Consider the following 226,472-nt stretch of genomic DNA (forward strand, 5'->3'; position numbering starts at 1 on the left):
AAATTTTACAGCGATGGTGGACTGATCAACCCCACGGTCGATACACTCTTCATACACGATCGCGCCGTCCTTCCGGCCCGAGAAGACGCTCTGAGATCATGAGGCGGGCGGACCCCGTCCGAAGATAGGCAATGCCCGTTTGAAGACCGATGGGCGGCACCTCGCGATCCGGACCGCCCGGTCAACCACCGCCCATCGAGCATTCCCCAGCCTGCAGCGCGGCCGAGCGGCCTGCGTTCTTTGTGGTTTCCCGCCGCAGCTAGGAAGAGCATCCGGTACGTGGATGCCAGTGCGGCAGCTGTTCGCCACTGGAGGAAGATATCGTCCTGTCGCTCCGGCTCCCTTGGCCTGCAATATGGGCATTGCAGCCGCGCTTGACACATTTTTTTTCGCGCGCCTGAGCAATGCGGGGCCGTCCAGTAATCTGTCGGCCCAATCCTGAAGCATCCGCCTCGCGGTGAGATAAAGAGCGCTGTTGTAGTAATCTGAACTCCCCTGTCCCTTACTTCTCATGGGCAAGCGCCATCTCGATCCAAGTCGGGACGATAGCATTCGGCTTTGCTGGCCCCAGGTCGATCTGGTTCTCGCCGAAAATCATGGATGGTCTGCTTGCCGAGGTAGCCCATGCGGTAGCAGGCGTAGATCATCGTATTGGCTGAACGGCTTGTTCGGCTTCGCCGGGGAAGACGAAGCGATCGTTCGACGCACTTCGGCGGCAGCAATATCTCGACAACCTGGGGAGGAGAGCGGTACCAGATGCTTCGTGCCCATCTTCATCCGTTCGCGAGCTGCCAGAGAGGATCTCGCCCCTCAAGATCCTCAAACTCGTCCCACTCGGAAAACGCGCTCTGCTTGTCTCGGACCTAAGTTACAGTGCGAACAGGCATGGCGATCGCGCGGTTTCGCGTCGACGACCATCCGCCTCGCCGCCATAATTCCTGGGATCGTGCCCACAAGTCCGGGCAGCTCGGCGAGCGAAACCTTCGCCATGGCGCCTTTACTCTAGGCTTGCAGTTTGAGCGCACGTTCGAGGCTGATCACGGATCGGTCGTCGCCCAGCCGCTTGCGATCGCGAACCGAAACACTCCGCCTGATGCCTCGCTTCACGCGGCGCTGATATCCAGCGCACCGCGCGCCTGACGAGACGTACGACTCGAGTGGACTTCCGGCGGTGATCGATTTGATATCGCGCTTCGTTAAGCGCCGGAAAGATCGCGCCCAGTGCGGCTATGACCCGGCGGCGGTACCGTTCCACATCGATTCGGCGCCATGCCTGCGCGACCGGCTTCCGAAAGTTCGAGCGGTGCCCGAAGCCGCTTTGGCCTTTTTTTCCCTGCTGGGATCGATGCCCTTGGCGAGCAACGCCTTGGCGTAGTGCGTCTGCCGCGCGGCAGCCGCCGAAACCGCGGATATTTGCCGAGGCTGAGTGCCAGTCTTTTTCCGCTAATGAAGGCGTATTTGAGGCGCTGAGGCTTCGATCCGCCGGGGCGGACGAGCGCACAGCCCTCGCCATCGAAGAGTTTATAGTCGCGCGGCGCGCCGCATATTTGATTTCGAGGTCTGAGAGCCATCCGGGGTATCTCGCCGCCTGTTTCGTGGACAGGCAAAAAATGTCTCGTCTGGCCCTGAATCAAATCGCTGCAGGCGGATTCCAGACGGACGCGTGGATGGACCCGAACGGCCCGCAGAGGACGCCAGAAATATTTGATTTGGTTGAGGTGATTATCGCATCGACGACACGGACTTTGTGGAATTTGGGGTCTTGCAGCGGAGGAGGGACTTGAACCCCTGACACGCGGATTATGATTCCGCTGCTCTAACCTGCTGAGCGCTTCCGCCCTCGTAAGGTCGTCAGTATCGGGTGAGCCGCGCCCATAGGCAGGCCTCGTCGCGCCATCATCTGCGCGGTCCGGAAAACTGCGCGCGAAGGTGCATTCCCACGGGCTGCCGCGGTAGTGATGGCCGCGAGTCCGGTGGATCGTAAGCGCGCGCGGACGGAAATCACACGCCAGCGCTTGCGAGGCAGCGCGCGGCGCCTTGGCCGCGGCGAATTTTGTTCTGCACGGTGATGTGGGAGCCGCGGCAATTTCGGTCCTGTGCGGTCAGCATGCCCGCGGAAATGGTCGGCGATACGCGCGCGAGCAATTCGTACTGATGGAAGACGCCCCGCCCAGCGAATAGACTTCGCGCAGCGTCGCGGCGGGCAGGCGCGTCGGCGGCGATCCGGCGAACAGGCGCTCGAGTTCGTCGAGGCACGGCGGCAGCCAAGAAAGAGCGTGATATGCGCGGCGATGATTGGTGTTCGGCGGAAATGCGCAGCGCGCGCAGCGCGTCGAAAAGGCGATCCGCTGCACCCATCGTCGCGGTCGCGATGATGGGCACGGCGCCATGGTCCGGCTGGTGGGGGAGGTCCGGGCCATCTGCTTGAGAGGGATGGGCGGGGCAATTTCGGGGAGGTTTGCCATCGTCCACAGGACGCCCTTCTCGATATGTCCACTTCGCCGGATCGGATCCGCGCTCCAATCGATTTATTGCGTCACAATAATCGTGCAAACCGATGAAATAAAATTATGCGGGTTCTACAGCCCGTTCCAGAAGACGCGGAGCGCCGCAGCAACTTCGGCCGGGCGTTCGGCGATCGCCCAGTGCCCCGCCCCTTCGATCACCGTCAGCGGCGTGCCCGTGTTCGCGGTGTAGCGCCGGGCAACCGACAGCTCGACATAGGGATCGCCCGCGCCCCAGATCAGCGTACCGTTCACGGGCAATTTCGGGATGTCCAGCGCCCAGTCGTGCGCAAAGCTCAACCCCTTCGCCGAACGATAGAGTTTGAGGATCGCGCGGCGCTTGTCCCTGCTCTTCCACTGCTCGGCCTCTTCGCGCGCGATGTCGGCGGGCATGCCCTGTGCCGCGAGGCCGTCGGCGAGCTTGTCGGCCCTGCTCAGCGCCATGAAGATTTCGCCGAGGATCGGCGTGTTCCAGATGCGCGCGATGCGGTGGCCGCGATAGTCGGGCTCGATCACCGCGTTCGAGATCGCCCAGCTGCGGATCAGGTCGGGGCGCAGCATCGCAACGCGCTGGGCGATCAGCGCGCCCCAATCGTGGCCGACGATGTCGATCGGGCCGTGCGCGGCGACCAATGTCTCGGCCTGACCAATCGCCCAATCGGCATAGGCCTCCTTGGTCGCGGCAAAGCTCTCGGGCAGCGGTGCGGTGAAGCCTGGCAGCGCGGGGACCGCGACGGGCGTGTCGCCAAGCTCGAGCGCGGCGAGCAAGGGCCGCCAGATCGCCGGGCTGTCGGGAACGCCGTGGATGAAGAGTTTGGCGGTCATATGCACTCTCCTGTCGCCCCGCGAAGGCGGGGGCGCCGTCGGGGTCATGCTACGCTGACAGCGGCCCCCGCCTCCGCGGGGGCGACGAATATTTACTCCATCTCCCCCCGCTCGCGGCGGAGCGCATACCATTTCTGGACATTGGCATTATGCTCGGACAGCGTCCGTGCAAACACATGGCTGCCGTCGCCCTGCGCGACGAAGAAGAGATAGTCGTTCGCTTGCGGGTCGAGCACGGCGGCGATCGACGCCTTGCCCGGGTTCGCGATCGGCCCTTTGGGCAGCCCGGCCATGCTGTAGGTGTTGTAGCCGTTCACCGCCTGGATTTCGGAGCGCAGGATGCGGCGGCCGAGCGGCTTGCCCTTGGTGACCGGATAGATGATCGTCGGATCGGCCTGAAGCCGCATCCCGACGCCGAGGCGGTTGGTATAGACACCCGCGACGGTGCGGCGCTCGGCGGCGACGGCGGTTTCCTTCTCGACGATCGACGCGAGCGTTATCGTTTCGTTGCGGTTCTTGACCGCGGCGCGCGGCGTGCGCTTCGCCCAAAGTTCGCCAAACGCCTTGTCCATCGCCGCCTGCATCCGCTTCACGACCGCGGCGCGGGTCTCGCCGGTCGTGAAGGCATAGCTGTCGGGCAATATGCTGCCTTCGGCGGGCACGGGAATTTCGCCCTTGAGACGCGGCTCGGCCATCAGCCGTTCCCACACCATGATCGAGGGCATGCCTTCGGGGATCATCACCAGCCGCTGGATCGTCTTGCCCGATTGGAACAGCGCAAGGATGTCGCCCGCATCCATCCCCTTTTCGATTTTATACTCGCCGGGTTTGATCGGCTCGTCCGAGCCGAAGAAGCGCGCCTGATTGCAAAAGCTCGACGCCGAGACGAGCCCGGCGTCCTCGAGAATCTCGCCCGCCTTCGCGATGCTCGCGCCCTCAGGGATCACGACCTCGGCATCCTTCGGCGCGCCGGGCGAACAAGCGGCGAGCGCCAGCGCGAAGATCGCGATCGTCAACCAGCGGAACGGATGCACGCCATTCTCCCGTCAGTCATATAGCCACGCTTAAAGCCACAAAAGACCCGCGTGTGCAGGGCCTGATTGTGTCCTTTGTGGTTTTAAGCCGGTGGTCCCGGCAGGTCGTTCCGAGGGTAAAGCATGGCGGGATAATGTAGGAAAGAGGGTTTCGATCCTCCCTGTGGCGTAGCCATGGGGAGGTGGCAGCGCGAAGCGCTGACGGAGGGGCCAATGGCGCAACCGTCGCTGCCCCTCCACCACTCGCTTCGCGAGCGGTCCCCCTCCCCATCGCTGCGCGACAGGGAGGATCAGGATCAGTCGACCGCCTTGACGATCAGGCTGGCGTTGGTGCCGCCGAAGCCGAAGCTGTTGTTGAGCGCGGCCTTCACCTTGCGCTTCTTCGCGACCTTCGGGACCAGATCGGCGCCCTCGGTGCCCTCGTCGGGATTGTCGAGGTTGAGCGTCGGCGGCACGATCTGGTCGCGGATCGCGAGGATGCAGAAGATCGTCTCGACCGCGCCCGCGCCGCCGAGCAGGTGGCCGATCGCCGATTTGGTCGAACTCATCGAGACATTGGCCATCGCGTCGCCGAACAGGCGCTTCACCGCACCCAGTTCGATCGTGTCGGCCATCGTCGAGGTGCCGTGCGCATTGATATAGTCGATGTCGGCGGGGGTCATGCCCGCCTTTTTCAGCGCCGCGCTCATCGAGCGGAAGGCGCCGTCCATTTCGGGATCGGGCGCGGTGACGTGATAGGCGTCGCCCGACAAACCATAACCCACGACTTCGGCGTAGATTTTCGCGCCGCGCGCCTTGGCATGTTCATATTCCTCGAGCACGACGACGCCCGCGCCCTCGCCCATCACGAAACCGTCGCGGTCCTTGTCATAGGGGCGGCTCGCCTGTTCAGGGCGGTCGTTATAGCTCATGTTGAGCGCACGCGCCTGCGCGAAGCCCGCGATGCCGATCGGGCAGATCGTCGCCTCGGCGCCGCCCGCGAGCATGATGTCGGCGTCATCGTCGCGGATCATCCGCGCGGCGTCGCCGATCGAATGCGCGCCGGTCGAGCAGGCGGTCACCACCGCGTGGTTCGGACCCTTGAGGCCATATTTGATGCTGACCTGGCCCGAGATCAGGTTGATCAGGCGGCCATGAACGAAGTGCGGCGAAACGCGGCCCGGCCCCTTTTCGGCGAGCAGCAGGCTTTCGCTCTCGATGCCCGGCAGGCCCCCGATGCCCGAACCGATCGAACAGCCGGCGCGCACCTTCTGCTCCTCGGTCATGTCGGTCAGGCCCGCGTCCTCGAGCGCCTGGCCCGCGGCGTCGATGCCAAAGATGATGAAGGGATCGACCTGCCGCTGCACCTTGTGATCGACGCGCTTGCCGGGGTCGAAGCCATATTCATGGTCGGGACCCTTGACCTCGCAGGCGATCGTGCATTTCTGGTCCGACGCGTCGAAATGGGTGATCGTGCCGGCGCCCGATTTGCCCGCGATCAGATTCTTCCAGCTGGTTTCGACATCGCCGCCCAGCGGCGTCACCAAACCCAGACCCGTCACCACAACCCGGCGCATAATCATTCCTTTCATCGACCCCTGCCCCCGCAGGGTGCCGCGTCATCCTTGAAGACGCATGTCCATAAAAAAAGCTTCCCGGCCACTGCGCGCGAGCGCTCGGGACCGGGAAGCCGGAAACGCGTTGGCGGCGTCGCCGCCGCGTCCGGCCACGCCGGACAGCAAGGACTTAGCCCTTGTTCGCTTCGATATAGTCGATCGCGTCCTTGACGGTGGCGATCTTTTCCGCCGCGTCGTCGGGGATTTCGACGCCAAATTCTTCTTCGAACGCCATCACCAGTTCGACGATGTCGAGGCTGTCGGCGCCCAGATCGTCGATGAAGCTCGCTTCCTCGGTGACCTTGTCGGCTTCGACGCCCAGATGTTCGACGACGATCTTTTTAACCTTTTCGGCCGAATCGCTCATGCACAGTTCCTTTTTTCTGACCTGTTCGTGAATGTTGAAAATTGCCCTAGTGCCGGTGGGCGGGGCTGGCAAGGGGGCTGGCATTGGCCGCGCGGCGAAGCGCCGCGTCGACCAGCCTTTCCTCCGCAGCGCTATAGGCCGACCGTATCCCTTTCTGCCCCTCCGGCACCTGCGTGACGAAATAGGCAATGCCCTCACCGCCTTCAAGGTCGAACCACAGCCCCGAGCGCAATCCATAAGCGTCACCCGAATGCCCGAGCCGCAGCCGTCCATCGCCGAACAGGTCGTCGTGGCAGGCCGGATCGCGCAGCGCCGGGCCGCCGGTGCTGTGCATGGCCATGCCATATTCGCAGAAAAAACCGCCCGTCCCCTCGCCGCTCGTCGGCCGGACGGGCGCCATCGCCTCCAGCCGGGCAAGGCTTTTGGCTTTCAGGAAACCGCCCCCCCGGCGCAGCAGCATCACCCCGATGCGTGCGAGCCCGTTGGCAGAAATGCGCAGTCCGCCCTGCGGGCTGAACCCCGCACCGTGGCGGCCGAGCCGATAGCTCGCGACGTCGCAGCTGCCGTCAGTCGCGGGCACGACGGGACAGGCCGGGCGCTGCCCTTTCAGGTCGTCGCGCACCACATTGCCGTCAGCATCGTGCAGCACGACGGCACGCGCGACAGCGGCGTCGCTGCACGCCGGCCAGTTGAAACAGGCGTCGAGGCCGAGCGGACGAAAAACCAGCCGCGCCATCGCCGCGTCGAACCGCTCGCCGGTCGCCGCTTCGATCGCCGCCGCGACGACCGGATAGTTGAAATTGGCGTAGGCGAAGTCGCCGCCCGGCGCGCGCGCCTTGTCCCACGCCGCGGGATCGCGAAGTGCGGTTTCGAGATCGGCGTCGAGCGGCAGCGCATAATCGGTGTCGTCGTTCAGCCCCGAACGGTGCCCCAGCAGCTGCGCGAGGCTGATCGGCCGGTCCGGATAGGCAGGGTGCCGCAGCCGCCAGCCGAGATAGTCCGATACATCGCGGTCGAGGTCGAGACGCCCCGCCTCCACGAGCCGCAACACGCCCAATGCCACGACCAGTTTCGAAACCGACGCGATACGCACGGGATCGTCGGGGCCGACCGGCCTGCCGCCCGCGCGATCGGCGAGGCCGTCCGCGACGCGCGTTTCGACCTTTCCGTCGCGGTTGAAATGCACCGCGACCGCCGCCGGCGGCGGCGGTGCGGCGAGGGCCAGCAGAGCAAAGGCGGACAACATGGCACCACCGTGCGCGGCATCAACCCTGCGGTCAAGTAGGCGGTCAAGCGTCGCTTACGGCGCCGCTTTGGCGGCGACGACGCCCGAATCGCGGAGCGCCGCCGAGGCGGCCTGGATTACCGCCGGGGTGATCATGAAGCGGCCGAGCACGGTTTCGGGCGCCGCGTCCGCGGGCTGGCGCGTATAGGCGAGCAGGCGCTTCCACTGCGCGCGCGCCGCGGCCAGATCGCCCTGCCGCGCGAGCACGACCGCGCGCACCATCATATATTGCGGCTCCATATTGCTGGGCGACGGCATTTGGTCGAGGATCCGCTGTGCTTCCGCCTGCTCGCCGCGCTGCGACAGGACAAAGGCCAGCGTGACTGCGGGAACCCCGGGATAGGAGGCGTCGAGCTGCAACGACCGCCGGAGCAGCGCCTCGCCCTCCTCCGCTTGCCCGCAGGCGAGCTTGAACAAGCCGAGGAAGCCCGACATGTCGGCATCATAGGGATTGAGCGCGAGCGCCGCGTCGCCCATCGCGTTGCCGCCGGCGCAATTGCCCGAATAGAAATTGGCGCGCGCCATCGCGAACAGGCCCGCCGCCGAATTGGGGCTGCTTTCATAGGAGCGCAGCGCAAGCGCGCGCGCTTCGCCCAAGGCTTCGCGGCCCGCCGGCGTCAACCGCTGCGGCTGCCAGTCACCATAGCGCACGAGCGACAGCGCGGTGAGCGCGACCGGATCGCGCGGTGTCGCCTCGATCGTCGCGCGCAAGCAGGCGTCGACCCGCTTCGCCGACGCCGCACTGCGCATCTGGCGCATCCGGTTGAATTGCGCGAGGCAGGGAAAGCCCGCCGCGAAATTGTCGGGCTGGCGCTGAACCTGGTCGCGCACGATCACGCCATAGTCGCCGGCAAGCTGGGCAATCAGCGGTTCGATCGCGGTGAATTCGGGGGTTTCGTCGCTGGTCAGGCGCATCTGCTGCGACCAGATCGCGCGCTGGTCGGCGACGCGGTTGAGGACGAGCGTGACATCGGTGTCGCCTTCGACCGTGCGAACCAGCGAGGTATCGAGACGATAGTCCCCCGTTCGCGCCGCCGCGCCGCCCGGCGCTTTCGAACTCAGCAGGTCGATCAGATCGAAACGCCGCAGCCCGTCGCGCAGCTTGCCGTCGAGCGCGCGCGCCAGCGCCCGCGACTGGGGCAGATTCCCCGCCATCGGCGGGCTGACTTCGAGCAATGGAACGGGCACCGGATCGCCGGCAAAGAGCCGGCCGGGGCCTTCGCGGAGCGTCCACAAGGTGAAAAGCGCAAGCGCGAACAGAATGAGCACGACGATCCATCGACCGAACCGGTAACCGCGAGCGCGAGACACGCGCCCGGACGCGGCCGAGCGAGCGGCCGCTGGTCGGAGCGTTGCAGCCTTGACGTCATCTTCATCCGCCGCGCCGTCAGCCGATCGCGACGACGGCGGCGCCGAACGATATTGGACGACCACCTCATAGCTGCCTTGCGGTACGCGCAGGCGATGCACCCAGGGGGTGTCGGCATAATAGCGGTCGAGCAGGCTGCGCAGCCGCCCGACCATGACGCGCGGATAGCTGTCGACGGCGGGATCGAAATCTTCGCTGCGCCCCAGCGCCTCGGTCGCGATCGCATAGGCCTTGGGCGAGCTGCGCCCGCCGCGCAGGCGATGTTCGACAAGAAATTGCAGCAGCCGCGACAGCACGGGCGAACGCGTGAACAGGGGGGAATCGAGCAGCTTCTCGAGCTCTTCGGCGATGATCCGGTCGACCTCTACCGGATCCTGTGTCTCGTTCGCTTTCGCCTGATCCATGCTACCCTCAAATACCCCCGACGGGCGGTGCGGTAGATACGCCAATCAGCCAGCGCGGCCACCCGTTGTTACTTTGACGTAACGGTAACACGGCAACCTTGAGTCATATCAGAAGAAAATCGTCCCGCCAATCCGCAAGGAAAAGCGCGAAAACGGGATAAGGATTGGTTATCAAATGGCAACATTGCGGCATGTGACCCCTTGTAACTGCCGCACAGGCGAAACTCTGGCATCCTTTCCGACGTCGCGGCATCCCTGTGATGGCGCGGTGTGGAGCCAAAAGGCGAATGGTGCGAGCTGGTCCCTGGCACCTTTCGATCCCCCTCAGGCTTCATTTCAAGACTTCGCCGGGCGACCCGACAGCCCCACCTGTTCTGTCGCCCGGCAAGTCGATCTTCCCTCCCTCGACGCTTGCCGACCCGGACAGGACATCTGCCGCCCTGCGTCAGCCGGCGGCCGGGCGTGAGACCGCCTTGGTTTTGAGGCAGCTTGAATTGAAGAAGGCGCCGGTTTCCACCGGCGCCCCCATCGTTCGTCGAAATAGACGCGAAGATTCAAGTCGTCGTCGCTGCCTTGCACGGGCCCGTATGCGTGCTGGTCATCTGCATGACCATTTCCATGTCGCCGCCGGTCGGAACCTTGCCCTTGGTCGTGATCGTGACGTCGGTCTTCTTGGCTTCCATCGTCCCGGCCATCGCCATGTCGACCGTCTGGCCATTGGCGGTGCAGGTGCCCGCAACGTCGATCTTTCCGCCGGCGACCTCCTTCTTGGACCAGGTGCATTCGCCGCCGCCGTTCGGCCCCTTGGCGAGTTCGGCCGCAATGTCTTCCTTGTCGACCTGTTCCTGCGTGAAGCATTGATCCATGCCGCTCGCCGCTGCGAACTGCTTGGACATCGCGTCCTTCGCTTCGGCCGGCAGGCCGGGAACTTCGAACTTGACCAGCTTGACGTCGGTCTTCCAGTTGCCTGCCTCGCGCTTTACCGTGCCGCCGGCATTTTCGTTTTCGGTTTTGCCGCCGCTGCAACCCGCCACGGCGATCAGAGCGCCGATGGCCGCTACCGTCAGAATTTTCTTCATAAATCATCCTCCTGTTGAGCAAATGGGCGAACCCAGATGCGGCCATTTGGTTGCGAGCCATTATGTTTGTCGTTGGGCGCAATCGATACCATATTGGCAGCGATGGCAATCCAGATTCGCACCTCGCTCGACGAAATCGACACCGCCGAAGGCTATGTTCCGCATCGCCCCGCCCGCCCCGAAAAGGTCGAAGGCGGCAAACGGTTCGAACTGGTCAGCGACTATGAACCCGCGGGCGACCAGCCGACCGCGATCAAGGAACTGGTCGCGACCGCGCTCGCGGGCGAGCGCGATCAGGTGCTGCTCGGCGTCACCGGATCGGGCAAAACCTTCACAATGGCAAAGGTCATCGACGAGTTGCAACGCCCCGCCCTCATCCTCGCGCCGAACAAGATCCTCGCGGCGCAGCTCTATGGCGAGTTCAAGAGCTTTTTCCCGAACAATGCGGTCGAATATTTCGTCAGCTATTACGACTATTACCAGCCCGAGGCCTATGTCCCGCGGTCGGACACCTATATCGAGAAGGAAAGCTCGGTAAACGAAGCGATCGACCGCATGCGCCATTCGGCGACGCGCGCGCTCCTCGAACGCGACGATGTGATCATCGTCGCGTCGGTGTCGTGCCTCTACGGCATCGGCTCGGTCGAGACCTACTCGGCGATGATCTTCGACCTCAAGAAAGGCCAGGTCGCCGACAGCCGCGAGATCATCCGCAAGCTCGTCGCGCTCCAGTACAAGCGCAACGATCAGGCCTTCGCGCGCGGCAATTTCCGCGTGCGCGGCGACAGCCTCGAAATCTTCCCTTCGCACTATGAGGATATGGCGTGGCGCGTCAGCTTCTTCGGCGACGAGATCGAGGAGATCACCGAGTTCGACCCGCTGACGGGCAAGAAGATCGCGAACCTCAATTACGTCCGCGTCTATGCCAACAGCCACTATGTCACCCCCGGCCCGACGCTCAAGCAGGCGACCGAGGCGATCCGCCACGAACTCGCCGAGCGGCTCAAGGAACTCGAAGCCGAAGGCCGGCTGCTCGAGGCGCAGCGGCTCGAACAGCGCACCAATTTCGACCTCGAGATGATCGCCGCAACGGGCAGCTGCGCGGGGATCGAGAATTACAGCCGCTTCCTCACCGGCCGCCTCCCCGGCGAGCCGCCGCCGACGCTGTTCGAATATCTGCCCGACAATGCTTTGCTTTTCGTCGACGAGAGCCATCAAACGATCCCGCAGATCGGCGCGATGTCGAAGGGCGACCATCGCCGCAAGATCACCCTCGCCGAATATGGCTTCCGCCTGCCGAGTTGCATCGACAACCGGCCGCTGCGTTTTGCCGAATGGGATTTGATGCGACCGCAGACGGTCAGCGTCTCGGCGACGCCGGGGACGTGGGAGATGGACCGCACCCAGGGCGTCTTCGCCGAACAGGTGATCCGCCCCACCGGCCTCATCGACCCGCCGGTCGAGATCAAGCCGGTCGAGGAACAGGTCGACGACCTGATCGCCGAAGCGAAAAAGACCGCCGCAGCGGGATACCGCACGCTGGTGACGACGCTGACCAAGCGCATGGCCGAGGATCTGACCGAATTCCTCCACGAAGCCGGCCTCAAGGTCCGCTACATGCACTCGGACGTCGAGACGCTCGAGCGCATCGAGATCATCCGCGACCTCCGGCTCGGCGTGTTCGACGTGCTCGTCGGGATCAACCTGCTGCGCGAAGGGCTCGACATTCCCGAATGCGGGCTCGTCGCGATCCTCGACGCCGACAAGGAAGGCTTTCTGCGCAGCGAGACCAGCCTCGTCCAGACGATCGGCCGCGCCGCACGCAACGTCGACGGCCGCGTCATTCTCTACGCCGACCGCATCACCGGCAGCATGGAACGCGCGATGCGCGAAACCGACCGCCGCCGCGAAAAGCAGGAAGCCTATAACGCCGAGCATGGCATCACGCCGCAGACGATCAAGCGCAACATCGGCGACATCATCGCGCATGTCGCGTCGAAGGATCAGGTGACGATCGACATCGGCGACGACAAGCCCGCGCACATGGTCGGGCACAATCTGCGCGCCTATATCGCCGAGCTCGAAAAGAAGATGCGCGATGCGGCGGCCGATCTCGAATTCGAGGAAGCCGGCCGCCTCCGCGACGAAATCCGCAAGCTGGAGGCCGACGAGCTGGGACTGCCGCCGGATGAGCAAGTGGCGCCGCGGGTCGGCCGCTCGAACGAGGGCAAGCCCGGGACGCGCAAGGGACGGTTCGGGAAGTCGAGCAAGACGAAGTGGGGGCGGTAGCCACCAAAACGGACTCTTCTCATTCGATGTGGTGACTATCGTGAGGAACTTCTAACCGTTTAGGAGTTGCTCGTGTCCGATCCAATTGACAATCACCCACATGTCCTCTATGAAGGACAAACTTACCAACTAGCGGAAACAACTGAATTCGCCCGTTGGTTCGGCTCATTGCGCGACTCGAGCGATAGCGAAAATCGCCGATCGCCTGAAACGCGCGTCGAACGGCAATTTCGGAGACCATAAGTCCGTCAAAGGCGGCGTCTTTGAAATGCGGATCGATTACGGGCCGGGCTATCGGGTTTATTTCTTCCGGCGCGGTAAAGAGCTTGTCATTCTGCTATGCGGCGGTGACAAGCGCAGTCAGGATAATGACGTCGCCCGCGCCAAGCGGTTGAAGGAAGAGATTGAAGGCCGTGACGGAGCTTCGCCCATTTGACGCAGCAACCCACCTCACGACCGAGGAGCATATCCTCTATTATCTCGAAGCGGCGATGGAAGGCAATGATCCCAAACATATCGCCAGCGCGCTGGGTGATGTTGCCCGCTCAAAGGGCATGAGCGAAATAGCCCGCAAGACCGGGCTTGGCCGACAAGCGCTTTACAATGCTCTGTCGGAAAATGGTAATCCAACGCTGGAAACGCTGATGGCTGTGCTCGATGCCCTCGGCCTCGAATTGTCGGTGCAGCCGAAGAAGGCCGCCTGATACCTTCGACGAAACCCCGTTTGTAACCGACAAGTAACCTTGCCGCCTTCCCTTAGGCTGCTTAGGGTCCCGCGCGCAGACGGGGAGAAATATCAATGAAATCGGGTCTTTCGCTCATCGCCTTGGCGCTTGCCTTCGCCGCACCCGCCGCGCTCCATGCCGAGGACAAGGCCGACGAGAAGGCGAAGGCCGAAAAGCCCGCCGCCGATTACGAACCGCAGGTCCGCACGACCAAGCTGTCGGGCACCTTCGGCGGCCAGCGCATCAATTACGCCGCGACGATCGGCGAGACGATCATCAAAAACAAGGATGGCGTCCCCGAAGTCGCGGTCGTCACCACCGCCTATGTCAAGGAACCACGCGACCCGAGCCGGCCGGTGACTTTCCTCTTCAACGGCGGCCCAGGATCGGGCACCGTCTGGTTGATGATGGGGGCGTTTGGGCCGAAGCGCGTCGCGATCCCGGGCGACGGCACCGACGACGGCGCGCCGCCCTATCCGATCGTCGACAATCCTGACGCGCTCCTCGATGTAACCGACGTCGTCTTCATCGACCCGCCGGGCACGGGCTTTTCGCACCTGATCGGCAAGGCCGATCCCGAGGATTATTACGGCGTCACGCAGGACGCCAAGCTCGTCGCCGAGGTGATCCGCCGCTGGCTGAACGACAACGGCCGCTGGAACAGCCCCAAATATCTGGGCGGCGAAAGCTATGGCACGACGCGCTCGGCCGCGGTCGCCAACCAGCTGATGAACGAGACGTACAACGACGTCGCGCTCAACGGCATCATCTTGATCTCGACCGTGCTCGATTTCGCGGCGGGCGCCGACACGCCGGGTAACGAGCTGTCGCCGATCACCAACCTGCCCTCGATGGCGGTCACCGCGCTCTATCACGGCAAGGCGACCGCCGCCTCGCCCGAAGCCTTTGCCGAGGAAGCGCGGCAATGGGCCATCGGCCCCTACGCCTCGGCGCTGCTCAAGGGCCAGAAACTGCAAGGCGAGGAGCGCGCGCAGATTCGCCGCGAGCTGTCGCGCTTCACCGGCCTTTCGGAAATCTATCTCGAAAGCGCCGATCTGCGCGTCACGCCGAGCCGTTTCTACAAGGAATTGCTGCGCGACCGCGGCCTCACCGTCGGCCGCCTCGACAGCCGCTATACGGGCAAGGATTATGACAGCGCCGGCGAAAGCCCCGACAACGATCCCAGCTTCTATGGCATCGACGCGAGCTATACCGCGGCAATCAACAGCTGGAGCCGCGACGGGCTGGGCTTCAAGACCGACCGCGAATATCAGTCGATCGGCCGGATCGGCGGCCAGTGGGACTGGCGTCTCGGCGGCCGCGACACCAACGCCTATCTCAACGTCGCGCCCTATATCGGGCAGGCGCTGCGCGAGAATTCAGGACTGCGCGTGCTCGTCGCGCAGGGTTATTATGATTTCGCGACGCCCTTTTTCGCCGCCGAATATGCGCTGTCGCGCACCGGCATTCCGCAGGATCGCATCACTTACACTTATTATGACGCCGGCCACATGATGTATATCCGCGACGAGGACCGGCATAAATTGGCTGAGGATGTGCGGGCGTTTATCCGGGCGCGGTGAGCGCCAAGGACGAGGCCGCTACTCCCACTCGATCGTGCCCGGCGGCTTCGACGTATAGTCATAGACGACGCGGTTTATGCCCTGCACCTCGTTGATGATCCGCGTGGCGCAGCGGCTGAGGAAGCTCGCATCGAAGGGATAGATATCGGCGGTCATTCCGTCGGTCGAGGTGACGGCGCGGAGCGCGCAGACATGATCGTAGGTGCGCCCGTCGCCCATCACGCCGACGGTCTTGACGGGAAGCAGCACCGCGAATGCCTGCCAGATCGCGTCGTAAAGGCCGGCATTGCGGATTTCCTCCAGATAGACCGCATCGGCCTTGCGCAGGATATCGCAGCGGTCCTTCGATACTTCGCCGGGGATGCGGATCGCGAGGCCCGGGCCCGGGAAGGGGTGACGGCCGACGAAGATGTCGGGAAGGCCGAGTTCCTTGCCGAGCAGCCGCACCTCGTCCTTGAACAATTCGCGCAGCGGTTCGACGAGCTTCATATTCATCCGCTCGGGCAGACCGCCGACATTGTGGTGGCTCTTGATCGTCACGCTCGGCCCGCCGGTGAAGCTGACGCTCTCGATGACGTCGGGATAGAGCGTTCCCTGCGCAAGGAAATCGGCGCCGCCGATCTTCTTCGCTTCCTCCTCGAACACGTTGATGAATTCGGCGCCGATGAACTTGCGCTTCTTTTCGGGGTCGGTGACGCCCGATAGGCCCGCCATGAACCGCTCCTCGGCGTCGACCACGACGAGCGGGATGTTGTAATGGTCGCGGAACAGCCGCTCGACCTGTTCGCGCTCGTTCATGCGCAAGAGGCCATGGTCGACGAAGACGCAGGTGAGCTGTTCGCCGATCGCCTCGTGGATCAGCACTGCGGCGACCGCGCTGTCGACGCCGCCCGACAGGCCGCAGAGCACGCGCTGGTCGCCGACCTGCGCGCGGATTTCGGCGATCTTGGTCGCGCGGAACTCGGCCATCGTCCAGTCGCCGCTGCAGCCGCAGACGTGGCGGACGAAGTTCGCGATCAGCTTGGCGCCATCGGGGGTGTGGACGACCTCGGGGTGGAACTGCGTGCCGTAATAACGGCGCTCGTCATCGGCGATGAGCGCGAAGGGTGCGCCATCGCTGATCGCGACGATGCGGAAGCCGGGGGCGAATTTCGTCACGCGGTCGCCGTGGCTCATCCACACCTGATGGCGCTCGCCGACTTCCCACAATCCGTCGAACAACACGCAGGGTTCGGTGACGGTCAGAAAGGCGCGGCCGAATTCGCCATCGCGTTCGCCGTCGGCGCCGCCGGGTTCGACCTGTCCGCCGAGCTGCTGGCTCATCACTTGCTGGCCGTAGCAGATGCCGAGGATGGGAAGGCCGCTGTCGAACACCGATTGCGGCGCACGTGGGCTTCCGCTCGCGGGGACCGAAGCGGGCGAGCCCGAGAGGATCACGCCCTTGGGCTGCATCCGTTCGAGCGCGGCCTCGGCGGCGCTGAACGGGACGATCTCGCTATAGACGCCGGCTTCGCGGACGCGGCGGGCGATCAACTGGGTGACCTGCGACCCGAAGTCGATGATCAGGATGGATTCAGGGGCGGCGGAAGAGTCGGGAGTCGGCATGGCTGGCCGATAAGGGCATGGGGCCATGCTGTCCAGCGGTCGATATGGTGCGCCCGTCGAACAAGCATGACCTCGACACATTGTTGCGACAATTGCGCGACATAAGTGAACGCCGGACAAATTTCGGTGTCAGGAGGCGTTAAGCCCCCTCATGCCAAGAAAAAACCACGACAGAAAAGAACAAAGGCTCTCCCCCCATGAATAATATCCGCCTGCCTATTTCTGCGCGCGCCGCGCTTCTCGCGGCCGGGGCTTCGCTCGCGCTGCCGGCGATGGCAGCGGCGCCGATCGGGCCCGCCGCGGCATCGGCGGTGGCCGAGCAGCCCGCCGAGGCCGCCCCTCCGGCGTCCGCCGACAATCAATCCGAAGAGGAGGAATATAGCGAGGACGAGATCATCGTCACGGCGCCGCGCCTCGCAGGCCAGCTTGCCACCGACATCAAGGCCGAGGCCGAACTCGATGAGGCGGCGATCGCCAGCTATGGCGCCTCGTCGATCGAGGAACTGCTCGACGCACTCGAGCCGCAGACGCGCTCGGGCCGCGGGCGCGGCGGACGGCCCGTCATCCTCGTCAACGGGCGACGCATTTCGGGGTTCGGCGCGGTGCGCAACATCCCCCCCGAAGCAATCGCGAAGGTCGAGATTTTCCCCGAGGAGGTCGCGCTCGAATATGGCTATGCCGCGACCGAGCGCGTGGTCAATTTCGTGCTCAAGCCCGATTTCCGTCAGATTTCGGTCGAAGCGGAAGCGGGCATCCCGACGCAGGGCGGGCAGTTCAAGAACGAGCTCGAACCCGCCTTCATCGCGATCGGCGACAACGGCCGGCTGAACCTCAACGCGAGCTGGGAGCATCAGACGATGCTGCGCGAAAGCGAACGCGATCTCGTTTACGACGATCCCGTCCTTGCCGCGGGCGCGCCGGCGCGCAGTCTGGCCCCCGCGAGCGACGAATATGTCATCGACGGCACGCTGGTGCGCAACATCGACAAGGTGACCGAGGCGTCGGTCAGCCTTCGCTTCGACCAGACCGACAGCCTGTCGCTGCTCGGCCCGCGGAACGGCAACCCCGACGATCCCCGCCGCCGCGACAGCCGTTCGCAGAACTGGACCAGTTCGGCGAGCGTCAACGGCATGCTGGGCGACTGGCGCTGGTCGGTAACGGGCAATTATGCCGATGCCGATCAACGCACCTTCACCGAGCAGGACAGCGGCGCGCGCGACCGGTTCGACAGCAGCCAGCAGAGCTTCGGCACCAACGCCAATATTTCGGGCAGCGTCGTCGACGGCTGGGCGGGCCCGATCCGCGCTTCGATCACCGGCGGCTACAGCGGTCAGCGCTTCGACAGCCGGACCGAACGCGGCGTCGACATCACGACGACCGAGCTCGCGCGCGATACGCCGAGCGTCTTCGGCTCGCTGACCGTCCCGCTGCTCGATCCCGAATATGATATCGGCAACATCGGCCGCCTGTCGCTCACCCTCAACGCCCAAGCCGAGCGCCCGAGCGACTTTTCGGCGCTGACGAGCTGGGGCGCGACGCTGAACTGGGGCGTCACCGACAATCTGTCGTTGCTCGCCAGCTACGCGAGCGACGAAGCGGCGCCCAGCATGACCCAGCTCGGCGCGGCGCCGCTCGAAACCGAAGGCGTGACCTATTACGACTTTCGGACCGGCCAGACAGTGCTGATCACCACGATCACCGGCGGCAACCCGTTCCTGCTCGCCGAGCAGCGGCGCGACCTCAAGGTCGGGCTGAACTGGGAGCTGCCGATGGTCGAAGGGTTGCGCTTCTCGATCAACTACAACCGCAACCGAAGCAACGACACGGCGAATGGTTTCCCGTTGCTGACTCCCGAGATCGAGGCGGCCTTTCCCGATCGCGTGATCCGCGACGACAACGGGACCCTGCTCGCGATCGACCAGCGTCCGGTCAATTTCGAGCGCGCGACCAACTCGCAGATTCGTTGGGGCTTCAATTTCGGCAAGAGCTTCGGCCAGAGCGAAGCGGGCGGCGGCCGCGGGCGCTTTGGCGGCCGTTCGGGTGCCGGCGGGCCGCCGCCTTCAAGCGACGCAGGCACGCCGCCGCCGCGCGAGGGCGGCGAGGCGGCATCGCCTCCCGCCGAAGGACAGCGCCCCCCGGCGGAAGCGGGCGAGCGTCGTCGCGGGGGTGGCGGCGGTTTTCGCGGTCGCGGCGGCGGGCGTGGCGGCATGTTCGGCGGACGGCAGCAGCAGGGCGGGCGCTGGCAGGTGTCGCTGTACCACACGGTCAAGCTGACCGACAAAATATTGATTGGCCCGGGCGTCCCCGAACTGGACCTGTTGAACGGATCGGCGACGGGGAGCGGCGGCGGCACCAATCGCCATCTTGTCGAACTCGACGGCGGCCTTTTCTACAAGGGCTTCGGCACCCGGGTCAGCGCGAAATATGACAGCGGCAGCAGCATTGTGGGCGGCGCCAACGGCGACCTCAAATTCCACGATCTCGCGACCTTCAACCTGCGTTTCTTCGCCGATTTCAACCAGATGCCGAAGCTGACCGACGACCTGCCCTTCCTGAAAGGATCGCGTCTGCGCCTGTCGGTCAACAATCTGTTCGACGCGCAGCGCAAGGTGACCGACGCGAGCGGCGTCGTGCCGCTGAATTATCAGCCGGGCTATACCGACTCGCTCGGCCGCTATGTCGAGCTGGAGTGGCGCAAGGCGTTCTAACCCCGGGGGTATAAGCGGGATGGCGGCTTCGGGGGCGCCGGAAGCCGCACGACCGCGTTCACGGCGTCCCATGGAATTACCGTCGGGAGCCGCTTCGCGGGACCTGTTCTCGACGGGGCCTGCTGAAGCACGAGGAACCAATACGGCACCGGGCTGTTTCAGCCCAACGAACCGCTTTCGATCGACGGTGCAATTGGGGAATTTCTTGCTTCGCGTCGTCCACTGCCTTTGCTGGTTGGCCTGCATCACGATGATGGCGCAGGCGGGGCCGCTCCGGGCGCTGACCGCGCAGACGGCACCGGCGGGCGACAGCGCGGTCCTGTCGCTGATCGAGGCCCGCAAATATCCCGAAGCCGAGACGATCCTGCGCGGCCGGCTGAGGGCGCATGAAGCGGCAGGGACGATGGCCACAGCAGCGGCGGCGGGCGATGGTGAAACGCTGGCCTTCCTGCTGACGATGACCAAGCGCGCCGAAGAGGCCGAACCGCTGATCCGTGCGGCGGTGCGGACGCGCGAGCGGCTCGGCGACGACCGGCTTACCGGCCGAAGCCTCAACCGCCTGGCGTCCGTCCTCCTCGAGCGCCGTCGCCATGTCGAAGCCGAAGCGGCGGCGCGGCGCGCGATCGACCTGCTCGCCGCGCCCGGCCCGGCCGACGACCGGCTGGTGGCAGCCTGGGGCAATCTGGGACGCATCCTCGAAGCTCGCGATCGGTTGCCCGACGCAATCGGCGCCTATGAAAGGGGAATCGCGGCCGGCCGCCGGATGCCCGGCGAAGGCGACGAGGTGATCGCCGCACTGCAATCGCTGCGCGCCGACGCCGAAGCGGCGCTGTCGGCCTATCGCGAGCGCACCACGGCCCAGCGCCGCAAGGTCGCGGCGGCTGCGGAAACGACGGCGCCGGACAGCACGGAAACCGCCCGCGAACTCTATCTCCTCTCGCTCCTTCTGGCACGGCAAGGCGAGGTCGACGAAGCGACGAGAACCGCCGAAGAGGCCTATGCGATTCAGGCGCGGACGCTCGGACGCGACCATGCCGATACGCGAGCGTCGCTCTACCAGCTTGCCACGATGCTCCGCCGCGAAGCCGACGCACGCGCGGCGACCGCCGCCCCGGACGAACATGTCGCGGCGCTGCCGGCCGAGACCGAGGCGGATATCCGCCAGCTCATCGACCGCGGCATGTTCGTCCGGGCCGAGACCGTGGTCCGGGCGCGCATGAACGGTCGCGCGGAAGGCGCCCGCTCGGCCGCCGCGGCGACCGACAAGGAGCTGCTCGCCAACATCCTCTACCTTACCGGGCGCGCCGACACCGCCGAAAAGCTGATGCGCGATGCCCTCGCGATCCGCGAACGGCTCGGCGAGCCCAAGGCGCATTCGGCCGCGCTGCGGCGTCTGGCGCTCGTCCTTTCGGCGCGGGGCGAATATGACAGGGCCGAGGCCCATGCGCGCCGCGCAATCGAACTGGTCGAGCCGCTGGACGGCGAAACACGCTCGCTGTCGGCGGCGTGGGGCACGCTCGGCGAAATCCTCGCTGGACAGCGCCGCCGCCCCGAAGCCTCGGCAGCGATGCAGAAGGCGATCGACCATGCGAAAGCGACGCTCGGCGACGAGGATCCTTTCGTCCTCGAGGAATATAACGGCTTTGCGCTGAATCTCGAGGAAATGGGCGACGTCGCGGGCGCCGAGGCGATCTATCGCCGCAACCTCGACCTCCTCGTGCGTACCAGGGGGCGTGGCGGTCTCGACACCGCCCGCACGCTCGCGCTCCTGTCGAGCAACCTCGACCGGCAGGACAAGGCGCTCGAGGCCGAGGTGCGGTTGCGCCAGGCGATCGCGATCCGCGAACGCCACCTTGGCACCGCCAACCCCGACACGCTCCGCTCGCTCGGCAACCTCGTCGGCCTGCTGACCAAGGAGGGCAAATATGACGAGGCGGGCGCGCTGCAGACGCGCGTCATCGCGCGGCGGTCGGTCTTGCCCGAACGCAATCACGAGGAGGGCATCGCCGACCTCGGGCGGATGGGCGCGATCCTCGCGAAAGAAGGCAGGCATGATGACGCGATCGCCTATCAGCGCCGCGCACTGGCGCTCGCGCTCGACACGCTCGACCCCGGCCATCCCTATATCGCGATCGCATCGACGGCGCTGGCGCGGTCGATCGCGCGGCAGGACCCCGCATCGGACGAATATGTCGACCTGATGCGCGAAGCGGTCGCGCGAGCGCGCGGCGAGCGAACGCGCGTGCTGTCGGCGGCCGACGTGTCGGGCGCGACTGCAGGCGAACGCGCGACGGCAGCGGCGCTGAGCGACAACGACGGGTCCGACCGTTCGGGCGCGAGCGTTTTCGCACTGGCGCTCACCCTTTATGCCAATCACGCGACCGCAGTCCGCGGCGAGGAGGCGAAGCTTCGCGCCGAAGCCTTTCGCATCGCGCAGGATTCGACATCGAGCGCCGCGACCCGTGCGCTCGCCGGAATCGTCGTGCGCGAAGCGCTCGGCGACACACCGCTGGCCCGGCTGGTGCGGCGCCAGCAGGATCTGGCGCAGGACATTCGCGACCTCAACCAGAGTCTCGGCAAGGCGATGATCGGCGCCACCGATACCGCCGCGATCACAAGAGACCGAATCGACTTGCTCGGGCGCGAGCTCGGCGCGATCGAAGAAAGATTGCGCCGCGCCTATCCCGATTATGCGCGGCTCGCGGTTCCGCAGTCGTTGAGCGAGGAGGAAGTGCGCCGCCGCCTACGCCCCGGCGAAGCGCTGCTCCTCGTCACCGAGGGCGAGCTTTACGATTTCACCTTCGTCGTCACCGCCGAAGCGGCCGGCTGGAACGCCGTACCGCGGATGCAATCCTACCTGCGCGGCACGATCGAGGCGTTCCGCTGCGAGGTCGATCCGAAGACCTGCTCGGGCATCTGGACGGCTTCGCCGCTATTCGATCGCCGCTATGCCTGGGACCTGTATCGCTTCCTCGTCCAGCCGCACGAAGCGCTGCTCAAGGATGTGAAGACGCTTTATGTGACGACGTCGGGGCCACTCGCCGACCTGCCCTTCGCGGCTTTCATCACCGCCGAACCCCAAGGCGAAGACACCGACGCGGCGCTCGCGGCGACCCCATGGCTCGCTGACCGGTTCGCGGTCGTCAACCTGCCGTCGGTCGAATCGCTGCGGATCGGCCGGCAGCGGCCGGAGAAGCGCGGTGCGCTGCCACTCATCGGCTATGGCGCCCCGGTGCTGGCCGAAGCCGGGGGCAAGCGTGCGGCGACCGCCGGACTGTCGCCGCAGGCGGGCCCTGCCGGTCCCGCGCTCGCGGATCCCGCACGGTTGCGCGCGCTTCCGTCGCTTCCCGGGACCGAGGTCGAACTGAACGCGATGGCACAGGCGCTCGGCGCCGACGCGACGGCGATCCATCTCGGCGCGGAGGCGACCGAGACGGCCGTCCGCACAAACGACCGGCTGCGCGATGCGCGTATCGTCGCCTTTGCCACGCATGGCGTCCTTCCCGGCGAAATCGAAGGCTTTGCCGAGCCGGGGCTGATCTTCACCCCGCCGGGGCGCGCGACTTACGCCGACGACGGTATTTTGACCGCGGCCGAAGCCGCGGGGCTGGACCTGTCGGCCGAGTGGGTCATCCTGTCGGCATGCAACACGGGCACGACCGAAGGCCCCGGCGGCGGCGACGCATTGTCCGGGCTGGCGCGTTCTTTCCTCCATGCCGGCGCCGACGCGCTCCTCGCGAGCCGCTGGCGGGTCGGCGACAAGGTCACCGCCGCGCTTACCGTCGAAACGCTTGTAAACGCGCGTCGAAACCCGGCCGGCGGTAAAGCGGCGGCGCTCCAGTCCGCGATGCGGGCGATCCGCACCGGCAAACGCGACGACGGATCGGCGGTCGAAGGCTGGACCAGCGACTGGGCGCACCCCGCCGCCTGGGCGCCCTTCACGCTGATCGCGACCGACGACTGACCGCCTCGCACGCAGATCGAGCCCCGTCTGCCGCAAAATCCGATCCTCCGCACAGCCGGGCCGGCGCTCGGTTCGGCGCGCGATCGGCGGAACGATGCGCCGAGCGGCGGATTGGTGCCTCATGGAAATGCGCACGGGTCAAATGGCCTCCGCGGCCACATCGAGCTCGCCGCGATGGTTCGACCATCCCCGGCACTGGGCACGGAAAAGCTGGACTCCGGCCTGGCTTGAGAAGCGCCCGCGCCCGGTCCGCATCATTGTCCGCACGGCCGCGGTCCTTCTGCTGACGCTATTTGCGATCTGGCTGATACTCTTCGTCACCAAAGGCCGGTTTCTCAAGAGCCCGTTCGAGCGCTTCGCAACGTCGCAGCTTGAAAGGCAGGTCGATGTGGGCGGCGATTTCCAGCTCTATTTCGCGCCTTTCGACATCAAGTTCTACGCCGAAGACATCCGCATCGCGAACCCCGTCTGGGCGCGTGAGAAGCAGTTTTTCGTTGCCCGAACGATCGATATGCGGATCGCTACGATCCCGCTGATCTTCGGGAGACGCATCGTCCGCTTCGCCAATTTCGACGGCGCCAGAGTCGCTCTCGAATGGGATGCCGGAAACAGGCATAACAGCTGGACCTTCGGCGACCCCGATCGTCCGCCCCAGCCGCTCGACCTCCCCGTGATCCGCCGCGCCGCGATCGCGAACAGCGGCCTGTCCTATCGCGACCCGGGGCTGCGGCTGTTCGCCGACATCGGCTTCGAGACGGTGACATCGAGGAACACGCGGATCGAAGACGCGATCCGTTTCGGGGGCCGGGGGACGATGCGCTCCCAGCCCTTTAGCCTGTCGGGCAGCCTCGCCTCGCCGAACGAGACGATCGCGGGAGGGAAGAATGCGCTCACGCTGCACGCCGAAGGTCTTGGTAACACGCTCGATATATCCGGCACGCTGCGCGGCCCGACCGACATCGAGGGTGCCGAGCTCGATCTTAGTGCGCGCGGCGGCAATCTTTCGCGTATCTTCGATTTTCTGGGCGTCGCCATTCCCGACACCCGTGCCTACCGCCTGCGTTCCGCCCTCACCTATGAGGGTGAAGTCTGGAAGCTCACGGGGCTGAAAGGCATGTTCGGCGACAGCGACCTTGCCGGAAACCTTGCGGTCAGCCAGCCCAAGGGCCGCGTCTATCTCAAGGCCGATCTCGTCACCCGCTCGCTCAATATCATCGATGCGGGGCCGTTTGTCGGCTACGACCCCGAACGCCTCGACAGGATGGGAACCTCCGGCACGGTGCGGACCGAACAGGGCCGTCCGCGTATCCTTCCCGACGCACCGCTCCGTGTCGAGGCGATCAAGCGCTTCGATGCCGACGTGCGCTACCGCGTCACGAGAGTCCGCGCCGAAAGCTTTCCGATCAGCGATGTCGATCTCACCCTCGCGCTGAAGAACGGGTTGATGGAGCTCAAGCCTTTCAATTTCGCCGTCGCGGGCGGCACGGTCAAAAGCGACATTTCGATCGACAGCCGCCCCGCGGTCGTGCGCACCGAATATGACATCCGCCTGTCCCCCACCAAACTCGGCGCCCTCCTCGCCCACTTCGGCACCGAAGAATCAGGGACGACGGGAACGGTCAGCGGGCGGGTGCGGATGGCGGGCTTTGGCGACAGCGTGCGCGAATCGCTTGCCACGTCGAATGGCCGCATCGCGTTCGTCATGCCGCGGGGCACCTTCTGGACGCGCAACATCCAGCTCGCCGAACTCGATATCGGCACGTTCGTTCAGAAGATGTTCCAGGAAAAGCTGAAGAAACCGGTCGATATCAATTGCGGCGTCATCGCCTTCACCGTGCGCGGCGGCGTCGCTGCCGCCGATCCGATCCTCATCGACACGAAAAAGAATGTAATGCTCGGCCGCGGCGGCTTTTCGTTCCGCAGCGAGGCGATCGATATGGCGGTTCGCGCCGACGGCAAGACCTTCAGCCTTTTTTCGGGCCAGTCGCCGGTTAGCGTCGGCGGCTATTTCGCGGCGCCCAAAATCGATCCGATCAGCGACGAACTGGTGGGGCGCGCGGGCGCCGGGCTCGGGCTCGGTATTCTGGCGAGCCCCGTCGCCGCGATCGCGCCCTTCATCGACCCGGGCGATGCCAAGGCTGCCCAATGCGGCCCCGTCCTTGCGGGCGCGACCGCCAAGGCGCAGCGGACAGCCAAGGGCAAGCCGCGCGACGACGTCGGCAAGGGAACGACCGCCAAGTCGGAGGACGGCAAGCAGAATTCCGAGGGCCGGAAGGAACAGCGCAAGAAATTCCTCGGAATTTTCTGATCGCGGGGCGCGGCGCAGGCGAGCCCGGGCAACGCCTGGCCAAATAGAACCGCTCCGACGCCGATATTTCCAGGTTGCCTTCAGCACCGTTTCGGGAATCATGCGTCATGGCAATGAGGCAACAGAGCTTACGCACAACCTCGACGCGGCGCTGGATCGTGCGAATTCTTATCTCGCTCCTTCTGGCAGCTGCGTTGCTGTGGCTGACCTCCAAACCGCAAATCGAAGCCGATTCCCGCCCGGTCCTATCGGAAGGTGCCTCGGCAGATGCACGTGGCGCAGCGGCTTTCCTGGGCGCGGGTTTCGGTGGCATCTCGATGGAATCGCTCGACTCCAGTGCCATTCCCTGGCGGCTTGCAGCCGCTGCGTTGGTGCTTGACGAACGCCGCCGGAATCCGTCTGCCGCCATCGACCGGGCAACGGCGCGCAGCATCTTGAAGCGCTTCGGGTTCCTCTATCCAGCAACGATCGCGAACCTTCCCGCGGACCTTCGCCCGCGCGGGGGTGAGATGCCGCTGGGCATCACGCACGGCGCCATCGCGCCGATCGGCGGCACCAGGGTGGAAGTCGCCAACCTTGGGTGCGCGGCCTGCCATGCCGGCGTGACCTATGATGAAACAGGCGGCCCCCGGCCCGACCGGGCGTGGCTGGGCACGCCCAACAGCTCGATCGACCTTGAGGCCTATACGCAGGCGATATTCGACGCGACGCGCCGACACATCGGGTCCGAAGAGTTGCTGACCACCGCCGCAACGCTCTACCCCGAAATGGGATGGCGCGAGCGGCAGAGCCTGCGCTGGCTGGTCATCCCGCTCGCGAAGCGACGGCTTGCCGCACTGGAGGGTCAACCGCGACCTTTGCCCTTTCCCAACGGATCGCCGGGCAGCACCAATGGCGTAGCAGCGCTCAAACACGCGCTTGGTGCGCCGCTTGCCGAAGGCGGGCCGGGCGATGACGGAATTGTTTCGGTGCCCGAGCTAGGCCGCCGGGAGTGGCGCAGCGCGCTGCTCGCCGACGGGGCCTATGCGCTGCCCGGCGTAAAGCCGGGCGCGACCGTCGAGGCCGACCTGACCGCCGAACGACTGCGCGAGCTGGCCGCGATCACCAGTTTCTTCACGGTTCCGAGCATGGGGGTCCATCCCGACCGGGCGCAGCAAAGAATCGGGGATGCCGAAGCCGTTTTCGCTTGGCTGCGAACCTATCGACCGCAGCCCTTTCCCGGGGCAATCGATCATGGGGCGGCACGGCGCGGCGCGGCGGTTTACCGGGCGCAATGCGCCGCGTGTCACGGAGATTACGCCATGAACGAAAGCGCGGCACCGCAACTCGTGCGCTTCCCGAACTGGATCGGCGATGTCGGAACCGACCCGCTGCGCGCGCGCCTGTTCGATGCCGAGCTCCGGAAGGCTGTCGGCAATACCGGATATCGCAAGCTGATCGCCGTGAAGGCGGGGCGGGGATATGCGGCGCCGCCGCTGGCCGGTCTCTGGTCCTCCGCACCCTATTTGCATAATGGCTCGGTCACGAGCCTTGGCGCGCTGCTCGACCCGACGCAGCGTCAGGCGCGTTTCCTCGTCGGAGGGCATGCGCTCGATTTCGAAAGCGTCGGACTCCGTCTGGGACCCGCCGGCGCATATCCCGACGGTTACCGCCCCTTTTCGACACCGCAGTGGACCGACACCACGCAGCCCGGGCGCGGCAATGGCGGACACCTGTTCGGAGCCGGGCTGACGGCTGCCGACCGGCAAGCGCTCATCGAATTTCTGAAGCGACTCTAGAACAGGACAGCGTCGATCGGCAGACGGGCCCGGGCAAAGCCGGGTCCCGCACGCCGGCCGACGCGAAAGGCGCTGACCAGCCGCTGTCCGGCGGCGATGCCATGGGTTGAAGCGACATGCGACGCCGCCCGCGGATCATCGGCCAGCGCGGCGAGCACCGCCGCACCCATCCCTGCCCGCTCGATGCCGAGCCACAGGCGGAGAAAATGCCGGCCGCTTTCGAAAGGCGCTTCGACGACGGGACGGTGAAACAAGATGACCGCCGCCGCCGCCGCCACCTTGGCGCCCTCTGCCAGCAGCGCTGGTGCAACGCGCAGGCGATCGAGCGGACTGAAAAGCGGCCCCAGCACCAAATTCGCGCCGATCGCCTCGACCGGCGACAATGCCATCGCTTCGGCATTCAACCCGTCGCGCGCCCAACAGGGATGACGCCGCCGCAGCCGCATCCAGCCAAGCAGCTCGCCGCGAAAGGCGCCGTCGCGCATGAAACCATAGCTGGCGGCGTCGAATTCCCGCCCGAGCAGGGCAAGCGCGTCGGGTGCCGTGACGATGGTCGCATCGGCGCCTGCGAACTGCTGGACCGCCGCCCGATCGGCCTCGGTCGGGACGAGAAAATTTCCGCGCCAGGATGCCCGTTTACCGAGCCATCCGGCCAACGGGTCGACGTCAGCGCCGCGATCGAACCGGTATCGCGCGATGGCCCGCAGCCCGGCGCCAAGGTCCGGAAGGCCCCTCCGTTCCTCGACAACATGCCAACCCTCGCGCGAGGCTGCGATTCGCAACGCTTCAGCGGCGGCGCCCAGACTGATGGCGGCATCGTTGCCGGTCGGATCGCCGACCGCCAGCCGGCGCGACAGATCTTCGGCGAGCAACAGCGAATTGTCCTCGATCCGCCAACGCGCGGGTTGGACATTGTGGACACTCGGTGCCGTGATCGCGTCTTCGACCAGCCGTCGCAATATCGCTTTGGTCATCCGAGCGTCTTTCGGAACAGGTGCAGCTGGTGAAGAGGTTCTGCGCCCAACTTCTCCATCTGGCGCAGGCTTGCAGCATTTTCGTCGGCGATCCAGGTGATGCCCAGCTGCCTGTAATGAGCGGCGCGCAGCTGGCGGATCGTGCGCGCGAGCATCGCGCCCATCAAGCCGCGACCGTGCCGATCGCGCACGATCGAATAGAAGATGATGACCGCGCGGCGGCGGCGGAAACGGAATCGCAGGAAATGCCATAGCGTGAGCGGCCCGATGCGCGAACGGGTCGCGCGCAGAAAGCCGTTGAGGTCGGGGATGCAGATGATCGTGCCCACCGGTCGGCCATCCTCCATCAGCACCGACGACAGGCGCGGGTCGAGAATTGCGCTCATTTCGCCCGCCTGGAACGCGAACTCTTCCTCCGTCAACGGCACGAACATCGGATTCTGCGCGAACCCGTCGTTGAGCACCGCCCGCGCATCCTCCATGCGCTCCGGGAAACTGCGCCGCTCGATCGGGGCAAAGCTGTAGGCCCCGCTTGCGACGGGCTCCTCCGACGGCGATGCGGCGCGTTCGAGGTCGAGCTCGAAAGTCGTCATCGGAAAAAAGGGTTCGAACCCGTTCGCTATCAGCAGCCGGGGCAGATGCGGCGGCCCGACGACCATGTCGGTATATCCGCGCCGCGAGAAGCCGCCGGTCATCACCCCGCATTGTTGCATGGCCGTAAGATTGAAGTTGCCGACCAGTTCGGAAAGGCCGTGCCTTCGCGCAAAATCCTGCGCCGCGCCCAGCAGCGCGGCCGCGGCTTCGGCGTCGTCGGCGCAGTCGAAGAAGCCGAATTGCGCGCGTTTCCACCCATGTGCCGCATTCGACTGGCCATGCACATGCGCGACGATCCGCCCTATCGGACGCCCGTCGCGATGCGCCGTCCAGAATGCGAACGGATTTCCGGCAGTCCACAACGGGTTCTTCGCCGTTTCGAGCATGCGGAAAATGTCGCCCTTCATCGGCGAAACATAGCCAAGCGCGTCATCATAGGCGTTGAAAGGCGCGTCGAAAAAGGCCTGTGCATCGCCCGAACGAAGCTCGATCGTCATGCCGCGCCCTCCAGCAACCTTGCCGCGAGTTCGAGTTCTTCGTCGAGCGCGGCTTCGGATAGGCCGCCGGCAGAAACGGCGAGAAAACGCGGCGGCCGTTGCGACAGGCGGATCAGGTGGCTTGCGGCATAATGGCCGAGCAGGTCGGCGGCGGCATCCGCGAGTGCGGGGTCGTCAGGCACGAGCCCGCCGTTGATCAGGCGATGTTCGGCAAGCTGTTCGATGACCGCTGGCGGATAGTCCGACAAGGCATCGCCTTCGACCAGCACGCCGCGATCGAGCAGTGGGTGTGCCGCAAGCATCGCACTGCGGCGATGCTCGACCCCCACCAGCGTCGAAACGAGACCAACTCGTGCATCATCGTCCAGGCCGAAACGCTCGATCAGCAGCAACAACGCCGCGCCCGCAGTCGCGCAGGCGACGATCGGTAGCATTTCGATCCCGAGGCCCGGCGGCGCCAACAGCGCCAGCGCGACGATGCCGCCCCCGCCGAGCGCGAGGAGCAGATCACCGAACAGCTGCCGCGGTCGCCCCTCGGCCGCCACGAGCCGCGACGTCGCGAGGATCAGGATCAGCACCGCAAACGCACCGCCGCGAACCGAGAGATGGGGAAACAGTCGCTGAAAATCGGTCAGGACGAGCGGCATTGCGAGCAGCAGCGCGATAACGAAAAGATCGGCGGCGCGCCGCTCCGACAACGAAAGCTCGCCGCGACCGCGCATCAGCATGACGATCACGGCGATCATCGCCAACATCTGGAAAGCGGCGAGCGCCGCGATCGCGGCGCCGCTCCACACCAGCCCGAAGGTGACCGCAAGAACCGAGAAGCCGATCGCTCCGACGAGCGCAGCCAGTTTGACGGCGCGTGGTGCGTGGCGACGAACGAGCTCTTCGGCGAGGCGGAGCATGGCGACAGGCAGCCACGCGGCGGCGATCATCACGAGCGAGGCGACCGGCGGCACCATCCACGCGGCGTATACCAGTCGCAGCAAGAGGAGCGTCCCGACCAGCCCGTACACCAGCCGCAGCCGCGCCGCGACGGGCGAACGCCGCGCAGCCGCCGCGATCCCCCGCCGCGCGACAAGCACTGCAGCGAGCGCGATGAGCGTCAACAGGATCGCGGGCGACAGGGTCACGCCATCAGTTTTTTCATGAAGCGCCGCACCAGGGCGCGCTTGACCGCGGCGATCGGCGCCGGCAGCGGTCGCTCGACCTTTCCCGCATGGGTGTTGAAGAAATAGCCCCGATAATCGACCCCTCCCGGGCGGCCCAGGATGACGCGCACCGCCTCTTCGGCCATCATCGTCCCGGCCATCGTGACCATCGTCGAGAAAGAAAAGCGCGAGCGTTTGCCCTGTGCGACTTCCGCTGCAACATCGAGGTCGACATATTTGTGACTGCTGCTGTGCGTCAGCACATATTCTATTTCGAGCATCAGGCATTCGACCGCCATTTCGCGGTCGATATCGGTCCAGGCGACGCCACGCGTCGGATAGCCGAGCCGGTCCTCGATCCGCGGATCGTCGGGCCGCACGACGGTGACCGACGGCAGTGGCGACGCATAGGCGTCGATCAGCGCCCGGCGATGTTCGCGCGCCTTGCGGTAAAGCTGTGCCCCCGCCGCGGCATCGTCGGTGCCATTGATCGCGACCGCCACCGACGGCAGTATCCGGTCGAGTTCATCGACCCACGTACCGTTCAGCACCTCTATATCGAGGCCGGGGTTGATTTCCAGCGCCAGATCGCGCGCCGCCTCGACTTTCGGGCGGCCGATGGTGTCGGCGCGGCTGAAAAGCTGGCGGTTGAGGTTCGACACCTCGAAGACATCGATATCCGCGATGATAAAGCTGCCGACTCCCGCGCGGACGAGTGCCATGAAAGCAGCGCCGCCCATGCCGCCGACACCGGGGATGAACACGCGCGCGTCGCGCAGCCTTTCCTGCTCGGCCCGGGTCACGAAACCGCGATTTCGCGTGGTCATCTCGCCATAGTCAAAATCGCTCATCGGGCGGGCCTCAAACGTCCTAAATGCGTGCTCGCATCGAGCCATTGGATCAGCGGGGCGACGACGGCACCGGTGGCAAGCACCAGCGCTTGCACGGCAAGCTGCGGCAAGGCGCTGCGCGGCACACTGCGCGACAGGAAGCGCTGTCCGGCGCCGAGATCGATGGCGCCGATCTGCAAAACATCGTCGCCACGGCCATAATCGAGCTCGCGCAGGCAATATTCGTTATAGCGTTCGGCCCGATGCTTCGCCGCGACATCGAAGCTCTTCTTCAGATTGTCCGAACCGCCGGTATAGGCGTCGGTGATGATCTGCCGGTCGGGATCGAACCCGGCGTCGTCGCCGACACCGAAAGCGGCGCGGTGCCGTTTCATGATCTGATGCGCCAGATGGCGATGTGCGAAGCTTTGCCGCGTTGCGTCCTGAGCGGGGAACACATTGCTGAAGGTTTCGGCGACCATGCCGACGACCGCCGGCACCTGCGTCACGCTGCTGACCCACAGCGGTCGAAGTCCGCCGCGTAAGAACAGGGCAAAGCAGGTGAGGCCATAGAGTATCCACGACAGGCCGCCGCTACGTTCCGAAGGATCGACCATGACGAGGCCGAGGTGCAGGACATGCTCGTCGCGCCCGGCGCGTTTGACCGCGAGCTGGGGCATCGCGTTGAAGGCGACCGGCGCTCCGTCGGCGCTGCGACATACCAAGGTGATAACGCAGCGCGACCAGGCGTCGGTCCGGGGATCGAAAAGGCCGTAATCGAGATCCTGTCCCGCCAGGCATGCGCGCACGACGGTGCGGCATTGCGCGACCAGCCGGTCGAGCTCCGCCGGCGCCAGAAACTCGCCGGGTCGTTCATAAATATTGACGACATGCTCGGGCGATGCCCGGAACTGCAGTCTCAATTGCTTGTGCCGAAATGCGGCCAACAGAATATTCATCCGCCCCTTCCCGGCCAATCAGGCGGACTGTAACATCAGTTGGTTAACATGCCATAGCGAGGCTGGCGCAGGTTGGATTCCCCGACGGACGACCATTGACGATCAGCGGCAATTCGCTTGCGAGCAAGACCGCCGCGCCGTCAGCCAGTCTCGAATATACCGCAAGCGATACGGTCGCCGCTATTGCCCGACGGATCGGTCTTCTGATCGTCGACGGACGCGTGGATCACCATGGCCGAGCCATCGCTGTCGAGCAGACCTTCGAAGGTCGCGCCTTGCAACTCGTACGAAAGCGTGCCGCGCCCGTCTTCGCCGACGACCAGATTGGGCATGTCGCCGGCATGTTGCCCTGCCGGGTCTTCCAGTCCATGCTTCGCACCGGTAGGGTTCCAATGACCTCCGGCGCTCTCGAATTTGGGAGCGTCGCATTTACCCGTCATATGCACATGGGCCCCGTGCCGACCCGGCGGCAACCCTTCGACCTGAAGCGCCAACTTGACGCGCCCGTCGACCATTGTTGCGGTCGCCTGTCCGGCAGGCTCGCCCCCGGCGGTCCGCAGGATCGCCGCGGCACTTTCTACCGTCGTTCCATCGCCGCCGGCCCCGGCCGCTCCTTCTTTCGATACCGTCGGGTCGGGCGCCTGCGTCGAAGTTTCAGGGGCGTCGCAACCGGCCAGCACGGCGGAAATCGCGACGGTCATCCAGTAAATCTTGTTCATTAAAGGCCTCCGTTGCCATGTCACATATTAAGCAAACCGCCCGGCGGCTCCAACGTTCCGCAATAGCCCGTCAACCGGCCAGCGCATTGAACCTGCGGGCGCGTCGCGGGGCCAACGAGAAACGCCGAACTTGACGGGCGGGCTCCGCTCGCGGAAGGATCGCACGCTCGGGACGGAACAAACAGATCGGGGCAAAAAAGGGTCGATGAGAGGTTCATTCCACCGCGGAATCGCGGCGTCAGAGGGCCAGGGGGCCGCCGGGCCGGGTGCCGGCGCGTGACTGTATCGGCGATTGAGGCGAATGCAGCGGCCGCGGTGCTTGGCGTCGACGCGCCGGCGCTCGCTCGTGATACGCCCGCCAAACCGTCGGCAAGGCGCCTGCTCGGCCTTTATCTATTGCTCGGTTTCTCGGCGGGGCTGCCTTTTTACATGTTCAATGCGGTGCTGACGTTGCGTCTCGCGCGGCACGGGGTCGACATCGTGATCATCGGCTTTTTCGCGTGGATCGCGTTGCTGCCGACCTTCAAATTCGCCTGGGCGCCATTGATCGAGCGCTATGACATACCCGGCTTTGCGCGCTTTTGGGGGCGGCGGCGCGGGTGGATCATGCTGTCGCAGCTCGGCATTTTCCTGTCGATGGTCGCGATGGCCTTTACCTCGAGCGACAAGAGCCTGCCGCTTACCGCGCTGTTCGCGATCCTGCTCGCCTTCTGGACGACAACGCTCGAGGTCGCAGCCGACGGCTGGCGGATCGAGCTTGCGCCGACGCAGACCGAGCAGGCGCCGATCGTCGCCGCCAATCTGTGGGGTTATCGCAGCGCGATGGTCGCGGCGGGGAGCGGCGCGATTCTGGTCGCGGCGTGGGCCGACTGGACGATCGCCTATCTGGTCATCGCAATCGCGGCGTTTGCGCCTTTTCCGATTCTCGCAGCGATGCGCCCCGAACGCGAAGGCACGGGCGGCCGCGCCCCGGCGCTGGCGAGCGGGATCGGCGCCAGCCTGCTCATCCTGCTCACCGCCGCACTGATTGCCGCGGCCGCCGGCTGGATTCTGCTCTCGGTTGCCGCGGGCATGGGGCTGTCGGCGAAGACCAATGTAACGCCTTTCGTGCTGGCGGTGGCGCTGCTTCCCTTTGCGGCGCTGGCAATGGCGCTGCCGCGGATCAATCGCCTTTCCGCCGGCACAGCAGCCACCCTGCCCGCCTTCGCCGCGCCCTATGTCGAGCTGTTCTGGCGCTACGGCTATGCGGTGCTCGCAATGCTCGCCTTCGTTTCACTCTACCGCATGGGCGACGTGCTGACGCTGACGCTGTCGCATCCCCTGTGGAACGCGAAGGGCTATAGCCTGCACCAGATCGGCGTCGCCGACGGCGTGGTCGCGCTGTCGGCGAGCATGGCAGGCGTCGCGCTCGGCGGCCTTCTGTCGACGCGGCTGTCGCTCGGCTGGACTCTCGGTATCGGTGCGGTGACCGCCGCCGTCGGCAACTGGGTCTATGTCTGGCTGTGGCACGCCGACCCGTCGGCTCTCGTCCTCTACACCTCGGTCGCGGTCGACCAATTCGGCAACGGCTTCGCGGGTGCGGTCTTCGTCGTCTATCTCTCTATGCTGGTGAGCCCCACCTATCCGGGCGCGCAATATGCGCTGCTCTCAGGCTTTGCTTTCCTGTTGCCGCGCCTGCTCGCGGGGGCATCGGGGTCGATGCAGACGCAGATCGGCTATGACGGTTTCTTCCTGCTGTCCGGCGCGCTGAGCTTTGCGGCGATCTTCCTGTTGCCCGTTGTCGCCCGCGTGAAAGGGCGGATACCGGCGTGACGGTCGGAGCTGTTTGCGAGGCGGCCTTCGCCTCCGCGCGCGAAGCGGTCGAAAGCGGGCGCATTCCCTGCGCAGCGGTCGGCGTGGTCGGTGCCGACGGCGAAAGTGCGGTCCGGCTGGAGGGCATGGCAGCGCTCGTCCCCGCGCGCGAGACACTGACGCGCGAGCATTGGTTCGACCTCGCCTCGCTCAGCAAGGTGATCGCGACAACGACGATGATCCTGACGCTCGCCGAGCAAGGTCGTCTCGAGCTCGACCGGCCGTTGACCGACGCCATCCCCGATCTGCGCCAATATGACATCGCGGGCGCGGCCGAGCGCAAGCTGACCTTTCGCGATTGCCTGATGCACCGCAGCTTCCTGCCCGCGGTCGAGCCGATCTATACCTATGGCGACGATCCGGCGCGGCTGCGCGCCTTCGTCCTTCAGCGCGAGTGGCGACATGGAACGCCGGTCTATTCGGACATCAATTTTATCCTGCTCGGCATCGCGATCGAACGCCTGACCGGCGCGCCGCTGTCGGACTGGCCGCTCGGCGCGGGACTCGGCTTCGGCCCGCCGCCCGGCCCGGCGGTCGCAACCGAAGATTGCAGCTGGCGCGGGCGCGTGATGAAGGGCGAGGTGCATGACGAAAACGCCTTCGCGCTCGGCGGCGCGCCGGGCCACGCGGGGCTGTTCGGCACCATCGACGGCGTCCTCGGCTTCGCGCGCGCTTTGATGGCCGGTGAAATCCTGCCGGAAGCGATGATGGCCGAAATCCGTACGGCGGGCGATCGCCATCGTACCTGTGGCTGGGAACGCGCCTTCGCCGGATGGCATGGCGGCGATGCCTGTTCCGCGGAGACGATCGGCCATACCGGATTCACCGGCACCGGCCTCTGGGTCGATTTCGAACGCGGCCTCGCCTGGACCTTGCTCACCAACCGGGTCCATCCGACCCGCCACGCCGATAGCGACATTGCGATCCTGCGCCCCGCCGTGGGCGATCGGGTCATCACTGCATGGGACGAACAGACGAAATCATGAACGCACCGATCAACAAGCTCGCTCTCGCCGCGGCACTCGCGCTGTCCTTTTCGTCGGTCGCAACGCGGGCGCAGACGGCCACGAGCCCGGTGCCTGCGCCGCTGCTGGCGACTGTCGAGCAGAAGCTGGCCGAGGGACCGGCGGGTTCGCGCTTCGGTGTGCTCGTGACGACGCTCGACGGCGAGGTGCTGGTGTCGATCGCGCCCGATCAGCGCTTCATCCCGGCATCGAACACCAAGATGTTCACGACCGCGATCGCCTATGCCGAGCTGCCTTCGCTCCAGAGCAACGCAAAGGGCACGGGCGTGCGGCTTGAAACCGGCGCCGACGGCAAGGTCGACGTCGTGCTGCACGGGCGCGGCGACGCGATGCTGTCGAGCGCCGACGATTGCAAGACCGATTGCCTGCAAACGCTCGCCGACGCGGTCGCGGCGAAGACGCGTCATGTCGGCAACATCGTCGGCGACGACAGCTGGTTCCCCGACGAGCGTTGGAGCCCGGGGATGAGCTGGAACAATATCCCGTCGCGTTACGGCACCGGCATATCGGCGCTGACGCTCGACGACAATGAGCTGATGGTGAAGCTGGCGCCGGGTGCGATCGGCGCGGCGCCGGGCATACAGACGTCCGGCTATTACGAGATCGAGAATCGCGTCATTACCGTCGCGGGCAAGGAAGAGGCGATTGAGGCCGATCGCATGCCGAACAGCCGCACCCTCCGCTTGACCGGCACCGTCGGCGCCGATGTCGCGCCGATGGCGCTCCGCTATGGGATCGACGATCCCGCCCATTATACGGCGTGGCGCTTTCGCGAACTGCTGCGCGCGCGCGGGGTGCGCGTCGATGGCGATATTGCGGTGCGTCACCGGCCGCTGACCGCCGCCGACGATCCCGAGAATCGCAAGGGCGCACCGGCCACGCGCCCCCCCGAACCCGCCATGCTCGCCGAATTGCCCGCGCCGTCGCTCGCCGAAAATATGGTGCGGATCAACAAGGAAAGCCAGAATCTCCACTCCGAGCTGATGCTGCGGCGCGTCGCGCGGCACGCGGGCAGCGGCTCGATCGCCGACGGGCAGGCGGTGATGCAAAGGGTCATGACCGGGGCGGGCGTGTCCGAGGCAGGCTATCACTTTGCCGACGGGTCGGGCATGTCGAGCTACAACCGCCTCAGCCCGCGCGCCGCGGTCGGTCTGCTCGGCTGGATCGCACGCCAGCCATGGGGCGCGGCGTGGCGCGAGACGCTGCCGGTCGCGGGGCGCGACGGGACACTGCAAAACCGGTTCAAGGGCACGGTCCTTGAAGGAAAATTGTTCGCGAAGACCGGCTCGCTCAACGCGTCGCGCGCGCTGTCGGGCTATCTCGTGACGCGCAGCGGCGCGACGCTCATCTTCTCGGCGCTGGCGAACGACATGCCCGAGGACACCGATGGCGAGGCGACCGCTGCGGTCGACCGCGCGCTAGTCGCTATCGCCGAGGCGCTTTAGGGTCAGGATCAGCCGCGCGGCGGCGTGCCGTTCGACCGCCCCCTTGCTGAACCATAAGGGCTGCATCTCGCCCGCGATCCACTTCGGATAGAAATCGCGATAGCGCGGCGAGCGCGGATCGGCCGACTGGCCGGGGAGCAACAGAAAGCGGCTATTGTCCCAAGCGCCGACGTCGGCGACGAAGAGATAGCTGGCGCCGTGCGAGACGTCGAAGCCGCGTTTGGCGTTGAAACCGCGCGCCATCGGCGTATTCCAGTCGCCGCCCGAGCGGCCGCCCTCGATCTTCGGGAAGGCCGCCGCGATCGCCGGGTTCGACGACGCCAGCGGATGGGCGATCGTCACGCGGTGGAGGTCGCCCCAGCGCCAGCCCGCGGGATCGGGGCCGGCCAGTTCGACCGCGCGCTTCCAGCCCGCCGCCAGTGCGCCATCGATCATCGCATCGCGCGCCGCCACGGGATCGTCGCCGAGGCGCTTGTCGGGTGCGCCGAGGATGCGCAACATTTCGGACAGGTTGACCGAGGGGATCAGGTCGCGCGCAGCCGCAGGAACGACCCGTTCGTAAAAGGCCGTCGACAGCGATGCCATGACCATTTCATAGAGCAGGGTCGCGGCGCTGTCGGCCTCGATGCCGCAATTCCAGCGGCGGAGGAGCGCCGCGGCGCCGGCGGCTTCGGGCGACGGCGCGGCCGGAAGCAGTTTGACGAGTGCGCGCGCGGGAAGCGATTGGACATCGTGCTGAAGCGCGATGCTGTCCTCGATCCGGTGTTTCGGCTGGGCACGCAAGACCTCGGCGCAACGATCGTAGCGAAAGGGGTCGCTCCAGCTGAAGCTGATGATCCGTTCGCGATAGGGATAATCGGCCGGCAGGTTCATCTGGTTCGCCGACGCGAACCAGCCTTCGCGCGGGTTATAGACGTGCGGCATATCCTCGACGGGCAGGATGCCCGTCCAGTCGAACGACCCGTCGCCGGGCGCCGGAAACAACCCGTCGTGCCGCGGCCGGCGCGGTACAAAACCGATTGTCTGCCAGCCGGTGTTGCCGTCGACATCCGCATAATGGAAATTGGTCGGGGAAACGTGCAGCTTGAACGCCTTGCGGAGCGACGCCCAGTCCTTTGACAGGTTGATCGCGATGATCGCAAATCGCATGTTTGCACCTGGCAGCATGGCGACGGTCGCCAGGGCAACCGCGCGCTCGCGTGCCGCATCCTCGGACACGACCGGGCGGCCGTCCGCATAGCGCAGGATCACGCGCTCGGCCGGCGCACCCTTGACGGCAATCTCCTCCTCGACCGTCTCGAACGCTTTCCATTCGCCCTTGTGCCAATAGCGGCCGGGATCGTCCTTTTTGGTGCGGAGGATGAAGAGGTCGGTCTGATCGATGTGGAAATTGGTGCGGCCGAAGGCGAAGCGGTCGGTATGGCCCTGCATGATCCCGGGCAGTCCCGGCGCCCCCGCGCCGATGACGTCGAGCCCCGGCGCGGTCAGGTGGACCATGTGCCGCGGGCTCGACCCGCCGATACCGAGGTGCGGGTCGTTGGCGAGGATCGGTCGTCCGGTCGCGCTGCGCGACGGTGCGACGGTCCATGCGTTGCTGCCGAGCGCGAAGCGCTCGGCATTGCGCTCGGCGGGGTCGAGCCGCGTTTCCTGGATCGGGGCGAAGCTCGCAGGCCGGTTGGCAGGGTCGAGGATACCCAGATCGGTTTCGCTCACCGCCGCGACGTCGAGCCCTTCGGGGATGGTGAAGGACCAGGCGGGGCGCAGCGGCATCATCAGCTGGTCGGCGTCGAGCAGGCCGCGCGCCTGAAGCTGTGCGCGGCGCACCTCGTCGTCGGCGTCGCCCATGCTGATGCCGCGATCCCGCACGAGATCGCGCACATCCCAGCGCAGCGGACTGATTCCGAGGATGCCATATTCCAGCGGCAATTGCGCCGGATCGGCTGCGAGTTCGTCGATGCGGGCGTTGACGCCGGCAACATAGCCGCGCGCGCATTCGAGGACGTCGGACGGCAGCGCCGCAAGTTCGGCGTCGATGTCGCCGCGATAAAGGAAAAGTCGCGCCGCTTTGTCCGCCGCGATAAATCGTGGGCCGAAAGCTTCGGCCATTCGCCCCATGTCGCGGCGGTGATCCATATCGATCTGGAAGAGCCGGTCGCGCGCGACGAGATAGCCCTGCCCAAAAAAGGCGTCGTGCAACGACGCGGCGCGGACGTGCGGCACGCCCAGTTCGTCTTCGATCACCTCGATCGGTGCCCGCGCGCCCGCCAGCCGGACGGACCGCGCTGTGCCCATGCCTCCCGTCACCTTGGGTTTTGCCATCAGGCTTGCCGGCATCGCGACAAAGGCGGCGGAAGCCAGCAGGAACGCACGGCGCTGGATCAACAGGAGCCCTCCAACATCGAAAAAGCACAACCAACGCCGACCCTATCGCACCTCTCCGCGGCGCGGCCATAACAAGCGGGTCACGTCCTATAACTGCAAGCTATCAGATATTCCCGCAAGGGCTGCCACAGTATTATTCCTTGAGGTTATATATCCATATATTCAAGTTATTAGGGTAGTTGTTGACCTGCCGAAAGCACCCTGTAACCTCACCGTCACCAAACCGACCTGGGCTAGCCTTGTGCGTGGCGGCCGCGGGTAGGGTACGGCGCTTATCATGAATAAGAAGGGCGGAGCAGGGCATCCGCCAGATGGTCAGGTGGGACATTAGGCAAGCCGAGCCGGCGACAGGCCGGAACGCGCCTTGGGGCGTGCGGCTCGGGCAACAGGGGACTGCTGATATGCGTGATATGGAACATGTTCGTGGGCCGCTGGGCCGTTTCGGGGCGGCGATGACCGCACTGGCGCTGGTGCAGGCCGCACCGGCACTGGCGCAGGAGGAAGCCTCCGCTGCCGACAGCACCGAAGCGGCGCTGTCCGACCAGATCATCGTCACCGGTTCGCGCGTCGCACGCGACGGCTTCCAAGCCCCGACCCCGCTGGTCGTTCTGTCGCAACAGGACATCCAAAACACCTCGCCGTCGAACAATATAGCCGATTTCGTCAACCAGCTTCCACAACTCGCCGGTTCGACGCGGCCCGCCAACTCGCGCCTCAATATTTCGAACGGCTCGGCGGGCATCAACGCGCTCAACATGCGCAACCTCGGCGAAAGCCGCGTGCTCGTTCTCGTCGACGGCCGTCGTTCGGTCGGTTCCACGATTTTCGGCTGGGTCGACATCAACACCATCCCGCAGGCGCTGGTCGATCGGGTCGAGGTCGTGACCGGGGGCGCATCGTCGGCCTATGGTTCCGACGCGGTCACCGGCGTCGTCAATTTCGTCCTCAACAAAAAGCTGGAAGGTCTCCGCATCACCGGGGACATCGGCCTCACCGACAAGGGCGACGGGTTCAACTATTCGGGCAGCGTGGCGGGCGGCCTGTCGTTCGCCGAAGGCCGCGGCCATGCCGTCTTCAACGCCGAGATCGCGCATCAGGACGGCATTTACGAGATCGATCCGAACGACCGGCCGTGGAACCACCGCGGCTATCTGGCCTTCGCAAACCCCGCCTATACCGCGACCAATGGCCAACCGGCGTTTATCACCTTCCGCGAGAATGCCGGCCAGACCAATCAGGCGCCCGGCGGCTTCATCACGGGTTCGGCGGGCAACAACAATGCGCTGCGCGGCCTCTATTTCGGGCGGAACGGGGAGGTCAATCAGTTCAACTATGGCTCGTTCAACTCGCCCGCGCTGAACAGCGGTTCCGCGGTGACGCGCACCGTCGGCGGCGACTGGCGGCTCAACGATTCGGGCCGCCGCATCGGCCTGAACCCCAAGGACGACCGCTGGGGCGTCTTTGGCCGCCTGAGCTACGAAATCGCCTACGGCGTCGAAATCTTCGCCGAAGGCTCGTACAACCGGCAGGAAGTCTTCTTTAACGCGGGTCCCAACCTCGGGTCGGCGACGCTCGGCACGGTCGGTTGCACGGTCGTCCCCGTCCCCACGACCTGCAACGCCTTTGCGCTGCAAACGCTGGGTGCCGCGCGCCTCGCGGGCGTCAACAGCATCAGCATCACGACCACCGCGGCCGACCTGCCGTTCCGCGGCATCAACAACCAGCGCGAGGTCCAGCGCTATGTCATCGGCGCCGAGGGCGAGTTCGACGCGTTCGGCAAAGCGGCGCGCTGGGACGTTTATGGCCAATATAGCCGGTCGGACCTGCGCGAGCAGCTCCGCAACATCATGAATGTGGGCCGGATGCGAGACGCGTCAAACGCCGCCTTCGCGCCGGCAGGAAATTCCGGCGGCTATGCGACCGGTTCGATCCAGTGCCTGATCAACGTCGATGCGGACGCCAACAACAACGATCCGAACTGCGTGCCGCTCAACCGTCTGGGTATCGGCGTCGCCGACCCGGCGGCGATCGACTATGTGCTCGGCGATCCCTATCGCAAGCAGGTGATGGAGCAATATGTCGCCGGTGCGAACCTGTCGCTGACGCCGTTCGCGACATGGGCGGGCGACGTGAGCATCGCGATCGGCGGCGAATATCGCGAAGAGAAGATTCGCGGCAGCGTGCCGGAGGAATTTCAGCCCGCCCGCAACGCCGACGGGACGACGTCGAACCGATGGTCGGTCGGCAACTATCTGCCGTTCAAGGGCAGCTATAATGTGAAGGAAGCCTATCTCGAGACCGTGGTCCCGCTGGGCCTTGGCCTCGAATTCAACGGAGCTGTCCGCGCGACAGACTATTCGACCTCGGGCTATGTTACCACGTGGAAGCTTGGCGCAACCTGGGCGCCGATCGAGGATATCCGCTTCCGCGTCACGCGATCGCGCGACATTCGCGCCCCCAACCTCAACGAACTGTTCCAGGCAGGCACCGCCAACAGCGATTCGGTGCGCAACCCGGCGTTCGTTCAGGGCGACCCGACCAGCGGCCCGCAATTCTTCCCCTATTCGGGCCTGACGACGGGCAATCCGGACCTGAAACCGGAAAAGGCCGATTCGTGGAATATCGGCGCGGTGGTCACGCCGCGTTTCCTGCCCGGCTTCAGCGCATCGGTCGATTATTTCCGCATCGATCTGGAGGATGCGATCGATACGATCTCCGCACAGGAAATCGTCAACCGCTGCGACGAAGGACGACAGGAATATTGCGACGCGATCACCGAGGATCCGGCACGCGAACAACCGGGGCCGCCGCGCGTCCCCTATCTGCTGATCCGCAGTCAGCCCTTCAATTTCGTCAGCAAGCTGGTGCGCGGCATCGACTTCGACGCGGCCTACCGCCTGCCGGTCGGCGGAGAAAGCAGCATCACGCTGCGGGGTAACGCGACGCGCTATATCGAGAATCTGTCAGACACCGGCATTGCCGGGGTAACCCCGGTCAATACCGTCGGCGCGAACGGCAGCCAGTCGGCAACGCCGAAATGGATCTTTCGCGGCAGCCTCATCTATGAAAATCCGGCTTTCTCAGGCACGATCACCGGTCGAGGCGTCAGTTCGGGCAAATATCTGGCAAACGCCATCGAATGCACGAGCGGCTGCCCGACCTCGACCAGCCAGGCGCCGACCTATGACAACAACCACGTCAAGGGCACCTTCTACGTCGATCTCAATCTGACACAGAAGGTCCGGATGCAGAGTGGATCGCAGGCCGAACTCTTCTTCAACGTGACCAATTTGTTCGATGCCGATCCGCTGCTGCTACCTGAAACCGGTTTGGCTGCGAACAGCACCTATTCGGATCTTCTCGGCCGCCAATTCCGCGTCGGAATCCGGTTCAGGACGAAGTGAACCGAACCGGCAGGAACGAGCTGCCAATTTCGCGTGACAACAAGCCGCGAACTGCTGCGCCCCCGGAAATCAGGGTGATGGCCATGCCCCGCTTCGCTGCGCAATATCGCGAAGGAGCGGGGGCACACCACCGGCGCGATCGCCGATTACTCCGAGGACAAAGAGGCGATAGTCCGCGGTCGTCGCGCATCCCGGCTTCATGGTTGTAGGGTCAGAAACGGTAGGTGATCGCAAAGATCCCATAAGGACGCGTCTTGTGATAGACGATCGGGCTGTCCTTCGCATCGCCAAGCAATGAGGACACGCCTCCCACTGTCGTAACTGCCCTGAAGGCCGCCTTTGCAGGAAGCTGCTGCGCGGCTGATTGCCGCCTGCGTGAGCGGTGATGAGCGAGGATATCGAGGTGGCGGGAGCGAGTACTCGTGAGTGGTCATATGAGTAATATATGAGTAGTCAGATCGCGCAGGTTGCCGGGCGCCAGGCGGTCAGCGGACCAGAAGCTGTCCATTCTGCGCGAGGCGTTCGGCTCGATGGCTCGATCGGTGACCTGCAAGCGGGCATGATCGGTAGCGGATAGCTCGGTCATTGGCGCCGACGCGCGCCGGCGGGCGATCTGGATGGATTGAAGCGGCACTGCGCCTCCATCATTTTGCCGATGGCGTCCAAATGACCGCCGATGATGGGAACCGGCCAGATCGGGATCGAGCCCCGTCGGGGGTAAGGCTTCACGGTCGCGGCGGTCGATGCCGGCGCACTGGCTCGCGATGTCCGTCCTGCCCGGATGATCCCGTTACCACCACGACGACACGTATCTACGCCCGCGGCGCCACCGATATGCGTCTGATGGCCTCGCGTGCTGGGCGCAGGTGCTGGAGAAGAGTCCGTACTGGGCGCGTTGTTCGTTGTTCGCGGCGCGCGGCGATCTGGTCAAGCTGCTCTGGTATTGATGGCCAGGGGCCTGTACTGTTCTCAGCGCATGGACCGCGGCTGATTCGTTCAGCCGATCACCAAGGCGGGCAAGGTCATTCCCACCGGCGCAGCTTTCGATAAGCGTTTCGAAGGCATCGACTGGCGGCGTCCTGAACGCACCGCGCCCTGCTCGCAGGGTGTGCGCGGCGGATTATTAGGGTTTCGCTGGCACGCGCCTGTTTGCTAGGTATCCGGGGTGTCGGCAGCCTCTTCCTGCATCGACAAAGACGCTCGGATCGCCGAGCCTCGAAGCCGCTCGCGGCAAGGATACGCTGATCGATACCGCCACCAGCTTGCGCTTCGCTGCATGACCTCGGCCAGTCCTTCGAGCAGCCTTTCCGCGCTGCAGATCGAGCAGCTGGAGCCTGCCCTCGAGGAGCCGAAGGCGAAGCCGAGGAAATGCGGACAGCCGCACCGCCGACACAGGGCGTCACCATGACCTCGCCGGCGCGCTGCCTGATCATCTGCGCGCTGAACGTGGCGGATCGAGCCTGAGGCCGGCAACTGCACCTGTCCTGATTGTGGCGGCGCGCTGCGCCCGCTGCGACGACGACAGTGATGAGCAGCTCGATATTGCCCCGGTCCAGTGGCGCGCCATCCGCAACGTGCGGCCTGGTGAGCAGCTGCCGCGCCTGCGACAGGATTGTCCAGGCACTGGCGCTGGTGAAGGCCATAGCACGGCAAGGCCAGCTTCGCGACGCTCGCCCATGTCGTCGTCCACAAGTTCGATCACCCCCCTCTCTATCGCCAGGCAGAGATGATGGCGGCGCAGGGGTACCGATGACGATCGTTCAACCCTCGCCGGCTGGGCGGGCCAGGCCGCGCATCTGCTCGGATCCTTATCGTGAGCGCATCCGCGAGGAAGGACTGAAGGTCACAAGCCCACACCGACGACACGTTGAAAGCCGATGCTCGCGCTCGGCAAGGCTGCACTGAGTACTTGGGCCTGGCGTCGTCGAGACGCCCTGCGCCGCCTATCGCCCAAGTCATGATGGTAAAGGCGCTCGCCTATGGTCGTAAGCGCTGACGCGCTGGACCCGCTACATCGACGAGGCATGGCGGAGATCGACAACACGCTGAGCGCGCCATAATTCCGATGATCGCGATCGGGCGCAAGAATGGCTGTTCGCCGGATCGAAGGCCGGCGAACGCGCCGCCGCCATCTACTCCGTCATCGAGACGCTGCTCAATGGGCGTCGAGCCGCAGGCCGCCTATATTGCCGATGTCATCGAGAAGACGCTTCAGGCTGTACCGTCCCGCCGGGACGGTTTCATGCCCTGAACTGGCGGCCCCAGCATGATCGCTCAGCCGCGTAACTGCGGCCTTCAACCACGCTTACCCACTGTCATCAAACTGACGCGATCGGTCAGGCGGTAGACGACTGCGAGTTCGGCCTTCGCGTCGACAAGCCCGCTGCCCGCGCGATATTGCGGGAGCCCCGATGCGGCGGATTGCTCTGCGGTCACCCCGAAATAGCGATTGTTGTGCTTTCGGTTCCCCCAGGTGGTGCCGATCGACGGGATCAACATCAGCTTGTCGCTCGCCGTGACGCGATAGGCGAGGCTCGCATCCGCAATAACGCCTTCGGTGTTGCCGGTGATGACCTTGGTCGCTCCGAGCGTCGCTTCGAAGCCGCCTTGCCGCAGCTTCACGAAACCGCGCCCACCGAGGCCCAGCGACAGCTTGCCGATGCCATCCGGCGCATCCTTCGCCCGGTAGCCGCCGACCGGAGTGAGCCCTGCGCCAACCGTCACATGCTCGGAATCGAAGAGATTGGCTCCGATACCGTCCTGAAGATTGACGAAGAAACGGCCCCATTTCACGTCGACCATGGGCAGCGGCTGGAACCTGTAATCGTCCGCGCCCTGATAGGCTGGCGCATAGAGTCCGCCGACACCGACGACGATGTGATCGCCACTACTATCGGGGGCGTCCGACGGTCCCTGGAGCGGCCGTTGCGGCTGCGCCTGCACGGCGGCGGGCGCCATCGCGAGCGGCAGCATCGCGAGCATGAGGGGCGAACGCATTCGGGGAGTGGAGAAGTTGAGCATATTTTCCTTCGCTATGCTGGGGGGAGTAAGGGACCGGGAGGGACCGGACGCCGGGATCGTGGTTGGGGGGAGGAGGCCCGGCGCCCGGTCTTTCGCACGACGCCGGACAAAGTCGCCGGCGCGGACGCGAAAATGGTTTTGCATGTGGTGCGGCGCGACCAGCCGGTCGATCGCTTCCTTCTGCCGGGAATCGTACCCCGCGCGGCAAAGGCGATCGCATTCGTCTTGGGGAAGGGCCTGCTTCGAGGTCCGGCGCAGGATCGCATAGCGCCGCAGCGCCTCGAGCCGGGGATTGGCGAGCGGAAGCGACGTCGCGCGATGCCCGAAAAGCCACAGAAAGATATTGCTGCGCGGCATCAAGCTGGAACGCGGATCGCGGAGGGATAGCGCAATCACTTGTTTTTCCAGCGGCGTCAGTTCGTCGGCCATCGGCGGCGTCTCCTTCCCCCCTGAGACGCCGAGGGGGAAGTCGCTCCTCACCAAAAATTTGCTGAGGACTGCGCCGGAAAGCAAATGGGCGGAAAAGCCCGTCGTTCTTGCCCAGGAAGTCAGAAGCGGGCGTCGATCCCCAGTCGGATCGTGCGCGGGCGCACGGGGGTTATCTGGTTCCGGCCCGCCAGTTCGAAAGGATTGCCGAATGCGAAGGTGTTCGCGCGCGTGTCGCCCAGGTTCGCAATGTCGAGCGACAGGCCGAAACGGGGAAAGGCGAGCCGCGCGCCGATACCGACGACCCCGTAATTGCCTTGCGAGACGTCGAGCAGGGGCCCGACGCCCAGGTTCGACTTGCCGAAACCGCGAAACGACGCATTGACTGTCAGGCCGACCTTCCGCGCCAGTTGCCTGCGCCATTCCAGCCCGAGCCGCAATCCGTCATCGGGGATATTGGGAAGCGTGTTCTTGTTCGGCTCTCCGAATTCGGGCGGGACGTCGTAAAGAAAGCTCTGGTTGAGGAATGCCGCCGCGGTCAAGGTCAGCGAAGGCGTCGCGCGCCACTGTATTTCGCCGTCGAGCCCATATATCCTGCCGTTGCCGATGTTCGCCGTATAGGGCAGGCCTGCCTCGTCGACGAGATCGGCCTGGACATTGTTCCAGTCGACCGCGAACAGGGCGGCGCGAAGCGACAAGCGGTCGCGATCCTTGTCCCGCCACCGGACGCCCAGTTCGACCTGCCCCAGTTCGTCGTGCAGAAATTCCTGACTGTCCGTAGCCGATCCGGCGGGCGCCACCGCGAAGCCGCCGGCCCGGAAACCTTCCTGATAATGGGCATAGATCGACAAGGACCGGCTGAAGCGCCAGTCGAGCGCGACGGTCGACGCGAACTGTGCCCGCCGCTTCGATGCTTCCTCGGGTCCGTCGGCCCCCTCGCCGACCAGCCGCCCCGCGCCGCGCCCGACGGAGAGGCGCCCACCCATCGTCAGGTGCAGCGCACGCGCGACCGGAAGCGTCGCCTGCCCAAAGAGCGAGAACTCCAGTTGCCGGTTGCGGACCCCCGCGATCTGCGCGGGCGCCTCGGGCGACCCGAGCCACCGCGACACACGGCTGACATTATGGATCGCCGCGAAGCCCGCGACCCAAGGTGTTTTCGCACCGCCACCCGAAAGCCGCGTTTCATGCGACCAGAAGGTTATGTCATTCTGTTCTTCGAAGCGCCGCGGCACCGCCGTGGGATCGGGCCCGGTCGCGTCGAACACCGTCGAGAGGTCCTGCCGGGCGACCGAGGCCGTCGAGACAAGCTCGCCCCTGCCCATCGGTCGCCGCGCGGTGACATAGACGAGGCGATAGTCGTTCCGGAACGGCTGCGACAGGCTGTTGCGACGTTCGAGCGGCGGCGCGCCGCGCAGCAGATATTGTCCGTCATCGGCGCGGATGCGCTGATGGACCCCGCCGACGTCGACGGTCCAACCCGCGACATCGTCGATGCGCCAGATCAGCCGCTGGCCAAAATGATGGCCGTCATTGATATCGCGCCGGTTTCGGCCCGGGTCGTCGATATAACCGGCCTCGCGCGCGCCATAGACGACGGCGCGCAGCCCCATTCGCCCCTCTGCCAGCGGCAGGTTGACCATCGCGGCGATATCGCCGCCAACCCCGCCGAAGCGGGTCGCGCTGATCCCGGCCGACGCGCTCGCATAAGCCGAGCCGCTGTCGGGTCCGTTGGGCACCAGCCGCACGATCCCGCCGATCGAACCGGCGCCGTATAGCGTCCCTTGCGGCCCCGCGAGGACCTCGACGCGATCGAGGTCGTAAAGATTGAGGTCGGGATCGGGGGCGTTGTAGGAAAGGCGGACATCGCCGAGATACTGCCCCACCGTCGCCTGTGTCGGGCCGTTGAAACTGCTGTCGGCGATCCCGCGCACATAGATTTTGTTGCGCCCCCGGCCGAGGTTCGTGGCGTTGAGCGTCGGCAGCACGGCGGTGATGGCCGCGGTTCCGCCGGGCGCGCTACGCGCCATCCAATCGGAATCGAGCCCGACGATTTTCGCCGAACCCGGAAAATGGTCGAGCGCCATATTCTGCTTGCTCGCGGTGACGACGATATCGGTCGGGTCGATTTGTACCGCGGGCGCCTTTCGCGGCGCCGGTTTCGGCCGCAGCGGCCGCTTTCGCTCCGCGCGGCTGCGGACGATGCGCACGGTCGCCCGATCGTAAAATATCGCTTTCGCGCCGGTGCCCCGCAAGGCCCGGTCGAGCGCCACGCGAACCGGATATTCGCCCCGCACCCCCGGCGACCGGCGCGCCGCGATATCGGGATCGGTGATCGCGATGGTGATCCCCGCCTGCGCGCCGATCCGCGCAGCCACCTCGCCAAGCGGACCCGGTGCGATGTCGAACGATCGCGCATGGGCGGGGTCGGTGGCCGCGAGGCAGAACAGGGCGACCGTCGTCGCCGCCCACCTATGGCGCGGCACTAACGGTCGGCCTCATGATCCATCCGTCCGGCCCCTCTTCGACCACGACGTTCAGCGCCGGACTCAGCCGTCTGAGCTGACCCACGCCGCTGCCGTCGAGGGCGATCGTCCCCGAAAACGGCCGGTCGGCAATCGACGGTGCAGCGGCGATGCGCACCCCGAGCGCGCGGCCGAGCTCGTCGGCGACGCGCGACAGCGGCGCGCCCGCATAGACGAGCGATCCTCTCTTCCACGATCCGACCGCCGCGACCGGGACGTCGCTCACCTTGACGCGCGCCGCGCCGCCGCGATCGACGAGGCTCTGGCCCGCATCGAGCGATACCGCGCGCACGCCCGGATTATAGACGATCTTCCCTTCCGCGACCGCGACGCGGACCTCGTCCCGCTCGTGCACGACGTTGAAGACCGTTCCCGCATCCTCGACGATATTGGCGCCCACTTCGAGCCGGAAGGGGTTTCGCACGTCGTGCCGGACCCGAAACAGCGCCTCGCCCGACGCGAGCGAAGCGAACCGCGGGTCGTTGCGGTCGAAGGTCATCCGCGTTGCGCCGTTGAGCGTGACTTCGGTCGCCGCGTCGAGCGCCACAACCCGCCGCTCGCCGGGCGCCGTCACGACGTCGTAGCGGCTGGGCGCGGGACCCGAAAACAGCACGACCGCCGCGGCGACCGAGGCCGCGACCGATCCGCCGATCAGGCCAAGCCGCCAGCGGCGCCGCGTCGGCGGCTCGGCCGGCGCGTCGAGGTCGTTCGCGGCTTCGCGGATGACGACGTGCGGCAACAGGGAATCGATTTCCTGATCGGCCGCTTCGACCGCATCATAAGCCTCGGCATGGCGCGCATCTTCGGCGAGCCACTCGGCGAATGCCTCCCACGCTGCATCGTCGCCGTCGCGCAGCCTGATGTGCCACTCGATCGCGCGCGCGCGGATGCTGTCCTGTGACTCACGTGGCATGGCGGTTTCTTTCACCTGTGAGATGCCGACGGTCGGGACGATCCTCATTCCATCGAAGCCGCGCCGAAGCAATCGCTTCATAGGCCCGCGCCAGGTGTTTCTCGACGGCGCTCACGCTGATTCCCAATTCGTCCGCTATCCGGCGCTGAGGTTCGCCATCGATCCGGAAGCGGCGAAAGATGATCCGGCTGCGCTCGGGCAGATCGTCGAGCACGCGCTGCAGGATCGCGAGATGTTCCCTCGCGATGAGTTCGCTCTCGACCGACGGCCGCTCATCGGCCTCGCCGTCGCGCCCACCGTTGACTTGAACCCAATCCTCCTCGCGGCGGACCCGACGGCCCGCGGTGCGGCGCTGCATGAGGAAATGATTGTTGGTCATGCGATAGAGATAGGCGCGGGCCTGCGATACCGGCCCGACATCATCCGCCAGCAGCTTCATATGGACGTCCTGGAGGATGTCCTCCGCCTCGTCGGCCGATGCGCCGCGCGCCAGCAGATAGCGCGCCAGCGCCGGACGCAATTCGCCGAACAGCTGGACGAGTCCTCCGTCGCTCATTACGGGCTCGCAATAGGGCTGCAATAGGTCCGACAGAGCCCGAATGGATGTTTTTCCATCATTAGCGGCGGGGTTGCGCGAACAGGATAGGGGAATAAAAATCGGGTAATTGCGGCCGCATGAAGGGCGGGTCGCAACCGACATATTTGATCGGGAAATGTCGTCAAAGGTGGCTCCAAGTCCTTACAAATAGCAGGTAATGGCGATCCACATGACCAAGCCGGGCGTGCGGGGCTATCTTACTCGCCGTGCAGGCGCAACCTCTTCGCCCGCATCACCTGTCTTCTCGGGTTTGATAGAGCGTGGCCGACGGCCGACTGCCAGCTTCCCGTCAGGAAGATGGAGAAGCTGTCAGTCGCTGTCGTGGCGTAGAAGGCGATCGGACCAGGATGACGAAGGCTGGCGATTCATGAGCGGCGGCACCGCACTGAAAATGAAATGTTGCGAATGGTGCAAGCGCCTTAAGGACTACCGTTCCCCTCGGAGCATGCGCCTTTAGAAGCGCGCCCGGATCCCGGCGGTGTAGATGGTGTCGTCCCACCGGATATCGCGGTTGAACCCGGTCGGGTTGAAGTAGCTGCGATATTTATTGCCCAGAATATTGGTGCCGCCGACGTCGACCCGCAGATTCTCGTTCAGCTCATAGCCGATCCCGAAATCGAGACGCCCGCCCGGACGGACGTAGTTCAGATTGGTCGGGGTCACACCGGCGGCCAGTTCCGCGTCCGTGATCGGCCGCACCAGATTGAGCCCGGTCGTGTCGCCGTCATAATAGCTCGACCGATAGGTGTAGACGAGACGCGCCGACAAACCGAATTTGTCGTAGAACAGGCCAGCGTTGAAATTATATTTGCTGACGCCCTGAAGCGGCAGGCCGGCAAGCCGGTCGTCGCCGCCGACTTCGGAATCGGCATAGGTGAAGTTGCCCGACACGCCGAAGCCGGACAGAGCACCGGGCAGGAAATCGAAGAAGGTCTGACCGCTGACTTCGACGCCCTTGAGCTTCGCTTCGCCGACGTTGCGGGGACGCGTGATATTATATCCGATGCCGTCGATGAATTCGAGCGACGGGGCGCTGATGACGCGATCGGTGATGTCGCGATAATAGCCAGCCACGGCGACGAAACCGCTCTTCCAATAATATTCGAGCGTCGCGTCGAAGCTTTCCGATTTTTGCGGACGCAGTTCCGGATTGCCCGCCGATCCCGAATTCTGAACGTTCGGATTGGTCGCCACAATGTAGCTCAAACCGGGATTGAGCGAGCCGAAATCGGGGCGGCGGATCGTTTTCGAATAGGTCGCTCTGGCCTGCAGGCCGCCGCCGAACTGAATACGCGCGCTGGCATTGGGAAGTATATCGATATCCGACGTCTTCGCACGAACCGGAGTGACCACGCCGCTGACCACGCCAGCGCCTTCGATCTGCCGGTCCGTCAGCGTCGGCCGCACGCCGATGACCCCGTCGAGGACGAGCGGTCCGCCAAGCTCGACTTCATATTTCGCCTGAATATAGCCGGCGAAGGTCCGTTCCTTTGCGTCGAAGCGCCGCTCCGGCTGGTAAACAGGATCGCCCAATGCGACGCCGTAAATCTCGCGCAGCCGATCGCGGCCCTCGGCCGTTCGCAGATAATCGGGGTTGGGCGACAAACGCGGAGCTCCGCCGTTCAGCCGCGGAATGCCAGGGACCTCGATGAGGAAGTCGGACGGCAAATCCAGTGAACTGAGCAGCGTAGCCGAATCGCCGCCGGGTGCGGCGCGGTTGACTAGCGCCTGATTTGACGTGGCACCGCGATCGGCGAAGCGGAGGCCCAGCTGGAGCTGGTCGAGCAAGCCCCCGACCTCGAACTCGGCGTCCATTCGTACCTGGAACAGCGACCCGTCCGCGCGAGTGAAATTCTGGTTCAGTCCGTTCCGGAGCCTGAAATCCGAGGGATCGTTCAGCGGGTTACCGGTGAACTCATACTGCGCCCCGATGCCGGCGTTGCTTTCGACCACGACTTCCGCCAGCCGCTTGCCGACATCGACGATCACCACTTCATTGATGAAGGTCGATTCCTGATAGGCGAGGTCGAACTTTACGCGGCCCGGCCCCTTCTCGAAGATGAAACCGCCGCCGAAGAGGTAATTGTCGGTCTTCTGATCGCGCGCCTGGGTGCTGACGAATGAGGTGGCGTTGCCATAGGTCGCGCTGTCGAGCTCGCAAAGCTCTTGCAGCGTGAACTCTCCCGCTTCGATCTGGGCCGTCGTCGGGTTGAATCCGGCTGCGTTCACGCGAGCGCGGAAGCAATTGTCGTTCGTAACGGGGTTCGAGATCGTCGTGCCCGGGCTGAACAGCTGGGCCTCGACAAAGGCCGACTGCTGCTTCGCGCGATAGCCCGCGTAAAGTCCGTCGAAATAGATTTCGAGTTCGGGCGTTGCCTGCCACTGGATCGCCGCATTCGCCTGCGGACGTTCGAAATAGCCATATTCATTGAGCCCGCCCGCGACGTTCTGCGACGCATAGCCCGGCAAGTTGAACGGCGCCGTAGCAGTAGAACGGCGGACGGGAGCATAGAGATAAGGCCGGTTATAGTCGGTGCGGCTCCACGAGACGTTCAACAGTGCACCGATCTCGCCAATGCCGGTGTCCCAGCGGTTGGTAGCGAGGAGCCCGAACTGCGGATTGAGCTTTTCAACGTTGGTGGCGTAGTTCCCGCGGGCGGTGACGACGATCGTCGGGTCGCGAAACTTGAACGGCTTGTTCAACTGAAGGTCGGTGTTCCCTGCAATCCCGCCCTCGATGAGGTCGGCCGTCGCGGATTTGATGACGTCGACCCGCAACAAGGCTTCGGCGGGAAGGTCCTGAAACGAAAAGGTTCTGCCGGTGGTGGAAAAGAACTCGCGGCCGTCGAGGGTGGTCAGGATGTCGCCCAGCCCGCGGATCACGACGCCCGTGATCTCGTTGTTCGCGCCCACCGTCACCTGCACGCCCGGCACGCGCTGCAGCGCCGCGGCGGTCGTCGGGTCGGGGAATTTACCGATTTCCTCGGCCACGATCGAATCCACGACCTGGACTGAATCGCGCTTGATCTCGGCCGCCGCCTCAAGGCTCCGACGAATCGTTCCTGTCACCACGATTTCCGCGTCCGATCCGGCGGGCTGCGGATCGGTATTTCCTTGGGTCGCAGATACGATCACATTGCCGGAAATCGGTTCGGAAGTACGCGATTGCCCTTCCGACGCGGCTGCGTCGGAAATCATCAGGCCCGCCACGAGTGGCAACAATGACACCGACACGACAGCTTTAGACGCCTTGCTCATCATCCGTTTCCCATCTTTGTAGCGCGTCATTGGACCGAGGCGCTTGGATAACGGTATAATGCGATAAATCATATCTGACAATCCGGTTGCGCGATGATTCAGGGTAACGCTTTGGCGAGCGAGTCGAGGCAGGCGCATCGCCCAAAGCCACGCTCGCGATCATCGGATCGGCTCGGCGTTTCTATGAACGCTCCGCCCTTGCACGCGGCACAACGAGCGTTGCGAATTGCCGACTCGCCCTGCGGACAGGGGGCGGCATGAACGACAAGACACGCGCGCAATCCGTCCGCCAGCATGAAGGGTTGCAGATACACCGCTCGGGCACGCTCGATATATTGACGCTTGAGCGCCCCGACAGGCTCAACGCCATCGATCCGCGTATGGTCGATGCGCTGACCTCCTATTTCCGGCAAAAGCGCGACGACGATGATTGCCGCGTGATCGTGCTGCGCGGAGCCGGGCGAGCCTTCTGCGCGGGCGTGGACCTGAAATCGACGACTGACGCGCCACCCGACCTGCAATTCACCGGCTGGCTGGGGCGGCAGGATTCGAACCTGCGCATGGCGGTACCAAAAACCGCTGCCTTACCGCTTGGCTACGCCCCAACGGCCGGTGCGACGCGCGCTCTATAGCGCGTCGCGACCTAATGCAAGGCGGGTCGGATCAGAGCCGCGTGACCCAGCCGTGCGGGTCGGCGGCGCGGCCGCGCTGGATGTCGACGAGCTTGCTCTTCAGCATTTCGGTGACCTGTCCCGGGCCGCCCGCGCCGATCGTGAAGCTCGCCTCTCCGCGCGTCACCTTGCCCACCGGGGTGACCACCGCGGCGGTACCGCAGGCGAAGCTTTCGGTGAGCTTGCCGCTCTCCGCATCGGCCTGCCACTGGTCAATCGCATAGGGTTCCTCGCGCACCGTCAGGCCCGCGTCCTTCGCCAGCGTGATGATCGCGTCGCGCGTGATGCCGGGAAGGATCGTGCCGGTCAGCGGCGGCGTGACGATGCTGCCGTCGTCGAAGACGAAGAACATGTTCATGCCGCCGAGTTCCTCGATCCAGCGATGCTCGGCGGCGTCGAGGAAGACGACCTGGTCGTGCCCCTTGGCGATCGCCTCGCGCTGCGCGACCAGGCTGGAGGCATAATTGCCGCCGCATTTGGCGGCACCGGTACCGCCGGGCGCGGCGCGGGTATAATCCTCCGACACCCAGAGCGAGATCGCGGGGGCGCCCGATTTGAAATAATTTCCGACTGGCGAGGTGATGACGAGGAACTGATATTCGGAGGCCGGCTTGACCCCCAGAAACACCTCGCTCGCGAACATGAAGGGGCGGAGATAGAGCGCGCCGCCGTCGACGGGCGGGAACCATCTGGCGTCGGCCGCCACGGCCTCCTTCACCGCCGCGATGAACAATTCCTCGGGGAGTTCGGCCATCGCCATGCGGCGCGCGCTCGCGTTGAAGCGCGCGGCATTGGCCTCGACGCGGAACAAGGCCATCGACCCGTCGTCGAGACGATAGGCTTTCAGCCCCTCGAAGATTTCCTGCGCATAATGGAGCACTGCGGTCGCGGGATCGAGCGTTAGCGGCCCGCGCGGCATCACCTGCGCGTCGTGCCAACCCTTCCCCTCGGTATAGCGGATCGACACCATATGATCGGTGAAGACGCGCCCGAAAAGCGGGTCCGCAATCGCCGCCGCCCGTACATCGTCCGCCGCCGGATCGGGATGCGGCAGATGGGTGAAGACGGGAGCGGACATGCGAAAACACCTTTGGTTGGCTGGTTTCAGGAGCGCGCCTCTTGCCAAAGAGCGGCCCGGCGCGCAACGGTAGCGACTATGCCGGATGAAAATTTTCTTTCACAAGTCCCCGCCGCCTCTGCCCTTTTCTTGCGCGAGGAGGAGGTGCGTCGCGGCATCGAGTTCCTCTTTTTCGCCCATGCTTCGCTCTGGCACGCAATCGACGCGCGGCTCGCCGAAAAGGCGCTGGGACGCGCGCATTACCGCGCGCTCTATTTCATCGCGCGCCAGCCGGGGCTGACGATTTCGGATCTGCTCGCGCTGCTCGGCATCACCAAGCAGTCGCTGGGGCGGGTGGTAAAGGAGCTCGAAGCGCGCGACTATCTGACGACGCGGCCCGGCAACCGTGATCGGCGCGCCAAGGAGCTGCGGCTCACCGACGCCGGCCGCGCGGCCGAACGCGAGATATTCGCGGCGCTGCGCGATACGATGAGCCGCGCCTATACCCATGCAGGGCAGCAGGCGGTGACCGGCTTCTGGCAGGTGAGCGAAGCGCTCGTCCCGGCGCGCGAACGCCGCCGGATCGCAGAGCTGGGGAAGGACGCCGGCTAGAATCTGTCCTGAGGTGATTGAGGGATCGAGATTGCCGCGAGACGCCCGCCGAGCGGCGACGCTGCGCCGGCGGGTCAGGCCTTAAAGCCACAAAAGCCCCGCATGCGCGCACCGGATTGTGTCCTTTGTGGCTCTAAGGCGACAAAGGATATGCGTGAACGCGCCGCGACTGTCTCCTTTGTCGCTTTAAGAAAGCGACGCGGAACCCCTGCTGCCGGGTGACAATCAACGATCCAAAGAGCCGGTCCAAAGGCTGGCACAGCCGGATAATGTAGGAAAGCGATCTTTTCGGCCCGCGCCGCGGCTCGCTTATTTTGGATCCGGAAGGGTGGTGAATGTCCGGTTTCGAGCGATTACGGACATAATGATCCTCCCTGCGGCGGAGCCGTGGGGAGGGGTGGAGGGGCCACGCGCGCAGCGCGCTCGCTTCGCTCGCGGCCCCTCCGTCAGCGCTTCGCGCTGCCACCTCCCCATCGCTGCGCGACAGGGAGGATCGCCACGGCAGCTGCCCACAGCGTCAGCCGGAGCCACAGAGTCTATCCCTCGCCGCGCGCAATGTCCGCCAGTTCGCGCCCGCGGTCGCGCGCCGCGCGCAAGACGCCCGTCAGCAACGCAGCGAGCTGGCCGTCGCTGTCGAGCACGTCAAGCCCCGCCTGCGTGGTTCCGCCCTTGCTTGCGACCTGCGCGATCAATGCACCGGGCTTTTCGCCGCTGTCGGCGAGCAGCGCGGTCGCGCCGCCGAAGGTTGCGGTCGCGAGCTTCAACGCGTCTTCGGACGACAGGCCGAGGCGCTCTCCGGCGGCTGCGTAGGATTCGATCAGGCGAAAAACGAACGCCGGGCCGCTGCCGGTGAAGGCGGTGACGAGGTCCATCGTCGAATCGTCGGCGAGCGGGACGACCGTGCCGAGCGGGTCGAGAAGGCTGCCGATCGTCGTCTCGTCGGCGTTGCCGTGGCTCGCGACCGCCGAGACCCCGGCGCCGATGCGCGCGGCGAGGTTGGGCAGAATGCGGACCTGCGCCCGCGCGGCGGGAAAACGTGCCGCGAGGTCGGAGAGCGAAACCCCCGCGAGGATCGACAGCAGATGGGTTTCGCCCGTCACGACCTCGGCAAGCTCGTTCGCGACTTCGCCGAGTTGCTGCGGCTTCATGCCGAGCATGACCCATTCGGCGGCTCCGCCCGCGCCCAGCCATTCGGCGAGCGATGCGAATTGCGCGATCCCCTCGCGCGGCGCCGCGAACGGATCGACGATCGCGACCGTAGCGGGATCAAGCCCCGCCTTCAGCCAGCGATCCAGCATCGCGCCCGCCATATTGCCGCACCCCACGAGCAGCATCCGGCCGGCAAAATTCTTCAAATTATTCGTCATGGTCCCTGGTTCTTCTTAGTTACCGGCAACTGCTTTCTGGACCCGAGATCAGGTCGAGGCAGCGGCCGTCGATCTTGTTTGCATCCACCGTCAAGCCAATCAGCGAGGCCAGCGTCGGCATGATATCGACCGTCATCACCGCATTGGGCTGTTCGAAGCCGGCCAGCCCCTTGCGCCAGAAAAGGATCGGTACGCGGCGGTCGTAATCCCACACCGAGCCGTGCGTCGCGACATAGCCGACGCCGGCTTCGGGGATCGGGGTGACGCGGGGCTTCAACGCGATGATGAAATCGCCCGACCGCTGCGGATGATAGGAGGCGCGCAGCTTGTCCATCAGCGTCCAGGTATCGGGCGCGCGCTTCGAGATCGGATGCGCTTCGAGTTCCTCGCGCGTCACCACCGCCTCGATCTGCGGATGCGCGCGGAGGCGCGGAAGCAGTTCGGCAAGCACGGCCTTGCGCTGCGCCGCGGTCAGCGTCTTCGCGAGATAATAGTCGCCGCCATCACCGTAAAGAATGGGCTGCGGCAGGCCGAGCTTTTCGGCGACGGCTTTCCCCATCGCCTCGGGATCGAGCGCCTTGTCGACGCGCTGCGCATCGGGCCAGGCGTTCTGGCGGTTGCGTTCGGGCAGGTCGTGGCCGCCATGGTCGGCGGTGAGTGCGACCGCATAGTCGATGCCCGTCGCATCGAGCCGCGCCAAGAAGTCGCCGAGCTCGCGGTCGAGCCCCGCCATCTGGAGGCACATTTCGCTGCCTTCGGTACCCGTGCCGTGGCCGACATAATCGGTCGCCGAAAGGCCGACGATCAGGAGGTCGGTGCTGTCCCCCTCGCCCATCTTGCGCACCTGACGCAGCGCCGCGGCGGTCGCGAGCACGGCGCCGTCCGCTTCGGGCGACGCCATGAAGCGGCGGAAGTCGCCCGCGTCGCGCGCCATCCGGCCGGTGCCGACCGAACCGCCCTTGTCGAGCGGGATCGCGATGTCGTGCGGCGCGCATTCGGCGGGCAGCGTCAGTGCCGGACGCGCCTGACCGATCGCCGCGGCGATCGCGGCGCTCGCCTGCTGCGCGGTCGGCGACAGCGTGGTGCCGCGATAGCTGGTGAGGCCGGTGGGCACGAGCCACATCAACTCGTCGGCCCGGCGTCCGCCCATCATGATCGCCGCGCGGTCCTTACCCGATACCGAGACGACCTGCGCCTTCGGGTCGCGCGCCTTCATCAGGTCGCCGAGCGTCGGGACGAGCAGATGATTCACCGACGGCGCATATTCGCCGCCCTTCGACGTCGTGCCGGCGACACTCTCGTCCTCGGCGCAATAGACGCGCTTGTCCGCGCGCGCGACCGACGGGTCGAAATAATTATTGGCGACGATGCCCGTGTGCGCCGGGTGGTTGCCGGTCAGGATCGTCGAATGGCCGGGGCAGGTTTCGGTCGCGCCATGCGCCTGATAGCCCGACGGAAAGACGACACCCGACGCGAGCCGCGCGAGACCGCCGGTGAAGCGGCCGCGATATTCGGCAAAAAGGTCGGCCGAGAACTGGTCGACCGCGACCATCACCACCAGCTTCGGGGCAGGCGTCGCGGCCGTAACCTTCTGCACCGGCGGCGCCGAATCCTGCGCGAGGCCGGTTCCCGCGGCGAGACAAAGCGCGGTGGCAAGGGCAGCGGACAGATATTTCAGCGTCACGGACTGCTTCTCCAACCAAGGGGTGTCAGCGCGGGCTGTCCTCTCGACGAAAGCCGCCTATATGGCAAGCCTTCGAACGACCAACAGCTGCGGACGGGCCATGAATTTGCTGAGTGAGGCTTTTGTGACACGCATAGCGCGTACGCTGCTGCTGGCGCTGGCGCTCGCCGCGTTCAGCCCCGCGCACGCGCAATCGACGCATATCCATCCCAAACTCGTTGCCGAATCGGCCACCCCTGCGCCCGGCGGCACGACGACGCTGGCGCTAACCATGGCGCCCGACAAGACGTGGCACGGCTATTGGGTCAATGGCGGCGACGCGGGCTTCGGCCTGTCGGTCGAATGGAACGCGCCCGAGGGGGTGACGATCGCCCCCTTCCGCTATCCCGTTCCCGATGCGCTGATCCTCTTCGGCATGATGAACCATGTCTATGAGCATCCCTATGCGCTGCTCGCCGAGGTGCAGGTCGACAAAGGCATCGCGCCCGGCGCCGACCTGACGCTGTCGGGAATCGCCAACTGGCTGGCCTGCACCGACAAGGTGTGCGTGCCCGAAAGGGCGGTGATCTCGGTCGCGCTGAAGGCGGGCGACGGAGCGGTCCCCGACGCGTCGCGCACCCGCTTCGACGGCTGGCGCGCGCTGCTCCCGCAGCCGCTCGACCGGCACGGCGCATGGGAACGGCGCGGCGAGACGGTGCGCTTCGCCATTCCGCTGCCCGCCAGCACCCAGATCGACGCACCACACCTGTTCGTCGAGACGCAAGATGTGGTCGATTATGCCGCGCCCCAGAAGTTCAGCCGCAATGGCGATCAGATCATCGTCGAGACGCGCGCCAAGGGCGAGAAGGCCGGGCCGGTTTCGGCGCTGCTGAAGCTGGGCGGCGGGCGCGGCCTGTCGCTCAAGCTCGAACCCGGCACGGTGCCCGCGGCCGGCGAAGCGATTGCGGGACCGACGGGCGCGATCGACGGGACGCTGTTCTGGACCGCGCTCGGCGGCGCTATCCTCGGCGGGCTGATCCTCAACCTGATGCCCTGCGTCTTCCCGATCCTCAGCCTCAAGGCGCTCAGCCTTGCGCGGTCGGGTGGCGATGCGAAGGCCGCCAAGGTCGAAGCGCTCGCCTACACCGGCGGCGCGGTCGTCACCGCGCTGCTTCTCGGCGGCGCGTTGCTCGCGCTCCGGGCGGCGGGCGAGCAGGTCGGCTGGGCCTTTCAGTTGCAGCATCCGGTGAGCGTGCTCGCGCTGCTGATTCTCGCGCTGGCAATCACGCTCAACCTGCTCGGATATTATGAACTGCCATCGTTCGGCGGCGGGCAAGCGCTTGCTGAAAAGGGCGGCGCGGCGGGCGGCTTCTGGACCGGCGCGCTCGCGGCCTTCGTCGCCACCCCGTGCAGCGGGCCGCTGCTCGGTGCTGCGCTCGGCGCGACTTTGGTGCTGCCGGCATGGGCGGCGCTGCCGATCTTCGGCGGGTTGGGGCTGGGGCTCGCCCTGCCCTTCCTCGCGATCGGTTTCGTCCCCGCCTTGCGGCGCCGCCTGCCCAAGCCGGGCCCGTGGATGGACCGGTTCCGCAAATGGATGGCACTGCCGATGGGCCTCACCACGCTCGCGCTGGCATGGCTGCTGTGGCGCCAACTCGGCAGCGGCGAGCAGCTTCTGTGGCCCAGCCTCGCGGTCGCGATGGCACTTGTCCTTCTGACGCAATACGGCGCGATCCAGCGCGGCGACCGGCGGTCGTGGCTGTTGATCGCGTCGGGCCTGCTCCTCGTCGTCAGCCTTGCAGGAACGGTGACCGAGGTTGCCGAGGCGGAGCGCAGCATTGAGGGCGCGGGCTCGACCTTCTCCCCCGATGCGCTCACCAAGGCGCGTGCCACCGGCAAGCCCGTCTTCGTCTATTTCACCGCCGACTGGTGCCTGTCGTGCAAGGCGAACGAAGCCGGCGCGATCGAGCGCGAGGCGGTGCAGAAAGCCTTCGACAAGGCCAGCGTCGTCACGCTCGTCGGCGACTGGACCAATGGCGATCCGGTCATCACGCGCACGCTCGCCGAGCATGGCCGCAACAGCGTGCCACTCTACCTCTGGTATGCGCCGGGCACCGCCAAGCCCGAAATCCTGCCGCAGATCCTGACCCCGGGTCTGCTCACCGACAAGGCGGGCGGCTGATGGCGAAGCAGCGCGCCGACCAGTTGCTCGTCGACCGTGGGCTGGCCGAAAGCCGGACGCGCGCGCAGGCACTGATCCTTGCCGGGCTTGCCTTCGTCGGCGACCGCAAGATCGACAAGGCGGGACAGCAGATCGCCGACGATGCCGAGATCAGCGTCAAGGGCCGCGATCACCCATGGGTGTCGCGTGGCGGGATCAAGCTCGACCATGCGCTTAGGCATCTGGGCTGGGACGTGAGCGGCGCGGTTGCGATCGATGTCGGATCGTCGACCGGCGGGTTCACCGACGTGTTGCTCAGCCGCGGCGCGGCGCGCGTCTATGCAATCGATTCGGGCACCAACCAGCTCGCATGGAAACTCCGGCAGGACCCGCGCGTCATTGTCCACGAACAAACGAGCGCGCGCATCCTGACCGCCGGCCATATCCCCGAACCCGTCGACCTGATCGTTTGTGACGCGAGCTTCATCGCGCTGTCGAAGGTGCTGCCGGTGCCCATGAGCTTCGCGAAACCCGGTGCCCGCATGGTCGCGCTGATCAAGCCGCAATTCGAGGCCGAGCGTCGCGAAGTCGGCAAAAAAGGGGTGGTGCGTGATGCCGAGGTGCATGCCCGCGTTTGCGCCGAGGTGCGAGATTGGCTGCAAAGCGAAGGCTGGGACGTCGCCGACCTCGTTGAAAGCCCGATCACTGGGCCCGAGGGCAATGTCGAATTTCTGATTGCAGCGGTGAATCGAGCCGCTTGACGCTACGCCGCACAATCGCGACACAAATGCAACGGATTCGCATTTGGGGGATATTGCGGACATGACCGAAATCGCGACACAGGGCCAGCTTCGCATGTCCTACCTGCGTTGGGCGCTCGTCACCGTGCCGGCGATCGTGCTGATCGGCAGCCTGATGGGCCTGCTCTCGAACAGCGGTTACGGCAATCGCTGGTTCGCCGCGCTCGACCTGCCCTTGATCACACCGCCGGGCTGGGTGTTCGGCACCGTATGGCCGATCCTTTATATCTGCCTCGGCCTGTCGCTCGCGATGATCCTCCATGCGCGCGGCGCCAAGGGGCGCGGTTTCGCGTTGCTGCTTTTCTTCGTCCAGCTGATCGCCAATTTCGCCTGGTCGCCGCTTTTCTTCGGCCAGCATCAGGTGACGACCGCGCTTTACCTCATCATCTTCATCCTGATGGTGACGGTCGCGACCGCCTTTGCCTTTGCGCCGATCCGCAAGGCCGCGGCATGGCTGCTCGTGCCCTATATGATCTGGCTCAGCTTTGCCGCGATCCTGAATTTCCAGATCGATCAGCGCAATCCCGACGCCGAAACCCTTGTCCCCGCCGCCGCCAGCACCCAGATAAGGTGAAGGCGCAAGGGACAACTGGGGGACCACCCCGACGAAGGAATATCAGACATGCAGAGCGAAAACCGCTTTTTCGACGACCTCGCCAAGATGGTGAACGGCATTGCCGGGACCGTCGCGGGCGCCGGCCGCGAAGCCGAAGCCGCGATGCGCGACCGCGCGAAGGAATTCGTCGGCCGCATGGATTTCGTCAGCCGCGAAGAATTCGAGGCGGTGAAACAGATGGCCGCCACCGCGCGCGCCGAAGCCGAAGCGCTGAAGGCGCGCCTCGACAAGCTTGAAGACGTCGCGAAGCCGGCCGCTGCCCCGAAAGCCGCAGTAAAGCCGGCCGCAACGAAACCCGCTGCCAAGCCCGCGGCGAAACCGAAGGCCGCCCCCAAGAAATGATCGTCACCCCGGCGAAAGCCGGGGTCTCGACCTCGCGTTCGGCTGCACCGTCGAGATCGGGCATTCGCCAAGATGACGGTTTGGTGGTGAGACCTGCAGACTCGCTACTTCACGCAAGAACGGCTAGGGCGACGCGCATGAGTGACGATATCTACGACGACGATGACGGCCAGGACGCGGCGCCCATGGAGATGCTGGCGTCCTATTTCGCCGCGCACGACTGGCCGCACGAGATGGTCGGTGAGGACGAGATCGTCGCGACCGCGCAGGGCAGCTGGACGGCCTATGAGCTGCGCGCGGTGTGGCGGCCCGACGACGGGGTGATCCAGCTCCTCGCCTTTCCCGACATTCGCGTTGTCGAGGACAAGCGCGCAGTGGCGCACGAGGCGCTCGCGATGATCAACGAGCAGCTCTGGCTCGGCCATTTCGAGCTGTGGTCGAACAGCGGCACGATTCTCTTCCGCCACGGCATGCTCGTCGGCGCCGATGCGGCGCTGTCGCTCGACCTGACCGAAACGCTGATCGAAAGCGCGATCGACGAATGCGAGCGCTTCTATCCGGTGTTCCAGTTCGTGCTGTGGGGCGGCAAGACGCCGGCCGAGGCGCTCGCCGCCTCGCTCATCGAAACGCGCGGCGAGGCTTAACCCCCTTCCCCGCTCGCATCCAGCGGGTTCGGAGGGCCCTTACCTTTTCTCGAACCTCGTCAGGCCAGCGCCGAGCTCGTTCGCCCCGATCGCCAGCGCCTCGCCGCTCCAGTCGGCGACGAATACCGACCGGCGATCGATGCCCGCGGGCAGGCTCGCGCGATTGCCCTCGATGACGAGCCCACGCGACGGATTCTTGCGCTCCTCGGCCGCGACGGCGATGAAGGCCGAATAATTTTCCTTGTCGCGCCCCTGCACGAACAGATTGTTCGAAATCCGCCCGATCGAACCCGAGGGCAGGTCGATCATATAATTGGTCGCCTTCCCCTGAGTATCGTCGAAGCTGTTGTCGTCGATGTCGACCCGCACCGCGCGTGTCTTGAGATAATGGCCGCCGCTGCCTTTTTCAAAGCGCGTGCGGGTGACGGCGACGCGGCCGTAGATGCCGGTATAGACGCTGTGCGCGCAGCTCAAACCCCGGTCGCAGCGGCCGAGGCGCGAAAAGGTCGAACGGTCGATCGTCAGCGTCGCGTCGGGATCGTCGGCGGTCAGGATGCCCTGTTCGCTGTCGCGGAACATCGCGTTCACAATGTCGAGATCGCTGGTTTCGAGCCGGATGCCCGCGCCATTTCCGTCGGGAACGCGCATATTCTGAAAGACGATGCCGTCGATGCGCGCGCCATCGCCGCGCAGCACGAGCGCTGCCTTGCCTTCGCAGGTCACGCCGTCGAAGATCGCCCGGCCCGGCTCGGCGGCGACGAAGGCGATGCGCCCCGCGGTCTGCACCGCGCAATCGCGGTGATAGCCGGGGGCGATACGGATCGTCCCTTCACCCTCGCCGATCGCATCGACCGCGTCCTGCAGCCGCCCGAAACCGCGGCCGTCGATGCTGTAGGGCGCGCCGCCCGTCTGCGCCGGCAGCGGCGCGGACGCGAAAAGCAGCGGCAGGGCGAGCAGCGGCAGCAGCGGCCGGCGAAGGATCGATCTGAACATGGACCGCGCATAGCGATTTTAGCGACGCAAGTCGTTGGTGAAGCTGGTTAACCCCGTACCTGTCTCGCTTTCGGACAAGTGCGGACACGCCCATTAACCGTCGCGCCGAAATCAATCCAGGTTCGGCCGCAGCCAGCGCGTCGCGGTTTCGATGTCGACGCCGCGCCGCTGCGCATAATCCTCAAGCTGATCGCTGCCGATCCGTGCGACGCCAAAATACTGGCTTTCGGGGTGACCGAAATAGAAGCCGCTGACCGCCGCGGTGGGCAGCATCGCGAAGCTTTCGGTGAGCACCAACCCGGCATTCTCGCCCGCGGCGAGCAGGTCGAACAGGATCGGCTTCAGGCTGTGATCGGGGCAGGCGGGATAGCCGGGGGCCGGGCGGATGCCCCGATATTCTTCCTTGATCAGCGCTTCGTTAGTCAGCTGCTCGCCCGGCGCATAGCCCCACAGCGTGGTGCGGACATGCTGGTGCAGCCGCTCGGCGAACGCCTCGGCGAAGCGGTCGGCGAGCGCCTTCAGCAGGATGTCCGAATAATCGTCCTTGTCGGCGCGGAAACGCTCCGAATGCGGCTCGATACCGTGGATGCCGACCGCGAAGCCGCCCATCCAGTCGCCCGCCGGATCGATGAAGTCGGCGAGGCACATGTTCGCGCGGTCGCGGCTCTTCTTGATCTGCTGGCGCAGGAAGGGGAGCGTCACATGCCGTTCCTCTTCGGCGAGGTGGATTGTGACGCTGTCGCCGTCGCGTGCGCACGGCCAGAAGGCGCAGACGCCGCGCGCGGTCAGCCATTTCTCGGCAATCAGCTTGTCGAGCATCGCGTCGGCGTCGGCCTTGAGCGCCCGCGCGGTCTCGCCGACCACCTCGTCGTCGAGGATCGACGGATAGGTCCCGTGCAGCTCCCACGCGCGGAAGAAGGGCGTCCAGTCGAAACATTCGCGCAGATCTTCGAGCGACCAGTCGTCGAAACGGTGCAGCCCGGGCTGCAACGGCGGCGCCGGCTTGTCGCTGAGATAGGCGTCGTAATAATTGGCACGCGCCTCTTCGAGCGTATGCAACACGCTCTGCCCCTTGCCCGCGCGCACATCGCGGACATGCTCATAATCGTCCTTATAACCCTGCACATAGGCGTCGCGCCCAGTGTCGCTGACCAGCGCGGTGGCGACGCCGACCGCGCGGCTCGCGTCGAGGACGTGGAGCACCGGGCCCTTGTACGCCGGGTCGATGCGCAGCGCGGTATGCACCTTCGATGTCGTCGCGCCGCCGATCAGCAGCGGCATTGTCATGCCTGCGCGCTGCATTTCCTCGGCGACCGTCACCATCTCGTCGAGCGAGGGAGTGATGAGGCCCGAAAGGCCGATCATGTCGGCGTCATTCTCGTTCGCCGCATCGAGGATCTTCGACCAGGGCACCATCACGCCGAGGTCGACGATCTCGAAGCCGTTGCACTGGAGCACGACGCCGACGATATTCTTGCCGATGTCGTGGACGTCGCCCTTGACGGTTGCCATCACGACCTTGCCCTTGCCCTTCGCGCCGGGTTCCTTCGAAGCCTCGATGAAGGGCAGCAGATGCGCGACCGCCTTTTTCATCACGCGCGCCGATTTGACGACCTGCGGCAGGAACATCTTGCCCGATCCGAACAGGTCGCCGACGACGTTCATCCCGTCCATCAGCGGGCCTTCGATCACCTCGATCGGGCGCGGCATCGCGAGGCGCATTTCCTCGGTGTCGTCGACGATATAGGCGTCGATGCCCTTGACCAGCGCATGTTCGAGCCGCTTTTCGACCGCCCAGCCGCGCCATTCCTCGGCCGCCTTTTCCTGCGCGGCGTTCGTTCCCTTGTAACGTTCGGCGAGCGCGATCAGCCGCTCGGTCGGGCTCAGCTCTTCACCGTCCACCTTGCGGTTGAGGATGACATCCTCGCATGCGGTCCTGAGTTCGGGGTCGATCGTATCATAAACGTCGAGCTGCCCGGCGTTGACGATCGCCATGTCGAGCCCGGCGGGGATCGCATAGTAAAGGAATACGCTGTGCATCGCGCGGCGCACCGTCTCGTTGCCGCGGAAGCCGAAGGAGAGGTTCGACAGCCCGCCCGAGAAATGCGCGTGCGGGCAGCGGACGCGGATTTCCTTCACCGCCTCGATGAAGTCGACGGCATAATTGTCATGCTCTTCGAGCCCCGTCGCGACCGCGAAGATATTGGGGTCGAAGATGATATCTTCGGGCGGGAAGCCGATGGTCATGAGCAGCTTGTAGGCGCGCTCGCAAATCTCGATCTTGCGGTCCTTGGTGTCGGCCTGCCCGACCTCGTCGAACGCCATCACGACGACCGCGGCGCCATAGGCCATGCACTTCTTCGCATGATCGAGGAACTGTTCCTCGCCTTCCTTCATGCTGATCGAGTTGACGATCGGTTTGCCGGGGACGCACTTCAGCCCCGCCTCGATCACATCCCATTTCGAGCTGTCGATCATCACCGGAATGCGCGCAATGTCGGGCTCGGCGGCGATGAGCTTCAAAAAGGTCGTCATCGCATATTCGGCGTCGAGCAGACCCTCGTCCATGTTGACGTCGATGACCTGCGCGCCATTCTCGACCTGCTGGCGCGCGACTTCGACCGCCGCCGTATAATCATCGGCGAGGATCAGTTTCTTGAACGCCGCGGAACCCGTGACGTTGGTGCGCTCGCCGATATTGACGAAAGTTGAGGAGGCGTTGGTTTCAGTCATCTTGCTCATCTTGCTCCCCTCCCGCTTGCGGGAGGGGTCGGGGGAGGGTCCGTTCAATCTCGGGCGGCGGTAGAAAGGAACAGGCCCTTCCCTAACCCCTCCCGCAAGCGGGAGGGGAATTACGCCGCCATCGTGAACGGCTCCAGCCCCGCAAGCCGCGTGCGCACCGGAACGTCGGGAATATGTCGCGGCGCGAGACCCGCGATCGCTTTCGCCATCGCCGCGATATGTGCCGGCGTCGACCCGCAACAGCCGCCCAGAATGTTGACCTGCCCATGCTCGGCCCATTCGCGCACCAGCTCCGCGGTTGTTTCAGGCATCTCGTCATATTCGCCGAGTTCGTTGGGAAGCCCGGCGTTGGGATAGACCATCACGAGCGCGTCGGCGAGATCGGACAGCACTTTCACATGCGGGCGGAGCTGTGACGCGCCGAACGAGCAGTTGAGCCCGATCGTCAGCGGCTTCGCATGGCGCACGGCATACCAGAAAGCCTCGACCGTGTGTCCCGACAGGTTGCGTCCTGACAGGTCGGTGAGCGTCATCGAAATCATCAGCGGCAGCTCGCGTCCGACCTTGGCTTCGGCTTCGAGCGTCGCGGCGATCCCCGCCTTGGCGTTCAATGTGTCGAAGATCGTCTCGATCAGGATGAAATCGGCGCCGCCTTCGGCAAGCGCGACGACCTGGTCGAGATAGACGTCTTTCAGCTCGTCGAAGTCGATCTCGCGATAGCCCGGGTTGTTGACGTCGGGCGACAGCGACAGCGTCTTGTTCGTCGGCCCGACCGCGCCCGCGACGAAGCGGCGGCGGCCGTCGAGCGCTTCATATTTCACTGCCGTCTCGCGGCCCAGCCGCGCGCTTTCGATGTTGATGTCCGCGACGAGCGTCTCGGCACCATAATCGGCCTGACTGATCCGGTTCGCGCTGAAGGTGTTGGTCGACACGATGTCCGACCCCGCCGCCAGATAGGCCTCGCCGATCGCGGTGACGACGTCGGGGCGCGTCAGCGCGAGAATGTCGTTGTTGCCCTTCTGATCGTGCGTCAGACCGAGCGTGCCGGCATAGTCGGCTTCGTCGAGCTTACGGAGCTGGATCTGGGTGCCCCAGCCGCCGTCGGTCAGGAGGATGCGCTCCCTTGCCGCCGCGGTGAGGGCTTCGCGTGCGCTGCTCATGCTGCCTGATCCTTTGCGGTCGAAACCGGCCGCAGCCCCAGCAGATGGCAGATGGCATAGCTGAGCTCGGCGCGGTTGAGGGTGTAGAAGTGGAAATCGCGCACGCCGCCCGCGTAGAGGCGGCGGCACATTTCGGCGGCGATCGTCGCCGCGACGAGCTGGCGCGCGGCGGGATGATCGTCGAGCCCCTCGAACAACGACACCATCCACGCGGGGATCGCGGTGCCGCACATGTCGGCCATGCGCCGCGTCTGCGACACGTTCGACACCGGAAGGATGCCGGGAATGATCGGCGCGTCGATGCCCGCTGCCGCCGCCGCATCGCGAAAGCGCAGGAAGCTGTCGGGCGAGAAAAAGAACTGCGTGATCGCGCGCGTTGCGCCGGCGTCGAGCTTGCGCTTCAGATTGTCGAGGTCGGACTGCGGGCAATCGGCATCGGGATGCACCTCGGGATAAGCTGCCACTGAAATCTCGAAGGGCGCGACCGCCTTCAGCCCCGCGACCAGTTCGATCGCATTGACATAGCCTTGCGGGTGCGCCCGATAGGGCTCGCCACCCGGGACGTCGCCGCGCAGCGCGACGATATGGCGCACGCCCGCTTCCCAATAGGCCTGCGCGACCTCGTCGATCTCGGCGCGCGAGGCCTCCACGCAGGTCAGGTGCGCCGCGGGCGGCACGCGGCTTTCGGCAGCAATGCGCGCGACGGTCGAGTGGGTGCGTTCGCGCGTCGATCCGCCCGCACCATAGGTGACCGATACGAAGCTGGGCGCCAGCGGCTCGAGCGTGCGGAACGTATCCCACAGCTGCGCTTCCATCTTCTCGGTCTTGGGCGGGAAAAATTCGAAGCTGACGCCGATATCGCCGTCGAGATTGGCGAAGAGCGGCGACGCCGCGGCGCGGCGCGCCTCCGCCAGCGAGTTCAAGTTCGACGTCATGCCGCAAGCCTTTTACTTTGCCCGCCTTCGCTGACGGGGGGTTGATCTTCGTCGCTGCGACGGCGGCCGAGCCACAGCTTCACGGCCAGCTCCCCGCCTTCGAGCGTCTGGGTGGTTTCGAGCAGCAAGCCCGCCGAGGCGAACCAGCCGCGGATCTGCGCATCCGAGAATCCGAGGCGGGCATGCGCGGCGAGCGCCCGCAGTTCCTCATCCTCGTGCGGCGCGAAATCGACGACGAGAAGGTGACCGCCGCCGCGCAGCACGCGGCTCGCCTCGGCGATCACGCGGTCGGGCTCGTGCGCGAAATGGAGCGCCTGATGGATGACGATGCTGTCGATGCTGGCGTCGGCGACCGGCAGGTCGAGGAAATCGCCCTGCAACAGATCGACGGGCACCGGCTGCCGCTCGAGCTTCGTGCGCGCAATGCGCAGCATTTCGGGGCTGCGGTCGAGCGCGGTGATCCGGCGCGCGGTCGGTGCGAAAATCTCGGCCATCCGGCCGGTGCCGGTGCCGATGTCGAGCAAATGGCCGAGGCGGCGGTTGTGCATCATCGCCAGCATTGCGGCTTCGACTTCGCTCTCGGCGATATGGCGCGATCGGATCGCGTCCCATTCGGCGGCATGCTCGGCGAAATAGCGTTCGGCCGCCGCGACACGCTCGTCGCGCACCGCCGCCAGCCGCCGAGCATCATGCGCGATGACGCGCGTTTCGCGCGCGGAGAAAGGCCATTTCTCCGCCTGACCGATAATCTCGGCGACCGGCCCTTCGCCGGCGATGCGCAGGAAAACCCAGCTTCCCTCGCGCCGCCGCTCGACGATTCCAGCCTCGACAAGGATACGGACATGGCGCGATACGCGCGGCTGGCTCTGGTCGAGAACGATCGCGAGTTCGCCGATCGCAAGCTCCATCTCGCGCAGCAGCGCGACGACTCGCAGTCGCGTCGGATCCGCGAGAGCGCGGAAAATGTCGATAAGCTCACTCACCAAAGGACATATAAAGCTTTCTTTATATCTGGTCAACCAAGCGCCGTGCCACGATTTTCCGCGGTGCGCGCCGCGGTCGTCGCGGCATTGCGACGCAACAGCGGGGTCAATCGCCAAAAGGACGGTTGCACGCCATTTGGCGAGTGGGTAATTCTGCGCGCGATTGGCAATGTTCGGGATCGATCAGTTCCTGTGCCGGTCGATCAGTCCAAATTTGAGAGGGGTATTCCCACATGAAGAAATCGATCACTCTGTCGCTCGTCCTCGCCGCTTCGATGGGCCTCGCTGCTTGCGCCGAAAAGGCTGCCGACGACACGGCCGCCACGACCGAAGACGCAGCCGCGACCGTCGAAGGCGCTGCTGACGGCGCGATGGAAGCTGCCGAAGGCGCTGCCGACGCGACCGCCGCCGCCGCTGGCGAAGCCGGTGCCGCCGCCGACGCTGCTGGCGATGCCGCCGCTGCCGGCGACGCCGCCACCGCCACCGACAAGGCGGCCGAAGCTGCCGGCGCTGCCCAAGAAGCCGCCGACGCCGCCAAGGGCGCGATGGAAGAAGCCAAGAAGTAAGCTTCTTTCCGGCCTCTTCGGGGCCGAAGAAACAGGAAGGGGTCGACGGCTTGCCGGCGGCCCCTTTCCTTTTCGGGACAGGCGTCGCAGCGCGGTTGCCAAGCCCCTGATCGCCGGTTAACTCTCTTCCCATGGCCGGCCACCCGGTCATTGCATTCGAAAGGAATACCCATGCGCAAGATCATCATCGCCTCGATGGCCGCCGCGGCCTTCAGCCTCGCCGCCTGCTCGGAAAAGACGCAGGACGCCGCCGGTGAAACCGCCGATTCCATGGCTGACGATGCCGCCGCCGCCGGCGACGCAATGGCCGAAGGCGCCGCCGACGCCGCCGACGCGACCGCCGATGCCGCCGCCGATGCCGGCGCCGCCGTCGAAGGCGCCGCCCACAACGCCGGCAATGCCGTCGAAGGCACGGTGAACGCCGCCGGCGAGGCCGCCGACAAGGCCGGCGACAAGATCGCCGAGGAAACCAAGAAGGCCGAAGCCAACGACAAGCAATAAGTCGTCGGCACGCCCTTGGGCTGCTAAGGAGGGGCTCCATCCGGACGGGTGGAGCCCTTTTTTTGTGGAAAACGAATGATGCGAAACCTCGTGCCCGCCGCCGCCGCCCTGCTCGGCCTGCTCGTGACGGGATGCAGCCGCACCGACAACGAGCCGGGCCCCGGCGGCGTGACCGTCAGCGAAGCCAAGGCGCTCGACGATGCCGCCGAGATGCTCGAAAGCCGCGACAGCGGGCCGCCAGCAGGCGCGCCGGCAAAGGACGCCGCCGAATAATCTTTCCTCGCCGCGCGGCGAGGGTTAGGCTGATGCCGTCCCGCGACTGGCGCTGAAGATGGAGTTCCATCGGGGAGCGGGACCGATGCGAGCCGCGCGCCTGGGTGATCCACGCCAGCGAAGGACCATCCGCATGACCGACACGACCACCATCGTCTTCCTGCTCTTTCCGGGCATCACCCAGCTTGACTTCACCGCGCCCGCGCAGGCGCTGTCCCGGATGCCCGGCGCGGTGCTGGCGGCGGCGGCGGCACGGCTCGACCCCATCGCGACCGACAGCGGTTTCGCTATCCTGCCCACGCATGATTTTGCGGGCGCGCCGCAAGCCGACATCCTCTGCATTCCCGGCGGGCACGGCGTGACCGAGGCGCTGAACGATGCGGCGACGATCGACTTCATCGCGCGGCAGGCGGCGGGCGCCGCGTGGGTGACGAGCGTGTGCACCGGCGCCTTCCTGCTCGGCCGTGCCGGATTGCTCGCGGGCAAGCGCGCGACGACGCACTGGGGTTACACGCATCTGCTGCCGCTCGTCGGAGCGCGCCATGAAAACGCCCGGGTCGTCGAGGACGGCAAAGTCGTGACCAGCGGCGGCGTGACCTCGGGGCTCGATTTCGCGCTGACGCTGATCGCGCGGCTGAAAGGCGATGCCGTGGCGCAAGCGATCCAGCTCGCGATCGAATATGACCCTGCCCCACCCTTTGCCGGCGGTCATCCCGAGCGCGCACCCGAAGGGGTTACCGTCGGGCTGAAGGCACACGTCTATGATGCGGCGGCGGCGCGGATGGAGGCAGCGCTGCGCGCCTAGCGACAGTCGGCGAGTGCGATCTCGTAGAGCTTGGGCCAGTTCTTGCCCGTCACGAACAGGCGCTTCCCCTCGTCGTCCCACGCAATTCCGTTGAGCACGCTGTCGGTACCGGTCACACCAGCATCGGCCTTGAGCGTCGTGAGGTCGACGAGCGAGGCGACATTACCGGTCGCGGGATCGATTCGGACGATGAAATCGGTCATCCAGACGTTCGCCCACACCTGCCCGTCGATCGTTTCGAGTTCGTTGAGCATCGCGACCGGCCGGCCGGCGAAACGAACGGTCACGCGTCTCCTCTCCTCCATCGTGGCGGGGTCGAAGAAGCGGAGCGCCGGCGTGCCATCGCTGAGGACGAGGCTGTCTCCGACCATCGTCAGCCCCCAGCCCTCGCCTGAATATTTGAAGGCGCCGACAGGTTTCAGATCTTCGATCGACCAGCGGTTGCCGACGCCGCCCCGCCATGTGACACCGATGATCTGGTCGCCCCAGCGCGTGATCCCCTCGCCGAACTGGTCCGAGGAAAGTTGCGTCTGGGCGAGCGCCTTGCCCGTCTCGAGGTCGAGCCGCGCGACGCGCGACTGGCCGTACTGACCGGTGGATTCATAGAGATGCCCTTCGTGCCAGAAGAGTCCCTGCGTGAAGGAGGATATGTCGTGCGGGAAGGTCTCGACGATTTGGTAGCTGCAACGCTCGACCGGCGGCAATGCGGGCGACGCCGCGGCCTGCGGTTCCGCGAGCAGGGCGAGGGCAAAGACAAGCATCATCACCGCTTAGCTATGTCGCTCAGGCTGAACTGGCAATGTCCCGCCTACCCTATTTCGCTAATCCATCTTCGTCTGGGTGACGAAGACAGGAAAAGCGCAAAGAAAAAGGGCCGGAGGATCGCTCCCCCGGCCCCGTTTTTCGTTGGCTGAGCGCCGAACGGTACGGACTTTAAAAGTCCATGCCACCCATGCCGCCCATGCCGCCGCCGCCCATCGGCATCGCCGGCTTGTCTTCGGGCAGCTCGCTGACCGCGGCTTCGGTGGTGATCAGCAGGCCCGACACCGACGCGGCGTCCTGAAGCGCGGTGCGCACGACCTTGGTCGGGTCGATGACGCCGGCGGCCTTCAGGTTTTCGTAAACGTCGGTCGCGGCGTTGAAGCCCTGATCCTGGTTATTTTCGCGCAGCAGGTTGCCGGCGACAACCGCACCGTCGTGGCCGGCGTTGGCCGCGATCTGGCGCAGCGGCGCTTCGATCGCCTTGCGGACGATGTCGATGCCGCGGGTCTGATCGTCGTTGGCGCCCTTCAGGCCGTCGAGAGCCTTGGTCGCGTACAGCAGCGCCGTACCGCCACCGGGGACGATGCCTTCTTCGACCGCGGCGCGGGTCGCGTGCAGCGCGTCGTCGACGCGGTCCTTGCGTTCCTTCACCTCGACTTCGGTCGCGCCGCCGACCTTGATCACAGCAACACCGCCGGCGAGCTTCGCCAGACGTTCCTGCAGCTTTTCACGGTCATAGTCGCTGGTCGTGGTTTCGATCTGCGCGCGGATCTGTTCGACGCGGCCCTTGATCGCATCATGGTCGCCAGCCCCATCGACGATGGTGGTGTTGTCCTTGTCGATCGTGACGCGCTTCGCCTGGCCGAGCATGTTCAGCGTGACCGACTCGAGCTTGATGCCCAGGTCTTCGCTGATCATTTCACCGGCGGTCAGGATCGCGATGTCCTGCAGCATCGCCTTGCGGCGATCGCCGAAGCCCGGCGCCTTGACGGCCGCGACCTTCAGGCCGCCGCGCAGACGGTTCACGACGAGGGTCGCGAGCGCTTCGCCTTCGATGTCCTCGGCGATGATCAGCAGCGGACGGCCCGACTGCACAACCGCTTCGAGGATCGGAAGCATCGACTGGAGGTTCGACAGCTTCTTTTCGAAGATCAGGATGTACGGATCGGCGAGCTCGACGATCATCTTTTCGGGGTTGGTGATGAAATAGGGCGACAGATAGCCGCGGTCGAACTGCATGCCTTCGACGACGTCGAGTTCAAACTCGAGGCCCTTGGCTTCCTCGACGGTGATCACGCCTTCCTTGCCGACCTTTTCCATCGCTTCGGCGATCTTCTCGCCGACTTCGGTGTCGCCATTGGCCGAGATAATGCCGACCTGCGCGATTTCCGAGGTGCCGGCGACCGGGGTCGAGCGCGCGGCGAGGTCAGCGACGACCTTGCCGACCGCGAGGTCGATACCGCGCTTCAGGTCCATCGGGTTCATGCCGGCGGCAACCGACTTCATGCCTTCGCGAACGATCGCCTGGGCGAGAACGGTCGCGGTGGTGGTGCCGTCGCCGGCCTTGTCATTCGCTTTCGAGGCGACTTCGCGCAGCATCTGCGCGCCCATATTCTCGAACTTGTCCTTGAGTTCGATTTCCTTGGCGACGCTGACGCCGTCCTTCGTGATGCGAGGCGCGCCGAAGCTCTTGTCGATCACGACATTGCGGCCCTTGGGGCCCAGCGTGACCTTGACGGCGTCGGCGAGGATGTCGACGCCCTTCAGGATGCGCTCGCGCGCGTCGCGCGAAAATTTAACGTCCTTGGCAGCCATGTGGATGCTCCTTCAAATGGAATGAAATAGGGGAAGAACAGGGACTCAGGCGATGACGCCGAGGATGTCCGATTCCTTCATGATCAGCAGCTCTTCGCCGTCGACCTTGACTTCGGTGCCCGACCATTTGCCGAACAGGATGCGGTCGCCGGCCTTGACGTCGAGCGGAGTGACCTTGCCGTCGTCGGCGCGGGTGCCCGAACCGACCGAGACGACTTCGCCTTCCTGCGGCTTTTCCTTGGCGGTGTCGGGGATGATGATGCCGCCGGCCGTCTTTTCTTCGGCTTCGATACGGCGGACGAGCACGCGGTCGTGCAGCGGACGAAATTGCATGGATATCCCTCCAATAGTGCAATGGATGTCGCTTAGCACTCACAGGACGCGAGTGCTAACAGGCGGGGATATGGGTGGGAGTCAGGGGAGCGTCAAGCGCCGCCGCAAGATTTTTGCGTCAGACCGGGAGGAGACCGAGACGGCCGCGCATTCGCCAGCGCAGGAGCAGCACCGCCGAGACCACGACGAGCCCGACGGCGAGGCCGATCCACACCCCGACTCCGGCGAGCGGGGTCCAGAAGCCGAGATAGATGGCGGTGCCGTAACCCGCGATCCAGTAACCGCAGATCGCGATGATCATCGGCGTTCGCGTGTCCTGCAATCCCCGGAGCACCCCCGCGGCCACCGCCTGCGCACCGTCGAAGAGCTGGAAGGCGGCCGCGACGACGAGGAACTGCATCGCGAAGCCGACGAGCGCGGCGTTGCGCGCGGCATCGACGTCGACATAGATCGACAGCACGAGCGACGGGAAAAGCCACATGATCAGCGCGGTGACCGCCATGAAGCCGATCCCGAGTATCAGCGACGCCTGCCCCGCGTGCGCGATACCATTGTGGTCGCGCGCGCCATAGAAGAGGCCGACGCGGATCGTCGCCGCCTGCGCGACGCCAAAGGGAATCTGGAAGGCGAGCGCCGCGACCTGAAGCGCGATCGTGTGCCCGGCGAGTTCGGTCTCGCCGATCCGGCCCATCAGGAAGGCGGCGCCGGTGAACAGCCCCGCCTCGGCGAGAATGGTCAGGCTGATCGGAGTGCCGATGCGCAGCATATCGAAAAAGCGCGTCCATTCGGACCGCCACCAGTTTCCGAACAGACGATAGCGCCGCAGGCGACGGTCGGTCTGGATGACGATGATATAGGCGAGCAGCATCAGCACGCTCGTCATGACGCTCGAAATCGCCGAACCGTGGAGGCCGAGCGCGGGCATGCCGAGATGGCCGAACACGAGCACCCAATTGCCGAGCGCGTTGACGAAGAGCGCGCCGAAAGTGATCGCCGCGGCAATGGTCGGCCGGCCGAGCGCCGAGACGAAGATGCGCAGCACCGCCGCCGCGATCATCGGGAACATGCCCCACATCAGGATCAGCAGGAAGCCCGCGGCGCGCGCCGAGGTTTCGGGCGGCTGCCCGGTCGCGATCATGATCGGCCCGCCCGCGGCGCAAATACCCATGAATAGGATCGACACCAGCGCGCTGAGCCAAAGCGCCATGCGCACCGTCCGCCGCACCTCGCGCACCGCATGTTTGCGGCGCCCGAGTTCGGCGGCAATCAGCGGCGCCGAGGCGCCGACAAGTCCCGATCCCGTCCACAGCAGCAGGCCGAAGATCGCCACCCCGAGCGACGAGGCGGCGAGTGCCGCGTCGCCGAGCCGCGCCACAAAAATGACGTCGATCGCGTGGACGAGCATCTGCAACAGATTCGCCGCCGCCAGCGGCACGGCGAGCGCCAGCGTCGCGCGGAATTCGGCGCGAAGACTCTGCGGTGTTTCCGCGGTCAGAGGGGTAGCCCGCTGCAGCATAGCCGGCCCGGATAGGCGCGCGAATGTTACCGTTCAAGTGCGGCGAGACGGCGGCGGATGATTTGTCGGCGGGGGTGGCAGAATGGCAACAGCGCTGCCCGATTTGCTCCTCCCTGTGGCGAAGCCAATGGGGAGGTGGCAGCGCGAAGCGCTGACAGAGGGGCTTTAACGCGGCCCCTCCACCACTCGCTACGCGAGTGGTCCCCCTCCCCATCGCTTCGCGACAGGGAGGATCAATGGGTTCATTCGCTCCAAAGCCCCGCCATTTCGACCCCAAACGCCACGAAGGTCAAAGTCAGCCCCACCACGAACAGCCGATAAGCATAAGCGAGATAGCGATATTTGCGCCGCGCGAGGACGACGCCGTTCTGATAGGTGTCGCGCAGCATCGTTTCGTACAGATCCTCCTCGCTGCGCAGCCGGTTCTTCACCTCGGCGATGAATTCATCCTCGTCCATCTGGGCAAAGCGGCCGAAGAAGAGAATGTTGCTGTGATCCTTACCGTCTTTGTAGACGACCGGCGGGCCCTTGCCGACGCGCGGGAGCACGGCCGACACCGCGAGCAGCGCCGAGAGGAAGGAAAAGGTCGCGAGGATGGCGAGCGGCATCGCGAGCGCGCCGCCGCCCGACCGCGCCTGTCCGATCGCGAGGGTGAAGACGACGAAGGTCGCACCCATCAGAATCGACGCCTTTTGATCCGCCATCTGCGACAATTGCATCGTCAGCTGCTGGTTCGTGCGGACGAGATGCACCGCGTTCGCCGGAAAGGAGACCGCCGGCGGGTCCCGCGACACCTCTGATTCTGCGCTATCCATGCCAAGCTGCCCCTGCTGGCGACCCGCGACAGGGATGGCATGAAGTCCCGCGAGCGGCAAGATGCTGCCCTGTTCCCGCCGCATTCGCTTGCCAATCGGGAGGCTTCGCGGCATGCCCGCGCGCAACTTTATTCCGCTATAGGACACAGTATATGAGCACCGCCATCAAGGACCAGATTTACGGCCTGATCGCCCCTTTCAACAAGAAGGGCGTCGAACTGAGCGACGCGACGACCTTTGCCGGCGACCTCGAATGGGACAGCCTGACCGTGATGGATTTCGTCGCCGAGGTCGAGGACACGTTCGACATCATCATCAGCATGAACATGCAGGCCGAGATCGAAAATGTCGGCCAGCTCGTCGCCGCGGTCGAGAAGCTGCAGGGCTGACCACCGCGATGACCGACCTCTTCTCCAAATTCGACCCGCTGATCCAGCAGCGCGAGGCATTGCTCGCGACCGGCGTCACCGATCCGTTCAGCCTGGTGATGGAAAAGGTGATCTCGCCGACCGTCGCGATCTGCAACGGGCGCGAGACGATCCTGCTCGGCACCTATAATTATATGGGCATGACCTTCGACGAGGATGTCATCGCCGCGGGCAAGGACGCGCTCGACAAATTCGGCAGCGGCACGACCGGGAGCCGCGTGCTCAACGGCACCTATCAGGGGCACAAGGAGTGCGAGGACGCGCTCAAGGAATTTTACGCCATGGATCATGCCATGGTGTTTTCGACCGGCTATCAGGCGAACCTCGGCATCATTTCGACGATCGCGGGCAAGGGCGATTATGTCATCCTCGACATCGACAGCCACGCGTCGATCTATGACGGGTGCAAGATGGGCGACGCCGAAATCGTCGCCTTTCGCCACAACGACATCGAAGCGCTCGAAAAGCGGCTGAAGCGCCTGCCCGCCGAGGCCGGCAAGCTCGTCGTGCTCGAGGGCGTCTATTCGATGCTGGGCGACGTCGCGCCGCTCAAGGAAATGGTCCGCGTCGCCAAGGAAAATGGCGCGATGGTGCTGGTCGACGAAGCGCATTCGATGGGCTTCATCGGCGAGCACGGCCGCGGCGTCGCCGAGGCGCAGGGCGTGATCGACGATGTCGACTTCATCATCGGCACGTTCAGCAAGAGCGTCGGCACCGTCGGCGGCTTCTGCGTCTCGAACCATCCGAAGTTCGAGATCATGCGGCTCGTCTGCCGTCCTTATGTGTTCACCGCCTCGCTGCCGCCGAGCGTCGTCGCGACCGCCGCGACGAGTATCCGCAAGCTGATGCACGGGTCGAACAAGCGCGCGCATCTGTGGGAAAATTCGAAGATGCTCCACCAGGGGCTCAAGGATCTGGGCTTCCAGCTCGGCACCGACGAGCCGCAGTCGGCGATCATCGCGGTGATCATGCCCGACCTCGAAAGGGGTGCGATGATGTGGGAAGCGCTGCTGGAAGAAGGGCTCTATGTGAACCTCGCGCGTCCGCCGGCGACGCCCGCGGGTATGACGCTGCTGCGCTGTTCGCTGTGCGCCGAGCATAGTAGCGAGCAGGTCGGCGAAATCCTCGGCCGCTTCGAACGCGCGGGAAAGCGCGCGCAGATTATCGGCTGAACCGAGCGCTCACGCCGACCAGCGGATTCCTTTTCGCGGCGAATTGAAGCCGCGCGACCTTCGGTGCTTTGCGGCGCACCGCTTGTCCGGTAAGAGATGCGCGTGTTCGAGCGGGATATCGACAGCGAAAATGACGGCCGGCGGGAGCGTATTCGCTTCTGGTCAATGATCGTCCTCGGTGCGATCCTGACCGGTGTGGTCGGGGCGCTCGTGCTGCTGCTCGCGCGCGCCAACGACAATTACGACCGCTCGCTCGGCTGGCAGACGCAGAGCATGGAGGTCATTTCGCAGACGCGCTCGGTCGACGCCGCGATCGCGCGGGCGGAGGCGGCGCTCGGCCGCTTCGCGGTCGGGCTGCAGAAAGAGGACGGGCGCATCTATGAATATCAATGGGGCCGCGCGCGCCAGTTCATGACGCGGCTGAAGCGCAATGTGCGCGACAATCCCAAACAGATCGTGCTCGTCGAGCAGCTGGCGCGCGAGATGGACAGCCGCGGCGAACAGCTGGGCGACGCAGCGCTCAGCGCCAACTACAACCAGACCGTCGCCGCGATTTCCAAATTTTACGCCGCCGGCCAAGGCGACGGGCTGGCGCGGATCGACAATCTGCTCAGCGAAATCATCGCCAACGAACGCGCGCTGCTGCGCGAGCGCAACCGGTTGGCGGCGGCCGACCGCGCCAGTCTCAACCAGGCTATCCTGCTCTTTTCGCTGCTCGGCGCTGCCGCGGCGGTCATCGCGATCGGCGCGACCTTCTCGCTGATCCGCGCCGAGGGCGAACGGCGCCTCGCACGGCGCGAGCAGCTGGTCGAAAGCGACCGTGCCGCGCAGCTCGAGGCGGCGGTCGAGGAGCGGACCGCCGAACTCGCTGAGGCAAACGCCGCGCTGCGCAGCGAGATGACCGACCGCGAAGCGGCGGAGGCGCAGCTCCGCCAGGCACAGAAAATGGAAGCCGTCGGCCAGCTGACCGGCGGCATCGCGCATGATTTCAACAATATGCTCGCGGTCGTCGTCGGCGGGCTCGAACTGGCGCAGCGCTGGCTTCCCGATACGCCGGACAAGGCGCAGCGTCACCTTACCAACGCGCTCGACGGCGCCAATCGCGCCGCCGACCTGACGCGGCGCCTGCTGACCTTCGCCCGCTCGGAGCCCGCGCGCCCCGAAATGACCCCGGTCGACGAGTGTATCGCGAGCTTTGCGCAGCTGATCGAGCGCACGATCGGCGACCGGATCGCGCTCACGCTCGACCTTCAGGCCGGCGACCTCGCCTGCTGGGTCGACCGGCAGCAGTTCGAAAATGCCCTGCTCAACCTCGCGGTCAACGCGCGCGACGCGATGGATGGCCACGGATCGCTGACGATCCGCACGCTGGGCGACGGCGAGGTGAAGGCAGCGGCGCTCGCGGTGCAGGTGATCGACACCGGCTGCGGCATGTCGCCCGAGGTGCTCGAACGCGTCTTCGACCCCTTCTACACCACCAAGCCCGCGGGCCAGGGAACCGGCCTCGGCATGAGCCAGGTCTTCGCCTTCTGCCGTCAATCGGGCGGCGAGGTGCAGATTTCGTCGACCGAGGGCGAAGGCACGAGCGTCGCGATGCTGCTGCCCGTCGCCCAGCCGCCGACCAGCGACGCGGACGAAGTGGTACCCGGCGATACCGAAGCCCCCGCGGCGCCCGCCGACGCACTCAGCATCCTGGTGGTCGAGGACGACGCGCGCGTCCTGGCCGCGACGGTCGACGCGGTCAGCGAACTCGGCCATAATGTGGTCGCATGCGGCAATCCGCTGGAGGCCGAGGCCTTGGTCGAAGGGCGGCTGGCCGAAGGCCGCGGCGGGTTCGACCTGATCCTGTCCGACGTGTTGATGCCCGAACTCACCGGCCCCGAAATGGTCGCGCAGCTGAAACAGCGCTGGCCCGAACTGTCGGTGCTGTTCGTCACCGGCTATGCCGGCGATGCGAGCGAGGACGCCGCCTTTGGCGACCATGACGTGCTGCGCAAGCCCTTCACGCTCAGCGCGCTCGACCGCGCGATCCGGCGGAGCGGCGAAACGCGGCCCGACGGCCAGCGGCTGGCGAGTTAGATTATTCGCACGCTAGATTCACTGGCGCACAACCTTCGTCATCCGCATCCCCGAGCGAAGACTAGGGGCTCGTTCGAGCGAAGCGAGAACCCCGCGTAGTGACGCTGCCTCGACTTCGCTCGGCATAGCCCCTCGTCTTCGCTCGGGGATGCGGATCAGATTCAACGATGCAGCTCTAACGTATCGCGCCGCCGCGGATCAACCGCGGCACCAGCGTCAGCGCGGCGACGAGCGGCCAGCGGCGCTGCCAGGGCTTGATCTCGATCTTCGTTCCAGCGTGGCGGTTGATCTTCCACGCCAGATAATCGATCCCGCCGGCATAGGTCAGGCTGGCCTTCGCAAGCCGCGCAACGCTGAGCAGCTTGCCCTCCAGCCGCCGGCGCGCCCACCCCCCGGCGCGCGCCTCCGCCGGGATCGCCGCGATCGCGGGCGCGCTGAACCGCTCATAACGTTCCGCGTCGGCATCGACGACCGACTGCGCGCGACCCGCCCGCTCGGCGCGCAGCTCGACCGAATAGGTGAGCGAAAAAGCGCGGCGCCACCAGTCGAGCGGCGCTTCGCCGTCGAGCCGGCCCGCCGCCGCGAGCAGGGTCGGCGCGGCGCGCGCTACCGCGGCGACCGCGCGGCTCGCCGCGGTGTCGTCCACCGCCCAGACGAGCCGCGACGGCTGGGCGAAACGCGCCCACACCGACACGTTGCGCGTTTCGGCGCCGTTCAGCCGGTCGAAATCGCCTTCGCTCAGGACCGCATATTTGGCGATCAGGCCGCCGTGCTGAAATGGAAAGACATTGGGCGGGATCAGCCGGTTCGCGGCCGCCATCCAGCCTTTGGAATAGGCGTCGCCATAGTCGGAGACGATCAGGTAGAAATCGAGCATCAGCCCGTCGAGTTCGCTCTCGCGGAGGCAACTGCCGTAAAAGAGCACCGCGCGCGCGCTGCCCGGATAGTCGGCCGCGATCGCTGTCGCCATCGCGGTGACGCGCGGATCGACGGGGCGTCCGAGTTCTTCGCGGACCAAATGCGCCAACCTTCCCGCATCCCCGAGCGAAGACGAGGGGCTATGCCGAGCGCAGTCGAGGCTGCGGCGCCCAGCTTCTCGCTTCGCTCGAACGAGCCCCTCGTCTTCGCTCGGGGATGCGGATGGGAGGTTTGGCTCAGCCATCGCCGAACGACTGCGCTCAGGCGGCGAGGCGCAGGAAGGGAACCGGCTGCGTCGAGGTCAGGATGATCGGCATGCCGTTCTTCGCCTGAAAGATTTCGCCGTCGAGGATGACGTTCGACCGTTCGCCCTCGATACGAATCTCGTCGCCCTGCTGGAAATGCACGCCTTCGAGCTGCTTTTGCCCCAGCGTCCCACGCCAGGTCGCGCCGAGCATGCGAAACAGCGCGCCGACGCTGCTGTCGGTCGCGAGCAGCTTCATATTGCCGTTCGTGCCATAGGCTTCGCTGGTGCGGATGCTGAGCAGCAGTTTCTCGAGCGTCGTCACGATGAGCAGCGAGAATTTGCCCTTGAACTCGCCCTGGCGGATCAGCGACACCGTCATCGGCTCGGGCTTGGGCGGCAGGCGCCCGCCGCCGACCCCGAAGATGATCGCGAACAGCGCGAGCATCGCCGCGAGGAAATGCGAAATCCCGTTGGGCAGACCGAGCGGATAGATGCGGTTGCGGCAATAGAGCATCACGTCGGCGAGGTAGGCGCCGCCGAGAAACATGCCGAGCACCGGGCGCGATTCGTCGCCGCTGTCGAGCGAGATGAGCTGGCGTTCGATCACATGATCCTCGAGCCGGCCGCTCCCGACCAGATCGACGACGCGCTGCAATGCCTTGATCGGATCGCCCTCGGCGCCGAGGTCGAGCGCGATCAAATTGGTCTTGCCGTTCGGGAGCACCGCGACCGGCGGCGGCGAGCCGCCGAAATGGCCGCCCGAATACAATTCGGTCAGCGCCGCCTGCACCGTGCCGTCGCCGCCGTTGATGACGACAATGCGCGGGCTGACCATCGCCATCGTGCGGATCGCTTCGCCGATCTGGTCGACGTCCTCGACCTCGTAATGAAAGATATCGGGGTGCGCCGCGCAATATTCGCGAACCCGCGGCAACAGGGCACGGTTGCCCGTCGAACGTGGATTCGAAAGGAGCGCGACGCTGGCCATGTCTTTACATATATTTCATCGAGATGGAGATCGTTTTGGGCGCATCGCCGACCGAAAAGGCGGTCTTCTTGTAGCTCGGCTTGCCGAGGTTGAAGATGTTGATGCTGGGATTGTTCGACATCCCGCCGCCATCGCGCGAGATATCGGTCTTGCCATTGCCGTTGACGTCATGACGCACCGCGATGCCATACACGCCCGCTTCGGGCAGCGGAACGCAGACGGTCATCGATCCGGCACGCGCCGGCACCTCGATGCGCGCGAGCCAACGGCCCTTCTCGAGCCAGTCGGCGGCCGTGCCGCGATAGCTTTGTACGCGAATCTTGCCGGTCGACGCCTTGACACCGCTGATCCGGACCAGCGTCGACGGGCCGCTTTTGCACTGCGACAGATCGTTCGAGATGACCCGGCCTTCCGCCTGCGCCGTCGCGGCGACAGCCAGCACGGAAACGCCAAGCAGCGCGGATAGAAATTTCGACATGACCTCAAAACCTCCAGAGGCTATAGCCACATCCGCACACGCTAAGCGCGCGCCGACGTGGGTCCCTGTCGCCCTTGAATCGGCATATCGGAAACAACTGCGGCCAAATCATGGTGATGGGGCGACGAAAGATTGAATAAGCTTCCTGCCATCGACCGCTACATCGCGCGGCTCATCTTTTTCCCGATGCTCGGCACGCTCGTCCTGTCGGCGATGCTGCTCGTGCTCGAAAAAATGCTGCGCCTCTTCGACTTCGTCGCGACCGAGGGCGGCCCGGTCAGCGTCGTGTGGCGGATGCTCGCCAACCTCATTCCCGAATATCTCTCGCTCGGCATCCCGATCGGCCTGATGCTCGGGATTCTCCTTGCTTTCCGCAGGCTTGCGACGTCGAGCGAGCTCGACGTGCTCAAGGGCGTCGGCATGAGTTTCGGGCGCCTGATGCGTATTCCATTCGCCTATGCGATCGCGCTCGCGGCGCTCAATCTGGCGATCGTCGGCTTCATCCAGCCCGTCGCGCGTTATGCCTATGAAGGGTTGCAGTTCGAATTGCGTTCGGGCGCGCTCGGGGCGTCGATCAAGGTCGGCGAATTCACCAAATTGGGCGACCGCATGACGCTGCGCATCGAGGAAAGCTATAACGACGGGCGGTCCCTGCGCGGCATCTTCGTACGCGGCGACCAGCGCGACGGGCAGCGCGTGTCGGCGACCGCGGCGCGCGGGCAGTTCCTCGCGACCGACGACCCCAACACGATCATCCTGCGCTTGTCGCAGGGCGTGCTGATCCATGAATCGCCCAAATTCTCGGTGCCGCGCGTGCTGACCTTCGACAATCACGATCTGCCGATCCCGCTCCCCAAGATCGAGGCGTTCCGCCTGCGCGGCGGCGCCGACCGCGAGATGACGATCCCCGAACTGTTCGTCGCGGGCAAGGACAGCAGCCAGCCCGAACAGACGCGGCTTGAATCGCGAGCGAATTTCCACTTCCGCATCGTCGAGGTGATGTCGATGTTCCTGATCCCGCTGATCGCCGTCGCGCTCGCGGTGCCCCCGAAACGATCGACCTCGTCGCTCGGCGTCTTCCTGTCGATCGTGCTGCTCGTCACCCAGCACAAGATCAACCAATATGCCGAGGATCTGGGCGCGCGCGGGACGATCGACCCGCTGATCGCGCTCTGGGTCCCCTATCTCCTCTTTGCCGCCCTCGCCATCTGGATGTATTACACGATCGCGCACGTTCCCGGCGGCCAGCCGATCGGCGCGCTCGAACGCGTCGCCGCCAAGGCGGCGCAGAAGATCCGCGGATTGCTCAGCATGTTCCAGCGCGACAAGGCCCGGCTTACCTGATGCACCAGCTTCATTTTTTCCCGTCGCGCACGATGGCGATCTATGTCGGCCGCCTGTTCCTCGTCCGCTCCTTTTCGATCCTCTTCGCGCTCGTGCTGATCCTCCAGACGCTCGACCTGCTCGGCGAAAGCGGCAAAATCCTTGGCGTCGCCGGCAACAGCGATGCCGACGTGTGGCGCTATGTCGGGATGCGGCTGCCGCAGATCATCGAGACCTTCCTGCCCTTTTCAGTGCTGCTCGGTACGATATTGACGATGGTGACGCTCAACCAGAACAGCGAGGTCATCGCGATGAAGGCGTCGGGCATGTCGGCGCATCAGGTGCTCGCGCCGCTGTTCCTCGCCGCGCTGCTCGTCGCGGGGATCAGTTTCGCCTTCAACGAACGCATCGTCACGCGCTCGACCGCCGCGCTCAGCGCCTGGCAGAAGGTCGAATATAAAAAAGTGCCGAAGGACAGCGGCATAAGAACCAATATCTGGGTTCGCGACGGCGACGACCTGATCAACGCGACAACGGTCGATACCAGCGGCCCGGCAATCACCCTCGGCTATGTCACCATCTATGAGCGCACCGGCGGCGTGCTGTCGTCGATGCTGTCGGCCGACAGCGCGCGCGCGGTCGCGGGTGGCGGCTGGGAACTGACGAACGCGCGGCGCTTCATCCGCCGCTCGGGCACCGTCGAACCGTTGGGCACGATCGTTGCCGCGAAAAATGTGCGCCCCGACCAGTTCACGCTGGCGCAGGTCGACGGCGACGAATTGCCCTTCCTCAAGCTCAAATCGGCGATCGATGACCTCGAGGCCGCGGGGCGCCCCGTCGACGCGCTGAAGGGCGTGCTCTGGCACAAGATTTCGGGGCCGCTGTCGGCGATCTTGATGCCGCTATTGGGCGCGGTCGCGGCGTTCGGCCTCGCGCGCTCGGGCAAGCTGTTCGTGCGCGCGATCATCGGCATGGGGCTCGGCTTCGCCTATTTCGTCGCCGACAATTTCGCGCTCGCGATGGGCGATCTCGGCGCTTACTCGCCCTTCCTCGCGGCGTGGGGGCCATTCATCCTGTTCGCGCTGATCGGCGAGATGATTTTGATCCGGACCGAGGAATAGCGGGCTCGAACCCATGAAGTCGTTCGCGAACTATCGAGCCAAGATTTTGGGCGAGATGTACGAAGGGGAACCGTTCGGCCCCGACAAGCTCACGATGCTCTGGCCATTCCTTGTCGGCTGCACGATATTTGCGGCCCTCGACATCAGCGTGGGCTTGGCGAATCCGTATCGCATCATGATCCTCGCCCTACTGCTCGCGCCCGGAACGATATGGCTTGGCTATCTGATCTTCCACATGCTCAGGGCGTTACGACTGTGGGCGGCGCGCCGAGATTCCCGCGATTGATCCGATTTGCGGGAGAAATCCTCCGGCAGCCAAAAAATCATTCCAGCAACTTCAGACCGCCGCGCCCCGTGCCGAACCCGCAACCAGATTCATCACCAGCTTCGGCAGGCTGTCGTAATTCGCGCCATGATATTGCGAGTCCGACGGCAACGCGTCCTTCAGGCGGCGGTGCGCCTCGGCGAGCGAATGATAGGGAACGCCCGGCAACAGGTGGTGCAGCGCGTGGTAGCGCAGTCCGACCGGCGCCCACAATTCGGGGAGCAGACCCGGCGGCGGCACGTTGACGCTGTCAAGGAACTGGCCGGTCACCGTCAGCACTTCGCCGTCATTTTCCCAGAGATGCGCGACGAGCGTGCGGATCTGGTTGAGCACCAAAGTCGCCGACGCAATCGCGCCGAAGATGATCAGCGCGCGCAGCGGCACCCAGCCGAAGACGCCCGCGGCGATCAGCAGGCTCGACCACGCCCAGGCGCCGCCTTCCTGCCACGCCCACTGGCGGCGGAATTCGCCCTCGGACGGCTTGCGGCGGAACAGCGGGTTGATGATCATCCCCGAATAGCGTTCGACGACGATCCGGCGCAGCGGCGGGATCAGGAACGAGAGCGGGGTGAGCACGCCATAGCGGAAGACGAGCGCGAGCGGCGCAAAGGCCGCAGCGACGACAAACAGCGGCACCGTCCAAGGCTTCATCAGTGCGAGCGGCAGATATTCGGGATCCTCGACCGTGCCATATTTGGTGCGGTTGTGGTGCAGGCTGTGTATCCCCTCATACATGAAGGAGGGGATGAGCAGCGGCACGCCGACGAGGATATTCCACGCGAGGCGGAAACCGGGCAGCGCATTCTTGCGGATATGCGTCAGCTCGTGAATGAAGCTCCCCGCGCGATAGAGTGCAACGACCGCGATCACCGCCGCGACGAGCATCCACGCGATCGAAGGCGCAAGGATCGCGGCCGCGATGCCCGCATAACCGATGAAGGTCGAAGCGAGAAAATCGGTCCAATAAATGCGCGCCGAAGGCTGCACGAGATCGCGCGTCAGCTCCGACGCCGCGCGGATCATCGCCATATCGTCGGCGATCGCGGACTTCGGGGTCGTCGCCGCGGCAGGCGCCGACAAGCGGTCGACAAGGGTGTTCATCGCTAACATAGGCGGCTCTTCATCATATTTTCGTGGCAGCAAAATGGCCGAAAGCGGGTCGCCAGCGCCCCATCTATGCCCTAATGCCTCGCCACAAATATAGGCTCGGCTTTTCAGGAAACCACCCATGAGCGGACATTCGCACGGCCCGATCACCATTCATCCGGTCAAGGACAAGAATGATTTGCGCGAGTTCGTCGAGCTCGCCTTTCGCCTCAACCGCGGCGATCCGGCGTGGGTGCCGCCGCTGAAGGGCGAGGTTTACGGCCTGCTCACGCCGGGCAAGAATCCGTGGTTCGAACATGGCAAGGCCCAATTTTTCCTCGCGCGGCGGGACGGCCGCACGATCGGCCGCATCTCGGCGCATATCGACGAACTCGCGCTCGCCCAGCCTGCCGAACAGGGCATGGGGCCCGGCACCGGCAACTGGGGGCTGCTCGAAGCCGAGGATGAGGAAAGTGCGCATGCGCTGATCGCCGCGGGCGAGGATTGGCTGCGCGGGCAAGGCATGACGCGCGCGCTCGGGCCGCTGTCGATTTCGATCTGGGACGAGCCCGGGCTGCTGATCGAGGGGTTCGACAACCCGCCGACGGTGATGATGGGGCATAATAGCCCGCTCTATCGCGGGTGGATCGAGGGCACCGGCTATCGGCCGGTGAAGCAGCTTCTGAATTATGATGTCGCGATAGGCGACGGCTTCCCGCCGATCGTCAACCGCATCGTCGCGGCGGGCGAGAAGAATGCGCGGATCCGCATCCGCAAGGTCGACAAGCGCCGTTTCGATGCCGAAGCGAAGCTGATCATGGGGCTGCTCAACGACGCATGGTCGGACAATTGGGGTTTCGTGCCACTGACCGACAGCGAGATCGCCTATGTCGGCAAGAAGCTCAAGGATATCGTGTTCGAGGACCTGATCCGCGTCGCCGAAGTCGACGGCGAACCGGTCGCTTTCATGATCGTGCTGCCGAACATCAACCAGCTCTTGATCGACATGGACGGCTCGTTGCTGCCCTTCAACTGGGCGCGGCTGCTCTGGTGGCTGCGCAAGCCCAAGAGCCGCATCCTGCGCGTGCCGTTGATGGGCGTCGCCAAGAAATTGCAGAACAGCCGCATGGCGAGCACGCTGGCCTTCATGATGATCGAATATATCCGCCGCGACGCGGTGGTCGACTATGGCACCGAGCGCGGCGACATCGGCTGGGTGCTCGACGACAATCAGGGGATGAACGCGGTCGCCGAGGCGATCGAGGCCAAGGTCAACCGGGTGTATCAGATCTACGACAAAATGCTCTGATCGCTGGGATAGCTTTGCGACAAATGGCGGCCATCGTGCGTTTGAAGCCACGGAAAGGTTTGTCATGGCAGTCCAGTATCTTGCCACCAATCGCTTCGGGCTCGGCCGCCGCTTCGACGATCCGGCCATCGAAGACCCGAAAGACTGGCTGATCCGCCAGATCGGCGACTATGATCCCGCCCCCGCGGCGATCGCGGAGCTGGCGGGGCGCGAGGCGATCGCGACCGCCTATGCCGAATATCAGGGCGAGCGGCAGGCGATGCGCCGCGAAGCGAAGAATGCAGAAATGCGCGACGACGACGGCAGTGCGGTTGAGGCGATGCGCCGCATGTCGCGCGCGGGATTCCGCCGCCATTATGGCGAAGCCGCGAGCGCGCGCCTCGCCGCCGCAGTCGCCACGCAAACCCCCTTCGCCGAACGTCTCGTCCATTTCTGGTCCAATCATTTCGCGATCTCGGCGGACAAACAGACCGTCGTCGGCTTCGCCGGCAATTACGAGAATGAAGCGATCCGCCCGCATGTCATGGGCAAATTTTCCGACCTCTTGACCGCCGCGGTCCACCACCCCGCGATGCTGCTCTTTCTCGATCAGGCACAAAGCTTCGGCCCCGACAGTGCCTTTGCAACGCGGGTACGCAATCGCGGCAGGCGGCAGGCGCCGGGGCTCAACGAGAATCTGGCGCGCGAGATCATGGAGCTGCACACGCTCGGCGTGCGCGCCGGCTATACGCAGGCCGATGTGACGAACTTCGCCAAGGCGCTCACCGGCCTGACGGTCGCCGGGCTCGGCCGCGGCGCGGGACAGCGGCTGATGCCCGCCGACGCGCAAGCGGGCGCGACGGTCTTCGTCGACCGGCTCCATCAGCCGGGGGCGCTCACGATCCTCGGCAAACGCTATGACCAGCCCGGCGCGAAACAGGCCGAAGCGGTGCTGCGCGACCTCGCCGTTCATCCCGCGACGGCGCGCCATGTTTCGACCAAGCTCGCAAGGCACTTTACCGGCGACGAACCGCCCGCGGCGCTCGTCGAGCGGCTGGCCGACGATTTCGAAAAAACCGGCGGCGACCTGCCCTCGCTTTATCGCACCCTCGTCGCTTCGCCCGAGCCCTGGGCGGCCGAATCGACGATGTTCAAATCGCCATGGGACTGGACAGTGTCGATGCTGCGCGCCCTGAAAACACCGGGGCTCGGCGAGCGCCAGAATATCGCCGCGATGTTCACCCAGCTCGGCCAGCCGGTGTGGCGCCCCGGATCGCCCAAAGGCTATGACGACACGGTCGCCACCTGGGCCGGATCGGCCGCCTTGATGCAGCGCGTCGAACTGGCGAGCCGCATCGCGGGCCGGATCGGCGACCGCGCCGACGCGCGCCAGCTCGCTCCCCTCGTCCTCGCCGACGCCCTCGCCCCGGATACCGCCCAAGCCATCGCCCGCGCCGACAGCCCCGGACAGGGGCTCGCGATGCTGTTCGCCAGCCCGGCCTTTTTGCGGAGATAGACGATGATCCTCTCACGCCGCTCGATCCTCCTGTCGGGAATCACCGTTGCCGCCGCGGGCGCGCTGCCCGGCTTCGCCTATGCCGCGGCGGGCACGCCGAAGCGGCTTGTCTTTGTGATCCAGCGCGGCGCCGCCGACGGGCTCGCAACCGTTGCCCCCACCGGCGATCCCGCCTTCGCCGCCGCGCGCCGCGCGATGACCGACGAAACGGCGGGCGGCGCGAAGCTCGACGGCATGTTCACATTGCACCCGTCGCTCGCGCAGACCGCGAGCCTTTACACCGGCAAGCAAGCGCATTTCGCGCATGCCGTCGCGACGGCCTATCGCGACCGGTCGCATTTCGACGGACAGAATATGCTCGAGGGCGGAGGGTCGCGCCCCTATGGCCGCGACGACGGCTGGGTCGGACGGCTGCTCACTTTGCTGCCCGCCGCCGAGCGCGACGCGATCGCCATTGCCCCCGCAGTCCCGCTCGCGCTGCGCGGGTCGGTGCAGGTCGGCACCTATGCTCCGAGCCGCCTGCCGCAGGCCGACGCCGACCTGATCGCGCGGCTGACCGCGCTATATGCCGACGACCCGCTGCTCCACCCGCTGTGGGACAGCGCGGTGAAGACGCAGGAACTCGCGAGCGACATCGGCGGCAACAACGGCCGCAACGGCGCCGAACTCGGCAAGCTCGCGGCGTCGCTGATGCTCCCCGCAGACGGTGCGCGCGTGATGATGGTCGAAACCGGCGGCTGGGACACGCACAGCGGCCAGCGAAATCGTCTCGCGGCGCAATTGCGCGGGCTCGACCAGCTGATCGGCGCGCTGCAGACGGGGCTCGGTCCCGCGTGGAACGACACGCTCGTCATCGTCGCGACCGAATTCGGCCGCACGGTCGAGGTCAATGGCACCGGCGGCACCGATCATGGCACCGCGTCGACCGCGATGCTGCTCGGCGGCGGATTGGCGGCGGGCGGCAAGGTATCGGCCGACTGGCCGGGGCTCGCTGCCGCTGCGCGATATGAGGGCCGCGACCTCAAGCCGACGCGCAGCTTGGAGCGCGTGATCGCGGGCGCGGTCGCGCATCATTATGCGCTCGACCCCAAGCGGGTGATGTCGACGCTTTACCCTGACGCGTGATGACAGCCGTTATCTCGGCTGCGCGTTAAGAAAGCACCGCCCAGGTCGGCGCATGGTCGCTCGCCTTCTCGCGGCCACGATGGTCCTTGTCGACGCCCGCGTCGACAAGCCGGTCGGCAAGCGCGGGGCTCAAGAGCAGATGATCGATGCGGAAGCCATGGTCGCGCTGCCAGCCGCCCGCCTGATAATCCCAGAAGGTCCAGACGCCGCCCGCCGGATGGCGGCTGCGGATTGCGTCGGTCCAGCCGTCGCCGAGCAGGCGGAACCAGGCGTCGCGCGAATCGGGCTGCATCAGCGCGTCGGTCGCCATCGCGCGCGGGTCCCACACATCGTCGTCGTGCGGGATGACATTATAGTCGCCGGTGAGGATCGTCGGGATTTCGGAAGCGAGCAGAAACTTCGCCCGCTCGCGCAGCCGCGCCATCCAGCGCAGCTTGTAATCGAATTTCGGCCCCGGTTGCGGATTGCCGTTGGGCAGATAGATGCACCCGACGCGCAGGCCGTGGACATCGGCTTCGAGGTAGCGCGATTGCTCGTCTTCGGCCTCGCCGGCAAGGCCGCGCTGCACCTCGACCGGCTGTGTGCCCTTGGCGAGGATCGCGACGCCGTTGAAGCCCTTTTGCCCGTGATAGAGAAAGCCGTAGCCCGCCGCCTCGATTTCCTTCGTCGGCATCGTCTCGTCGCTCGATTTCAGTTCCTGCAGGCAGGCGATATCGGGCTGCGTTTCTTCGAGCCATTCGACAAGGCGCGGCAAACGGGCCTTGATCCCGTTGATGTTAAAGGTCGCGATTTTCATCGGCTTGCTATGCCAGCAAGCACGCCGCTGTGAAAGGCGTCAGATCGAGAAGCTGGAGCCGCAACCGCAGCCTGCGGCGGCGTTGGGATTTTCGACCTTGAACGACGATCCGCCGAGCGAATCGACGAAATCGACGACGCAGCCGCGCACCAGGTCGATGCTCACGGGATCGACGACCAGCTTCACCCCGTCGGTTTCGGTGACGATGTCGTCGGCGTCGATTTCTTCGGCAAGGCCGAAGCGATAGGTGAAGCCCGAGCAGCCCCCGCCGTCGACCGCGAGACGCAGCGCGGCCTCGGCCTCGCCCTTGCGGTCGGCGATCCAACGGACGCGCGCCGCAGCGGCGGGCGAAAGGGTGATATCGGAAAGCTGCGTAGCCATGATCGCTAGATAGGAGCCTTATCCCCAAATAAAAAGGGCGCCTCGACGGTGACCCGCCTGGCGCCCCTTCCTCTCCGACCCAGGAAAGCTCTTATTCGGGACCGCCCATCGCGACATTCTTGCCCGTGATCGCGGCGATCGCCATCTGGTCCGAACGGACGAACGGCATCGGATTGACCGGTGCGCCTTCGATGCGGACTTCATAATGGAGGTGGTTGCCGGTCGAACGGCCGGTCGAACCGACGTAACCGAGGATGTCGCCCTTCTTCACCTGCTGCCCGGAGCGCACGATGTAGGAGGACATATGGCCGTAACGCGTCTGGATCGCGTTGCCATGTTCGACTTCGACATAATTGCCATAGCCGCCAAGGCGCTGGGCGCGGCCGACGATGCCGTCGGCGGTCGCATAGATCGGGGTGCCGCGCGGCGCCGGAATGTCGATGCCGTTGTGGCGCGCGACCCGGCCGGTGACGGGGTGGACGCGCATGCCATAGGACGACGAAAGCGACATCTGGTCGATCGGGCGGCGCGACGGGATCGCAACGCCGATCGAAGCGGTCAGGCCGGTGTCGAGGCGCTTCCACGCCTGAAAGATCGCGCGGGCTTCGCTGTCTTCGCTCGCCGAGGGAACGCCAGCGTCGAAGCTGTCGTCATCGGGTTCGTCGGGAGCGACAATGCCAGCGTCGGCGCTGGTTTCGGCGGCGTGGACGGCCGGGGTGGCCAATCCGAAACATGCTGCCGCGCAAATTATTGCGACTTGGTGCAACTTCTGCGCCAGAAGAGTGTTAGTCAAAACAACGACCCCGCATTTGCCATGTCGCCAAAGCCCGGAAATAGGCCTTGGCGCCGGTTTTTCTTGGTTTGGATGATTGCTCATCCCCCGCGGAAGCCTGTGTGCTGTTCCAATCCTTACGAAGCAATAACGGCGTAGAATTCTTGCGTTAAACCGGCACGCTCGCGCGCCGAGTCGTTGAACGGCGGCTTCAAACTGCCGCGAAAGCGCGATTTTACTAGGCTGTGCCACGTTTCGACGGCGTTGAATCCCATTTCGTCGCACTTTTGCCGGAACCAGACTGTGCCGGCGCTCACATGGCGAATTTCGTCCTTGTAAATACGCGATAAAATCTTCGCGGACGCCTCGTCGCCCACGCTTCGGAAGCGGTCGACCGTCGCCGGAGTGACGTCGAGCCCGCGCGCTTCGAGCACCATCGGTACGATCGCGAGGCGGGCGAGCGCATCGTCGGCGGTCGCCTGCGCCGCTTCCCACAATCCGGCGTGCGCCGGAAGCGCGCCATAATGGCTGCCGAGCTGGCGCAGCCGCCGGTCGAGCAGCGCGAAGTGCATTGCCTCGTCGGCCGCGACGCCGATCCAGTCATCGACGAAAGCGCGGGGGAACTCGCCGCCAAAGCGTCCCACCAGATCGACCGCGAGGTCGATCGCGACGAATTCGATATGCGCGAGCGCATGGAGCAGCGCGATGCGGCCGCGCTCCGACCCGCCCTTGCCGCGCTTGGGCATCTGGTTCGGTGCGCGCAGTTCGAGTTCGGCGGGCCACGCCGGCTGATCGGGCATCGCCGTGTCGCAGCGATGTTCGATCTCGCCGCGCCGCCAAGCCCGCGCCAGACCCCGCGCCGCGCGGCGCTTGTCGTGCGGATCCGCGGTCAGCAGCACCGCGCGCGCGGCTTCGCCCAGCGTCGGCATCAAAGCGCCTCGGCGGCCTCCAGCACGGCGTCGGCATGGCCCTTGACGCGCACCTTGCGCCACTCTTTCGCCAGCTTGCCGTCGCGGCCGAAGAGGAAAGTAGACCGTTCGATCCCCATGTAGGTGCGGCCGTAATTCTGCTTTTCCACCCAGGTCCCGAAGGCTTCGCACACCGCGCCATCCTCGTCCGACGCGAGGCGGACGGTCAGGCCATATTTATCGCGGAACTTGCAGAGCTTCGCCGGCGCATCGCGCGATATCGCCAGCACCTGTGCGCCCAGATGCGCGAATTCGGGCGCGAGGCGGGTGAAATCCTGCGCCTCGGTCGTGCAGCCGGGGGTGTCGGCCTTGGGATAGAAATAGACGACGAGCGGCGCGCCCTTCATCGCGGCAAGGTCGATCGCCGCGCCGTCGGCATCGAGAAGCTTCACATCGGGAATCGGGTCGCCGATCGCGGGTGCGTTCATGTCTCAAATCTCCTGCTGTGCCGGGGCGACGGGCCGAATCGAGGCCCACCAGTTCGCGATCTCCTGCCGCGCCAGATCGTGCGCGGCAAGCAGTTGCGGCCAGCCGGGCTCGCCGCACTGGCTTGCCACCAACTGCCGCGCCGCCGCCGTCGGCGGCTCGCCTTCGGGCGCCGTGAGGCGCAACATGACGAGCATGCGCGCGAGCAGGCCGTGCGCGTCGATTACCTCGAGCGGCACAAGCCCCGCCGCCTTCATGCACGCGAGCGCTGCCGCGATATTCGGATCGTGGCACTGGCCGCTCACAAGCTGGGTCACCTGCATTGCGAATTCGAGGTCGAAGAGCCCGCCCGGCCCGCCCTTGATATCGAGCGCGCCCTTGGCCGGCTTGTGCGCGGCGATCTTGTCGCGCATTTCGGCGGCGTCGGCCGCCAGCTTCGCCGGATCGCGCGGGATCGCGAGCAACGTATCGATTATGCCCTGGACCTCGCGCTTCGCCGGGTCCGAACCATAGACGGGCCGCGCGCGGAGCAGCGCCATATGCTCCCACGTCCACGCCTCCTCGCGCTGATAGCGTTCGAAGCTGTCGAGTGTCACGACGAGCGGCCCCTGCGCGCCCTGCGGCCGGAGGCGCGTGTCGACGTCGTAAAGCTTTCCGGCGGCGGTCGGCACCGACATCGCCGCAGTCAGGCGCTGCGCTAGGCGGTTGTAATAGGTGGTCGCGCCCAGCGGACGCGGCCCGTCCGATTCGGCGAGATGGTCGCCGGTGAAGAGATAGATGAGGTCGAGGTCCGACGCGTGCGTCAGCGCCCTGCCCCCGAGCCGTCCGAGCGCGAGGACGACAAGCTCGCTGTCGGCGATGCGGCCATGCGCCGCAACGAATTCGGCGACCGTCGCATCGGCGAGCACCTGCAACGCGGATTCGGCAAGTTCGGAATAGCCGCACGCGATGGCGAGCGGGTCGCTCGCCCCGGCGATCAGCTGCACGCCATAAGCGAAGCGCCGCTCACCGACGCGGTCGCGCACCCGGTCGAGCAGCCGCTCATAGTCGAGCTCGGCCAACCCCGGTGCCCATTCGCCGAGCAGGTCGCCCTTCGTCGCCGGCGCCTCGAAGGCGCGCTTGTCGATCAACCCCTCGATCAGCTCAACCCGCGCGCCAAGCGCGTCGGCCAGCGTCGGGGCGAGCGACAGGGTGCGCGTCGCGATCCGGGCGAGTTCGGGCTGCGCCGCGAGCAGGTGAAAGAAGCCCACCGCGCTCGGCAGCCCGCCGACGAGCTTGTCGAAACGTAGCAGCGTCGCTTGCGGATCGGGCGCTGCACCTAGCGCCTTGACCAGCTCGGGCAGCACCGTCTCGAGCGCAGCCTGCGCCGCCGGGCTGCGCAGCGCGCGCAGCTTGCCGCCGCGCCATTCGGCGATCGTGCGCAGCGCAGCGTCGGGCGGATCGAACCCGGCCGCCGCCAGCTCCGCCGCCAGGCCGCCCTCGTCGCGGGGAAGCCCCGTCGTCGCCGCGCGCTCGGCTACGAGGCGGTCGTAACAGTTACCGACGTCGGCGACGACGGGCTCGAGCGCCGCGAGCAGCGCCGCGCCGCCGGTCTCGCCATCGAGCCGCGCGACACAATCGAGCGCCGCCGCTTGCGTCGGCAGGCTGTGCGTCTGCTGGTCCTCGATCATCTGCAGCCGATGCTCGATACGGCGAAGCGTCGCATAATGATCTGACAATCGGTCCGCGACATCGGGCTCGATCCGCCCCGCCGCCGCGAGCGCGGCGAGCGCATCGACCGTCGCCGGCACGCGCAGCGACGGGTCGCGCCCGCCGTAGATGAGCTGGTGGACCTGCGCAAAAAATTCGATCTCGCGGATGCCGCCGCGCCCGCGCTTCACGTCGAAGCCCGGGCCGAACGCCTGCCCCTGCGCGAAATGGTCGCGGATCCGGTCGCTCATCGCGCCGATTTCCTTGAGCTGCCGGAAATCGAGGCTGCGGCGCCAGATGAAGGGCTGGATCGCCGCAAGGAAATCCTCGCCGAGCGTGCGGTCGCCGGCCGAGGCGCGGCTGCGGATAAACGCCGCCTGCTCCCACGCCAGCGCTTCGGATTCATAATAGGAGATCGCTGCGCTTTCGGGCAGCACGATCGGCGTCACCTCGGGATGCGGACGCAGGCGCAGGTCGACGCGCAGCACATGGCCGTCGGCGGTGCGCGCCGACAAAATCTCGACCATGCGCCGTGCGATCCGCACCGCCGCCTCGTCGGGGTCGTCGCGCGAACGGCGCGGCAGCGTTTCGGGGTCGAAGATCAGGATCGGGTCGATGTCCGACGAATAATTGAGTTCGTGGCTGCCGAGTTTGCCGAGTGCGATCACCGCCAGCCCGCGCGGCTCTTCGTCCGGTACGCGCTCGGCAAAGGCGGCCGCGAGCGCGGCATCGCATGCCGCATCGGCGAATTCGGACAAGAGCCGCGTCGTCGTCGCGACATCATGCTCGCCCGACAGATCGCCGAGCGCGAGCAGCAGCGCCATCCGTCCGCGCCATTGCCGCAGCGCGCGCATGATGTCGTCGTCGCCCGCCGGCGGCGGCGCGACGTCGGCGAGCGCCGCGTCGGTTCCGTCCGCGAGGAAGCGCGTCACATCATCGGGGTTGAGCTCGGCGAGCCGTGCGAGGAAAGGCGCGTTGGCTGCGAGCCGGTCAAGCGCGGACTGGCGCGCGAAAGCGTCTGGTGCGATCATCGACCGTCGCTATCGCCCGCCACCCCTGCGGTATCAACCCCTCGCCCGATATTCAGGCCGGGATCGTGCTTTCGTCGAAGAACAGCACCTGCGAGATCGCCGCGCGCAGCGTCGCGGGCTGATACGGCTTGGTGAGCAGGAAGGCGGGTTCGGGCCGATCGCCGGTGAGCAGGCGTTCGGGAAAGGCGGTGACGAAGATAACCGGCACTTTGAGGTCGGTCAGGATCTCCTGCACCGCCTCGATCCCCGAGCTGTTGTCGGCGAGCTGGATGTCGGCGAGCACGAGGCCGGGCTGGTGCTTCTGCGCCTCGTCGACCGCCTCGCGGTGCGTCGTCGCGACGGCGACCACGTCATGGCCGAGGTCGCGGACGATCATTTCGATATCCATCGCGATGATCGGTTCGTCCTCGATGATCAGGATGCGCGCGCGCGTCTGGCGATCGATCTCGTCGGTCGCTTCGGCGATCAGCGACCGCACCGCTTCGGCATCGCGGCCGATGATGCGCCCCGTGTCCTCGGCGCTGAAACCCTCGACCGCGGTGAGCAGCAGCGCCTGCCGCGCCAGCGAGGGAATGCGGCGGAGCCGCGCGTCGGCGATCGCGATGTCGGTGAGCGCGCCGGCGTCGTTCGCAGCCGCCTGTTCGGCCATCAACCCGAAATTGTCGTGCACCATCCGGTAAAGCTGGATGCGCAGGTCGGCGCCGGCATCGATCGCGCCCGGATCGGCGACCAGCGTTTCGAGCAGCCGGGCGACCAGCGCATCGCCGTTCTGTTGGCTTCCGGAAATGGACCGGCCATAACGCCGCAGATAGGGAAGATGCGGCGCAACCGACTGACCCAATGACATATTTTACCTCCTGATAGTCCTAAAAACCGGGGCGGACGCGTCCGGAAAAGGGACAAACCCCCGTGCCTCCCCGCCACCATCCGATATATTTCAACCTTTGGGAACGATTTACCGCTAAAATAGTTTCATGGCGAAGGAACAAACGCGCCATTGCTCTTTGGTGTATGCGCGGTTAGCAAAAGGCCCATGTTCAGCGGATGCTTCGATAATGTCGTCTAAAACCGGTTCGCAACGCAGCGAAGCCTCCGGAAAGGACGCGGGCAAAAAACCTTCCGCCAAGGGGCAGGACGTTAATGGCGCCCTGCGCCGCGCCTATGAATCGACCGTCGATGAGTCGATCCCCCAAAACTTGCTGGATTTGCTGAGCAAGCTCGATTGATTTTCAGCGCCGGTAGCGCGCCTCGAAGCCCTGCTGGAACGCCGCGAACGTCCCTGCGGCGATCGCATCGCGCATGCCCTGCATCAAATCCTGATAATAATGCAGATTATGCTGCGTCATCAGCATCGCGCCGAGCATCTCGCCCGAACGGACGAGGTGGTGCAGATAGGCGCGCGACCACGTCGTGCAGACGGGGCAATGACAATCGGCGTCGAGCGGCGCCTGATCCTCGGCGAATTTCGCGTTGCGGATGTTGATCGGGCCGTCCCGGGTGAACGCCTGCCCGTTGCGTCCCGAGCGTGTTGGCAGCACGCAATCGAACATGTCGACCCCGCGCGCGACCGCGCCCACAAGATCGTCGGGCTTGCCGACCCCCATCAGATAGCGCGGCTTGTCGGCGGGAAGCTGGCTCGGCGCATAGTCGAGCACGCCGAACATCGCCTCCTGCCCCTCGCCCACCGCGAGCCCGCCGATCGCATAGCCGTCGAAGCCGATGCCGGTCAGCGCCGCCGCCGAGCGCGCGCGCAGCTTTTCGTCGAGCGATCCCTGCTGGATGCCGAACAGCGCCGAACGCGCGGCATGCTCTTCGCCCGCGTCGAAGCCCGCGCGGCTGCGCGCCGCCCAGCGCATCGAGCGTTCCATGCTCGCCTCGGCGCGCTTCCTATCGACGCCGCTGGGCGGGCATTCGTCGAACGCCATCACGATGTCGCTGCCGAGCAGGCGCTGGATTTCCATCGAGCGTTCGGGGCTGAGCATGTGGCGCGAGCCGTCGAGGTGGCTCTTGAACGCGACGCCCTCCTCGCTCTGCTTGGTGAGGGCGGAGAGGCTCATCACCTGATAGCCGCCGCTGTCGGTCAGGATCGGCCGGTCCCAGCCCATGAATTTGTGGAGGCCCCCGAGCCGCGCCATGCGTTCGGCGGTCGGGCGCAGCATCAAATGATAGGTGTTGCCGAGGATGATGTCGGCGCCGGTGGCACGGACCTCGGCGGGGCGCATCGCCTTCACCGTCGCCGCGGTGCCGACGGGCATGAAGGCGGGCGTGCGAATCTCGCCGCGCTGCATGGCGATCACACCGGCGCGCGCGGCGCCGTCGGTCGCGCTGATCTGAAAAGCGAATCTGTCGGCCATGGCGCGCGCCTATGGCGGGGGAATCGTTAAAAGTCGAGGGATCCGCCCTGCTCCAATATCGTCATCCCGGCGAAGATAGAGGGAAAATAAAGTCCGCATCAGATTTTGCCCGCCGCTCTACTCCCGCACCTCTTCGCTCGACGGCTCTTCGGCGGCCGCCTTCGCCTTTTCCTTCGGCTTCTCCTTCTCGAAAATCCGGATCAACTCCTTCTTCCGCTCGTCCGAAAGCTCCTTTTCGGCCGCCGGGAACATGTCCTCCTCTTCCTCGTCGATATGGTGGAGATAGCGGTCCTTCATCGTGCGGAAGCGCGTCAGCCAGCCGCTCGACGAAAAATCCATCTCGTATAATTCGGTCAGGAAATCCTCGATCTCCTTATGTTCGGCGACGCTGTGCTGCGCTTCGTCGCGCAGGTCGGGGTTCGCGAGCATCGTGGCATAGAGCGACATTTCCTCGGACGCGGCATGCGCGGTCACTTCGACGCGGAAGGCCTCGAACAGCTCGCGCCGCTCGTCGCTGTCGCCATGCGTCGCGTCGATGCGGTCGAGCAGTTCGCGATGGCGGTCGTGATCGGCCTTCAGCCGCGCGAAGATCTTGGTCTCGGTCATATATGTCTCCGTCCATCTGGGTCGAAGACAAAACGGGGCAGACTGCGACCGGTTCCCGTCAGGCCGCTTTCCAGTCGCCCGTCGTCGTGAAGGTGGGCAGCGCCAGTCCGCTCGTCTGCTGCGCCGCCGCGGCGATCAGATAAGGCGAGACGCGGTGGCGCGTGCACAGCCCGCCATTGCCGTCGCTGACCATTGTCTGTTCGAATTCGATGCCCTGCTGATGCTTTGCGGAGCGGCGGACGGTCGCGGTGACGAGTTGTCCCTCGCCGAAATCGATCACGAAGCGCGTACCGACCGGCACGTCCAATATGCCCTCGATCAAGGCGCCGGTGGTCGACAGGTTGCGGATAACGACGGCGTAGCGGTGATTGTCGTGAATCGCGGCGACCTTGCGGAACAGCGAGACACGGTCGTTGCGCTGGCGCGCCGGACCCGACGGCTTGATCATCCACGATCCCGCCTCGGCATGCTCCATCAGTTCGGCCTGCGGCACGGGCTTGCTATAGATATAGCCCTGAACATGGCTGACGTGGAGCCCCCGGATCAGGTCGAGCTGGTCGAGCGATTCGATCCCCTCGGCGGTCGTTTCCATCTCGAGCGCCTCGGCCAGCGCGACGATCGCGGCGATGATCGCGCCATTGCGCGATCCGGGCACGGTGGCGTCGCGCACGAAGCTCTGGTCGATCTTGATCTTGTCGAACGGCGCCGATTGCAGATAGCCGAGCGAAGAATAGCCGGTGCCGAAATCGTCGAGCGCGAGGCGGACGCCGAGTTCCTTCAGCGCCTTGAACATCCGGTTCGTCTCAGCCGAATCGCCCAGAAAGACGCTTTCGGTGATCTCGAGCTCGAGGCGGTCGGGCGCAAGCCCCGTCGCGGCAAGGGCGCCCGCGACGACTTTCGGCAGGTCGGGGTTCGCGAACTGGATCGGCGACACATTGACCGCGACGCGCATCTCTCCGGGCCAGCGCGATGCGTCCTCGCAGGCCTTGCGCAGCACCCATCCGCCGAGTTGCCAGATCATATTGGCTTCCTCGGCGATCGGGATGAACAGCGCGGGCGAGATCGGCCCGCGTTCGGGATGCGTCCAGCGAATGAGCGCCTCGACCCCCGTCACCATGTTCGACTTCGACTGGACGACGGGCTGGTAGCACAGCTCCATTTCGCCGCGCGCCAACGCGTCTCGCAGATCCTCTTCGAGCACACGGCGCTGTTCGGCCGCCTGATGCAAGTCGCTCGAATAGAAAGCGAAACGGCCGCGCCCGTTGCCCTTTGCCGCATAAAGCGCGAGATCGGCGTTGCGGACGAGGTCGTCGCTGCCCTGTCCGTCGAAGGGCGCGATCGCGACGCCGACCGAGGCGCCGATGATGCAGCGGCTGCCCTCGACCGAATAGGGCTGCGACAGGCTGGCGATGATGTCGGTCGCCAGCTCGCCCAATTTGCCGCGATCCTCGATATCGGGGAGGATGATCTGGAATTCGTCGCCGCCAAGCCGGCTGACCATTTCGCGGTCGCCGACGATCTTGAGCAGTCTTTCGGCGACCTGTTTCAGCAGCGCGTCGCCCGCCGGATGGCCGAGTGTGTCGTTGACCTGCTTGAACCGGTCGAGGTCGATCAGCATGATCGCGCACGAGCGTTGCTGCTGCGCGAACGCGGCCAGGGTGGCGTCGAGCTTTTTCGAGATGTTGAAGCGGTTGGCGAGACCCGTCAGCGAGTCATAGAGCGCGAGCCGCGACGCGTCTTCGGCCGAGCGGCGCTGTTCGGTGATGTCGGTGCCGCTTCCCCGATAACCCGTGAATTTGCCCCCAGCGTCGAACTGCGGCCGGCCCGAGATCGCCCACCAGCGATCGTCGCCTTCGAACGCGCTGCGCAGCGGCAGTTCATGGAATTTCGACTGTTTGGTCAGCAGGAAGGGCAAGGTGCGCTGGCGTTCGCCCTGGCTGTCGACGGGAAGGAACAGATCGGTGAAGGCGGTGCCGAACAGCGCGCCGCCGGTTCGTCCCATCAACCGCGCCACCGAATCGGTGATATAGGTCAGCCGCCCCTTGGCATCGGTCGACCAGAACCAGCCCTGGCCGCTTTCTTCGTAATTGCGGAGCAGCAGGAGCGCGTCGTGCGTGTGCAGATTCGCTGCGGCCTCGCCGCGCTGTTTGCCGATGCGGGAGCCGAGCTTACCGAAAAAGCCTCGCTGGGCTTCGTCGGTATCCTCCTGTCCCCGGTCGCCGGAATCGATCCGCGATGGCACGTCCATCCAACAAACTCTTTATCTGATCCCCACTGCCCCGCCGCTATGCGCGGCAACAGATTGCGATAGAGTAAATATCCCAGGGTCTGCCCCAAAGCGAAACATCGAAGGAATTTGAGGGTGATCGCACCTTCCTCTCGCGCCCCGGTGACTTTCGCGCAATCCGTCCCGTTAACCTTCCTGCGAAGCCAAATGTTAATATCGGTCTCGCGATGGATTGCCCATGGCAATGACCGTCTATCTGAACGAAGTTCCGCGATCCGCGGGCAAGGGCCGGGCAGCCCGCCGGCAACTGCGACTGCCGCTGCACGGGTCGAAGGCGACGGGCGCCGAGATCGAGGCGCTGGTCCATAATATTTCGGCGACGGGAATGCTGGTCGAAAGCGGCGCGCAACTGGAAATCGGCGAGGTGATCGAGGTCAATTTGCCGCACAGCGGCAAAATGGCGACGAAGGTCATCTGGACCAGCGGCCGCCTTGCCGGATGCCAGTTCGAAATGCCGATTTCGCCTGCGACGCTGAGCGCCGCGCAACTCCGCAGCGTTACCGTCGAATCCGAACCTGATGCGGCCGAAAATCGGCCGGCATCGTCCGGCGAGAGTTTTGGAACCCGCCTGCTGCGGTTGCGCACCGCAAAGGGTTTGACGCAGGGGCAGCTTGCCGCGCGGCTGGGCGTCAGCGAACCGTCAATCTCGGCGTGGGAACTCGACAAGGCCCGGCCCAAGGCCGGTCGGGTGGAAGTGCTGGCGAATGAGCTCGGCGTCGAAATTCACGAGCTTCTCGGGCTGGAAGAGACCAAAAGCCTGCGCGATCTGGTCGCCCGGGCAAAGGAGCAGATTGCGAAGGCCGCAGGCGTCGCACCCGACAATATCAAGCTGACTATCGAGATCTAGCCGGCAGCGCGGCGACCAGGCTCGCGTAATAGCTTCGATAATTCGGGACGCACCGGCGTCAGGTCGGAATGATCCGCAATTCGAAACGATCGGTGTCGAAACCCTGTTCGCCGGGGATCGCCGCGATCGGCCGCTCCCTGACCCGCGGCCCCGTCGCGCGGCTGAGCACGGCCTGGCCCGAACCGTTGAGAATGATCTCGTCGCTTCCCGCGATGATCCGGGTGCCTTCCAGCGAGCCCGGCGCGTAATTGATCACCAGATCATAGCCGGCCGGCGCGTTGCAATATTCGCGGAAGGTTCCGAGCGACACGGCGTCGCCGCTGACGACGCCGAAACCCGTCGCCTGATGCTGCACGTTGCACTGCACCGCGACCGTCAGGCGGAGGTTGAAACCGAACGACGCCGCCATGGCGGTCGTCGGCGCCGCAACGAGCACGACACTCGCAAGGCCGAGCGAGACTTTCCTGATCATCCGTAACCTTTCCGCCGGTTGGCCGAAGCTTTGGATGATTATCTAGGCTCGCGAATCTAACATTCAGTTAAGGGGCGTCAGAAAATTGACAATGGAGGCCGTGCGAAGCAGGCCGCGTCAGCGCGCGGTCACCGAGATCGAGATGACATCGCTATACACCCCGGCGCGCCGATCCGAGGTATCGCCGATCAGGAACTGGATCGGCAACGCTTCGCGGCGCAGCCCGCCATTCGCCTGCCCGGATATCGTGCGCACCCCCGTCAGATTGACCGAGTTGCCGCCAATCGCAAGGCTGTACGGCACATACCAGTCACTCGAACCGAGCCGCAGACGGCCCGAATTGGCCGAGGTGACGTTGAGGTCATAGGAACCGGTGCTGGAGACGCGAAGCTGGAGCGGCACCGGCGCAACGCCGGGGCGCAGTTCGCCAAGGTCGACCACCGCATGTCCGTCGCTCATCGTGTAGGCGCCGGCAAGGCCGATCCGCGCAGAGGGCAGGACATTGATGCCGAGGACGAGCTGGGCGCCGCCAAGCGAACGGAAGCTGTCGTCCTGCGCCTCGATCGTCACATCCTGGGTAAAAATACCCGAATCCTTCACATCGTCGGCGTCGGCGACGAGCTTGTACAACAAGGTGCGCGACCCGCTGGCCCCCAGCGTCAGCATCCGTTGCGACGGATTGCGCTGCGTCCGCCCCGCGCGCGGCGTCACATCCTGCGTATCGGTCAGGTTGAGCAGCGCGTAGCCGATCCGCTTTCCGCTGCCCTTCGACAGGCCGAACGGCGGCTGGACGAGTTCGAACACCGGCGAGAAACGACATTCGCCCGTGCCCTCATTTACGAAAGTGATCCCGAACGTCCCCTCGGGAATGGCTCCGTCAAACGGGTCATATCCCTGAATCAACCAGCTTTGCGGCGTCGCGTTGATCCGAACAAGACATTCGGCACCGGGAACAGCGGCGCCCGGCGTCGGTGCTTGCGCATGGAGTGGCATCGTCAGCGCTGTCGCAGCGAGGAACAGGATTGGGCGCAGCATAGTGCCTCCTAATTTTTCGTACCGGGACGAACCGTACCGAGGTTCAACAGGCCATCGGTGTCCGCCGGAACCGTGAATTCGAAGCTCCGGTCGATTGTACCATTGGGGCCATAGGTTTCGACAAGATAACGGCGGCCGGGCAGCAGGTTGGTAATCGCGAAGCGTCCGATCGAATTGGTGAAGAAGGGGATTGGCTTGGGGCTTTCGCCGTCCTTGACATCGAGCATCGTCACACGCCCGCCGATCAGCGACACCGGCTTGTCGGGGGCAAGGATCAACGTGCCCATCGCGCTCGCGAACGCGTCGGTTCCGATACGCGCCGCATAGCCGCTCTTGTACGGCGGGTGGACGCGGAACACGCCCGGACCGGTGTCATAACCCGTCGGCGGATCCTCGACGTCATATTGTACCGACTGGGTGGCGTAGGAACCGAGGAAGTTGTTGACCGCCGCGCCAAGCGGGCCGCTCTTGCTGATATAATTATTCTCGGCCAGCGACTGGCCCGCGACCACGCTGCGCTTGCCAAGGTTCTTGTGCGGCGACAGCAGCATGAAACTGTCGTTGATCCGCCGCCCGATGCCGAAGCTCCCGTCGGCAAAGGCAAGCGAAGTGCCGACACGAACCGTCGTGACATTGAGGTCGGCGACGTCCGACAGATTGGGCCCGAACGTCGCGTGGCTGATCGACGCATCGAAACGATTGGCGGAATAGGTCGCATAGCCGAGAGCGCGTGCGCTGTTGTCGTCGCGCGTGACGACCCCGCCAAAGCCGACGCTGTTGAGTTGGTTCAGACCGCTCTGGTTGTAGGAAAGCTCGCCGAGATTGTCGCGGCTCTCGTACCGTGCCTCGGCCCGGCGGCGATAGTCGGGCTGGAACACGACGCCGACGTTGAAACTGACCCCGTTCCCGCGCGAGAAGGCCGACGGGAATTTGGCGTAATCGACGCCCGCGCGGATCGTCCAGCGCCGGTCGATCCGATAAAAGCCCGTCGCCGCGACGCGATAGCTGTCGCCGACGTCGCCGCGCCCCTTGAGATAGGAGGCCGATGCCGTCGCAGTCAGGCGCATGGAAAGCTGCCGCGAATATTGTCCGGTCACCGTTGCCGAGGTCGTGTTGATCCCGTCGATGTTGCCCAGATTGGCAAAGCGGGGCGACAGATAATCGGCGCGCAGCGTGAAACTGTCGGACAGTCCGTCGCGATCGATGAAATGTTCGTAGCTGACCCCGCCGGCGAAACCCGTTCCGGCCGTTTTCGAATTGCTGCCGCCGGCATCGAGCAGCAGGCGGCCGCCGTTGGGAAGGACGAACTGGGTCTGCCCTGTCAGCGTCTGGACATCCTTGCTCGCCTGAAGACCGACGCCGATCGCCGGGCGATTGAAAAAGGCCTTCCGAAAGAATCCGGAAAAAGCCACGGGCCCGCGATAGTCGGGCGCGCCGCCGAACGTCCGGCTGGTCGGACCGAAAAAGGCGCCATATTCATAATCGCCGGGATCGAGATCGATCGGGTCGAGATATTGCTGATACGACAGGTTCTGCACCGCGCCGCTGTTGTCGGTGACCTGAATATCGACATCGTTGCTGCCCGCGATCAGCGGCAGCGAACTGAAATCGTAACGGCCGGGCTGCAGCCGGACCTCGCGATAGAGCGATCCGTTGCGCATGAAACGGACGGTCGATTCGCGTTGCAGCACAAGCTGGCGATTGGCCTGCAGGATCGCCGAGCGGAAACTGTTGAAGCGGCGGCGCTGGCGCAGCACGCCGATCCCGCCCATTTCGACGAAGGATTGCTGGCCGCGAATTTCGGGGTCGAGATCGCCGAGATACCAGCGCCGGAAATCCTCGGGCTCGTCATAGACGAGGCGCGCATAGTTGCGCGTGAATTTATAGCTGTCCCCGCTCACGCCGAACTGTTGCCCCAGCTGCGCGTCGCCCTCGAAAACGAAGCGGCCGAGCCGCACGGCTCCGTCGAAGTTGATCGTCGGCGGATCGGCCTGGTCGCCCTCCCACAAATAGCTCTGGATCGCGCTGAGGTTCAGGAACGCCGAAAACCCCGCGGGCTGCAACGTCACATCGTTCGCATCTTCGCGCGGCGGCGCGAAAATATCCTTGATCGCGCGCCGTTCGGCCGACACCTCGACCACGACCACCGCCAACGTGCTGGGGTCGTACGTCAGCTGAACCCCGGTCTTGCCGAGATCGTCGGGGCCGAAATTGGGCAGCGATACGAGGTGCGAGGACAGCTCCGCATGCGCCTCTTCGTTCAGCACCGGCTGCATCAATCGCAGAAAGGTCGCCGATTCGAGCAGAAAGCGGTCGTCGGCGGTGAGCAGCATCGGGATATCGCCCAGGCTGCTGCTCTGGAATGTCAGCGGCACCGTCATTTCGATGTCGCGGTCGTAGGGATTGATATCCGGACGACCATGAGCCCCGATCGGAAGCTGAGGCATCACCGGTGTCGGGGTCGGGATCGGCGGGATCGGCGCGCCCGGCAACGGAATGGTCGTGGGCGCGCCCGGGTCTTGCGCGGGCGGCGAAGGCCGCGGGCCCTGCGGCAAGGGGATCGACACCTGCGCAGCGGCGGTGCTTGCGCACAGCGCCGACAGCGCAACCGAGCACAGGGTCAATCGGGCTTTCACTGTTTGAACGAAAGCTTGATCGGGCCGGGGCCGAAACCGGGAACGGGGACGCGGAAGACGCGCTCACCCTGGGCGGGCACATAGCCGGTACCGACCGCCTGATTGAGTTCTTCGGGCGAGATGTCGACGCGTAGCCATTTGCCGTCGGTGTCCGTGCCTTCGAGCTGCCAGCCGAAATTGGACATCATCGCATGGCGGCGGCCGTCGTTGCGCAGGGTGATTTCCACCCCGTCCTGCATCGGCGGCAGTTCCTTCGATCCCGGCGGCGCGGGGGGCTGATACATCACCTGCTTGACCGTGGTCGCCTTCACGTCGGGTTTCGCCCCGGGGGGCGCCACGACCACCAGCGCGCGCATGTTGTAGAGCACCTGCACCTGTGCCCCGATCGCGTCGGCAGCGCCGGGTTCGAAGGCGACCGGCAATTGCTCGACCGAAACATAATAGGCCTGCGATGCCGCCAATTCCGCGCCGCCGACCCATTGCAGGCGGACGACCTGACGGCCGCCGGCCGGCAGCACGCCCTGCGGCGGAAAAACCAGGAAATCCTGGTCGGCGGGGGTTTCGACGATATTCCCGTCCTTGTCGATTTCCATTCGGAAAACGCGCGTCTGGAACGCCAGATTGCCGGGGTTGATGTTCTGGACTTCGATCCGCGCCACCGCGTTGGTGCCGCGCGATTCCATTTCGACGACCATCGGCGACACGCGCATCGCCAGCGCCGGGGTGACAATCAATGCCAGCGCCGCAAACGCAGCCAACAGCGCGCGCGCATGACGCCTCATCGTCGCCAAAGCGGTCATGATCCCCATCCCCCTGTCCCGATCCGCGGACATAATCGCATCAAACCATAAAGAAAGGGGAAAGATCGCTCTTTCCCCTTTCCCTGTTCAGCTACGCTTAGAGAGCGCGAAGCGTCAGCGTGGTCGTGCCGGTATACGAACCAGCGACCAGGCCCTTGTTCGTCACGGCCGGAGCGACAATGTCGATGTCCATGTTCGAACGCCAGGCGCCCTGCTGCTTCTGGCCAGCGTTGCCGGTGGTCGGAACGTTGAGCGACTGCGGCGTGCCGGTGGTCTGCGCGTTCAGCGCAACGCCGGTCCACGAAGCGGTCACTGCGTACGGAATGTTCGCCTGGAACTCGTCGGTGTCATAACCGCCCGGGTTCGCGTTCACGAGACCACGGATGTCGTTCTTGTTGATTTCGACGACATTGTTGGTGTTGCAACCAGCGGTCAGCGTGTCGATCGCGGCAACAGCCGGGCCGACCATTTCGAACGCCGAATTGACGTTCTCGTTGTTGCCGGTGCGAACGCCGATGACACCGAAGTCGATGTTGCGGGCGTTCGAGTTGTTGCCGGCATAGAACGAGCAGTCGCGGTTGACGGTGCCGCTCAGCGTGAACACGACGTTGACCGTCGGGGTCGCGGTTTCGCTGTCGCTCGGAGCGTCAGCGAAAGCAGTGTAGCGCGTGCCGACGCCGGCCAGAATGCCGATTTCGTTCAAACCAGCGGCGATCGCGCCGCCGAAACCCGACGGGTTGGTCAGCGGCGAAACCACGCCACCCGCATAGTGAAGTTCGCTGGTCTGCGCGACGGCCGGCGTCGCGATAAGCGCGATGGCGGCGACGGTGCCGCTAAGGATCTTCTTCATAATCTTCTTCCCTCTATTATACCGCCCCGGCGCATTTGCCGATCGCGGCCTAATACCTGCACCGGTCTGGTCGGAGACCGGGAGAGCAGCGGTGCCTACTCTTCCGGCTACCGTCCGCGGTTCGCCCGCGGACGAATTCGCTAAATCGGGGAAACGGTGATCGTGATCGTCTCCGAATATTCGCCGGCGAGCAGCCCGGCTTCGCCCGAAGGCTCGCCGAGTTCGACCGCCAGGCGCATACCGTCGGTGGCGATGCCTCCGTTGCTGGAAATGACGCCGCCCGCCAAAAGCTGACGGCTGTTGAAGGACCGGCTCACCACCTGCTGCGACGGCAGTCGCACCGGCATTTCGACGGCCAGATTATAGGGAAGGACACCGCTGTACGGGCCCTGTCCGTTCGGCATCGTCGTGTGGGTCAGGCCACCGCGAGCGCCCTTGATCGTCATCGTGAAGGGGACGTTGCAATCGAACGCGACGCGCGTTTCGATGCCGAGGCCGCGGCGTTCCAGATTGCCGAAATCCATGTCCTGGATGCTGCCCATCGCGCAATGCTGGCGGATGGCGCCGCTGACCGCGATGTCGAGCGATCGGACGTTCTGGATTTCTTTCGCGTTCGCAGGCACGACGACAGCCGCCGCGGCGAGCGCAAAGAGCATGAACCTCATGACTCAATCCCCCAAAAACCAAACGGTTTCCGGTCCCGCACTGCGGATGACCTTGAGGCATCCCCCGATGCCCAGGAGAGTCACGACCCGACTCACCCCCCTTCCGTTAAGAAAAACTTAATACAGAGGTTAAGTTAGGTTCACACCCATAAAATTGGGCCGATGGAAAATCGGCCGGATGTCGATGCCCTTCAATTTCTAAGGAAATACTGAATTTTGGCGGCTGTCGAGGGTTAATTGCACCCGCGCGCCAGCGATCCCGAGCCTAGCAGCGTCCAAAATCGGGACAAGGCGCTATAAAATCTTAACTTAATATTTCGATATAGGTTAACTTTTAGCAGATCGGCAAATCGAAAATCGCCGGAAATCCGCGGAAAGACGGCGCTTGACCGGTCGCAATCGGCGCACGCTTCGGCTCGCGTGCAGCGGATCGATCTTGCTGAGCCATATCCCCGAGCGCATGGCTCCACAGTGTGCCCCCACCCTTAACCACTCCACAACCGATTGCCCCGCATAGGGCTGGCCCATGCCCATTCACGCGATGATCGAACAGGAAAAGGACGCCGCCGACGGAGCGCGCGGCGCCGCGCGCATGCACATGCGGCTGGAAACCTCGGGGTCGCTCGATGGCGATGAGGGCGCCACCGTCATCATTCACAATTTGTCGGCCACCGGCATGCTGATCGAAACCACCTCCGATCTCGAGATTGGCCAGCGGATCGCGGTGAGTTTGCCTGAAACGCCCGACTGCACGGCGACCATCGTGTGGCGCAGCGAGGCGCTCGCCGGTTGCCGTTTCGACCGGCCGATCTCGCGCGCCGCGCTCAGCGCCGCGCAGCTCCGCAATCCACTTCCGCAGGACGTCGATCCCGCCACCGTCGCGGCGGACAGCGAGTTGCTGGCCGACCGGCTGCTTCGGTTGCGGCAGGAACGCGGTCTCAGCCGCGTCGAGCTGTCGAACCGGACGGGCTTCAGCAAGCCGAGCATCTGGGCATGGGAAAGCGGCAAGACGATGCCGCGCCGCAGCAATCTGATCGCGCTCGCCGACGTGTTTGGCGTATCCGAACGCGAGCTTCTTGCCGGAGCGCCCGCCGCCGCTTCGACCGAACCGTCGGTGACGACGAACCGGCTGCATGAACTGATCGAGACGAGCCGCGAAGCAATTGCCATGCTGGCCGGCGTAGAGCCCGGCAAGGTCCGGATCACGATCGAATATTAGGCGCGCGCAAAAAGGCTTGACCCTCACGCTGCGTCATCCCCGATAGGTCCGTCCCGCGATGAGGAGACGGTGAATGCGGACGGTTCGGCAAGTGGCGAAGGCAGCGGGTACCAGCGTCAGGACGCTGCATCATTATGATGCCATCGGCCTGCTGAAGCCCGGCCATGTCGGCACCAACGGCTATCGCTACTACGGCAGGGAGGAATTGCTGCGGCTGCAGCAGATCCTCTTTTACCGCGAGCTCGGCCTGCCGCTGGCAGAGATCGCCGCCGTGCTCGACGATCCGGCCTTCGACCCGCTGGCCGCACTGCATGAGCATCGCGCGGCGCTCGAAGGCCGGATCGGCCATTACCGGACCCTCATCCGCACCATCGATCGCACGATCGCATCATTGGAAAAGGACGAGGACATGAACGACAACGACTATTACGCCGGCATCGCTCCCGAAACGCGCGACCGCTGGCAGCGCGAGGCCGAGGAATTTTGGGGCGAGGATGCTGTCGCAGCCGCCCAGGCAAAGGCACGGACGTTCAGCAAGGATCAGGTGGCCGCGATTCAGGCGGAAATGGAGGCGATCCGCGCCGATTTCCAGCGCCTGTTCCGCGAGGGCGTCGATCCCGCGTCCGACGCGGTGCAGGCGGTGACCGACCGCCATTATCGCTGGGTCTCGCACAGCTGGTCACCCGACGCCGCGGCATTCAAGGGCCTCGGACGCCATTATGTCGAGAACCCGGAATTCCGGGGTACCTATGACGATGCGGAATTGCCGGGATGTCCGGAGTTTATTGCCGAGGCGATGGCCGTTTATGCGGACCGGTCGCTCTGACGCGGCAGCAACAGGCTCGCGTCGCCATAGCTGTAGAAACGATAGTCATGTGCAATGGCGTGCGCATAGGCCGCCTGCATTATGTCCAATCCCATCAGCGCGCTGACCAGCATGAACAAGGTCGAGCGCGGCAGGTGGAAATTGGTCATCAGCCCGTCGATCGCCTTGAAGCGATAGCCCGGGGTGATGAAGATCGCGGTGTCGCCCGCGAAGGGTGCGATCGTGCCGTCATCCTGCGCCGCGCTTTCGAGCAGGCGCAGGCTGGTGGTGCCGACCGCGATCACGCGGCCGCCCTTCGCACGCACCGCGTTCAGCCGCGCGGCGGTGTCGACGTCGATCCGTCCCCATTCGGCGTGCATGACATGATCGTCGGTGTCGTCGGCCTTGACCGGCAGGAAGGTACCCGCGCCGACGTGCAAGGTCAGCGTCTCGGTCGCGATCCCGGCGGCCGCGAGTGCTTCAAGCAGCTTCGGTGTGAAGTGCAGTGCGGCGGTGGGCGCTGCGACCGCGCCATCCTCGCGCGCGAACATCGTCTGATAGTCGCTGCGGTCGTCGGCATCGGTCGCGCGCTTGCCCGCGATATAGGGGGGCAGCGGCATCGTGCCCGCACGTTCAAGCAGCAGCTCGACCGGCTCGTCGCCGGCGAAGGCAAGGACGAAGCTGCCGTCGGCCAGCCTTTCCTCGGCGACCGCTTCGACTCCCGATCCGAAATCGACACTCTCGCCCACGCGCAGGCGCTTGGCGTTGCGCACGAACGCCTGCCAGCGGCGGAGGTCGATCCGCTTGTGCAGCGTGGCGCCGATTTTCGCGTCGCCTCTACGCCCCTCGAGCTGGGCAGGGATCACGCGCGTATCGTTGAAGACGAGGCAGTCGCCGGGGCGAAGCCACGCCGGCAGGTCGCGCACCCCGGCATCCCTGATGTCCCCGCCATCGACGACGAGCATGCGCGCCGCATCGCGCGGGCGTGCGGGGCGCAGCGCGATGCGCTCACTGGGCAGTTCGAAATCGAAGGCGTCGACGCGCATGATGGTTCGCGCGCCTCCCCGGGATTACTGGCTGATCGGGGCGTTGAGCTCGTCAGCCGTCACGGTGGGCACCACGGCCGGCGCGGGCACAGTCTCGGTCAGCATCGATGCCGGCGGCATCGGCTTGTTGTCGGCAGCGACCGAAACCTGGACCATGCGCGACATCACTTCGGGCGGCTCGCCCTTATGAATCGCATCGATATATTGCATCCCGGACACGACGCGGCCGAAGGCGGTGTAGCGGCGGTCGAGCGAGAAGCGCGGCTGGAGCATGATGAAGAACTGACTGTTCGCGCTGTCCTCGCTCTGCGCGCGCGCCATCGACAGGGTACCGCGCAAATGCGGGGTCGGGTTGAATTCGGCCTTGAGGTCGGGAAGCTGCGAGCCGCCCTGCCCGGTCGCGGTCGGGTCGCCCGTCTGCGCCATGAATCCGTCGATCACGCGGTGGAACTTGATCCCGTCGTAAAAGCCCGCGCGCGCAAGCTGCTTGATGCGCTCGACATGGTTCGGCGCGACGTTGGGGTAAAGCTGGATCACCACGCGCCCGCCCGTCGAGAGGTCGAGGTTGAGCATATATTCGGGGACGCCCATATATTGCTCGGGCGGCATTGCGGGGACCGCGGGCGCTTCGGCCGCCGGCGTCCCGTCGGCCGCCTCGGACGCGGGGGCGGGCGTTTCGGCCGGCGCCGGAGCGGGTGTTTCCACCGGCGGCACCGGCTGGCTTCCTTCGGGGTTCGGCGAGGGTGCGGGCGGCGCTTCCTGCGCTACGGCGGCCGTCGCGAGACCGAACGCCATCGCCGTCAAAACCAAAGGGCGGAAGGAAGATTTCATGCTGGATCGGCCTTTGTGTAACATTCCGGAATTGCGCCCCGTCCGGCGCGCCCTAGCTGGAAAAAGCTGAACGCTCAATGGATGGTATCACCCTTCGCCCTGGCGAAGGCCGCGTTCGGCGATGCGCGTGGTAACCGCCTCGCGCACCGCGGGGGTCACGAATTTATGGATGTCGCCGCCGAAGATCGCAATTTCTTTCACGAGCCGCGACGCGATCGGCTGCAAGCCGACGTCGGCCATCAGGAATATCGTCTCGATCCGGTCGTTGAGTTGCTGGTTCATCCCCGCCATCTGATATTCATATTCGAAATCGGCGACCGCGCGCAGCCCGCGCACGATCACGCTCGCACCCTCGCGCGTCGCAAAATCCATCAGCAGCGAGTTGAAACCGACGACGCGGATATCGCCCTCGATTGCCGCGACCTCGGCTTTCACCATCGCGATGCGTTCGTCATCGTCGAACATCGGCGATTTGGTGATGTTCGTCGTCACCCCGATGACCAGCCGGTCGACCAGCTTCGCGCCGCGGCGGATGATGTCCATATGGCCGAGCGTGATCGGATCGAACGTGCCCGGATAAACCCCCACCCGCATCAACGGTCCCTTTCCACGACATAGCGCGCGATCGCACGCAGCAGCGCCGCCTCTTCGCCGAAGCCGGCGAGGTGCTGGATCGCCTGATCGACGAGCAACGTCGCCTGTTCGCGCGCGCGCTCCAGCCCCATCAGCGTCACGAAGGTCGCCTTGCCCGCCGCTTCGTCCTTGTGCAGCGCCTTGCCCGCGAGCGCCTCGTCGCCCTCGACGTCCATGATGTCGTCGGCGATCTGGAAGGCGAGTCCGATGTCGCGCGCATAGCCGCGCAGCGGCCGACGGCCCTCGGCAGGAATCCGCGCGAGGATCGCCCCCGCCTCGACCGAAAAGGCGATCAGCGCGCCGGTCTTCAATTGCTGGAGCCGCGTCACCGTTGGCAGGTCGAAGTTCGACGTTTCGGCGGCGAGATCCATCATCTGCCCGCCCGCCATGCCCGCCGGCCCGGCGGCACGCGCGAGTTCGCAGCACAGCTCGCCGCGCACGAAGGGGTCGGCGCTCGTCACCGGGTCGCACAGCCATTCGAAGGCGAGGGCGTGGAGCGAATCGCCCGCAAGCACCGCGGTCGCCTCGTCGAACGCCTTGTGCACCGTCGGCTTGCCGCGGCGCATGTCGTCGTCGTCCATGCACGGCAGGTCGTCGTGGATCAGCGAATAGACGTGCATCGCCTCGACCGCCGCACCGACGCGCAAGGTCAGCGCGCGATCGACATGGAAAAGATCGCCCGCCGCGCGGACGAGTAGCGGCCGCAGCCTTTTGCCGCCCGCGATCGCTGCATGGCGCATCGCTTCATAGAGCGGTCCGCGCGGATCGGCGGGCACGGGCAGCAACTGGTCGAATAACCGGTCGATCCCCGCCACGACCTCGGCCTGGGTCGACAGCAGCAATTGCGTGCCCCGCGAAAGCTGGTCGTCCGCAAGCGCCATGGGGATCAGCCTTCGCCGAAGGGGGTGGTTCCCGTGGGCCGGCCATCGGCGCCCAGGCTGACCTGCTCGATCCGCGCCTGCGCCGCCGCCAGCCGCGCTTCGCAATGGCCGCGCAGCGCATGGCCGCGCTCGTAAAGCGTGACCGATTCCTCAAGGCTGACGTCGCCGCTTTCGAGCCGCCGCACGATCGTTTCGAGCTCGCCCATCGCGGCTTCGAACGACAGCGAGGCGATGTCGGGAGCGACAGCGGGGTCGGGGGTATCCGTCATGGCCCCTGCTTTGGCCCCTTCGCCCCCATGTGGTCAAGCTTGACGTGGTGATTTTGCCCTATAGCGTCGCGCCATGTTCATCGGCCATTTCGCCCCGGCGCTCGTCGCCGCGGCCCGCCCACGAGCGGCGGGGCTCGGAACGCTGTTCGTCGCGGCGCAGCTTGTCGACATCGGCTTCGCGCTGCTGCTGATCCCGGGAATCGAAGCGATGCGTATCGTCCCCGGCATCGCCGCGATGAACCCGATGGACCTCCACCACATGCCCTATACGCACAGCCTGCTCGGCACGCTGATATGGGCGGTCGCCTTCGGCCTTCTGGTCCAATTCGCCACGAAGCGGCGCGAGGCTGCGATCGGCGCCGCGCTGGTGGTCGTCTCGCACTGGTTGATCGACCTTCTCGTCCATATCCCCGACCTGACACTCTATGGTGCACCGCCGAAGCTGGGCCTCGGACTCTGGAATCATCCGATGGTCGCGATGCCGCTGGAAATACTGCTGATCGGTGGCGCCTTCCTCTATTATGCCCGCAGCACCGAAGCCTCCGCGGGCAATCGCCGGCTGTGGATTCTCGCCGGACTTCTCGCCTTTGCGCAGGCGACCGACTGGTTCGGCCCGAAGGAGCCGGTCTATTCGCCCGCCATCCCGGCGACGATGCTCTTCGCTTATGCTCTGCTTGCCGGTACCGCGGCTTGGGCGGGAGCGGGCCGGCGGCGCCTTACCCGCTGACCCCTTCGCTTCAGCGCAATCACGCTTCTGTTTTTTGCAATTGCTGGCGCGCGCCTCGCCCGCCATGTTGCACCGCACAAGAAGAGAGGGGCTCGAAGGCAAGTTTTGTTCAACCGACAAGGACTTGCACCATGAAAAAATTCATTCTCCCCGCCCTCGGCCTGATCGCGCTGGCACCCACCGCCGCGCTCGCCAAGGACGAAGCGGTCAAGCGTTTCGAGCATGAAGGCTCGACCTACAGCTATACCGTCACCAAGGTGGGCGACACCCGCGTGATCAGCGGCTTCGAGGAACGCACCGGCAAGCCGTTCACGCTCCGCGTCGGCGCCCGTCGCGTCCGCGGCACCGTCGGCTCGCAGCAGGTGAGCTTCGCGCTCCGCGACGTCGAACCGCTCAAGAACGAGCCCGCCACCCTCGCCTCGCGCTGACCGATCTCTCCGACGCAGACCCCATGATGTTTTCGCATCATGGGGTCTGTTCGTTTTGCCCGCGCGCGGCTAAAGGCGCGCCATGACTCAGACAGCAGCCGCGCCCGCCTCCGTCATCACTCCCGAGATCGTCGCCGAACACGGCCTCTCGCCCGAAGAATATGAGCGGGTCCTCACCGCGCTCGGGCGCGAGCCGAACCTCGTCGAACTCGGCATCTTCTCGGTCATGTGGTCGGAGCATTGCAGCTACAAAAGCTCGCGCCTCCATTTGAAGAAACTGCCCACCGAAGCCCCATGGGTGATCTGCGGTCCCGGCGAAAATGCCGGCGTCATCGACATCGGCGAAGGCCCGGACGGCAAGAAGCTCGCCGCGATCTTCAAGATGGAGAGCCACAACCACCCGTCGTACATCGAACCCTATCAGGGTGCGGCGACCGGGGTCGGCGGCATCCTCCGCGACGTCTTCACGATGGGCGCGCGCCCCGTCGCCAATCTCAACGCGCTACGTTTCGGCCGCCCCGACCATCCGAAGATGAAGCATCTCATCTCGGGCGTCGTCCACGGCATCGGCGGTTACGGCAATTGCGTCGGCGTCCCCACCGTCGGCGGCGAGGTCAATTTCCACAAGGCCTATGACGGCAATATCCTCGTCAACGCGATGACCGTCGGCGTCGCCGAACATGACAAGATCTTCTATTCGGCCGCATCGGGCGTCGGCAATCCGATCGTCTATGTCGGCTCGAAGACCGGCCGCGACGGCATCCATGGCGCCACCATGGCCAGCGCCGACTTCGGCGAGGATGCCGAGGAAAAGCGCCCGACCGTACAGGTCGGCGACCCCTTCACCGAAAAGCTGCTGATCGAGGCGTGTCTTGAGCTGATGGCGTCGGATGCGATCGTCGCGATTCAGGACATGGGCGCCGCGGGCCTCACCTCGTCGTCGGTCGAGATGGCGTCGAAGGGCGGCGTCGGCCTCCACCTCAAGATGGACGATGTGCCGCAGCGCGAAACCGGCATGACGGCGTACGAGATGATGCTGTCGGAATCGCAGGAACGCATGCTGATGGTCCTGAAGCCCGGCAAGGAAGAATTTGCGAAAGCGATCTTCCACAAATGGGAACTCGACTTCGCCGTGATCGGCACCGTCACCGACACCGGCCGTATGGTGCTCGAACATCATGGCGAGATCGTCTGCGACATCCCGCTCGCGCCGCTCGCCGACGACGCGCCGCTCTACGACCGGCCGCACGTTCCGACGCCGAAGCAGGCCGAGCTGACCGACATCCCCGAGACGAAGGACGTCGCCGCCGACCTCAAGACGCTGATGGGCACCCCCGATATCGCCAGCCGCCGCTGGATCTGGGAACAATATGACAGCCAGGTCGGCGCCGACACGGTGCAGACCGGGGGCGACGCCGCGCTCGTCCGCATCCACGGCACCGACCGCGCGCTCGCGATGTCGACCGACTGCACCCCGCGCTATTGCTACGCCGACCCGGTCGAGGGCGGTAAGCAGGCGGTCGCCGAGACGTGGCGCAACATCAGCGCGGTCGGCGCGACCCCGCTCGCGATCACCAACTGCCTGAACTTCGCCAATCCGCAGCGTCCAGAAATCATGGGGCAGATCACCGGCTGCCTCGACGGCATGGCGCAGGCGTGCCGCGCGCTCGACTATCCGATCGTGTCGGGCAACGTCAGCCTCTACAACGAAAGCAAGGCGACCGGCGGCGGCAGCGCGATCCTGCCCACCCCCGCGATCGGCGGCGTCGGCGTGATCGACGACCTCGCCAAAGCGGTCGGCATCGGCTTCAAGCGCACCGGCGACATCGTCCTCGCGGTCGGCGAACGCGCCGGGCACCTCGGCCAGTCGGTTTGGCTGCGCGAAATCCATGGCCGCGAAGAAGGCCCGCCCCCGCCGGTCGACCTCAAGGCCGAAAAGCGCACCGGCGACTTCATCCGCGGCGCGATCAACGCTGGCTGGATCACCGCCTGCCACGACGTTTCCGACGGCGGCATGGCGGTGACGCTCGCCGAAATGGCGCTCAAGTCGAACATCGGCGTTCTGGTCAGCGAAGAACAGCCGTTCGGCGTGGCCGAAAGCTTCTTCGGCGAGGATCAGGGCCTCTATCTCGTCACCGTCTGCGACACCTGCCTCGCCGACTTCCTCGACGCCGCGGGCCGCGCCGACGTGCCGGTCGATCCGGTCGGCCGCACCATCAAGGACCGCATCGTCTTCGAACTGCCCGAGAGCGACCATCAGGTGACGCTGGCGGAACTCCGCGAAGCGCATGAGGGCTTCTTCCCGAACCTGATGGGAGCCGACGCGGCGCTGGCTTAACAACCCACCTCGTCATTCCGGCGAAGGCCGGAATCTCGCCGGTGCGGTGTAACGCGACGATGATATCCCGGCCTTCGCCGGGATGACGGAGGTGTTGAAGTCATGAGCATCCATATCGGCGTCGGAGGCTGGACCTTCGAACCGTGGCGCGGCCCCTTCTACCCCGCCGGCCTCCCGCAAAAACGCGAGCTCGAATACGCCGGGCAACACCTGACGGGCATCGAGATCAACGGCACCTATTACGGCAGCCAGAAACCCGAAACCTTCGCCAATTGGGCCGAAGCCGTCCCCGACGGCTTCAAATTCAGCGTCAAGGCGTCACGCTTCACCACCAACCGCAAGGTGCTGAAGGAAGGCGCCGCCTCGATCGAGAAATTCCTGACGCAGGGGCTGACCAAGCTCGGCGACCGGCTCGGCCCGATCCACTGGCAATTCATGGCGACCAAGAAATTCGACCGCGACGATTTCGCGGGCTTCCTCGACCTGCTGCCCGACACGCAGGACGGCCTTCCGCTGCGTCACGCGATCGAGGTGCGCCATGAAAGCTTCCGCGATCCGGCCTTCATCGACTTGGCTCGCGAACGAAACATGGCGATCGTCTTCGCCGACAGCGACGAATTCCCCTGCATCGACGAACAGACCGCCGACTTCACCTATGCCCGGCTCCAGCGCAGTCAGGACGACGTCGAAACGGGTTACGACGATCGGGCGCTCGACAAATGGGCAAAGCAGGCGCGCGAATGGGCCAAGGGCGACCGCGACGTCTATATCTTCTTCATCGCCGGCGCGAAGGTCCGCAATCCGGCGGCGGCACAGGCGCTGATCGCGAAGCTATAGCACCGATCGCTCCGCAATGGTGCAATTCGCCCCGCCGAACAATTGACACAATCCTCCCCTTCGCGAAGCGTTGGGAAGGGGGACCGCGCCCGAAGGGCGTGGTGGAGGGGTCAAAGCGTGCCGGCAAGCAATCACGCCTACAAGAGCGCCCGACGGTTACGCCGCAAGATGTCGCTGCCCGAAGTGCTGCTATAGCAGATCCTGAGGAAGCAACCCGGCTATATCAAGTTCAGGCGCCAGCACCCGACCGGGCGATATGTTCTCGATTTCTACGTGCTGGAATTGAGACTCGGGATCGAGATCGATGGTGTTGCTCACGACATGAGCGATCGACCGGAGCGCGATGAGGCCCGCGCCGAATGGCTCGAATCGCAAGGGATAAGAATGCTGCGTATCCCCGCAAAGGATGTCCTCGCCGATCCAACCGCAGTCGCGGACAGCATCGTGCGGCGCTGTACCGAAAGGTAAAACCCCTCCACCCACCCGCTTCGCGGGCGGTCCCCCTCCCCATGGCTTCGCCAAGGGGAGGATCTGGATCAAGCCGCCGCGGCCTGCGCCGCGAGGAAGTTATAGGGATCGATACCGCGGTTGCGGTACGCGCGGTGCGCCTCCTCATAGAGCGTCGGCTTGGCGATGCCGAGACGCGCGCGCGCAGCTTCGAGCGGCTCGGCGAGCAGCGCGCGGATATCTTGTTCGATGATCGCCTTTGCCGCCTGACCGTGGCGCTGGCCCTGGCGGATCGCGCCGAACACCGGGGCGTTGCTCTTGACGCTGCGCTTCACTTCGTAACCGCCGGCATAGGCGATGAAGAAATTGCCGTAATTGCCCGTCTGGCCATAGGTGAAGCCGAGCACGCACTGTTCGCCGAGCGCGTCGCGGCCATAGCCGGTGAGGATGTGGAACAGGTCGTGCGTGTCGCGCAGGCGGTTCGAATACCATTGCACCTGATCGTCATATTGCGGGCGCCCCATCTTGTCGCTCTCGGCGACGAGGCCCGCGGCCGACAGTCCCTCGCGGCGCATGAAAGTGACATAGGCGTGGCCGACGCTGCCCTCGGGCAGCGCGTCGATCCAGCCATGATCGTCAAGCAGGTCGGGCAGATAGGGTTCGCGTTCCATCAGCTTCCGGCCGAAATCGCTTGTCACAAAGGCGCGCGCATCGTCCATGAAGCCCTTGCGCGGCAGATTTTCGAAGATGTGGAAGACCTGCTCGGTATCTTCCTTGTCCCTGATCAGCTTGCGGAAGTGCTGGAACGCCTTGAACGGACGGAACTTCTGCGGCTGGCGGTCGGGGTGGGAGAAGATGGTGGGGATCATGGCGGCTCTCGCTCGAATCAGGTGATGCTGCTGGAATAGCATTACTGACATAGATGTCAATAATGGTTTAACGCCGCCCGGCGACGTCAATAAACCGCTCGACGCTCTTCACCCCGCGCGATACCTGTCGGCCCTCGGCCGAAGGGGAATGGGGCATGGAAGCACAGGGGGCGGCAACGCGTTACGAAAGCCTCGACGCCATTCGCGGCGTTGCGGTGATGGGCATATTGGCGATGAATATCGTCGCCTTCGCCCTGCCCTTTCCGGCCTATGCGAACCCCGCCGCCGGCGGGCCGCCCGGCGGCGCCGATGTTGCGACCTGGTTCTTCAACTTCGTCTTCATCGATTCGAAGATGCGCGGCATGTTTTCGATGCTGTTCGGGGCGAGCACGCTGCTCGTGATCGACAGCGCCGCCGCGGCTGGCCGCAGCGCCGCGGGCGCGCATTATTCGCGCATGTTCTGGCTCGCGATCTTCGGCCTCATCCACTTCTACCTGATCTGGTTCGGCGACATCCTCTTCCTCTATGCGATGTGCGGGCTGCTGCTCTTCCTGTTCCGCAATCTTTCGGTGAAGGCGCTGCTGCTCTGGTCGGTCCCCTTCTTCCTGATCGGCATCGGCCTGCCCGCCAGCCTGTGGTCGATGCTCTCCATGGCGCAGGCAGGCAGCCTGCCGCCCGAGGCCGCGGCGGGAATGCGCGAGGCACTCGTTCAGATGAACGCCGACATGGGTCCGTCGACCCCGGCCTATGCGAAGGAAATGGCGCTTTATCTCGGCAGCTATGCGGGCATCGTCGCGCACCGCACGGGGGAGATGGCCGGCGACCCGCTCTTTTTCCTCGTCATGTTCGCTTGGGAAACGATCGGCCTGATGCTGATCGGCATGGCGCTGTTCAAGTCGCGCATGCTGACCGGCGAATGGGAGGCCGCCCGCTACCGCAAATGGGCGCTGATCTGTTTTCTTGTCGGCGTTCCGCCGCTGGCGGGCCTTGCCCTTTACCAGATGAACGCGGGATATGACGCGGTGGCGATCTTCGGATCGACGATCGCGCTGTCGGTTCCGTTCGATACGCTGATGACCGTCGGCTGGGCGGCGCTGATCATGCTGCTGATCCAGACCCGGGCGAGTGCCGCCGTACGCGCGCGTTTCGCCGCGACGGGGCGCATGGCCTTCACCAACTATCTCGTCACCTCGATCGTCATGACGACGATCTTCTACGGCTATGGGCTGGGCCTCTTCGGCAGCTTCGGCCGTCTGCCGCTCTATCTTTTCTGCTTCGGCATGTGGGCCGCGATGCTGCTGTGGTCGAAGCCATGGCTCGAACGCTATCAATATGGGCCGCTCGAATGGCTGTGGCGCAGCCTGTCGCGATGGCGCGTTCAGCCGATGAAGAAGATACACTCCGGCTGACGCCGGAAGCGGCACCGGCCCGCTCCCCCACCGCCCGAAGACGACGCGTGGCGTCGAAGGGCCTCCCATAGGCTACTATTGTTGGGAAGGCCGGGTGGGGGAGCGGGCCGGTGCCGCCAGAATCAGTAATTCACGGCGCGGCCGAAGCCCGCCGGGCGGCGCTGGACGAGCGGATTGGCTTCGCGCTCGAGCGCGGCCAGCGTTTCTTCGAACAGCCGGCGCAGGTCGACGACGCGCGGCAGATATTCGTCGGGACTGGTCTGGCTTTCGACGCAGGCCCGCGCGAACATCTCGATATCCTCGGCCAGCGCGCCGAGCTTCTCGCCGCCGAACTGGCGCGCTTCGCTCTTCAGCGTGTGCGCGGGCATGACAAGGCCGCGCGCGTCGCGGGCGCGCATCGCCTCTTCGATGGCGGCGACCGATTTGGTGCCGTCCTCACGAAAATAGCCGAGAATCCGTACGAAAGCGGCGCCCAACTGGGTGCGCGTCGCGCGGAACTCATCCCAATCGACCAGAATTTCGTCCAATGTTCCGTCCCTTGGTGTTCATATTCGGCCGTGGTCCCGGCCGTTCCATGCCCAATTTGGGTAAAAAAGACGTTACAATGACGGCGCGCGCGCGGCCAAAGCCGCCCCGTTTTGGATCAACCGCGCCGCACGCGCCAGCGCCCCGCGTCGGCCGAAGCCGCATCGCCTTCGATCAGCCAGCCATGTTCATCGGCCAAAGCGGCGACTTCGCGTCCCGCCTGCGGATCGTCGGCGATCAGCAGCACGTCGTGCGCGTCGCGCATCGCGCGGGCGAGGCGCAGTGCGGGCCAGGGGCAGCGCATCCCGCGCGCATCGACCGTCACCGGCGATGCGTCACTCGTCATAGGGATTGCGCGAATTGCGGAAGTTGAGCCGCACCGGCACACCCTGGAACCCAAGCTCCTTGCGCATCCCGTTGACCAGATAGCGTTCATAGCTTCCCGGCAGCGCGTCGGTGCGCGAGCCGAACACGACGAACGTCGGCGGGCGCGTCCGCGCCTGCGTGATATAGCGCAGCTTGATCCGCTTGCCGCCCGGCGCCGGCGGCGGGTTCGCCGTGACGGCGCCCTCGAACCAGCGGTTGAGCCGCGCGGTCGATACCCTGTTCGTCCAGATCTCGCGCTGCTCGAACGCGACGCGCACCAGCGTGTCGATGCCCTTCCCCGTCGCGCCCGAAATGCTGAGCACGGGCACGCCCTTGACCTGGCTGAGCCCGTCGTCGAGCGCGGTGCGGACGCCGTTGAACAGTGCCGAGGGGTCTTCGGCGATATCCCATTTGTTGAGCGCGACGATCAGCGCGCGCCCTTCCTGCAGCACCTTGTCGGCGATGCGCAAATCCTGCGCCTCGAGCCCTTTCGTCGCATCGAGCAACAGCACGACCACCTCGGCGAAATCGACCGCGTGCAGCGCATCGGCGACCGACAATTTCTCCAGCTTGTCGACGACCTTCGCGCGCTTGCGCATGCCGGCGGTGTCGAACAGCTGGATCTCGTGGACCTCGCCGTCCTTTTCCCATTGCCAGTCGACGCGAATCGAATCGCGCGTGATCCCGGCCTCGGGGCCCGTAATCAGCCGGTCTTCGCCGATCATGCGGTTGATCAGCGTCGACTTGCCCGCATTCGGACGGCCGACGATCGCCAGCTTCATCGGGCCCAGCGGCGCGTCCTCATCCTCTTCGCCGTCCGCCAGCGGAAGGGTTTCGGCCCCTTCGGCGCCATATCCCTCGACGATCGGGCGGAGCGCATCAAACAGATCGACCACGCCTTCGCCATGTTCGGCGCTCAATGCGATCGGATTGTCGAAGCCAAGCGAATAGCTCTCCATCAGGCCGTTTTCGCCCTGTTTCCCCTCCGCCTTGTTGACGAGAAGGATGATCGGCGTGTCCTCGCTGCGCAGCCAGCGCGCGATTTCCTCGTCGAGCGGGGTCACGCCCGCGCGGCCGTCGATCATGAAAAGCGCGGCATCGGCCTCGCGCACCGCCTTTTCGGTCTGGACGCGCATCCGGCCGGGTAGCGTCGCCGCGTCCTGATCCTCAAAGCCCGCGGTGTCGACGATGCGGAATTCGAGCCCGAGCAGCTTGCCGTCGCCCTCGCGCCGGTCGCGCGTCACCCCCGGCTGGTCGTCGACCAGCGCCAGACGCTTGCCGACGAGCCGGTTGAACAGCGTCGATTTGCCGACATTGGGCCGGCCGACAATGGCGATCGTCGCGTGTCGCGACATCAGGCAGTCCTCATTTCAAAGCATAAAGCGATAACAGGTCCGTATCCCCGAGCGAAGACGAGGGGCTCGTTCGAGCGAAGCGAGAACCTGCGTCGTTGCTGCCTCGACTTCGCTCGGCATAGCCCCTCGTCTTCGCTCGGGGATACGGAATAAATAACCGCGCGATGTTTCTATCAGCGCCAGGCCGTGATCGTCCCGTCGTCCGCAAGGACGTACAAGATGTTGTTCGCGACGACCGGCGACTGCGACAGCGACGAATCGAATTCGGTCGATCCGAGCAGCGAGCCATCGGTGGGCGAATATTCGGCCAGCGTCCCTTCGCTGTTGACCGCGATCAGCCGCCCGCCGGCCAGGATCGGTCCCGTCCAGCGGATCGGGTCCTTCTTCTTCTTTTCGGTTTCGACGCGGAAACGCGCGAGCTGCTGCAGCCAGCGGACCTTGCCCGACGAACGCGCGACGCAGAGCAGCTTGCCGTCGTCGGTCATCGCATAGACCCATTCGCCGACCACATAGGGGGTCGAAATACCCGCGATCGAGATTTCCCAGCTGCGCTGGCCGGTGACGAGTTCATAGCTCGCCATGCGACCGCCCTGGCCGAGCGCGAAGACATGACCGCGGTCGATGACCGGATCGGCATCGACGTCGGTGAGCGTCGACACCGACAGCGCCATCGAGGTGCGCGCGAGCGCGTCTTCCCACAGGTCGCGGCCATTCTCGTAACGATAGGCCTGCACTTCGCCCGACGAGAAGCCGGCGACGATCGTCCCCTGCCCCGCGGCGGGCGACGCCGCGCCGAACACGCTGCCGGCCTCGGTCGATGCCGTCGCCTGCCACTGCACCGCGCCATTGGCGGCGTTGAGCGCGTAAATCTGGTTGTCCTGGCTGATCACATAGACGCCGCCAAAGGCAATCGTCGGCGCGCCGCGCAGCGGGCCGGTTGGCTTCACCTTCCAGATCACCGAACCGTCGGCGGCGTTGAGCGCCGCGACGTCGCCGACGCCGCTCGTCGCATAGACGACATTGCCGTCGACCGCCGCGCCGCCGCCGAACAGCGAATCCTTGAAATCCTTGCCAGTGCTGCCGATCGCCGCGCTCCACAGCTTCGCGCCGGTATCGGCGGCAAAGGCCGAAACGACGGCATCGGTATCGACGACGAACAGCCGGTTGTCGGCGATCACCGGCGACGAGGCGAGACGCTGTTTGTTGGTGCTTCCCGCGATGCTCGCTTCCCACAGCTTCGCGCGCGTCGCGCCCAGCGCCGGATGCCCCATCGATTTCGAGGCATTGCCGCCCGACTGCGCCCAGGCCGCATTCACCGCGGGCTCGGGCAGCACGACCGCCATCGCGGCGGTGGCCGGATCGACCTTGATGCTGTTGTCGTTCGACAGAATCGACACGCGCTCGCCGACCGTCGGGGTCTTCGCCGGACCGTCGCCCTTGAACACGCCGCACGCCGCAAGCGGCAGCGCCAGCAGCGTCGCATAAAGTCCGTAACGCGCGCTGCGCATAATATCTGGCCGCATATTAATTGGCTTTCTCAGTCTTGCTGGCGGCCGCTGCCTTGGGCGCAGCATCGCCTTTCTTTTCGGCGGCGGCACTTTCCGCCGCCCTGTCGGTAACCGCATCGACACCGAGCATGCCCGCCATCTGCACCGAACGCGATTGCAGCGACCGCGTCACGTCGGGCGATTTGGCGATGCGGCCATAGAGCGCGCCGGCCTGGTCGAACTGGCCCAGCTGATAATGCGCGGTGGCCGACAGTTCGGCGGCGCTCGCGAACCAGCTCGACGCCGGATCCTTGGCATCGACCATCGGCTTCATTCGCGCGATCACCGTCTCGGGCTTCAGCGTGTCATATTCGAAAGCGGTCTGACGGATCAGTGCGAGGTCGCGCAGCGCCTGATCGAGCTTGGTGTCGGCGGCGACCTTGGCCATCAGCGCGGCGGCGGCCTTGAGGTCGCCGGCCTGCGCCTTGATGTTCGCTTCCTGCATCTGCGCGACCGCGCGATAGGCGGGGTCGCCCTCCACCGCGATCTTCTGCAATTCGGCGGTCGCGGCGCGCGGCTGGTTGGTACCGAGCTTTTCGAACGCCGCGATCAATTCCTCGGCCTGCTCGCCGCGCGCGGCATCCTGCCGGTGATCCCAGAAGAGATAGCCCCCGAACGCCAGCAGCGCGGCGACCACGCCGCCGATGATCCACCGGCCGTAACGCTGCATGATCGTGTCGAGCCGGTCCTTGCGGACGGCTTCGTCGACTTCCTGCAACAGCGCAGCGTCATTCGTCGGGCTCAGGGCCAATCAAACCTCCATAACTCAATAGCGGCGCTGGGCCGGCCCGCTTCCTTAGCGATGGCGCGGGGAAAGGCCAAGCGTTTCACTTTGGGTCGTCGCCGCGCCGTCGGCCAGCACCATCAGCCTGCGCCATCAACCTGCGCCATCAACCTGCGTAGGTCTGATCCTCGGTCGGGAATGAACGGGACCTGACTTCGTCGGCATAGTCCTTGACCGCAGCCTCGACGACGCCCGCCATATTCCCGAAACGCTTCACGAATTTCGGGACGCGTTCGAACATGCCGAGCATGTCGTCGGTGACGAGAACCTGGCCGTCGCACTGCGCCGAAGCGCCGATCCCGATCGTCGGGCAATCGACCTTGTTGGTGATCTCGATCGCGATCGATTCGAGCACCCCTTCGATAACGATCGAAAAGGCGCCGGCCTGCGCGACAGCAACGGCGTCTTCGACGATCGAGCGCGCTTCCTCCTCGCTTTTGCCGCGCACGCCATAGCCGCCGAGGATGTTGACCGCCTGCGGCGTCAGCCCGACATGGCCCATCACCGGGATGCCGCGCTGGGTCAGGAATTCGATCGTCGGGGCCAGCACCTTGCCGCCCTCGACCTTCACCGCCGCGGCGCCGGTTTCCTTGAGCAGCCGCGCGGCATTGTCGAACGCCTGCTCGGGGCTCCCCTCATAGCTGCCGAACGGCATGTCGACGATCACCGCGGCATGATAGCTTCCGCGTACCACGGCGGCGCCGTGCAGCGCCATCATGTCCATCGTCACACCGACCGTGTGCGGCAGGCCATAAATCACCTGCGCGAGCGAATCGCCGACGAGCAGCATGTCGCAATGCGGATCGAGCAGCTGCGCCATGCGGACGGTATAGGCAGTGAGCATCACGAGCGGCTCGCCGCCCTTGCGCTGACGGATACGCGGCACCGTCAGGCGCTTCATCGGCTGCGGCGTCGGATTGGCGCGGCTCGTCGATGTGTCGAGGGTGAGCGTTTTGGGGAGCGTGGACATGGCGCGAGGGTTTAGCCGCTAAAAGAGCGGCGCGAAAGCGCGAAAGCCCGTTTTTGTTGCAGCGCAGCGAGGGCGCGTCAGGCCGCGCTCAGCGCCGCCAGATGATCTTCGCTGAGTTTCAGAGCAACGCTGCCTATGAGCTCGTCGAGCTGCGCCACCGTTGTCGCGCTCGCGATCGGCGCCGTCACGCCCGGCTGCGCGGCGACCCACGCCAGCGCAATCTGCGACAGCGTCGCGCCGGTCTCGGCGGCGATGGCGTCCATCACCGCGAGCACCGCCGGGCCTCTTCCTTCGAGATAGGGTTTGACCCGGGCCCCGCGCGGACTCTTGCCGAGGTCGCCGGGCTCACGATATTTGCCCGACAGATAGCCCGAGGCGAGGCTGAAATAGGTGACGACGCCCAGCCCCTCGTCGATGCAAAGCTGCTGCAAGGGCCCCTCATATTGCGTTCGGTCGAGCAGGTTGAGTTCGGGCTGCATCGCGGTGAAACGTGGCAGACCCTTGTCGTCGGCCAAGCGCAACGCCTCCGCCAACCGTTCCGCCGAATAGTTGGATGCGCCGATCGCGCGCACGATGCCCGCGTCGACCAGCTCGGCAAAGGCGCCGAGTACTTCGTCGAGCGGCACGTCGGGGTCGTCCTTGTGTGCGAAATAAAGGTCGATGACGTCGGTGCCGAGCCGGTCGAGCGACCCTTGCACGGCTTCGCGGATGCGGTCGGGCTTGAGGCCGCCGGGCATCATGCCGACCTTGGTCGCGATCAGGACCTTGTCGCGCGCGCCGCTTTCCTTCAGCCACGCGCCCATCATGCTTTCGGACTCGCCGCCCTTGTGCCCCGGGACCCACGCCGAATAGACGTCGGCGGTGTCGATCATCCCGCCGCCATGCTCGACGAAGCGGTCGAGAACGGCGAAGCTCGCCTCGCGATCCGCCGTCATGCCGAAGACGTTGCCGCCAAGCACGAAAGGGCGGATCGACAGGCCGCTTTGGCCCAGCGCGCGTTCGGTCATCGCGAAACTCCTTTTTCAACTGCGACCACCGCCTCGCGCGGGTTGTCGCTGAATAGCCCGTCGACGCCCGCGGCGAGATAGGCGTCGATCTCGCCCGCCAAATCGCCATGGCCCGATGGATTGATACTGGCCTTGTCGCCGAGCGGCAGGAAGTAATTTTCGCGGCGAAACGTCCAGGGATGCACCCTCAGCCCCGCGGCGTGCGCATCGCGCACCAGCGCGGTCGGCTTGCCGAGCCGGCCGAGCGTGGCGCGCGGGATCACCATCGCCTTGTTCGGACCGATGCCGTCGGCATAGGCCGCAACCATTTTCAGCCCCGACGGCGACGCCATGGCGGCATAGCTGGTGCCGGGCCGATCGGCGGGCCCGCCCTCGACGTCCATCAACTGGATCAGCGGCAGGTCGCTCTTCGCGCGCAGGTCGATCAGATTGCCGACCTCGAAACTCTGGATGAACACCGGCGCCGTGCGGCCGCGATAGCCGAAGCGACCCAGCATCGCGAGCAGAGGCGCCTCGTGCGGCAAGCCGATCGCGACGAAATAGCTCGGGTGCTTGGTTTCGGGATAGACGCCGACGAGCCGGTCGCGATCCTTGTTGACCTCGGCGAGCAGCGTGAGGATTTCTTCGAAGGTGGGGATTTCGAACCGCCCGTCATATTCAGTGCTGCGCAGCTTGGGCAGCCGCTCACGCGCGCGCAGCGTCTTTAATTCGGCGAGGGTGAAATCCTCGGTGAACCAGCCCTCGACCTTTTGTCCGTCGATCGTCTTCTCGGTCTTGCGGTCCGCGAACTCGGGATGGGCGGCGACGTCGGTGGTCTCCGAGATCTCATTTTCGTGCCGCGCGACGAGCACGCCGTCCTTGGTCAGCACGAGGTCGGGCTCGATGAAGTCGGCGCCCTGCTCGATCGCGAGCCGGTAGCTCGCGAGCGTATGCTCGGGCCGCTCGCCCGATGCGCCGCGATGCGCGATCACGATCGGCGGCTGTCCGTCGAGGGTCGGCTGCGCGGTCACGACGTCAGCCGTGCAGCCCGTGGACAGCATCAGCGCCGCCACGGCCATGAGCGGCCGGATCATGCGCCAAACCGCGCCTGCCAGTCCGCAGCCGAAAAGCCGACGCTCATGTCGTCACCGGCTTCGACGACCGGCCGCCGGATCATTGCCGGTTGCTCGAGCATCAACGCCTTCGCCGCGGCGGCATCGAGCCCCTGTTTCTGCTCCTCGGGCAGCTTGCGAAAGGTCGTTCCCGCCTTGTTGAGCAGCTTTTCCCATCCGAGCGCGTCGATCCAGCCCTGCAGCCGCGCCGCGTCGAGCCCGTCCTTGCGGACATCGTGAAAACGATAGGCGACGCCCTGCTCGTCGAGCCAGCGCCGCGCCTTCTTCACCGTGTCGCAGTTCGAAATGCCATAAAGAATCATCGTCATGGGTCAAAACCTAGCAGGCACGGATTGCAGATTCGAGGCCGCGAAGCGGACGCGCTCAAGAAATCGGGGGCGGGTCCGCGATGCGCGTGTTCGCGCTGGCGAGTTTGCCGCGAAGCGCGCGGGCGAAGCCCTCGTGGAGCGCGCCCGCGATCGCCGGATTGGCGGCGAGATAGGCGCGCAGCGCCGCCGCGGGTACGAACCACAGCCGCGCGTTGCTGCCGAGCACAACCGTGCCTGTCGCATGGGCGCCGTCGAGCGCGGTCGCTTCGCCGATCAGCGCGCCGCCCGACAATTTCCCGACCTCGACGCCGTCGCGCAGCACCGCCGCCTGTCCCTCGGCCAGATAGAAGAGGCTCGGCGCCGCCTGATTCTCGCGGATCAGCACTTCGCCGCGCTTCGCCGAGATCCAGTGCCCCTGGTCGATCAGATCGCGCGCCGCCCCCGCGCCCAGCCCCGTGAAATGCTCGCGCCTCAGCGCCTCTTCCTCGGCCGAAAAGCTGATATTCGTTCCGCGCAGCCACAGGCGCGCCAATATGCCGATATTGACCGCCAATATCGCGAGCACGAGCAGGCTGTAGCCGAGGTCCGACCCGCGAAAGAGTGTCAGCGGCAGCGCGACGAAAGCCGCGGCGGCAAGGCCGACGCGCGCATAGTCGATGCGCACGACGAAGCTCGTCGCCAAAAGGAGGAAGAGCGCCCCATAGAGGAACCACGCGGAATCGAAATTCGTCACAGCCAATCGCTCGCATCCCGACCCCGCCCCGCATTGGGGCCTCGGTCATTGGGTGGTTGACGTTACCGATAGCCAAAAACCTTGGATACGCGCGCCCATCGCCGCATCAAGGTCCGTAATAAACTATCAGTTCCTGGCCCTGAAGAAAAGCATAGGTGCGCAAATGTCACGATAATGCTAATTTTCGACTTTGGTCGTGCCGGAAACATTGCTTCGGCGCGTCATAGGCGCCATGTGGCGCTCGATTCGAACGCGAAAAGACAGGCAGATGACGAAAAATTGGCAACCGCATAGCTGGCGCTCGCACGAGGCCCGCCAGCTTCCCACCTATCGCGACGCCGATGCGCTCGCGGCGGCCGAACGCGAACTCGCAAATTATCCGCCGCTCGTCTTCGCGGGCGAAGCGCGCGAACTGACAAGCGAACTCGCGCGCGTGGCGGAAGGCAAAGCCTTTCTGCTTCAGGGCGGCGACTGCGCCGAAAGCTTTGCCGAATTTCATCCGAACAATATCCGCGACACCTTCCGCGTCCTCCTCCAGATGGCGGTCGTGCTTACCTTCGCCTCGAAGATGCCCGTGGTGAAGCTCGGCCGCATGGCGGGCCAGTTCGCCAAGCCGCGCTCGGCCGACATGGAAGAGATCGATGGCGTGTCGCTGCCGAGCTATCGCGGGGACAACATCAACGACATCGCCTTCGACGCCGCGGGCCGCGAGCCCGACCCGCAGCGCATGGTCAAGGCGTACAACCAGTCGGCGGCGACGCTCAACCTGCTGCGCGCCTTCGCGAACGGCGGCTATGCGAATTTGCACCAGGTCAACGCCTGGACGCACGACTTCATGGACCGCAGCCCGTGGGCGAAGAAATATCAGGAAACCGCCGCGCGCATTTCCGAAGCGCTCGCTTTCATGGAAGCATGCGGCGTGACGCCCGAAACCGTCCCGCAGATCAAGGGGACCAGCTTCTACACCAGCCACGAGGCGCTGCTGCTTCCCTATGAACAGGCGCTCACACGGCAGGACAGCCTGACCGGCGGCTGGTATGACACCTCGGGCCATTTCCTGTGGGTCGGCGATCGTACGCGCTTCGAAGGGTCGGCGCACATCGAATATCTGCGCGGCATCGGCAATCCGGTCGGGATGAAGTGCGGCCCGAGCCTCGAGCCCGATGCGCTGCTGCGCCTGCTCGACACGCTGAACCCCAATCATGTCGCGGGGCGCATGACGCTGATCACGCGCTACGGCCACGACAAGATCGAGGCGCATCTGCCCAAGCTGGTGCGCGCGGTGAAGGAATCGGGGCATCCCGTCGTCTGGTCGTGCGACCCGATGCACGGCAATGTCATCAAGACGCCTAACGGTTACAAGACGCGCCCGTTCGATCGCATTCTCGCCGAAGTGCGCGGCTTCTTCGCGGTGCACCGCGCCGAGGGCACGCATGGCGGCGGCATCCATATCGAAATGACCGGCCAGAACGTCACCGAATGCACCGGCGGCGCGATGGACGTGACCCAGATGGATCTGGCCGACCGTTACCACACCCATTGCGACCCGCGCCTCAACGCGGGGCAGAGCCTCGAGCTTGCTTTCCTGCTCGCCGAAATGCTCAATCAGGAAATGGCGGATCGCGCGAAGCAGGCGGCTTGATTTAACGGCGATCCTGTCTTTTCAAGCCTGCGACAAGTACGGCGGGCTTCAACCGATAGTTGTCATAAGATCCTCCCTGTGCCGCAGGCATGGGGAGGTGGCAGCGCGAAGCGCTGACGGAGGGGCTATGACGCGAGGTTGAGCCCCTCCACCATCGCCTGCGGCGACGGTCCCCCTCCCCATCGCTACACGACAGGGAGGATTTTCAACCGCCGCTCTCCACCTCTAAACCAACATCCTCTACTTGCCCGGCCACCGCTTGGTATCGGCGAACGCCCGGCCCAGCGCGACGTGCAAATCGGCATCCTCGGCCGCGCCGCCCAGCGGGATCTTGTGGGAGAATTCGTCCGCCGGGCGGTGATAGTCGCTGCCCAGAAACGCTTCGAGCAGCTTCATGTCCGAAAAGCTGCCGCCGACCATCAGCGACGTCACGCCCTTGGCGCCCAAGGCCCAGCCGTCCTGCCGCTGGATGAAGGCATCGGCCTCACCATCCTCGTCGAGCTTGCGGCCGAGCTTGGTCGCCGCCTCGCGCACCACCGCGTCATAGGCGGGCTTGCCGCGCCCGATCGTCGCCACCGGCGTGCCGCGCGGCGAAATCGCGATCGTGTCGACGTTGAGCGCGACAATGATGTCGGCCAGCGGCACCACCGGATGATCGGCGAACCAGTGCGCGCCGAGCAGGCCCTTTTCCTCCGCCGTCGTCGCCATGAAATAAATGTCGCGGTCGGGCCGCGCGCCCTTGCCCAGCCGCTTGGCGACCTCGATCAGCACCGCGATCCCGCTCGCATTGTCGACCGCGCCGTTGCAGATGCGGTCGGCGGCGCCTTCGGGCTCGCAGATGCCGAGATGATCCCAGTGGCCGAGGAACAGCACCGCCTTGCCGTCGGGCTTCGCGCCCGGCAGCTTGGCGACGATATTGTGGCTGGCAAAGGGGCGGACGGTCGATTGCGCAGTAAAGTCGGCCGTCACCGGCAGCGCGGCGCCCTTGTAATCGGGCGACTTGGCGGCCTCGCGCAGCGCGGCGCTATCCTGTCCCGCCGCCTTGAGCAGCGTGTCGGCGGCTTCGGGCGAAAGGAAGCCGCTCACCGGCGCGCCCGGCTTCGCGCTCGCCAGCCGCACATATTTGCCGCCGACGCTTTCGCGCAGCGCCGGCCACGGCACCGCGCCCGTAGAAATCACGAGCACCGCGCTCGCCCCCGCGTCGGCGAGCATCTGCCGCCGCTCGCGATAGCGTGGGAGCTTGTCGCCGAAGGGCGCATTGTCGAAAAGCATGATCGCGAGCTTGCCCTTGACGTCGGCATTGACCTGCCCCGCGCCGTCGACGCCATAGCCGACGAAAAGCGCGGGCACGTCCGCCAGCGCGACCGACGCGTCGCGGCCGGTCAGGATAATGCCGTCATCGCCCGGCACGATCTCGCGGCCGTTCACCTTGAACTTCGCGGTTCCGCCGAGCGCCTGCGTCTCGACGAAGGGCACGGGCTGGACCCACGGCGTCGCGCTGCCCGGCACGGGTTCGAGCCCGGCCTTCGCCCATTCACCGACGACATAGGCGATCGTGCGATCCTCGCCCTCGGTGCCGGGCGCGCGGCCCTCGAACGCGTCGTCCGCCAGTATCTTGATATGCGCGGCGAGGTCGGCCTCGGTGACCGGCGCATCACCCTTGGCGGGCGCGGCCGAAACGGCGGGGGCGAAGGAAAGCAGGGCGACAGCCGCGATCGCGGCGCGGAAGGAGCTATGTCTCATGGACGCGCCGCATCGCATGTCCGCAGCATCCCGGCAAGGCGGTTCGTCGAACGACGAACGGCGGGTATAAGAGCCCCTCCCCTTTAGGAGTGTCAGGTCGGTCATGCCCCCGGCATGACCTAAACCGTCCGGGGGACGGTTTACCTGACACTGGGTTGGGGTGGGGGCCATCGGCCTTGCGCAAGGCCGATGGCCCCCACCCGCTGCGACTAAGCCAGCAAGCTGGCAAGTCTCGCTGCCCTCCCCTGAAGGAGAGGGCTTGTTACCTACCGCCCCGCCCGCGCCAGCAATGCTCTAGCCGCCGCGACGTGCATATCCTCGATCATCCGGCCGTCGTGCCGCTGCGCGCCGCCGGTCGCCGCGGCGACGAGCGCTTCGGCCGCCGCGATCTCGCGCTCCGACGGCGCGAAGGCGGTGTTGCACGGGTCGACCTGCGACGGGTGGATCAGCGTCTTGCCATCGAAGCCGAGCCGGCGTCCTTCCGCAACCTCGGCCGCGAAACCCGCGGCGTCGTCGATCGCGTTATAAACGCCGTCGAAAACCCAGACCTCGCCCGCGCGCGCGGCAAGTATGATCGCCTGAATCGCATGGCTCATCGCGCCGCGGTCCATGCCGTCGGGCAGCTTCAGCTCGTGCGCCAGATCGTTGAGCCCCGCGATCAGACCGGTCACGGCGGGATCGGCGGCGATATCGCGCGCGGCATAGATCGCCGCGGGCGTTTCGATCATTGCGAGGATGGGCAGGCCGAGATCGCACAGCGGGTCGAGATCGGACGGCGCATCGACCTTCGGTAGCACGACGGCATCCAGCGCCAATCCGGCGAGCGCGGCGATGTCGTCGGCCTGCTCGGCGCTGCCTGTCGCATTGACGCGCACCGCGACGCGCTTGCCGGGAAAGCCCGCCGTTACGGCCGCCCGCATCGCGGCGCGCGCTTCGGCCTTGCGATCGGCGGGCACCGCATCCTCCAGATCGACGATCAGCATGTCGGCGGCAAGGCCGCCCGCCTTTTCGAGCGCGCGCGCATTCGACCCCGGAACATAGAGCAAGGAACGCGGCGGATAGTCGGCGGAATAGTCGCTTGGGGTCATGCGCTTTTCTGTGGCGCAACCCTGCCGTTGCCGCAATAAGGAAGCGGGTTTGCAGAGACGCAATTTGCAAAGAGGGGATGATCGATGGAATTCGCACTCGCACTGGTGGTTCTGGCGCTGGTGTTCCTGATCTGGGCGCTGACGCCGGTGCGGCAGGGCTATGCCTATACGATCGAACGTTTCGGCCGCTACACGCACACCGCGCAGCCCGGGCTCAACTTCATCATGCCGATCTTCGACCGCGTCGGTCGGAAAGTGAACATGATGGAGCAGGTGCTCGACATCCCGGGGCAGGAAATCATCACCAAGGACAATGCGATGGTCGCGGTCGACGGCGTCGTCTTCTTCCAGGTGCTCGACGCCGCCAAGGCCGCCTATGAGGTCAGCGACCTCTATCTCTCGATCATGAACCTGACGACGACGAACCTGCGCACCGTGATGGGCTCGATGGACCTCGACGAAACGCTGTCGAAGCGCGACGAGATCAACACGCGGCTGCTGCACGTCGTCGACGATGCGACCACCCCGTGGGGCGTCAAGATCACCCGCGTCGAGATCAAGGACATCCGCCCGCCCGCCGATATCTCGAACGCAATGGCGCGGCAGATGAAGGCCGAGCGCGAAAAACGCGCGAACATCCTCGAAGCCGAGGGCAGCCGCGCTTCCGAAATCCTGCGCGCCGAGGGCCAGAAGCAGAGCCAGATCCTCGAGGCCGAAGGCCGCCGCGAAGCCGCCTTCCGCGACGCCGAGGCGCGCGAGCGCGAGGCCGAAGCCGAAGCGAAGGCGACGCAGATGGTGTCCGACGCGATCGCCGGCGGCAACGCGCAGGCGATCAACTATTTCATCGCGCAGAAATATGTCGAGGCGGTGAGTCAGTTCGCGACCAGCCCGAACAGCAAGACCATCCTCTTCCCGGTCGAGGCGACGCAGCTGATCGGAACCTTGGGCGGCATCGGCGAACTCGCCAAGGATGCGCTCGAACGCAAGACGGGGGCCTGACATGCCCGACTGGCTGACCAACATGGAACCGCATTGGGCATGGCTCTCGCTCGGCGTGCTGCTCGCCGCCGCCGAGATCGTCGCGCCGGGCTTCTTCCTCATCTGGATCGGCGCCGCCGCGGTCGTCACCGGCGTCATCGCCTGGGTCGTCCCGCTCAGCGTCCCGCTCCAGCTCGGCATCTTCGCCGCGCTGGCGTTCGTCGCGCTCTATGGCGGGCGCCGCTGGCTGAAGGCGAACCCGATCACCACGGCCGACCCGCACCTCAACCAGCGCGGCGGCCGCCTCGTCGGCGAGGTGCTGACGGTAACGAAAGCGATCGAGGACGGCCGCGGCCGCGCCAGGGTCGGCGACGGCGAATGGCCGGTGCGCGGTCCCGACGTGGCCGAAGGTACCAAGGTCCGCGTGGTCAGCGCCGACGGCGGCGTGCTGCTGGTCGAGCCGGTCTAGCCGCCGCGCGGCCGCAAATAAATCGCCACCACATGCCCCAGCGCATCGCTGTCGCCGATGCGCCGGAACCCCAGCTTGGCCGCGACACGCTCCGACGCCTCGTTGCCGAGATCGATGATGCAGCGCACATCCTTCGCATCGAGATTCGCGTCGGCCCAGCCTAGCGCGGCGGTCATCGCCTCGGTCGCATAGCCCGCGCCCCAATGGTCGGCGTCGAACGCCCAGCCCGCCTCGGGCCGCCCTTCGAGCTCGGGGATGCCGCGGCAGAAATAGCTGAGCCCCCCCATGCCGATCAGCGCGTCGCTCGCGCGGTCGGCGAACACCCAGTAACCGAATCCCATCACCGGCCACAGCCCCGCCGAACTCAGAAACTTGCCCCAACTGACGTCGGGGGCGCGCGGTTCGCCGCCGATGAAGCGCGTGACGCGTTCGTCGGCCCACATGTCGATGTGAACATCCTTGTCGGCAAGGCGCCCGGGACGCAGGCGCAGGCGGTCGGTTTCGATAACGGGGGGAGCGCTGAAGGTTGCGGAAGCCATGGACGCGGTGTGCCGAAGCGCGGCGAAACGGTCAATCGGGGTTGAGATAATGATCGAACAGGTCGTGCAGCACCGCGGTGCCGTCGACCTGCCGCTTCGCGCGCAACACGCCCAGCCCGTCGACCCGCGCCAGCACCTCCACATGGCGCAGCACCGCATGATAATGCGGCCCGTCGTTGAAATCGTGGAACAGGAAAACGCAGTCGGGCTTGCAGTGGATGATCGACTGTAACAGGCAGGCGACACGGAAACGCCCCGCGATCGACACCGCATCGGGGCTGCCGCCCATGCCGCGCCAGATATGGCTGTGATAGCGCGGCCAGTCGCGGATGCGGCCTTCATCCGCGGGATAGCCCCCCTCGCCGACCGGCCCGATGTCGATATGGACGGGGGTGAACTCGACCGCCTCGCGCGCGACCTCGTCCTGTATCCGGCCGAGCCGGGCGGGATCGCCATCGACGCTGACGATCCGCCGCACCTGCCGCGCCGCAACCAGCGTGGCTTCGCCGCAGCCGAATTCGAGCAGCGAAGACAGCCCCGCGAGTTGCAGCTCGATCTGCGCGATTTCGGCGGCGGTCAGATGTGGTCGCATGGTCCCCTCCCCACGCGCTCAGCGATATGGGACGGGCGCCGCGGCGTCCAGCGGGGATCGGCACATTATCGCCGCGAAGGCGGGCTCCCGGAGAGGGGAGAGAGAGAATACCGCTCCGGGTGCCCGCCTTCGCGGGTCAGGCTGCCGCCGCAGCCAGCCCGGGTTTCGACGAATGCGCCGGCATGATCGCGTCGGCATAGTCGCTTTCATATTTCTGGATCAGCGACCGGTCGTCGTGGTTCCACGGGTGGAAACCCGGCATGAAATAGGAAAGCCAGGGAAAGAAGCTCTTGCGCAGCACGCCCGGGGTGCCGAGCAGATACCACCAGATGCGCGCCGTGACGCGCCAGCCGGTGAGGCCGTCTTGTTTGAGCAGCGCCTTCATCCCCTTGACGCGCTTGGGCCAAAAACGCGTGGTGACGAGGAGCATCATCAGCGACTTGGCGCGCCAGCGCTTGAAGCGGCTCCAGTCCTTCGTCGCGTGCAGCCAGGTGTCGTAAGCGACGCCCTTATGCTCGATTTCCTCGATCGCGTGCCATTTCCACAGCGCCGCCCATTCGGGCTCGGCACCGGCGTACATCTTGTCTTCGCGCAGCATCACCGCCGCCATCATCGCGGTATAATGTTCGAGCGCGATCGTCGCCATCAGGTTGACGATCTGCGGGCGCGTCTTGATGAGGTCGAGCACCTGGTTGACGTCGTCCTCGAGCTCGGAAAGATCATATCCCGCTTCGGCCGCCTTCTTGTTAAAGACGACATGCTCGCGGCTGTGGATCACCTCCTGCTGGGTAAAGGCCCGGATTTCGCGCGCCAGCTTGTCGGGGACGCCGTCGCGGTGCGCCTTCACCGCCTCGATGAACATCGCTTCGCCGCGCGGAAAGGTCACCGAGAGCGCGGTGTGAAAGGCCGAGGCGATCGGATCGCCGTTCAGCCACCAGCGCCCCTGCCGGTCGTCGCGGCCGAAGCGCATATCGCGCGGGGTGATCGAAAGATCGGCGGGGGTCGGCGACCGGGAAAGGCTGGACATATGGCTCATACCGTCGAAAAGGGTTGTCGGGGCCAGAAAATAGGGTTTACTTACATATATGTCAATAGTGAAGAAGCGTTTGAGTCCCGAGGAAAGCCGGTCGGCGGCGCTCGAGGCCGCGCGCCAGATATTGGTCGAAATGGGGCCGGCGGCGGTGACGCTGAAAGCCGTCGCGGCGCGGATCGACCGCACCCACGCCAATCTGCTCCACCATTTCGGCAGCGCCGCGGGGCTGCAAAAGGCGCTCGCCGCCTATCAGGCCGAAACCGTGTGCGACACGATCGGCCGGAAAATGGCCGAATCGCCGCCGGGCGAGCGCAATGTCCGCGAGATCGTCGACCTCGCCTTCGATGCCTTCAACGAGGGGGGCGCCGGCGCGCTCGCGACCTGGATGGCGGCGACGGGCAACGACGACGCGCTCGACCCCATCGTCGCTGCGATCCACCGCCTGATCGACGGCATGGCCCCCGACGCGCATGAAAAACGCCTGATGCACGAGGATACGCTCGCGCTCGTGCTGATGGCCTTGGGCGATGCGCAGCTCGGCGGCCCGATGGCCGAGGCGCTCGGCCTGCCGCGCGACACCGCGCGCGTGCTCGCGACCGAACTCATCACCGGACGCATCGCCAAATTCTGGGCCGAACATGGCGGCAAGCCCGCGAGCTGAAACGAGGCGATGAATAGCCGCTACCGACCGGTTGCGGCCATTGAGAGAAGAAAGCCCCTCCCCTTCAGGGGAGGGGTTGGGGGTGGGGTCCATCGGCCTTGCGCAAGGCCGATAGACCCCACCCCACTACGACTAGGCAGCAAGCTGCCAAGTCTGCGTTGCCCCTCCCCTGAAGGGGAGGGGCCAAATTGCCGCAACGTCCGCTCCCCACCCCAAAGCCGCCATCCGTATCGCGCGCCTTCCCTCGTGGATGCCCGGCTAGTAAAATCGCGCCATTCCGCCTAAAGGCCCCGCCATGCACTTCCTCGACCAAGCCAAGATTTTCATCAAGTCCGGCGATGGCGGCCCCGGCGCCGTGTCGTTCCGGCGCGAGAAATATATCGAATATGGCGGCCCCGACGGCGGCAATGGCGGCAAGGGCGGCGACATCGTCTTCGAAGCCGTGGCCGGCCTCAACACGCTGATCGACTTTCGCTATACCCAGCATTTCAAGGCGAAGCGCGGCACCCCCGGTGCCGGCCGCGACCGCACCGGTGCGGGCGGCCCCGACCTCGTCATCCAGGTCCCGATCGGCACCCAGATCCTCGACGACGACGAGGAGCGCAGCCTGCTCGCCGATTTGACCAAAGAGGGCGAGCGCATCCACTTCCTGCGCGGCGGCGACGGCGGCCGCGGCAATGCGAGCTACAAGACCTCGACCAACCGCGCGCCGCGCCAGCACGGACCCGGCTGGCCGGGCGAGGAAATGTGGGTGTGGCTGCGCCTGAAACTGCTCGCCGACGCCGGCCTCGTCGGCTTGCCCAACGCCGGCAAGTCGACCTTCATCAATGCGGTGAGCAACGCGCAGGCCAAGGTCGGCGCCTATGCCTTCACCACGCTCCGCCCCCAGCTTGGCGTCGTCAGCCACAAGGGGCATGAGTTCGTCGTCGCCGACATCCCGGGGCTGATCGCGGGCGCCGCCGAAGGTGCCGGGGTCGGCGACCGCTTCCTCGGCCATATCGAACGCTGCCGCGTCCTCCTCCACCTCGTCGATGCGAACGACGAAGACGTGGCGACGAGCTACCGCATCGTCCGCGACGAACTCGAAGCCTATGGCGCCGACCTGATCGATAAGCCGGTGATCGTCGCGCTTAACAAGACCGACACGCTCGACGACGAGCTGATCGCCGCGCTGTCCGCCGAGCTCGAAGCCGAAAGCGGCCACCCGGTGATGGCGCTCTCGGGCGCCAGCGGCGCGGGCGTGCCCGCGGTGCTCGACAAGCTGCTCGAAGCGATCGGCCATCCCGAACCCGGCGAGGACGAGAGCGAAGAACCGGACGACTGGTCGCCGATTTAGCACCCTGTCCCCGGGGAACGAAATGCCGCCGCAGGGAATTTCATGCGGAACAACAAGGATTTCCGCATGACCGAACGCAACCCGCTTCCCGCGCTGCTGCTCGTCGCGCTCGCCGCGGCCGCGGCCGCGGCCGCCGCCCCGGCGAACGCGCAGGAAGGCAGCGAGAATGCCGAAAAGCGCACGCGCATCATCCTCGGGCCGCAGCTTTCGCCGTCGTGGCCGGGCGCGGACAAGTTCAGCGTCGGCCCCTATATCGACGTCTCGCGCACCCGCGACAGCGCATTCGAGTTCGAGGCGCCCGACGAAAGCTTCGGCTCCCCGCTTGTCCATTCGGGCGATTTCGCCTTCGGCCCCGCCTTCGGTTTCATCGGCAAGCGCAAGGCGTCGGACATCGGCGCCGACCTGCCTAAGGTCGGCTTCACGGTCGAGGCCGGCGGCTTCGCGCAGGCCTATCTGGCCCCGTCGCTCCGCATCCGCGCCGAAGGACGCAAGGGGCTCAGCGGGCATAAGGGCTGGGTCGGCGAAATCAGCGCCGACTATATCGCGCGGCGGGGTGACGGCTGGCTCTTTTCGATCGGCCCGCGCGTCACGCTCGGCGATTCGAAATACCACCGCGCCTATTTCGGCGTCACCCCCGCTGCGGCCGCCACGTCGGGCCTGCCCGCCTATGACCTGGGCGGCGGCGTTCAGTCGGTCGGCGTCACTGCGGGTTATCACCGCATGGTCGGAAAGAATTGGGGGGTCGCGGTCTACGGCCGCTACGACCGGCTCGTCGGCGACGCCGCCGATTCGCCCGTTACGCGCCAGCTCGGTTCGCGCAGCCAGCCGTCGGGGGGCATCGCGCTTAGCTATACCTTCGGCGGCGGCCGTTGAGCCGTCCCGCCTGGCGGCTCTAGGTTTCGCCCGGTGCCGGCAGCCGCGCGAGCAGCGCCACGAGCTGCGCTTGGCTGCCCGCGCCGGTCTTGCGAAAAATGCCTTTCAAGAGGAAGCGCACCGCGTTGAGACTGACCGCGCGCAGCGCGGCATAGCCCTGCAGCGTCTCGCCCGCGGCGAGCGCGACCGCGAGGCGCGCTTCGGCCGGGGTCAGGCCGAACCATTGCGCGACGCGGTCGATCTCGAGCACCGGGGTTTCGCCCGGCGCGCTGCCCAGCGTGACAATCAGCGAGGCGCCGAGGCGGACGCCGCCGAGTTGCTGCGCCGACTGCCGCGTCACCCGTGCGACGAGCACCGGGCACTCCTTGCCCGAAGGCGCGACGGTCTGAAAGGCGAGGCCGGCGGGATCGGGGCGTCTGACGAGATCGAGCAGCTGTTTCTGGCTCGGCGGATGGGTGAAGGCAAAACGATCCTGCGCGGTGCGGATGAACCCCGCGCGTTCGTAACGCGCGGCGCGGGCGTTCGCCGCGAGGATGCCCAGCTGATCGTCGAGGCTGAAGATCGCGAAGGGCGCGGCATCGGCGGCGGCGCGCGCCGCGCCCGCCGCAAGGTCGAGCGTCGCGATCCGATCGCTGATCCGCATCGCGCGCTGCATATGCGGGGCAAGGACGCGCAAGCCGCGCTTCAACCGTTCGACGTCGCGGTCGCCGGGGCCAGGCAGCATCAGCCCGAGCCGGTCGCCATCGCGGCGATCAAGCAGCACGCCGACGAGCCGGTCGATGCCATAGGGTTTCAGGAAGTTACGGAAAAACTCGCTTTCATAGAATTCCTCGCGCGTCATGATGTCGAAGCTGTCGACGACGCTGCCGTTGCCGTAACGCTGGAACTTGCGCGACCAGGGGTGATGGCCGGCGTAAACCGCGGTGTAGATTTCCTGGATGCCCGCCGCGAGGCCGGTCGCGGCGACGAAACGCGCGCTCGGCGGGTTGCTGTTTTCCCACAGGATGAAAGCCGCGTCCCAGTTCAGCGGGCAGAGCGTGCCGGTGATGCGGGCGAGGGTCTCGTTCCAGCTTTCGGGATGCAGGACCGAATCGTATATTTCGCCGATCAGCGCGTTGAGCACCTCCCATTCGGCCGGCGCATTATGGTCGGTCGGAAAGGCCGGTCGCTGATCGCCCTGCATGTACTTCTCCCCACAGAAGATACGCAGCCACCGCATTTGAGGCGAGCCGAACCGCGATGGCAAGCGCAATGCGACAAAATGAAAAAAATCCGCTCCCTACCCAGGTGGGTAGCGAAACGAAGCCGCGAATCGGCGATGAAGGATCCGCGACCCGAGGAAGGTGGAACCAAGGCCATCTTGCTCTCTTGAAGTCCGCCGGCTTGCCGGCGGACTTCATTTTTGGGCGATGGACCGGCTGCGGCCATTCGGCGTATCGGCAATATCGCGGTCGGGATTGGGGCCACTTGGAACCGAAAACGCAAAGCCTGAGCTATGCGCGTCCACCTGCGCGGAACGTTCGCTCCTTCCCGAGCCTGCTCCGCCGGCTCCACCGAACCAGCAAGCCTCTCGACACGACCCTCCGAAGGCGGGACGACCCCAAATGAATTCTGGTCCGACATGGATCAATTACACGGTGCCATGACAGCTGTTACCGTCATCGGGCTAAGATGCCTTCCGACCGCGACCCAGGAAGGCATAGGGGCATTCTTTTGTGTGGGCCAGGAGACGGAAAGGCTCCGCCACGTGCGGGGCTTTCTTGGTTGGCGGGTTTTCGACCAGACCCTGGCCGTCGCCCCGCGAAGCAGGGGAGCCGCTGTCGTTTACACAATGCCGCTGGTAAAGGCCATAGCGGCCCGCTACTTCGGGGGGCGACGATTGTGGAATGTCCGCTCACCACCCACCGCCCTGTTCGCCGTCGAAAAACGCTGTCCTACAAATCGGGCCGGACTAGCCTGCCCCGATGACACCGCCTCCCCTCCCACGCACTCCGCAGCCCTTCGCTCCTCGCGTAGGGGCGTCAACTCGTCAACTTCCCGTCCCACCTCGCAGCGTCGATCGCCGGGACATTCGCAGTGGCGGCGCGCGCATCGCCTATCGGCGGCGGCATGAGCCTGTTCCGCCCCTTTCCTGCCCCCGTCTGATCGTAAGATCAGTCGGCGCTGCTCGATCGATCTGTCGGGCGCGGTCGGCGCGACTGGCTCGCCGGGATCGCCGCCGATATCGGCGAGCGGACGGCGCAGACAGCAGGTCGCGGTCGTGTCGTCAGCGCGATCGCGCTCGGCGCGCAGCGGCTGGGGCTTGCCAGGGCGGACGCGGAACGCTCGAGGATGCGCAGGCGGCCGCCGCGACCGGACAGATCGCGCTGGAGCCAGGTCTGGGCCGAAGTACTCGGCGCCGAAGGACTGACCGCAGCGCAGATGCTCGTCACGCTCGACGATCTCGAGCATCGCCGCCGCTACCTCCAACGCCGCCGCGACATCGACCGGCTGCTCAGCCTCGGCGTCATGCGATCATCAACAGAATGACAGCGTCGCGTGAAGAAATCCGCCTGGCGACAACGACCGCCTTGCCACGCGTTGCCCAGCCGCGGCGGCGGGCGGCGTGATCTGCTCTCCGACATCGGCCTCTACGACAAAAATCCTGCCTTCGGCGCGAACCATATCGCGCGCGTCGCATCGATGCCGCTATCGAGGCGATGAAAATTACCAGCTCCGCCTCGGGCATGGGATCGGGCGGCATGGTATCGAATCGCGGCGGCGCGCATCGCCAACGCCGGGCGCATCTCGCGATCGCGTCAGGCCGGATCGACCGGCCGCTGTCGACCGAGGCACGGCACTTTGTTCGCCGCCGAAGGCGCAAAACGCGCGCAAGGCGTGGCTCGCGGGCAGAACACCCGCGAAGGGCGGGTCGAGATCGACGCGGGCCGCCAGGCGCGCAAGGCGGCGCGAGCCTGCTCGCCGCCAGATCACCGCAGTCAGCGGCAGCTTCGCGCGGCGACATTCTCGACATCGCCGGTCCCGACGGACGCCTCATCGCGCGGCCTTTCGAATATCCGGGCATGACGCCGCGAACATCGTGGCCTCAGCCGCGAGGCGCAGGAAGCCGCCTCGGCTATGCGCCGCGCAACTGGTAGTCCACCGCGACCATATGGTGCTATTGTGAACGCTGCGATGAATCCATTTGCGATGGATCCATTGACCTCCCCTTCAGGGGAGGGGTTGGGAGTGAGGCCATCGGCTGCGCAAGCTGCGAGTCCCCACCGGCCCTCCCTGAAGGGGAGGGGAGCAAGATGACACCCACCCTCGCAATGACCGGCGCGACCGGCTTCGTTGGCGGTGCGACGATGCGGCGAGCGGTCGAAGCGGGCTGGCACGTCCGCGCCCTCACCCGCCGCCCGCAGCCCGAGCGCGACGGCGTGACGTGGATCGCGGGCGCGCTCGACCAGCCCGACAGTCTCGCCGAGATGGCGAAAGGCGCCGACGCCCTCATGCACATCGCAGGCGTCGTCAACGTCCCCACCCGCGCGGCGTTCGAGGCGGGCAATGCGACCGCGACCGCCAACGTCGTCGAAGCCGCGCGAGAGGCCGGCGTCACGCGCTTCGTCCACGTCTCCTCGCTCGCGGCACGCGAGCCCGGCCTCTCCAACTATGGCTGGTCGAAGGAGCGCGCCGAGGCCGTCGTCATGGCAAGCGGGCTCGACTGGACGATCGTCCGCCCGCCCGCGGTGTTCGGCCCCGGCGATACCGAGATGCTCGACCTGTTCCGCATGGCGCGGCGCGGCATCGCGCTGGTACCGAGCGGCCGCATGTCGGCGATCTACGTTGACGAACTCGCGCGCCTGCTCGTCGTGCTTGCCGCCGACCGCGTCGTCGGTATCGGCCAGATCTACGAGCCCGACGACGGAAAACCGACGGGCTGGTCGCATCGCAGCTTTGCCCGCGCCGTCGCGCGCGCCGTCGGACGCCAGCGTCTTTCGACGCTCGCGACCCCCGCGCTGCTGCTCAGGGCCGGCGGGCGGCTCGACACGCTCGTGCGCCGCGGCCGCGCCAAGCTCACCCCCGACCGCGCACGCTATATCGCGCATCCCGACTGGGTCGCGACCGAAGGCAAATGCCCGCCCCCCGAGCTGTGGCGCCCCGAGCTGGGCACCGACGAGGCGCTCGCCGAAACGGTGCGCTGGTACCGCCGCGAGGGCTGGCTTTGACCCCTAAATCCCATCCTTACCATGACCCTCATCCCGGCGAAGGCGGGGATGACGGATGAAAAGATTGATCCGACGTTCGCCCCCTCCCTATTGCCCGCCCGTCGAAGCGTACATTGCCAAGGGCGAGGCGCATCCCTAGGTTTGCTCACATGACCGACAGCACCGCGAACACGACCAACGATCCCGCCGGCCCCTGGGCCATCCCCGTGCGCCGGCCGCTGCCCGGCGACGACAAGCGCAAATCCACGACCAGCTTCCCGCGCAAGGTCTGGCACCTGCTCGTCGGGATCAAGGATGCGCTCGCGCTGATCTTCCTGCTGCTGTTCTTCGTCGCGCTGTTCGGCCTGCTCGCCGGGCGCCCCAACACGGGCCTGCCGGTCAGCAAGGGTGCGCTCGTCATCGAGCTCGACGGGATCGTCAGCGAACAGCCCGCCGAAGTCGACCCGTTCGCGGCACTCTCGGGCGGCGCCCAGCTCAAGGAGGTCCGCGTCCGCGACGTCGTCCACGCGCTCGAAGTCGCCGCCGGCGACGATCGCGTGACCTCGGTCGTGCTCGACCTCGACCGCTTCCTCGGCGGCGGACAGGTGTCGCTTGCCGAAATCGGCGCCGCGATCGACAAGGTGCGCGCAAAGAAAAAGCCCGTGCTCGCCTTCGCCACCGCCTACACCACCGACAGCTATCAGATCGCCGCGCACGCGAGCGAAATCTGGGCCGACGGCATCGGCGGCGTCGCGATCGCGGGCCCGGGCGGATCGCGTCTCTATTACAAGGGGCTGATCGACCGGCTCGGCGTCACCGCGCATATCTATCGCGTCGGCACCTTCAAGAGCGCGGTCGAACCCTTCCTGCGCAGCGATCAGTCGCCCGAAGCGAAGGAGGCCAACCTCGCCTATGCCGGCGTCCTCTGGGAAAACTGGCTGACCGACGTCAAGAAAGCGCGCCCCGCCGCCAAGCTCGACGCGTTCATCGCCGACACCGCGGGCGCGGTGAAGGCGGCGGGCAACGATCTGTCCAAAGCCTCGCTCGACGCGGGCCTGGTCGACAAGCTCGGCAGCCGCATGGCGTTCGACCGCCGCGTCGCCGAGATCAGCGGCACGGCCGACGACAGCCGCCCATGGGAATATAATGCGATCCCGCTCGAAAACTGGGTCGCCGCCAATCCGCCCGAACAAAAGGGCAGTGCGATCGCGGTCGTCCCCGTCGTCGGCGAGATCGTTGACGGCGAGGCGCCGAGCGGCGTCGCGGGCGGCGAAACCATCGCGCAGCATATCCTCGACGCCGCCGCCGACAGCGGCATCAAGGCGATCGTGCTGCGCGTCGATTCGCCCGGCGGATCGGTGCTCGCGTCGGAGGAAATCCGCCAGGCGCTGCTCGCGGCCAAGGCGAAGAAGCTGCCGATCGTCGTCTCGATGGCGAATGTCGCGGCGTCGGGCGGCTATTGGGTCTCGACCCCCGCCGACCGCATCTTTGCCGAGCCCGAGACGATCACCGGTTCGATCGGCGTGTTCGGCATCCTGCCGAGCTTCGACCAGGCGCTCGCCAAGATCGGGGTCAACGCCGATGGCATCGCGACGACGCCGCTGTCGGGCCAGCCCGACGTCTTCGGCGGGGTGAACGACGAATTCAACGCGCTGGCGCAGGCGAGCGTCGAAGACATCTACGCGCGCTTCACCGGCCTTGTCGCCAAGAGCCGCAAGCAGCCGCTCGACAAGATATTGCCCATCGCCGAAGGCCGCGTCTGGGCGGGCGGCACCGCGCGCCAGATTGGCCTCGTCGACCAGTTCGGCGGCCTGCCCGATGCGCTCGCCGCCGCGGCGAAGCTGGCGAAGGTCGACGGCGATTTCCACGCCAAATATTTCGAGGACGAGCCGAGCGAATTTTCGAAGCTGCTCGCCAGCTGGTCGGGCACCGAGGAAGAAACGGCAGCGCTCCCGCGCGGCTGGTTCGGCATCGCGGCGATGAACCGCCAGCTCACCGAACGCCGGTTGGTGCAGGATTTGACGATGCTGACGCAAACGGGGTCGGTGCAGGCGTCGTGCCTCGACTGCCGCGCCTACCTCCCCGCCGTCCCGCGGCCGGGCCAGGCCGAAACGAAGGGCTTCCTCGCGACGCTGGCGCTGCTGCTGAAATAATCCCCCTCCCGCTTGCGGGAGGGGTTAGGGGAGGGCCTGTTTCGGCAACCCTTCCAAACGACATGCCCTCCCCCGACCCCTCCCATAAATGGGGGGGAGAGGTTACGCCGCGACGGTCGCCGTTGCGTCGATGTGCTCCGCAATCGCGTCGGCCAGCGTGTCGACCAGCGCGAGCGGCAGGTCGTGCCCCATGCCGGGGATCGTTTTGAGCCGCGCGCCCGCGATATTGTCGGCGGTATCGCGCCCGCCGGGCAGCGGCACGAGCGGATCGTCCTCGCCGTGGATGACGAGCGTCGGCGCCTTGATGTCCTTCAGCATCGGACGCCGGTCGCCGTCGGCGACGATCGCCGCCATCTGGCGCGCGACGCCCTGCGGATACCAGCCGCGTTCGAAATCGGCGCGCACGCGGCGTTGCAGCCGCTCTTCGGCGGATGGATAGCCGGGGCTGCCGATCACCCGCGCGGCACCCACCGAATAGGCGATCAGCGCCTCCTTGTCGCCGTTCATCGGCCGGTTCGCGAGCACGCGCATCGCCTCCTTCTGCGCGCGCGGCAGGCGGCGGTTGCCCGTCGTCGACATCACCGAGGTCAGCGACAGCACGCGCTGCGGATAGCGCGCCGCGATATGCTGCGAAATCATGCCCCCCATCGACACGCCGACGACATGCGCGCGATCGATACCGAGATGATCGAGCAGGCCGATGCCGTCGGTGGCCATGTCGGCGAGCGTATAGGCGGGGCGCACCGGCAGGCCGATGGCGGCCTTCACGAACATCCATTTGAGGTTCGGCACACCTGCCGCCTCGAAACGCGTCGACAGGCCGACGTCGCGATTGTCGTATCGGATGGTGCGAAACCCGCGCGCGTTGAGCGCATCGACGAACTCGTCGGGCCACAGCGTCAACTGACCGCCAAGCCCCATGACCAGCAGGATCACCGGCGCATCGCGCGGTCCCTTGTCCTCATAGGTGATGCTGATGCCGTTGACGGCCGCCTGTTCGGTCTTCATGCAAATCCTCTGGTTGGAAAGGCCTAGCTCGCCGTCGCGGGTTTGTAATGCGCGGCGTCGGAGGTGAATTCGGCGCGGCCATATTCGGCCAGCTGGCGCTCGATCCGGTGGACGAGGCGGCGGTCGGCGAGATGGCGGATGATGGGCAGCCGCGATGCGACGCGATAGGCGGCCATGCGCCCCGCGATGCCGAGCATCGTCGCGCCATAGATCAGGTGATCGCGGCGCCGTACCGGCACGCCGACGTTGGCGGCGCGCGTCTCGTCGCCGGCCAGAAACGCCTTCACGAAGAAGACGCGGCTGACCGAATATTCTAGCCGACGCTTGACCTGTCCCTTGGGCGAGCGATCCTTCGACAGTTCGGCGTCCATCGTCGCGCGCAGCAGCCCGCCGCAAACCTGATCGTCATATTCGTAGCGCAGCGTCGCGCTGCGCGTGCGCCAGATGCGGACGATCTCCTGCGGCGTGTCGGCGAGCAGATCTTCGGGCAGCCCCAAAAGATAGCAGCGATAGCGCGCCAGTTCGACGCGGCCACGCTCGATCCGCGTGAAGCGCGTGCGGCCCTTCGCCAGCACCTCCTGCGACAGGAAATAGACGGGGATCAGCCCCGCGGGCATCTGGTCGAGCTGCGGGATTGGCATGCCATAGGTGTCGGCGTCCCACATGCCCGGGCGCGACAGCACGTTGACGCGCACCATCGAGTGCATCAGCCGCACCATCGCCGCCGCCTTGAACCCCGGACCGAAGCGGTCGAGCGCCCCCGGCAGCGCGGTGGTCGCAAAGAAGGTCGCGGTCTCCTTGACCCGCCGCGCAGCGGTCGCATGGCCGAGCGTGCCGGTGAGCGCCATCGGCAGCGCCGAATATTTGTTGAGGAAGGTCGCGATGAAGGCGCCGCGGATCAGGAAGGGCGACAGGTTCGCGGTCGCGTTGCGTTCATAGGCGGCGCCCTCCTCGACCAGCGCCATGTCGAGCCAATCGGGCTTCTGCTCCATCTCATGGATCAGCGCGGCCAGTTCGGCGGGCGCATCCTCGACCGCCTCGATCCCCTTGTCGCATGCGTCGACGAGCATTGCGACAGTGCGCTGGAAGCCATAGCGCGGCATCAGCGCGGCGTAAGCGTCGCCCGTACGGTCGCCGAGCATCGTATATTCGCGGATGCGGCCGAGCAGATCGGAATCGTCCAGATAGGCCGCGCGGTCGATGCTGCGGACGCGGCTGAGCTCGCTTACCGCATCGGCCTCGGGCGCCCAGCGTTCGGGCGCCTTGTCGAAATCGAAGCGGCCGAACAGCTCGGGCAAGGCGTCGGCCTGGCCCCGCACCCGGCGGGCGATCATGCTGACATCATTGTTCATAAGGCGAACCTGCCACAGATTCGCGATTTGGCAAGCCTAAGCCTTGGGATCGCGGTACGCGGGGAGCGCGAGCGACCAGCGGATCGCCGCCCCGCGCAGGATGAAACCCGCGACGGCCCCGGTCACCGCCGCGACGGGCGTCCCCGCGCCAAGCCACAGCAGGATCAGGAACAGCCCCGACGCGAGCGCCGCCGCGGTGACATAGATTTCGGGCCGGACGATGATCGAGGGGACGCCGGCGAGGATATCGCGGATCGTGCCGCCGACGCATCCCGTGATGACGCCCATCAGCAATGCCGGCGCGGGCGGGACGCCCCATGCCATCGCCTTTGCCGTCCCGAACACGGCATAGGCGGCGAGCCCGACCGCGTCGGCCCATTCGAGCAATTGCCCCTGCCACCAGCGTTCGGGGGTCAGCCAGACGATCAGCGCGATCGCGATGCACACCGCGGCGATCGCGCCGTCCTGCACCCAGAACACCGGCGCCCCGATCAACAGGTCGCGCACGCTGCCCCCGCCGACGCCCGTCACCAACGCAAAGAAGGCGGCGGTCACGAGCGTCTGGCGGAGCCGCACCGCCATCAGCGCGCCCGACAGCGCGAAGACGCCGATGCCGACCAGATCGAGCAGGCGAACGAGCGTTTGTGTATCCATCGCGCGCGGGGCTATCATCGCGCGCATCACGGCACAATGGAGAGGAAGCAGCGATGGAAGGCGGATGCACTTGCGGTGCGGTTCGTTACCGGATGACCGCGGCGCCGATGATCGTCCACTGCTGTCACTGCCGCTGGTGCCAGCGCGAAACCGGCAGCGCCTTCGCGATCAACGCGGTGATCGAGAGCGACCGGATCGAGGCCGAAGGGGCGCTCGACCATGTGATGACCCCTTCCGAAAGCGGCAAGGGGCAGGAGATCATCCGCTGTCCGGCGTGCCGGGTCGCGCTGTGGAGCCATTATCCCACCGCGGGCCGCCGTTCTTCCTTCGTCCGCGTCGGCACCCTCGACGCCCCCGACCGATACCCGCCCGATGTGCATATCTTCACGCGCAGCAAACAACCGTGGGTCATCCTGCCCGCCGATGCGAAAGTCTTTCCGGATTTCTACCCGTCGACCGAAGGCGTGTGGACCACCGACGCGCGGCGCCGGTGGCAGACGATGATGGCGGGTTGAAAGCCCTACTTCGCCGTAGGCCGCACGCCGCCGATGATCGACAGCATGATCGCGGTCACGGCATTGCGGATCGCAGGTTCGGCCTTCGGCGCGAAGAAGGGCGAATGGTTCGTCGGTGCGGGTTCGCCCTTCGTCTTGAGGTCGGCGAGTATGGCTGGGTCATAGCCGCCGATGCCGAAGAAAAGCGACGGCACGCCCGCATCGACGAACTCGGAATAATCCTCGCTCCCCGACATCGGCGTCGCGCTTTCGGGGGCGAAGACCAGTCCCTTGCCGAAGGCGGGCGTCAGGGCCGCGACCGCAGCTTTCGCCATCGCCGGGTCGTTCATCATGATGCCCGTGCCGCCGAGGTAGCGGATCGTCGGCTCGGGCGCGCCGCCCATCGCGGCCGCCGATTTCGCGACGCGCGCGGTGCCGTCCTGGAGCAGCTTGCGCACCTCGGGCGCCTGCGAGCGCAGATTGACCTTCACCTCGGCGCTGTCGGGGATGATGTTGGGGGCGCTGCCGGCGTTGATCGCGCCGATCGTCAGCACGCCGAACGCCGCCGGATCCTTCTCGCGGCTGATCACCACCTGCGTATCGGTGACGAAGCGCGCGGCGATAGGAATCGGGTCGATCGTCGCTGCGGGCATCGAGCCATGGCCGCCGCGGCCGTGAAAGGTGATCGCATAGCTGTCCGAAGCCGACGAGGACGGTCCCGCCTTGATCGCGACGACGCCCGCGGAAAGATTGGTAACATGCGCCGCGAAACCGAAATCGGGCTTCGGGAAGCGTGTGAAGAGCCCGTCGTCGAGCATCGCGCGCGCACCGCTGAGCGGTTCTTCGGCGGGCTGGCCGATCAGCACCACCGTTCCCGCCCAGCTATCGCGCATCGCGCTCAAGGCCTGCGCGACGCCGACCAGATAGGCGACATGCGTGTCGTGCCCGCACGCGTGCATCACGGGCACATCCTTGCCCTCATAGGTCGCGCGCGCCTTGCTCGCCCATACGAGCCCGGTCTTCTCCTCCATCGGCAGCGCGTCCATGTCGGCGCGCACGAGGATCGTCGGGCCCTCGCCATTCTTGAGCACGCCGACGACGCCGGTACCGCCGACCTTTTCGGTCACGGTGAAGCCCGCGCTGCGCAGATGCTTTGCGAGGATGCCCGCGGTGCGGACCTCCTGCATCCCGAGTTCGGGATGCTGGTGCAAATCCTTGTAGAGCGCGTCGAGCGCCGGATAATTTTTATCGAGCAGCGCGGTCAGCCGCGCGTTCGCGGCATCGAGATCAGGCGCCGCCCGCGCGCCGGTCGCGGTGAGGGAGAGGAGCAGCGAAGCCGCTGCCCAGAGCCCGTGCTTCGCCACCATACTCTCCCCCAATTTATCCGCGTCAGATGTGGATCGGCTTGCCCGTCACCGCCATCGCGGCTTCCTTGATCGCCTCGCTGTGCGTCGGATGCGCGTGGCAGGTGTAGGCGATGTCTTCGGATGTCGCGCCGAATTCCATCGCCTGCGCCGCCTGTGCGATCATCGTGCCCGCGACGCTCGCGATGCACCACACGCCAAGCACGCGGTCGCTCTTGGCGTCGGCGATGACCTTCACGAAACCGTCGGGCTCGTGGTTGGTCTTTGCCCGGCTGTTCGCGAGCATCGGGAACTTGCCGACCTTGATGCCTTCGGGACTCTGGGCGCTTTCCTTCGCCTGTTCTTCGGTCAGGCCGACGCCGGCGATTTCGGGCCAGGTGTAGACGACCGACGGGATGACGTCGTGGTTCACGATGCCGGTCAGCCCGGCGATATTCTCGGCGCAGGCGATGCCTTCGTCCTCGGCCTTGTGCGCGAGCATCGGGCCGGGGATGACGTCGCCGATCGCCCAGATGCCGGGGACCTGCGTGCTAAAGTCATGATCGGTCTCGATCTGGCCGCGCTGGTTGACCGCGAGGCCCGCTTTGTCGAGCGCCAGCCCGTCGGTGTTCGGACGGCGGCCGATCGAGACGAGCACGACGTCGGCTTCGAGGGTTTCGGCGTCACCGCCCGCTGCAGGCTCGAGCGTCAGCACGGCCTTCTTGCCCCTGACCGCAGCCGACGTGACCTTGGTCTTGAGCTTGAATTCCATGCCCTGCTTCTTGAAGATCTTGTTCGCTTCCTTGCGGACGTCGCCGTCCATGCCGGGCAGGATCTGGTCGAGGAATTCGACGACCGTGACCTTCGCGCCGAGGCGACGCCACACGCTGCCGAGTTCGAGCCCGATCACGCCGCCGCCGATGACGACCATGTGGCCCGGCACCTTCGCGAGTTCGAGCGCGCCGGTCGAATCGACGATGATCTGCTTGTCATTGTCGACTTCGACGCCCGGAAGCGGGGTCACCGACGAGCCGGTCGCGATGATGATATTCTTCGCGCGCACCGCCTTGCCCGCGACTTCGACCGTGTCTTTCGACGTGAACTGCGCATAGCCCTTCAGCCAGTCGATCTTGTTCTTCTTGAACAGAAACTCGATGCCGCCGGTCAGGCCCTTCACCGCATCCTTGCGCTGGCCGTGCATCGTGCCGAGATCGAGTTCGGGCTTCACCTTGATGCCCATCGCCGCCATCGCGCCGCCGGCGGCCGCCTCAAAATATTCGGACGCGTGGAGCATCGCCTTCGACGGGATGCAGCCGACGTTGAGGCAGGTGCCGCCGAGCGTTTCGCGCCCTTCGGCGCACGCGGTCTTCAGGCCCAGCTGCGCCGCACGGATCGCCGCGACATAACCGCCGGGGCCGGCACCGATGACAAGGACGTCGTAGTCGTAATCAGCCATTTATAATTCCTTTCACCCCACGGGGGGACGGGGAGAAATATACTTAGAGATCGATCAGGATGCGCGTCGGATCCTCGATCGCTTCCTTGATCGTCTTGAGGAAGGTCACCGCCTCGCGGCCGTCGATCAGGCGGTGGTCATAGCTCATCGCGATATACATCATCGGACGGATCACGATCTCGCCGTCGCGCACGACCGGGCGATCCTCGATGCGGTGGAGGCCGAGCACCGCCGACTGCGGCGGGTTGATGATCGGGGTCGACATCAAACCGCCGAACACGCCGCCGTTCGAGATGGTGAAGGTGCCGCCGGTCATGTCGTCCATCGTCAGCGTGCCCTCCTTGGCGCGCTTGCCGAGGTCGGCGATCGCTTTCTCGATGTCGGCGAAGCTCATCGCATCGGCGTTGCGCACGACGGGCACGACGAGGCCGTTCGGCGCGCTGACCGCGACCGACACGTCGAGATAATTGTGATAGACGATCTCGTCGCCGTCGATCCGCGCGTTGACCGCGGGAATGTCATGCGCGGCGAGCGCAACCGCCTTGGTGAAGAAGCTCATGAAGCCGAGGCGCACGCCATGCTTCTTTTCGAAGCTGTCGCGATATTTTTCGCGCGTCGCCATCACCGCCGACATGTCGACGTCGTTGAACGTCGTCAGCATCGCCGCGGTGTCCTGCGCCGACTTCAGCCGCTTGGCGATCGTCTGGCGCATGCGCGTCATCTTGACGCGCTCTTCCTGACGGCCCGGCGCAGCGGCGGCAGGCGCCGACGGCGCGGCAGCGGGGCGGGCGCGGCGGTGGCGCTGCGCTCGCGGCGGCGAGCACATCTTCCTTGGTCAAACGGCCATCTGCCGCCGCCCTGGATCTTCGTCGGGTCGACGCCGTATTTCAAGCACGAGGCGGCGGACGGCGGGCGACATGGTCGTGACTGTGTCGACCGCTTCGCCGGCCGGAGCTGGTCGCGGCGGGCGCCGGCGCGGCGGCTTCGGCCTTCGCGGCCAGGCAGGCGCGGCAGGCTGGCGCCGGGGCAGCGGCAGCACCGCCCGCCTCAATCGTCGCAATCGCGGCGCCGACGTTCACCGTGTCGCCGACCGCGACGAGTTGCTGGCCCATCACGCCCGCGACCGGCGACGGCACTTCGACCGCGACCTTGTCGGTTTCGAGGCTCGCGATCGGCTCGTCGAGCGCGACCGCCTCGCCGGGCTTCTTCAGCCATTCGCCGATCGTCGCTTCGGTGACGCTTTCGCCCAGCGTGGGGACTTTGACTTCGGTGCTCATAGGTGCAGTTCCTTGGGGACTTGGGCTTTGGGCTCAGGCTTTTTTCTTGGTGCGGCGGATTTCGGCGCGAACCGAAAGGCCGAGCGCGTCGGCGACGAGCGCGGACTGTTCGGTCTGGTGACGGCTCATCAGGCCGGTCGCGGGCGAAGCCGCGGCGGCGCGGCCGGCGTAACGCGGGCGCATGCCCTTGTGGCCCGCCTCGATGAGCGATTCCTCGATCAGTTCGCCCACGAAGAACCACGCGCCGTTGTTGCGCGGCTCTTCCTGCGCCCAGACGACCTCTTCGAGCTTCGGCATCCGCTTCAGGCGAACCGCCAGCGCCTCGCCCGGGAAGGGATAGAGCTGCTCGATGCGAATCACCGTCGTATCGGTCAGGCCCGCGGCGTCGCGCGCTTCCATCAGGTCGTAACCGACCTTGCCCGAACACAGGACGACACGTTTGATGTCGGCATCGGCGGGCGGCGTGCGATCCGACATGATGCGGCGGAAATGCGCGTCGCCGATGAAGTCCGACCGCTGCGACACCGCCAGCTTGTGACGGAGCAGCGACTTGGGCGTCATGATGATCAGCGGCTTGCGGAACGAGCGCAGCATCTGGCGGCGCAGGACGTGGAAATAGTTCGACGGGGTCGAAATATTACACACCTGGATATTGTCGCCCGCGCAAAGCTGGAGGAAGCGTTCGAGGCGCGCCGAGCTATGCTCGGGGCCCTGCCCCTCATAACCGTGCGGCAACAGCATCACGAGGCCGTTGGCGCGCAGCCACTTGGCCTCGCCCGCGGCGATGAACTGATCGATCATGATCTGCGCGCCGTTGGCGAAATCGCCGAACTGCGCTTCCCAGAGCACGAGGCTCTTCGGATCGGCCATCGCATAGCCATATTCGAAGCCGAGCACGCCATATTCGGAGAGCGGGCTGTCGAGCACCTCGAACCGGCCGTGCGGCACGGTCGTCAGCGGGACATATTTCCGCTCGCTCCTCTGATCGACCCAGACCGCGTGACGCTGGCTGAAGGTGCCGCGACCCGAATCCTGACCCGACAGGCGGACCTGATAGCCTTCGCTCAGCAACGTGCCGAAGGCGAGGCTTTCGGCGGTCGCCCAGTCGAACACTTCGCCGTCCTTCTTGTCGGCGAACATCGCACCGCGCGCGTCGATCACGCGGCGCAGCGTCTTGTGAACCTCGACGTCGGCGGGGATCGTCGTCAGCGTGCGGCCGATCGAATCGAACAGCTTTTCCGACACCCCCGTCGCGATGTTGCGGCGCGCATGTTCGGAATCGGTCGGCGCATAGAGGCCCGACCAGCGGCCGGCGAACCAGTCGGCCTTGTTCGGTTTATAGGTCTTCGCCGCCTCGAAATCGCCTTCGAGCCGCGCAGTGAATTCGGCGCGGCGCGCGTCGGCCCAACCCGCGTCGATCACGCCTTCGTCCTGCAGCTTCGCCGCGCAAAGCTGCGACACCGGCGGATGCTTGCGGATGCGCTCGTACATCAGGGGCTGGGTGAACGACGGCTCGTCGCCCTCGTTATGGCCGAAGCGGCGATAGCACCACATGTCGATCACGACGTCGCGCTTGAACTGCTGGCGGAAATCGATCGCGAGCTTGCACGCGAAGGTCACGGCTTCGGGATCGTCGCCGTTGACGTGCAGGATCGGCGCCTGAACGCCCTTGGCGACGTCCGACGGATAGGGCGACGAGCGCGCGAACTGCGGGCTGGTCGTGAAACCGATCTGGTTGTTGACGATGAAATGGATGCAGCCGCCCGTATTGTAACCGCGGATGCCCGAGAAGCCGAGGCATTCCCAGACGATCCCCTGCCCCGCAAAGGCCGCGTCGCCGTGGATCAGCACCGGCAGCACCTGCGTATGTTCGGCGAGATCGTCGCGTACCACCTGCTGCGCGCGCACCTTGCCGAGAACGACCGGGTCGACCGCCTCGAGGTGCGAGGGGTTGGGGACGAGCGACATATGCACCGAAACCCCGTCGAACTCGCGGTCGGTCGAGGTGCCGAGGTGATATTTGACGTCGCCCGAACCGCCGATGTCGTCGGGGTTGGCGCTGCCGCCGGCGAATTCGTGGAAGATCACCTGATAGGGTTTGGCCATGACGTTCGCGAGCATGTTGAGCCGCCCGCGGTGCGCCATACCATAGACGATTTCCTTCACGCCATATTGGCCGCCATATTTGATGATCGATTCCATCGCGGGGATCATCGATTCGCCGCCGTCGAGGCCGAAGCGCTTGGTGCCGACATATTTGCGCGCGAGGAACTTTTCCCACTCCTCGGCTTCGATCACCTTGTTGAGAATCGCGCGCTTGCCTTCCTGGGTGAATTCGACGCTTTTGTCGGCACCCTCCATCCGGTCCTGCAGGAAGCGCCGCTCCTCGACGTCGGAGATGTGCATATATTCGAGGCCGACATGGCCGCAATAATTGGCGCGCAGGATTGCAACGATCTCGCGGATCGTCGCCTTTTCGAGCCCCAACGTTCCGCCGATATACACCGGCCGGTCCTGATCGGCGCCGACGAAGCCGTGATATTCGGGCGTCAGATCCGCCGGCAGCTCACGCTGGCTGAGCCCCAGCGGATCGAGCGTGGCGGCGAGGTGGCCGCGCACGCGATAGGTGCGGATCAGCATCATCGCGCGGATCGAATCGTCGGCGGCGCGCTCGACCTCAGCGGCGGGCAGCGAGGCGCCCGCTTTGGCAGCGGCGGCCTTCACCGCGACCTGCATCTGCTGCGGGTCGAGCGCGGCGGTCAGGTCGTCGCTGTCGATCCGGGGCCAGTTCTTCGGCGCCCAGCTCGGGCCGGCCTGCGGCTCGTCGATGTCGAAGCTTTGTCGTTCGAGGTTCATCTGCTTTTCCACGGGGAGGAAGGGGTGGGTATTCTCATATGGGGAGCGGAGGCCCGCCGGCAAAGGCGCCGGCGGGCCGCTAGGCTCAGACGCGTTCCTTGAGCACTTCGGCAAGCGTCGTGCCGAGTTCCGACGGGCTGGCCGACACCTTGATGCCGGCGGCTTCCATCGCCGCGATCTTGCTTTCGGCGTCGCCCTTGCCGCCCGACACGATCGCGCCGGCGTGGCCCATGCGGCGGCCCGGGGGCGCGGTGCGGCCCGCGATGAAGCCGGCCATCGGCTTCTTCCGGCCGCGCTTCGCTTCGTCGATCAGGAACTGCGCCGCCTGCTCCTCGGCGTCGCCGCCGATTTCGCCGATCATGATAATCGACTTGGTCGCCTCGTCGGCGAGGAAGAGTTCGAGCACGTCGATGAAGTTGGTGCCGTTGACCGGGTCGCCGCCGATGCCGACCGCGGTCGTCTGACCCAGGCCGACGTTCGTGGTCTGGAACACCGCTTCATAGGTCAAAGTGCCCGAGCGCGAGACGACGCCGACGCTGCCCTTTTTGAAGATGTTGCCGGGCATGATGCCAATCTTGCATTCGTCGGGGGTCAGGACGCCGGGGCAGTTCGGGCCGATCAGGCGCGACTTCGAACCCGAGAGCGCGCGCTTCACCTTGACCATGTCGAGCACCGGAATGCCTTCGGTGATCGCGACGATCAGCTCGATCTCGGCATCGATCGCCTCGAGGATCGAGTCGGCCGCGAACGGCGGCGGCACATAGATGACCGACGCAGTCGCGCCGGTCGCATGCTTCGCTTCTTCGACGGTGTTGAAAATCGGCAGGCCGATGTGCGTCGTGCCGCCCTTGCCCGGCGTCACGCCGCCGACCATCTGCGTGCCATAGGCGAGCGCCTGTTCGGTGTGGAAAGTGCCGGTGGCACCGGTCATCCCTTGCGTGATGACCTTGGTATTCTTGTCGATAAGGATGGACATATTCTAATTCTCCCGGGGAGAGCCGGCCCGCCCGGCGCGGAACGCCGGACGCGACCAAAAAGGGTCAGGCGAGGCTGGGATCCAGCGCCTTGCACGCGTCGAGCAGCTCCTTGACCGCGTCGACCGAGACCTGCAGGCCCGCCTTGTCGGCGTCGTCGAGTTCGATCTCGACGACCTTCTCGACGCCGTTCGCGCCGATCAGCACGGGCACGCCGACGTAGAGCCCGTCAAGGCCGTACTGGCCTTCGACATAGGCGGCGCACGGCAGGATGCGCTTCTGGTCGCCCAGATAGGCTTCGGCCATCGCGATGCCCGAGGCTGCGGGGGCGTAGAAAGCCGAACCGGTGCCGAGCAGCGCGACAATTTCGCCGCCGCCGCCGCGCGTGCGCTTGACGATCGCATCGATCTTGTCCTGCGACGACAGGCCCATCTTGACGAGGTCGGGAACGGGGATGCCGTTGACGGTCGAGTAACGCACAACGGGAACCATCGTGTCGCCGTGGCCGCCGAGCACGAAGGTGTTCACGTCCTTCACCGACACGTCGAATTCGTCGGCGATGAAGTGGCTGAAGCGCGCCGAGTCGAGCACGCCCGCCATGCCGACGACCTTATTGTGCGGCAGACCCGAGAATTCGCGCAGCGCCCAGACCATCGCGTCGAGCGGGTTGGTGATGCAGATGACGAAGGCGTCCGGAGCGTTGGCCTTGATGCCTTCGCCAACGGCCTTCATGACCTTCAAGTTGATCCCGAGCAGGTCGTCGCGGCTCATGCCCGGCTTGCGGGCGACACCGGCGGTGACGATGATGACGTCGGCGCCCGCGATATCCTTATAGTCGTTCGAGCCGGTGATCTTCGCGTCGAAGCCCGCGATCGGCCCGACCTGCGAGAGGTCGAGCGCCTTGCCCTGCGGCACGCCTTCGACCACGTCGAACAACACGACGTCGCCGAGTTCCTTTTGCGCGGCGAGCAGCGCCAGCGTTCCGCCGATATTCCCGGCTCCGATCAAAGCGATCTTCTTGCGTCCCATGGCGCGCGGCACTCCCTTCCTGGCAAGCCCGGCAATTGGTTCACAGACCGGCGGGAGCACGGGCTAAAGCTCCGCTCCGGTCCCAAGACTGGCGACGCCCCTACGCCGATTCCCTTAACGAAACAACCGCCAAAAGGACGAAAAACCGCCTTTCTTTGATAATAGTTCGCAATAACAATAGTGTTTTCAAAAATGGATTTCAGCGACAGGCTGGCGCGTGATATTGTGGGGACGCAACGGGTTCGCGGCAGAATGGAACAAAAATGCGTCGTCCGCATAGGGGATCGTCCCGGCACCGATTAACCCTGTCTTATCCCCGCTTTGTTACGCGCCTATGGTGACGCGCGCGATCATCAGCTTCGACACCGAATTGTCGGCCGGCCTCTATCAACGGGGCCATGACGCGCGCGCCAATTTCGAAAGCTCGATCCTCGGCCGCTGCCGCGACGGCGATTTCGGCATCCATTTCCAGATGGACATGCTGGAAAGATACGGCCTCAAGGGCGTGTTCTTCGTCGACCCGATGCCGGCGCTCGTCCACGGGCCGTCGATCGTCCGCGACATCGTCGACCCGATCGTCGCGCGCGGTCACGAAGTGCAACTCCATATCCACACCGAATGGCTCGCCTTCGCACGCTTCAGTCCGGTCGGGCGGCTGACCGGGCGCAACATCAGCGACTTCCCGCTTGGGGCGCAGAAAAAGCTGATCGGGCTGGCGGCGGACATGCTGATGCGCGGGGGCGCGCCCGATCCGGTCGCCTTCCGCGCGGGCAATTTCGGCGCCAACGACGATACGCTCCGCGCGCTCGCCGCGCTGGGTTTCGACTACGACAGCAGCTTCAACGGCGCTTATGCGGGCCAGGGCTGCGACATCGCGCTCGACCGCCGCAATATCGGGATGCGCCTGCACCATGGCGTCTGCGAAGTGCCGGTCAGTGGGCTGATGGACGGCGCCGACAGCTTTCGCCCGGCGCAATTGTGCGCGATGTCCGAAGAGGAGATGCGCGACGCGCTCGACCATGCGGCGGCGAGCGGAGCGATCCAGTTCTCGGCCTTCAGCCATAGCTTCGAACTCTTGAGCCGCGATCGCGCGGTGCCGAACCGGTTGGCGATCGCCCGCATGGAAGCGATGTGCCAGGCGGTGGCGGCCGACCGCCGCGTGACAAACGGGGGCTTTACCGACCTGCCCTTGCCACCGGCGCGACCGGGGCCAATCAGGCCGCCCGAACCGCGCCCGCTTCGGACGATGCGCCGCACCGCCGAACAGGCGGCGGGACATCTCGCGCACGAAATGCGTTACGTCCGCAGCCTCACCTATGTCGCCGCCAACACGTCACGCTGGGGGAAGATCGCCGGCGGCATCCTGTTGGCCATGGCCTAGCGCGAGGTAATCGTCCGATTGCATTTCGGCGAGGCGGCTCGCCGTGCGCTCGAACTCGAAAGCCCCGTCGCCGGCGACATACAGCTGATCGGGCATCGCCGCCGCGCTGGCGAGCAGCTTGACCTTATATTCGTAAAGCGCATCGATCAGCGTGACGAAGCGCGCCGCCTCGTTGCGGTTCTCGGGGCCCATGCGCGGGATGCCGACGATGATCACGGCGTGAAAATGGCGCGCGACGGCAAGATAGTCGGCCGCCCCCCGCGCCTCGCCGCAGAGCCGCTTGAACGAAAAGACGGCGACGCCCTTCAGCGCCTTGGGAACGTGCAGCGTTCGCCCGCCGCCGACATCGAGGTCGAGGCTCGGCACATGCGCGCGGTCCTCGGGCGGATAGTCGGTCAGGCGAAAGAAAGCGGCCGACAGCGCCGCGCTCGCGGCATCGCCCGCCGGAACGAACCAGCGCGCGCCGTCGCCGAGCCGGTCGCGGCGATAGTCGGTCGGGCCGTTCAGCCCCATGACGTCGAGCCGTTCCTCGACGAGCGCGATGAAGGGTAGGAAATGCTCGCGATTGAGCCCGTCCTTGTAGAGATCCTTCGGCGGCCGGTTCGACGTCGCCACCATCGTCACGCCATGATCGATCAGCGCGGTGAACAGGCGCGAGAGGATCATCGCGTCGGCGCTGTTGTTCACGACCATCTCGTCGAAGGCGAGGCAGCGGGTATTTTCGGCAAGCGCCTCGGCGACGATCGGAATCGGATCGCCGCTCTCGGTCTTCCTGACCTCGCGCATCCGCGCATGAACATCGAGCATGAAGGCGTGGAAATGGACGCGCCGCTTCCGCTGGATGGCGAGCTGGTCGTAGAAGAGATCCATCAGCATCGATTTGCCGCGCCCGACCGCGCCCCACAGATAGACGCCGCGCAGCGCATCGGGCTTGCGCCCCGCGAGGCGCCAGAGCAGGCTGCCGCGCTTCGGTACCGCTTCGAGTTCGGCCTGGAGTTGATTAAGCCGCGTCGCAGCCGCGCGCTGCTCGGGATCGGGGCGGAGCTCGCCCGCCGCGACAAGCGCGTCATAAGCCGCAAGGACGGTGGTCACTTGCGGCTCGCCTTGCGGATCGTTCCGGCGAAGCTCAGCACGATATGGCTGTCGCCCTCGCCCTGCACGACCAGCCCGCGCAGGAAGATCAGCCGGCCGGTTTCGCGCACCAACTCGACCACGGCATCGAGCGGCTCGCCGACGCGGCCCGCGCCGACGAACTGGGTCGACAGGTCGAGCGTCACCGAATGGCCGGCATCGAGCGATCCGAACTGGTGCGACGCGGCGAACAGCGCGATGTCGACGAGCGCGAGGCTGACCGCGCCGTGGACATTGTCGCCGAGGTTGCTGTGCTTGCGCTCGGGCAACATGCGAACCCGCGCGCGCGGGCGGCCGTCGTCGGTCGGGGGCTCGACCCGCACCGAAAGCGGCTCGATGAAGGCGTTGAACCGGCTCTGATCCTTGAGGTTCCAGCTGACCCAGCCGTCGGCCAATTGTTCGGCGCTGAAATTCTCGCGCCGTTTCGGCTCCTCGATCCCGTCGTTCATGCCCTGCAATATCCGTCCAGTTTTCCCGCGCGAACGCGTTCGCCATAATAATCGGCCATCGCCTTGGCGCGGATGCTGTCGCCGCCGATCCATTCGGCGGCGCCGGCAACCCATCCGGCCGAACAGGTCTCAAGCGCGCCCCGCCCGCGCGCGCAAGCGATAAAATCGCCAAAGGCGGCGCGCCAACGCGCAAAGGCGGGCATGTCCATGACCGGACCGTGGCCGGGTACGATCTGCCGGGCGCCCGACCGCGCGACGTCGCCAAGCGCCTCCAGCCAGCCTTCGGGACAGGCGGTATCGAGAAAGGGGGCGGGCAGCGCAACGAGGTCCCCGACGATCGCGCGTTCGGCATCGGCGTCGTATATCCATAGATCGCGTTCGGTCGCCGCACGGCGCGCGATCCGCAACGACAGCGGCCGGCCGGCGAAAACGGCATCGTGCGGCTCGTCGACGACGATGTCGGCGCGCAGTTTTCGCCCGCGCCCGATTGTCTTCAGATCGCCTTTCACGTCCGGAACCGCCGCGGCGGTAATCCGGCCCTCGGCGAGCGCCTTGCGCGACGCCGCCGCGCTGTCCGCGAGAAAGCCGGCGAGCGCGCCATCGATGGCGGAGGTTCCGTAGACGCGCACATCGCGCCGTCCCGCCTTGAGCGCCAGATTGCCGCTGACATGATCGAGATGCCAGTGCGTGTTGACGATCGCGGCGAGCGGTAGGCCAAGTTCGTCGAGAGCCTTTTCCACCGTTTCGGCGTGGCTCGCGTGACGGCCCGTATCGACGAGGATGGCACCCGCCGCTCCCTTCAGGATCACGCTGTTGCCGTCGGGCGAACGCTCCGGATCGAAGCGGCCGGGAACAAGCCAGGTCGTATCGCCAAGCGCGATCGCGCCGGGCAGTTCGGCAACGTTTCGCGGTTCGGTCGTCGATGCACAGGAAGCGAGCGCCAGCGCAGCGAATGCCGCGAGCGCGCCACGCATCAGACCTGCCGCTCGGCTTCCAGCTTCTTGATCTCGGCGATCGCGCGCGCCGGGCTCAGGCCTTTGGGGCAGGCGTTGGCGCAGTTCATGATCGTGTGGCAGCGATAAAGGCGGAAGGGATCCTCCAGCTCGTCGAGCCGTTCGCCGGTCAGCTCGTCGCGGCTGTCGGCGAGCCAGCGATAGGCCTGAAGCAGGATCGCCGGGCCGAGGAACTTGTCGCTGTTCCACCAATAGCTCGGGCAGCTCGTCGAACAGCAGGCGCAAAGGATGCACTCATACAGACCATCGAGCTTTTCGCGTTCCTCGGGCGACTGCAACCGCTCCTTGCCGCTCGGCGTCGTGGTCTTGGTCTTGAGCCAGGGCTCGATCGACGCATATTGCGCATAGAAATGGGTGAAGTCGGGGACGAGATCCTTGATCACGTCCATCGCCGGCAGCGGGGTGATCGTGATGTCGCCCTTCAGATCCTCGATCGCGGTCGTGCAGGCGAGGCCGTTCTTGCCGTTCATGTTCATCGAACAGCTGCCGCAGATGCCTTCGCGGCACGAGCGGCGGAAGGTCAGCGTCGAATCCTGCTCGCTCTTCATCTTGATCAGCGCGTCGAGCACCATCGGGCCGCATTTGTCGGTGTCGATCTCGAACGTGTCGAAATGCGGGTTCTGGCCCTTGTCGGGATCGTAGCGATAGACTTTGAATTTCTTGACGGCGGTCGCGCCCTCGGCCTTGTGGACCGTGCCCGTCTTTTGCGGGCGGCTGTTCTTGGGCAGGACAAATTGAGCCATATCGCGGTCTTCCCTATGCAATCGCGCGCTGCCTAGACCCGATTGGCAGAGTCGACAAGGGGGTGAACGCGCGAAAGCCGCTGGCAGGCGCGCGGGCAAGGCGCTAGGGCGGCGATGATGAGCGAAAGCGCCGCCCAGCCCGCCGTTACCAGCCGCAGCGTCGCGCGCGGGCTCGGCACGACCGTGCTGGCCCGGCTCGGCGCGGTGGTCGAAATCGTCGCGCAGCCACTCTACGTCCTGATGTTCGGGCTCGCAGGTTACGGCCTCTACGCCGTGCTGTGGGCGGCGGTGAACCTGCTCGAGAATATCTTCGATCTCGGTATGACCAGCGCGATGCAGCGCACCGTCCCGCAATCGGCGAGCGGCGCCGACGCCGCGGCGGCGCTGCGCACGGCGATGGTCTTCGGCGTCGGGCCGTGCATCCTCGTCGCGGCGCTCGTCGCCGTCTTCGCCGCCGACCTCGCGCCGTTGCTCAACGTCGCGGCGAAGGACCGGGAGCTTGTCACCCCCGCGATCCGCATTTTCGTCTGGGCGCTGCCGCTCTGGGCCTTTGTCGAGATCGCGACCTCGGCATTGCGCGCACGCATGCTATTCGGTGCCGAGATACGCCTGCGGATCGTGTGGGAACAGGTGATGCGGCTGGTGTTCGCGGGGCTGTTCTTCGCGGGCGGCCTCGGCCTCAAGGGGCTGTTCATTGCGCACCTCTGTTCGCTTGGCATCACCGCGGCGCTCAGCATCCGGCTGCTCGCGCGCCACTACAGCTTCGCCGACCTGTGGCGCGGGCCGTGGGCGGGAGAGACCGCGCGCAACACCTTTTTGGCGGGCCTCTCGATCCTGCCATCGAACATCATCGCACGGCTGTTCGGCGACGCCCCGGCGCTGATCCTCAACATGCTGCTTCCCGGTGCGGCGGGCGCCGCGGCCGCGGGCCTGTTCACGATCGCGCGCAAACTGTCGAGCGTCGTCCAGCTCGTCCGCATCGCCTTCACCTATGTGATGGCGCCGCTCGCCGCCAGCGCCGAGCGCGAGGACCGGCGCCAGGTCGCCGAGATCTATGCCTATGCGACGCGGCTGATCCTCGCGATCGCGCTGCCGCTCGCTGCCGTGCTCGCGGCGGGCAGCGCATCGCTGCTCGGTCTGTTCGGGCACGGCGCGCAGGCGGCGCAAGCGGCGCTGGTGGTCCTGCTCTTCGCCCGCGCCGCCGAAGCGGTGCTCGGCATTTCGGCACCGGTGCTGCAAGTCGTCGCCGCCTTTCGGCACCAGCTCACCGCCAGCATCTTCGGCGTCGCCGTCGCGATCGGCGCGGGCTGGCTGATCGTCGGCCATCTCGACCCGCTGACGGGGGTGACGCTCGCGACCGCCCTCGGCCTCGTCGTGATGGCGGCGATCCCGATGGTGCAGCTGGCAATCACCGAAAAGCTTCACCCCTTCGACGCCCAATTTCCGGCGGTGGCACTGCGCGGCCTTGCGATCAGCCTCGCAGCCGGCACCGCCGCGGTGCTCGCCGACCTTTTGCCCGACGCGCTTTCGCTGCCGCTGCTCGGGCTGATCGCCGCTGCGTCGATATGGGCAGCGCTACGCTTCGCCCTGCCGCTCGCCGATCGCATGTCGCTGGGCAAGACCGGCCGCAAGCTCCGGCTGTTCGAACCGGAAGCCGCATGACCGGCACGCCATCCCTCCCCCGCGTCGCGATCTACGATCTCGACCGGACCGTGCTGCGCACGCCGACTTTCACGCTGTTCCTGCTGTGGGCGGCGTGGCGCGAGGCGCCTTGGCGCGTGCTGCTGCTGCCCGCGCTCGCCGCGCTGATGATCGGTCATGCGCTGCGCCTTTACGGGCGCGACCGGTTCAAGCCCGCCGCCATTCGCCTGATGCTGGGCAATAGCATCGCACCCGCGCGCGCCGAAACGCTCGCCGCCGCCTTCGCCGCGTGGCGCATTCCGCGCGACGTCCCGCCGGGCGCCGCCGCGTGCATCGCGCGCGACCGGGCCGAGGGCTATCGGCTGCTGATGGCCACAGCCGCCCCCGAATTCTACGCCGGTGCGATCGCCGAGGCACTCGGCTTCGACGCCATCGTCGCCTCGCGCCACCGGCGCGACGATGCGGGCCACTGGCTGCCCCTGCTGGACGGGTCCAATTGTTACGGCCAAGAAAAGGCGCGGCGCGTCAGTGAATGGCTTGCCGCGAACGCCCCGGGCGGCACGGCGCATATTCGCGCCTATTCGGACCATCTCAGCGACGCCCCGACCTTTGCGCTGGCCGGTGAGGCGTGGCTGATCGGGCGCGGCGACAAATATGTCCGGCTGGCCGCGAAGCATGGCTGGCGCGCCGCCGATTTCGAGGACGCCGCGGTGGCCGAGCCCCATTGATGCGCATCCTGTTCCTCTTCATCGGCGAGCCGCATCATGTGTTCCATGCGCTGCCCATCGCGGCGGAGATGGCGGCCGCGGGGCAAGCCATCGACGTCGCCGTCGCGAGCGCGGACCATCTGCGGATGGTCGAACAGGTCGCGCTTGCCTATCCGGGCTTCGCACCAAGCGTCACCCTGCTCGGCCAGAAGGGATTGGCCCGCTGGCTCCGCGACAAGGGGTTCTTCCGCAATCCGCGCCTGCCCATGCTGCTCGATGCCCTGCCCTTTCTGCGGCAGTTCGATGCGATCGTCGTGCCCGAGCGCACGACCACGTCGATCCGGCATTTCCTGCGGCGGGGGACGCGGCTGATCTTTACGCCGCACGGGGCGGGCGACCGGGCGATTACCTTCGATCTGCGCGACCGATATTTCGATTTTGCGCTCGTGGCCGGCGAAAAGAGCGAACGGCGGATGCTCGACGCCGGGACGATCCGGCCGGGTCGTTATGCGGTGAACGGCTATGTGAAGCTCGATCTGATGCCGGGGTTGCAGGCGGCGCGCGAGCCATTGTTCGCCAATGGCCGGCAGACGGTCCTTTACGCCCCCCATTTCAAGCGCGAGCTGTCGTCGTGGGAGCGCTTCGGCCGTGACATCATCGCCTGGTTCGCGGGTCAGGATCGCTACAATCTCGTCGTCGCGCCGCATGTGCGCCTGTTCGCCGAAGCGAGCGACGCCGAGCGCGCGGCGGTAACGAAGCTGGCGGTGCCGGGCGAGATCCTGATCGACCTCGCGTCCGACCGCCTGTTCGACATGAGCTATACGAGCGGCACCGACATCTACCTCGGCGATGTCAGCAGCCAGGTTTACGAGTTTCTCGCCACGCCGCGCCCGTGCGTCTTCCTCAACGCGCATGAGGTCGATTGGACCGGCGATCCCGATTATCTCTTCTGGACGCTCGGCGACGTCGTGGACGATCTCGCTGACTTGCCCGGCGCGCTCGAACGGGCGCCCGCGCGCCATCCGCTTTATGCCGATGCCCAGCGCGAAAGGCTGGCCGAATCGATCGGCGGCAATCCGGCGGGCGCGGCGCGGCGCGGCGCCGAAGCGATCCTCGGCTTTCTTGCAAAGAACGCCGGGCAGGATAAGAGCGGCGGATGACCGACGCCAACCCTCTGCCCGCGCTGACCCCGATCGGCGAAAATTCGACGCCGCTGTGGGGCATGACCAATGCCGAACGGCTGCGGCGGCTGGCGCGCGCGGAAGGCCTGCCCGAAACGTCGACGACGGCACGGCTTTACGTCAATCTCGACTATGTCTTCGATCCGGTGTGGCTCCGCCATATTCTGACGCTGCCCGGAACGGTGGTGATGGACGGCGGCGACCTCGTGATGGCGCATCTGACCGGCGGCATGACCCCGGCCGATATCGCGCAGCATCGCGGCGCACTGACCGTCATCGACTATCGGGACAATCCGCAAATCTACAACCGTCAGCTCCGCAAGCTCGACTGCCCCTTCATCCAGCGGCTGACGCCCGAAACGCGGCGCGCGATCGAACGGAAAAGCTATTTCGGCGCATACAAGGGCGTCACCGACGCGCTGACCAAATATCTGTGGCCCGAGCTCGCTTTATGGCTGACGCGCGGCGCCGCGAGCATCGGCATGACCCCGAATATGGTCACCGCGATCGGCGCGGCGCTCTGTGTCTATGCGACATATCTCTTCGCTTACGGCCATTATTGGGCGGGGATGCTCGCGGGCTTCATCTTCATGGTGCTCGACACCGTCGACGGAAAGCTCGCGCGCTGCACGATCACCTCGTCGAAATGGGGCAATGTCGCCGATCACGGCGTCGACCTGATCCATCCGCCCTTCTGGTGGTATTTCTGGGGCGTAGGCCTCGGCACCTGGGGCCTCGCGCTTTCGACGCAGACCTTCACCTGGGTGATGATCGCGGTCGTCGCGGGCTATGTCCTCCAGCGCGTGATCGAGGGGTTGTTCATCAAGGACTTCGGCATGGACATCCATGTCTGGCAAAGGTTCGACAGCCAGTTCCGCCTGATCACCGCGCGGCGTAACCCCAATTTCGCGATCCTCTTTTTCGCAACGCTGGCCGGGCGCCCCGACATCGGCCTGATCGCACTGGCCTGGTGGACGGTGATCTCGCTGGTCGTCCATGCGGTGCGGCTGGCGCAGGCCTATGCCGTCAAGCGCTCGGGCCGCCCGATCGTCAGCTGGATGGAAGCAGCATGAACGCAACGATCGAGAAATTCGGCCACCCCGCGACGCTGATCGCCGAATATGATCATTGGGTCGTGCTGCTCCGCCCCGCGCAGCCGACGCTTGGCGCATTGGTGCTGGCGGCAAAGTCCAACGCGACGGCGTTCGGCGACCTGCCTCCCGAAGCGCACGCCGAACTCAAGACCGCCACCGCCGCGATCGAGGCCGCGCTGAGCCACGCGGTCGGTTACGCGAAGATCAACTATCTGATGCTGATGATGGTCGACCCGCACGTCCATTTCCACGTCCTGCCGCGCTATGACGGCGAACGTTCGGGTGCGGGGCTGACGGTGGGGGACGCGGGCTGGCCCGGGCAACCCGACCTCGGACAAGCGATCAAGCTGGACGAAACGCAGATTGCCGCGCTCATCGGCTGGCTCAAACCCTATTTCGCGTAGCGGCCTTCTTCGGCCCATTTCGCGGTGAGCGCGTCGGCGGCTTCGACGTCCTGCGGGAAGTCGACTTCCTGCCATTCGAGACCCTCGATCGACACGGTGCCGACTCGATTGCCCTTCGCGATGATGTCGATCGCACGCAGATACCAGCGTTCGACCCCGTCGGGGGTGCGCATCATCTGGTCGACCTGATTGCGAAAGATCGAGGGGCCGTCGCCGACGAAGGCGAGCATCCCGATCGACTCCGCATTGGTGTCGGGGGGCAGCAGCCTTTTGCCGATGTGGTGCAGGCGCCCCTCGGCGTCGCGATTCACCTTCATGTCGTCGTCGTCATAGTCGGGTTTGACGTCGACGGTGACGTTGATCGGCTCGTTCGCGCCTTCGATGAGCTTCGCGACGATCTGGTCCGAGACGATGGTGTCGCCGTTGAGGATGATGAAGTCGCGGTCCATCTCCTCGCGCGCGATCCAGCAGGTGCCGAGATTGTCGGCGACCTGAAAGAAGGGGTTGAACAGGGTACGGATGCGCGCACCGGTGTCGCGATAGAGCTGGAGCGCATGGTCCTCGACGCGCTCGGTGCGGAAGCCCGTCACGACGACGATGTCCTTGATCCCGTTCGCGACGAGCGCCGCGACCTGCCAGCTGATGAGGCTGCGGCCGTTGAACTCTATCAGGCATTTGGGAATGTCGCGCGTCAGCGGCAGCAGGCGCGAACCTTGCCCGGCCGACAGGATGATGGCTTTGTCGATGCTCATAGGGGCCGCCCTATAGCGTCTTGCCGCCGCGCGGCAAATATCGCTTCGATCAGTTCGATGTCGGCCGGCTTGTCCGCGTCGATGCACGCCTCGGGTTCGGACATCGGCACGACCCGTGCTTTGAGCCCAAAACGCAGCCCGGCGCGCGCGATCCCCTGCTGGATCGTGAACAGGCGAAGCAGCGCGCCGAGCAGCAGCCAGGGGCCGAAAGCGGCGACGATCTTGAGTCCCTTCTTGCGGTCGCGCTCGATCCGCCCCCAAAAATCGAGCAAGGGCAGCACGCGGCGACCACGCAGGCGGAACATGTTCGCGCCCGACCACCAGCCGCCGCGGAATTTCAGCCAGGTGCGCTTCGACTGCGGATAGCGTGCGAGCAGCACCTCACGCTCGACCATCGCCACTGCAACATCGCTTTCCTCGGCATCACGGAGAAACTCGGCGATCATCGTTGGCGTGAGCAAAACATTGTCGGCGGTGGTGACGAGCAGCGGATCATCGCCTGGCGGCAATGCGGCGGCAAGCGAGCTGCTGATCCCCTGCCCCGAATCGGCGAAATGCAGGTCGGCGAAATCCGCAAGGTCCGGCTCGGCGGCCAGTTCGGCGCTATTCTGGGCCAAGATCGTGATCGGCCCGACGAACGGCGAGTTCCGGAGCGCGTCCACGACATGGACGAGCATCGGCCGGCCCGCGATCGACAGCAGCGCCTTGGTCGACACGCCGCTTCCCGAAAGCAACGGGTCGGGGCCGGGACGGCTGCCCGCGAGAACGATTGCGGGGATCGGCGCGCTCACTGCGCGGCCTCTGCCGCCGGCGCGATGCGGCGGCCCGTCACGCCGCGCAGGAAATCGGTGGCTTCGTCGAGCACCGGCCCGCGGCTCCTGAACGGCACGGCGAGCGCCATGACGATGCCGGTATGCCCCATCCCGGGATAGATGCGCAAAGTCGCCGAACCGCCAGCGCGTTCGATCGCAGCGGCAAGGTTCTGGCTGTTGCGCGGGCGCACTATATCATCCTCATCACCGGTCGCGAGCCACAAAGGCGGCGCGTCGCCGCGGGCGAAGTGAATCGGCTGCGTCTTCTCGATCGGCTTGACCTTTCCCATCGCCCTGTCACCGCGGCCGCCCTTTTCGAGCGGCAGGAAATCATAGGGCCCGGCAAGGCCCGCAACGCCGCGGATGATCGACGGGTCGCTCTTCGCGGCGCGCAGCCACGCCGGATCGAGCGCGAGCATCACGGCATTATAGGCCCCCGCCGAATGGCCCATCAGCGCGATCCGCTCGGGATCGCCGCCAAGCTTGGCGATATGTTCATGCGTCCACGCGACCGCCGCCGCGCTGTCCTCGATAAAGTCGGGCCAATGCGCCTTGGGCACCAGCCGGTAATCGGGGGTCACCACGACAAAGCCCTGCCGCGCCAATGCCCGCCCGGCGAAGCCATAGCTGCCGCGCTCGCCGCTGTCCCAGCCGCCGCCGTAGAAGAAAACGACCACGGGGAACCGGTCGCCCTCCTTGAGGCTTTCGGGAGCCCAGATGTCGAGCGACTGGCGGGGTCCGCTGCCATAGGGTTGGTCGGCGAGCAAAAGCCGCGCGCCGTCGCCCTGTCCGAGCAGCCGGTCCGCCATGTTGAGCGACTTCGCGCCGCCCGCGACGATCATCTTGGCGCCGCCGCCGAACAGCAGCACGAGCAGCAGGACCACGAAGAGAATCTTGATCAATCGCTGTCCTCTGGAAACCGGCGCGTCATCTTTGGCGCCCTACAGGGCAGCGGAGCGGCGAACAAGCCAGCGGCGCGATAGGCACGCGACCTTTTCCGCCCTCGCGCGTAGGAAAGTGCGATGACGACAGGAAACTTCACCCGCCCGGCTCTTGTCTGCAACAGCCAGAGCGGCAGTCATGATGACGCCGTCCTGGCCGAGATCGTCGAAAGCTGCCGCGCTGCGGGCGCACCGCTCGTCGCCGTCTTTGCGCTGCCCGACGACGAGATTCCCGATGCGGGCGAACTCGTCCGGCAAGGCATCGACCTGCTGCTCGTCTGGACCGGCGACGGGACGATCAACGCTGCGGCGACCGGGGCCGCAGGCTGGGATGGCGCTATCCTGCCGCTTCCCGGCGGGACGCTCAACCTTCTGTCGAAGAAACTGCACGGCGACCGGCCAGTGACCGAAATCCTGACGGACGCACTGCAGGGCAAGGCGCGGCGGCAACCGGTCCCCATGATCCGGTCCGATGACGGCGACGCCTTTATCACGATCGTCGCCGGCCCCGCGACGCAATGGGCCGAAGTGCGCGAAACGATGCGGCAGGACGGGTTGATCGAAGCAAGCCGGTCGGCGCCCGACGCGCTCGACGCGATGATCAACGCCCCGGGGGTTGCAGTGGCTGGACACGGCCGGACCTATCCGGCGATCATCCTTACCCCGACAGCGCAGGGCATCCGCGCCGACGGCATATTGACCGAGGGCACCGCCGACGTGCTGCGTCATGGCTTGGCCTGGCTCGGCGGCGATTTTCGCGACGGGCCGAGCGAGGCAATCATCAGCGGCGAAACGATCATCCTTGAAAGCGGTGTGCCGATCAGCCTCGAATATGACGGCGAGCTCGGCGAAACGCCCTCTCCCGCGCGCTTCGGGCTCGCCGCGAGCGCGGTGGACTTCGTCGCGACGGCATGACCCGGCTCTTCCATATCAGCGACCTGCATTTCGGGCTCGAAGACCAGGCCGCACTCGCCTGGTTCGCCGATTGCGTGCGGCACGAAGGCCCCGATGCGGTGTTGATCACCGGCGACCTCACGATGCGCGCGCGCAGCCGCGAATTCGCCGCGGCCTGCGACTGGATCGGCGCGCTCGACGTGCCGGTGACGGTCGAAGTCGGCAATCACGACCTGCCCTATTTCAACCCCGTCGAACGCTTCTTCTTCCCATATCGCCGCATTCGCGGGATCGAGCGGCTGGTCGAGCGTGAACTCGACCTTCCCGGTGTCGCCGTGGTGCCGTTGAAGACGACCGCGCGCGCCCAATGGCGGCTCGACTGGTCGAAGGGATGGGTGACCGACAAGGCGCTCGAAAAGACGCTCGCTGCCATCGAGACGCTGCCGCGCGGCACGACGGTGCTGGTCACCGCCCATCACCCGCTGGTCGAGGCCGGCACGAAGGGCCGCGCACTGACCCGCGGCGGCGAGCGCGCGCTCGCGGCCCTGGCGAAGCGCGGCGTGGCGGCTGTGCTGACCGGGCATGTTCACGATGCCTTCGACCTGAAAAAGACGACCGCTGCGGGTCCGATCCGCATGATCGGAGCGGGCACGCTGTCGCGGCGGATCCGATCGACCCCTCCTAGTTTCAACGACCTGACCGTCGAAGGCGCTTCAATCGACGTCCGCGTGCGCAATCTCGAGCATGTCCCGACCTGTGACATGCAGATCGGCGACGTGCCGCCCGACGCGCTGCCGCCGCGCAAACCCGGCGAACCGGTAGCCCCCGTCGCGGCGGTGCCGCCGGTCGATCCGCCAGTGCATTGACGCGACGCCCCATTGACGCACCCCGGCGGCCCGTTAAGTTGCAAGAAAAAACGGGATGAGGATCATGCTGACAAAAGGCGACGATTATCCGTTGCATCAGACCAGCGAGCCGATTGCGTTCGCAGGGACCGACCGCAATTTTTACGACCGCTATTTCTTCAACGGCTATTCGCCCGACGGATCGATCTTCTTTGCTGCTGCAATGGGGTTTTATCCGCAGCTCGGTATCGTCGACGCGAGTTTCTGCGTCATCGCCGACGGGGTTCAGCATAATCTTCGCGCCAGCCGGCGATCGGGCGGCGAGCGGCTCGAACTGTCGGTGGGGCCGATCGCGCTCAACATCGACGTGCCGCTCGAAATCGTCACGCTGCGGATCGCGCCTGGTGACTGGCCGCTCGCGGGCGAACTACGCTTCACCGGCCGCCATTTCCCGATCGAGGAACCGCGCTTCATCCGCCGCAACGGCACGCGGCTGTTCATGGATTATACGCGCATGACGCAGAACGGCCAGTGGTCGGGCTGGCTGTCGGTGAACGGGCAGCGCATCGATGCCGGCCCAGACTGGACCGGCACGCGCGATCGCAGCTGGGGCATCCGCCCCGTCGGCGCGAGCGAACCGCAGCCGCCGCCCGAAGGCAATTTCAGTCAATTTTTCTGGTTGTGGACGCCGTGCAATTTCGAAAACAGCTCGCTTTTCTTCCACAGCAACGACGACGGTGCGGGCAATCCGTGGAACCGCCGTGCCGTGATCGTCAGCGATGGCGGGACCGAGCGGCATTTCGACGCCGCGACCTTCAGCGCCGACTGGCAGCCGGGGTCGCGGCGGATCGCGCGGATGACCGCCGACCTGGGGTATGGGCAGTCGCTGACGCTAACCCCCATCGGACCCGTCTTCGCGATGAGCGGGCTCGGCTACACGCACCCCGTCTGGGGCCACGGCCTCGACCATGGCGCCGAACTCGCCGTCGCGCACGACAGTCTTTCGGAAGCCGATCGCGGCTGGGGCAATCCGCTTGCAATGCACATTCAGGCGCTCGTCACCGCCGAGCTTGTCGATGGCGGCAACAATCATCGCGGCGCCGGCGTGCTCGAACAATTGTTCGTCGGCCCGCACGAACCCACCGGTCTCTCCGGCGTGATGGACCCGGTGCGGTGAGCTTCCCTACCTGCCCCGAGGCGATGTCGCCCGCGTGGCTGGCCGGGACATTGGGACAGGACCCCGACACACTGCGCGGCTTCACCGTCGCCAAGGTCGGCACCGGTCAGATGTGCGACAGCTTTCGCCTGACGCTCGACTGGACGGGCGATGTCGGCACGCCGTCAACGGTCGTGGCCAAATGCCCGAGCCATGACGAGGCGAGCCGCCATATCGCAAAGCTGACCGGCACTTACGTCAAGGAAGTCAACTGGTACCGCGAACTGGCAGCGGAGAGCGGTGTCGCCGCACCCTTTTGCCATCATGCCGAGATCGCGGATAACGATGTCGATTTCGTCCTGATCCTGTCGGACCTCGCACCCGCGCGACAGGGCGACCAGCTTGCGGGACTGGGGCTGGATGGGCTCGTCCCGTGCATCGACGCCGCGGCCGGGCTCCACGCCCTGCTGTGGAACGACCCGCGACTCGACACGCTTCCCTGGCTGGCGCGCGACAATGGTGAAGTGATCCGAGCGCTGTTTCCCCAGCTCTATGCCGGCTTTCGCGAACGCTATGCAGAGCGACTCGACCCGGAGGTGCTCGACCTTGGCGCCGGGATCGTCGAGCGGCTCGACGCCTATCTCGGGCGGCAGACCGCGGCGCGCACGATCGTCCATGGCGACCTGCGCATCGACAACATCCTCTTTGCGCCCGATGGCGAAAGTTGCTGGCTTGTGGACTGGCAGACGCTCGGGCGCGGCAGCGGTGCGGCTGATCTTGCCTATCTCATCGGAACAAGCATCGCCGACCCGCTCGATCGCGCAGCGGCCGACCGGCCGGGTTTCGACCGCTGGATAGCAGCACTCCAACAGCGCGGCATTGCGCCCGACGCGGTCGCGCTGTGGGACGATTACCGCGCTGGTGCGCTCAGCGGCTATTTCATGGCGGTTTTCGCGTCGATGAGCGTCGAACGCACGGCGCGCGGCGACGAGATGTTCGCCGTGATGGCCGAGCGCCCCGCGCGGCAGGCGCTGATGCTGGGAAGTCTCGATCTGCTCTGACGAAAAAGGGCGGCCCGTTGCCGGACCGCCCTTTCCTTCTCCACCCGTCGGCGGAAAAAACTTAGCGCTTCGAGAACTGGAAGCTGCGGCGGGCCTTCGCCTTACCGTACTTCTTGCGCTCGACGGCGCGGCTGTCGCGGGTCAGGAAGCCGGCCGCCTTCACCGGGCTGCGCAGCGCCGGTTCGAAGCGGGTCAGCGCCTGCGCGATGCCGTGAAGAACGGCGCCAGCCTGGCCCGACAAACCGCCGCCCTTGACGGTCGCGACAACGTCATACTGGCCAACGCGCTCGGTCAGGCCGAAGGGCTGGTTGATGACGAGGCGCAGCGTCGGACGTGCAAAATAGACTTCCTGGTCGCGGCCGTTGATCGTGATCTTGCCCGTGCCGGGCTTGACCCACACGCGGGCGACTGCGTCCTTGCGGCGGCCGGTCGCATAGGCGCGGCCCTGCTTGTCGACGATCTTTTCGCGGAGCGGCGCGGTCGGCGTTGCCGGAGCGACGGTGCCTTCGACGGCGCCGCCGAGGTCCTTGAGATCGGTCATGGTCTGTTCCTCAGCCATTATGCACCCACCTTGTTCTTGCGGTTCATCGACGCGACGTCGATCACTTCGGGATTCTGCCCTTCGTGCGGATGTTCGGTACCGGCGAAGATGCGCAGGTTGCGCATCTGCTGGCGACCGAGCGGACCGCGCGGGATCATGCGTTCGACGGCCTTTTCGAGCACGCGCTCGGGGAAACGGCCTTCGAGGATCTTCGCCGGGCTCGTTTCCTTGATGCCGCCGGCATAGCCGGTGTGCTTGTAGTAACGCTTGTCCTGCAGCTTCTTGCCGGTGAACGCCACCTTCTCGGCATTGATGACGATGACATTGTCACCGCAATCGACGTGCGGGGTAAACGACGGCTTGTGCTTGCCGCGCAGGATGTTGGCGATGATCGTCGCGACGCGGCCCACAACAAGGCCCTCGGCGTCGATCAGCACCCATTTCTTTTCGACCGTCGCGGCGTTCGCCGACTGGGTCGTCTTGGTCAGCGCCTTCATGGCACGCTCCTTGACAGATATGGACCGGAGCAAGAGCGCCCCGAAACAAATGCGCCGCCTAATCCCATGGGACGATGCGGCGCTTCGGAGCGGGCCAATGGCGCCAGACAAGCGAAAAGTCAAGCGTAGCGCGGCTTTGCTGACGGGTATTATGATACCCCAAGCTTCAAGACACTGGTTCCAGCGCCCGCACGCGCTCTTCGATCAGCTTGCGGCCCTCGCCATCAGGCCCGGCAATCCAACTCTGGCGGTGCTCACGCATGACCAGCCCCGTACCGGTATCGACGGTCCACAAATTGTCGATCTCGAGCGACTGCGCTTTCCCGGCGATCAAGGTTGAATCCCGTTCGATCCTGGCAATGGTGCGCCGGGCGCCGTCGGTGTGGATAGATACGTCCGTATCGTCGGATACTGCGGCGGCAGAAATGGCGGCGTTCGCGGGCGCGATCAGCGCACGGATGTCGGCGGTCGCCAGCCGGTCGCGTTCGGCGGCGGGCAGCGCGGCGATCAGTTGCGCAAGTTGCCGGGCTTCGGCTCGCTCCGCTTCGGCACCCGCCCGCTCCACCCGTGTCGTCACCCGCTCCCATAATTGGTCAGGATCGACAAGATCGATGCGGCTGCCGTCAGACGGGACCAAATAGGCGATGTTTTCGCCGACGAGCGGGTCAAGCATAACCGTCACCATGCGCGTCACGTCGGGTTGCGCGCCTGATTCGATTCGTTGCAGCACCGTGTCGAGCCGATAGCCCCGCCCGGTCCGCTGCCATTCGAGCACATAGACGAGCGCGAAATCGATCAGCTTTCCGTCACGGCCGATACGGCGCGTCGTTACCTGATAGCGCAGCGGCACACCCACCGGCGGCGCGAACCGGACTTGCGCGGCTGTGGCGGGCGAGGCGTCGCCCGGCGCAGCCACCGCCTGCGATGGGGGCGTCAGCAGCAGCAAGGCACCGAGAGCGCCTGCCAGCATCATGCGCCGTCGCGGCCCAGTCGGTGGAGCGATGCCGCCGCCGCGGCGACAAGGATGGCGCCGACGACTTGGTGCAGCACGGCCACCCACATCGAAACCCCCGACACGACGGTCCAGATGCCAAGCAGCATCTGCGCCGCGACGGCCGCGACGAGCAGTCGGGCTTCGCGCCTCGCACCGCGCCGCGACAGCGTCCGCGCGAGAAGCAACAGCGCAAGCGCGGCGACCCACGACCACCAGCGATGGAGGAAGTGAATGAGGAAGGGATCGTTGGTTAGCGCGAGCCACGCGCCGCCCGTCCAGTCGATGCCTTCGGGCATGAAATGATCGTTCATCAGCGGCCAGCTGCTGGAAACATAGCCGGCGTTGAGTCCCGCGACCCATGCGCCGAGCAGCAGCTGGACGAAGAGGATGGTGATCACAGCCACCGCCGGGCGGGTCAGCCGCGCGGGGGGGCTGGCCGGATCGCGCGCCAGCCCGGTGAGGTCGCGCGCCGTCCAGACGAGCCCGGCGAGCAGGAACAGCGCGGTCAGCAGATGTGTCGCGAGACGAAAATGGCTGACGTCGGTGCGATATTCGAGGCCCGAAGCCACCATCCACCAGCCGATCGCGCCCTGCAGCCCGACGAGTGCCGCAAGCGCGAACAGGCGCCAGCCATAGCCCGCGGGAATGGCGCGACGCCAGGCGTACCAGATCAGCGGTACGAGCAGCGCCATGCCGACCAGCCGCCCGAGGATGCGGTGCAGCCATTCCCAGAAGAAGATCGCCTTGAAGCCCTCAAGCGTCATGCCGAGGTTGATCGCCTGATATTCGGGAATCCGCTTGTATTTTTCGAACTCCTCGACCCATCCGGCCTCGGTCAGCGGCGGGATCACACCCGAGACCGGCCGCCATTCGGTGATAGACAGTCCGGATTCGGTCAGCCGGGTGATGCCGCCGACGCCGACCACGATGATCACGAGCAGCGCGACGGCCCAGAGCCAGCGCGCCAGCGCCGCGGGGCGGGGTTGGCGCGCATCAGGCGCGGGTGAGGTGGAGATTTGCGTCATCGCCCGCCCTATCGACGCTTGCCGAACGATAGGCAAGAGGCCGGGAACACCGCCACAAGGTGAAATTCATGGTCGCGACAGGCGCGCCTTGATAGGGGAAGGCCGATGCTGCGCCGCGCCCGACGAATCCTGACTGCCCTGATGCTGCCGATAACCGCGCCGTCGATGGCGGCGTCCGCCGAGCCATCGCCCTATGCCACGCTGGCGGCGGCGGAGGCGCGCGTGGCGGCGATCGGTTTTCGCCTGACGACTGAAAACGCCGCCTGGTGCCCGATGCGCCAGCCGCAGTTCGGCTGGATCTGGGGCGACCCGCGTCTTTACGACGAGGACCGGCGCGACGAGGCGCTCGGCGTCTATGGCGCCGATGATCGGGCACATGCCTTCATCGCCGCGCTGGCGCCCGCATCGCCGGCCGCATCGGCGGGGGTCGGCGTCGGTACATCGGTGACCGGAATTGGCGAAGCGCCCGTCCCCGACGGTGGCGGCAATCACCCCTTTGCGCGGATCACCGCAATCGAAACTTACCTCGCGGCGCTGCCCGCCGATGCCGCGCTGGCGCTTCGCACCGGCGCGGGGCGCACGGTCAGCGTCATGCCCAAACCCGGATGCGCCAGCGACTTTCGCGTCGAGGCGAACGAGAAACCCGGCGCCGTCGCCGACGGACGCATGGTGCTCGTCAACCAGGGACTCATCGAATTTTCGCCCGACGACGAAGAACTCGCAGCGGCGATCGCGCACGAACTGGCGCACAATATCCTGCGCCACCGCGCACGGCTCGACGCGGCGGGGGTCGATCGCGGGCTGGCGAAGCAATTCGGGCGCAACGCGCGCATGTTCAAGCAGACCGAGATCGAGGCCGACCGTCTGTCGGTGTGGCTGCTCGCCGGCGCGGGCTACGACCCTGCCGCAGCGGCGCGCTTCTGGTCGCGTTTCGGCCAACGCAAGGGCCGGCCGCTGTTCCAGGCGAGCACCCATCCCTCGTGGCGCGACCGCGTCGCCGCGCTCGAAGACGAAGCCGCCGCCATCGCCGCGGCGCGAATGCTCGGCCGGTCACTGTACCCACCGTTGATCGACGCGCCGCCGCCCTTGGAATAGGATGATCCACATCCTATTTGGGAAATATTCCCGCCTCCCCGATAAGGATCGCCATCATGACCCGTGAAACCGCCATTTTTGCCGGAGGCTGCTTCTGGTGCACCGAAGCCGTGTTCCAGTCGCTCGAAGGCGTCGATGGTGTCGAGAGCGGCTATATCGGAGGTCATGTCGCGAACCCGACCTACAAGCAGGTGTGCGGCGGCGACACCGGACACGCCGAAGCGATCCGCATCGGCTTCGACCCTTCGGTCATTTCCTATGCCGACCTGCTCGACGTCTTTTTCGCGACGCACGATCCGACGCAGCTCAACCGCCAAGGGGGCGACATCGGCACCCAGTATCGCAGCGCGATCTTCCCGCTCGACGCCGCGCAGGCCGACGCTGCGCGCGCCGGAATCGCGCGGGCCGCAGCCGACTGGCCCGCGCCGATCGTCACGACGGTCGAAAGCGCGTCCGACTGGTATCCGGCCGAGGATTATCATCAGGCCTATTGGGAAGGCGAAGGACAGCGCAACCCCTATTGCATGGCGGTCATTCCACCGAAACTGGCCAAATTGCGCAAGGGATTCAGCGAGCGCTTGCGAACGGCGTAGAAGCGCCCTGACATATGCGGCCATTGTTGCAATATGGCCGCATGACGTCACTTTTCATTGACTTTCCAATTGTTTTGACTAGCGGACGCGCCTTCGCTGGGGCAGGATGGCCCTGAAACACAGCTGGGGGCACAGCCAGGTGCTGGCATCACTGTTATTGATCGGCGCGTTGGTGACGACGCCGCATATGTCGGTTCAGGCGGCAAGCCAATCGGTTGTCGAGGAAAGCGCCGGCGGGATGACGCGGGCGGTCAACCGGATGATCGGCGGCATCGCGAGCTACGCCCGCTGGCCCGACGGGTCGACTGCAGCCAACCGCCAGATGTGCGTCGTCGGGACGCCGCGCCTCGCGCCGCGCATGGCGCCGGATACGCCGGGCCGGGGTTCGATCTCGGTCCGTCTGACCCCTGCGGCCGGCGTCACCCCCGATTGCGACATATTGTTCCTCGGCCGGATGCCGGTTGCCGACCGGCGGCAATTGATCGCATGGGTTCGCGGCCGCCCGGTTCTGACGATCACCGACGATGACGCGGCGTGCATCTATGGCGCGATGTTCTGCCTCAACAGCCGCGCCGCGAGCCTCAGCTTCTCGGTCAATCTCGACGCGATCGGCCGCGGCCCGCTGCGGATCGACCCGCGCGTGTTGCGCATCGGTTCCGGGCAGGGAGGCGCGTGATGAGCGGATCCGATCTGCCTCGCTCCGCCCCACGCATCGGTGCACGCACAACGCTGCAAAAACTGCTGTCGCGCTTCCATTTCGGCATCACGCTGTTCGCCGTCGCCTTGTCGGGGCTGACGATCCTGCTTGCGGGGGTGACGGCGCTGCGTGGTTATGCCGACCGCAACATGGAACTGGCTGCGCAGCTCGGCGCCTATGGCGTCGAGCCGGCGCTGGTGTTCAACGATCCGGTCGCGGCGCGCGAAGGGCTCGAACCGCTGACCCACATTCCCGGAATAGCGCGGTTGCGGGTACTCAACGATGTCGGACGACCCGTGATCGAGTGGACGTCGCCTACCGCCGATCCGGCCCCCATGCTCAGCCGTATCTTCTTCCCCCGCCCCTTCGCGGTGACGGTCGAGCGCAACGGATCGGCGATCGGGACGATCGAGGTCTGGGGCGACAGTTCGACGCTGGTCGACTATGTCCGGCTCGGTCTGCTCGCCGGGCTGACCTGTCTGCTCATTACCGCATTCGGCACGATCTTTCTCGCGCGGCGGTTCGAATATGAGCTCGTCAAGCCGCTCAATGAAATTGCCACCGTCGCGCACGACGTGCGGCTTCATCGCCGCTTCGACAAGCGGGTCCAGCCGCTTGGCATCGCCGAACTCGACCGGCTTGGCGGCGACATCAATGCCCTGCTTGACGAACTGCAGGGTTGGCAGGGCCATATGGAAAGCGAACGCGCGCTGCTCGCTCACCGCGCGTCGCACGACCCGCTCACCGCCATGCCGAACCGCGCCGCCTTCGATGAACAGCTCGCACGGCGCATCGAGGCGGCCGAGGGTCGTGGCGGCCGCTTTGCGCTGCTGTTCATCGATGCCGATAATTTCAAGGCGGCCAACGACAATTTCGGCCACGCCGCGGGCGACGCCGTGCTCGTCGCGCTGTCGGCCTGTATCAAGGAAACGCTGCGCAAGGGTGATTTCGCCGCCCGCATCGGCGGCGACGAATTCGTCGTCATCATCGATCCCTTCGACGCCGACGCGGTCGCTGAAGAACTCGCCGGCCGGATCCGGGCCTGTGTGTCGCAACCGATCGCCCTGCCCGAGGGACAGACCTATCGCGCATCGGTCAGCGTCGGCGTCGCCACCTTCCCGGACAGCGGCAATAACGCGACCGCGCTGCTTACCGCCGCCGACGCCGCAATGTATGCCGACAAATTGGCCAACCGTTCCCGATGATTAGCGGAGAAACGCCGTGAGTTACGCCTTCCCCCACCCCATCCGCGTCTTCGCGATCGCTCTTTTGACGGCATTGCTGGCAGCATGCCAGACCACGCCGACCGCCAGCGACTTCAGCGCCGCGCAGATCGCGACGCTGCAATCGGAGGGATTCGTCGATACCGGGCTCGGCTGGGAATTGAACATGCCCGAACGGCTTCTCTTTCCCTCCGACCAGAGCAGCATCCCGGCCGATCAGCAAAAGCGGATCACCGACATCGCCACCAAGCTCGTCTCGGTCGGGATCACGACCGCGCGGGTCGAAGGGCACACCGATTCGACCGGAGCTTCGGCCTATAATCTTTGGCTGTCGCAGGCGCGCGCCGAGGCGGTCGCGACACCGATGCAGGCGGGCGGGATGCGGTTGACCGCCGATCAGGTCGTCGGCCGCGGCGAAACCCTGCCCTTGTCGAGCAACGCGACCCCCGAAGGGCGGCAGGACAACCGCCGCGTGGTCGTGATCGTCACGCCGCAATAGCGCGGCGAGCGACCTGCCGCCTTTCCTTGGCCGGCGTTCGCCGCTAGGCCTTCGTCCATGAAACCGATCCGCAAAGCCGTCTTTCCCGTCGCCGGCCTCGGCACGCGCTTCCTGCCCGCGACCAAGGCGATCCCGAAGGAAATGCTGCCGATCGTCGACCGGCCGCTGATCCAATATGCGGTCGACGAGGCGCGCGAGGCGGGGATCGAGCAGATGATCTTCGTCACCGGCCGCGGCAAGAGCGCGATCGAGGATCATTTCGACGTCGCCTTCGAACTCGAAAAGACGATGTCCGAACGCGGCAAGGATCTTTCCGTCCTCGCACCCACCCGGCTCGGCCCCGGCAATTGCGCTTACGTACGTCAGCAGGAGCCGTTGGGGCTGGGGCACGCGATCTGGTGCGCGCGCGACATCGTCGGCGACGAGCCCTTCGCGATCTTTCTGCCCGACGAATTCATGCACGGGTCGCCTGGCTGTATGAGGCAGATGGTCGATGCCTATGCCAGGGTCGGTGGCAACCTGATCTCGGTGCTCGAAGTGCCGCGCGAGCAGGTCTCTTCCTATGGCGTGATCGCGCCCGGCGCGCGCGACGGGTCACTGACCGAGGTCAGCGGCCTCGTCGAGAAACCCGCGATCGACGCCGCTCCGTCGAACCTGATCATCTCGGGCCGCTATATCCTCCAGCCCGAAGTGATGCGCGTGCTCGAAGGACAGGAAAAAGGCGCCGGGGGCGAAATCCAGCTTACCGACGCGATGGCGACGATGATCGGCAACCAGCCCTTCCACGCCGTCACCTTCGACGGCGCGCGGTACGATTGCGGATCGAAGGCCGGTTATATCCAGGCCAATCTGGCCGTCGCGCTCGAACGCCCAGATATGGCCGACGAGGTCCGCGCCTTTGCGATCGACCTGCTGAAATAGGACCGGCGGAGGCGGCCGCCCCCGCCGGAAAGATTGTTATTCGCCCTCGATATTCGGTTTCGGGAAGCTGTCGGCCCCGAGCAATTTGTAGAGCAAGCCCCCGATAGCGCCGCCGATCAGCGGCGCGACCCAAAAGAGCCAGAGCTGTTGGAGAGCAATGCCTCCGACGACGAGCGCGGGGCCGGTGCTGCGCGCCGGGTTGACCGAGGTGTTGGTCACCGGGATCGAGATGAGGTGGATCAGCGTCAGCGCAAGACCGATGGCGATCGGCGCGAAGCCCGCGGGCGCGCGGCCATCGGTCGACCCCATGATGATCCACAGGAAGAAAGCGGTCAGCACGATCTCGATCAGCAGCCCCGACCAGATGTCATAGCCGCCCGGCGAGCCATCGCCGAAGCCGTTCGCGGCAAGGCCGTTTGTCGCGAGATCATAGGCGGGACTGCCGCTCGCGATATAGAATAGCAGGAACGCCGCGACGATCGCGCCGAGCACCTGCGCTACGACATAGAGCGGAATGTCGCGCGCGTCGAAACGCCCGCCTGCCCACAAGCCGACGGTGACTGCGGGGTTGAGGTGACAGCCCGAAATATGGCCGATCGCATAGGCCATGGTGACGACCGTCAAACCGAAAGCGAGAGCGACGCCGAGCAATCCGATGCCGACATCGGGAAAGGCGGCGGCCAGAACCGCGCTACCGCAGCCGCCGAACACAAGCCAGAATGTGCCGATGAATTCGGCCAAACCCTTTTGGATATTCGTCATGATGACCCTCCTCCCCGCCGGCGGCCGTAGACGCCTCCGGCGCAGGGTCATCCTATCAATGTTGCGGAATCGGGCAAGCCCTTGTCCGAGCGCGCGGAATCAGGCGGCAGCGACCGCTTCGACGAAGTGCTGGGCACGCTGGTGGAGCGACTGCGCCGCCTCGGTCAGCCCCGCCGACAGCCGGCCGAGCGTCTGCGCGCCATCGCCCACCGCCGTGGCACCATGGCCGATCTCGCGAACGCGCGCGTCGATCTCGCGTCCCGCGAATACGGCTTGCTCTACATAGCTCGCGATCGTCAGCGTCGTCGCGCTCTGGCCGTCGACCGCGCGGTCGATCGCGTCGGAGAAGCCATTGTTCGCGTCGATCGCCTTCTCGACCTCGTCGAAGCCCGCGGCGACCTGCGCGACGATGTCGCGGATCCGGTCGATATATTGGGTAATGTCGCCCGCCGCGGCGCGCGTCTGGCTGGCGAGCGTCTTCACTTCGGAGGCGACCACGGCAAAGCCGCGGCCGGCGTCACCCGCCCGCGCCGCCTCAATCCCGGCATTGAGCGCAAGCATATTGGTGCGGCTCGCCATGTCGATGATCAGCGCGAGCATCTGCTCGATCGACTGGCTCGCCGCTTTCAGCGCCGCCGCGCGTTCGCTGGCCTGCTTGATCTTGCCATGTGCATCGCCGCGAACCGCCCGCGCCCGCGATCCATCATCGACGATTCTGGTCATGGTCGCGGCCAGCGCATGGCCGCGATCGCCAAGATCCTGCAGCCCCGCCAGCGTCTGGGCCGTCGCTCCCGCCACGGTCACCGCGTCGCGGCCCGTCTGCTGCGCGCGTTCGGACAGCGCGCCGGCCACCGCCTCGACCTTTTTCGCCGTTTCGGAGAGCTTCGCGGTGAGCGCGGCGATATCGTGCCGGAACTGCCGTCCGGCGTCGCCGATATGGGCCGCGCGCGCGGCGCGCTCCTGCGCCAGTTCGACCTCGCGCAGCATCGCAAGCTTGGCGAGCTGACCGCCGTCGAGCGTCTCGACGAACCGGCCCGCATCGACAAGGATCAGCTCCTGTTGCCCCGCCGACTGCGCGGCGATCCGCAGAAGGTCGGTCGTCGAGCGCGCGACGTCGGCGGTGGGGCAGGGCTCGATCATCGAGGCGATCGAGCCGCCGATCGTCGGGTTCTGCATCAGCGAAAACCAGAAGGGGCAGAACAGCAATTCGCGCACGCGCTGTTCGCGAATGATGCCGACGGGACGATCGTCCGCATCGACCACCGCGAGCGCGCGCAATTGCGGGTTGCCGCGAAACAGGTCGATGACCGCGGACATATGCGCGTCGGCGCCGATCGCGGACGCGTGGCCCGACGCCGGCTCAAGAGCATGTCCGATGGCGTTCATTCGATCCTCTTCAAGTTGCGACGCGGTGCCCGCCTCGACTAAAGCGAGAGGGTAAATAGCAAATTAACCATTTATTTCAGTGATGTGACACATGGACCGAACCGACCGTCGCTCCATCGCAATATCCTGTTCAGATCGCGGCGATTATGCGATGAGGCGCCCGATCGGCGAGGAGAAGAACATGCGCATTTTGATCGTTGCCGTTTTGGCGGCGCCCTTGCTCGCTGGCTGCGTCAGCGCGGTCAAGACGGTCGTCACGGCGCCGGTGAAAGCCGTCGGCCAGGTCGCCGACTGGTCGACCACCAGCCAGGACGAATCCGACCGCAACCGCGGCCGCGAGTTGCGCAAGCGCGAGGAGCGTGTCGGCAAGCTGTCGCGCCAGCGCGACAAGGCTCTCGCAAAATGCCGCGACGGCAATGAGGAAGAATGCCGACGCGCCGAAATACTCGACCATGAGATCGAAGCCGAGATGGCGGCACCGCGCTAGACGCTACCGCACCCGCCGTCCGGTCCACACGACGCGGCCGACGAGCTGAACCGCCGCCATCGGCAGGTCGTCCCAGCTGCGATAATGCGGGTTGTCGCTGATCACCGAAATGCGGCCCTGTCCCGGTGCGCGCGCGATACGCTTCACCATCAGCACGTCGTCCATGCGCAGCACATAGATGCCGTCGCGCAGCCGAGCCGCGGCGTCGCCGCCGTCGACCAATATGTCGTCGCCGTCGTCGAGCGTCGGCGCCATCGAATCGCCTTCGACGCGAATGATGCTGAGCGCGCGCGGATCGGCGCCGAGGTCGCGCAGCCATTTGGGATCGAAGGCGACCTCGCCCTCGACCGGTTCGCCGTCGACGCTGGCCCCCGCGCCCGCCGACGCGCCGATCGCCAGTTTCGGCACGAGGATCATCCCGGGCCCGCGCACGCGTGCCGGTGTCGCGACGCGCTGCACCGGCCCGCCGAGCATCGCTTCCGGCACTCCCAGATAGGCCGCGATGCGGGCGCGGTCCTGCTCGGCGAGCCGCCGCGGCGAGCCGCGCTTGATATATTGCTGGATATAGGCGGGGTTGCGCCCGATCACCTGCGACAAGCGTGCATAGTCGATACCTTTTTCGGCCAAAAGGCGATCAAGCGCGGCGCGGGGATCCTGAACGAATTCGGCCATAGGGTCGTACGGGGCTGGTCCTTCCTATTTCGTCTCTACCAAACGGAATTTTCCTAGACAAGTAGGAAATCTAGTTTCAGATAGGAAATATCCTATCGGGTGAGTCGCCCGATTTTGAAAGCGTGATCGAGGAGGACATGATGGAGCGCAGCTTGTTGCAGAGGATCGAGGCCTTTCTGAAGGAATCCGCGATGCCGCCGAGCGTATTCGGTCGCTACGCGGTGCGCGATCCCCGCCTCGTCAGCGATCTGCGGAGCGGCCGTCAACCGGGATGCGCGATCAGAGGTCGCGTGGAACATTTCATGAACAAATGGCGCGCCGACCACCGCGTCGGCCAAGTCGCTCCCTTGGGCGACCGCCGAACCCGTGCCTTCTGGCGCCTCGACGCGGGGAACGAAGCATGATGCGCTGGTCCCCCGCCCTGCCGCCGCGCCCCGGCTGCCCACATCGCCGGCTCCGTCATCTGCTGACGCGCGCATTGCCGCCCAGCCTCACTGCCGGAGCGTCGACCTTCCGCCCTTGGGCGAGCGCGAGCTTCGTCGGAGCACGCCACATCTTTCCCTGTGCGCTAGCGGCAGGAGAGGCAGACGCGACGGCGCGCGCGCTGCAGGACCAACTCGGCGCGGCCGAATGGATGCTGCCCGGACATATCGTTGCCGATGTCGTAGTCGAATGCGGAACAGACCCGCGCGCCTTGCGGATCGAGATCTTGACGGTCGAGGACTAGGGTCAGGACCCATTAATTCCACGTTCGAGGTTTGAAGCGATTTTGCTCAGGGCGAGGAGGCAAGGCGGAGGAATATGAATATATTTCAAGGCTTTTCGACGAAGCCATGGGCAAAATCGGTCAAATCCCGCAGGGACGTCGAAATCGCGGAATTAATGGGTCCTGACCCTAACCGACCGACTGGCGCGTCATCCGGTGCAAGGTGGAGAGCGCGGCTTCGAGCGCGAAGTCGACCTCGGGTTCTTCTTCGACTGCTACACCCGTCGCCGCCGGGGCCGTCGCCTGCGCGACCGCATCCTGACGCCGGCGCGCCAGCCCCGCTTCGAACCGCGCGACCATCGCGCCGAGCGATTTGTCGCCGGGATCGGACAATGGCGACGGCGAGGTCATCTCCGCGGGCTGCAACCAGGGCGCGTCGTCGCCGAAATCCTCTTCGGAAGCAACATCGGCGAGGACGAGTTCGTCTTCGGCTTCTTCGCGCGTCTCGACCGTCACTCCGCCTAGCCAGGGATCGAATTCTGCAGGTTCATAGGCGCCCGTCGTGCCGACCGCGCCCAGCCCGCCCGCGGGCAGGTCGCGGCCTGCGCGGATCGGCGGCCGCGGGGGATCGTCGGGATGCAGATCGACGCGGCGGCGCGTCAGAACGGGTTCGTCATCGTCGTCCTCTTCGGACCTGCGGCGAAAAACATTGCGCAGCGAGGTAAGGCCGGCGGCGTCGGGGCGCGCGATCAGCAGCGCGGCGAGACCGGCGATCGCGGCGGCGACCGCCGACATGCCGAGCGCGAGCGCGAGCCGTCCGCCATTGCCGATCGGCGGGACGAACAGGTCCGAAAGGCGGTCGAGGTAGAGGTTCCAGCTGATCGCCGCGACCCATGAAAAGGGCATCAGCGCGGCGAACAGGAAGGTCAGCGCCGCGGCGCCGATCACCGCCGGGATCGCGGGCTGGAGCGCGCGCAGTAACGCGGTCGCTATAGCCCTGGCCCGATTCTCGCTGGTTTCTTCCATATCGTCCCAAATCCGTCGGCCCGCGGGGCCACCTGTCCTGACATTAAACGCGTTACCCTCAGGCGCCGCGCAACAATCGCTGGTAAACTGGCTCGTAACGTAAAATGTTTGATGACCAGTTACGATGGCTTTCGACAAAAATACGTGCGGTTCGCCGGCGTTCGGGCCACATCGCGCGATTGCCCAGCATATCCGCAAGCGCTTCAGCGATCGCGGCCGGGTCATCGGGCGCGAACAGCGTTCCCGTCGCGCCGTCCTCGATCAGCTCGCGGTGCCCGCCGACGTCGGAGGCTGCGACCAGCTTGCCCTGCGCCATCGCCTCGAGCGGTTTGAGCGGTGTGACGAGATCGGTCAGCCGCATCTTCTTGCGCGGATAGGCGAGGATGTCGATCAGCGAATAATATCGCTCGACCTCGCCGTGCGGGACGCGGCCGACGAAATGGATTTGCGCCGCCACGGGTGACGCCGCCGCCTGCGCCGTCAGTGCCGCTTCCTTCGGCCCGCCGCCGACCAGCAGCAGCCGTGCCTTCGGCTGCGCGGCGACCAGCGCGGGCATCGCCGCTATCAGATCGTCGATGCCCTCATAGTCGTAGAAGCTGCCGATATAGCCGATCACGACATCGTCCGCGGCCAGGCCCAATGTTTCGGCGAGCGCATCGTCGCGCGGCGGGGGATCGCCGAACAGGTCGAGGTCGACGCCGTTCGGCGATACGATGATCTTGGCTGGATCGATGCCGCGCGCGATCAGGTCGCCGCGCAGGCCTTCGCAGATCACCGCGACGGCATCGGCGGCTTTCACCGCATGGGTTTCGAGCCTTTTTGTCAGCCGGTAGCGCAAGCTGCCTTCGCGCCCCGTGCCGTTGCCGACCGCCGCATCCTCCCAAAAGGCGCGGATTTCATAAATGACGGGGATACCGAGCTTCTCGCCGACGCGCAGCGCGGCAAGACCGTCGAGCACGGGGGAATGGGCGTGGAGCACATCGGGCTTCCACTCTTTCGCCAGCACCTCGACCCGTTTCGCCAACGCACCGATTTCGCGCCATTCGCGGATCGGCGCGCGTGCCGGCGCGATCGGCGCGGTGCGATAGAAAGTCAGCCCATCGACCGTCTCGCCGTCGGGCCCAGGCTCGGGATGGCGCACGCCGGTGACGCCCGCGACTTCCCATCCCTTGGCGAGCTGCGCCTTCATCAGCGCGCGGGTGCGAAAGGTGTAGCCGCTGTGCGCGGGCAGGCTATGGTCGAGGACGTGCAATATGCGTGTCATAGGCCAGCGCATTGACATACAAGCCTTAACGCGGCGTCAACCCAGATCGCGTAGCGGGAGCCAACATGGTCGACAATTTCTCCATTGGCCTGACGCACGTGCTGATGGCGATCGCGCTCTGGCGCCTGCTCTATCGCGACGATCTCGATCGCGAAGTGAGCCCGCGCATGCTGTGGCAACAGCGCCGCGACGCCGAGCGTGCCGAAGCGGACGCGCGCACCGATGCGTGACATCGCCTTCGTCGCCTTTCTCTTTGCCTTCATCGGGCTCGGCTTTCGCAAGCCGTTCCTGTTTGTGCTGTGCTTTTGCTATATCGACATCGTCGCGCCGCAACGCCTCAGCTATTTCCTCATCAACTCGATCCCGATCTCGCTGATCGTCTTCGGGCTGGCGATCGTCGGCTGGCTCGCAGTCGACGACAAGAAGGATGTGCGATGGTCGGGACGGCAACTCCTGCTGATCGCGCTGCTCCTCTATTGCTGGATGACGACGATCCAGGCCGATTTCCCGGTCGAGGCGGCCGAAAAATGGAGCTGGGTGTGGAAGGCGCTCGTCTGGGCGATCTTCCTGCCGCTCACGCTCCGGACCAAGCTGCGCATCGAATCGCTGGTTCTCGTCATGCTGCTGTCAGCGGCGGCGATCGCGATCGCGGGCGGGATCAAGACCGCGGCGGGCGGCGGCGGCTATGGCTCGCTGCAGTTGCTGCTCAACGAGAATTACGGCCTTTACGAAGGCTCGATCATGTCGGCGGTCGGCATTTCGATCATCCCGCTGATCCTCTGGTATCGGAGGTATGGCACGATCTTCCCGCCCGACTGGCGCGTGTCGATCTTCTGCTTCGCGCTCGTCTTCGCCTGCGCGCTGCTCCCGGTCGGTACGCAGGCGCGCACCGGGCTCGTCTGCCTCGTCATCCTCGCGATCCTGTCGCTGCGCGCGGTGAAGCATCGTTTCCTTTATATGGCGGGTGCGGGATTGCTTGCGCTCGCCGCTGTCCCCTTCCTGCCGCAAAGCTTTACCGAGCGGATGGAAACGATCCGCGACCACAAGTCCGACCAGTCGGCATCGACGCGCGTCGCGGTATGGGCGTGGACGTGGGAATATGCGAAGGAAAATCCCTTCGGCGGCGGCTTCAATGCCTATATCCAGAACCATGTCCGCGTCGAAAGAGCGGCGAGCGACTATGACCCCGACACTCCGCAAAATGACGAACCGACGGTTTATGAGGAACATTCGCGCGCCTATCATTCGAGCTATTTCGAGATGCTCGGCGAACAGGGTTATCCGGGGCTCGCACTGTGGCTGTTCCTGCACGCGGTCGGGCTGCTGCGAATGGAGCAACTCCGTCGCCGCTATCTCAAGACGCGGCGCGCCGAGGAGCAATGGATCGCGCCGCTCGCGACCGCGCTCCAGCACGGCCATATCGTCTATATGATCGGGTCGCTGTTCGTCGGCATCGCCTTTCAGCCCTTCATCTACATGATGCTCGCGCTCGAAATGGGGCTGTCGACCTATGTGCGCCGCCGCGAGCAGGAGGCGGGATGGCGCCCGCTGACGGCGCGCCCGGCGCAGGTTCCGGCGCGACATCCGGCGGCGCGCCCGGGCTGATCCCGGAACCATATGGCGCAGCAAGGCGCTATGGACGCATGGCCACAACCCGCCTTGTCCATGTCGACGACAGCCTGCCCGGCATCGGCCGCGAGCGTTCGGGGGTCGGCTGGCGCTACCGCGATGCCAAGGGCAAGATCATCCGCGACCGCGACGAAATCGACCGCCTCAACGCGATCGCACTGCCCCCGGCTTATGAGGACGCTTGGTTCTGTCCCGCGCCGAACGGCCATATCCTCGCGACCGGCTATGACGCGCGCGGACGCAAGCAATATCGCTATCACCCCGACTTCCGGATGGCGCGCGAGGCCGACAAATATGACCGCTGCGCCGCCTTCGGCCACGCGCTGCCGCTGCTCCGCGCGCGCCTTGCCGACGATCTCGCCCGCCGGACGCTGTGTTCGGAACGCGTCGTCGCGGCGGTCGTGCGCCTGCTCGACCTCGCCGCGCTGCGCATCGGCAACGAGCAATATGTCACCGCGAACAAAAGCTTCGGTGCAACGACGCTGCGCCAGCGCCATGCGAAGGCTTCAGGCAAGACGTTGCGCCTGCAATATGTGGCCAAGGGCGGCGCAAAACGCGACGTGACGATCAGCGACCGCAGCCTTTCGACGCTGGTGCGCCGGCTGCAGGACCTGCCGGGACAGAAGCTTTTTCAATATGAGGATGCGGACAGCCTCTGCGCGGTCGGATCGGACGATGTGAACGCCTATATCCGCGAGGCGATGGGCGATGAGTTCAGCGCCAAGCATTTCCGTACCTGGTCGGCCAGCGTGGAGGCCTTCGCCTTCCTTTACGACGCGCCCGAACCGCCGACGCTGAAGGCGATGCTCGAATATGTTGCAGACCGCCTCGGCAACACTCCCGCGATCGCGCGCAAGGCCTATGTTCATCCAGCGATGATCGCGGCGGCGCAGGAGCGCGCGGACTTCCCGGCGGCCGTCGGAACGCTGCCGCGCGCGACACGCTATCTTTCGCGTTACGAACGCGGATTTTTGACCTATCTGGAGCAGGCGCCCGCCGCCGCGGTGCTACTCCAATCCGCCTGATCCGATTTCAAGAGGACCTGACGTGACTTTCTCCCTGCTCGCCGCCGCGACGACTGCCGCTCCCAAAGCTGCGCCCGCAAAGACCGTGGCGACCAACCCGATCGAAGACCTGCAACGCTATTGGGACATGAGCGTCGCGTGGGTGAACGGCCATTGGCTGCAGATCGGCATCGCGATCGGCGCCGGTCTCGCCATCTATTTCATCCTCTCGATGCTTCGCCGCTTTGCGCTCAAATACGCGCAGTCGGCCGAGGGCGACATGTCGCTGACCCACATCGCCGGGCGCGTAATCCACAAGACCAAATCGGCCGTGCTCGCGATCATCGCGATCCGCCTGGTCGCGGGCTATGCGCAGCCGCCCGCGGTGATCATGCAGATCATCCAGTTGGTATTCACCGTCGCAGTGGTGCTGCAGGTCGCGATCTGGGTACGCGAGATCGTGCTCGGGCTGATCCAGCGCCGCGCCGCCGAAGGCCACAACGAAACGCTGTCGAACGCGATGGGCATCATCCGTCTGCTGATCAGCGTCGCTTTGTTCGCGATCGCGGGCATCGTCATCCTCGACAATATGGGGGTCAACGTCACCGGGCTGGTCGCCGGCCTCGGCATCGGCGGCATCGCGATCGGCCTCGCCGCGCAGGGCATCTTCTCCGACCTCTTCGCCTCGCTCTCGATCATTTTCGACCGGCCGTTCCGCGTCGGCGAGACGATCAAATATGACATGAGCACCGCGACGGTCGAGCGCATCGGGCTCAAGAGCACGCGGCTGCGCTCGGTCAACGGCGAGCTGCTCGTCATTTCGAACACCAATCTGCTCGCCAAGGAAATCACCAATTTCGCGCATCTCCATCGCCGCCGCGTGACCTTCATGATCGGCGTGGTCTATCAGACAACGCCCGCGATGCTGCGCGACCTGCCCGCGCTGCTCGAAGAACAGGTCAAGACGGCCGGACAGGAGTTCATCCGTTCGAGCTTCGTCACCTTCGGCCCGTCGAGTCTCGACTTCGAACTGCTCTTCGACGTGTTCAGCGACGATTATGACGTCGTCACCGCCGCGCGTACCGACGTCGCGATCCGGCTGTTCGAAGCGATGGCGGGCGCGGGCTATGAATTCGCCTATCCGACCCAGACCACCTTCACTGCGGCGCCCGACGGCACGATGATTCTTCCCTATGCCGAGAGCGTGACGATGAAGACGCCGAAGCCCGTCAAGACCTGACGCTACGGCGACGCGGCTGCGGGGCTTGGCCCTTGTGCAATGCGGCAAGAGAGGCCTAGAACGCGCCCCGAACCAGCAATTCGAGGGGATGAGATATGGCCACCATCACGCCGCAGGACCTGCAAGCCAGGGTCGGTGAGCATCTGGGCACATCCGAATGGGTGCTCGTCGATCAGGACATGATCAACAAGTTCGCCGATGCAACGGGCGATCATCAGTTCATCCATATCGACGAGGAAAAGGCGAAGCTCACGCCCTTCGGCGGCACGATCGCGCATGGCTTCCTGACGCTGTCGCTGATCCCGATGCTCGGCCAGAAGACCGACGGTCCGAAGATCGCGGGCGTGAAAATGGGCGTCAACTATGGCGGCAACAAGGTGCGCTTCCTCGCCCCCGTCCGTTCGGGCAAGCGCGTGCGCAGCCATGTGAAGCTGCTCGAACTCGAAGAAAAGCGCCCCGGTCAGTGGCAGCAGACCAATGAAGTGACGATCGAGATCGAAGGCGAGGAGAAGCCCGCGCTGATCGCCGAATGGATCAGCCAGTTCTTCGTTTAAAGCACAGTTATACCGGCTGACCTCCCCCGTTAAGACAACCGGAATCAGAAAGAAGGACCCCTATCATGCGTGACGCCGTTATCGTTTCCACCGCCCGCACCCCGCTGACCAAGGCGGCGCGCGGCTCGTTCAACAACACGCTCGCCCCGACGCTGGGCGCGCATGCGGTTCGCGCCGCGGTCGAGCGCGCCGGGGTCGAAGGCGGCGAGATCGACGACGTCGTCTTCGGCGCCGCGATGCAGCAGGGTTCGCAGACGATGAACGTCGCGCGCCTGATCGCGCTGCGTTCGGGCCTGCCCGTCACCGTCCCCGGCATGTCGATCGACCGCCAGTGCTCGTCGGGCCTGATGACTATCGCGACCGCCGCGAAGCAGATCATCGTCGATCGTCAGGATATCGCGGTCGCCGGCGGTATCGAGTCGATCTCGAAGGTCAGCGGAAGCGGGAAGGTGTTCATCGAGACCGACGCCGAGCTGATCGCGATGCACAAGGACACCTATATGCCGATGATCGGCACCGCCGAGGTCGTCGCGAAACGCTACAACATCAGCCGCGAAGCGCAGGACGAATATTCGCTCCAGTCGCAGCAGCGCACCGCCGCGGCGCAGGCCGCGGGCAAATATGACGACGAAATCGTCGCCTGCCCCGCCACCATGGCCGTGGTGAACAAGGAAACGAAGGAAGTCAGCTTCAAGGACGTCGTCGCCGACAAGGACGAGTGCAACCGTCCCGACACGACGCTCGAAGGGCTCGCGAGCCTGAAGCCGGTGATGGGCGAAGGCCATACGATCACCGCGGGCAACGCTAGCCAGCTCGCCGACGGCTCGTCGGCATGCGTCGTGATGGAAGCCAAGGTCGCCGAAAAGCGCGGCCTCCAGCCGCTCGGCCGTTATGTCGGCATGGCGGTCGCGGGCACCGAGCCCGACGAAATGGGCATCGGCCCCGTCTTCGCGATCCCCAAGCTGCTCGAACGCTTCGAGCTCAAGATGGACGACATCGGCCTTTGGGAACTCAACGAAGCCTTTGCCGTGCAGGTCCTCTACTGCCGCGACAAGCTCGGCATCCCGAACGAGCTGCTCAACGTCAACGGCGGCTCGATCTCGATCGGCCACCCCTTCGGCATGACCGGCGCGCGCTGCGTCGGCCACGCGCTGATCGAGGGCAAGCGCCGCGGCGTCAAATATGCCGTCGTCACCATGTGCATCGGCGGCGGCCAGGGCGCAGCGGGCCTGTTCGAGGTCTTCTGATTTGCGGCCCGTTAAATGAGACTAAACGCTCCGCGTATCGAGCCGGTCGATCTCGACCGGCTCGATGCCGACCAGCGCGCCGCGCTCGAACCCTTCCTTGCTTCCGGCCCCAATGGTCAGGGAGGCAAGGTCGGGGGCGGCAAGATTCTCAATATCTTCCGCACGCTGGCGCATGCGCCAAAGGCGCTCACCGCCTTCCTCGGCTGGGGCAATTATATCCTGTCGCGGCGCAACGCGCTCACCCCGCGCGACCGCGAACTTGTCATCCTGCGCACCGGTTACAACTGCCGTTCGGGTTATGAGTGGACACAGCACAAGCGCATCGGCCTCGACTGCGGCCTTTCCGAGGACGAGATCGCGCGCATCAAGGCCGGTCCCGATGCAGAGGGCTGGAACGACCTCGACCGCGCGATGCTCCACGCGACCGACGAACTGACGGCCAATCATTTCGTGACCGACACGACCTGGGCCGCGCTCGCGCCGCTCGGCGACAAGGGACGCATGGACCTCGTCATGACCGTCGGTCAGTACACACAGGTATCGATGATATTGAACAGCTTTGGCATTCAGGTCGAGGACGGCTGGCATGTCGACCCCGATCTCAGAGCCTGATTGCAAGAGGAGAGAGATATGAGCAGCATCGGCATCATCGCAACCCTGCGCGTGCAACCCGGCAAGGAAGAGGCGTTTGAAGGCGTATTCGCCGAACTCGCCGCCGCCGTTCGAGCGAACGAAGCCGGCAACAGCTATTACAAGCTGTTCCGCACCGCGGAGGCGGGCGCCTACAAGGTCATGGAATGCTATGACGACGAAGCCGCAGTGGAAGCGCATCGCGCCTCGGACCACTTCCGCACCCTCGGCGCCAAGCTCGGCCCCTGCCTTGCGGGCGCGCCCGAGATCGAGACGTTAAGCGCAGCCTGAGGGGCGGTATCGACCTGTAACGGCCGTTTGCTCCTCCCTGTCGCGTAGCGATGGGGAGGTGGCAGCGCGAAGCGCTGACGGAGGGGCTAATGGCGCGACGTCGCGACCCCTCCACCATCGCCTTCGCGGACGGTCCCCCTTCCCCATGGCTTCGCCACAGGGAGGATCGGAAACCTCCCCTCCCCATCCCTATGCCGTCAGCCGATCTCGGCAATCTCCCCCGCCCGGTCGCCGATCACATAGCGCGGCCCCGCTCCGCGCTGCGCCGCCTTGTCCCCGCGGTTGTAGAGCCCGCATTTCTTGAGCGACAGGCAACCGCAGCCGATGCACTGGTCGAGCAGCCCGCGCGTTCGCGTCAGCGCCGCGATCTGCGCGTCGATCCGCGCGCGCAATCCGGTGCTGATCCGCATCCAGTCGGCGCCGTTGGGCGTTCGCCCCGCAGGCAATCGAGCCAGCTCGTCGCCGACCTCCTCGAGGCTCAACCCCATCTGCTGCGCGATCAGGATGAAGGAGACGCGGCGGATATCGGCCCGCAGGAAGCGACGCTGTCCGCCGCCGGTGCGCAGCGCCTCGATCAGCCCCTTCGCCTCGTAAAATCGGATCGCCGACACCGCGACGCCGGTGCGCGCGGCGAGTTCGCCGATCGCGATCAGATCGGTTCGGTGCATGATCCGCGCTCCTCGCTTTTCGCTTGATCTAAACCTCACTTGAGCTTTCATAAGCCGCTGCGTCAACCCGAATCAGGAGTTCCCCGTGACGCATCCCTTCATCGAGCACGTCAATCTGACCGTCAGCGATCCCGACCGCACTGCGGGCATCCTGTCGGCGATCTTCGGCTGGCACGAACGCTGGCGCGGCCCCGCGCGCGACGGCGGGCGGACGATCCACCTCGGCAGCGACGCCGCCTATATCGCGCTCTACACCGGCCCCGACGGCCAGCACGCGGATGCGCGCTATCCCAAGGGCGAGCCGCTCAACCATATCGGGGTGCAGGTCGACGATCTCGACACGATCGAGATGCGGGTGAAGGCGGTGGGGCTCACGCCGTTCAACCACGGCGATTACGAACCCGGCCGCCGCTTCTATTTCTTCGATCCCGACGGCATCGAATATGAAGTCGTCAGCTATGCCGAGCCGCGGCGGCGCTGAACCGGGCAACAAGTGCACCGCTGCCGCGTTGATCGGTCATCGGGGGACAGAAATGGAGCCTTTCGATGAGCGACGATATCAAACAGCAGTTTTGGAAAGCCTTGGCCGACAGCCCCTACGTCATGCTCGGCGCGACCGGCGAACGCGAACATCATATCCCGATGAACGCGCAGCTCGACAAGGACGCGAACAGCGCTTTCTGGTTCTTCACCGCGACCGACAATCGCTTGGCGGCCGGCGGACCGGCCATGGCGCAATTTGCGGCCAAGGGTCACGACCTGTTCGCCTGCATTTCGGGAACGCTGGTGCACGAAAATAATCGCGCGGTGCTCGACAAATTGTGGAACAACAGCATCGCGGCCTGGTATCCGGGCGGCAAGGACGATCCCAAGCTCGTCCTGCTGCGTTTCGATCTCGACGATGCCGAAATCTGGACCGCCGATCCCGGAATCAAGGGCATGTTCAAGCTCGCGACCGGAATGACGATGAGGGACGGCGACCTTGGCAAGCACGCCGAAGTCGCGCTCTAGGGTCAGATCGCCGGCGGCCCGATCCGCCCCTCGCGAAATTCGAACCCCCCTTCGCGGTCCCGCGCCAGCAATGCGGGACCGTCGAGGTCGACCCATTTCGCGCGCTGCGCCAGCACGAAGGCCGGCGCGATCGCGAGACTGGTCGAGAGCATGCACCCGGCCATGATCGACAGTCCCGCCGCGTCGGCGGCGTCGGCGATCCTGAGCGCTTCGGTCAGCCCGCCCGCCTTGTCGAGCTTGATGTTCACCCCGTCATAGAAAGGCCCGATCCGCGCCACGTCGGCGGCGGTCTGGCAGCTTTCGTCGGCGATAAAGGGCAGCGGCGCATAAATCGGATCGAGCAGCGCATCGGCGCCCACCGGCACGGGCTGCTCGATCATTTCGACTCCCATGTCGGCGAGCGCCTCGGCCTCGCTCAAAATATCGATCTCGCCCCAGCTTTCGTTCGCATCGACGATCAGCCGCGCTTCGGGTGCGCCCTTGCGGACCCCCGCGACGCGCAGCCGGTCGCCTTCGCCGGTGAGCTTGATCTTGAGCAGCCGATAGCCGTCGGCGGCCGCCGTCGCCGCCTGTTCGGCCATCGCCCCCGGCGTGCCGAGCGAGATCGTATAGGCCGTGACGCGCGCAGTGGGCGCCCCGTCGCAGCCGGCAAGCTGCCAGAGCCGGAGCCCGCGTTGCCGCGCTTCCAGATCCCATAGCGCACAATCGAGCGCGTTGCGCGCCGCGCCCGGCGCCATCAGCTCCTGCACCGCTGCGCGCGCCTCGGCAGCGCCCATATCGCCGATATGCGGCGCAGCGAGCAATATCTGATCGCGGCAACCCGCCGCATCCTCGCCGAGATAATAGACGGGCGTGCCCTCGCCGCGCCCGATCTCGCCTCTTCCCTCGATTTCGGCGACGACGACGTCGACGTGCGTCTTGGCGCCGCGGCTGATGACGAACTCGCCGGCGACGGCCCAGCGTTCGACGCGCGCGCTTTTCAGTTGGATAGCCATACAGGTAGGCTAGTGTAGATCGCTATGACCGGCAAATCCCTTTCCCAGCGCATCGGCGATCTCGGCCACCGCCTCGCGATCGAGGGGCATGCCGCCTGGCTTGCTGCGCGCGACCCGCGGGTGCCTTTGATCGCGCGCGCCCTCGCAGTCGCGGTAGCCGCCTATGCGCTGTCGCCGATCGATCTCATTCCCGACTTCATCCCGCTACTCGGCTGGCTCGACGATCTCGTTATCGTCCCGCTCGGCCTGCTCGCGGTTCGGCGGCTGATCCCCGCACCGCTATGGACCGAACTGCACGCCGCCGCCGAGGCCGCAAGCGAGCGCCCGTCGAGCCGAGCCGGCATGGCGTTCATCCTGCTGCTATGGGCAGGGCTCCTCTATATCGTCTATTGGGCCGTGCGGACTTCGCCTTGGCATTGACCGGGCATTTAACGGCAGCTTAGGGATGGAGAGCTGCCATTCTCTACCTTCGTCATTCCCGCGAAATCGGGAACCCAGTGCGGGATCAGCCTACGCGCGCACTGGGTCCCCGCTTTCGCAGGGATGACGATGTAAGAGGCCGCAACCGACCGTTAACCGCCGTGTGTCCGGATCCATTTCTCGACTACGGGCGCGATCTCCTCGCGCCATTTGCGGCCGTTGAAGATGCCGTAATGGCCGACGCCCTTCGCCATCAGATATTTCTTCCGGTTCGCGGGTAGTGCCTTCGCGAGCGTCAGCGCCGCTTTGGTCTGGCCGATCCCCGAAATATCGTCGCGCTCGCCCTCGATCGCGAGGATCGCAATGTCCTCGATCGCCCCGATATCGACCGTCTGGCCGCGATGCGTCATCTCGCCCTTCGGTAGCAGGTGGCGCTGGAATACCATGTCGACCGTCTGGAGATAGAATTCGGCCGTCATGTCGCACACCGCGCGATATTCGTCGTAAAATTCCTTGGTCTTGTCGGCGCTCTCGCCGTCGCCATCGACCAGATGTTTGAACATCTCCCAATGGCTCATCATATGATTGCCGAGATTCATCGACATGAAGCCGGCGAGTTGCAGAAAGCCCGGATAGACGCGGCGGCCCGCCCCCGGATAATAGGCCGGCACGGTCGCAATCACATTTTCCTGGAACCAGGCGTGCGGCCGAGTCATCGCATGGTCGTTCACCGCGGTCGGCGCCTTGCGCGTGTCGATCGGCCCGCCCATCATCGTCAGCGTCCTGGGCCGGTATTTATGCCCGTTCGCCGCCATGACCGCCGCGGCAGCCAGGCTCGGAACTGACGGCTGACACACCGCCAGCACGTGCGCGCCGGGGCCGATATGTTCGAGCCACGAGATCAGATAATCGACATAATCGTCGAGATCGAACCGGCCCGCCTCCAGCGGTACGTTCCGCGCATCGCGCCAGTCGGTGATCCACACATCGTGCCCCGGCAGCATCCGTTCGACCGTACCGCGCAGCAGCGTCGCATAATGGCCCGACATAGGGGCGACGATCAACAGCTTGGGCGCATCCTTCGTGCCCTTATGCTTGAAATGCTTGAGCTGGCCGAAAGGCTTGCGTGCCTCGATCGCTTCGGCGACACGCACGGTCTCGCCGTTGACGACGGTGTCATAGAGTTCGAAACCCGGCTTGCCGCGCGGCGCCGCAGCGTGCGCGAACACCTCGAGCGCGGAGGCGAACATGGGGCTTCCGCCGAAATAGCCGAGCGGATTCGCAGGATGCTGCATCACCTGCGCCCCCGCGGTCGCGAGCGCACTCGCCCCGGCAAGCCAATTCTTCTGCATGTCAAACGCGTGATACAGCATATCCAGATCATTCCTTGCGTAGCCCGGCGGCGCTCTTCGGCGCCTGCTCTTTGATGAGCAGTCTAGGGGCTCCGTCTCATTGTGCAATGCGTCAAAGCCATTGCGACGGGCACCGATTGCGAATATCTGCATGGCAAGGCGCATGATGCGCCGGTGGAGTGATTATGTCTGAGATTGCGGGCAACCGCTAACATCCCGGCGAAAACGGGATGTGCGCTACGTGCCGACCAGCGTCGGCGCGCCGTTGTTGCATGCAATTTCCGGACATATCCCATGAATATCTCGAAAGCGGAGCAGCGCGTGCTCCATGTGCTGGCGCAAGGCGGCATGATCCGCCATCGGCGAAACGAAACCGGCCATATCGTCGAGGCGCTGTGCTTCACCCGCGACGGCTACGTCCTCGCGAACACCGGCCTGTCGCTGTTCAACCGGCTACGGCGCCGCGGTTTCATCGCCTCGCACGGCGGCGCGCCGTATCGCATCACGCAGCCGGGACTTCGCGCCGTGCGTGCGCAGCTCGATAATCGCTGACAAAAGAGGAGGAGCGCGGCGCCATCGCCGCGCTCCTCCTTGCAGCGCGACTTCAAAGCATCTGAAGCGCAGCATCATTCTGTATCGTTGAGCCCGGTCCCCGCCGCTGCTAGGGCCGGTGCGATGGCCAGCCAGTCCGACCTTTCCGCCGCGAACGCTTCCGCCGAACCCCGCCGCAAGCTCGGCAGTCTGCGCATGGTGTGGCAACACGCCAGTCGCTACCCGCTGCAACTGATCGTCGCCGCGATCGCGCTTGGGGTTGCTGCGCTAGCGACGCTCGCAATCCCTTATCAATTCAAGGAAATGATCGACAGCGGCTTTATCGCCGGCGGCGGTGACGTTGCGCCGCATTTCCGCCTCTTCTACGCGATCGTCGTTGCGCTCGCCGTGGCTACCGCGCTGCGCTTCTATTTCGTCAGCTGGCTCGGCGAGCGTACCGTCGCCGACATCCGCCAAGCGGTGCAGCGCAACTTGCTGCGCCTCGCGCCCGGCTTCTTCGAAGAAAACCGCCCGTCCGAAATTGCCTCGCGCATGACGTCGGATACCGCGATCATCGAGCAGGTGGTCGGGACAACCGTATCGGTCGCGTTGCGGAACATGGTGATGGGCGTCGGCGGCATCGTCTATCTGTTCAGCCTCTCGCCGAAACTCACCGCGGGCATCCTTCTCGGCATCCCGGTGATCATCCTGCCGATCGTGCTGCTCGGCCGGCGGCTTCAGAAAGTCTCGCGGACCAGTCAGGATCGCGTCGCCGACATCGGCGCGACCACCGCCGAACAGATGGGGGCGATGAAAATCGTCCAGGCGTTCGGTCAGGAAGCGCGCGAGGCTGATCGTTTCTCTGCCGCGGTCGAAGCCAATTTCGCGACCGCGAAGCGCCGCATCCGTCTGCGCGCGATCATCACCGCGACGGTCATCGGCCTGCTTTTCGGTGCGATCACGACCCTGCTCTGGTACGGCGCCGAAGGCGTGGCGCAAGGGACGATTACGGGCGGCACCATCGCCGCCTTCGTCCTGACAGGCGGGCTCGTCGCGGGAGCGTTCGGCGCGCTTACCGAAGTCTATGGCGATCTGCTCCGCGCTGCCGGCGCCGCCGAGCGACTCAGCGAACTCCTAAACGCCGAAGCGACGATCGCGCCGCCCGCAAAGCCGCTCCCCTTCCCCGTGCCGGCACTGGGTACGCTCGAATTCGCGACGGTCGAATTTCACTATCCGACCCGTCCCGATGCGCCGGCGCTCCACGATTTCACGCTCGCGATCCGCCCGCGCGAGACGGTCGCGATCGTCGGCCCCTCGGGTGCCGGCAAGTCGACGCTCTTCCAGCTTGCCGAACGTTTCTATGATCCGCATGCGGGGCAGATCCTGCTCGACGGCGTGCCGCTGACCGAGGCCGACCCCGCCGACATCCGCGCGCGCATAGCGATGGTGCCACAGGAAACGGTGATCTTCGCTGCCTCAGCGCGCGACAACCTGCGCTACGGCAACTGGACCGCAAGCGACGAGGAATTGTGGGACGCCGCGCGCGCCGCCAATGCCGAGGAATTCCTCCGCAAATTGCCGCAAGGACTCGACACCTTCATGGGCGAAGGCGGCGCGCGCCTTTCGGGCGGCCAGCGCCAGCGCATCGCAATCGCGCGTGCACTGCTGCGCCGAGCGCCGTTGCTGCTGCTCGATGAAGCGACCTCGGCGCTCGACGCCGAATCCGAGAAGCTCGTGCAGGACGCGCTCGAAACGCTGATGGCCGATCGCACCACAATCGTCATCGCCCACCGCCTCGCGACCGTGCGCGCCGCCGACCGCATCATCGTGATGGACGATGGCCGCATCGTCGAGGAAGGCCGCCATGATGAACTCGTCGCGGCCGACGGCCTCTACGCTCGCCTTGCGCGGCTTCAGTTCCAGGACAATCTCGCCGCGGCCTGACAATCGGAGGAAAAGGACGATGCTTTACGATTTGACCGTACCGGCCTACCAAAATGGCCTGAAGGCTCTGTCCGGAGAGCTGTCGAAAGCAAGCCTGTGGGGCACGGCTAACGGCATCGGCGAGCTGCAGTTCGCGGTCGCGCGGCTGGCGCCCGACATGTTCCCGCTCGCCTCGCAGATCCGCTTTACCTGCAGCCAGGCCTTGCAGCCCCTGAGCCGGCTTGGAGGCATTGCCGTGCCGGAGCTTCCCGACGATGCGACAGACTTCGCCGGAATGCAGGAGCAGATCGCCGCGACGCTGGCGGTCCTCGATGGCGTCGATCGCACCGCACTCGGTGACGACATGGCGCGGGCGGTCAGCTTCGACCTGCCGAACGGCATGGTCTTCGATCTCAGCGCCGCGGACTATGTCCGCGACTGGGCGCAGCCGCAATTCTACTTCCACCGCGTCGCCGCCTATGCCGTGCTGCGCCACATGGGCGTCCCGCTCGGCAAGGCCGATTATGTCGCCTATATGATGCGCCATCTCCGCCCCGGAACGGCGCCCGTCGCCTGAGCGAGGACGCGCCGGATCTCAGATCAGCCCGGCGTAACCCTCGATACCTGGAAAGGCGAGCTTGGTCCCGCCATTGCGCCGGATTGCTCCGATTGCTTCGTCAACGCGCAGATAACGCGCCCGTGCATCGGGTTCGAGCAGGATCGCCGCCGGCTCTGCACGCTTCGACGCCTGCCTTACCAGAACCCCCAGCTCGGCGAGGTCGATCGCTTCGTCGTTCCAGCGGATCACGTCGCTTGTATCGATCGTCACGCGATTTTGGTCGAGTATCTTGCCGGTGACCTCATCGAGCGGCAACGTCACATCGATGCTGTGCGTCGGCGGCGGAATGGTAATGATGAACATCACCAGCATTACCAGCATCACATCGATCAGCGGCGTCGTGTTGATGTCGGGATCACCATTGGGGTCGGCGCGAAAAATGCTGCGATGGAACATGCTGCGTTTGCGCATCGTCTCTCTCCCGCTTGGGAATGAGGGCCATAACCGGTGAGCGCCCCACCCCGTTCAAGGACTTGGGATCATCCCATGCCTAGAACGTGATGGTATATCATCATACCAAATCGGCAAGAAAAATCGCAAGCGGCCTTCCCATAGCTCTCCGCGCAAATCGCGCATGAAGAAAGGGCGACACCTTTCGGTGCCGCCCTCTTTTCTTCCAGTCCCCATCGGGAATGAAAACCGGTCTTACATGCCCGAGTTCGGACCGTAAGTGATTTCCACGCGACGGTTCTGGTCGTTGCGGACGCCGTCGGCGGTCGCAACGGCCGGGCGGGTTTCGCCGAAGCCCTGCGCGCTGATCGAGCCATCCGAGATACCACGAGCGGTCAGATAGCTGCGAACCGCGTCGTTGCGGCGGTTCGACAGGCCGACGTTGTACGTGGCCGAACCCGAACGGTCGGCGTGACCGGCGAGCATGACCTGCGTACCCGTGCAACCACGGTTGTAGGCGCTGATCGCGTTGTCCAGCGTCGAAGCCGCTTCCGGCGTGATGTTCGACTGATCCCAGTCGAAATACACGATGTACGGCCCAGGTGCGCATTCCACGACCGGCGGCGGCGGTTCTGCGCCACCGAAGTTGAACGTCAGCGTGCCGAGGATCGAGTGCGAACGGAAACGCGTCGAAACGTCGCGACCGGCCTGATCGACCAGATCGAGGTTGTCGGCGTTGAAGAAGCGATACTTCAGACCAACGTCGATGTTGTCGCTGAGCGGAGCGCGGACGCCCGCGATCGCCTGCCAGGCGAAGCCCGTGTCAGAATCATCGAGGAACGGACCCGCGAAAACGGGTTCGACCGAAACGCGGGCGACACCGGCGCCGCCGCCGACAAAGCCCTGAAGGCCGTCGTCGTCACCGAAGTCGAGCAGACCATTGACCATGAAGCTGAGCGCGTTCGAATCGCCGTTCAGATCGGTGTTGCCGGTGAAATTGGGGCCGGTGGCACCAGGGGTGCTCGGAATGCCGGGGCTCGTGAAACGGCCCGACTTGATGTCGGCTTCACGGAAACCGACTTCGACTTCCGCGCGGAAACCGCCGAAGTCATAACCGACGGTGCCTTCGACATCGTAGCCAGCGCGATGATCGAGCGTACCGGCATTGTTGAAGGTGCCGATATCGAGGTCCAGGTCCTCGACGAGCATTGCGCCGGCACCAACACCAACATACCAGGAGTCGTCGCGCGCCATGGCAGGCGACGTCAGGGTGGTGGAGGCCAACGCCACAGCGACGGCAAGCTTCCTCATAGTAATTCCCCTTTCAATTTGAGATATACGTCTCGGCAGACGTCCTACTCGCCGCTTTGGTTCCGTGCAAGTGAAACAAATCGTCAATCTGTTGCCAAAAAGTCGCACCTTTTCTGTCAACGCACGGAAATTCAGCCTGAAATCAGGATACCCTCCGCGACGAGCTGCGTGATCAGCACTGCGATTGCGCTCCGCGCTTCGGAGTCGACCACCGAGCCGCCTGCGGGCGCGGCGACCGTTGCCGGCTCAATCCAGGTCCCGCCCTCGAATCGGAGCCGCGCTCCATCGACGATCCGGATGACGCGCATCCCCTCGCGCGGCGCCGCAAATCGCCATCCGCCCGCCGTCCCGATCGCGATTGCATCGGCATGCCCGGCCCAGGCCCCAGCCGGCGCGGCACCGACGATCCAGCATTCTCCGGCAACTGGATTCGCGGGCGGTGTCGCAAGCGGCCCCGCTTCGACCGTTGCGTGAACGAGCGCGTCGAGCAAGGTCAGAGCTTCGTTGTGGGTTACCTCCTTTTGCGCTTGCGCAACGGCAAGTAACGGTAACCCAAAGCGCGGCGTGATCGGCATGTCGGTCATGATCTGTCCTTATGTCAAAGTCAGGAAAAGCGGCGGTGACTGGGAAAAATCCCCCGTTTGACGAATTTCCATCGCGTGTCCCGGTGCCAGCGCCGCCAACTCGTCGGCGCCGATATTGAGCGTCGGTGTCTCCAGTTCCCATGGCCCGACGCCGGGGACCGGCGGCACCATCGAAACGCGCCACATTTCCCGGGCTTCGCCCAGCGGCAGGTCGACATGGTCGCGCCAGCCGGTGTCGACGCGGCTTCGCCTTGTCCATCCGATCGTGATTCCGCCCGCGCCGTCCGGGCGGACTTGCCCGTGTACGGGCGAAAGCGGTTCCAACGCTTGTCCGGCCGCCACTATCTCGATCTCGGTGAGCGCAGTATCGTTCCGCGCCGCCCATTGAAGCGCCGCGCTTCCTCCCGCTGTCATTGCGGCAAGCACCTCGGGCAGCATCAGCAACGCCGGATCGTCGAGCAGGACAAATGGCTCGCCCACCGGATGAATCAGCTTGCTCGCGGTCCCCGAACGCCCGCGGAGCAAGCGCGTCAAACGCCATATCCCCGGCCCCACAATCTCGGCTTGGCCGAACTGCAGCAGCTCACCACCGACCATGGCCCGGTTGGCACCGGCCAGCAGCGCGGCTTCGTCAACCGATTCGAGCACCATCGACGAATTGACCAGTTCGACCGTCACCGTGCCGACAAGATCAAACAGGCTTTCGCTCCCCGCCGTCAGCGGCGCGGCAAGCAGGCCGAGCGCTGCCGCCGGGCGCAACGATCCCACGGAGACTGGTTCGGCCCCGGGCGACGCGACAAACCAGCAATCGGCGCCACGCCAGCCATCGTTGCTACCGGCCCCGGCGATCAGGATTCTGGGCGTCGAGGCGGCGGAGCTACCCGCGTTGGGAAGATCGAACAGGTGAACCATGCCGGCGGCGTCGGGCCAGTCGGGAGCGCCGACCGGAACGCCTGGCGCTGCCGGAAGCTCGGCGGCGGGCAGCGGTTGGTGGCGTCGCAGTTCGAGCGAGATTTCGTTCCCGCGCACTATCCGTCCCACCAGTCGCCAGCGGCTCCCGTCGGCGCCGGCGACAACCTCTCCGACGGTTAGCGCCAGCGCGGCCAGGTCGGCGTGCCGAATCACCGTCTCGCGCTCGTCCGCAGCGGCGGAGGCCAGGCGTTGCGCCAGCGCCCGCGCCGACGACGCCGGCAGCACCGCCGGCAGGTCGATTCGTTCCTCGCGCGCGCCGCCGCCCGCGATCCGGCTCGTCTGCTGGCCAAGTTGAAAATCGCGCTCCGGTTCATAGTGGCGCAGGCGGACCGTCCCCGGCAGCGACGACAAGGGCGCGCGTTGCCGCTCGGCGCAATCGCCAGCGGCGTCGTTCCGCCGCGCCTCGAAAAAGCCGCTCAGCGTCGGCACGTCGCCCGCTCCTGTCGCCGGCGCCAAATGCCAACCCTCGGGCCCGCTCGCCAGCCGCACTCCGTCGGCATCGAACAGCGGCGCCAGCGCGTCGCGTGCCCGGTCGCCCGACGCCGCATAGCCCGAAAAGGGCCACACGCCGCCGCAGCGCCCCACGTCTCCGAGCAGTTCGTCGCCGATCAGCCCGACGTCGATACTCCCCACATCGGCCTCGACCTCGAAGGTCAGCGACGGGATCCGGTTGCCGAACGCCCCCAGTTCGAGTTCCTCGAAGACCGCGTACGACAGCCCGCGAAACGCGCTCGCCGACGCGATCCCCAGCGCCGACGCGATCAACGGATCGGCCTCCTGATCCTCGCTCCCGTCATACCAGCGAAAGGTGCAGCGCTCGCGAAAACTGCCGCTCGTCCCGCGCAGCAGATTGCCGTCGGCCCAGATGCGCTTGATCGCGCGGACGGGGCGCGACGACAGTGCGATCGCCAGCGATACGGCATAGCTATATTCGCTCGTCGACGGCCGCCCCTTGCCGCCGCCGCGCTTGGTCCGCCGCTCGATCAGGTCGGTCGCCCAGATCACGCTGCCCGCAACGCGCATCGTCCCGAACAATTGCGGGATCTGCTGGCCATAGGTCGACGCCTGGACCTTCAGGTCGGCGAGCCGCGGTCCCTCGCGCCCCTTGGGCTTGAATATCTGTGCGTCGACCTGCTGTCCGACCGCCGCGCCGATCGCGGCACCCACCGGTCCTCCGACAATCCCGCCCACCACCGTCAGCACCAACGTCGCCATTGCCGTCCCCTTATGAAAGGCGCCATCGCCGGGCGCCGCGCACGCCAAAGTCGAGCGGCGTCTCGACCACCCGGCGCAGCCCCGCATGGGCATGAATGAAAGTCTCGCGCCCGATCAGGCCGAGATGATATTGCCGCGCCGGATGCGCGATCAGGGCGACATCGCCGGGACGCACCGCATCGCCGGCGCGGACGAAGCCCGCAGCCGCGAGCGCGCCCTCGATCCGCTCCAATCCCCAGCCGCGCAGCGGATAAGCAGCCGGCCGCGCCAGCCGCCGTCCCGCCGCCGCATAGGCCGCCCACACCAGCCCGACACAGTCCACCCCCGTTGCCGGATCTTTCCCCTGCGGGCGAAACCGGACCCCCACCATCGCGCGGGCCGCGCGAAAGGCGGCCTCGCCGTATTCAGCCACCGGGATAACGCGTCAGCAAATCATTGCCCGGCAGATGCGCCTCGCCGCGAAAATTGATCGCATTGGCAAAACGGTCGCGGCAGGTCGCAAGCTGCTTGTCGCATCCCTCGACCAGCCGCACGCGCACCGGTGCCGCTGGTGCGAACGCTGGCGCCTCGGCGAGGTGAAGACTTTTTCCGTCCGCCGAAATCACCGGACTTTCCAGGCCGCAATTGGCGCCTTCGATCCACGACACGCTGCCGAACGCCATGCCGCCCACCGCCGCGTCGAGCGTCACCACGCGCCCGTCGACCGCCACCACGGGCCGGACATCCGCGCGCGGCGCCAGGTCGACGCGGCACGCGCGGTCGCCGAGCATCGCGCGGCACGAGGGCGAGGTAGCCGGGCACACCGGCCGATCGAGCAGCCGCGTCACGCCCTGCAGCTCGGCGGAAAAGGCCGCCCCGCGCTGCTCGATTGCACCTAATGATCCGCGCGCGACCGTCACCGGCGCCGCCTCGGGCGCGGTCCAGTCGGCCACGAACAGCTCAAGCTCCGCGCCGTCCCAGCGCCCCGCCTCCAGATCGCGCGCGGCGATCGCATCGCTCGCAATCGCGCCCTCGATGTCCAGCGTCGCGACGTCGAGGCTGTCGTTCGTCTCGATCGCCGAGGGTTTCATCCCCGGAGCCGCGCGATGCACAAGCCCGCCGATCATCAGGTCACGGTCGTGCGAGGTGAAGCCGATCGCGACGCCGTCGCGCCGCGCCAGCCGCCAGCACCAGGCGAGCGTCACCAATTCCTCGCGCAGCCAGCCGGGCGCTTCCGTCATCACCATGGCGCCCGCACCTCGACCAGCGGCACGCTCGCCAACTCGCCCGCGAGAAAGGTCGCGCGACTCGCCTCCAGCCGGTCTTCGGCAAAGCGCACCGGCACGTCGAACAGAAAACCCGCGCGCACAGCGACTCCCGGCCCCGGCGCCGCGTCGAGCGACACCTCGCCATCGTCGGTGATCAGGAACGCCGCCGTCTCGATCCCGTCGACCGAGACGCGCACGCTCCCTTCGACCGGCAGCCGGATCGGGCGGACCTGTTCGGCATCGCCTTCGCCATAGCGCTTCACCAGCGCGAACTGCCGCCGTTCCCCGTCGCCCAGACCGAGCAGCTGATCGCCCGCCGCCGGCGGACCGCCGTCGGCCGCCGAACTCCCGTCGAAGGGATCGCGAAAACGAAACCCCCGCGCCGCGCCGCGCCGCGCGCGAAAGAAATCGGTCAGCGCGCGCACATCGGTTTCGGACCGGATTCCCGGCCCCGCATCATAACGCATCCGCGGCTCGGCCCATTCGCTCGCGCGCTGCTCGTGTCCCGACGGCGAGCTCACGATCTGGGTCGAAAATTCGGTCGCGACGACCGCCTCGCGCCCGATCGCAAGGGGGAAATCCACCGCATCGAAAGCCTGCACATCATCCTCCCCGTCACCAACCTGTTCGTCGAACGTCACGAAACCGTCCCGCGCCACCTGCGGCAGCGCCCAGATAAAGGCGCGCGCCACCCCCGCGCGCCGCGCCGCGCTGGCCGCCTCGGCGATCGCCGCCCATTGCGCGCGCTGCTCGGGCAACAGCACGAAGCCCGAAAAATAATGCTGCTCATGGGCCGGGTAGCCGAGCCGTACCGTCATCGCCGTCCGCGCACGCGCCGTTTCCACGCCGCGCCCGCCGGTCACCCAATCATAATCCTCCAGTTGTAGCACGTCGAAAGCCGGCGCCGCCCACCCTAACGGCACATTGGCGCGGCGCAGCGCGGGCGCCGCGGGGTCGAGCACCGTCGGCAGATAGACGAGCAGATGGCTCGCCAGCCCCGCCGCGCCCGCCTCGCCCCGCGCCGCCGCGACCAGCGCCGTCGTCGACGCCGCGAGCAGCGCCCCCAGCGCATCGAGCATCGCCAGTTGCGACGCGTCCAGCGCCCCGCGTACATCGGCGATCGGCACGCTCGCGCTCCCCAGCATCGCCGTCGTCGCGGCATCATAGGCGCAGATCCGCCCTTCGCCCGCGATCCACCACCATGGTTCGCCGACCTGGAATTTCAGGTCGAGCCCCGCCGCCGCGCCGATCGCGACGAACGCGCGCGCGACCGCCTGCAAATATCCCATCGCCTCGTCATTCGCGGGCGACAGCAAGGTCGACGGCGGCTCCCACCCGGTCAGCGCCGGCGACCCGTCGCTCGCGCGCTGCTTCCAGTCTTCGGGGCAATAGGCGTCGAACAGCTCGTAGGAGAGCGACCAGATCACCCCCAGCCCCGCCGCTTCGCATGCCGCCGCGAACCCCGCGTGCCACGCCGCGCACGGCGCATTGAGCGCGCCGTCGGCTACGCCAGCACGAAATGCACCCTCCGCCGTCTCGAGCCGCATATAATGGCTCATCCCGACATAATGGACGATATCGCCGCGATAGCCGAGCTGCACGACCTGCCGCACCAGCCGCGCCGGGGTCAGATGATAGCTGTCGTCGTAGCCGCTCGCGATGCCCAGCCCCCCTTTTTCCGGGTCCAGCTCGGGCATCACGACATCGCCGATCGCCAGCACCGATCCCGAGCCCGAGCAGGCAATCTCGCTCATCTCGGCCCAGCCCAGCGCCGGCGCCGGCAGCACGCCGTCGCCGTCGTCATAGTCCGGCGGCACGAGCGAAATGAACATCCGGTCGATATCGCCCGCCCACACCGGATCGGCCTCGCCGGGAAGCAGGAAGCCGCCGTCGAGCGCATCGAAATCGAGCGTGACGACGGCATCCTCCGCCGACCCCTCGGCATAATTCCACAGCCTTACATACCAGGCGCGAGCGCTGCCCGCGGCGTCGCGCCCCTCGATCGTCAGCGTCGGCCCGTGCAGCGCATCGAGCGGCTTCACCCCGCCCGACCGCCAGCGGAAGCTCAGCCGCGTGTGCCGGAAATCGCGTTTCGTCTCATAGGCGAGCAGCGGATGATCCCAGCGATCCTCGCTCTCCCAGATCAGCCCCGCCAGATCCTGCTTCCGGTAAAAGACCGCCTCGACGCGCAGCGTGCCCGGCGCGTCGCTCGTCACGCTCGCCATCATCGGCCGCGCGAAATCGACCGTCCAGAAGCGCGGATCGAACCGCTTGAGCCAGCCCTTGCGATGATGCGGCGCTGCGGCCGCGACCAATGCCCAACCCATCGCAACAGCCTTTCCAGTTTATAGTATAAACCCCTCCCCTTCAGGGGAGGGGCAACGGAACTTGCGAGCTTGCTCGCTAGTGCAGTGGGGTGGGGGCCATCGGCCTTGCGCAAGGTCGATGGCCCCCACCCCAACCCAGTATCAGGTGAGGGACTGTGGAATGCCCCCACCGTTTAATCCTCGCCCGCCGCCACCGCGCACCGCACCGCGCGCGCCAGTTGCCGCCCCGTCTGCGCCAGCCGCTGGGGCTCGCTGCCCGCCTCGCCCCGCACATTCACCGTGATCGCGATGTTGCGCACGCCGCCGCCCGCAGCCTCGATCCGTCCGCTCGCGGTCGGCACGAACAGCTCGGGTCCGCGCTCGCCGACGCGATAGGCGCGCCCCGCGCTCACCGGGCCGCCCGTCGCGCGGCCCGGCGCGCCGAACAGCGCCATCGCGATCGACGTGCCCAGCGACAGCAATCCCCCGCCGCCCGATCCGCCGCTCGCCGCGCCTATGCCATTCGAAATCGCCGTGCGCGCAATATCGGCCATCACCGACAGCGCGAGCCGCTTCATATCCTCGAACCCCATCTTACCGCTCACGATCGCGCGCGACAGCGCCCGCTCGATCGCACGCCCCGCCCGGTCGGCTTCGACGACCAGCGGCCCGCCCAGTTCGGCGCGCATTGCCGCGATGTCGCGCCGGAACGCTCCGGTATCGGCGCGCACCGCGACCACCATTTCGTCCACCTCATCCATCGGGAAATCTCTCCATCATCGCCGCCAGCGCCGCACCGTCGAGACAGGCCGCCTCGCCGGGGTCGACCCACCCGGCCAGCGCCGCGCGAACATCGGCCGGCGTCGCCGCCCAGAACTCGCCCGGCCGCCATCCCGCGACGCGTGCCATCAGGCCCACAAGCGCCACCGCCGCAGACCCGACACTCCCCTCCCGCAAGCGGGAGGGGCAGCGAGACTTGCGAGCTTGCTCGCTAGTCGCAGCGGGGTGGGCATCCTGCTTCCCCACCACCTCACCGCCCCTGCAATATCTGCCCCAGCAGCACCCGCAGCGCCGGCGTCACCGCCGCCAGCCCCTGCGCAACCACCGCCTCGCCGATCGCTTCGCGCGTCAGCGTGTCGGGCCGCTCACTGACGCAATGCCAGAACAGCCCCGCCAGCTCGCCCAGCCCCAACCGCCCCTCGGCCGCCCGTTCGACCAGGCCGAACAGCGGCCCCAGCTCGGCCTCGGCGGCGACCAGGGCCGCAAAGCTCGGCCGCAGCACCAGCCGCCGCCCACCGACCGTCAACTCCGCCTCGCCGCGGAGCGCGTTGGCTCCGCTCACAGGCTCACCACCGCGCCGCTCGATTCCAGGTTCAGCGTGTAATTGCGCTCGCCATTATAATCGCCGGCATAGTCGAGCCGCGTGACAAGGAAACGCCCGCGCATCCGCTCGCCGCTTTCGAAGCTCAGCTCATAATCGTCGATGGTCCCCGACAAGGCATGGCCGCGCAGCCGCACCTCGGCGTCCGAACCCGTGAAAATGCCCGCCGCGCTCACCGACACCGACCGGACGCCGGCGCCCGACAGCAGCTCGCGCCACCCGCCCGAATCCTTGGTCGTGACATTCACCGCTTCGCCGTTCACCGACAGCTGGGTGGTGCGCAGGCCCGCGACCGTACGATAGGTCGGCGGCGCTTCGCCGTCGCCGATCTTGAGCAGAAAATCGCTCCCATTTTCGATAGCCATGGTCTAACCTCCTCAAAATATAGTCATGCGGAATGGGGAGTCGCAGGATGCTGATCACGACATTGGTTTTGGCCATGATGGCCCAATCGCCGAGCGCGACCGTCGCCACGACGCGCGTCGCCTTCACCAAATGCCTGCGCGACGACATGAAGAAGGCGCTCGAGGCCAAGGTCGAAGACGTCCAGTATGAAATGCAGGTGAAATCGAACTGCGGGACCGAGCGCGACGCCTTTCGCAAGGCGGTGATCGCGCTCGGCCGCGCAAGCGGCGACTCCGAAGCGGTCGCGACCGAAGACGCCGACCTCCAGATCGAGGATTACCACGCCAATTTCACCGAAAAGTTCAAGGACTATAAGTCGACCAATACGATGCCGGGCGAATAGCCAAAGGTCGCCAGCGCAAGCGATGCCGCCTCCCCAAGCGCAGGGGAATGTCGGCATTGGGGTGGGGAGCGGACATCAAAATCCTCCCTGTCGCGCAGCGATGGGGAGGGGGACCGCGCCCGTAGGGCGCGGTGGAGGGGCTACGACGCTGCGTCATTAGCCCCTCCGTCAGCGCTTCGCGCTGCCACCTCCCCATGGCTTCGCCACAGGGATTACCGTCCGCTTCGGCCGAAACCCGCCGTTCCGCCTACCCCGCCAGACAGCGACACCGCACGATCGTCTCACGGCGCCAGCCGCCATCGCGCGTGAAGGTAAACCGCGTCCGCACCACCCGCGCGCCCACGATCGTCCAGCAATCCGCCGCACCGCGCAAGCCCCCGGCCGCCGCCTCGATCCGCGCGACGGCACCGCCGTCGGCGCTCTCGCCGACGCTATTCAGCACCAGCGCCACCTGCACTTCGCGCCCCGCCCGGTCCTTGGTGCCCCAGTCGCGGCCTTCCGCCCCGCCGACCGAAACATAGGGCGCGCTCGCCCGCGGCGGCACGCCGTCGAACACGCCGTGCACCAGACCCGCGAGCTCCACGTCGTCCGTCAGCAGCGCCAACGCCTTCGCCCGCACCGCCTGCTCGGCGCCGCTCATCGCGCGCTTCCCAGCGTCAGCCGCCGCCACGGCTGCCACAGCGCCGCGATCATCGCGGGCGGCCCTGCCTCCGCGCCGTCGCGCGCGTCGTGCAAATGCTGGGTCATCCGCACGATTCCCTGCCGGACCGCCTCGGGAACGCCATTCGCGTCCTCGGCCATGCCGGCGCGATAGGCGATGCGCACCCGCGCCGCATCGCCCGGGTCATTCACGGCGACGCAGCCGCTGCCGTCGCGGGCGATCGTGACGCGATACGCGTCCTCGCCGAGCGGCTGTTCGCTGCCGTCCGGCGACAACAATGTCACGCCGTCGATCGCGACCACCGGCCGCGCCCCAAGCGGAATGCGATCCGCCGGCAGCGGCGCCTCCTCCTCGCCCGCGCGCACGACCAGCCACTGGCCGATGAACGCCTCGCAGATATTGGTCGCCGCGCGCACCAGCCCCGCGATCACCGCATCGTCGATCGTCGCGCCCAGCCGCAGCCAGCCGCGCGCTTCGTTCAGGCTCACCGGGGCCTCGCCCGGCAACAGGCTTTCCGCCATCATCGCTCCTCCACCCGCAAGGTCATCGACCGTTCGTCGATCTGCCCGTCGCTCATCGTCACGCGGTTGGTGACGCGATAGACGCGCCCCGCGACCCCGCCCGCCAGCGTGACGGTCACCTCCTTCAGGTCGTGCGCGCCGCCGATCACGGTCACGCCGCCCTCCTCCGCCGGTGCGACCGACCAGTCGCTCGCCACGACCGCCTGGCCGCCCGGATAGGCGGCGCCCCAGTCGAACTCGAAATCGATCCGCGTGCCCGGATCCTTCACCATCATCGTCATCGTCTTCCCCCCCTCCCGTCAGGGTCTGCGCACCGTCACGCGCCGCGGCGCTTCGCGCGCCAGCGGCAGCGCCGTCTGCGGCGCCGCCGGCTCGGGCCCGGCCCACTCGCTCGCGAGATCGCGCCTTGCGACATCGCCGATCGCGCGCGCGGCCAATGCCGATCCGTCGATCATGCCGCGGCCTCCAGCGCCGCGAGGCGCGCGTCCTGCGCCGCGATCAGGAACAGCGCCAGCTGGTCGGTGCGGATGCCGAAACGGTCGCCCGCGGGGCGGCCTTCGTCAGCCTCCTCGTCCCATTGGTCATGGCATAGAAAGGCATAGCGACTGCTCGGCGCCCCGCCCTCGGCGATCGGCTCGATCAGTCCTTCGTCGGCCATAACCGCCCACACCGCCTGCGCACGAACACCGAAATGATGCCGCGCGCCCTCTGCTCCTTTTTCGGCAATCGCGTCGTGCCACTGGAAAAAACCCAGTTCGGCGGCGATACGCTTTGCGGCACGCACCTCGGCGGCAGTCGCGGCGCCGCGCCATGTCTTGTCGCGCGCGTCCGATGTGTTGATCGTGCCCGTGCCGGCGTACAGCACGGCCCAACGCTGCGCCGCGGCGCCCAGCGTCTGGTTGTTGTCCGCCGCCGGACGGAACACGCCCGAACCTTCGAGGCGCACGCGCTCGCTGCCACCGACGCCCAGCCGCAACGGATTGCCGCACAGCAAGGTGTCGACCCAGCTGCCGCCGTCGTTCATATAGCCAAAACAGCTGTCGATACCGTTCGCGAACACCGTGAAGCGCCGGTCGCTGGCGATCCGGACCTGCAACCGCGTGACGCCCAGCGGGGTGCAGCCGATGCCGACATTTCCCGAGCCGTCGATCCGCATCCGCTCGCTACCGCCCGCGGCAAATCCCAATATATCCGCGCCGGCGCGAAACAGGCCCGAATCGGGATCGGTATCAAAGCCGATCGCCGGCGCCGCGGCGCTGCCATTCGGCGCGCCGAGCGGACCCGTCAGCGCATGGCGTCCGTCGTCGCCACGAAAGGCCAGACTCGACAGCGGAATATTCACCCACCCGCTGCCTCGCCGCACCGTCAGCATATCGTCGATGGCCCCCGTCGCGACCGCCTCATGCGTCGTCGACAACGGCTGCTTGGCGGCAATCGCCCCGGTCAATGACGCCAGCCCGGCTTCGACCATGTCTTGCGCCGCATCGCTGTCGGCGAACCAGCCGGCGCCGACCGTCAGCGCGATCGTCTTCAGTCCCGGCGAAAAATCGACATGCTCGCCGTCGTTCGACGACGCTGCGACCACATCGCGCAACAGCCGCCCGCCACCGTCGATCCGGCCGAAGCCGACTTCCCATTGGGCGGTCTGGGTGATGCCGGAAATCGCATAATGAAACGGGATATCCACGGGAACGATATCGGCAAAGCGGCGATGACCCGGCACCGCGCCCGTGGGAGTCAGCGGTCCGGTCCCGCCCTCTTGGGCAAGCTCGCGCACCAGGTCGGCAAAAAAGGGGGTCGGCATGGCAGGGCCATCCTTTCCAATGCAATTTATGGAGAAAATGCCGGTTGCCATTTCGTTCAGACCGAGTCGAAAATGACTGTCGCCCGCGACCCGGCGCGCAGCGTACTATTGTACGTGAGCACCGGAAGCGCGGGCGGCAGGCATTTGCAGGCTGGTATGGACGGAATGGCAACCGGCATTTGGCGCCCGGCTCCGCCCCGAAAGGGTTGGACGGGCCGGGCGCCCTTCGCGCACCAGCCTTTTAGCTGGCGGCGAACTTCATCAGCTTGATGGCCTGCGAATCGATGATCGCGCCGCCGACCCTTTTGGTTGCATAGAAATGCACGAAGGGCTTGTTGCTGAACGGATCGCGCAGAATCCGCGTCTCGCCTCGGTCGGCGATCAGGTAACCGGCGCGGAAATTGCCGAAGGCGATCGACAGGCTGTTCGCGCCGACATCGGGCATGTCCTCGGCCTCGACCACCGGATAACCCAGCAGCGTCGCCGCCTGCCCCTCGACCATCCCCGGCTGCCAGATAAAGGCGCCGTCGCTGGTCTTGAACTTGCGGATGCGCGCCAGCGTGTCCGAATTCATCACCCAGCACGCGCCCTGACGATAGGGTGCCCTCAGCGAATGGACGAGTTCGACCAGCTTGTCCTGCGGGTTCGACGCCGGAAAGGCGCCCGCGGTCCCCGTCGCCAGATGCTGCAGCGTGCCGAACGCGCGAACGCCGTCACTCTCGTTCGTCGTCGCATAGGTCAGGAAACCCTTCGGCCGGTTCGTCCCGTTGCCGGCCACGAAAGCCGATCCTTCGGCGACCGCGAACTCGCGCCCCAGTTGCTCGGCCAGCCAGTCCTCGACGTTGAACATCGCATCGTCGAGCATCGCCTGGCTCGCCGCCGGATTGGCATAAAGCTCGCCCGACGGCGGCGCGATTTCGGCAAAGCTGCGCGTCGCGGTCTCGGGCCGCGCCGCGGTCTCGCCGACCCAGCCCGCGCCCATCGATCCCGTCGCGACCAGCTTGCGATATCCGCTCGTCCCCGTCTGCACGACCGTCGCGATGCTGCGGATCGGCGACAGTGCCTTCAACGTCGCCGCGATGCTGCCGTCGATCTCGCGCGGCACGGCATAACCGCCCTCGCCGCCCGACGCCCCCGACAGGCTCTTCATCTCGACGCCGGCATCGATCCCGCGCCGCAGATAGCGTTCGACAAAGGCGCCCAGCGCCGGATCGGCCGCCGCCTTCGCCCCATCGAGCGGCAACCGCGACGCCGCGACCGCCTGCGCGTCCACCTGCGTCTTCAGCGCCGCCACCGAGGCCTTCAGCTCATCGACGGCCTCGGCCGCCAGCACCGCATCAAACGCCCCCTCGAGCGCGTCGGCCTTCACTTCCATATCGTCCATGCGTTTCACTCCTTCCAAGAATCATCCTCCCGGCGGCGAAGCCGTGGGGAGGGGAACCGCCGCGAAGCGGTGGTGGAGGGGCTGCGACGTCGGCGCAAAAGCCCCTCCGTCAGCCCTGCGGGCTGCCACCTCCCCACGCCTTCGGCGCAGGGAGGAACAATCCGCTCTCCACCGCGACCACCCGCGCGAGCGGCTGCATCGGCGCCGCCACCAGGCTCACTTCGGCAAGGTCGAGCGCCGTCAGCTCGCGCGGATTTTCTCCCCGCGCGCCGCGCACCCGATACCCAAAGCTCAGCCCCGTCAGCGCCCCGCGCGCGATCAGCGCGGCGGCGGTCGGATGCGTCACCCGCGCCACCACGCGCAGCCCGCGTGCATCCTCCGCCAGCGCCTCGATCGTCCCGATCACCGCCCCCGGCCGGTGCTGCCACAGAAGCGGCACGGCGCGTCCTTCCTTCAGACTCGCCGCAAACGCCCCCGCGCGCACCACATCGCCCCCGCGATCGACGCGGTCGAACACCGAAGCATAGCCCGCGAACCTGATCCCCCCTCCCGCCTGCGGGAGGGGTTGGGGGAGGGCCTGTTTCGCTCCGCTTCTCACTTCAGCAGCCCCGGCAGCCCCAGCTTCACCGCCAGCCCGACGACGACGAGCGCGAGCACACAGCGCACCGCCCAGTCGACCACCGCCGCCCACACGCTCTTCTTCGCGTCGCGCCACGCGCCGAGCAGCTGGCGCAAATCGCTCACATCGTCGCGCGCCGCTTCGTCGGCGAGCCCAAGCCGCGCCAGCGCCCGCCGCGCGCCGAGCTCGCTCGCCTCCTCGACCACCGCGCGCAGCAAGGCCGCGTCGGGCGCGCCGGAAGCTCCGGCCGCACTCGTCCCCGCCAGCGCGACCAACCGCGCCAGCGCCTCTTCCTCATCCATGTCGAAAACTCCCTTTGGGCGGCGGAAAATTCGCGCAGAGGCGCAGAGGACGCAGAGAAAGAAAAAGGCGGCAAAGCCGCCCATCCAGTACGCCGCCCATGGCGGAACCAATGCCCCGCGATTCAGAACCGTTATCTCTGCGCCCTCTGCGCCTCTGCGCGAATTTCTTCTTGGCTAACCCATCCCCAGCAGCGCCTTCTTCTCGTCCGCGCTCAACCAGTCCGCCGCCGACACCTCGCGCCACAGCGCCATCCGGTCCTCCGCCAGCGCCGGCACCTTATCCAGATCGACGCGCAGCTCCGCGTCCGCGAACCACCCGCTCAAACCTTGCGAAATCGCCCCCAATATCTTCGCGCAGAGCGGCAACACCGTCAGCCGCCACAGCGCACGATTGGCCTCGCGATAATTGGCATAGGTCGCATCGCCCGGCAGCCCGAGCAGCATCGGCGGCACCCCGAATGCCATCGCAATCTCGCGCGCGCTCGAATCTTTCAGCGCCAGGAAATCCATCTCGGCCGGCGACAGCGACAGCGTCTGCCACTTCAATCCGCCTTCGAGCAGCAACGGCCGCCCGGCATTGGCTCCGCCCGCGAAACTCTCGGCCAGCTCCTCGCGCAGCCGGTCGACCTGCTCGGCCGACAGCGGCATCCCCTTGTCGCCCGGATCATGCACCAGCGCCCCCGAAGGCCGCGCCGCATTGTCGAGCAGCGCCGCATTCCACTTCGCCGCCGCATTATGCGCCGCGATCGCCCCCGCCGCCGCCTCGAGGCACCCCGCGCCATAATGATCGTCGAGCGGATGCAGTGCTTTCACATGCACGACCGCGACGCGCCCCGCGCCATCCTCGGCGGGCAGCACAACCGCTGTCCCACCAGCCTTATACCGATAGGCCACCGGCCACCCGCGGCTATCCGCCTCGACCGTCACCCGCTCGGGCCGCAGCGCAAACAGCTCCGCCGGCGCCCCCGCGCCGTCGGTCAATATCTGCACATAGCCATTGCCGTGCAGCAGCAGCTGCGAGGCCAAAGTCTCGACCAGCCCCTGCCCGCCGGAGGTCCCCGCAACGAGCGCCGCCAAAGCCGGATCGCTCGCCAAAACCGGCGCGCTGCCCGCCGCCTCGGCGACGAGCCGCACCGCGCGCTGCACGATCGCATTGGCAAGATACCCCTCGCGCACCTGCGCTTCCCAACTGAGCGGCGCGGGCGCGCTCCAGCTCCCATAGACACGCGACAAAGCGGGCCGCGCAGCCACCTGCGCGGCCTTGCGGCCAAACCAGTTCATGATGATCTCCGTATAAAAGAACGGCCAGCAGATGCTGGCCGGAGACATATTCGCTAGGACGCCAAATTCAGTCGGCCGATGTGATAGCATCCTCGTCCGCCAACTCGGCGAAGCTTACCAAGATGGCACCAAGCCTGATTTCGTCGTCCCCGATATAGGCGCGAACCTTGATCGCACAATCTTGCTTTATGATGAGGCTTGGCATCCGAACCGGGAAAAATAGTTCAAAAAATGGAACTGAATTCGCGTCGCTAAATGGAGATGGATGAAGAGGAGCTATAAGCTCTTCGAGTTCGACCTGCGCTTCAAATAGCGCCTCGTCGCTGTCCGATCGCAGTATACGAAGGGTGACCGAAAGCGGTCCTGCCGGAGGCTCGATACGTAAGCTGACGGCCGCGCACAATTGGGGGAGAGTCACCGGCGCTAAAGCAGAAATGACCAAGGCGTTTCTATAAACGCCCACATAAGTGAGCTTTCCGCCGATTTCCTCGCGAATATCATCACAAAAGACCACATGACCGGTCGGCAAGCGAGGATTGATAATCATGCGATTGCCATTGCAGACTCGGCAGCTCGCGTCCCGATAGAAAGTGGTACAGCAGTTGGGTTGCGAAGTGTCGAAAGAGCGCCCGGTTTTACGAGCGGAGCGTTCAGCCCCGCTTCCTGTTCAGGTTTCACAAGCTGGAAATCGATTTCCCGCCCCATCGACCATGCGAGTTCGGCAACCCGGCCCAAAGTTATGTCTTGTCGTCCGTTCAACTCGCGGCTTATGACCGACCGGTGCACGCCAATAGCGTCAGCAATCGCCGATTGATTGATGCCAGAGGTCGCCTGCTCTTCTACCAGCGCTCGCTGCAATGCTCGCCGGACCTTTGAAATGAAACGGCCAGCCGCCCGTTTGCTAGGGCTGATAGCAATCTGAAACGACGTCATTTGGATCATCTCCAGCAATAAATTTCGGCTCATCTAAATCAAGCCGCTCTCTAAATCTCACCGCCTGATCCCGGTAGCCGGGATACAGACGCATCTGCTTCACCCGCAATGTGGTGTCACAATCACAGACAATGAAGCAGTCTTTTTGCACAAACCACCCGAACAGGCGCAAATCTGCTGTCTTGAGCTCCCACACCCCGTTACCGACGGGACGCAAAGCCTTGAAGCGCTGCCCTATCGCTAGGGGCTCTCCGATACAAAACTCGTAGACCAGCGCATCAAGTTGCTGGACAGGATTTTCTTCAATATTCCAATTGGACGTGCTTTCCAAAAGCTCCTTAGCCAGCCAATCTCGAGCGCGGGGCAGAAGAAAAATGCGCCTTACCTCCATCTCCCTCGGGCCTAAGCCGGGGTCGAGTCGATGCAACGCTCCAGACAGGACCAATTCTATAATTGTTGCCATTTAAGTCAACAAAGGTTGCTGGAGGATTAACATTGGGCTTTTGTATCCCCTTTGTTCCTCGAGTCAATCAAACCACCCGCACCCCCGGCTCCCGTCCCTTCTTCATCCCCTCCAGCAAAGCCGCCAGCGCCCAAACGCACGCATCGGCCCGATCCGGCGACCGCCCCGGCCCCGCATATCCGCCACCCACCTGCAGCCCGCAAAGCTGGTCCTCAAGGCTCCCGAACACCCCCGCATGCACCACCTGCCCGCGCTCATAGGCGATCGCGACCGGCTCCGCCCTTCGCGCCTTGCCGAGGCTCGCATGCACCGGCACCACCGGCAACGTCAGGTCGGCCTGCCGCAATATGTTCTCGACCATCTCGCCCCCCATATTGCTCTCCGCCACCACGCGGTCGGCGCCCCAGCGCGCCGCGGCCGCGGCGACCGCCTGCGCCCACACATGCGGCGGCGGATTCTCGACGCTTGCATCCTCGACCACCGCCAGCCGCTTGTCGCGTAGCTGCACCGCGACGACGATCCCGCACGCATCGCCGTTCACCGTCGCCGGCGGGTCGACGCCGATCACCACGCGCACGGATTTGCCGACCGCATCGGCCTCGACCCGGCATCGCTCGACCAGCGCACGCGTCCACAGCGCGCCCTCGACATCCTCGAGCAGTTCGCCGCCCAGCTCCTGTCGCCCGAGCCGCGTGCCGCCATAGAGCCGGTCCATCGTCGCCAGCCATTGCGGCGACAGGTTGTGGCGATTGTTCCGCGTGCTCCCGCCGGTCTTTTCGACGCCCTTCTCGTCGATCAAACGCCGCACCAGCGGCACCCCGCGCGGCGTCGTCGTCGCGACGACGCGCGGGTTTTCGCCGATCCGCATCGTCAGCATCAGATTGTCCCACGCCGCCTCGCCCTGCGGCCATTTCGCGATCTCGTCGCACCAGGCGGCCGAATGCTCGGGGCCGCGAAGGCTCTCGGGCTCCGCCGCCGAATAGAGCGTCGCCACCGCCCCGTTCGCCCAGCTCAGCCGGCGTAGGCTGCTTTCATAATCGGGCCGGTCATCGTCGGGCGCGATCGCGAGCAGGCCGCTCTCGCCCTCGATCATCACCTGCCGCCCTTCGTGCAGCGACGCCGCGACCAGCGCGATCCGCGCCCCCCGATGGGTTTCGGCATAGCCGCGTATCCATTCGGCACCGGTCCGCGTCTTGCCGAACCCGCGCCCGGCGAGCAGCATCCACACATGCCAGTCGCCCGCGGGCGGGCATTGATCGCCGCGGCGCCACCAGGGCCAGTCGGTCAGCAGCAGTGCAGCCTTGTCGTCCCGAAGCCGCTGTACCCACGCCGCATATTCGGCCGGCGGCATGTCCAGCAGTTCGCCAAGATCCTTCAAAGCGGGCCTTCTTTGGCACGCTCGGCCGCCACCTGCGCGCGCATGGCATCGAGCTTCGCGACCAGCTTCGCCTTCGCCCCCGCGTTCGGCGCCGCCCCCGCGGGCGACCTTGCGCCCCGCACCGCCGCCCGGTGCGCCGCCAGCAGCGAAAGCCCGAGCCGATATTTCTGCGCCCGCGACTTCAGCGTCGCATCCTTCACATTGCCCGAAGGTGCAATCAGCGCCTCGGACAACAGCTCGGCTTCGAGCC

General features: G+C 65.8%; 217 protein-coding genes, 2 tRNA genes, 2 pseudogenes and 1 riboswitch (1 of these 222 running past the window's edge). Of the genes and pseudogenes, 88 read left to right on the plus strand and 133 right to left on the minus strand.

Features of this window, described 5'->3' with window-relative positions; all coding sequences use genetic code 11:
* The first annotated feature begins 885 nt into the window (after positions 1-885).
* Both OVY29_RS11060 and OVY29_RS11065 read left to right on the plus strand, forming a co-directional pair.
* Positions 886-1,140: a hypothetical protein gene (locus OVY29_RS11060; protein ID WP_313911390.1), complete on the plus strand. Its 255-nt coding sequence runs from the start codon at positions 886-888 to the stop codon at positions 1,138-1,140.
* A 31-nt stretch (positions 1,141-1,171) separates the two neighbouring features.
* Positions 1,172-1,375: a hypothetical protein gene (locus OVY29_RS11065; RefSeq protein WP_313911391.1), complete on the plus strand. Its 204-nt coding sequence runs from the start codon at positions 1,172-1,174 to the stop codon at positions 1,373-1,375.
* Between the two features lie 390 nt (positions 1,376-1,765).
* On the opposite strand, the gene OVY29_RS11070 is transcribed toward OVY29_RS11065, so the two are convergent.
* From OVY29_RS11070 to OVY29_RS11110, 9 genes are all read right to left on the minus strand, one after another.
* Positions 1,766-1,839, minus strand: a tRNA-Met gene (locus tag OVY29_RS11070).
* A 162-nt stretch (positions 1,840-2,001) separates the two neighbouring features.
* Positions 2,002-2,382: a hypothetical protein gene (locus OVY29_RS11075; RefSeq protein WP_313911392.1), complete on the minus strand. Its 381-nt coding sequence runs from the start codon at positions 2,380-2,382 to the stop codon at positions 2,002-2,004.
* 197 nt (positions 2,383-2,579) lie between these two features.
* Positions 2,580-3,329: an alpha/beta fold hydrolase gene (locus OVY29_RS11080; protein ID WP_037554067.1), complete on the minus strand. Its 750-nt coding sequence runs from the start codon at positions 3,327-3,329 to the stop codon at positions 2,580-2,582.
* A gap of 92 nt (positions 3,330-3,421) precedes the next feature.
* Entirely contained in the window at positions 3,422-4,363 is a 942-nt protein-coding gene (mltG, locus tag OVY29_RS11085) for an endolytic transglycosylase MltG (RefSeq protein WP_313911393.1), read from the minus strand.
* Positions 4,364-4,659: 296 nt separating this feature from the next.
* On the minus strand, positions 4,660-5,919 hold the full coding sequence (fabF, locus tag OVY29_RS11090; protein ID WP_037554125.1) for a beta-ketoacyl-ACP synthase II: 1,260 nt from the start codon (positions 5,917-5,919) through the stop codon (positions 4,660-4,662).
* A 169-nt stretch (positions 5,920-6,088) separates the two neighbouring features.
* Positions 6,089-6,325 carry an acyl carrier protein gene (locus OVY29_RS11095; RefSeq protein ID WP_003039428.1) on the minus strand — a complete coding sequence of 79 codons (237 nt, stop codon included), beginning with the start codon at positions 6,323-6,325 and terminating at the stop codon, positions 6,089-6,091.
* A 46-nt stretch (positions 6,326-6,371) separates the two neighbouring features.
* Positions 6,372-7,571, minus strand: a complete 1,200-nt coding sequence (locus tag OVY29_RS11100; protein ID WP_313911394.1) for a serine hydrolase domain-containing protein — start codon at positions 7,569-7,571, stop codon at positions 6,372-6,374.
* Positions 7,572-7,625: 54 nt separating this feature from the next.
* Complete coding sequence (locus tag OVY29_RS11105) at positions 7,626-9,383, minus strand: tetratricopeptide repeat protein (protein WP_313911395.1); 1,758 nt, start codon at positions 9,381-9,383, stop codon at positions 7,626-7,628.
* A gap of 554 nt (positions 9,384-9,937) precedes the next feature.
* On the minus strand, positions 9,938-10,462 hold the full coding sequence (locus OVY29_RS11110) for a DUF3617 domain-containing protein (RefSeq protein WP_037554070.1): 525 nt from the start codon (positions 10,460-10,462) through the stop codon (positions 9,938-9,940).
* A gap of 102 nt (positions 10,463-10,564) precedes the next feature.
* Between OVY29_RS11110 and uvrB the strand changes: the two genes are divergently transcribed.
* The 4 genes from uvrB (at position 10,565) to OVY29_RS11130 (ending at position 15,059) form a co-directional block, all read left to right on the plus strand.
* Positions 10,565-12,751, plus strand: a complete 2,187-nt coding sequence (gene uvrB / locus OVY29_RS11115; RefSeq protein WP_313911396.1) for an excinuclease ABC subunit UvrB — start codon at positions 10,565-10,567, stop codon at positions 12,749-12,751.
* A gap of 205 nt (positions 12,752-12,956) precedes the next feature.
* Positions 12,957-13,187, plus strand: a complete 231-nt coding sequence (locus OVY29_RS11120) for a type II toxin-antitoxin system RelE/ParE family toxin (protein WP_313912060.1) — start codon at positions 12,957-12,959, stop codon at positions 13,185-13,187.
* Positions 13,165-13,455 carry an addiction module antidote protein gene (locus OVY29_RS11125; RefSeq protein ID WP_313912061.1) on the plus strand — a complete coding sequence of 97 codons (291 nt, stop codon included), beginning with the start codon at positions 13,165-13,167 and terminating at the stop codon, positions 13,453-13,455. The genes OVY29_RS11120 and OVY29_RS11125 overlap by 23 nt, the downstream gene beginning before the upstream one ends.
* Positions 13,456-13,550: 95 nt before the next feature.
* A complete protein-coding gene (locus OVY29_RS11130; protein WP_313911397.1) occupies positions 13,551-15,059 on the plus strand; it encodes a S10 family serine carboxypeptidase-like protein in 1,509 nt (502 codons plus the stop codon).
* Positions 15,060-15,077: 18 nt separating this feature from the next.
* Here the strand turns inward: OVY29_RS11130 and guaA are convergent, their stop codons facing one another.
* The gene (gene guaA / locus OVY29_RS11135; protein WP_313911398.1) at positions 15,078-16,664 is read right to left on the minus strand and encodes a glutamine-hydrolyzing GMP synthase; all 1,587 of its coding nucleotides are present in this window, start codon (positions 16,662-16,664) and stop codon (positions 15,078-15,080) included.
* Between the two features lie 197 nt (positions 16,665-16,861).
* Between guaA and OVY29_RS11140 the strand changes: the two genes are divergently transcribed.
* The 4 genes from OVY29_RS11140 (at position 16,862) to OVY29_RS11155 (ending at position 27,422) form a co-directional block, all read left to right on the plus strand.
* Positions 16,862-19,372 (plus strand): TonB-dependent receptor, encoded by a 2,511-nt coding sequence (locus tag OVY29_RS11140; protein WP_313911399.1) that lies wholly within the window; start codon positions 16,862-16,864, stop codon positions 19,370-19,372.
* Positions 19,373-19,577: 205 nt separating this feature from the next.
* The gene (locus tag OVY29_RS11145; protein WP_313911400.1) at positions 19,578-23,336 is read left to right on the plus strand and encodes a CHAT domain-containing tetratricopeptide repeat protein; all 3,759 of its coding nucleotides are present in this window, start codon (positions 19,578-19,580) and stop codon (positions 23,334-23,336) included.
* Positions 23,337-23,478: 142 nt separating this feature from the next.
* Complete coding sequence (locus OVY29_RS11150; protein ID WP_313911401.1) at positions 23,479-25,644, plus strand: AsmA family protein; 2,166 nt, start codon at positions 23,479-23,481, stop codon at positions 25,642-25,644.
* A gap of 317 nt (positions 25,645-25,961) precedes the next feature.
* Complete coding sequence (locus tag OVY29_RS11155) at positions 25,962-27,422, plus strand: cytochrome c (RefSeq protein WP_313911402.1); 1,461 nt, start codon at positions 25,962-25,964, stop codon at positions 27,420-27,422.
* Here OVY29_RS11155 and OVY29_RS11160 read toward each other — a convergent pair.
* From OVY29_RS11160 to OVY29_RS11185, 6 genes are all read right to left on the minus strand, one after another.
* The gene (locus OVY29_RS11160; RefSeq protein WP_313911403.1) at positions 27,419-28,396 is read right to left on the minus strand and encodes a hypothetical protein; all 978 of its coding nucleotides are present in this window, start codon (positions 28,394-28,396) and stop codon (positions 27,419-27,421) included. The genes OVY29_RS11155 and OVY29_RS11160 overlap by 4 nt on opposite strands.
* Positions 28,393-29,487: a GNAT family N-acetyltransferase gene (locus tag OVY29_RS11165; RefSeq protein WP_037554080.1), complete on the minus strand. Its 1,095-nt coding sequence runs from the start codon at positions 29,485-29,487 to the stop codon at positions 28,393-28,395. Before OVY29_RS11165 ends, OVY29_RS11160 begins: the two co-directional genes overlap by 4 nt.
* On the minus strand, positions 29,484-30,623 hold the full coding sequence (locus OVY29_RS11170) for a hypothetical protein (RefSeq protein ID WP_313911404.1): 1,140 nt from the start codon (positions 30,621-30,623) through the stop codon (positions 29,484-29,486). The genes OVY29_RS11165 and OVY29_RS11170 overlap by 4 nt, the downstream gene beginning before the upstream one ends.
* Positions 30,620-31,492, minus strand: coding sequence for a ThiF family adenylyltransferase (locus tag OVY29_RS11175; protein ID WP_313911405.1), 873 nt, complete (start codon positions 31,490-31,492; stop codon positions 30,620-30,622). Before OVY29_RS11175 ends, OVY29_RS11170 begins: the two co-directional genes overlap by 4 nt.
* Complete coding sequence (locus tag OVY29_RS11180) at positions 31,489-32,430, minus strand: hypothetical protein (RefSeq protein WP_313911406.1); 942 nt, start codon at positions 32,428-32,430, stop codon at positions 31,489-31,491. Before OVY29_RS11180 ends, OVY29_RS11175 begins: the two co-directional genes overlap by 4 nt.
* A 140-nt stretch (positions 32,431-32,570) precedes the next feature.
* On the minus strand, positions 32,571-33,149 hold the full coding sequence (locus OVY29_RS11185; RefSeq protein ID WP_313911407.1) for a superoxide dismutase family protein: 579 nt from the start codon (positions 33,147-33,149) through the stop codon (positions 32,571-32,573).
* A gap of 276 nt (positions 33,150-33,425) precedes the next feature.
* Between OVY29_RS11185 and OVY29_RS11190 the strand changes: the two genes are divergently transcribed.
* Genes OVY29_RS11190 through dacB form a run of 3 tightly spaced genes read left to right on the plus strand, consistent with a single transcriptional unit; the run spans position 33,426 to position 37,470 of the window.
* Positions 33,426-34,961: a permease gene (locus OVY29_RS11190; RefSeq protein ID WP_313911408.1), complete on the plus strand. Its 1,536-nt coding sequence runs from the start codon at positions 33,426-33,428 to the stop codon at positions 34,959-34,961.
* Positions 34,958-35,986, plus strand: a complete 1,029-nt coding sequence (locus OVY29_RS11195) for a serine hydrolase domain-containing protein (RefSeq protein WP_037554086.1) — start codon at positions 34,958-34,960, stop codon at positions 35,984-35,986. The genes OVY29_RS11190 and OVY29_RS11195 overlap by 4 nt, the downstream gene beginning before the upstream one ends.
* Complete coding sequence (dacB, locus tag OVY29_RS11200) at positions 35,983-37,470, plus strand: D-alanyl-D-alanine carboxypeptidase/D-alanyl-D-alanine-endopeptidase (protein ID WP_313911409.1); 1,488 nt, start codon at positions 35,983-35,985, stop codon at positions 37,468-37,470. Before OVY29_RS11195 ends, dacB begins: the two co-directional genes overlap by 4 nt.
* On the opposite strand, the gene OVY29_RS11205 is transcribed toward dacB, so the two are convergent.
* Entirely contained in the window at positions 37,444-39,852 is a 2,409-nt protein-coding gene (locus OVY29_RS11205; RefSeq protein WP_037554135.1) for a penicillin acylase family protein, read from the minus strand. The two genes, dacB and OVY29_RS11205, sit on opposite strands and share 27 nt — an antisense overlap.
* A gap of 401 nt (positions 39,853-40,253) precedes the next feature.
* On the opposite strand from OVY29_RS11205, the gene OVY29_RS11210 reads away from it, so the two are divergent.
* On the plus strand, positions 40,254-43,256 hold the full coding sequence (locus tag OVY29_RS11210) for a TonB-dependent receptor plug domain-containing protein (RefSeq protein WP_313911410.1): 3,003 nt from the start codon (positions 40,254-40,256) through the stop codon (positions 43,254-43,256).
* A gap of 211 nt (positions 43,257-43,467) precedes the next feature.
* Here OVY29_RS11210 and OVY29_RS24695 read toward each other — a convergent pair whose 3' ends face one another.
* The 6 genes from OVY29_RS24695 to OVY29_RS11235 all read right to left on the minus strand — a co-directional run bounded on the left by OVY29_RS24695 (position 43,468) and on the right by OVY29_RS11235 (position 53,934).
* Positions 43,468-43,569 carry a MipA/OmpV family protein gene (locus OVY29_RS24695; RefSeq protein WP_409581462.1) on the minus strand — a complete coding sequence of 34 codons (102 nt, stop codon included), beginning with the start codon at positions 43,567-43,569 and terminating at the stop codon, positions 43,468-43,470.
* A gap of 1,982 nt (positions 43,570-45,551) precedes the next feature.
* Positions 45,552-46,706 (minus strand): MipA/OmpV family protein, encoded by a 1,155-nt coding sequence (locus OVY29_RS11215; RefSeq protein ID WP_313911411.1) that lies wholly within the window; start codon positions 46,704-46,706, stop codon positions 45,552-45,554.
* Between the two features lie 119 nt (positions 46,707-46,825).
* Complete coding sequence (locus OVY29_RS11220) at positions 46,826-49,186, minus strand: TonB-dependent receptor (RefSeq protein WP_313911412.1); 2,361 nt, start codon at positions 49,184-49,186, stop codon at positions 46,826-46,828.
* A complete protein-coding gene (locus OVY29_RS11225) occupies positions 49,173-50,138 on the minus strand; it encodes a FecR family protein (RefSeq protein WP_313911413.1) in 966 nt (321 codons plus the stop codon). The genes OVY29_RS11220 and OVY29_RS11225 overlap by 14 nt, the downstream gene beginning before the upstream one ends.
* Positions 50,128-50,838 carry an RNA polymerase sigma factor gene (locus OVY29_RS11230; RefSeq protein ID WP_313911414.1) on the minus strand — a complete coding sequence of 237 codons (711 nt, stop codon included), beginning with the start codon at positions 50,836-50,838 and terminating at the stop codon, positions 50,128-50,130. The genes OVY29_RS11225 and OVY29_RS11230 overlap by 11 nt, the downstream gene beginning before the upstream one ends.
* A 351-nt stretch (positions 50,839-51,189) precedes the next feature.
* Positions 51,190-53,934 (minus strand): TonB-dependent receptor, encoded by a 2,745-nt coding sequence (locus tag OVY29_RS11235; protein WP_313911415.1) that lies wholly within the window; start codon positions 53,932-53,934, stop codon positions 51,190-51,192.
* A gap of 440 nt (positions 53,935-54,374) precedes the next feature.
* Between OVY29_RS11235 and OVY29_RS24700 the strand changes: the two are divergent.
* Positions 54,375-54,470, plus strand: a pseudogene (locus OVY29_RS24700) (enoyl-CoA hydratase/isomerase family protein); the annotation flags it as partial.
* A 54-nt stretch (positions 54,471-54,524) separates the two neighbouring features.
* On the opposite strand, the gene OVY29_RS11245 reads toward OVY29_RS24700, so the two are convergent.
* Positions 54,525-54,599: transfer RNA gene (locus tag OVY29_RS11245), tRNA-Gln, on the minus strand.
* Positions 54,600-54,657: 58 nt separating this feature from the next.
* On the minus strand, positions 54,658-55,743 hold the full coding sequence (locus OVY29_RS11250) for a branched-chain amino acid aminotransferase (protein ID WP_037554087.1): 1,086 nt from the start codon (positions 55,741-55,743) through the stop codon (positions 54,658-54,660).
* Positions 55,744-55,821: 78 nt separating this feature from the next.
* Here OVY29_RS11250 and OVY29_RS11255 point away from each other — a divergent pair, with 78 nt between their 5' ends.
* The gene (locus tag OVY29_RS11255; RefSeq protein WP_037554088.1) at positions 55,822-56,334 is read left to right on the plus strand and encodes a MarR family winged helix-turn-helix transcriptional regulator; all 513 of its coding nucleotides are present in this window, start codon (positions 55,822-55,824) and stop codon (positions 56,332-56,334) included.
* A gap of 536 nt (positions 56,335-56,870) precedes the next feature.
* On the opposite strand, the gene proC is transcribed toward OVY29_RS11255, so the two are convergent.
* Together proC and OVY29_RS11265 are read right to left on the minus strand one after the other, a co-directional pair.
* Entirely contained in the window at positions 56,871-57,701 is an 831-nt protein-coding gene (proC, locus tag OVY29_RS11260; RefSeq protein ID WP_313911416.1) for a pyrroline-5-carboxylate reductase, read from the minus strand.
* A gap of 19 nt (positions 57,702-57,720) precedes the next feature.
* Positions 57,721-59,385, minus strand: coding sequence for an alkaline phosphatase family protein (locus OVY29_RS11265; RefSeq protein WP_313911417.1), 1,665 nt, complete (start codon positions 59,383-59,385; stop codon positions 57,721-57,723).
* Between the two features lie 100 nt (positions 59,386-59,485).
* Between OVY29_RS11265 and OVY29_RS11270 the strand changes: the two genes are divergently transcribed.
* The 5 genes from OVY29_RS11270 to OVY29_RS11290 all read left to right on the plus strand — a co-directional run bounded on the left by OVY29_RS11270 (position 59,486) and on the right by OVY29_RS11290 (position 63,924).
* On the plus strand, positions 59,486-61,543 hold the full coding sequence (locus OVY29_RS11270) for a thioredoxin family protein (RefSeq protein ID WP_313911418.1): 2,058 nt from the start codon (positions 59,486-59,488) through the stop codon (positions 61,541-61,543).
* On the plus strand, positions 61,543-62,283 hold the full coding sequence (locus OVY29_RS11275) for a TlyA family RNA methyltransferase (RefSeq protein WP_313911419.1): 741 nt from the start codon (positions 61,543-61,545) through the stop codon (positions 62,281-62,283). The genes OVY29_RS11270 and OVY29_RS11275 overlap by 1 nt, the downstream gene beginning before the upstream one ends.
* Positions 62,284-62,344: 61 nt before the next feature.
* Positions 62,345-62,896, plus strand: a complete 552-nt coding sequence (locus OVY29_RS11280) for a TspO/MBR family protein (protein WP_313911420.1) — start codon at positions 62,345-62,347, stop codon at positions 62,894-62,896.
* Positions 62,897-62,944: 48 nt separating this feature from the next.
* Positions 62,945-63,280, plus strand: a complete 336-nt coding sequence (locus tag OVY29_RS11285) for an accessory factor UbiK family protein (protein WP_313911421.1) — start codon at positions 62,945-62,947, stop codon at positions 63,278-63,280.
* Between the two features lie 137 nt (positions 63,281-63,417).
* A complete protein-coding gene (locus OVY29_RS11290; RefSeq protein ID WP_313911422.1) occupies positions 63,418-63,924 on the plus strand; it encodes a YbjN domain-containing protein in 507 nt (168 codons plus the stop codon).
* Between the two features lie 39 nt (positions 63,925-63,963).
* On the opposite strand, the gene OVY29_RS11295 is transcribed toward OVY29_RS11290, so the two are convergent.
* The 5 genes from OVY29_RS11295 to OVY29_RS11315 all read right to left on the minus strand — a co-directional run bounded on the left by OVY29_RS11295 (position 63,964) and on the right by OVY29_RS11315 (position 70,737).
* Entirely contained in the window at positions 63,964-64,917 is a 954-nt protein-coding gene (locus tag OVY29_RS11295) for a hypothetical protein (RefSeq protein WP_037554094.1), read from the minus strand.
* A gap of 111 nt (positions 64,918-65,028) precedes the next feature.
* Positions 65,029-67,650: a methionine synthase gene (metH, locus tag OVY29_RS11300; RefSeq protein ID WP_200880144.1), complete on the minus strand. Its 2,622-nt coding sequence runs from the start codon at positions 67,648-67,650 to the stop codon at positions 65,029-65,031.
* A gap of 119 nt (positions 67,651-67,769) precedes the next feature.
* Positions 67,770-68,819, minus strand: a complete 1,050-nt coding sequence (locus tag OVY29_RS11305) for a homocysteine S-methyltransferase family protein (RefSeq protein ID WP_037554096.1) — start codon at positions 68,817-68,819, stop codon at positions 67,770-67,772.
* The gene (metF, locus tag OVY29_RS11310) at positions 68,816-69,754 is read right to left on the minus strand and encodes a methylenetetrahydrofolate reductase (protein WP_313911423.1); all 939 of its coding nucleotides are present in this window, start codon (positions 69,752-69,754) and stop codon (positions 68,816-68,818) included. The genes OVY29_RS11305 and metF overlap by 4 nt, the downstream gene beginning before the upstream one ends.
* Positions 69,751-70,737, minus strand: a complete 987-nt coding sequence (locus OVY29_RS11315) for an ArsR/SmtB family transcription factor (protein ID WP_037554146.1) — start codon at positions 70,735-70,737, stop codon at positions 69,751-69,753. The genes metF and OVY29_RS11315 overlap by 4 nt, the downstream gene beginning before the upstream one ends.
* Before the next feature lie 233 nt (positions 70,738-70,970).
* Here OVY29_RS11315 and OVY29_RS11320 point away from each other — a divergent pair, with 233 nt between their 5' ends.
* From OVY29_RS11320 to OVY29_RS11335, 4 genes are all read left to right on the plus strand, one after another.
* Positions 70,971-71,303: a hypothetical protein gene (locus OVY29_RS11320; RefSeq protein WP_037554099.1), complete on the plus strand. Its 333-nt coding sequence runs from the start codon at positions 70,971-70,973 to the stop codon at positions 71,301-71,303.
* Between the two features lie 171 nt (positions 71,304-71,474).
* Positions 71,475-71,804, plus strand: a complete 330-nt coding sequence (locus OVY29_RS11325; RefSeq protein ID WP_313911424.1) for an entericidin EcnAB — start codon at positions 71,475-71,477, stop codon at positions 71,802-71,804.
* Positions 71,805-71,879: 75 nt separating this feature from the next.
* On the plus strand, positions 71,880-72,077 hold the full coding sequence (locus OVY29_RS11330) for a hypothetical protein (RefSeq protein ID WP_052182061.1): 198 nt from the start codon (positions 71,880-71,882) through the stop codon (positions 72,075-72,077).
* A 32-nt stretch (positions 72,078-72,109) separates the two neighbouring features.
* A riboswitch (ZMP/ZTP riboswitch) is annotated at positions 72,110-72,190 on the plus strand.
* A 20-nt stretch (positions 72,191-72,210) separates the two neighbouring features.
* A complete protein-coding gene (locus OVY29_RS11335) occupies positions 72,211-72,882 on the plus strand; it encodes a DJ-1/PfpI family protein (protein ID WP_037554101.1) in 672 nt (223 codons plus the stop codon).
* Here OVY29_RS11335 and OVY29_RS11340 read toward each other — a convergent pair.
* The 5 genes from OVY29_RS11340 to OVY29_RS11360 all read right to left on the minus strand — a co-directional run bounded on the left by OVY29_RS11340 (position 72,879) and on the right by OVY29_RS11360 (position 78,123).
* A complete protein-coding gene (locus tag OVY29_RS11340) occupies positions 72,879-73,646 on the minus strand; it encodes a glutaminyl-peptide cyclotransferase (protein ID WP_081932991.1) in 768 nt (255 codons plus the stop codon). The genes OVY29_RS11335 and OVY29_RS11340 overlap by 4 nt on opposite strands.
* Positions 73,647-73,815: 169 nt before the next feature.
* The gene (gene groL, locus OVY29_RS11345; protein WP_037554103.1) at positions 73,816-75,459 is read right to left on the minus strand and encodes a chaperonin GroEL; all 1,644 of its coding nucleotides are present in this window, start codon (positions 75,457-75,459) and stop codon (positions 73,816-73,818) included.
* Positions 75,460-75,504: 45 nt separating this feature from the next.
* Positions 75,505-75,792 (minus strand): co-chaperone GroES, encoded by a 288-nt coding sequence (gene groES, locus OVY29_RS11350; protein ID WP_037554105.1) that lies wholly within the window; start codon positions 75,790-75,792, stop codon positions 75,505-75,507.
* A gap of 118 nt (positions 75,793-75,910) precedes the next feature.
* Entirely contained in the window at positions 75,911-77,308 is a 1,398-nt protein-coding gene (locus OVY29_RS11355; protein WP_313911425.1) for an MATE family efflux transporter, read from the minus strand.
* Positions 77,309-77,550: 242 nt separating this feature from the next.
* Positions 77,551-78,123 carry a Pycsar system effector family protein gene (locus tag OVY29_RS11360; protein WP_052182065.1) on the minus strand — a complete coding sequence of 191 codons (573 nt, stop codon included), beginning with the start codon at positions 78,121-78,123 and terminating at the stop codon, positions 77,551-77,553.
* Positions 78,124-78,275: 152 nt separating this feature from the next.
* Here OVY29_RS11360 and OVY29_RS11365 point away from each other — a divergent pair, with 152 nt between their 5' ends.
* The 3 genes from OVY29_RS11365 to OVY29_RS11375 all read left to right on the plus strand — a co-directional run bounded on the left by OVY29_RS11365 (position 78,276) and on the right by OVY29_RS11375 (position 81,802).
* Entirely contained in the window at positions 78,276-78,512 is a 237-nt protein-coding gene (locus OVY29_RS11365) for an acyl carrier protein (protein ID WP_037554106.1), read from the plus strand.
* Positions 78,513-78,520: 8 nt separating this feature from the next.
* Positions 78,521-79,723, plus strand: a complete 1,203-nt coding sequence (spt, locus tag OVY29_RS11370) for a serine palmitoyltransferase (protein WP_037554107.1) — start codon at positions 78,521-78,523, stop codon at positions 79,721-79,723.
* Between the two features lie 96 nt (positions 79,724-79,819).
* On the plus strand, positions 79,820-81,802 hold the full coding sequence (locus OVY29_RS11375) for an ATP-binding protein (RefSeq protein WP_235211450.1): 1,983 nt from the start codon (positions 79,820-79,822) through the stop codon (positions 81,800-81,802).
* Between the two features lie 175 nt (positions 81,803-81,977).
* Here OVY29_RS11375 and OVY29_RS11380 read toward each other — a convergent pair whose 3' ends face one another.
* The 3 genes from OVY29_RS11380 to OVY29_RS11390 form a co-directional block, all read right to left on the minus strand.
* Entirely contained in the window at positions 81,978-82,772 is a 795-nt protein-coding gene (locus tag OVY29_RS11380; protein WP_235211453.1) for a hypothetical protein, read from the minus strand.
* A 208-nt stretch (positions 82,773-82,980) separates the two neighbouring features.
* The gene (locus OVY29_RS11385; RefSeq protein WP_037554109.1) at positions 82,981-83,955 is read right to left on the minus strand and encodes a diacylglycerol/lipid kinase family protein; all 975 of its coding nucleotides are present in this window, start codon (positions 83,953-83,955) and stop codon (positions 82,981-82,983) included.
* Between the two features lie 4 nt (positions 83,956-83,959).
* Entirely contained in the window at positions 83,960-84,433 is a 474-nt protein-coding gene (locus OVY29_RS11390) for a DUF2141 domain-containing protein (protein WP_037554110.1), read from the minus strand.
* Between the two features lie 132 nt (positions 84,434-84,565).
* Between OVY29_RS11390 and lptF the strand changes: the two genes are divergently transcribed.
* Genes lptF through OVY29_RS11405 form a run of 3 tightly spaced genes read left to right on the plus strand, consistent with a single transcriptional unit; the run spans position 84,566 to position 87,163 of the window.
* Entirely contained in the window at positions 84,566-85,777 is a 1,212-nt protein-coding gene (lptF, locus tag OVY29_RS11395) for an LPS export ABC transporter permease LptF (protein WP_037554111.1), read from the plus strand.
* The gene (lptG, locus tag OVY29_RS11400) at positions 85,777-86,877 is read left to right on the plus strand and encodes an LPS export ABC transporter permease LptG (protein ID WP_037554112.1); all 1,101 of its coding nucleotides are present in this window, start codon (positions 85,777-85,779) and stop codon (positions 86,875-86,877) included. Before lptF ends, lptG begins: the two co-directional genes overlap by 1 nt.
* Positions 86,878-86,890: 13 nt before the next feature.
* Positions 86,891-87,163 (plus strand): hypothetical protein, encoded by a 273-nt coding sequence (locus OVY29_RS11405; RefSeq protein WP_037554113.1) that lies wholly within the window; start codon positions 86,891-86,893, stop codon positions 87,161-87,163.
* Positions 87,164-87,214: 51 nt separating this feature from the next.
* On the opposite strand, the gene OVY29_RS11410 is transcribed toward OVY29_RS11405, so the two are convergent.
* The gene (locus tag OVY29_RS11410) at positions 87,215-88,303 is read right to left on the minus strand and encodes a fatty acid desaturase (protein ID WP_313912062.1); all 1,089 of its coding nucleotides are present in this window, start codon (positions 88,301-88,303) and stop codon (positions 87,215-87,217) included.
* 127 nt (positions 88,304-88,430) lie between these two features.
* On the opposite strand from OVY29_RS11410, the gene OVY29_RS11415 reads away from it, so the two are divergent.
* From OVY29_RS11415 to OVY29_RS11425, 3 genes are all read left to right on the plus strand, one after another.
* Positions 88,431-89,597, plus strand: coding sequence for a hypothetical protein (locus OVY29_RS11415; protein ID WP_037554115.1), 1,167 nt, complete (start codon positions 88,431-88,433; stop codon positions 89,595-89,597).
* 64 nt (positions 89,598-89,661) lie between these two features.
* Positions 89,662-91,092 (plus strand): DUF1800 family protein, encoded by a 1,431-nt coding sequence (locus OVY29_RS11420; RefSeq protein ID WP_037554116.1) that lies wholly within the window; start codon positions 89,662-89,664, stop codon positions 91,090-91,092.
* A gap of 3 nt (positions 91,093-91,095) precedes the next feature.
* Positions 91,096-92,217, plus strand: coding sequence for a DUF1501 domain-containing protein (locus OVY29_RS11425; protein ID WP_313911426.1), 1,122 nt, complete (start codon positions 91,096-91,098; stop codon positions 92,215-92,217).
* Positions 92,218-92,242: 25 nt separating this feature from the next.
* Here OVY29_RS11425 and xth read toward each other — a convergent pair whose 3' ends face one another.
* The 7 genes from xth to OVY29_RS11460 all read right to left on the minus strand — a co-directional run bounded on the left by xth (position 92,243) and on the right by OVY29_RS11460 (position 99,127).
* Positions 92,243-93,013 carry an exodeoxyribonuclease III gene (xth, locus tag OVY29_RS11430; RefSeq protein WP_037554118.1) on the minus strand — a complete coding sequence of 257 codons (771 nt, stop codon included), beginning with the start codon at positions 93,011-93,013 and terminating at the stop codon, positions 92,243-92,245.
* Between the two features lie 39 nt (positions 93,014-93,052).
* The gene (gene erpA, locus OVY29_RS11435) at positions 93,053-93,394 is read right to left on the minus strand and encodes an iron-sulfur cluster insertion protein ErpA (protein WP_313911427.1); all 342 of its coding nucleotides are present in this window, start codon (positions 93,392-93,394) and stop codon (positions 93,053-93,055) included.
* A gap of 91 nt (positions 93,395-93,485) precedes the next feature.
* Positions 93,486-94,118, minus strand: a complete 633-nt coding sequence (locus OVY29_RS11440) for a M23 family metallopeptidase (protein ID WP_235211451.1) — start codon at positions 94,116-94,118, stop codon at positions 93,486-93,488.
* A 185-nt stretch (positions 94,119-94,303) separates the two neighbouring features.
* Positions 94,304-95,095 carry a ferritin-like domain-containing protein gene (locus tag OVY29_RS11445; protein ID WP_037554121.1) on the minus strand — a complete coding sequence of 264 codons (792 nt, stop codon included), beginning with the start codon at positions 95,093-95,095 and terminating at the stop codon, positions 94,304-94,306.
* Entirely contained in the window at positions 95,095-95,562 is a 468-nt protein-coding gene (locus tag OVY29_RS11450) for a peroxiredoxin (RefSeq protein ID WP_313911428.1), read from the minus strand. The genes OVY29_RS11445 and OVY29_RS11450 overlap by 1 nt, the downstream gene beginning before the upstream one ends.
* 3 nt (positions 95,563-95,565) lie before the next feature.
* Positions 95,566-98,280, minus strand: coding sequence for a bifunctional [glutamine synthetase] adenylyltransferase/[glutamine synthetase]-adenylyl-L-tyrosine phosphorylase (locus tag OVY29_RS11455; RefSeq protein WP_313911429.1), 2,715 nt, complete (start codon positions 98,278-98,280; stop codon positions 95,566-95,568).
* A gap of 52 nt (positions 98,281-98,332) precedes the next feature.
* Positions 98,333-99,127 (minus strand): response regulator, encoded by a 795-nt coding sequence (locus OVY29_RS11460; protein ID WP_037556006.1) that lies wholly within the window; start codon positions 99,125-99,127, stop codon positions 98,333-98,335.
* Positions 99,128-99,335: 208 nt separating this feature from the next.
* Here OVY29_RS11460 and OVY29_RS11465 point away from each other — a divergent pair, with 208 nt between their 5' ends.
* Entirely contained in the window at positions 99,336-99,506 is a 171-nt protein-coding gene (locus tag OVY29_RS11465; RefSeq protein ID WP_161786550.1) for a NepR family anti-sigma factor, read from the plus strand.
* Between the two features lie 3 nt (positions 99,507-99,509).
* On the opposite strand, the gene tgt is transcribed toward OVY29_RS11465, so the two are convergent.
* From tgt to OVY29_RS11480, 3 genes are all read right to left on the minus strand, one after another.
* Positions 99,510-100,634 carry a tRNA guanosine(34) transglycosylase Tgt gene (gene tgt, locus OVY29_RS11470; RefSeq protein WP_313911430.1) on the minus strand — a complete coding sequence of 375 codons (1,125 nt, stop codon included), beginning with the start codon at positions 100,632-100,634 and terminating at the stop codon, positions 99,510-99,512.
* A gap of 117 nt (positions 100,635-100,751) precedes the next feature.
* On the minus strand, positions 100,752-101,240 hold the full coding sequence (locus OVY29_RS11475) for a hemerythrin domain-containing protein (RefSeq protein ID WP_313911431.1): 489 nt from the start codon (positions 101,238-101,240) through the stop codon (positions 100,752-100,754).
* 58 nt (positions 101,241-101,298) lie between these two features.
* Entirely contained in the window at positions 101,299-103,488 is a 2,190-nt protein-coding gene (locus OVY29_RS11480) for an EAL domain-containing protein (RefSeq protein ID WP_037556003.1), read from the minus strand.
* Positions 103,489-103,705: 217 nt separating this feature from the next.
* Here OVY29_RS11480 and OVY29_RS11485 point away from each other — a divergent pair, with 217 nt between their 5' ends.
* Positions 103,706-104,374 carry a helix-turn-helix domain-containing protein gene (locus tag OVY29_RS11485; RefSeq protein ID WP_037556002.1) on the plus strand — a complete coding sequence of 223 codons (669 nt, stop codon included), beginning with the start codon at positions 103,706-103,708 and terminating at the stop codon, positions 104,372-104,374.
* 58 nt (positions 104,375-104,432) lie between these two features.
* On the opposite strand, the gene OVY29_RS11490 is transcribed toward OVY29_RS11485, so the two are convergent.
* The 6 genes from OVY29_RS11490 to OVY29_RS11515 form a co-directional block, all read right to left on the minus strand.
* Positions 104,433-104,846, minus strand: a complete 414-nt coding sequence (locus OVY29_RS11490; RefSeq protein ID WP_313911432.1) for a hypothetical protein — start codon at positions 104,844-104,846, stop codon at positions 104,433-104,435.
* Between the two features lie 117 nt (positions 104,847-104,963).
* Positions 104,964-105,881 carry a hypothetical protein gene (locus tag OVY29_RS11495; protein ID WP_313911433.1) on the minus strand — a complete coding sequence of 306 codons (918 nt, stop codon included), beginning with the start codon at positions 105,879-105,881 and terminating at the stop codon, positions 104,964-104,966.
* Between the two features lie 8 nt (positions 105,882-105,889).
* Positions 105,890-108,505: a hypothetical protein gene (locus tag OVY29_RS11500; RefSeq protein ID WP_313911434.1), complete on the minus strand. Its 2,616-nt coding sequence runs from the start codon at positions 108,503-108,505 to the stop codon at positions 105,890-105,892.
* Positions 108,506-108,513: 8 nt separating this feature from the next.
* Complete coding sequence (locus OVY29_RS11505; protein ID WP_313911435.1) at positions 108,514-109,317, minus strand: molecular chaperone; 804 nt, start codon at positions 109,315-109,317, stop codon at positions 108,514-108,516.
* A 97-nt stretch (positions 109,318-109,414) separates the two neighbouring features.
* On the minus strand, positions 109,415-110,167 hold the full coding sequence (locus tag OVY29_RS11510) for a hypothetical protein (protein WP_313911436.1): 753 nt from the start codon (positions 110,165-110,167) through the stop codon (positions 109,415-109,417).
* Positions 110,168-110,307: 140 nt separating this feature from the next.
* Positions 110,308-110,832 carry a hypothetical protein gene (locus OVY29_RS11515; RefSeq protein WP_037555998.1) on the minus strand — a complete coding sequence of 175 codons (525 nt, stop codon included), beginning with the start codon at positions 110,830-110,832 and terminating at the stop codon, positions 110,308-110,310.
* A 526-nt stretch (positions 110,833-111,358) separates the two neighbouring features.
* On the opposite strand from OVY29_RS11515, the gene OVY29_RS11520 reads away from it, so the two are divergent.
* Together OVY29_RS11520 and OVY29_RS11525 are read left to right on the plus strand one after the other, a co-directional pair.
* Entirely contained in the window at positions 111,359-112,051 is a 693-nt protein-coding gene (locus OVY29_RS11520; protein ID WP_037555997.1) for a helix-turn-helix domain-containing protein, read from the plus strand.
* 73 nt (positions 112,052-112,124) lie between these two features.
* A complete protein-coding gene (locus OVY29_RS11525; RefSeq protein ID WP_313911437.1) occupies positions 112,125-112,877 on the plus strand; it encodes a MerR family transcriptional regulator in 753 nt (250 codons plus the stop codon).
* Here OVY29_RS11525 and queA read toward each other — a convergent pair.
* The 5 genes from queA to OVY29_RS11550 all read right to left on the minus strand — a co-directional run bounded on the left by queA (position 112,856) and on the right by OVY29_RS11550 (position 116,516).
* Entirely contained in the window at positions 112,856-113,902 is a 1,047-nt protein-coding gene (gene queA, locus OVY29_RS11530; protein WP_313911438.1) for a tRNA preQ1(34) S-adenosylmethionine ribosyltransferase-isomerase QueA, read from the minus strand. The two genes, OVY29_RS11525 and queA, sit on opposite strands and share 22 nt — an antisense overlap.
* Before the next feature lie 24 nt (positions 113,903-113,926).
* Positions 113,927-114,733: a peptidylprolyl isomerase gene (locus tag OVY29_RS11535; RefSeq protein ID WP_037555994.1), complete on the minus strand. Its 807-nt coding sequence runs from the start codon at positions 114,731-114,733 to the stop codon at positions 113,927-113,929.
* An 87-nt stretch (positions 114,734-114,820) separates the two neighbouring features.
* Entirely contained in the window at positions 114,821-115,327 is a 507-nt protein-coding gene (coaD, locus tag OVY29_RS11540; RefSeq protein WP_037555993.1) for a pantetheine-phosphate adenylyltransferase, read from the minus strand.
* Complete coding sequence (locus OVY29_RS11545) at positions 115,327-116,247, minus strand: polyprenyl synthetase family protein (protein ID WP_081933112.1); 921 nt, start codon at positions 116,245-116,247, stop codon at positions 115,327-115,329. The genes coaD and OVY29_RS11545 overlap by 1 nt, the downstream gene beginning before the upstream one ends.
* A 5-nt stretch (positions 116,248-116,252) precedes the next feature.
* On the minus strand, positions 116,253-116,516 hold the full coding sequence (locus tag OVY29_RS11550; RefSeq protein WP_037555991.1) for an exodeoxyribonuclease VII small subunit: 264 nt from the start codon (positions 116,514-116,516) through the stop codon (positions 116,253-116,255).
* A gap of 73 nt (positions 116,517-116,589) precedes the next feature.
* Here OVY29_RS11550 and OVY29_RS11555 point away from each other — a divergent pair, with 73 nt between their 5' ends.
* The 5 genes from OVY29_RS11555 to OVY29_RS11575 all read left to right on the plus strand — a co-directional run bounded on the left by OVY29_RS11555 (position 116,590) and on the right by OVY29_RS11575 (position 121,314).
* Positions 116,590-117,243: a hypothetical protein gene (locus tag OVY29_RS11555; protein WP_037555990.1), complete on the plus strand. Its 654-nt coding sequence runs from the start codon at positions 116,590-116,592 to the stop codon at positions 117,241-117,243.
* A gap of 131 nt (positions 117,244-117,374) precedes the next feature.
* Positions 117,375-117,671, plus strand: coding sequence for a hypothetical protein (locus OVY29_RS11560; RefSeq protein WP_037555987.1), 297 nt, complete (start codon positions 117,375-117,377; stop codon positions 117,669-117,671).
* An 82-nt stretch (positions 117,672-117,753) separates the two neighbouring features.
* The gene (gene purL, locus OVY29_RS11565; RefSeq protein WP_313911439.1) at positions 117,754-120,009 is read left to right on the plus strand and encodes a phosphoribosylformylglycinamidine synthase subunit PurL; all 2,256 of its coding nucleotides are present in this window, start codon (positions 117,754-117,756) and stop codon (positions 120,007-120,009) included.
* 102 nt (positions 120,010-120,111) lie between these two features.
* Positions 120,112-120,846 (plus strand): DUF72 domain-containing protein, encoded by a 735-nt coding sequence (locus OVY29_RS11570; RefSeq protein ID WP_037555984.1) that lies wholly within the window; start codon positions 120,112-120,114, stop codon positions 120,844-120,846.
* 273 nt (positions 120,847-121,119) lie between these two features.
* On the plus strand, positions 121,120-121,314 hold the full coding sequence (locus OVY29_RS11575) for an endonuclease domain-containing protein (protein WP_235211543.1): 195 nt from the start codon (positions 121,120-121,122) through the stop codon (positions 121,312-121,314).
* A gap of 68 nt (positions 121,315-121,382) precedes the next feature.
* Here OVY29_RS11575 and OVY29_RS11580 read toward each other — a convergent pair whose 3' ends face one another.
* Positions 121,383-122,162: a Coq4 family protein gene (locus OVY29_RS11580; protein WP_037555983.1), complete on the minus strand. Its 780-nt coding sequence runs from the start codon at positions 122,160-122,162 to the stop codon at positions 121,383-121,385.
* 155 nt (positions 122,163-122,317) lie between these two features.
* Between OVY29_RS11580 and OVY29_RS11585 the strand changes: the two genes are divergently transcribed.
* Positions 122,318-123,571, plus strand: coding sequence for a DUF418 domain-containing protein (locus tag OVY29_RS11585; RefSeq protein ID WP_037555981.1), 1,254 nt, complete (start codon positions 122,318-122,320; stop codon positions 123,569-123,571).
* 122 nt (positions 123,572-123,693) lie between these two features.
* Here the strand turns inward: OVY29_RS11585 and OVY29_RS11590 are convergent, their stop codons facing one another.
* The 10 genes from OVY29_RS11590 to OVY29_RS11635 all read right to left on the minus strand — a co-directional run bounded on the left by OVY29_RS11590 (position 123,694) and on the right by OVY29_RS11635 (position 132,278).
* A complete protein-coding gene (locus tag OVY29_RS11590) occupies positions 123,694-124,098 on the minus strand; it encodes an Hpt domain-containing protein (RefSeq protein ID WP_200880192.1) in 405 nt (134 codons plus the stop codon).
* 116 nt (positions 124,099-124,214) lie between these two features.
* A complete protein-coding gene (locus tag OVY29_RS11595) occupies positions 124,215-124,442 on the minus strand; it encodes a sulfurtransferase TusA family protein (protein ID WP_037555979.1) in 228 nt (75 codons plus the stop codon).
* A complete protein-coding gene (der, locus tag OVY29_RS11600; RefSeq protein WP_313911440.1) occupies positions 124,432-125,817 on the minus strand; it encodes a ribosome biogenesis GTPase Der in 1,386 nt (461 codons plus the stop codon). Before der ends, OVY29_RS11595 begins: the two co-directional genes overlap by 11 nt.
* Before the next feature lie 173 nt (positions 125,818-125,990).
* Positions 125,991-127,340, minus strand: coding sequence for a PQQ-binding-like beta-propeller repeat protein (locus OVY29_RS11605; protein WP_037555977.1), 1,350 nt, complete (start codon positions 127,338-127,340; stop codon positions 125,991-125,993).
* A 1-nt stretch (position 127,341) separates the two neighbouring features.
* Positions 127,342-128,115, minus strand: coding sequence for a tetratricopeptide repeat protein (locus tag OVY29_RS11610; RefSeq protein ID WP_037555975.1), 774 nt, complete (start codon positions 128,113-128,115; stop codon positions 127,342-127,344).
* 139 nt (positions 128,116-128,254) lie between these two features.
* On the minus strand, positions 128,255-129,118 hold the full coding sequence (gene panB, locus OVY29_RS11615; RefSeq protein ID WP_037555974.1) for a 3-methyl-2-oxobutanoate hydroxymethyltransferase: 864 nt from the start codon (positions 129,116-129,118) through the stop codon (positions 128,255-128,257).
* 77 nt (positions 129,119-129,195) lie between these two features.
* Positions 129,196-130,125, minus strand: a complete 930-nt coding sequence (locus OVY29_RS11620; RefSeq protein WP_037555973.1) for an aldo/keto reductase — start codon at positions 130,123-130,125, stop codon at positions 129,196-129,198.
* Positions 130,122-131,198, minus strand: a complete 1,077-nt coding sequence (locus OVY29_RS11625) for a glycerophosphodiester phosphodiesterase (protein ID WP_081933111.1) — start codon at positions 131,196-131,198, stop codon at positions 130,122-130,124. Before OVY29_RS11625 ends, OVY29_RS11620 begins: the two co-directional genes overlap by 4 nt.
* Positions 131,195-131,545, minus strand: coding sequence for an ArsC family reductase (locus OVY29_RS11630; RefSeq protein WP_313911441.1), 351 nt, complete (start codon positions 131,543-131,545; stop codon positions 131,195-131,197). The genes OVY29_RS11625 and OVY29_RS11630 overlap by 4 nt, the downstream gene beginning before the upstream one ends.
* A 55-nt stretch (positions 131,546-131,600) precedes the next feature.
* Positions 131,601-132,278 carry a Crp/Fnr family transcriptional regulator gene (locus tag OVY29_RS11635; protein WP_235211545.1) on the minus strand — a complete coding sequence of 226 codons (678 nt, stop codon included), beginning with the start codon at positions 132,276-132,278 and terminating at the stop codon, positions 131,601-131,603.
* A gap of 268 nt (positions 132,279-132,546) precedes the next feature.
* Between OVY29_RS11635 and OVY29_RS11640 the strand changes: the two genes are divergently transcribed.
* On the plus strand, positions 132,547-133,920 hold the full coding sequence (locus tag OVY29_RS11640; RefSeq protein WP_037555970.1) for a class II 3-deoxy-7-phosphoheptulonate synthase: 1,374 nt from the start codon (positions 132,547-132,549) through the stop codon (positions 133,918-133,920).
* Positions 133,921-134,160: 240 nt separating this feature from the next.
* Here the strand turns inward: OVY29_RS11640 and OVY29_RS11645 are convergent, their stop codons facing one another.
* Both OVY29_RS11645 and OVY29_RS11650 read right to left on the minus strand, forming a co-directional pair.
* Positions 134,161-135,663: a M28 family peptidase gene (locus tag OVY29_RS11645; RefSeq protein WP_235211542.1), complete on the minus strand. Its 1,503-nt coding sequence runs from the start codon at positions 135,661-135,663 to the stop codon at positions 134,161-134,163.
* A 266-nt stretch (positions 135,664-135,929) separates the two neighbouring features.
* Positions 135,930-136,751, minus strand: a complete 822-nt coding sequence (locus OVY29_RS11650) for a CoA ester lyase (protein ID WP_313911442.1) — start codon at positions 136,749-136,751, stop codon at positions 135,930-135,932.
* Positions 136,752-136,835: 84 nt separating this feature from the next.
* Between OVY29_RS11650 and OVY29_RS11655 the strand changes: the two genes are divergently transcribed.
* The gene (locus OVY29_RS11655) at positions 136,836-137,750 is read left to right on the plus strand and encodes an SPFH domain-containing protein (protein ID WP_037555968.1); all 915 of its coding nucleotides are present in this window, start codon (positions 136,836-136,838) and stop codon (positions 137,748-137,750) included.
* A gap of 1 nt (position 137,751) precedes the next feature.
* A complete protein-coding gene (locus OVY29_RS11660; protein ID WP_037555967.1) occupies positions 137,752-138,198 on the plus strand; it encodes an NfeD family protein in 447 nt (148 codons plus the stop codon).
* Here the strand turns inward: OVY29_RS11660 and OVY29_RS11665 are convergent.
* The 3 genes from OVY29_RS11665 to OVY29_RS11675 form a co-directional block, all read right to left on the minus strand.
* Positions 138,195-138,737 (minus strand): GNAT family N-acetyltransferase, encoded by a 543-nt coding sequence (locus tag OVY29_RS11665; protein WP_037555966.1) that lies wholly within the window; start codon positions 138,735-138,737, stop codon positions 138,195-138,197. The genes OVY29_RS11660 and OVY29_RS11665 overlap by 4 nt on opposite strands.
* A 31-nt stretch (positions 138,738-138,768) precedes the next feature.
* Positions 138,769-139,329: a hypothetical protein gene (locus tag OVY29_RS11670; protein ID WP_037555965.1), complete on the minus strand. Its 561-nt coding sequence runs from the start codon at positions 139,327-139,329 to the stop codon at positions 138,769-138,771.
* Positions 139,330-139,465: 136 nt separating this feature from the next.
* Positions 139,466-140,356, minus strand: coding sequence for a metal-dependent hydrolase (locus tag OVY29_RS11675; RefSeq protein WP_037556010.1), 891 nt, complete (start codon positions 140,354-140,356; stop codon positions 139,466-139,468).
* A 58-nt stretch (positions 140,357-140,414) separates the two neighbouring features.
* Here OVY29_RS11675 and OVY29_RS11680 point away from each other — a divergent pair, with 58 nt between their 5' ends.
* From OVY29_RS11680 to OVY29_RS11690, 3 genes are all read left to right on the plus strand, one after another.
* Positions 140,415-141,023 (plus strand): TetR/AcrR family transcriptional regulator, encoded by a 609-nt coding sequence (locus tag OVY29_RS11680; protein WP_037555964.1) that lies wholly within the window; start codon positions 140,415-140,417, stop codon positions 141,021-141,023.
* Between the two features lie 295 nt (positions 141,024-141,318).
* A complete protein-coding gene (gene obgE, locus OVY29_RS11685) occupies positions 141,319-142,359 on the plus strand; it encodes a GTPase ObgE (RefSeq protein WP_037555963.1) in 1,041 nt (346 codons plus the stop codon).
* 66 nt (positions 142,360-142,425) lie between these two features.
* The gene (locus OVY29_RS11690) at positions 142,426-143,232 is read left to right on the plus strand and encodes a MipA/OmpV family protein (protein ID WP_161786549.1); all 807 of its coding nucleotides are present in this window, start codon (positions 142,426-142,428) and stop codon (positions 143,230-143,232) included.
* A 19-nt stretch (positions 143,233-143,251) separates the two neighbouring features.
* Here OVY29_RS11690 and OVY29_RS11695 read toward each other — a convergent pair whose 3' ends face one another.
* Entirely contained in the window at positions 143,252-144,415 is a 1,164-nt protein-coding gene (locus OVY29_RS11695) for a helix-turn-helix transcriptional regulator (protein WP_037555962.1), read from the minus strand.
* Between the two features lie 1,148 nt (positions 144,416-145,563).
* Between OVY29_RS11695 and OVY29_RS11700 the strand changes: the two genes are divergently transcribed.
* The 4 genes from OVY29_RS11700 (at position 145,564) to sppA (ending at position 149,572) form a co-directional block, all read left to right on the plus strand.
* Positions 145,564-145,761, plus strand: a complete 198-nt coding sequence (locus OVY29_RS11700; RefSeq protein ID WP_313911443.1) for a hypothetical protein — start codon at positions 145,564-145,566, stop codon at positions 145,759-145,761.
* Between the two features lie 312 nt (positions 145,762-146,073).
* Positions 146,074-146,298, plus strand: coding sequence for a hypothetical protein (locus tag OVY29_RS11705; RefSeq protein ID WP_313911444.1), 225 nt, complete (start codon positions 146,074-146,076; stop codon positions 146,296-146,298).
* 227 nt (positions 146,299-146,525) lie between these two features.
* On the plus strand, positions 146,526-147,440 hold the full coding sequence (locus tag OVY29_RS11710) for an NAD-dependent epimerase/dehydratase family protein (RefSeq protein ID WP_313911445.1): 915 nt from the start codon (positions 146,526-146,528) through the stop codon (positions 147,438-147,440).
* A 149-nt stretch (positions 147,441-147,589) separates the two neighbouring features.
* On the plus strand, positions 147,590-149,572 hold the full coding sequence (gene sppA, locus OVY29_RS11715) for a signal peptide peptidase SppA (protein ID WP_081933233.1): 1,983 nt from the start codon (positions 147,590-147,592) through the stop codon (positions 149,570-149,572).
* Between the two features lie 102 nt (positions 149,573-149,674).
* Here the strand turns inward: sppA and OVY29_RS11720 are convergent, their stop codons facing one another.
* The 3 genes from OVY29_RS11720 to OVY29_RS11730 are packed head-to-tail and all read right to left on the minus strand — an operon-like array spanning position 149,675 to position 152,586.
* On the minus strand, positions 149,675-150,580 hold the full coding sequence (locus OVY29_RS11720; protein WP_037557531.1) for an alpha/beta fold hydrolase: 906 nt from the start codon (positions 150,578-150,580) through the stop codon (positions 149,675-149,677).
* A gap of 23 nt (positions 150,581-150,603) precedes the next feature.
* Entirely contained in the window at positions 150,604-151,914 is a 1,311-nt protein-coding gene (locus OVY29_RS11725) for an oxygenase MpaB family protein (protein WP_313911446.1), read from the minus strand.
* A 54-nt stretch (positions 151,915-151,968) separates the two neighbouring features.
* Positions 151,969-152,586 (minus strand): trimeric intracellular cation channel family protein, encoded by a 618-nt coding sequence (locus OVY29_RS11730; protein WP_081933229.1) that lies wholly within the window; start codon positions 152,584-152,586, stop codon positions 151,969-151,971.
* Between the two features lie 53 nt (positions 152,587-152,639).
* Between OVY29_RS11730 and OVY29_RS11735 the strand changes: the two genes are divergently transcribed.
* A complete protein-coding gene (locus OVY29_RS11735) occupies positions 152,640-153,101 on the plus strand; it encodes a GFA family protein (RefSeq protein WP_313911447.1) in 462 nt (153 codons plus the stop codon).
* Between the two features lie 5 nt (positions 153,102-153,106).
* On the opposite strand, the gene OVY29_RS11740 is transcribed toward OVY29_RS11735, so the two are convergent.
* From OVY29_RS11740 to mdh, 6 genes and pseudogenes are all read right to left on the minus strand, one after another.
* Positions 153,107-154,444, minus strand: a complete 1,338-nt coding sequence (locus OVY29_RS11740; RefSeq protein ID WP_313911448.1) for an amidohydrolase — start codon at positions 154,442-154,444, stop codon at positions 153,107-153,109.
* Between the two features lie 25 nt (positions 154,445-154,469).
* Entirely contained in the window at positions 154,470-155,879 is a 1,410-nt protein-coding gene (gene lpdA / locus OVY29_RS11745; RefSeq protein WP_037557535.1) for a dihydrolipoyl dehydrogenase, read from the minus strand.
* A gap of 43 nt (positions 155,880-155,922) precedes the next feature.
* Positions 155,923-157,156: pseudogene (gene odhB, locus OVY29_RS11750) on the minus strand (2-oxoglutarate dehydrogenase complex dihydrolipoyllysine-residue succinyltransferase).
* 33 nt (positions 157,157-157,189) lie between these two features.
* Positions 157,190-160,012, minus strand: a complete 2,823-nt coding sequence (locus OVY29_RS11755) for a 2-oxoglutarate dehydrogenase E1 component (protein WP_037555894.1) — start codon at positions 160,010-160,012, stop codon at positions 157,190-157,192.
* 85 nt (positions 160,013-160,097) lie between these two features.
* Positions 160,098-160,988, minus strand: coding sequence for a succinate--CoA ligase subunit alpha (gene sucD / locus OVY29_RS11760; RefSeq protein ID WP_037555896.1), 891 nt, complete (start codon positions 160,986-160,988; stop codon positions 160,098-160,100).
* A 64-nt stretch (positions 160,989-161,052) separates the two neighbouring features.
* Positions 161,053-162,015 carry a malate dehydrogenase gene (gene mdh, locus OVY29_RS11765; protein ID WP_037555897.1) on the minus strand — a complete coding sequence of 321 codons (963 nt, stop codon included), beginning with the start codon at positions 162,013-162,015 and terminating at the stop codon, positions 161,053-161,055.
* Positions 162,016-162,349: 334 nt separating this feature from the next.
* On the opposite strand from mdh, the gene OVY29_RS11770 reads away from it, so the two are divergent.
* A complete protein-coding gene (locus OVY29_RS11770; protein WP_081933108.1) occupies positions 162,350-163,396 on the plus strand; it encodes a polysaccharide deacetylase family protein in 1,047 nt (348 codons plus the stop codon).
* On the opposite strand, the gene zapE is transcribed toward OVY29_RS11770, so the two are convergent.
* The 4 genes from zapE to OVY29_RS11790 are packed head-to-tail and all read right to left on the minus strand — an operon-like array spanning position 163,349 to position 166,732.
* Positions 163,349-164,488 (minus strand): cell division protein ZapE, encoded by a 1,140-nt coding sequence (gene zapE, locus OVY29_RS11775; RefSeq protein ID WP_037555898.1) that lies wholly within the window; start codon positions 164,486-164,488, stop codon positions 163,349-163,351. The two genes, OVY29_RS11770 and zapE, sit on opposite strands and share 48 nt — an antisense overlap.
* Positions 164,485-164,976: a PaaI family thioesterase gene (locus tag OVY29_RS11780; RefSeq protein WP_200880189.1), complete on the minus strand. Its 492-nt coding sequence runs from the start codon at positions 164,974-164,976 to the stop codon at positions 164,485-164,487. Before OVY29_RS11780 ends, zapE begins: the two co-directional genes overlap by 4 nt.
* Positions 164,973-165,950: an MBL fold metallo-hydrolase gene (locus tag OVY29_RS11785; RefSeq protein WP_037555900.1), complete on the minus strand. Its 978-nt coding sequence runs from the start codon at positions 165,948-165,950 to the stop codon at positions 164,973-164,975. The genes OVY29_RS11780 and OVY29_RS11785 overlap by 4 nt, the downstream gene beginning before the upstream one ends.
* Entirely contained in the window at positions 165,950-166,732 is a 783-nt protein-coding gene (locus OVY29_RS11790; RefSeq protein WP_037555901.1) for a succinate dehydrogenase iron-sulfur subunit, read from the minus strand. The genes OVY29_RS11785 and OVY29_RS11790 overlap by 1 nt, the downstream gene beginning before the upstream one ends.
* Positions 166,733-166,846: 114 nt before the next feature.
* Between OVY29_RS11790 and OVY29_RS11795 the strand changes: the two genes are divergently transcribed.
* Genes OVY29_RS11795 through OVY29_RS11815 form a run of 5 tightly spaced genes read left to right on the plus strand, consistent with a single transcriptional unit; the run spans position 166,847 to position 171,759 of the window.
* Positions 166,847-168,394 carry a lipopolysaccharide biosynthesis protein gene (locus tag OVY29_RS11795; protein WP_313911449.1) on the plus strand — a complete coding sequence of 516 codons (1,548 nt, stop codon included), beginning with the start codon at positions 166,847-166,849 and terminating at the stop codon, positions 168,392-168,394.
* Positions 168,391-169,101, plus strand: coding sequence for an HAD-IB family phosphatase (locus OVY29_RS11800; protein ID WP_037555902.1), 711 nt, complete (start codon positions 168,391-168,393; stop codon positions 169,099-169,101). The genes OVY29_RS11795 and OVY29_RS11800 overlap by 4 nt, the downstream gene beginning before the upstream one ends.
* On the plus strand, positions 169,101-170,240 hold the full coding sequence (locus OVY29_RS11805; RefSeq protein ID WP_037555903.1) for a hypothetical protein: 1,140 nt from the start codon (positions 169,101-169,103) through the stop codon (positions 170,238-170,240). Before OVY29_RS11800 ends, OVY29_RS11805 begins: the two co-directional genes overlap by 1 nt.
* Positions 170,237-171,334 carry a CDP-alcohol phosphatidyltransferase family protein gene (locus OVY29_RS11810; protein ID WP_052182296.1) on the plus strand — a complete coding sequence of 366 codons (1,098 nt, stop codon included), beginning with the start codon at positions 170,237-170,239 and terminating at the stop codon, positions 171,332-171,334. The genes OVY29_RS11805 and OVY29_RS11810 overlap by 4 nt, the downstream gene beginning before the upstream one ends.
* A complete protein-coding gene (locus tag OVY29_RS11815; RefSeq protein ID WP_037555904.1) occupies positions 171,331-171,759 on the plus strand; it encodes an HIT family protein in 429 nt (142 codons plus the stop codon). Before OVY29_RS11810 ends, OVY29_RS11815 begins: the two co-directional genes overlap by 4 nt.
* Here the strand turns inward: OVY29_RS11815 and OVY29_RS11820 are convergent.
* From OVY29_RS11820 to OVY29_RS11830, 3 genes are read right to left on the minus strand one after another with little or no spacing between them, the layout of a single operon-like run.
* Positions 171,747-172,511, minus strand: coding sequence for a sugar phosphate nucleotidyltransferase (locus OVY29_RS11820; protein ID WP_037555905.1), 765 nt, complete (start codon positions 172,509-172,511; stop codon positions 171,747-171,749). The two genes, OVY29_RS11815 and OVY29_RS11820, sit on opposite strands and share 13 nt — an antisense overlap.
* The gene (locus tag OVY29_RS11825) at positions 172,508-173,302 is read right to left on the minus strand and encodes a nucleotidyltransferase family protein (protein WP_037555906.1); all 795 of its coding nucleotides are present in this window, start codon (positions 173,300-173,302) and stop codon (positions 172,508-172,510) included. Before OVY29_RS11825 ends, OVY29_RS11820 begins: the two co-directional genes overlap by 4 nt.
* Positions 173,299-174,225 (minus strand): alpha/beta hydrolase, encoded by a 927-nt coding sequence (locus OVY29_RS11830; protein WP_037555908.1) that lies wholly within the window; start codon positions 174,223-174,225, stop codon positions 173,299-173,301. The genes OVY29_RS11825 and OVY29_RS11830 overlap by 4 nt, the downstream gene beginning before the upstream one ends.
* Positions 174,226-174,345: 120 nt before the next feature.
* Between OVY29_RS11830 and OVY29_RS11835 the strand changes: the two genes are divergently transcribed.
* The 4 genes from OVY29_RS11835 to OVY29_RS11850 all read left to right on the plus strand — a co-directional run bounded on the left by OVY29_RS11835 (position 174,346) and on the right by OVY29_RS11850 (position 178,220).
* Positions 174,346-175,179: a diacylglycerol/lipid kinase family protein gene (locus OVY29_RS11835; protein ID WP_037555910.1), complete on the plus strand. Its 834-nt coding sequence runs from the start codon at positions 174,346-174,348 to the stop codon at positions 175,177-175,179.
* Complete coding sequence (locus OVY29_RS11840) at positions 175,176-176,024, plus strand: metallophosphoesterase (protein WP_313911450.1); 849 nt, start codon at positions 175,176-175,178, stop codon at positions 176,022-176,024. Before OVY29_RS11835 ends, OVY29_RS11840 begins: the two co-directional genes overlap by 4 nt.
* Before the next feature lie 64 nt (positions 176,025-176,088).
* Positions 176,089-177,180 carry a hypothetical protein gene (locus tag OVY29_RS11845; RefSeq protein WP_235211537.1) on the plus strand — a complete coding sequence of 364 codons (1,092 nt, stop codon included), beginning with the start codon at positions 176,089-176,091 and terminating at the stop codon, positions 177,178-177,180.
* Entirely contained in the window at positions 177,177-178,220 is a 1,044-nt protein-coding gene (locus OVY29_RS11850) for a phosphotransferase family protein (protein WP_037555912.1), read from the plus strand. Before OVY29_RS11845 ends, OVY29_RS11850 begins: the two co-directional genes overlap by 4 nt.
* A gap of 61 nt (positions 178,221-178,281) precedes the next feature.
* Here the strand turns inward: OVY29_RS11850 and rpsI are convergent, their stop codons facing one another.
* The 4 genes from rpsI to OVY29_RS11870 form a co-directional block, all read right to left on the minus strand.
* Positions 178,282-178,779 carry a 30S ribosomal protein S9 gene (gene rpsI, locus OVY29_RS11855; protein WP_037555913.1) on the minus strand — a complete coding sequence of 166 codons (498 nt, stop codon included), beginning with the start codon at positions 178,777-178,779 and terminating at the stop codon, positions 178,282-178,284.
* Entirely contained in the window at positions 178,779-179,258 is a 480-nt protein-coding gene (rplM, locus tag OVY29_RS11860) for a 50S ribosomal protein L13 (protein WP_037555914.1), read from the minus strand. Before rplM ends, rpsI begins: the two co-directional genes overlap by 1 nt.
* Positions 179,259-179,424: 166 nt before the next feature.
* The gene (locus OVY29_RS11865; protein ID WP_152567627.1) at positions 179,425-180,231 is read right to left on the minus strand and encodes a hypothetical protein; all 807 of its coding nucleotides are present in this window, start codon (positions 180,229-180,231) and stop codon (positions 179,425-179,427) included.
* The gene (locus OVY29_RS11870) at positions 180,228-181,277 is read right to left on the minus strand and encodes a COX15/CtaA family protein (RefSeq protein WP_037555917.1); all 1,050 of its coding nucleotides are present in this window, start codon (positions 181,275-181,277) and stop codon (positions 180,228-180,230) included. Before OVY29_RS11870 ends, OVY29_RS11865 begins: the two co-directional genes overlap by 4 nt.
* A gap of 105 nt (positions 181,278-181,382) precedes the next feature.
* On the opposite strand from OVY29_RS11870, the gene OVY29_RS11875 reads away from it, so the two are divergent.
* The 6 genes from OVY29_RS11875 to galU all read left to right on the plus strand — a co-directional run bounded on the left by OVY29_RS11875 (position 181,383) and on the right by galU (position 186,305).
* Entirely contained in the window at positions 181,383-182,372 is a 990-nt protein-coding gene (locus OVY29_RS11875) for a M48 family metallopeptidase (RefSeq protein ID WP_052182297.1), read from the plus strand.
* A gap of 56 nt (positions 182,373-182,428) precedes the next feature.
* Positions 182,429-182,965 carry a peptide-methionine (S)-S-oxide reductase MsrA gene (gene msrA / locus OVY29_RS11880; protein WP_037555918.1) on the plus strand — a complete coding sequence of 179 codons (537 nt, stop codon included), beginning with the start codon at positions 182,429-182,431 and terminating at the stop codon, positions 182,963-182,965.
* Between the two features lie 106 nt (positions 182,966-183,071).
* A complete protein-coding gene (locus OVY29_RS11885; protein ID WP_235211538.1) occupies positions 183,072-183,641 on the plus strand; it encodes a YfiR family protein in 570 nt (189 codons plus the stop codon).
* The gene (locus OVY29_RS11890; protein ID WP_052182298.1) at positions 183,641-184,867 is read left to right on the plus strand and encodes a diguanylate cyclase; all 1,227 of its coding nucleotides are present in this window, start codon (positions 183,641-183,643) and stop codon (positions 184,865-184,867) included. The genes OVY29_RS11885 and OVY29_RS11890 overlap by 1 nt, the downstream gene beginning before the upstream one ends.
* A 16-nt stretch (positions 184,868-184,883) precedes the next feature.
* Entirely contained in the window at positions 184,884-185,384 is a 501-nt protein-coding gene (locus OVY29_RS11895; protein WP_313911451.1) for an OmpA family protein, read from the plus strand.
* Between the two features lie 57 nt (positions 185,385-185,441).
* The gene (gene galU / locus OVY29_RS11900) at positions 185,442-186,305 is read left to right on the plus strand and encodes a UTP--glucose-1-phosphate uridylyltransferase GalU (RefSeq protein ID WP_037555920.1); all 864 of its coding nucleotides are present in this window, start codon (positions 185,442-185,444) and stop codon (positions 186,303-186,305) included.
* A 36-nt stretch (positions 186,306-186,341) separates the two neighbouring features.
* Here galU and aqpZ read toward each other — a convergent pair whose 3' ends face one another.
* A complete protein-coding gene (aqpZ, locus tag OVY29_RS11905) occupies positions 186,342-187,067 on the minus strand; it encodes an aquaporin Z (protein WP_037555921.1) in 726 nt (241 codons plus the stop codon).
* A gap of 99 nt (positions 187,068-187,166) precedes the next feature.
* The gene (locus OVY29_RS11910) at positions 187,167-188,453 is read right to left on the minus strand and encodes a methyl-accepting chemotaxis protein (RefSeq protein ID WP_313911452.1); all 1,287 of its coding nucleotides are present in this window, start codon (positions 188,451-188,453) and stop codon (positions 187,167-187,169) included.
* A 181-nt stretch (positions 188,454-188,634) separates the two neighbouring features.
* On the opposite strand from OVY29_RS11910, the gene OVY29_RS11915 reads away from it, so the two are divergent.
* Positions 188,635-188,940 (plus strand): hypothetical protein, encoded by a 306-nt coding sequence (locus tag OVY29_RS11915; RefSeq protein ID WP_037555950.1) that lies wholly within the window; start codon positions 188,635-188,637, stop codon positions 188,938-188,940.
* A 3-nt stretch (positions 188,941-188,943) separates the two neighbouring features.
* On the opposite strand, the gene OVY29_RS11920 is transcribed toward OVY29_RS11915, so the two are convergent.
* Together OVY29_RS11920 and OVY29_RS24705 are read right to left on the minus strand one after the other, a co-directional pair.
* Positions 188,944-189,612 carry a helix-turn-helix transcriptional regulator gene (locus OVY29_RS11920; RefSeq protein WP_313911453.1) on the minus strand — a complete coding sequence of 223 codons (669 nt, stop codon included), beginning with the start codon at positions 189,610-189,612 and terminating at the stop codon, positions 188,944-188,946.
* 92 nt (positions 189,613-189,704) lie between these two features.
* Positions 189,705-189,950 carry a hypothetical protein gene (locus OVY29_RS24705; RefSeq protein ID WP_161786548.1) on the minus strand — a complete coding sequence of 82 codons (246 nt, stop codon included), beginning with the start codon at positions 189,948-189,950 and terminating at the stop codon, positions 189,705-189,707.
* A 62-nt stretch (positions 189,951-190,012) separates the two neighbouring features.
* Between OVY29_RS24705 and OVY29_RS11930 the strand changes: the two genes are divergently transcribed.
* Positions 190,013-190,339 (plus strand): hypothetical protein, encoded by a 327-nt coding sequence (locus OVY29_RS11930; RefSeq protein ID WP_235211540.1) that lies wholly within the window; start codon positions 190,013-190,015, stop codon positions 190,337-190,339.
* Between the two features lie 168 nt (positions 190,340-190,507).
* Here the strand turns inward: OVY29_RS11930 and OVY29_RS11935 are convergent, their stop codons facing one another.
* Together OVY29_RS11935 and OVY29_RS11940 are read right to left on the minus strand one after the other, a co-directional pair.
* On the minus strand, positions 190,508-191,344 hold the full coding sequence (locus OVY29_RS11935; RefSeq protein WP_313911454.1) for a hypothetical protein: 837 nt from the start codon (positions 191,342-191,344) through the stop codon (positions 190,508-190,510).
* 58 nt (positions 191,345-191,402) lie between these two features.
* Positions 191,403-192,608: a TIGR04063 family PEP-CTERM/XrtA system glycosyltransferase gene (locus OVY29_RS11940; protein WP_037555925.1), complete on the minus strand. Its 1,206-nt coding sequence runs from the start codon at positions 192,606-192,608 to the stop codon at positions 191,403-191,405.
* A 65-nt stretch (positions 192,609-192,673) separates the two neighbouring features.
* On the opposite strand from OVY29_RS11940, the gene OVY29_RS11945 reads away from it, so the two are divergent.
* From OVY29_RS11945 to OVY29_RS11980, 8 genes are all read left to right on the plus strand, one after another.
* On the plus strand, positions 192,674-192,838 hold the full coding sequence (locus OVY29_RS11945) for a hypothetical protein (RefSeq protein WP_200880190.1): 165 nt from the start codon (positions 192,674-192,676) through the stop codon (positions 192,836-192,838).
* Complete coding sequence (locus OVY29_RS11950; protein ID WP_037555927.1) at positions 192,831-194,213, plus strand: putative O-glycosylation ligase, exosortase A system-associated; 1,383 nt, start codon at positions 192,831-192,833, stop codon at positions 194,211-194,213. Before OVY29_RS11945 ends, OVY29_RS11950 begins: the two co-directional genes overlap by 8 nt.
* Positions 194,214-194,251: 38 nt before the next feature.
* Positions 194,252-195,262, plus strand: a complete 1,011-nt coding sequence (locus OVY29_RS11955; protein ID WP_037555954.1) for a DNA topoisomerase IB — start codon at positions 194,252-194,254, stop codon at positions 195,260-195,262.
* A gap of 127 nt (positions 195,263-195,389) precedes the next feature.
* On the plus strand, positions 195,390-196,481 hold the full coding sequence (locus OVY29_RS11960) for a mechanosensitive ion channel family protein (protein ID WP_409581479.1): 1,092 nt from the start codon (positions 195,390-195,392) through the stop codon (positions 196,479-196,481).
* 95 nt (positions 196,482-196,576) lie between these two features.
* Entirely contained in the window at positions 196,577-197,035 is a 459-nt protein-coding gene (locus OVY29_RS11965; protein WP_037555929.1) for a MaoC family dehydratase, read from the plus strand.
* A 65-nt stretch (positions 197,036-197,100) separates the two neighbouring features.
* Positions 197,101-198,282 carry an acetyl-CoA C-acyltransferase gene (locus OVY29_RS11970; RefSeq protein ID WP_037555930.1) on the plus strand — a complete coding sequence of 394 codons (1,182 nt, stop codon included), beginning with the start codon at positions 197,101-197,103 and terminating at the stop codon, positions 198,280-198,282.
* Between the two features lie 15 nt (positions 198,283-198,297).
* Positions 198,298-198,894: a carboxymuconolactone decarboxylase family protein gene (locus tag OVY29_RS11975; protein ID WP_037555931.1), complete on the plus strand. Its 597-nt coding sequence runs from the start codon at positions 198,298-198,300 to the stop codon at positions 198,892-198,894.
* A gap of 18 nt (positions 198,895-198,912) precedes the next feature.
* Positions 198,913-199,203, plus strand: coding sequence for a putative quinol monooxygenase (locus OVY29_RS11980; protein WP_037555932.1), 291 nt, complete (start codon positions 198,913-198,915; stop codon positions 199,201-199,203).
* Between the two features lie 197 nt (positions 199,204-199,400).
* Here OVY29_RS11980 and soxR read toward each other — a convergent pair whose 3' ends face one another.
* Positions 199,401-199,871, minus strand: a complete 471-nt coding sequence (soxR, locus tag OVY29_RS11985) for a redox-sensitive transcriptional activator SoxR (RefSeq protein WP_313911455.1) — start codon at positions 199,869-199,871, stop codon at positions 199,401-199,403.
* Between the two features lie 85 nt (positions 199,872-199,956).
* On the opposite strand from soxR, the gene OVY29_RS11990 reads away from it, so the two are divergent.
* Entirely contained in the window at positions 199,957-200,352 is a 396-nt protein-coding gene (locus OVY29_RS11990; RefSeq protein ID WP_037555934.1) for a VOC family protein, read from the plus strand.
* Between the two features lie 65 nt (positions 200,353-200,417).
* On the plus strand, positions 200,418-200,882 hold the full coding sequence (locus OVY29_RS11995) for a pyridoxamine 5'-phosphate oxidase family protein (RefSeq protein WP_037555935.1): 465 nt from the start codon (positions 200,418-200,420) through the stop codon (positions 200,880-200,882).
* A gap of 2 nt (positions 200,883-200,884) precedes the next feature.
* Here OVY29_RS11995 and OVY29_RS12000 read toward each other — a convergent pair whose 3' ends face one another.
* Positions 200,885-201,877 (minus strand): dipeptide epimerase, encoded by a 993-nt coding sequence (locus tag OVY29_RS12000; protein ID WP_037555936.1) that lies wholly within the window; start codon positions 201,875-201,877, stop codon positions 200,885-200,887.
* 24 nt (positions 201,878-201,901) lie between these two features.
* On the opposite strand from OVY29_RS12000, the gene OVY29_RS12005 reads away from it, so the two are divergent.
* A complete protein-coding gene (locus OVY29_RS12005) occupies positions 201,902-202,297 on the plus strand; it encodes a YkvA family protein (RefSeq protein ID WP_081933109.1) in 396 nt (131 codons plus the stop codon).
* A gap of 152 nt (positions 202,298-202,449) precedes the next feature.
* Here OVY29_RS12005 and OVY29_RS12010 read toward each other — a convergent pair whose 3' ends face one another.
* On the minus strand, positions 202,450-203,670 hold the full coding sequence (locus tag OVY29_RS12010) for a polyhydroxyalkanoate depolymerase (protein ID WP_313911456.1): 1,221 nt from the start codon (positions 203,668-203,670) through the stop codon (positions 202,450-202,452).
* Between the two features lie 273 nt (positions 203,671-203,943).
* On the opposite strand from OVY29_RS12010, the gene OVY29_RS12015 reads away from it, so the two are divergent.
* The 3 genes from OVY29_RS12015 to OVY29_RS12025 all read left to right on the plus strand — a co-directional run bounded on the left by OVY29_RS12015 (position 203,944) and on the right by OVY29_RS12025 (position 206,680).
* Positions 203,944-204,201: a YjhX family toxin gene (locus OVY29_RS12015; protein WP_037555938.1), complete on the plus strand. Its 258-nt coding sequence runs from the start codon at positions 203,944-203,946 to the stop codon at positions 204,199-204,201.
* 123 nt (positions 204,202-204,324) lie between these two features.
* Complete coding sequence (locus OVY29_RS12020) at positions 204,325-206,124, plus strand: ABC transporter transmembrane domain-containing protein (protein ID WP_313911457.1); 1,800 nt, start codon at positions 204,325-204,327, stop codon at positions 206,122-206,124.
* A gap of 19 nt (positions 206,125-206,143) precedes the next feature.
* Positions 206,144-206,680 (plus strand): DUF1993 domain-containing protein, encoded by a 537-nt coding sequence (locus OVY29_RS12025; protein ID WP_313911458.1) that lies wholly within the window; start codon positions 206,144-206,146, stop codon positions 206,678-206,680.
* An 18-nt stretch (positions 206,681-206,698) separates the two neighbouring features.
* Here the strand turns inward: OVY29_RS12025 and OVY29_RS12030 are convergent, their stop codons facing one another.
* The 11 genes from OVY29_RS12030 to OVY29_RS12080 all read right to left on the minus strand — a co-directional run bounded on the left by OVY29_RS12030 (position 206,699) and on the right by OVY29_RS12080 (position 216,493).
* Positions 206,699-207,133, minus strand: a complete 435-nt coding sequence (locus tag OVY29_RS12030) for a biopolymer transporter ExbD (protein ID WP_313911459.1) — start codon at positions 207,131-207,133, stop codon at positions 206,699-206,701.
* Positions 207,134-207,367: 234 nt separating this feature from the next.
* Complete coding sequence (locus OVY29_RS12035; protein WP_313911460.1) at positions 207,368-208,423, minus strand: OmpA family protein; 1,056 nt, start codon at positions 208,421-208,423, stop codon at positions 207,368-207,370.
* Between the two features lie 131 nt (positions 208,424-208,554).
* Complete coding sequence (locus OVY29_RS12040) at positions 208,555-209,007, minus strand: DUF2793 domain-containing protein (RefSeq protein ID WP_037557331.1); 453 nt, start codon at positions 209,005-209,007, stop codon at positions 208,555-208,557.
* A gap of 9 nt (positions 209,008-209,016) precedes the next feature.
* Positions 209,017-211,194, minus strand: coding sequence for a phage tail protein (locus OVY29_RS12045; protein ID WP_313911461.1), 2,178 nt, complete (start codon positions 211,192-211,194; stop codon positions 209,017-209,019).
* Positions 211,195-211,204: 10 nt separating this feature from the next.
* Positions 211,205-211,606, minus strand: a complete 402-nt coding sequence (locus OVY29_RS12050; protein ID WP_037557334.1) for an NlpC/P60 family protein — start codon at positions 211,604-211,606, stop codon at positions 211,205-211,207.
* Positions 211,599-212,414 carry a DUF2163 domain-containing protein gene (locus OVY29_RS12055; protein ID WP_313911462.1) on the minus strand — a complete coding sequence of 272 codons (816 nt, stop codon included), beginning with the start codon at positions 212,412-212,414 and terminating at the stop codon, positions 211,599-211,601. The genes OVY29_RS12050 and OVY29_RS12055 overlap by 8 nt, the downstream gene beginning before the upstream one ends.
* Positions 212,414-214,768 carry a DUF2460 domain-containing protein gene (locus OVY29_RS12060; protein WP_052182459.1) on the minus strand — a complete coding sequence of 785 codons (2,355 nt, stop codon included), beginning with the start codon at positions 214,766-214,768 and terminating at the stop codon, positions 212,414-212,416. Before OVY29_RS12060 ends, OVY29_RS12055 begins: the two co-directional genes overlap by 1 nt.
* A 173-nt stretch (positions 214,769-214,941) precedes the next feature.
* Positions 214,942-215,508: a tail tape measure protein gene (locus tag OVY29_RS12065; RefSeq protein ID WP_313911463.1), complete on the minus strand. Its 567-nt coding sequence runs from the start codon at positions 215,506-215,508 to the stop codon at positions 214,942-214,944.
* On the minus strand, positions 215,501-215,656 hold the full coding sequence (locus OVY29_RS12070) for a phage tail assembly chaperone (RefSeq protein WP_081933216.1): 156 nt from the start codon (positions 215,654-215,656) through the stop codon (positions 215,501-215,503). The genes OVY29_RS12065 and OVY29_RS12070 overlap by 8 nt, the downstream gene beginning before the upstream one ends.
* Positions 215,657-215,777: 121 nt before the next feature.
* On the minus strand, positions 215,778-216,089 hold the full coding sequence (locus tag OVY29_RS12075) for a gene transfer agent family protein (protein ID WP_037555401.1): 312 nt from the start codon (positions 216,087-216,089) through the stop codon (positions 215,778-215,780).
* Positions 216,086-216,493: a phage major tail protein, TP901-1 family gene (locus tag OVY29_RS12080; RefSeq protein WP_037555400.1), complete on the minus strand. Its 408-nt coding sequence runs from the start codon at positions 216,491-216,493 to the stop codon at positions 216,086-216,088. Before OVY29_RS12080 ends, OVY29_RS12075 begins: the two co-directional genes overlap by 4 nt.
* A 47-nt stretch (positions 216,494-216,540) precedes the next feature.
* Here OVY29_RS12080 and OVY29_RS12085 point away from each other — a divergent pair, with 47 nt between their 5' ends.
* The gene (locus OVY29_RS12085) at positions 216,541-216,876 is read left to right on the plus strand and encodes a hypothetical protein (protein ID WP_037555399.1); all 336 of its coding nucleotides are present in this window, start codon (positions 216,541-216,543) and stop codon (positions 216,874-216,876) included.
* Positions 216,877-217,123: 247 nt separating this feature from the next.
* On the opposite strand, the gene OVY29_RS12090 is transcribed toward OVY29_RS12085, so the two are convergent.
* From OVY29_RS12090 to OVY29_RS12155, 14 genes are all read right to left on the minus strand, one after another.
* Entirely contained in the window at positions 217,124-217,516 is a 393-nt protein-coding gene (locus OVY29_RS12090) for a DUF3168 domain-containing protein (protein WP_152567610.1), read from the minus strand.
* The gene (locus OVY29_RS12095; RefSeq protein ID WP_313911464.1) at positions 217,513-218,061 is read right to left on the minus strand and encodes a hypothetical protein; all 549 of its coding nucleotides are present in this window, start codon (positions 218,059-218,061) and stop codon (positions 217,513-217,515) included. The genes OVY29_RS12090 and OVY29_RS12095 overlap by 4 nt, the downstream gene beginning before the upstream one ends.
* Positions 218,058-218,339 carry a hypothetical protein gene (locus OVY29_RS12100; RefSeq protein WP_037555398.1) on the minus strand — a complete coding sequence of 94 codons (282 nt, stop codon included), beginning with the start codon at positions 218,337-218,339 and terminating at the stop codon, positions 218,058-218,060. The genes OVY29_RS12095 and OVY29_RS12100 overlap by 4 nt, the downstream gene beginning before the upstream one ends.
* 18 nt (positions 218,340-218,357) lie before the next feature.
* On the minus strand, positions 218,358-218,513 hold the full coding sequence (locus OVY29_RS12105; RefSeq protein WP_161786544.1) for a hypothetical protein: 156 nt from the start codon (positions 218,511-218,513) through the stop codon (positions 218,358-218,360).
* Positions 218,510-219,862: a tail fiber domain-containing protein gene (locus OVY29_RS12110; RefSeq protein WP_313911465.1), complete on the minus strand. Its 1,353-nt coding sequence runs from the start codon at positions 219,860-219,862 to the stop codon at positions 218,510-218,512. The genes OVY29_RS12105 and OVY29_RS12110 overlap by 4 nt, the downstream gene beginning before the upstream one ends.
* A 241-nt stretch (positions 219,863-220,103) precedes the next feature.
* Complete coding sequence (locus tag OVY29_RS12115; RefSeq protein ID WP_313911466.1) at positions 220,104-221,246, minus strand: phage major capsid protein; 1,143 nt, start codon at positions 221,244-221,246, stop codon at positions 220,104-220,106.
* A gap of 109 nt (positions 221,247-221,355) precedes the next feature.
* Positions 221,356-221,763 (minus strand): HK97 family phage prohead protease, encoded by a 408-nt coding sequence (locus tag OVY29_RS12120; RefSeq protein WP_409581463.1) that lies wholly within the window; start codon positions 221,761-221,763, stop codon positions 221,356-221,358.
* 77 nt (positions 221,764-221,840) lie between these two features.
* Positions 221,841-222,167: a DUF6127 family protein gene (locus OVY29_RS12125; RefSeq protein ID WP_313911468.1), complete on the minus strand. Its 327-nt coding sequence runs from the start codon at positions 222,165-222,167 to the stop codon at positions 221,841-221,843.
* Between the two features lie 174 nt (positions 222,168-222,341).
* Entirely contained in the window at positions 222,342-223,448 is a 1,107-nt protein-coding gene (locus OVY29_RS12130) for a phage portal protein (protein WP_313911469.1), read from the minus strand.
* 67 nt (positions 223,449-223,515) lie between these two features.
* Entirely contained in the window at positions 223,516-223,995 is a 480-nt protein-coding gene (locus OVY29_RS12135; RefSeq protein ID WP_313911470.1) for a DUF6941 family protein, read from the minus strand.
* Complete coding sequence (locus tag OVY29_RS12140) at positions 223,992-224,381, minus strand: helix-turn-helix transcriptional regulator (protein ID WP_313911471.1); 390 nt, start codon at positions 224,379-224,381, stop codon at positions 223,992-223,994. The genes OVY29_RS12135 and OVY29_RS12140 overlap by 4 nt, the downstream gene beginning before the upstream one ends.
* A complete protein-coding gene (locus tag OVY29_RS12145) occupies positions 224,350-224,712 on the minus strand; it encodes a hypothetical protein (RefSeq protein ID WP_313911472.1) in 363 nt (120 codons plus the stop codon). The genes OVY29_RS12140 and OVY29_RS12145 overlap by 32 nt, the downstream gene beginning before the upstream one ends.
* A 199-nt stretch (positions 224,713-224,911) precedes the next feature.
* The gene (locus OVY29_RS12150; RefSeq protein ID WP_409581480.1) at positions 224,912-226,195 is read right to left on the minus strand and encodes a DNA-packaging protein; all 1,284 of its coding nucleotides are present in this window, start codon (positions 226,193-226,195) and stop codon (positions 224,912-224,914) included.
* A 23-nt stretch (positions 226,196-226,218) separates the two neighbouring features.
* Positions 226,219-226,472, minus strand: the 3' portion of a protein-coding gene (locus OVY29_RS12155) for a hypothetical protein (protein WP_313911474.1). 214 nt of this gene lie beyond the right edge of the window; only the last 254 of its 468 coding nucleotides appear in the window; its start codon lies off the right edge, out of view; the stop codon is at positions 226,219-226,221.

It is taken from the genome of Sphingopyxis sp. SE2, from assembly GCF_032227185.1.
Taxonomy (GTDB): domain Bacteria; phylum Pseudomonadota; class Alphaproteobacteria; order Sphingomonadales; family Sphingomonadaceae; genus Sphingopyxis.

Excerpts from the sequence above, each read along its gene's own strand:
- OVY29_RS11060 (WP_313911390.1), top strand. The coding sequence starts at position 886 with ATGGCGATCGCGCGGTTTCGCGTCGACGACCATCCGCCTCGCCGCCAT.
- OVY29_RS11080 (WP_037554067.1), bottom strand. The coding sequence starts at position 3,329 with ATGACCGCCAAACTCTTCATCCACGGCGTTCCCGACAGCCCGGCGATC.
- fabF (WP_037554125.1), bottom strand. The coding sequence starts at position 5,919 with ATGCGCCGGGTTGTGGTGACGGGTCTGGGTTTGGTGACGCCGCTGGGC.
- OVY29_RS11095 (WP_003039428.1), bottom strand. The coding sequence starts at position 6,325 with ATGAGCGATTCGGCCGAAAAGGTTAAAAAGATCGTCGTCGAACATCTG.
- OVY29_RS11100 (WP_313911394.1), bottom strand. The coding sequence starts at position 7,571 with ATGTTGTCCGCCTTTGCTCTGCTGGCCCTCGCCGCACCGCCGCCGCCG.
- OVY29_RS11105 (WP_313911395.1), bottom strand. The coding sequence starts at position 9,383 with ATGGATCAGGCGAAAGCGAACGAGACACAGGATCCGGTAGAGGTCGAC.
- OVY29_RS11110 (WP_037554070.1), bottom strand. The coding sequence starts at position 10,462 with ATGAAGAAAATTCTGACGGTAGCGGCCATCGGCGCTCTGATCGCCGTG.
- uvrB (WP_313911396.1), top strand. The coding sequence starts at position 10,565 with ATGGCAATCCAGATTCGCACCTCGCTCGACGAAATCGACACCGCCGAA.
- OVY29_RS11130 (WP_313911397.1), top strand. The coding sequence starts at position 13,551 with ATGAAATCGGGTCTTTCGCTCATCGCCTTGGCGCTTGCCTTCGCCGCA.
- guaA (WP_313911398.1), bottom strand. The coding sequence starts at position 16,664 with ATGCCGACTCCCGACTCTTCCGCCGCCCCTGAATCCATCCTGATCATC.
- OVY29_RS11140 (WP_313911399.1), top strand. The coding sequence starts at position 16,862 with ATGAATAATATCCGCCTGCCTATTTCTGCGCGCGCCGCGCTTCTCGCG.
- OVY29_RS11150 (WP_313911401.1), top strand. The coding sequence starts at position 23,479 with ATGGCCTCCGCGGCCACATCGAGCTCGCCGCGATGGTTCGACCATCCC.
- OVY29_RS11155 (WP_313911402.1), top strand. The coding sequence starts at position 25,962 with ATGGAATCGCTCGACTCCAGTGCCATTCCCTGGCGGCTTGCAGCCGCT.
- OVY29_RS11160 (WP_313911403.1), bottom strand. The coding sequence starts at position 28,396 with ATGACCAAAGCGATATTGCGACGGCTGGTCGAAGACGCGATCACGGCA.
- OVY29_RS11165 (WP_037554080.1), bottom strand. The coding sequence starts at position 29,487 with ATGACGATCGAGCTTCGTTCGGGCGATGCACAGGCCTTTTTCGACGCG.
- OVY29_RS11175 (WP_313911405.1), bottom strand. The coding sequence starts at position 31,492 with ATGAGCGATTTTGACTATGGCGAGATGACCACGCGAAATCGCGGTTTC.
- OVY29_RS11180 (WP_313911406.1), bottom strand. The coding sequence starts at position 32,430 with ATGAATATTCTGTTGGCCGCATTTCGGCACAAGCAATTGAGACTGCAG.
- OVY29_RS11185 (WP_313911407.1), bottom strand. The coding sequence starts at position 33,149 with ATGAACAAGATTTACTGGATGACCGTCGCGATTTCCGCCGTGCTGGCC.
- dacB (WP_313911409.1), top strand. The coding sequence starts at position 35,983 with ATGAACGCACCGATCAACAAGCTCGCTCTCGCCGCGGCACTCGCGCTG.
- OVY29_RS11210 (WP_313911410.1), top strand. The coding sequence starts at position 40,254 with ATGCGTGATATGGAACATGTTCGTGGGCCGCTGGGCCGTTTCGGGGCG.
- OVY29_RS11215 (WP_313911411.1), bottom strand. The coding sequence starts at position 46,706 with ATGGCCGACGAACTGACGCCGCTGGAAAAACAAGTGATTGCGCTATCC.
- OVY29_RS11225 (WP_313911413.1), bottom strand. The coding sequence starts at position 50,138 with ATGCCACGTGAGTCACAGGACAGCATCCGCGCGCGCGCGATCGAGTGG.
- OVY29_RS11230 (WP_313911414.1), bottom strand. The coding sequence starts at position 50,838 with ATGTCGGTTGCGACCCGCCCTTCATGCGGCCGCAATTACCCGATTTTT.
- OVY29_RS11235 (WP_313911415.1), bottom strand. The coding sequence starts at position 53,934 with ATGATTTCCGACGCAGCCGCGTCGGAAGGGCAATCGCGTACTTCCGAA.
- OVY29_RS11250 (WP_037554087.1), bottom strand. The coding sequence starts at position 55,743 with ATGTCCGCTCCCGTCTTCACCCATCTGCCGCATCCCGATCCGGCGGCG.
- OVY29_RS11255 (WP_037554088.1), top strand. The coding sequence starts at position 55,822 with ATGCCGGATGAAAATTTTCTTTCACAAGTCCCCGCCGCCTCTGCCCTT.
- proC (WP_313911416.1), bottom strand. The coding sequence starts at position 57,701 with ATGACGAATAATTTGAAGAATTTTGCCGGCCGGATGCTGCTCGTGGGG.
- OVY29_RS11270 (WP_313911418.1), top strand. The coding sequence starts at position 59,486 with ATGAATTTGCTGAGTGAGGCTTTTGTGACACGCATAGCGCGTACGCTG.
- OVY29_RS11275 (WP_313911419.1), top strand. The coding sequence starts at position 61,543 with ATGGCGAAGCAGCGCGCCGACCAGTTGCTCGTCGACCGTGGGCTGGCC.
- OVY29_RS11280 (WP_313911420.1), top strand. The coding sequence starts at position 62,345 with ATGACCGAAATCGCGACACAGGGCCAGCTTCGCATGTCCTACCTGCGT.
- OVY29_RS11285 (WP_313911421.1), top strand. The coding sequence starts at position 62,945 with ATGCAGAGCGAAAACCGCTTTTTCGACGACCTCGCCAAGATGGTGAAC.
- OVY29_RS11290 (WP_313911422.1), top strand. The coding sequence starts at position 63,418 with ATGAGTGACGATATCTACGACGACGATGACGGCCAGGACGCGGCGCCC.
- OVY29_RS11295 (WP_037554094.1), bottom strand. The coding sequence starts at position 64,917 with ATGTTCAGATCGATCCTTCGCCGGCCGCTGCTGCCGCTGCTCGCCCTG.
- metH (WP_200880144.1), bottom strand. The coding sequence starts at position 67,650 with ATGACTGAAACCAACGCCTCCTCAACTTTCGTCAATATCGGCGAGCGC.
- OVY29_RS11305 (WP_037554096.1), bottom strand. The coding sequence starts at position 68,819 with ATGAGCAGCGCACGCGAAGCCCTCACCGCGGCGGCAAGGGAGCGCATC.
- metF (WP_313911423.1), bottom strand. The coding sequence starts at position 69,754 with ATGACGTCGAACTTGAACTCGCTGGCGGAGGCGCGCCGCGCCGCGGCG.
- OVY29_RS11320 (WP_037554099.1), top strand. The coding sequence starts at position 70,971 with ATGAAGAAATCGATCACTCTGTCGCTCGTCCTCGCCGCTTCGATGGGC.
- OVY29_RS11325 (WP_313911424.1), top strand. The coding sequence starts at position 71,475 with ATGCGCAAGATCATCATCGCCTCGATGGCCGCCGCGGCCTTCAGCCTC.
- OVY29_RS11330 (WP_052182061.1), top strand. The coding sequence starts at position 71,880 with ATGATGCGAAACCTCGTGCCCGCCGCCGCCGCCCTGCTCGGCCTGCTC.
- OVY29_RS11335 (WP_037554101.1), top strand. The coding sequence starts at position 72,211 with ATGACCGACACGACCACCATCGTCTTCCTGCTCTTTCCGGGCATCACC.
- OVY29_RS11340 (WP_081932991.1), bottom strand. The coding sequence starts at position 73,646 with ATGATGCTTGTCTTTGCCCTCGCCCTGCTCGCGGAACCGCAGGCCGCG.
- groL (WP_037554103.1), bottom strand. The coding sequence starts at position 75,459 with ATGGCTGCCAAGGACGTTAAATTTTCGCGCGACGCGCGCGAGCGCATC.
- groES (WP_037554105.1), bottom strand. The coding sequence starts at position 75,792 with ATGCAATTTCGTCCGCTGCACGACCGCGTGCTCGTCCGCCGTATCGAA.
- OVY29_RS11355 (WP_313911425.1), bottom strand. The coding sequence starts at position 77,308 with ATGCTGCAGCGGGCTACCCCTCTGACCGCGGAAACACCGCAGAGTCTT.
- OVY29_RS11360 (WP_052182065.1), bottom strand. The coding sequence starts at position 78,123 with ATGGATAGCGCAGAATCAGAGGTGTCGCGGGACCCGCCGGCGGTCTCC.
- OVY29_RS11365 (WP_037554106.1), top strand. The coding sequence starts at position 78,276 with ATGAGCACCGCCATCAAGGACCAGATTTACGGCCTGATCGCCCCTTTC.
- spt (WP_037554107.1), top strand. The coding sequence starts at position 78,521 with ATGACCGACCTCTTCTCCAAATTCGACCCGCTGATCCAGCAGCGCGAG.
- OVY29_RS11375 (WP_235211450.1), top strand. The coding sequence starts at position 79,820 with ATGCGCGTGTTCGAGCGGGATATCGACAGCGAAAATGACGGCCGGCGG.
- OVY29_RS11380 (WP_235211453.1), bottom strand. The coding sequence starts at position 82,772 with ATGGCGACAGCGATCGCGGCCGACTATCCGGGCAGCGCGCGCGCGGTG.
- OVY29_RS11385 (WP_037554109.1), bottom strand. The coding sequence starts at position 83,955 with ATGGCCAGCGTCGCGCTCCTTTCGAATCCACGTTCGACGGGCAACCGT.
- OVY29_RS11390 (WP_037554110.1), bottom strand. The coding sequence starts at position 84,433 with ATGTCGAAATTTCTATCCGCGCTGCTTGGCGTTTCCGTGCTGGCTGTC.
- lptG (WP_037554112.1), top strand. The coding sequence starts at position 85,777 with ATGCACCAGCTTCATTTTTTCCCGTCGCGCACGATGGCGATCTATGTC.
- OVY29_RS11405 (WP_037554113.1), top strand. The coding sequence starts at position 86,891 with ATGAAGTCGTTCGCGAACTATCGAGCCAAGATTTTGGGCGAGATGTAC.
- OVY29_RS11410 (WP_313912062.1), bottom strand. The coding sequence starts at position 88,303 with ATGAACACCCTTGTCGACCGCTTGTCGGCGCCTGCCGCGGCGACGACC.
- OVY29_RS11415 (WP_037554115.1), top strand. The coding sequence starts at position 88,431 with ATGAGCGGACATTCGCACGGCCCGATCACCATTCATCCGGTCAAGGAC.
- OVY29_RS11420 (WP_037554116.1), top strand. The coding sequence starts at position 89,662 with ATGGCAGTCCAGTATCTTGCCACCAATCGCTTCGGGCTCGGCCGCCGC.
- OVY29_RS11425 (WP_313911426.1), top strand. The coding sequence starts at position 91,096 with ATGATCCTCTCACGCCGCTCGATCCTCCTGTCGGGAATCACCGTTGCC.
- xth (WP_037554118.1), bottom strand. The coding sequence starts at position 93,013 with ATGAAAATCGCGACCTTTAACATCAACGGGATCAAGGCCCGTTTGCCG.
- erpA (WP_313911427.1), bottom strand. The coding sequence starts at position 93,394 with ATGGCTACGCAGCTTTCCGATATCACCCTTTCGCCCGCCGCTGCGGCG.
- OVY29_RS11445 (WP_037554121.1), bottom strand. The coding sequence starts at position 95,095 with ATGCCGACGCTGGGCGAAGCCGCGCGCGCGGTGCTGCTGACCGCGGAT.
- OVY29_RS11450 (WP_313911428.1), bottom strand. The coding sequence starts at position 95,562 with ATGAACGCACCCGCGATCGGCGACCCGATTCCCGATGTGAAGCTTCTC.
- OVY29_RS11455 (WP_313911429.1), bottom strand. The coding sequence starts at position 98,280 with ATGATCGCACCAGACGCTTTCGCGCGCCAGTCCGCGCTTGACCGGCTC.
- OVY29_RS11460 (WP_037556006.1), bottom strand. The coding sequence starts at position 99,127 with ATGTCATTGGGTCAGTCGGTTGCGCCGCATCTTCCCTATCTGCGGCGT.
- OVY29_RS11465 (WP_161786550.1), top strand. The coding sequence starts at position 99,336 with ATGTCGTCTAAAACCGGTTCGCAACGCAGCGAAGCCTCCGGAAAGGAC.
- tgt (WP_313911430.1), bottom strand. The coding sequence starts at position 100,634 with ATGGCCGACAGATTCGCTTTTCAGATCAGCGCGACCGACGGCGCCGCG.
- OVY29_RS11475 (WP_313911431.1), bottom strand. The coding sequence starts at position 101,240 with ATGACCGAGACCAAGATCTTCGCGCGGCTGAAGGCCGATCACGACCGC.
- OVY29_RS11480 (WP_037556003.1), bottom strand. The coding sequence starts at position 103,488 with ATGGACGTGCCATCGCGGATCGATTCCGGCGACCGGGGACAGGAGGAT.
- OVY29_RS11485 (WP_037556002.1), top strand. The coding sequence starts at position 103,706 with ATGGCAATGACCGTCTATCTGAACGAAGTTCCGCGATCCGCGGGCAAG.
- OVY29_RS11490 (WP_313911432.1), bottom strand. The coding sequence starts at position 104,846 with ATGATCAGGAAAGTCTCGCTCGGCCTTGCGAGTGTCGTGCTCGTTGCG.
- OVY29_RS11495 (WP_313911433.1), bottom strand. The coding sequence starts at position 105,881 with ATGCTGCGCCCAATCCTGTTCCTCGCTGCGACAGCGCTGACGATGCCA.
- OVY29_RS11505 (WP_313911435.1), bottom strand. The coding sequence starts at position 109,317 with ATGACCGCTTTGGCGACGATGAGGCGTCATGCGCGCGCGCTGTTGGCT.
- OVY29_RS11510 (WP_313911436.1), bottom strand. The coding sequence starts at position 110,167 with ATGAAGAAGATCCTTAGCGGCACCGTCGCCGCCATCGCGCTTATCGCG.
- OVY29_RS11515 (WP_037555998.1), bottom strand. The coding sequence starts at position 110,832 with ATGAGGTTCATGCTCTTTGCGCTCGCCGCGGCGGCTGTCGTCGTGCCT.
- OVY29_RS11520 (WP_037555997.1), top strand. The coding sequence starts at position 111,359 with ATGCCCATTCACGCGATGATCGAACAGGAAAAGGACGCCGCCGACGGA.
- OVY29_RS11525 (WP_313911437.1), top strand. The coding sequence starts at position 112,125 with ATGCGGACGGTTCGGCAAGTGGCGAAGGCAGCGGGTACCAGCGTCAGG.
- queA (WP_313911438.1), bottom strand. The coding sequence starts at position 113,902 with ATGCGCGTCGACGCCTTCGATTTCGAACTGCCCAGTGAGCGCATCGCG.
- OVY29_RS11535 (WP_037555994.1), bottom strand. The coding sequence starts at position 114,733 with ATGAAATCTTCCTTCCGCCCTTTGGTTTTGACGGCGATGGCGTTCGGT.
- coaD (WP_037555993.1), bottom strand. The coding sequence starts at position 115,327 with ATGCGGGTGGGGGTTTATCCGGGCACGTTCGATCCGATCACGCTCGGC.
- OVY29_RS11545 (WP_081933112.1), bottom strand. The coding sequence starts at position 116,247 with ATGGCGCTTGCGGACGACCAGCTTTCGCGGGGCACGCAATTGCTGCTG.
- OVY29_RS11550 (WP_037555991.1), bottom strand. The coding sequence starts at position 116,516 with ATGACGGATACCCCCGACCCCGCTGTCGCTCCCGACATCGCCTCGCTG.
- OVY29_RS11555 (WP_037555990.1), top strand. The coding sequence starts at position 116,590 with ATGTTCATCGGCCATTTCGCCCCGGCGCTCGTCGCCGCGGCCCGCCCA.
- OVY29_RS11560 (WP_037555987.1), top strand. The coding sequence starts at position 117,375 with ATGAAAAAATTCATTCTCCCCGCCCTCGGCCTGATCGCGCTGGCACCC.
- purL (WP_313911439.1), top strand. The coding sequence starts at position 117,754 with ATGACTCAGACAGCAGCCGCGCCCGCCTCCGTCATCACTCCCGAGATC.
- OVY29_RS11570 (WP_037555984.1), top strand. The coding sequence starts at position 120,112 with ATGAGCATCCATATCGGCGTCGGAGGCTGGACCTTCGAACCGTGGCGC.
- OVY29_RS11580 (WP_037555983.1), bottom strand. The coding sequence starts at position 122,162 with ATGATCCCCACCATCTTCTCCCACCCCGACCGCCAGCCGCAGAAGTTC.
- OVY29_RS11585 (WP_037555981.1), top strand. The coding sequence starts at position 122,318 with ATGGAAGCACAGGGGGCGGCAACGCGTTACGAAAGCCTCGACGCCATT.
- OVY29_RS11595 (WP_037555979.1), bottom strand. The coding sequence starts at position 124,442 with ATGACGAGTGACGCATCGCCGGTGACGGTCGATGCGCGCGGGATGCGC.
- der (WP_313911440.1), bottom strand. The coding sequence starts at position 125,817 with ATGTCGCGACACGCGACGATCGCCATTGTCGGCCGGCCCAATGTCGGC.
- OVY29_RS11605 (WP_037555977.1), bottom strand. The coding sequence starts at position 127,340 with ATGCGGCCAGATATTATGCGCAGCGCGCGTTACGGACTTTATGCGACG.
- panB (WP_037555974.1), bottom strand. The coding sequence starts at position 129,118 with ATGTCCACGCTCCCCAAAACGCTCACCCTCGACACATCGACGAGCCGC.
- OVY29_RS11620 (WP_037555973.1), bottom strand. The coding sequence starts at position 130,125 with ATGACCGAACGCGCGCTGGGCCAAAGCGGCCTGTCGATCCGCCCTTTC.
- OVY29_RS11625 (WP_081933111.1), bottom strand. The coding sequence starts at position 131,198 with ATGATCCGGCCGCTCATGGCCGTGGCGGCGCTGATGCTGTCCACGGGC.
- OVY29_RS11630 (WP_313911441.1), bottom strand. The coding sequence starts at position 131,545 with ATGACGATGATTCTTTATGGCATTTCGAACTGCGACACGGTGAAGAAG.
- OVY29_RS11640 (WP_037555970.1), top strand. The coding sequence starts at position 132,547 with ATGACGAAAAATTGGCAACCGCATAGCTGGCGCTCGCACGAGGCCCGC.
- OVY29_RS11645 (WP_235211542.1), bottom strand. The coding sequence starts at position 135,663 with ATGAGACATAGCTCCTTCCGCGCCGCGATCGCGGCTGTCGCCCTGCTT.
- OVY29_RS11650 (WP_313911442.1), bottom strand. The coding sequence starts at position 136,751 with ATGACCCCAAGCGACTATTCCGCCGACTATCCGCCGCGTTCCTTGCTC.
- OVY29_RS11655 (WP_037555968.1), top strand. The coding sequence starts at position 136,836 with ATGGAATTCGCACTCGCACTGGTGGTTCTGGCGCTGGTGTTCCTGATC.
- OVY29_RS11660 (WP_037555967.1), top strand. The coding sequence starts at position 137,752 with ATGCCCGACTGGCTGACCAACATGGAACCGCATTGGGCATGGCTCTCG.
- OVY29_RS11665 (WP_037555966.1), bottom strand. The coding sequence starts at position 138,737 with ATGGCTTCCGCAACCTTCAGCGCTCCCCCCGTTATCGAAACCGACCGC.
- OVY29_RS11670 (WP_037555965.1), bottom strand. The coding sequence starts at position 139,329 with ATGCGACCACATCTGACCGCCGCCGAAATCGCGCAGATCGAGCTGCAA.
- OVY29_RS11675 (WP_037556010.1), bottom strand. The coding sequence starts at position 140,356 with ATGTCCAGCCTTTCCCGGTCGCCGACCCCCGCCGATCTTTCGATCACC.
- OVY29_RS11680 (WP_037555964.1), top strand. The coding sequence starts at position 140,415 with ATGTCAATAGTGAAGAAGCGTTTGAGTCCCGAGGAAAGCCGGTCGGCG.
- obgE (WP_037555963.1), top strand. The coding sequence starts at position 141,319 with ATGCACTTCCTCGACCAAGCCAAGATTTTCATCAAGTCCGGCGATGGC.
- OVY29_RS11690 (WP_161786549.1), top strand. The coding sequence starts at position 142,426 with ATGACCGAACGCAACCCGCTTCCCGCGCTGCTGCTCGTCGCGCTCGCC.
- OVY29_RS11695 (WP_037555962.1), bottom strand. The coding sequence starts at position 144,415 with ATGCAGGGCGATCAGCGACCGGCCTTTCCGACCGACCATAATGCGCCG.
- OVY29_RS11700 (WP_313911443.1), top strand. The coding sequence starts at position 145,564 with ATGCGCAGGCGGCCGCCGCGACCGGACAGATCGCGCTGGAGCCAGGTC.
- OVY29_RS11710 (WP_313911445.1), top strand. The coding sequence starts at position 146,526 with ATGACACCCACCCTCGCAATGACCGGCGCGACCGGCTTCGTTGGCGGT.
- sppA (WP_081933233.1), top strand. The coding sequence starts at position 147,590 with ATGACCGACAGCACCGCGAACACGACCAACGATCCCGCCGGCCCCTGG.
- OVY29_RS11720 (WP_037557531.1), bottom strand. The coding sequence starts at position 150,580 with ATGAAGACCGAACAGGCGGCCGTCAACGGCATCAGCATCACCTATGAG.
- OVY29_RS11725 (WP_313911446.1), bottom strand. The coding sequence starts at position 151,914 with ATGATCGCCCGCCGGGTGCGGGGCCAGGCCGACGCCTTGCCCGAGCTG.
- OVY29_RS11730 (WP_081933229.1), bottom strand. The coding sequence starts at position 152,586 with ATGGATACACAAACGCTCGTTCGCCTGCTCGATCTGGTCGGCATCGGC.
- OVY29_RS11735 (WP_313911447.1), top strand. The coding sequence starts at position 152,640 with ATGGAAGGCGGATGCACTTGCGGTGCGGTTCGTTACCGGATGACCGCG.
- lpdA (WP_037557535.1), bottom strand. The coding sequence starts at position 155,879 with ATGGCTGATTACGACTACGACGTCCTTGTCATCGGTGCCGGCCCCGGC.
- OVY29_RS11755 (WP_037555894.1), bottom strand. The coding sequence starts at position 160,012 with ATGAACCTCGAACGACAAAGCTTCGACATCGACGAGCCGCAGGCCGGC.
- sucD (WP_037555896.1), bottom strand. The coding sequence starts at position 160,988 with ATGTCCATCCTTATCGACAAGAATACCAAGGTCATCACGCAAGGGATG.
- mdh (WP_037555897.1), bottom strand. The coding sequence starts at position 162,015 with ATGGGACGCAAGAAGATCGCTTTGATCGGAGCCGGGAATATCGGCGGA.
- OVY29_RS11770 (WP_081933108.1), top strand. The coding sequence starts at position 162,350 with ATGGTGACGCGCGCGATCATCAGCTTCGACACCGAATTGTCGGCCGGC.
- OVY29_RS11780 (WP_200880189.1), bottom strand. The coding sequence starts at position 164,976 with ATGAACGACGGGATCGAGGAGCCGAAACGGCGCGAGAATTTCAGCGCC.
- OVY29_RS11785 (WP_037555900.1), bottom strand. The coding sequence starts at position 165,950 with ATGCGTGGCGCGCTCGCGGCATTCGCTGCGCTGGCGCTCGCTTCCTGT.
- OVY29_RS11790 (WP_037555901.1), bottom strand. The coding sequence starts at position 166,732 with ATGGCTCAATTTGTCCTGCCCAAGAACAGCCGCCCGCAAAAGACGGGC.
- OVY29_RS11795 (WP_313911449.1), top strand. The coding sequence starts at position 166,847 with ATGATGAGCGAAAGCGCCGCCCAGCCCGCCGTTACCAGCCGCAGCGTC.
- OVY29_RS11800 (WP_037555902.1), top strand. The coding sequence starts at position 168,391 with ATGACCGGCACGCCATCCCTCCCCCGCGTCGCGATCTACGATCTCGAC.
- OVY29_RS11805 (WP_037555903.1), top strand. The coding sequence starts at position 169,101 with ATGCGCATCCTGTTCCTCTTCATCGGCGAGCCGCATCATGTGTTCCAT.
- OVY29_RS11810 (WP_052182296.1), top strand. The coding sequence starts at position 170,237 with ATGACCGACGCCAACCCTCTGCCCGCGCTGACCCCGATCGGCGAAAAT.
- OVY29_RS11815 (WP_037555904.1), top strand. The coding sequence starts at position 171,331 with ATGAACGCAACGATCGAGAAATTCGGCCACCCCGCGACGCTGATCGCC.
- OVY29_RS11820 (WP_037555905.1), bottom strand. The coding sequence starts at position 172,511 with ATGAGCATCGACAAAGCCATCATCCTGTCGGCCGGGCAAGGTTCGCGC.
- OVY29_RS11835 (WP_037555910.1), top strand. The coding sequence starts at position 174,346 with ATGACGACAGGAAACTTCACCCGCCCGGCTCTTGTCTGCAACAGCCAG.
- OVY29_RS11840 (WP_313911450.1), top strand. The coding sequence starts at position 175,176 with ATGACCCGGCTCTTCCATATCAGCGACCTGCATTTCGGGCTCGAAGAC.
- OVY29_RS11845 (WP_235211537.1), top strand. The coding sequence starts at position 176,089 with ATGCTGACAAAAGGCGACGATTATCCGTTGCATCAGACCAGCGAGCCG.
- rpsI (WP_037555913.1), bottom strand. The coding sequence starts at position 178,779 with ATGGCTGAGGAACAGACCATGACCGATCTCAAGGACCTCGGCGGCGCC.
- rplM (WP_037555914.1), bottom strand. The coding sequence starts at position 179,258 with ATGAAGGCGCTGACCAAGACGACCCAGTCGGCGAACGCCGCGACGGTC.
- OVY29_RS11865 (WP_152567627.1), bottom strand. The coding sequence starts at position 180,231 with ATGATGCTGGCAGGCGCTCTCGGTGCCTTGCTGCTGCTGACGCCCCCA.
- OVY29_RS11870 (WP_037555917.1), bottom strand. The coding sequence starts at position 181,277 with ATGACGCAAATCTCCACCTCACCCGCGCCTGATGCGCGCCAACCCCGC.
- OVY29_RS11875 (WP_052182297.1), top strand. The coding sequence starts at position 181,383 with ATGCTGCGCCGCGCCCGACGAATCCTGACTGCCCTGATGCTGCCGATA.
- msrA (WP_037555918.1), top strand. The coding sequence starts at position 182,429 with ATGACCCGTGAAACCGCCATTTTTGCCGGAGGCTGCTTCTGGTGCACC.
- OVY29_RS11885 (WP_235211538.1), top strand. The coding sequence starts at position 183,072 with ATGGCCCTGAAACACAGCTGGGGGCACAGCCAGGTGCTGGCATCACTG.
- OVY29_RS11890 (WP_052182298.1), top strand. The coding sequence starts at position 183,641 with ATGAGCGGATCCGATCTGCCTCGCTCCGCCCCACGCATCGGTGCACGC.
- galU (WP_037555920.1), top strand. The coding sequence starts at position 185,442 with ATGAAACCGATCCGCAAAGCCGTCTTTCCCGTCGCCGGCCTCGGCACG.
- aqpZ (WP_037555921.1), bottom strand. The coding sequence starts at position 187,067 with ATGACGAATATCCAAAAGGGTTTGGCCGAATTCATCGGCACATTCTGG.
- OVY29_RS11910 (WP_313911452.1), bottom strand. The coding sequence starts at position 188,453 with ATGAACGCCATCGGACATGCTCTTGAGCCGGCGTCGGGCCACGCGTCC.
- OVY29_RS11915 (WP_037555950.1), top strand. The coding sequence starts at position 188,635 with ATGCGCATTTTGATCGTTGCCGTTTTGGCGGCGCCCTTGCTCGCTGGC.
- OVY29_RS11920 (WP_313911453.1), bottom strand. The coding sequence starts at position 189,612 with ATGGCCGAATTCGTTCAGGATCCCCGCGCCGCGCTTGATCGCCTTTTG.
- OVY29_RS11930 (WP_235211540.1), top strand. The coding sequence starts at position 190,013 with ATGATGCGCTGGTCCCCCGCCCTGCCGCCGCGCCCCGGCTGCCCACAT.
- OVY29_RS11935 (WP_313911454.1), bottom strand. The coding sequence starts at position 191,344 with ATGGAAGAAACCAGCGAGAATCGGGCCAGGGCTATAGCGACCGCGTTA.
- OVY29_RS11940 (WP_037555925.1), bottom strand. The coding sequence starts at position 192,608 with ATGACACGCATATTGCACGTCCTCGACCATAGCCTGCCCGCGCACAGC.
- OVY29_RS11945 (WP_200880190.1), top strand. The coding sequence starts at position 192,674 with ATGGTCGACAATTTCTCCATTGGCCTGACGCACGTGCTGATGGCGATC.
- OVY29_RS11950 (WP_037555927.1), top strand. The coding sequence starts at position 192,831 with ATGCGTGACATCGCCTTCGTCGCCTTTCTCTTTGCCTTCATCGGGCTC.
- OVY29_RS11955 (WP_037555954.1), top strand. The coding sequence starts at position 194,252 with ATGGCCACAACCCGCCTTGTCCATGTCGACGACAGCCTGCCCGGCATC.
- OVY29_RS11960 (WP_409581479.1), top strand. The coding sequence starts at position 195,390 with ATGAGCGTCGCGTGGGTGAACGGCCATTGGCTGCAGATCGGCATCGCG.
- OVY29_RS11965 (WP_037555929.1), top strand. The coding sequence starts at position 196,577 with ATGGCCACCATCACGCCGCAGGACCTGCAAGCCAGGGTCGGTGAGCAT.
- OVY29_RS11970 (WP_037555930.1), top strand. The coding sequence starts at position 197,101 with ATGCGTGACGCCGTTATCGTTTCCACCGCCCGCACCCCGCTGACCAAG.
- OVY29_RS11975 (WP_037555931.1), top strand. The coding sequence starts at position 198,298 with ATGAGACTAAACGCTCCGCGTATCGAGCCGGTCGATCTCGACCGGCTC.
- OVY29_RS11980 (WP_037555932.1), top strand. The coding sequence starts at position 198,913 with ATGAGCAGCATCGGCATCATCGCAACCCTGCGCGTGCAACCCGGCAAG.
- soxR (WP_313911455.1), bottom strand. The coding sequence starts at position 199,871 with ATGCACCGAACCGATCTGATCGCGATCGGCGAACTCGCCGCGCGCACC.
- OVY29_RS11995 (WP_037555935.1), top strand. The coding sequence starts at position 200,418 with ATGAGCGACGATATCAAACAGCAGTTTTGGAAAGCCTTGGCCGACAGC.
- OVY29_RS12000 (WP_037555936.1), bottom strand. The coding sequence starts at position 201,877 with ATGGCTATCCAACTGAAAAGCGCGCGCGTCGAACGCTGGGCCGTCGCC.
- OVY29_RS12005 (WP_081933109.1), top strand. The coding sequence starts at position 201,902 with ATGACCGGCAAATCCCTTTCCCAGCGCATCGGCGATCTCGGCCACCGC.
- OVY29_RS12010 (WP_313911456.1), bottom strand. The coding sequence starts at position 203,670 with ATGCTGTATCACGCGTTTGACATGCAGAAGAATTGGCTTGCCGGGGCG.
- OVY29_RS12015 (WP_037555938.1), top strand. The coding sequence starts at position 203,944 with ATGAATATCTCGAAAGCGGAGCAGCGCGTGCTCCATGTGCTGGCGCAA.
- OVY29_RS12020 (WP_313911457.1), top strand. The coding sequence starts at position 204,325 with ATGGCCAGCCAGTCCGACCTTTCCGCCGCGAACGCTTCCGCCGAACCC.
- OVY29_RS12025 (WP_313911458.1), top strand. The coding sequence starts at position 206,144 with ATGCTTTACGATTTGACCGTACCGGCCTACCAAAATGGCCTGAAGGCT.
- OVY29_RS12030 (WP_313911459.1), bottom strand. The coding sequence starts at position 207,133 with ATGCGCAAACGCAGCATGTTCCATCGCAGCATTTTTCGCGCCGACCCC.
- OVY29_RS12035 (WP_313911460.1), bottom strand. The coding sequence starts at position 208,423 with ATGAGGAAGCTTGCCGTCGCTGTGGCGTTGGCCTCCACCACCCTGACG.
- OVY29_RS12040 (WP_037557331.1), bottom strand. The coding sequence starts at position 209,007 with ATGACCGACATGCCGATCACGCCGCGCTTTGGGTTACCGTTACTTGCC.
- OVY29_RS12045 (WP_313911461.1), bottom strand. The coding sequence starts at position 211,194 with ATGGCGACGTTGGTGCTGACGGTGGTGGGCGGGATTGTCGGAGGACCG.
- OVY29_RS12055 (WP_313911462.1), bottom strand. The coding sequence starts at position 212,414 with ATGACGGAAGCGCCCGGCTGGCTGCGCGAGGAATTGGTGACGCTCGCC.
- OVY29_RS12060 (WP_052182459.1), bottom strand. The coding sequence starts at position 214,768 with ATGGGTTGGGCATTGGTCGCGGCCGCAGCGCCGCATCATCGCAAGGGC.
- OVY29_RS12065 (WP_313911463.1), bottom strand. The coding sequence starts at position 215,508 with ATGGATGAGGTGGACGAAATGGTGGTCGCGGTGCGCGCCGATACCGGA.
- OVY29_RS12070 (WP_081933216.1), bottom strand. The coding sequence starts at position 215,656 with ATGGCACGCGTCGCGGGATGGCGGCCGGGCGAGTTCTGGGCGGCGACG.
- OVY29_RS12080 (WP_037555400.1), bottom strand. The coding sequence starts at position 216,493 with ATGGCTATCGAAAATGGGAGCGATTTTCTGCTCAAGATCGGCGACGGC.
- OVY29_RS12085 (WP_037555399.1), top strand. The coding sequence starts at position 216,541 with ATGCTGATCACGACATTGGTTTTGGCCATGATGGCCCAATCGCCGAGC.
- OVY29_RS12090 (WP_152567610.1), bottom strand. The coding sequence starts at position 217,516 with ATGAGCGGCGCCGAGCAGGCGGTGCGGGCGAAGGCGTTGGCGCTGCTG.
- OVY29_RS12095 (WP_313911464.1), bottom strand. The coding sequence starts at position 218,061 with ATGATGGCGGAAAGCCTGTTGCCGGGCGAGGCCCCGGTGAGCCTGAAC.
- OVY29_RS12100 (WP_037555398.1), bottom strand. The coding sequence starts at position 218,339 with ATGACGATGATGGTGAAGGATCCGGGCACGCGGATCGATTTCGAGTTC.
- OVY29_RS12105 (WP_161786544.1), bottom strand. The coding sequence starts at position 218,513 with ATGATCGACGGATCGGCATTGGCCGCGCGCGCGATCGGCGATGTCGCA.
- OVY29_RS12110 (WP_313911465.1), bottom strand. The coding sequence starts at position 219,862 with ATGCCGACCCCCTTTTTTGCCGACCTGGTGCGCGAGCTTGCCCAAGAG.
- OVY29_RS12115 (WP_313911466.1), bottom strand. The coding sequence starts at position 221,246 with ATGGACGATATGGAAGTGAAGGCCGACGCGCTCGAGGGGGCGTTTGAT.
- OVY29_RS12125 (WP_313911468.1), bottom strand. The coding sequence starts at position 222,167 with ATGGATGAGGAAGAGGCGCTGGCGCGGTTGGTCGCGCTGGCGGGGACG.
- OVY29_RS12130 (WP_313911469.1), bottom strand. The coding sequence starts at position 223,448 with ATGAACTGGTTTGGCCGCAAGGCCGCGCAGGTGGCTGCGCGGCCCGCT.
- OVY29_RS12135 (WP_313911470.1), bottom strand. The coding sequence starts at position 223,995 with ATGATTATCAATCCTCGCTTGCCGACCGGTCATGTGGTCTTTTGTGAT.
- OVY29_RS12140 (WP_313911471.1), bottom strand. The coding sequence starts at position 224,381 with ATGACGTCGTTTCAGATTGCTATCAGCCCTAGCAAACGGGCGGCTGGC.
- OVY29_RS12150 (WP_409581480.1), bottom strand. The coding sequence starts at position 226,195 with ATGCCGCCGGCCGAATATGCGGCGTGGGTACAGCGGCTTCGGGACGAC.